We start from the raw sequence: 214,830 nt of genomic DNA on the forward strand, positions 1-214,830 counted from the left end.
GTTTTGCAAGCCTTATTTCCGCATACTGGCCCAAGATTCTCTCCATGACCATGTGGCCGGTTTATTCAAGCATAAATTCTCACAATTACCGGTTAATCTCATGAACTGCATAAGTCATGAAAAATGAATATTAATGAAGTATATGGAGCTCATGCCAAAATCTTTGAGGTTAGAGATATTTACTCCATCATACGAGAATTTCCGGCCTATTATAAATATCTCTTTTAGCATGTCTAGTCGAATCCTTTATTTTCTTTTCAAGGCAGCCTCTTTCCTTCACGGATAGAGGTTTTTTGGCGTGCTGCGGGTTAGATCGGATTTAAGAAGAGTGCTAGTTATAAACGAAAGAGAATAACCATAGATATGGGGAACAAGCATCCAATCGTCCAAGCTGAGGGCGCGGGCGTTCAACCTTGCGAAGAGGAGATGACGGGGTGGCGGAAGAGGCAAAAGAGATCGTGAAATTAAAGAACTTGATCGACGGCAAATGGGTGGAATCGGTCTCATCCCGATACGAGGAGGTGATCAATCCGGCTACCGGGGAAGTGATCGCTCTCGTACCGCTTTCCACCGAAGAGGATTTCCGGGCGGCTGCGGATGCAAGCGAGAAAGCGTTTCGGAGCTGGAGAAAAACGCCGGTACCGCGAAGGGCGCGCATCCTATTTCGTTACCAGCAGCTCCTTATCGAGCATTGGGAACCGTTAGCAAGACTGATAACGACAGAGAACGGCAAAAGCTACGAGGACGCGCATGGGGAAGTGATGCGCGGCATCGAGTGCGTGGAATTCGCCGCAAGCGCTCCGACTCTGATGATGGGGAGCCAGCTCCCGGATATCGCTACCGACATCGAATCGGGCATGTTCCGGTATCCGCTGGGGGTCGTCGGAGGCATAACGCCGTTTAATTTCCCGATGATGGTGCCATGCTGGATGTTTCCGCTGGCGATTGCCTGCGGCAATACGTTTGTGCTGAAGCCATCCGAACGAACGCCGCTGCTTGCCGCTAGACTAGCGGAGCTGTTCATGGAGGCCGGACTTCCGGCCGGCGTTCTCAGCCTTGTACACGGGGCGCATGATGTGGTGAATGCCATGCTGAGAGACGAGCGTATCAAAGCGGTTTCCTTCGTCGGCTCGCAGCCGGTAGCGGAATATGTGTACACGACCGCAGCCTCTCATGGCAAACGCGTCCAAGCGCTGGCCGGCGCCAAAAACCACTCGATCGTCATGCCGGATGCGGACCTCGACTACACGGTTCGGAACGTGATCTCCGCCGCGTTCGGCTCGGCAGGCGAACGCTGCATGGCTTGTTCCGTCGTCGTTGCCGTAGGAGACATCGCGGACGAGCTGGTGAGGCGCCTCGTTCAAGCGGCCGACGGGATAAGGATCGGCAGCGGCCTGGATCCCGGGGTTACCCTCGGTCCGGTCATCCGCGAGGGCAATAAGAGTCGCACGGTCCGTTACATTGAGACGGGGGAAGAGGAGCAGGCCAAGCTGGTGCGGGACGGGAGACAGGATGCGGCGTTTCAGGGCGAAGGTTACTTTATCGGTCCCACCATCTTCGATAACGTCAAACCCGGCATGAAGCTTTGGACGGACGAAATATTCGCTCCGGTTCTCTCGGTCGTCAGGGTCCAAAGCTTGGATGAGGCGATCGAGGTGACGAACTTATCCGAGTTCGCGAACGGAGCTTGCCTATACACCGACAGCGCCAAAGCGATCCGACGGTTCCGCGAAGAAATCGATGCGGGCATGCTCGGCATCAATCTGGGCGTACCGGCTCCCATGGCGTTTTTCCCGTTCTCTGGCTACAAAAAATCGTTTTACGGCGATTTGCACGCGAACGGCCGCGACGGGGTGGAGTTCTATACGAGGAAAAAAATGGTGACGGCCCGATACTAGCGCGAAGATAGGAGGCAGCATCCGATGCGACATTCGGACGATGAGATCAAGTCGCTGACCGAGAAGGACCGCAACAATGTATGGCATCCCATGACGCCGTACAAGCAGAACGCGCAGCCTATGATCGTGACGGAAGGAAAGGGCTCGTGGATTACCGATATCGACGGAAACCGGTATCTCGACGCGATGTCCGGCCTTTGGTGCGTCCAAGCCGGTTACGGCAGGGAAGAGCTGGCTGCCGCCGCTTACGAGCAATTAAAGACATTGCCCTATTATCCGCTGACGCAGAGCCATCTTCCGGCCATACGTCTGGCGGAGAAGCTGAACGAGTGGCTGGAAGAAGACTACGTCATTTTTTTCTCCAACAGCGGTTCCGAAGCGAACGAGGTTGCTTTCAAAATCGCGCGGCAATACCAGCGGCAGATCGGCGAGAACGGCCGCTATAAGTTTATTTCGCGGTATCGCGCCTACCACGGCAATTCCTTCGGGGCGCTGGCGGCATCGGGACAGGCGCAGCGGAAGTACATGTATGAGCCGCTCGCGGACGGTTTCCTGCATGTAGCGCCTCCGGACGGTTATCGACGCCCAGCGGGGCAATCGGTGGAAGACTTTAACCTGCAAAAGGCGCAAGCGATCGAAGACATGATCATTTGGGAAGGCAAGGAATCGATCGCCGCCGTCATTATGGAACCGGTTATTACCGGAGGCGGCGTGATCGTGCCGCATCAGGTCTACATGGACCGCGTGCAGGAAATTTGCCGTCAGCACGGGGTGCTGCTCATCGTCGACGAGGTGATATGCGGCTTCGGCCGGTCCGGCAGGAGGTTCGGCCACCACAATTACGGCATCAAGCCGGATATCGTAACGATGGCCAAAGGCATGACGAGCGGTTATCTCCCGCTTGCCGCAACCGCCGTCCGCCAAGACATCTATGATGCGTTCAAGCAATCGGGCGCTTACAGCCACTTGCGCCATATCAATACCTTTGGAGGAAATCCGGCAGCCTGCGCGCTTGCGCTGGCGAATCTGGAGATTCTCGAGAAGGAAAACCTGATCGAACGATCCCGGCTAATGGGGGAACGGTTGGCGGAAGCAATGAAAGAGCTTCTGGAGCATCCTCTTGTCGGGGATATTCGCTCCTTCGGTTTTTTGATGGGGATCGAATTGGTCGAAGACAAGGAGACGAAACGTCCCGCATCTCTCGAAGTCATCGGCAAGATCATGGCGGATTGCAAAGCGGCGGGTTTAATTATTGGGAAAAACGGCGAAACGGTAGCCGGCTTCAATAACGTGCTGACCCTATGTCCGCCACTGTCATCGACCGACGAAGACCTGGACTTTATCGTAAATCGAATCAAGAGCGTGCTGGAGAACAGTTAAATAGCGTGCAATAGCGTGATCAAAAGTGCACTTTTTGAACTACCATTAAAGGAGGAAGATGCAAATGGTTCAACAAAGCCGACTGGCCAGCATTTCCCCCGAAACGTTCCAAGCGAATTTCGCCGAAGCGGTAGCGGGATTGTCGCCGAAAGCGGCCATGGAAGAATCGAATCGATGTTTGTACTGTTATGATGCTCCTTGCATCAAGGCTTGTCCGACGGGCATTAACATTCCTTCTTTCATTAAGCGAATAGCGACAGGCAATATGAAAGGTTCGGCCAAAACGATCATGGAATCCAATCCGGTCGGCGCCAGCTGCGCGCGCGTATGCCCGACCGAAGAGCTGTGCGAAGGCGCATGCGTGCTGAACGATACCGGCTCGAAGCCCATCATGATCGGACTGCTTCAGCGGTACGCAACCGATTGGCTGATCCAAAGCGGACAGTCGCTGTTCGCTGCGGGGCCGGCTAACGGCTTCCGGGCGGCCGTCGTCGGCGGAGGTCCGGCAGGCCTGTCTGCCGCACGCGAACTGGCTAGAAGCGGATTCGCGGTTACGGTCTTCGAAGCGAAGCCGCTTGCCGGCGGACTGAACACCCATGGCATCGTATCCTTCCGCTTGCCGATGCCGGTTTCCCTGTGGGAGGTTGAACAGGTGAAGAAGCTCGGCGTGGACATTCGGACCGGCGTCAAGATCGGGGTCGACATAACGGCCGAACAAATCGTGAATGATTACGACGCGGTCGTATTGGCGGTGGGGATGGGACAAGTGCCTTCCCTTGGCATCGAGGGAGAATCGCTGGCCGGCGTTTACGATGCCATCGCCTTCATCGAAAACACGAAGAAGGATACGCTTCCGATTGCCCTCTCCGGCGCCAAGGTAGCCGTGATCGGAGCAGGCAACACGGCCATCGATGCCGCGACTTGCTCGGTGCGGCTCGGCGCAGAGAACGTCAAGATCGTCTACCGCCGCGCGAAGGAACAAATGACGGCTTATCCGTTCGAATACGAATTCGCGAAGCAGGACGGCGTCGAATTCGGTTGGATGACGATGCCGAAGCGAATCATTGGCGACGACGCGGGGAAAGTGACCCATCTGGAATGCGTTAAAATGCAGTTTTCTAGCGAAGTTGGCAAGGACGGTAGACCGGTGCCGCAGCCGATAGAGGGTTCCGAATTTCTGATGGAAGTCGATGCGGTCGTGCTGGCAATCGGCCAGAAGCGCCAAGTCGGACTGATCGAGGCCTTCGGGCTGAAGCACGACCGGGGCGTCGTCAAGATCGATCCGGCGACGCGAGTCACATCCCATCCGAAGATTTATGCGGCAGGGGATGTGGCGTTCGGATCGGGAGGAGGAGAGGCGATGGTCGTATCGGCCGCCCAGCAAGGCAAAGAGGCGGCCGCCGCCATCACCCGCCGGTTCGCCTCCAGATCCAATGAAGCTTCTTAATTGACGAATCGATAGGGAGGGGAGAGGAGTATGGCAGATCTTCGCATGAGCTTAGCCGGCATCGAGGCACCGAATCCGTTCTGGCTGGCGTCGGCGCCGCCGACGAATACGGGTTATCAAGTGCAGCGCGCTTTCGAAGCGGGATGGGGCGGAGCCGTTTGGAAGACGCTCGGAGATCCGATTATCAACACGTCCTCCCGTTTCGCCGCCGTTCACTTCGGCGGGAGGCGGGTGGCCGGCTTTAACAATATCGAGCTGATCACCGATCGGCCTTTGGAAGTAAATCTGAAGGAAATATACGAAACGAAAAAAAGATTCCCGAAGCATGCGCTCGTCGTATCGCTGATGGTAGAGCCGAAACGAGAGAAGTGGCATGAAATCGTGAAGCGAGTCGAAGCGATAGGGGTAGACGGGTTGGAGCTGAACTTCGGCTGTCCCCACGGCATGGCGGAGCGGGGGATGGGTTCGGCGTCCGGCCAGCAGCCCGATCTGGTGGAAATGCAGACGTATTGGGTGAAGGAGGTTGCCGCGACGCCTGTTATCGTCAAGTTGACGCCGAACATTACGGATATTACCGTGATGGCCCGCCATGCCGTTTTGGGCGGGGCGGACGCGATCAGTCTGATCAATACGATCAACAGTTTGGCGGGCGTCAACCTCGCCACCTGGCATACGATTCCCCACGTTGCAGGCAAAGGCGCGCACGGAGGGTACTGCGGTCCGGCCGTCAAGCCGATCGCGCTCAGCATGGTGGCGGAATGCGCCAAAGATCCGGCCGTCGGCGTTCCGATCTCCGGAATCGGAGGTGTCTCCAGCTGGCAGGACGCAGCCGAATTCATGCTGATGGGCGCGAGCGGGGTGCAAGTGTGTACGGCGGCGATGCATCATGGCTTCCGCATCGTCGAGGAGATGATCGACGGGCTTACCCACTATTTGGATGATAAAGGACTTTCTTCGGTTCAGGAGCTTGTTGGCAGAAGCGTGGAGAAGTATTCCAAATGGGGGGATCTCGATCTCAGCTATCGCGTTGTCGCGCGAATCAACGAAGACACGTGCATTAACTGCAATAAATGCCATATCGCATGCGAGGACACTTCGCATCAATGTATCGACATGCTTAATGCCGAGGATGGGACTCCCTTCTTGAAAGTGCGGGAGGAGGATTGCGTGGGCTGCAATCTGTGCTCCATCGTGTGCCCCGTCGAAGGCGCCATCGAGATGGTCGAGGTGGAAAGCGGGCTTTCGCCGATGACCTGGAACGAGCGGGAGGCGGCGCTGTCCAAGCTGAATGCAACTTCATTCGAAGCGGGGTGAGCGAACCATGAAGAAGCTAATCCGAAACGGTCAAATCGTGACCGCGGCCGATACGTACGTCGGCGATGTATTGATCGAGAACGGCGTCATCGCGATGATCGGCGCCAGCTTGCAGGCCGAGGATGCCGAAATCATCGACGCGACGGGATGTTATGTGTTTCCTGGAGGGGTTGATCCTCATACCCATCTGGATATGCCGTTCGGCGGCACGGTGACAAGAGACGACTTCGAGTCCGGCACGATCGCTGCCGCCTACGGAGGCACGACGACCATCATCGACTTCTGCTTAACCGCCAAGGGCAGGCCGCTGTCCGAGTCGGTGCAAACCTGGCATGCCAAAGCGGCTGGGAAATCGGCCATCGACTACGGCTTTCATTTGATGGTATCCGAAATCAACGATGACGTCTTGAGCGAGCTTCCGCAAATCATCGAGCAAGAAGGCATTACGTCGCTGAAGGTGTTCATGGCGTACAAAAACGTGCTTCAAGCCGATGACGCCACGCTCTTCAAGACGCTGCTCGCGGCCAAAACGCACGGAGCGCTCGTCATGGTTCACGCCGAGAATGGCGACGTGATCGAACATTTGACGGAGGTGGCATTGGCGGGGGGCCACACGGAGCCGATCTACCATGCCTTGACGAGGCCGGCGGCGGCGGAGGGAGAAGCGACGGGCAGGGCGGCTTATTTGACCGAGCTCGCGGATTCCCAGCTTTACGTCGTGCATGTGACTTGCGCGGAAGCGGCTTGGCGTATCGCTGAGGCTCGGAAGAAAGGGCTGAACGTGTTCGGCGAGACATGCCCGCAATATTTGGTGCTGGATCAATCGTATTTGGAGAAGCCGGATTTCGAAGGCGCCAAGTATGTGTGGTCTCCCCCGCTGAGGGAGAAGTGGAATCAAGACGTCTTGTGGGATCTGCTCCGAAACGGGCAGCTGCAGACGATCGGTTCGGATCAGTGCTCATTCGATTTTAAGGGCCAGAAGGAGCTTGGACTCTCGGATTTCACGAAAATACCGAACGGCGGCCCGATGATCGAAGACCGGTTCGCGATCCTTTATTCGGAGGGTGTCGGGAAGGGAAGAATATCCATCCATCAATTCGTGGATATCATCTCGACGGCAAGCGCCAAGCTGTTCGGATTATTCCCTAAGAAGGGGACGATCGCGATAGGCAGCGACGCGGATATCGTTATTTTTGACCCGAAATCGGAGCGCGTCATCTCGGCGGAAACCCATCACATGAAAGTGGATTACAACGCCTTCGAAGGAATGACCGTAACAGGAGAGCCGATATCCGTTATGATCCGGGGAGAGTTCGTCATTCGGGACAAACAGTTCGTAGGCAAACCCGGCTACGGACAATATTTGCGCCGCGCGCGGTTCGAACCGTTGAAACGGGGAGCGGTCAACAAGTCTTGAAGGAGGATGATCGATGTCGAGCTGGGCGGACTATTTGGATGAGAAACAGCGGATCGATGCTTTCGCTGATCAAGGCTACGCAATTATCGGCATAAGGGAGCATCTGGACGGAATGGATGTGTTATGGAGCTCCGAACAAGGAACGGAGCTGCTGATCGTCGTCAGCGCGGATGCCAGAAAATATGTGTCCAGCCTTATCATTGCCCGTCTTCTTGATTAAACGGATGATTATGAAGAAAGAAGGCTGCCCTTCCGGTAGAAGAATCTACCGTGGGGCAGCCTTTTCTCAATCCAGGATGGCCATAACCGTTTCGAGCAGCACGTTCGCTCCCTTGGCGCAGTCCTCGTAAGGAGTAAGCTCTTCTTCGCAGTGGCTTTTTCCGTTCACGCTGGGGACGAAGATCATGGCTGACGGAAGAAAGCTTGCCGTGAACTGGGCGTCGTGGCCCGCGCCGCTGACCATCCTTCGGTATGAATAGCCTAACGCGCGCGCCGATTGTTCAATGCGGGAGCATAGGTCCGGGTCGAACCATACGGTGTTGCGGCTCCATAATTTAGAGATGCGGATCGTGCAGCCGCCATCGCCGGCCCCGTTGTTTAAGCCCGCGATGATACGCTCGACTTCGCGGAGGATGTCTTCGTTCTTATGTCTGGCTTCGATCGTGAACACGACTTTATTCGGAATGACGGTATGGATGTTCGGATACACTTGGACTCGGCCCATCGTGTAGACGAGCTCGCCGTCGCCCAGCAGATCAAGCTGGCGGCGCAGCTCGCTAACGCGATCATTGGCCTCGAAGAAAGCGTCTTTCCGCATCGTCATGGGCGTCGTTCCGGCATGGTTGGATTCGCCAGTTATTTCGATTTCGTAGCAGACCATGCCGACCACGCATTCAACAACGCCGATGGATAAACCTTCTTGATCGAGACAAGGACCTTGTTCGATATGAAGCTCCAGATAAGCCGTAGCTTCGGCGATCCGGTTCGCGATAGAGCCCTCGTATCCGCTTGCCTTTAACGCGGCTTCAAACGAAACGCCTTCGGAATCCGTTTTGTTCAGCATCGAGGACTTCTCGAATTTCCCAGAAAGGACGCCCGAGGCCATCATCGAAGGCTCAAACCGGGCGCCTTCTTCATTGGTGAAGTTCACGATCGTAATGGGGAAGCACGGCTTCACTTCATGCTCGATCAACGTTCTTACGACTTCAAGGCCTGCGATCACGCCCAACACGCCGTCGAACCGCCCGCCCTTCTTCACGGAATCGAGATGCGATCCCATCACGATGGGAGGGGCGTCCTGCACGCCTGCCAGCGTTGCACAGACGTTACCCATGTCGTCCGATTCGACGGTCATCCCAATCTCTTCGCAGCAGGCGCGGAAGGTATCGCGGGCGAGAATGTCTTCTTTCGTCAGAGCTAGCCGGGTAACGCCGTTGTTATCCGTCCCGCCGATTTGCGCGAACGTATCGAGCGTCTCTCTCAGCCTGCCAGCGTTAACGAGTAACGGTTGTCGACGCATCCTCATCACCTTTTTCCCAACGATTGAAGCCAAAATGCACTTCTACTTTATCTTATTAGCTGCGTCACCAATTATTGCCCGACACCGGATTAATGAATATCGAAAGGCTTAAGAATAATGGTATAATCAATAGAGAAGGCAATGAGCGGAACAGATAATACCGTGAGATTAAGGGGGACTATTCAATGGCCAAAAAAATCGATAAGAACACCACAGATGCAATTAGGAAGTTACTTAAACAATATGATGTTAATGAAAGTGATTGTATTGTAATTGATTTGAAGAACAGCATGATCAGTGAATACGATGAAGTTGATATATCGGATCTTATGAACGTGAGAGGCACGATTTCGGATGACCGCGCGAAAGAATGGCTGAAGGAAAGCGAAGAGATGCGAAGAGAATGGTAAAGAAGGGGGTAATACTCGATACCAATATCGCTATCGGATTGTTAAATGATAACCGTACGATAGTTCAAACGATACTAAACCTTCAAAAAAGCGGTTACGATTTTTATTTTTCCGTCATCACAAAGTGCGAATTGCTTAGCGGAGTGAAAAACGATATAGAATGGAAAGCTGTTCAAAATATTGGAGTGAACCGTTTCATCGATGTAAATAATGATATTGCCACGATTGCCGGGAATTTGAGAATGGAACAGCGGAAAGAATCGAATCGGAATGTGAAAGCGCCGGATTCATTAATTGTTGCTACTGCCGTTCATAAAAAGTACGATATTTACACGCTTGATAAGGGTATGCGTTTTGCAGAACAATATGGCATTAACATCATTAATTCAATTGAGATTTGAACGAATAATTTAATATGCTCAAACAGCTTACCCGGTCATCCGAGTAAGCTGTTTGTTGTTTAAATGGCGCAGTGTTACCTCACCAATTATTGCCCGATACCCGATTCACGATAAAGTTCGGGCATCCGCTCTCGCCGTAGATCGCTTGAACGCCGGGGTTGTTGATCTTCACGTTCGTGAAGCTCGCTCCGCCGACAGCCGGTCCTTGGCCTTGCTCGGCGCGTACGACGAGCTTGATGCCGTAACGCGTCGGGTTGTTGATGTTGACGTTCTCGACCCGAACGTTCTGCATCGCGAGGTTCTCCGGAGACTTCGTTTGGAACATGAGGCCGTAGTAGACCGGATTGTTGATGTCCACGTTTTTCAGCAGGATGTTCTTGAATGTCCGGTCGCCGCCGAAGAACCAGACCGCGCCGAAGTTCTGGTACTCGTTAATTTTGTCGTCTGCGCCGACGCTGGTCCAGAAATCGCCGCCCGTCCGGTCGAGCGTAACGCCGTCGATGACGGTGTCTTGGTCGCCGAATCCGAGCGTGTTGTAGCCGAAGCTGAGGCTGCTGATCGTGAGGCCCGGATACGTCAGCGTGTCGGCGCCGTACAGATTCTGGTACAGGTTGCCCGAGCCGCCGTATACGGCGAATGCCGCCGCGCGTCTGACGTTGGTTGCCGTCAAGTTAGTGTACTGGTTGCCCACGTTGTAGGAACCGCCTGCATCTACCGCGCTGAACAAGGCGAAAGCGTCGTCGCCTGCTCCTCTGGAATAGTTGTTGTCGATGACGTTATAGGAAGAGCCGTTCGTCATGTTGATGCCGTCCGCGAACGTATTTTTGATCCGGTTGTCTTTGAACGTGTTGTAAGAAGAGTTGACTCCCCAATAGAGGCAGACGAAGTGCTCCGCCCAGACGTTCTGGACCGTTACATTTTGCATGCCGTTGCCGTCGATGAATTTGCCCGGCCCGTCGACGCGGTAAATATAGTTGCCCCAAGCCGACAAATCCTTGATCGTCGATCCGTTAGCCGCCGAGCTGATGTTAAAGCCGACGTCGGTATTGCTTTGGTTTTGCGGCGCGACCAGCTTGGTATGCCATGGTCCTGCGCCGATGATCTCGGTGGCGCGGCCATAGAGGAAGATCTTGCTATTGATGGCCCATTCGCCGGCAGGAATGAAAATGCCTTTTTTCGTGGCATCCTGCCTGAATTCGTTCAGCGCTTGTTCAATGGACTTCGTAGCGGAAACTTGCACGTATTTGCTCGGATCCGGGTTTGTTGCCGCGGGAGCGACATTCTCTGTTTCGATCATGTCGACATAGATCCATGGCACGTCGCCGGCATCTTTTTGGATCCGGATTTTTGTTCCGACAGGGTACACTTGGTCAAGCATGAGCTGGGAATCTTCATAGAGCCAGTAAGCCGTTAAACCGGCGCCGGGAGCATTGTCGTAGCCGAGTCGTCCAAGCGTGCTTGGCGTCGCGTACAAGTAGGAGAACTTGGACGTGACCGTGAAGTTGCCTTTATCTACTCCGTCCGCATAGACGCTGACCGTTCCGGTCGTATTCTCCGCAACAGCGTTGCGAAGAACGAATGCGTTGGCCGGGGAAGTGAGCGTAAACTCCACGTATTCACCAGTCGCGTCCAGATGAACGGCGGAACGTCCGGAAGCTTCTCCCGCATAGTCGCCGGGTTTGAAGTTAGGCGCCAGCTTGGTGCCGTTCGTCGCGTTTCCGGTGGATTCTGCTTCCATGACCGTGAACGGCATGTTCGCGCCGCGTCCGGCGTACAAGCTTACCGTGTTCGTATTGTTGGTTTGTTTGATGGCGACTTCGTTGCCGTCGGCCGCGACGGACGAAGTAACCGAATAGCTGCCGTTGACCGCCGTCCATGTTCCGACGTTCACGTTAACGGATTGGCCCACGGCGAGCGCGCCGCTGTACGATCCGGTGAGCGTTTGGATCGTGGCGCCTGCGGCATTCTTCAGCACGACCGTGATCGGATGGGCGCCGCCCGCGGATGCGATGTTGCCTTGGTTTTTGAGATTAACGGTGAACGTGACCGTGTTGCCGCCGCTCGGATTGCTTGGATTCCAAGTCGTCGTCGCGATCAGATCGGAGCTGGATACGGGAGCGACGGTAAGCGATGCCGGGTTCACGTAGCTGTTATTGGTCTCGTTCTGCTCGATGACCGCGTTGCCTTCGTCGATCTTGGCGCTTACGGCATATGTGCCGGCATTCTTGGCGCCGATATTGACCGTCGCGGTTATTGTTGCGCCGGCAGATAATGCGCCTACCGTCGCGAAGCCGACAAGCTCGCTTCCAAGATAATAGTTGACCGTAGTAGCGGGAGAGCTGGTGTTGCCGATATTTTGAACAGTGGCGTTCAGCGTGATCGCGCTTGTCTCGACCGGAGAAGCGGGCGTCCAGGACATGCCGCTAATCGTCAGATCAGGGTTCGGAGCAGGGCTGCCATATACCTCGAACTCGGCGACTTGGCCTGCCGGAGCGCCGGAATTGGCGGTGATGTTCAGCTGCACTTGCTTCGCCGTGGCCGTGACCGGAATCGTTACATTGTTGCCGGTGGCTGGGTTAAACGTATAGGACTGGGCAGCAACCAGATTGTTGAACGCGGACGACGTCTGGGTGTTGCCGAGTACTTGAATCGTTTGGGTACGCGTGCTCCACTCGGTGGCCGGGTTCAGCTTCACGACGATCGACGTGATGTTGTAGTTGGCGCCGAGATCGACGGTCAATTGGCTGGAACTGCTGCCGCCTTCCCAGTAGGTAGCCGTATTGCCGTCGTTGGCGTTCGTTGCTACATAAGTATGAATGATGGAAGATGCCGTGATGGGTTTGTTCAACGCGATATTGCCGCCAGGCGTAGGCGTTGGAGTAGCTGTCGGTGTAGGTGTAGGTGTAGGTGTAGGTGTTGCCGTAGGTGTCGGTGTAGGTGTTGCGGTAGGCGTTGGTGTAGGTGTGGCTGTAGGAGTTGGAGTAGGCGTAGAGTTGAATGTTACCGTGATTTGGTCGAGATTGACGTTACCGGTATCGCCCGCGTCGTACTTGTAGGCGATGGTGTTACTGCCGGCGTTCAGCGTCAGTGTTTCGGTTTTCGTGCCCCAAGTATCCCAGTTGGCAAGCGAGTTCAGCGTAGTCTGGCGGATCTTGGCGCCATTGACGTAGACGCTGAGCGTGCGGGCATCGCCCATGGCGTTCGCGTATTTCAAAGCCACGTCGTAGTTGCCGGCCGAAGCCGCGTTCACGGTGAAGGTCGTCGTGGCGCCCTGTGTCCAGTAGCCGTCAACGAAGCCCGACCCGGAGAAGCCAGCATGGTCCGTGTTCACTTTGGCTCCGGATGTCAACGAGGCGCTTTCCGCTTGATAAGTACCCGTCGGTGTTGGAGTCGGAGTAACCGTAGGTGTAGGGGTAGGCGTTACGGTCGAGCCGTAGATCTCGAATTCGGAAATTTGTCCGGCTTGCCAGCCTGTGTTGGCCGTTATGTTCAGCCGAACATAGCGGGTGCTGGCAGCGGCAAAATTGATCGTCACCGTGTTATTGCTCACCGCCGGATTAAACGTATAGGCGGCGGAGCCGACGATGTTGGTGAACGAAGAGCCGTTCGTGCTGCCTTGCACGGTTAATGTTTGCGTGCGTGTGCCCCAGCCCGAGGGCAGCTTCAGCACGATCTGATCAATGCTGACGCTGGAGCCGAGATCAACCTGAATCCATTGCGGGAATGCGTTGTTGGTGCTCTCCCAATAGGTGCCCTGATTGTTGTCGTTGACGTTGCCGGCCGTGTAGACGTCGGCATGTCCGCTGGCCGTAACGGTCTTGCCCAAGGCGAGGTTAGGTCCGCCGGCGGCAGAAGCTGCGGGAGGGTATAGCGTAATCGGAGACAGTGCGATGACGAAAGCGAGAAACCAGATGACGTAAGGATTCCTTCTAACCAAAGCGTTCATGGATAACATTAAACATCCTCCTAGTCTATTCATTGCGACCCAATTAATGCGCTTTCAAAAAACAATGAAGCTGCCGTTTGTTTTTGATGATCACCCCCTAAATAAGCGCGCCAACTTCTTGCAGCAACCAGCGAGTTGCGGCATTTCTCGTATGCCCTTAGCTTAATGGAATTGTCCAATGGCATGAAGATGTATTCCTACGACGAATATGTGCAATCTTATGGTTCGTCACATTAACAATGCATATAGTAAAAAGTCCGGCCCTCCTCTCGTGCGAGAGGGGGGCCGGACTATCATCTAGACATGCTAATTAAGAATCGTATTATCGTGCAAAAGCAACTCTTCTTCCGTCGTCAGGTCGTTCTCGAGCGCACCCTCGCGAAGCTTCAGGTACAGCTCCGCTTTCGTGGCGTTGATATAAGGCAACACGAACAGGACGCCGACGAATAAAGCCAGAAAACCGAGCAGGATCCAACCGATGAAGCTGAGGTCGAGCACGAATATGCGGAATTTGTGGCCGCGCGTCATCTGGCTGCTTAGTCTGACCGCCCGCTTGTATCCGATGTTGGGGTTATCCGCGAGAATGTACGGCACCTGGCTGTACGCGTAGAATTTCACGATCCCCGGGATGATAAGCAGCAGATACCATAAGAAGTTCAGCAAACCTCGCCAGAACATCGTTTTGACGATATCCACGTATCGGCCCTTGCCGAAAGCGTAACCTAGATTGTTCAAATTCGCGTCTTGCTCTGCCGCTTGCTTGAAGTAGCGCATCGAACCGACCTCGAGCGGGGATAAGAGGAAGAACCGGAATGCCAGGCCGAATGCCAGCATGATCAAAAGGATAGCCCAAACGATCAACATATAGGGCTCCCAGAGGAAGCTCCAATCGATATCTACCGTTTCATATTCATAGTAGTCGGAATCCCATTCCGTTTCGAGCTCCGTATTGAGTTCGGAATCGAGCTCCGTACCGAGTTCTGAAGTCAGCTCGGAATCGATCTCCGTATCGAGCTCGGCCTCGTAGTTTAAATCATTTTCGTAATCATATTCGTTGCTGTAATCATAATCGTTACCGAAACCGTAATCGTCTGAATTCACGATCATATCAATGCTGAGCGAACCTGCATCATAGACGATGCTCGAGCCGCCGCTAGCACTGCTGCCAACGAAAATCAAGATGATGCTGACCAGGAAAGCCTTCCAATACGTTGTCCGCAGCACATCCTTGGCTCTACGTTTCAAATCTTTGCGTTTCCACATCCGAATCCCTCTTCCCATAAATACTCCGTTTCTCATCTTACAACGGATTTCATTCCGGTTGAAGTGATATTATTTGGAAAATATGAGCGATGGGATGCATATGTCGGCACTGCGCCCTATTTAATGCGGTAACGCCTGTCATTTCTGAGCTTAAAACAATGCTTCCAACCCAAGAAACTTTTTCTTGTATTTTACAGTCAATTAGAATGTGGGATACGGAGGAGGTTCGAATATGAGAAAAAACAAGTCCAAAAGTCAATTGAATCGTTCAGGCTGGCTCATTTCGCTTGTGCTGGTTGTGGTCATTCTTGTCGGAGCCGGTATTTGGTTAGGATTCCAGATCGAACTTACGAGCTCTGATGAAAGCATGCAGGGAGCTGTGAAGCCGAGCCCTACGAGCACGATTGAAGAATCGGTGAAACAGAAGCTGGCAGAAACGGCGGACGGACGATTAAAGCTTTATGCGGAGGAAGGGTCAGATAGCAATGGCGGTAATTCGTTCGTGTTTATCGAAGGGGAGAACGGTAAAATTCAAACGTTTGATTGGAAGTTAAACGGGGAGGCCAATCATGTGAATGCGTCAATGCATCTGTCCGACCTCAATCAAGATGATGTTGACGAGCTGGTTGTCATACGGAAAAACCTGAATTCGAGCGGCTCTACAGGACAAGAAGAGTTGCATGTGATCAACACCAAGGATTTAACCGAATACAAGCTTCCATCAGCAGCGGAATACATGAAACAGAACATAAAATCGCAAATTACTCCTCTCGACGGCTATGTGTGGATTAAGCTGACCGTTAACGAGCAACTATACGAGAAAATAATGGATGCCAAGCTAATGGCGAATTGGGGCCAAAACGTTGCTGCGAACGACTCGGTCACGTATACCGTTCAAGCGCAGCCGGATCGCACCTATGTAACCGCGGAGGTTATGGTCGGCGCCGGCGAGAAGCAAATCAAGCTCGGCACAGTGGAAGCAAACTACGGTCTATCCGCGCAAGGTGTCGTTCTGCAGGCGATCCATTTCAACGTCGAGCCTGAAGTGGAAGGCGAAATTCCGCTTCACGCGATCCAAGCGGGAGGCGATTATGTCTCGTTACGGGACTGGGATAACGAAAAAGATATTGCTGAGCTGCTCGGCAAGCCAATTGGCGAGACACACGAGCAGCTTGGACCGGATGCAGGTACCTTTAACGGCATGCACGTGAAGACGTTAACCTATGATGGGCTTGAACTAACCCTATATTCCCCTAAGGGGGATCGATATTATGTGGTCAACATGCGAGTTACAAATGATCGGTACGCGACTTCGTTGGGGATTCGCGTAGGAGATGTGGCGGAACGCGTAGAAGAGGTTTACCCTTACGTCGAGATTGCGTTGGACGGACGAACACCGCCACGCAACTTTACCTATGCGGTAGGCGAAGGGGACTACATCACTCTTTTTATCGATCTCAAAGACGGCATCGTGAACGAACTTTATTTTGAGTATTTGATTGATTAGTTGGTTCCAAACAAGCCCGGCTCGTTGCTCTACGAACTTCAGCGGCGTTATTTGCACCAATTGAGCTTCTACGAAGGAGAAAATGCTCATTTGGATGCGAATAACGCTGCTTGGGAGACTGTCGATGAATGGTGGGCAGCAACAAGCAGCTGCGTTGTTAGAGCTTCACAGTCGTTATTCCACAAAAATAAGGCAAGACGAAAGTCTGGTGGACACTCTCACCAATTTTCGCGTGATAACAAGGGTAAACGAATATAACGATCTAAAAAAACCGTTACCATTACGGTTGTTCTTAGCTGCTAACGGAAGCAGCTGCCGTTATTCGGCTGATTTTGTTCGATTTGAATAGCTAACGGAAGTACGGTACCTTATTAATGTTTTTCAGCCTGAAAAACGCCAATTTCAGTGGAATAGGTACTCATATTTCCGTTAGATTTCCACTAAAGCTCATAATCGCAGAATAAGAGCGCGGAGTTCCGTTAGATCAAATCGAATGGTTACGGCGATTTCGGAGCGATCTACGGTCTCATTCGATTCGTTAGCCTGCGAGGCCGATCAGCGGGGCTCCGAACGACCGATCAGCGCTGCCGTCCCCGCGATAATCCGCTCCAGGCCGAATTGATAAGCGTGTTCCGGGCTGTAGGCGCTCTGGTGCAGCTCGCCCGCGGCGTTGCCGACCCGGGAGGAGACCGGGAACCTGCTCCAATCCGCCATATTCTCCATCGCGGTCGAATATTCCAGCCACCATTCGTTATCGTCGATGCCCGATGTCTTCTGCGTGCGGTTCATGCTTGTCTGCAGCCTCGCGCAGCTTTCCACGTGCATGAGCAGGAGCGAGAGGGTGGAGTCCATCTCGATATCGGACAGGCCGATGCCGTCGAGGGCGCTCAGTTCCATTTCGTACTTCAGAACGATGTGGGGACCGAAAACGGGCCTTCTTCCGGACAACTCCGTAATCCAAGGGTGTTTGCCGAAGAGGGTCCAATTGGTTTTGGCAATGAAACGCATCGCTTCCCGCCAGTCTCCGCCGCATTCGGCGCGTATATCGTCGCAAGCGTAAAGGTTGGCTTGGGATTTGTCCAACATGAGTTCCAGCAGTTCGGACTTGCCGGGAACATACGTATAGAGGGACATCGCGCCTACTTCGAGCCGCTCCGCGACCTTGCGCATCGATAACTGCTCGATGCCGTTCTCGTCGGCCATGTCCATGCCTGCCGCCACGATCTTCTGAACGGTCAAGCCGCTGCGGCCGGGCACCGTTTGCGATCCCCACAATAAGCTCAAGCTTCGCGCGTAATCGTTTCCTGATTTGCTAGGACTCATCTGCAAGACTCCAATCCGAATGTTAGATATTATCATTATACACGCGATGCATTGACAGATAAAACAGCGTAATGATACACTGTACCGTACAGTGTACGATAACTTTCAAGGAGGATGGAGCCGGTGGAAAAGAAGCAACGACCCTATGCGATTCAGGCGTACGATGTAAAAAAACATTTTGGGAAAACGGAAAAGAATGACGGACCGGGACTGAACGGATTGACGCTGGAGGTTCCAACGGGGTCGATCTTCGGCCTTCTGGGGCCGAACGGAGCCGGGAAGACGACGGCGGTGAAAATATTGACGACTCTCCTCAAGCTTGACGAAGGATCGGCATTCGTAGCCGGCTATGATGTGAGCAAGGAAGGGCATTGCGTCCGGTCGCGTATCGGGCTCGCCGGGCAATACGCGGCGGTCGACGAGCAGCTTACGGGTCGGCAGAACCTCGAGATGTTCGGCCGGTTGAACCGGCTTACCCTGAAGCAGGCCAGACGCCGCTGCGAACAATTGCTGGAGCAATTCGACTTGGTCCAAGCGGGTGGCAAGCCCGTGGGGAAATATTCGGGCGGCATGCGGAGAAGGCTTGATCTGGCGGCTAGCTTGATCGTCTCCCCGGAGGTGCTATTCGTCGACGAGCCAACCACCGGTCTGGATCCGCTGGCCCGGCAGGAGGTATGGCAGGCGATCCGATCGCTCAAGAAGGCGGGGACGACCGTCCTGTTGACCACGCAATATTTGGAGGAGGCTGACCTGCTCGCGGACCGCATCTCGATTCTGAAGGAAGGCCGGGTGATCCGGGAAGGAACGCCGGAGACCCTCAAATCCGAGTTCGGCGGAGACCGGCTGGAGATCACGCTGCTGAGCAGCGAGGATGTAGCGGTTGCGGCCGGCGTTGTCAGAGAGCTAGCGGGTTCTTCCATGATCGTGGATGAGCAAGAGAATCGCATTAGCGTGCCGGTAAGCGACCGGACCGGATCATTGATCAAGGTGGCGAGCGCGTTCGCCGGATCGGGTCTGGAACCGAAGGATATCGTGCTGCGCAGGCCGACGCTTGACGAGGTGTTCATCCACTTCACCGGAGAGACGGACAGGAAACAAAAAGAGGGGGTATCGCCATGATTACGATCGAGCGAAATATCGCGGAAGTTCGGCCATCGGGCGCGGCGCGCTTAAGGTATGCGGTAACCGATGTCTGGGTGCTGTCAAAGCGGGAGCTTTTGCACTGGATGGGCAATCCATGGGGAGTTTTAATCGGCTGGCTGTTCCCGGTCATGATTCTTCTGATGTTTGGGTACTTATTCGGCGGGGCGATGACGGTTCCGGGAGGCGGATCGTATTTTGATTTTCTGATGCCGGGCATGTTCGCGATGGCGATGTTCTTCGGCGTGGAGAGCACCGTCATGGCGGTCACGACCGACGCGTCGAAAGGGGTAACGGACCGCTTCCGTTCGATGCCGATCCATGCTTCGGCAGTCGTATGGGGGCGCTGCATGGTCGATATGTTGAATTCGTTCATCGGGCTTTTGATTCTAATCGTGGCGGGGCTGCTGCTCGGTTGGAGCTGGCATGACGGCTTCAATAATGCCTTGCTGGCTGTAGGGTTGCTTCTGTTGCTGCGATTCGCAGTGCTGTGGGTAGGAATCTTCATCGGACTTCATGCGAGCAACCCGCATAGCGTATCGATGGTACAGCTTCTTATATGGCCGGTAGGCTTCCTGTCCAACGTGTTCGTCGATACGTCGACGATGCCGGCGTGGCTTGGAGCGATCGCGGAGTTTAATCCGATATCCGCCACCTCGATGGCGGCGAGAGAGCTATTCGCGAACCCGGGCGTGCATGGCGATTCGTTGGTGACGGAACATGCCGTTCTGCTGGCGCTCGGATGGCCGTTGCTGTTGATCGCGATTTTCATGCCGCTCGCCGTTCGAAGCTATCGGAATTTGAATCGATAACGAAGCAAATAGCCGTGCGGTTATTCTTTCGGTCCTGCCAGCTTCAACAGTTCGTCGACAACCGCGTCCGGCCGATAGGCGTGAATATAGTGGGAGCTGTCCTTCACGACGACTTGTTTGCCGGATACGGACCAGGCTGGCAGCGCGGCTTGACTCTCATTCCATAATTGATCATCGTCTAGCTTGCCGAAACTATCAGCCGTCAGTACGGTGATGGGGATGTCCAACGGTTTCTTGCCTTGCAGGACGGCTTCGGCGTTCTCCCGGCTTTGGCGCAATTCATCCGTCATATTCCGATTGCCGGACTTTAGCAAAGAGGATACGCGGTTTAGCTCTTTCAAAGGTTCCGGCAGCAGCTTCTGTTCGTTGCTTTGGTCGTTCACCCATTCCTCGAAGCCGTCGAACTGATACAAGGCCCGGAGAACGCCCGTTGTCCGGAGTCCCGCATACGTCCATGGAATCAAGGTAAGCTCCGTACTGGAACGATAGTACTCGGGACTGCCGCCGTCTATGAGCAAAATGCCCTTCACTTCTTCGGGAAACCTCTGCGCGTATCGGATCACCTCGAGCGAACCGAGCGAATGGCCGGCGAACACGTAAGGAGGCTTCTGTCCGGAAGCCCGAAGCAGCTCATGAATTTCGTCGGTTATCGAATCGATGTCGCGTTTTCGGTCCGTCGTATCGCTGTAGCCGTAGCCGAATCGGTCGTAGACCGCAATCTTCGCATGCGGCTTCAGCCCTTCGTACAAAGGATAAAAATCGGCGTAGGGATTCGCGGTCCCCCAACCGGAAGCGAACACGACGGTGACATCGCCCGCGCCTTCCGTATAGAGATGCATTTTGCCGCCTGCTACTTCGTAAAGTTTGCCTGAAGGCATATAGGTTTTTTTGTCCTGCGCCGAACCGTACCATTGATAGGCGGCTCCAATAAGCAATAAAGCGGCGAGTACGCCGAACGCGTACAAAGCTATTTTTCGTATCCGTCTCCACATGTTCATCAGTCCTCCTAAACTTTCCGCTGCCCATGAATCCAGCCGTCCTCCACTACTATACAGATAAATGTTGGAAGTTGTAACCAACTTAAGCACGGGAAGGTACTCGCCTTTGGTCCGGGAACGAAAAAACCGAGGCATCCCTATTGGATGCCCCGATCTTTAGCTCCCGCCGTAGAGAAGGCCGGACAACGAAGACTTACGCGCCTAACGTTTTTTGAGCTCCCGGTTTCGCGACAGCGCCTGGAGTGAGCTTTCCGGTCCAGATGCAATACCCCATGCCGACGTAAGTCAGTCCCCAGAACAACGCGAACAGCTTATTGTCCGCGACGGGCAAGAACATGCCCAGCAGCATGAGCACATGCAAAGCGACTATCCAGCGAGGGAATACTTTGGCACGATAGGTCATGATGGCAAATAATACGGTGCCTACCGTCAATCCGACCATGCTGCCCATGCCGGAGATCGCGACGACAAGGCTATCCGGCTCCGGCTGGGATGTATCCACGACAAATGACATGAACAGCAGCGCCGTCGTCACGACATTGCCGATAATAATGCCAAGCACGCTAATAAAACCAAGTACGCCTGTTTCCCTCGATTGCACCAAATAGAGCGCGATCGAGCCGACCGACATAAGGATACACGCGACGTAACCGAACACCAGCTCCGGAACGCTATCCGTCCCCCAGATGAAGGATGTTGGCGTCATGCCGATCCGGGCGATCCCCGCCAGCAAACAAATCATGCCCAACCATTGTAAAACCTTTGCCTCATTCATGTTTCGAAATCCCTCCGTTATTCAAGTGGCATTGCCTGCCTGATACCTATCGTACACGCAGCGGGTTTCCCGACGGCAGAGCAAGATTGACCCGAATCATCGGGAAACCTTGCATTCCCGAAATCGGGAAAATCGGGATCGAATACGGGAAATGTTCCCTGCCATATGTTCACGATTCCGAGGTCCCGGTATAATGAGAGCATGGATAAATTAAAAGGTTACCGGCTGCTCGTTTGGGCATTTTTTGCGGTTACGGCCGCCCTCTATTTCAATTGCATACCCGGGTATTACGAAGCGCTGCTCGCAGAATGCATCCCGCGCGGTTGCGGGGTGTCGGTTCCGGCCCTAACGCTCAATCAGGGCGGTTGGACGGTAACAGAGGTTGCGCTCGCCCTGATCGCGGTCGACTGCGCGTTTACGGGCGTCTTCTACGTCTCCGCGGCGATCCTGTTATGGAAGAGCCCGCATGAACCGATGGGGCTATTGGCCGCTACCGCTATGATCGCGTTCGGCACCTCGTTTCCTTCGCTCGTCATCGTGGGTTCGGGAAGCGCGTTCGAGCATTCTTGGTTTCTTGGCGTCTCGGCTGCGGGCTGGATATCGATTTCCTTGTTCTGCCTGCTGTTCCCGACCGGCACATTCGTCCCAGCATGGTCGCGTTATGCGATGGCCGTCATCGCGATCGTGGATCTCTTAAGCTTGTATTATGGAAGGAACGTCTGGCAGGCGATCGAGCTTCCGGTTTTTCTTCAATTCGTTTGGTATATGTCGACAACGTTTCTGCTCATATTCGCCCAGATCTATCGGTTCAGGAAGATATCTTCCCCGGAGCAGCGGCAGCAGACCAAATGGGTCGTCTACGGCGTGGGGATCAGCTTCCTTGGGTTCGCGTTCATCAGCGTGCTGTTCGATCCGGCTTTCTATAACGGCAAGGCCGGAAGCTTCATCTATCTGAACGCCGCCCTGCACCTCTGCCTTTCGGCGATTCCGGTCACGCTCACCCTTGCCGTGCTTCGTCGCAGACTTTGGGACATTAATCCGCTCGTGAGGCGGACGATTGTGTACGGCGCGCTAACCGCTAGCGTTGTTCTGCTGTATTCAGGGGCTGTCGTCTATTTGGGAAAACTGTTCGATTCGTGGAATCCATTCGTCGTCTCCTTGATCGCGACTGGCTTCGTGGCGGCGGCGTTCGCTCCGATCAAGGAATGGCTGCAGCGGCAAGTCAACCGGCTGCTCAAGGGACGCCACGACGATCCTTACGCCGTCCTGCTCGAGCTTGGCAACCAGCTTATGCAGCCGATTGCGCCGGATGCGATGCTGAACGCGATCGCTGGCCAAGTGAAGAACGGTCTTCGATTGCCGTTCGCGGGCATTGCCATCGGCATTGGAGGACAGGAGGCGATGATCGCCGAAGCGGGCGAGCGGCAAGAGGGGAACGAGCTTCGGGGGTTTCCGATTATTTACCAAGGAAAGACGCTCGGCACGCTGTACGTCGCCAGCCGATCCGAAGGAGAGCTATTGTCGGCGGAGGACAATAAGTTCTTGGAGGTTCTTCTCCGTCATGCCGGTCCGCATGTCAATAACGTGGATATGCTGCACGGAATGAGGCAGCTTGCGGAGGATTTGCAGGAGTCTCGCGAGACGCTTGTGCTTGCCCGCGAAGAGGAGCGAAGGCGAATCCGCAACAATCTCCACGACGACCTTGCGCCAAGGCTGGCCGCGCTAGCGCTTAACACGTCGACGGTCCGTAAGCAAATCGAGAGGGATCCCGCCGCGGCGGTCGCCATGCTGGAGGAGCAGCGCCAAGCGATTCGCGCGGCGATCGAAGACATTCGCACTCTGGTGCACGATTTGAGGCCGCCGGCGCTCGACCAGCTTGGACTGGTCGGCGCGATTCGGGCTCGCATGGACGAGATGGAGAAGCCGGTGCATCGCTCCCCCGAGGGAATGCCGGATAGCCCGGCTCTTCGATTCGTCATGGAAAGCCCGGCCATGCTGGAATCGCTTGGGGCAGCTGCCGAAGTGGCTGCCTACCGGATCGTAACCGAGTCCATGGTGAACGTCGTGAAACATGCGAAAGCAAAGGAATGCAAAGTGCGGCTGTCCTTGCCGGAGCCGGGCTGCTTGTTTATCGAGATCGTGGACGACGGCGTCGGCCTTTCCGAATCCGGACGGAAGATCGGATCGACCGGCGGGATCGGGTTGTTTTCCATGAAGGAGCGGGCGGCCGAGATCGGCGGGGAATGCGGGTTCGAGCTGCCGTCGACCGGCGGAACGAGAGTTTGGGCTAGATTGCCTATACAAGGATAGGGAAGGGGAGGAAGCCGATGAGAATCGTCATCGCCGAAGATCACCCGATGTTTCGAAGCGGAGTACGGGGATTGCTTGCCGCTACCGAGGATTTGGACGTCATAGGGGAAGCCTCGACGGGGGAAGAAGCCTTGGAGCTTGCCGGGGAGTTGTCGCCGGATCTGATCCTTATGGACATCCGCATGCCCGGCATGAACGGAATCGAAGCGACTGGGGTCATTAAAGAGCGGTTCCCGCATATCGAAGTGCTGATGCTCACCATGTACCGGGACGATCAGTCGGTGTTCGCGGCTATGCGAGCGGGAGCGAAAGGCTACGTGCTGAAGGACGCGGAAGAGGAAGAGCTGCTGCAGGCCATTCGAATGGTAGGAAGTGGACTCGCCGTCTTCAGCCCGGGCATCGCGGAGCGGATGATGCGGTATTTTGCTTCGCATGCCCCGCAGCGCGAGGATGGGGCGAACGAGCCCGATGAACCGGAAGGTGGAGGAAGCAGGCTTCCGGCCGTTCCGGCCTTTGAGGAATTGACCCGGCGGGAGAGCGAAATATTGGAACGCATCGCCATGGGGGATACGAACGGACAGATCGCCTCGCGCCTGCACATTAGCGCCAAAACCGTCGCCAACAACGTATCCACTATTCTCAATAAGTTGCAGGTCATCGATCGGCATGAAGCCAGGCGGCTGGTCCAGCAGTCCAAGGATCATAAATAGACTAAAACGTAATGACCACATTTCCTTTCTTGCGCCCCGTATCCACGTAGCGATGGGCATCCGGAACCTGCTCCAGCGAATATCGCCGGTCGATGACGGCTCTAAGCTTCCCGGTCTCGCAAAGCTCCTTGAGATACAGGAGGTTTTCTTTGGTCTGCATCAGGCCGGCTGTGGCGAATATCGCCTTCCGGCCGCCGAAGAGAGAGGTTGCGAGCATGTTAAGCACGATCGACAGGGACGGCACGGTGGATAGGAAGACGCCACGGGGAGCGAGAGAGCTTCTGCAAGCCGCGAACGACCGTTTGCCTACGGCGTCGAAGATGACGTCGTAGGTCAGGCCGTTCGATACGAAGTCCTCCTTGGTGTAATCGATGACCCGATCGGCTCCCTGCGACCGGACGAGTTCCGCGTTCGCGCCGCTGCAAACCCCGGTCACCTCCGCTCCCAGATGTTTCGCGAGCTGCACCGCGGCCAAGCCGACTGCGCCGGACGCTCCGTTGACGAGCACCTTCTGCCCGGGGCGCACCTTCGCCTTGTCGCGGAGGAACGTCAAGGCGGTCGGGGCTCCGTCGCAGATGGCCGCCGCTTCCTCGAAGGCGAGGGACGTCGGCATATGGACAAGCGGCTTGTTTTCCGGCAGACACTTGTATTCGGCGTGGGCGCCCGATGTCACGCTGATCCCGAATATGCGATCGCCGACGCGGAAGCCGCGTACGTCCTTGCCCACCGCGTCGATCAGCCCCGCCAGCTCGGTCCCCATTATCGCATGCCTGGGCTTCCGAAGTCCGTAGATCAGCTTTACTATGAACGGGTCGCCCTTGCGGAAGGCGCAGTCCGAGGGGCCGATGGAAGCCGCCATTACTTTGATCCGAACCTCGTTATCCTTCGGCTCCGGCTTCTCCACCTCTTGCAGACGGAGCACCTCGGGAGAGCCATACTTCGTGCAGACAATCGCTTTCATGCCCATTCCTCCTCGATCGTAATGGCTTGTTCCTTACGCCTACTGCTCATCCTCCATATAAAAAACTTCCTCCAGCGACGTTCCGAAGACGCGGGCGATGCGGAACGCAAGCTCGAGCGAAGGAGAGTAGTTGCCCTTCTCGATGGCAACGACCGTTTGCCGCGTAATGCCGACCCGATCGGCTAATTGCTGCTGCGTCATTTCGTCATGATTGAACCGTAATTTGCGTACGTGATTGCCGATCAGACTTTTGGCCATGTTATACTCCCTTGCGATAGTAATAGAGCTGCGACAAATATCCGGCGACCTCCGAGCAGAAGCCCGCGCCGACGAAGATCATGAACATCGCACTGGGCGACGCGTCAGCGGCGAGCGAACCGATGCCCAGAACGAAACCGATTACGAAGACGTAATGGGAATTTCGCGTGGACTTCAGGTCGATCAGCTTGTCGAGCTCGTCGGCGAAAGAAGGTTCGTCCTCGTTCGTCGTGATTTTGTTCAGAATTGAGAATAGAATATGCAGCACGATCTTGGTCGCGATGGTCACCGGAATCAAGACGAGAACGAACATCCCCCAGAAGCGGAAGGGCTCCTCTTGATCCAGAACGCCGAAAGGGGCGTTCTTGTACACGTACAGGCAGTATAAGCCAAAAATAAGAAAAGTGCCTATCAAAGCCATAATCGTTTTTTTCTCTTGAAATGACATGCCGTGCGCCTCCTCAAGGATAACCAAGTAAAATGGGTATAGTTGGATATACATAATGTAAAACATACAATACTATGTGTCAAGTTAACTTTACATAAATGGGCTAACATAAACGATCTCCGAAAAGCAAGAAGCAGGCTGGCCTCTTACATTTCTGGATAATCGCTCTAGCTCATCCGCTTCCCCGTGTGATACCCTTATGGGAGTATTTCGAACAGCCAGACTGAAAGACTGAAATCGCTTACCGGGGGGATGGAAGTGAAGACATGGAGAACGACCCTGCAGTCCCGCAAATACTTGATCCGGATTTATCTCGTGATCCTCTTCATGATATTTTTGATGACTGCCATATTGTCGACGACGGTCTATTACAACGTTCAGAAACGCATGTACGACAGCGTGTCGGCCAACAGCAGCAAGATCGTCAACCAGATGAAATACAATTTGGAGTATCTGGACGAAATGATGCGCAACTTGACCATATCCACGTACAACAATTACGATGTTCGTTCGCTGATGTACCTGAACGACAACGAGTCGTTCGACGATATGAACGTGATCAACAAGCTGAACGCGTCCGTCATTCCGAGCAACGCGTTTCTGCACTCCATCTATATCTATAACAACAACAATAACAAATATTATTCGACCTTCGGCAAATTCGATCATTCCGACACCGGGCTGGACAAGCTGCTGGAAGAGCGAAAGACGCTCCCGATTCTAAAGCCGATTCTTCGGGAGCTGGAGATTAGGGAAGGGGACGAGCCATCTTCGTTCATTCCCGTCATTAGTTACGTCATGTACGAATTGACGGACGAAGAGATGAAGATGGACGGCGCCGTCATCCTCAATTTCAAGCTCGACTGGCTGCTTCGCAACATCCAGACGCTGAACGGGGGAGACGATTCGTCGAACGACAAGCTGTGGATCATGGACGACCGCAAGCAATTCGTGAAGGTCGGCTCGCCGATCGGCGAGGAAGGGCTGCGGCTGCAGGACAAGCTGAAGGAAACCTATGCCGAGTCCGTCGAGGACGGGGCATCCGCAAGGACGGACATCGAAACCCAGACATTGACGATCGACGGCCAAAAAACGCTGGTATCCTACATCCCGATCCAGAATACGGGATGGGTGTTGTTTAAGACGGTGCCTTACCAAACCGCCTACGACGTCATCCATTCCTTGAGAGCCAGCATCCTCGTCATCGCGGTCATCATCCTTGCGTTTTCGCTTCTGTTGTCTGCGCAAATCTCGAGAGGATTGTACCGTCCGGTCCGCAATTTGCTGCATCAGGTTCAATCGAGAAACGGGCAATCGACAGGCAGGGCCGGGGATGAATTTTCGTTCCTACAGGCGGCGTACGCGGAGTCGGACGAGCAGCTCGTCAAGTACAGGCAGGAGCAGAATTCGAACAGCCAGATCATGAAGCATTATGCTCTGCGCAAGTGGCTCATGAACAGCGATCTGACGACGGAGGACGAATTGGCGCTCGTTGAAGGCTTCGATGCAAACGAACCGTTCGCGGTATGCGTGCTAAAGATCGACAATCAAAAATCGTTCGTAGAAGCGCATACGCCGAAGGAGCGGGATACGCTTCACTTCGCCGTAACCAATACGACGCTGGAGTGGATCGGGGAGTTGTTCAAGGCCGAGGCCGTCGAGATGAAGAGCGATCATCTCGTGATCATCGTCAACTTGACGCCGGGTCCCGTCCAAGAGAATATGGAGCGTCTGGCGGAACAGATCGGCAAGTCCCAACACTACCTGCGGAGCACCTACAAGCTGTCGTTATCGGCTTCCATCGGCAAGGCCGCGCCGGATTGGCGCGGATTGACGGGGGCATACGAGCAGGCGCTCGATCAGATGGCGTATCGGTTCGTGCACGGCAAGCAAGCGCTCATCACGCCGCTCATCGCTTACCGCAAGCAAGGAGGCGTCGAGCTGGACGAGGTGCTGGACTTGGCGAATCCGTTCGTCGAACGGTTGAAGCGCGGAGATGCTGCCGGCGCGGAAGCGAAGCTCGGTGAGCTTCTCAAGCAAGTACGCAAGCTGGAATACAGCGAGATGATGCTTGCTTTGATGCATCTCGTGAACCGCCTCAAGGACGCCATGTACGAAATTAATCAGAAACGAAGCAGGCCGGTCAACTTCAACGCCGCGCTGACGAGCGGGGAATGGTTCGAGCTCGAGACGCTGGAGGAATTCCAGGAACGGATCGTCAAGTTCCTGCGGGATATTCCCGAGGACGAGACGAACGCGGGCAATCCGCAGAACGCGATGACAACGGAGACCATCAAGCGGATTATCGAAACGAACTATATGGATTCGGAGCTCGGTGTCCCCATGATCGCCGAAATGTTGAAATTATCGTCGTACAAGGTCGGCAAGGTGTTCAAGGAAAACGCGCAGATGACGATTCCCGAGTACATCAACCATACGCGCATGGTCAAGGCGGTGGAGTGGATGGGCAATTCGAAGCTAAGCATCGGCGAGATCATGCTGAAGGTCGGCATCGAGAACGAGAGCCACTTCTACAAGGTGTTCAAGGCGAAATACGGAACGACGCCGCGCGACTACATGGCGAAGCGGATGCTGGAAGAATAGACGGAAAGGCCGTAAGGGAGAGCCCTTGCGGTCTTTTTTTGCGAAAAAATACAGTCCGCGAATCGGTTCACAGCGAAAAATAACAGTGCGAAGGGGCGCGCGAATCGAAAAATCACGGTCGATCGGCAGAGTTTCGAGGCAAATGAACAGTATCGGCCGCGCGGCGATCTCCTCTATAGTCAGGGTACGGATTCGTACAGACCAGAAATACGGGAGAGTGGCATTATGGGATGGCTATGGAGGGAAATGCGGCAATGGAACCGTCATAAGGCTTTGTTTTTCATTAGTTTGCCAGCGTTGATCTTCGTATTTGTTTTTTCGTATCTACCCATGTTCGGCACCGTACTCGCATTCAAAGATTTTAATTACGCCAAGGGGATTTGGGGAAGTGACTGGATCGGCTTCAAGAACTTCGAGTTTTTCTTCAGCTCGCAGGACGCGTTCCGGGTGACGCGCAACACGATTTTGCTTAACGCCGCTTTTATTGTAATCGGTCTTGCGGCTTCCATCGTCGTCGGTTTGTTGTTGGCGGAGCTGGGCAGGCGGGCGGTGAAGTTTTTTCAGACAATCTTGTTCTTTCCTTATTTCCTATCTTGGGTCGTCGTCGGATATCTCACTTATATCCTGCTCAATCCATCGCACGGTACGGTCAACAAGGTGTTGGAATGGATGAATCTCCAACCGGTCGACTGGTATGCGGACGCGAAGTATTGGCCGGCGATTCTAATCTTGACTTACCTATGGAAGAACGTTGGGTATACCGCGATTATCTTCTATACGGGGCTGATGTCCATCGATCAAACCTATTACGAAGCGGCTTCCATTGACGGCGCTTCTCGATTCCAACAGATGCTCCGCGTCTCGCTGCCGCTGCTTGTCCCGATGGTGCTGCTGCTGTTCATGCTGAACGTGGGCAAAATCTTCTATTCCGACTTCGGGCTGTTCTATTTCGTGCCTCGCGACGTAGGAACGCTGTACCCGGTGACGGACGTGATCGATACCTATGTGTACCGCTCCTTGCGCGTCGTCGGCGATCTGGGCATGGCTTCCGCAGCGGGCTTGTACCAATCGGTCGTCGGTCTTGCGCTGTTGCTTGTCACGAACGGCCTCGTCAAGAAATTCAACAAAGAAAGCGCGATGCTCTAGCGGCATCGCGGGGGAGGCAACAAAAGTGTCTGTTCAAACCAAAAGCCAGCGGGCGTTTCGCTGGGTCAACGTGACATTCTTCTCCGTCATCGCATTGCTGACGCTGATTCCGCTTGTGTATCTCGTCTCGGTCTCGCTCACATCGGACTCCGATATCGCGCATTACGGCTACCAGCTCATTCCGAAGCAAGTGTCGTTCGTCGCTTACGATTATTTATTGCAGGCGCCGAAGCAGCTCATCAACGCTTATCTGGTCACGATCGTCGTGACCGTCGCCGGAACGGCGCTCAGCTTGCTGCTGACCGCTTCCGTCGCTTACGTGATGACCCGAAGGGACTACCGCTACTATCGCATGACAACGTTTATCGTTTTCTTCACGCTGCTGTTCAACGGAGGATTGGTGCCGACCTATATGGTCATGACGAATGTGCTGCACCTTCAGGATACGCTCTTTGCTTTATTCCTGCCTTACGGCGTCAGCGCATGGTTCGCCATGCTGATGAAGGGGTTCATGCAGGACTTGCCGTTCGAGACGATCGAAGCCGGCAAGATCGACGGCGCGAGCGAGCTCGGCATCTTCCTGAAGATCGTGCTTCCGCTCTCCAAGCCGGCGCTCGCGACGATCGGGTTGTTCTACGCGCTGGCGTACTGGAACGACTGGTGGCTTGCGATGCTGTATATCAGCAAAGAAGAACTTGTCCCGCTCCAATTCATGCTGCAGCGAATCATGGTGAACCTGCAGTTCCTGACGAGCAATATGCAGGCCGGCCTTAACATCGACATGGACAAAATTCCGTCAGAGTCCGCCCGCATGGCCATCTCTATATTGGCCGTTGGTCCCATGATGTTCGCGTTTCCGTTCTTCCAGAAGTTTATCGTGCGCGGCTTGACGCTCGGCGCGGTAAAGGGATAATTCACCCAGCATTTTCATGAAATACGTGTTCAAAAAGTCCGGTTTTCAGCACACGAGCTTATGCTTCCGATGCTGCGTTTTTTTCAAAAACGCTGTAGAAGGTTGAATAAAGCTAGGAAATGAGGAGCGGAGCGTAGCTGGAGGCTACGTGAGCACCTGCAATGTTTCCGAAGGAAACATACTTCGTAAGCATTCGCTTAGTTCCGGCTGAATTCAAGATTCGATGTCGAATACACTCCTTGATATGCTTCGTGATCAAAAGCGGGCTTTTTGAACAACCTTTTTAAGGTTGTAGCCAATTAATTGGATTACAATAGATCAATACGAGACAAATGGGGAGGCAATGGTATGAGTAAATGGAGAAAGAAAGCGTTATCAACGCCGATGATGCTAGCGCTGGCAGCATCGATGGTTCTGGGTGGCTGCAGCTCGAACGGCGGGAATAACGGAGCGGGCGAACCGTCCGCATCGCCGGGCGACAGCTCGTCTGCGGCGCCGGAACAAACCGCGGCATCCGATCTGAAGCCGTACACGATCAAGTGGTATTTGCCGAACGGGGTGTTCCCAGACGCGGAAGCCGTCGAAGCGGAGATGAACAAAATCACACAGGCGAAGATCAATGCCACGCTGGACATTCAATGGGTGGACTGGGGCAACTACGACCAGAAGATGAAGACCGTGCTCGCTTCCGGCGAGAAGGTGGACCTGATGTTCACGTCCAACTGGACGAACGATTATATCTCCAACGTCAATAAGGGCGCGTATCTCGACATTACCGACCTGCTGCAGGAGCATGGACAGAACATTTTGAAGCAGGTTCCTGCGAATGCATGGGACGCCGCCAAAATCGACGGCAAGCTGTACGCCATTATCAATACCCAAGTGCTGGCGAGACAACCGGGCATGATCATCAACAAAACTTACTTGGATAAATACGGCTATAAAGCAGAGGACTTCGCTAAGCTGGAGGATCTGACGCCGTTCCTGGAGAAGGTGGCCGCCAGCGAGCCGGACAAGTACGCCTTCCGCGTGAAGGGCAACGACGATCAAATGACGTTTATCGGCACGGCGCTCGGACTGGAGTACTTCTCCGATACGAACCCCGGTGTTCTTCGCACGAACGATGATTCAACGACGATCGTGAACATGTACGAAACCGAAGAGTTCAAAGGTTTCCTGAAGCTGATGCATGAATGGTATCAGAAGGGCATCATCCGCAAGGATGCTTCAACGCTTACCGATACGACGGCGGACGAGAACGCCGGCAAATATATATCCCGCACGGGCGTCATGAACCCGGACAACCCGGCCGTTCAAGCGGGCGCGTTCGGCAGCGGCAAGGCGGAGAACGTGCAGCTCGTGCCGTTCGGTCCTCCTTACATGAGCACGGGCTCCATCATCGCGACGATGACGGCCATTCCGCGCACATCCGAGGATCCGGCCAGAGCGATGATGCTGTACGACCTGATGTATTCCGATTCGGAGCTGTACAACCTAATGAACTACGGTATCGAAGGCAAGCATTATACGAAGGTGGCGGGCGAAGACGACCTGATCCAGCTGACGGCGAACAGCGGCTACCAGGTGAACTCCGGCTGGGAGTTCGGCAACCTGTTCAACGCATACCGCACCGATGCGACTCAGCCGAAATGGATTCCGGTCGGACCGGACATGAACAATAACGCGGTGACGTCGAAAATTCTCGGCTTCAGCTTCGATCCTTCCAGCGTGAAGAGCGAGCTGGCGCAGACGGCTTCCGTCATCAGCGAATTCAAGGCCGGTCTCATAACGGGATCGCTGGATCCAGAGACGACGCTTCCGAAGCTGAACGACAAGCTGAAGAAGGCCGGACTCGACAAGCTGCTCGCGGAGATGCAGAAGCAGATCGACGAATGGAAGGCAGCAAACGGTAAGTAAACCATCGGGCTACGAGAGAAGGGGCTATCCCAAAAGTCAAAGATGACTTTTGAGACAGCCCCTCTTTTTTTCGCGTGCAGGGCCTCCGCAAGAAAAATTGGAGATGGAAAAGCTATATGGCCCCCCGGCTCGGCATACTCCCATCGAATGTCCGAATAAGTTATTTAATAGCGGAGGAGGTGCGGTGCCCTGATGATGTCCAGAGTCGTCAAATTGTTAGCTCTCATCGCGTTGATCGCGTTCCTGAATATCATCGTTTTGTCGCCGGGGCTGATCGGAGCCGAATTAAGCGGCGGCAGTGCTTTCGCGTCCGCTTCGGTCGTCACCTTCGTCGTCATGAGCTTGGTTACGCTGCTGTACGGCAGCCATGCGCTGATCTTCCGGCCCGGCCCCCCGAGACGACTGCCGGAGCCGCGAACGTACGAGTCGTACTGGCTCGCGCTTCTCCGGTACCGCGATTTGAAAATCTTTCCGTCAGAAGCCGCGGGAGCGCTCGATCAGCTGGAAAGGATGGAGAACAAAAAAAAGGCATTACACGGCTTATTGGCGCAACGTTTCGACAGGGCGGAGCTCACCTTCAAAAAATTCGTATCGGTCATCGCGGCCGTCGAAGAGCTGTTTTATCAGCATATCCGAGGGATTCTGGATCAGCTCGACGTTCAGCGGTCGGCGGGGATGAAGGCGGGAGTGATCGCACAAGCGGCGGGTTATCTGGGCGCGAACGAACAAATTTTGCTCAAGCTGGACCAACTGTTGTCGGAACTATCGCGCCTCGGTAGCGCGGAGTACCGCGATGCCATGAATATGCCGTGCATGAAGGACATCGACGCCTTAATCAGCCAGACCAAATACTACAAACCGTAAGGGGGGATGCGGATGGCCGGCAGGAGCGGGGGGAAAGCGGTTGTCGTGCTGGGAACGATTACGGTGTTCGTGTTCGCCGCCGTCTATTATGGCATTACGTTTACGTCGGACTGGGGGAAGCCGAACATTCAGGCATCCGCCGATAACGCGGACGAGAGATTGGATAAGCTCGTTCGGCGCATCGGCGCGTCCGTGGCGGATCCGATTAAGGGACAGATCGATCTCGATCCCGTCCAAGTGGGAGACGCCTTGCCGGACATATCGAAGATTCCGGTTACGGTCGAGCCGAACACGGATAACTACGTGGAAATATTCTCGTCGACGGAGAAAGGGGGGACGGGGGTCGACGGCTGGCTAAGCGAGGCTGCGGCAGAGTTCAACGGGGCGGGAATCGTTCTGGACGGTGAGCCGGTATCCGTCAAGCTCCGCAACATCGCCTCGGGAACGGCCGCCGATTACATAAGATCCGGCAAATACGTGCCGGACGCGTATACGCCTTCGAACGAACTGTGGGGGGAGATGGTTCGGGCGGACGGCATCCCGATCGAACTCGTCGAACGCCGGCTGGTCGGCAACGTGGCGGGCATCGTCACGGCGAGGGCCAAATATGATGAGCTCGTGCGGAAGTACGGTTCGGTGAACGCAAAGACGATTACGGACGCGATCGCGGAGAACGAGCTGACAATGGGTTATACCGATCCTTTCGCCAGCTCGACGGGACTTAATTTTCTGGTGACGGCGCTGGGGACTTACGGCGGTGATAACCCGCTCGGCGAGACGGCCGTTCAAGGGTTCGAACGTTTCCAAGCGAACGTCCCCTTCATCGCGTCGACCACGCTGCAAATGCGCGAGGCGGCGAAGACGGGCATGTTGGACGCCTTCGTCCTGGAATACCAAACGTACATGAACGCTCCCGATCTGAGAAGCGGCTACATGTTCACGCCGTTCGGCGTCCGGCATGACAGCCCGCTCTACGCCTTAGGCGACCTCCCGCAAGAGAAGCTGGATATACTTGCGGCGTTTGCCCAGTTCGTCACTCAGGATCATTATCAGCAAGCCGCGCTTGAGAAGGGATTCAACGGACTCGAAGACTATCGGCCGGAGCTGTCGTCCATCGAGGGCAGCCTTTTGTCGCCCGCGCAGAAGTTATGGAAGGAGAAAAAAAACGGGAGCAAGCCGATAGCGGCGGTATTCGTGGCCGACGTCTCGGGCAGCATGGACGGCGAGCCGCTGAACCGGCTGAAGGAATCGTTGTTGTCCGGCCAGAAGGTGCTCGGCAGGGAGAACAGCATCGGGCTCGTATCCTATTCCAGCGAAGTGACCGTAGAGCTCCCGATCGCCCAATACGACGCGAATCAGCAATCGTTGTTCGTCGGCGCGGTAAACGGTTTGCAGGCTGGAGGGGAGACCGCCACGTTCGACGGGATCGCGGTGGCGATGAAGCTGCTGCGCGAAGAGCTCGCCGCACATCCCGATGTGAAGCCGGTCATCTTCGTCCTTAGCGACGGGGAGACGAATGCAGGCCATTCGCTGAACGACATCCGCGACATGATCGAGACGTTCCGGATACCGATCTACACGATCGGCTATAACGCCAATATCGAAGCGTTGAAGAGCATCTCAAGTATTAACGAGGCGGCGAGCATTAACGCGGACACGGACGACGTCGTGTATAAGATCAGCAATCTGCTGAATGCCCAAATGTAAAAATGTAAAAACGGAATACCAGGCTCACACGCGCAAAGGAGGAGAAACGTATGTCGTTCACCATGGAAGTCGTCAATCCCGAGAAGATCAGGTCGGCTATCGACGAGCAGGTAAAGCCCGTTCCCGAGGAAATGCTGCAGCTTAAGGCGCTCGCGGGGGCCAATGTCGCCGCGATTCTCGAGCTGGATCTGGAGTCGCTGGAGAAACGCAAAGAGATTCTGACCTCCATCGACCAATTCGGCATGGGTTCGATGCGGTCGTCCGCGGAGAAGAACGGCCTTCTGCAAGTATCCGTCAGCCATCTGTCCAGAGCGGGGGACGAGGGAGGGCAAGTTGCCAAAGGGTTGACGGAGCTGCAGCTGCAGCTGAAGGACCTTGACCCGAGCGTCGTGGACTTCGCGAAGAGCGGCCTGCTAGGCAAATTTTTTAATCCGTTGCGGAATTATTTTGCCAAGTATCAGCGGGCGGATGCCGTTATTTCGGATATTATTGGGTCGCTCGACAAAGGCAAGGCGGTACTGCGGAACGACAATACGACGCTGGAATTCGAGCAGCAGGCGCTCAGGGAGCTGACCAAGAAGCTGCGGAAGGAAATCCAGCTCGGCATCTTGATGGACGAGGAGATCGAGTCGCAGATCGAAGCGGCCAAATTGAGGCTGGAGGCCGAGGATCGCATACGGTTCATAACGGAGGAAGTGCTGTTCCCGCTGCGCCAGCGCGTCATGGATCTGCAGCAGATGATGGTGGTAAACCAGCAGGGCATCATGGCGATCGAGGTCGTCACCCGCAACAACAAGGAGCTGATCCGGGGAGTCGACCGGGCAAGGAACGTGACGGTATCCGCGCTGAAGACGTCGGTGACGGTGGCGAGCGCTCTCTACAACCAGCGTATCGTGCTCAGCAAGATCGAGGTGTTGAATCAAACGACCGACAATCTCATTAGCGGCACTTCCCGCATGTTGAAGGAGCAGGGCGCGGCCATTCATAAGCAATCGCTCGAAACGAGCATTTCCGTCGACACGCTGAAGCAAGCATTCACGGACGTCATTGCAGCGCTTGATTCCATCAGCGTTTACAAGCAGGAAGCCCTTCCGCGCATGAGGGAAACGATTAACCAGTTCAGGGAGCTGGCAGACGTCGGCGAGCGCCAAATCCAGCGATTGGAGCGGGGGCAGAGACTCGCGCTATAACTAAAATCCCAATGAGCGGAAGGACCGGTGATGGCTCCGATTGGAGCGTTGCCGGTTCTTTCGCCGCGACGCCGTCAATCGAATCGAAATTCAATAATTGTGTGATTCGTCCGCGGTACAACCTCGCGAGCATCGGCATAGGATGTAGCGAGGAGGTGAAGCAAAATGTTTGGTACGCTTACTCATTGGATGGAAGTAGCGATGTGGGTCGTGATGGGTTCGATGGCGCTGGATTTCCTGATGGGGCTGTTCAAGGGCATGACGGGAGGCAAGCTCTCTCACGAGCTCGTGCTCGGATACCTGAAGGACATGGTGTATTTCGTGCTTCCGCTGTTCATGCTCGCGGGACTGGCCGCCATGGACACAACCGGATTCGTGGTGCTGGTCGGCTATTATTTAGGAGCACTGGCGGTAGTCGTCAAGTATCTCATGGACATGAAGTCCAAATTGTAAAATTGTAACCGCATACACCTAGTTTGTGGATCAAGCGACAGAGCGGCAGGGGCGAAGCCTCGGCGGCTCTGTTTTTTGTATGCATGCGCACAGGAAAAAGGCCGGCACCGCCTTGAAGCGGATGCCGGCCTTCGCATTACCTAGCGGAGGAAGGGAAGCGACTAATCCTTGGAAGCTTTGGGAAGCAGGGAGATCGCATAGAGCGCGGCCGCGCCTACGACGATATAAACGATTTTCGAGCCGACTTCTGTCGATCCTCCGAATAGCTCGCTTACGACGTCATACTCGAACAGCCCAACGGATAACCAGTTCAACCCGCCTAAAATAACAAGAACCAAGCTGATGAGGTTAAGCGCCTTCATAACGAATTCTACCTCCTTGGGACGGTCGCGTAGTACGAATGCCCGTTCAGGCAACGTTCCACACGCCGAATCTTGGTTGATCACTACAATCGTATGAACATTGGTTATGGAATATGCACAAATCACATTGATGCCTGTATGAATGAACATAGGACTTACGCGGTCATCGATTTGTAGTACAATAGAATTGATCGTTAATCGCATTAATTTGATCGTTAGAAACATAAACTTGATTAAATCAACATCCTTAGGAGTGCCTGCCGTGAGAATCGTATCGCTTTATTATTTCCTGCTCTATCTGATGGCCAGCGTATTGCTTCCATATACGAGCCTTCATTTCCACGAGAGGGGCTTCAGTCCTTCTTCCATCGGCTATCTCTTATCGTTATGGGCATTCATAAGCGTCGTAGCCCAGCCCGTCATGGGCATGTTGAACGACAGGCTGCAGCGGCCGCGGGCCGTCTTGCTCCTGACCGCCATCGCGACGCCGGCCGCGGGCTTATTATTTTATCTCGCGGACGCTTTCGCCGTTATTGTCGTCGTGTCCATCTTGTTCGCTTGGTTCCAATCCTCTCTGCCGCCTCTCAGCGATGCGGTTGCGGTGGAGATCGGCAGGAGGAAGGGCTTCTCCTTCGGCAGCGTGCGGCTGTGGGGGGCGCTTAGTTACGCGATCGGGGCGTTCGTTACCGGATTTTATTACGAGAAGAACGGATACGACGCGGTATTTGTGGTGTATGCCTTGACGGCGCTTCCGCTCATCGCTGCCATCTTCATCCTCCCGGTGACGAAAGCGGCTTCGATGCGCATCACCGTTTTTGAGCAGATGGGGGACGTCGTACGGAACAAACCTTTTTTGCTGTTCTGCCTCATTTCGTTCTTGACGATGCTGTCCGTCACGGCCAGCGCCACTTTCTTGCCAATTTACTTTGACGAGCAGGGTTTCGACAAAAGGTATCTGGGTACCGCCATCGCACTTGCCGCTCTTATCGAAGTGCCGATGTTCTGGATCGCGGCCAGGCTGGGTGCCAAGTTCGGCAAGTCGAAGCTGCTGGCGGCCGCGGCCGCGCTGTACGCACTGAAATATATCATTTTGTCTTTGACGAGCAACGTTTATGTGACGCTGTCGACGCAGCTGCTGGACGGGATTGCGTTCGCCTTCTTCGCGGGTCTGTCGGTCGAGATCGTGGACGGCCTCGCCAGCGACAAGACAAAGGCGACGCTCCAAACGATTTTTGCGGCGGTTACTTGGGGGATTGGAGGCATCGCGGGCAACTTGCTCGGGGGCGGGCTCGTGGAGCTTCGCGGTGTCTCGTTCATGTATTTGCTTCTATTTGTTCTATGCGGTGGATCGGCCGTCCTTTATCTGTGGACGAAGGCGGAGAAAAGCGGGAAGCAGTTGGCGGGGGAGGCAGATGGAATGTAATGAATGGATTAAGCTGTTTGTCACCTTGCCATTCCCTTCATTCCTTGTTAGACTTGCACTATCGTTGACCGGGCTTTGATAGGCAATACGAACCGTCAGCGTTTGGAGGTGCGGGTAATGCATTTTTGGGGAATCCATTTTTTGCGGTTAAGGTAATGCGAGCGGAAGCGTAACGAAACTCGTCCGTTTTTCGAATCATGCGGATGAAGTTTATTTGCTTTGCGCAGTCGCATTTACAGAGACGCGAGGAATGGTTTTTTGTTATGCCCAAAAAGAAGGAGAGAATGAAATGCAAACCAATTGGCAAAAGAAGTTCGCGATGTTGTTCAGCGGACAAATCTTCTCGATATTAACAACCTCGATGGTGCAGTTTTCGATTATATGGCATTTGACGGAGACGACGCAGTCCGCCGTCGTGCTGACGATCGCGAGCTTGGTCGGCTTCTTGCCGCAAGCCGTATTAGGTCCGTTCATCGGCGTCTGGCTGGACCGCTGGAACCGGAAGCTCACGATGATCATCGCCGACGGCTCGATCGCGCTGTTTAGCCTCGCGTTAGGCTTGTACTATTACTTCGGAGAACCCGGATTGGGATTCGTATATTTGATCTTGATGGTACGGTCGATCGCTTCGTCCTTCCATGCGCCGGCCTTCCAGGCGGCCATACCGCTGATCGCGCCTGCCGATCAGCTGACGCGGGTAGCGGGCTGGCAGCAGATGGTGTTCTCGTTCTCGAATGTCATCGGGCCGGCGCTCGGCATCGCGGTCTATTCCGCGACTTCCCTTGGGACGGTGCTGCTTCTGGACGTCGCGGGGGCGGTTATCGCTAACGTGATGCTGATGCTGGTTAAGATTCATCAGCCCAAGCCGGAAGCCGTACAGCGGAGCCGGTTTCTGGAGGAATTCAAGTTGGGCTGGCAGGCTTTCATCCAAGTGAAGCCGATCGTTATCGTCACGGTCGCCACAGCCGTATTTTCGATCGTATTTATGCCGCTCGGCACGTTGTTTCCTTTTATGACGTTATCTCATTTCGGCCGGGGTGGCTACAGCGCCAGCGTGGTGGAAGCGCTATTCGCGATCGGCATGATCGGCGGCGGCTTGGCGCTATCCGTCGCGGCTTCCAAGTGGAAGGATATGACGTATATTTGCCTGAGCATGACCGTCATGGGCGTAACCAGCTTGGCAAGCGGCTTCCTGGGCCAAGAAGCGTTCATTGCTTTCGTCGTGCTCTCGTTCCTTATGGGAGCGGCAGCGCCGTTCTTCAACGGGCCGTACATGGCCATGATCCAAAGAGCCTTCGATCCCGCGATGCTGGGACGGGTCATCTCGCTCGTGACCAGCATCATGCTGCTTTCCTCACCGGTCGGACTGCTCTTGGCCGGACCGATCGTCGACAAGTACGGCATTCAATCGTGGTTTATCGGATCGGGGGTTGTTACGATAGGAACAGGCTTGATCTTAATCGTATTATCCAAGCGGCTGCAGGTCGCGGAGGCCGTTTCAAGTGCCTCGTAAGCAGGTCACTTGCGACTTGAATAGGTAAGTCATAGACAAAAAACAGGGCTGTCTCCGAGGGGGTGATTTAACCTAGGAGATAGCCCTGCTTTCGTAGATCTGCCGAGAACCCGCAATCCGCGTGCTTAGAAATCCGCGCTGCCCATCTTGCCCGCCTGGAAGTCGGCGTAGGCTTGAATGACTTCTTCGCGCGTATTCATGACGAACGGTCCGTATTGGAACATCGGTTCGTCGATCGGTTCTCCTCCAAGTACAAGGACGAGCGTCTCGTCCGTCAAGCCTTCGATCCGGATATTCCCGTCAGCGTTGCCGAATAAGACAAACGAACCTTCGCCAACCTCCCGTTCGTCGTTGATTCTCGCGCTTCCGCGCAAAACGATCGCGGCTGCGTTGTAAGCGGCGGGGAGCTCGAACTCGGCGACGCCGCCTTTGTTGAAGTCGATATCGAACAGATGGATCGGCGTGAAGGTTTGCGCGGGACCGTGCACGCCTTGGTAGTCGCCTGCGATAATGCGCACTTCGCCGCCGCCATTCGGCAGCTGCGCGCGGCCCATATCCGCTTTCGGCAATTCCTGATATTTTGGCGCATGCATCTTGTGTTCGCGAGGAAGGTTAACCCATAGCTGGATAAAATGGAACGTGCCTCCGCGCTTCGCGAATTCGCGCTCATGATATTCCTTGTGCAGCAAGCCGGAGCCGGCCGTCATCCATTGCACGTCTCCGGGTCCGATAATGCCATGGTTGCCGTGGTTGTCATGATGTTCGACGTAACCTTCATAAGCGATCGAGACGGTCTCGAATCCTCTGTGCGGATGCGCGCCGACGCCTCTTGCCGATTCGCTCGGAGGGAAAACATGCGGCGCGTTATAGTCGAGCAGCAGGAAGGGGCTAATCCGCCCACCGAGATCCTTGCCCGACGGGAAGTAGTTGGAAACCCGGAAGCCGTCGCCGACCATGTGGAACGGCGCGCCTTTGTGGACGCCTTCAATCGTGCGGAAAGTCTTTGTCATATTGATGTGCTCCTTTATCGTAAAGTTTTATCTTTATATTGATTATCTTAAATTAAAGATAACATAAGAAACAGAAGCCGTCAACTTATCTTGCGCATCATCGCATGGTTTTATGCTCCGCAAGCTATGCCGGACGGAACGATTGTTTTAAACTAATAGAACGATCCAAAAAACGATTGCCATTATGGTTGATCTAGAATGCTAACGGAAACAGCTGACGCTATTCGGCTCATTTTGTACGAAATGAATATCTAACGGAAGTATGGCACCTTATTTATGATTTTCAGCTTGAAAAACGCCATTTTCAATAGAATAAGTGCTCTTAGTTCCTTTAGATATCCATATAAGCTCATAATCGCAATATAAGAGCGCTGAGTTCCGTTAGAGGTTACGGTCATTTCGGAGCAATCAACTAGTAAGACGAGTATGGATGTGCCGGTGAAACAAAAGGGGGAAAGGGTATGGAAAAAAACTTACAAGCCCGGGCTAGAATCGCCTACATTGGCGCAACGGCGCTTATTCTTGTCGCTGGTCTGGCCACGAGAGTAAAAGCGGAGAGCTTGCCGGATTTGGTGTCGGTTCATTTCGGCGATGCGCTTTGGGCCGCTATGATTTATTGCGGCTTCCGTGTCATCTGGACCTTCAAACGTGCGGAACGCGCGCTAATCGCAAGCCTCGTATTCTGCTTGGCGATCGAGCTGAGCCAGCTGTACCATGCGGAGTGGATCGATTCGATACGGGAAACGGCGTTCGGCGGTCTCGTTCTTGGCAGGGGATTCCTGAGCGCGGACTTCATCAGATACGGCTTAGGCATAGGGGGCATCTATTTGCTGGACAGGTTTTTCAGAGCGGGGACTTCGCTCGCATCATCCTAACGCTGCTGTTTGTCAATACATGCCTATGGGTGATGTTTCCCCCCGATCGCTATGACCGCAACCTTGAGTATGGCCTGCGCTGGGCAGGGGAATACATCGGCTCATCCATAATGATCCTAATGGCACTAACGCTGCTGCTTGCGACCCGGATGCGGTTACTCGAACGCCTCGTCGGCGGTCTCGATCGAATGTACGAGGTACATAAGCATGCGGGCGTAATCATTTTTTTCTTGCTGCTGCACTTAATCGTAATGCCTTTCGGGAAGGGGCAGTTCCTCGCAAGCAGAGATGCTCGCGAGGGACTGCCCCGTTTTTATGCCCGTCGCCGCTTCACTTCCTAATTAACTGCCAAGCCTGCGCAGCGTTGTTGTAATCTTCCCAGATTTGAACGTTCGCGCCGTTCGACGTGCTTCCTCCGGCAACGTCCAATGCTTTGCCGCTGTTCGGATTGATCAGCTTAAAGGCGCTGCCGTTCCAGATGATCGCCCAGCGCTGCGCGGGACTGCCGCCGTAGTCCTGCCAGATATGGACGTTCGTCCCGTTCGCCGTCCCGGTGCCCGCCACATCGAGCGCCTTGCCGCTTGCCGGATTCACAAGCTTGTAGGCTCCGTCGCCGAGGCTCGTGATGCGCCATTCCTGGGCGCTGTTGTTGTAATCGTCCCAGATCTGAACGTTCGTGCCGTTCGCGGTGCCGCCGCCCGCCACATCAAGCGCTTTGCCGCTGGCGGGGTTGATCAGCTTGTAGACGGAGCCCGTCAGCGCCGCAGGGACGGCCGGCGTCAGGTCGAAGAAGTCAAGCTCCGCATAGCCGGTTCCTTTGGTGAACCGGACCGTGTTCCAGCCCGCGTTCAGCCATGTCTTGATCGTGGACGTACCCCAGTTCTCCCAGCCCTTGTTGGTGACATGGAACGGAGAGGAGACGCCGTTCACCGTAATCGTCAGCGACGACCAGCCACCGCCGGACGTACCGTTCGCAGTGCGCGCGGACAGTATGTAGTCCCCGGCTTGCGCCGCGTATACCGTATAGTCGACGAACGAGCTGGCCGTATCGATGTGGCCCGCCTTGCTGCCGCCTGAGCCTGTCGCGCTTGAGGATGCGTAGGCGCCGCCGCCGAAGGTGCCTTCTTCGCCTTCGTACCGGACGCGCTGCGATTCGCCGGACGGGACGGCAATTGGCGTATTCGGCGCCGCCGGCGCTCCGAAGTTCGGCGTGTTGTCGCCGTTCCATGTAAAGCGCTGCGCGCGGATTTCCCGATTCCAGCCGGCGTTGTTGTATTTCGCGACGTGATAGACGATCCAATCCTCCGTTCCGTCAGGAGACTTCGTGAAGGCGTGATGCCCGGGACCGTACAGGCCGTTGCCGGTGCTGAAGATCGGCTGCGTCCGCTTGCTCCACGAGGATGCTTGCAGCAAATTGCTGCTCGTGCTGGCGGTAATCAGTCCAAGGCAATAGTCGTTCGTCCAGCTGCCGCTCGCGGAATAGACGAGGCTGATCACGCCGTTCCTGACGATGACCTGCGGACCTTCGTTGACGTTCGGCGAATGGTTCGTCTCCCAGCTGTGGACGGGTCTCGCGATCTCCGTGCGGTTCGAGTCGACCGTCCAAGGATTGCTCATGTGGGCGATGTAGAGGTTCTGCCTGACATTCGTGTCGCCTTCCCAGCCCGACCAGATCCAATAAAGCTGGCCGTTCACCTGCAGCACGGTGCCGTCGATCGCCCACTTGTTGGTCGGATCGGTAATCTGCCCTTTGTTCGTCCATGTGCCTTGCATCGGGTCCGCCGAAGTGTTCTCCAGCACGTACATCCGGTGGTTGGCGTTGTCGCCGTTATCCTTGGCGTAATAAATGTACCAGGCGCCGTTCATGTAATGGATTTCCGGCGCCCAGACGTTGCAGCAGCCCGTCTCGATCACGCGGGACGCGCCGGCGTCGATGCCCGTCAGGCTGGCGCTCTTCCAGATCGTCACGTTGCCGCCCGTCGTCTTGGTGAAGTAATAGTAGCCGTCGGTATGCCTGTACACCCACGGGTCCGCGCCGTCTTGCACGAGCACGTTGTAGAAGTTGCTTTGATGGGTTGCCGCCGCGGCCGAGCCGTAGGGGAGGGCCAGCATGAGCAGCAGCAGGAGGACGCAGCCCCTTAAGACGGCTTGCTTCCAAGTTTTCATGAATCAACTTCCTTTCATTCTGGAATTAGCGCTTGTTATCCCGATTCAAGTAAGCGCTTACGAATATTGAAACATGCGGATCGCGCGGGAGACAGGACAATTTTATGCCGGATATAGACGGATTTACATGCTTTCTCTTCCAACGCCTATAAATATGTCCATAACGTCCAAAGAAGGGCTCTCCTTGGGATCGTCCGCATTCCGCTATAATGGCTGATAAATCACGAATCATGGAGGCACGCACATGCGAATGTACACGAATCCTTTGCCCGTCTTATCGAACGATCTGCAGCAATTATCGGCTCCCGGGTTATCTCCCGGCTACAATCCCGATCCTTATGTCCTGAAATTTAACGGTGAATATTACGCCTACGCGACGTCGAAGGAAGGCGTGAGCATCATGCGCTCCAAAGAGATGACGGAGTGGACGCACCTTGGTTACGCCTATCGGGAGGAAGGGCGTTCCGATTATTGGGCGCCTGCCGTCTTTTTCGATAATGGATTGTTTTATCTCTACGTCTCGAACATGCCGCAAGGGGAAGAGGACCCGCATTTCCAATTCATGAGGGTCGCGGTCGCAGAACGCCCGGAAGGACCGTTCGAATATAAGTCGACGCTGTTCGATACGTTCTCGATCGACGCGCATGTCGTGAGGGACGCGGACGGCGGGCTTGTGCTGTTCTATTCGACGAACGAGACGTACGGCATCGACGCGCATCGCGCGGGCACGGTCATTCTGGCCGACCGCTTGCTGGACCCGTTCACGCTGGAGCGCAAGCCGAAGTTAATCGTACGGCCGACGCTGGACGAAGAGATTTTCGCGGAGAACCGGTTCGGCGACGGAAGGGACTGGCATACGATCGAAGGGGCTTTCCATCTGAAGAGGGGCGGCAAACATTACGTCATGTACAGCGGCAACGCGTTCACCAGCCCGTATTATTACATCGGCTACAGCGTGGCCGATCATGCGGAAGGCTGCTCGCTGACGGAACTGGAGTGGCACAAGCATCCGGACGAAGAGACGTACGAGCCGCTGCTAAGGCAGAACGGGAGCGTGGAGGGCGTCGGCCATAACAGCGTCGCGAAGGCGCCGAACAACGTGGACGATTGGGTGGTCTACCATGGGCGCGAAGTCCGAACGGACGGGCAGCCGGATGAAAGCGAGCGCAGGCAGATGCGGATCGATCCGCTGCTCTGGCAAGGGGAGCGTATGTGGGTGCCCGGACCGACGTACGACGCGATGCCGGCTCCAGCACTGCCGTCCTTCAGAGATTTATTCGACCGGCCGGATTCCCCGGACATCGGCCGGGGATGGACGACGGATGGCGGAGAATGGGCAATCGAGGGCAGCAGTCTGCTCCAGCATAGCCGCGTCGGCATCGGGCGGGCGTATCTCGATGCCGCATATCCGCATGCGGTATTGGAATTAAACGTAAAGTGGGAGCGCAGCCACATGGGCGGATTGTACGGCGCCGTGCTGCGCGCCGCGGATGATCGCAGCTTCGTGGAGGTGCTGTTCGACGTTGGCAAGCGGACGATCGGCGTGTACGAAACGGTGGGGGGCATCAAGCTGGAGGCGCAGGTTAAGCAAGTGCCCGGTATTTACGATTCGATGTTTATCATCAGCTGTTGGTCCATGCGGCAGGCCGTTCGCTTCGCGTCGAGCTGGACGGCATCGGGTTGTTGACGTATATATGCTCGTCGACGGCTGCCCGTTACGGCCTTGCAACGCATTACACGTCCGCTCGTTATGCGGGCATCGCGCTAACCGGCGCGCTTTCCTTCCGCGAAGCGGGCGCGGCGGCTTGCGCGGACGTCTTGAGCCCTGCGAGCGGCGACTGGCGCGCGGAGGGGGATTATCTGATCGGCGTGCCAGCAGCGGAAGGAAGCGCTTCGTTAACCGCCCGCAATCCGTTCCCGGGCGAAGACTCGGCCTGCCGTTTCGATATCGGAGGGAGGTTGGAGGAGGTTGCGTTCGCACTGCAGATGCCCGATGGCGGCTCGCGCAGCATCGTCGTTCCGGCCCTGACGCTTGCGAATGCCGGCACGCTGCATATTCGTCACGAAGGCGGCAAGCTGCTCGTCTTGGTGGATCGCGAGCTTGCCGTTTCGGAGGATGCGGCAGAGGCGTTGATCGCGTTGACGGTGTCTTCCAGCCGCCAAATCCGGCTGCAAACTTTGGAATGGACGGCGCTAGGGACCTAAAAATTTGTCCATAGCATCAAAAAATGCGGCATTTTTTTGGAAAGCCCCTCGGGATAAGATTGGTCCTAAGAAAGATCAAACGTCTTTCCAACCATCGACTAGGGGGAAATGAAGCGATGAAAAAAAGAGTGACGGCTTGGCTATCGGTACTGACGGTATTCGCCATGGTGGCGACGGGATGCAGCAACAACGGCGGCGAGACGAACGGAGGCTCGGAAGGCTCATCCGATTCGGGCGGCAAGAAAGGCGAGAAGACGGAATTCCTGTTCTGGACGCCGTTCTCCGGCGCGGACGGCCCGTTCATGAAGGAGATCGTCGACAAGTACAACGCGTCCCAAGACAGTTACAAAATCAACTTCGTCATTCAGCCGAACGGCGAATATTACAAGCAGCTCGACGTTGCGCTTAGCACGGGCAAAGATCGCCCTGACCTGATGATCATGCACCTGGATCAAATTCCGACTTATGTGAACAAAGGCCAGCTGCAGACGATGGATGAGCTGGCAAGCGCAGCGGGCATCGACAAAGGCGCTTACGTTGAAGCGGCAATCAATTACGCTACGATCGAAGATAAACTGTACGGCATTCCGCTCGACATTCATCCGCTCGTCATGTACTACAACAAGGATTTGCTGGAGGCGGCAGGCGTGATGAGCCCGCCGACGAACCGCGAAGAGTTCGACGCGGCGGTGGAGAAAGTGACGAACAAGGACAAAGGCATCTACGGTTACGTCGTTCCGACGTTGTGGCCGCAGCAATTCATCTTCCCGACCCTCGTCTGGCAGAACGGCGGCGAACTGTGGAACGGCAGTGAAGTCGCGTACAACTCTCCCGAGGCGGTCGAAATGATCCAATGGCTGCGCGGCATGGTCGACAAAGGCGTTTCTCCGGGCAACGTGCAGCAGGACGGAGAGAATACATTGTTCCTTCAAGGCAAAAACGCGATCCAATTCAACGGCCCTTGGATGAAATCGCAATTCGACGAAGCGGGCCTCAACTACGGCGTCGCTCCGGTGCCGCAGATCGGCAAAGCAAAACAAGCGGTATTCGCCGGATCCCATAACTTCGCCATTCCGAAGGACGTTACCGACGAGAAAGTGGTTGCCGGTATCGGCGACTTCCTGAAATACGTATCCTCTAACTCCCTGGAGTGGGCGGAATCCGGCCAAGCGCTGGCCGCGAAGCCGATGCTGGAGAGCGCGGAATTCAAGGCGCTGCCGCAAAGCGCAATCGCGGAGAGCTTCTCCTACGTACAATTCGCGCCGAACGTGCTGAACTGGCCGACGATCTCCGAGCCGATCTGGGGCGAGCTGAACAACGCGCTCCTCGGCAAGAAGGACGCTCAGAAAGCGATGGATGACGCAGCCGCGAAGTCGAAGCAAGCGGTCGGAAAGTAAGCGGCCCGCAAGTAAACGCAAGAGCGCTGGAAGGACGGGAATCGGCAGACTGGCTCCCGTCCTTTCTTTTTTCTTCATGATCAGTAAGCGACACGTCAGTTTCGTTGGAGGGATTCGAGAATGAGAACGACTTGGTTGTCCAGGTTCACCTCGGCATTGTTCGCTTTGCCGTATACCGTATGTTTCGCCATGTTCCTGCTGTTTCCGATCGGATACGGCGTCTATATCAGCTTCCATGACTTCGAATTGTTGTCCGAGGAGCATCCGTTTGTCGGGCTTAGCAACTATATCGATATTTTCACCGGGGGGACGTACGAGAACAGCGTCTTCTTCCGCGGGCTCTGGGCGACAGCCCAATTCGTCCTGTTCTCCGTGCCTCTGCTTATTCTAGTCGGGCTCGGTCTCGCGTTGCTCGTCAATCAATTGCCGGGCCGCATCCGCGGGTTGTTCCGGACGTTCTACTTCATGCCGTACGCGATCTCGGCATCCGTCATGGCGGTCATCTGGCTCATGATGTTCGACACGAACGCGGGTTTCATCAACAGCATGCTGATGAAGCTGAATCTGGATACGATTCCATGGCTGACGGACACGCCTTGGGCATGGGTCTCTCTAATCGCCACGACGCTTTGGTGGACAATCGGGTTCAACATGATCATCTTCATCAACGCGCTGAACGAAGTGCCCGAGGACTTCTACGAAGCGGCTTCGATCGACGGGGCGACGGCTTGGAACAAGTTCGTCCATATTACGCTGCCGTCCATCCGGCCGGTCATGCTGTTCATCATGATTACGTCTACGATCGCTTCCTTCAACGTATACGCGCAGCCGTTCCTGCTCACCCGTGGCGGCCCCGGCGATTCGACGAAGGTGCTGCTGATGAACGTGCTGGACCAAGCTTTTATCCGCAAAGAAGTGGGAAGCGCGTCCGCGATGGCCATTATCATGGCGCTGCTGATCATGCTCATTTCCATCGTGCAATACCGATTGACCTACGGCCGAAAGGAGAGTGGCGTATAACATGAACTCGACGCGCAAACTGCTGCTTATCCTGCTCGCATCCGTCATCGCCGCCATTTTCCTGCTGCCGCTGATCTGGATGATATCGACATCGTTCAAAAACGATTTTGAGGCGCTTGCCGGCCAGATGAATTTCATCCCCAAAAAACCGACGGTCGAAAACTACGTGGAAGGGCTCGCCGGCGAGCTTATGAACGTTCCGATCGTGCGCTGGATCACGAATTCCCTGTCGGTCGGGATCATTGGCACGGCGATCGTGCTGCTGATCGATTCCATGGCGGCCTACGCGCTCGCGCGGCTGTCCGATCTTCCGCTGCGCCGCACGTTGTTCGCGATGTTCGTCGCCTCCCTGATGATTCCGGGCGTGCTGACGTTCCTGCCGATGTATATGGAATTTAACCAGCTTCGGCTCATCAATACGTATTCGGCGCTTATTCTGCCCTATACGGCGGGGGCGTTCGGCGTCTTCCTGCTATATCAATTTTTTATTTCGTTCCCGAAGGAGATCGAGGAAGCGGCCCGCATCGACGGCGCGAACAAGTGGCAAATTTATTCCCGCATTCTGCTGCCGGCTTCGGTGTCCATCATGGTGACGCTCGGCATCTTCACGTTCATGGGCATCTACAACGACTTCGTATGGCCGCTCTACGCGACGACTTCGCCGGAGATGCGCACGATAACAGCCGGTATCGCGCTTATGGCGCAAGGCAGCTATACGCAGGCGTACGGCAAGCTGATGGCGATGACGACCATCGCGACGCTTCCCGTCATGATCGTCTTTATTCTGGGTCAACGCTCGTTCGTCAAGGCGATTACGCAAGCGGGCGTGAAGTAAGGAGAGCTGCGGCATGAATGGCAAGCATAAACGGATTCTTCTATGGAGCGGGGCGATCTGGTTGCTCGTCCTCGCGATTCTCGGCACATGGATGGTGAACGAAAACATGAACAAGCCAAACAGAGCGATCGCTCCTTACGCCGGACACGGCGGCACGTTCAAGAACACGCTGGCAAGCATCGACACTCCGGATCCCAGCATCGCGTACAAGGACGGCTTTTACTACATGACGTTCACGCATAACGGCACGGACGTCATGATCATGAAGTCGCGGACGCTGGACTTCAAGGACGCGGAGAAGAAAGTCGTCTGGTATCCGCCCGTGGACACGGCTTATTCGTCGGGACTGTGGGCGCCCGAAATTCAGCATATCCGGGGAAAATGGTATGTTTATTTCGCGGCGGACGACGGCGAGAACGAGAATCACCGGATGTACGCGCTCGAAGCCGATACGGAGGACCCCATGGGGAGTTACACGTTCAAGGGCCAAATTACGGACGAATCCAACCGTTGGGCGATCGACGGCCTCGTGCTGGAGCATGAAGAAAAACTTTATTTCGTCTGGTCGGGCTGGGAGGGCGACGTCAACATCGCGCAGAACACGTACATCGCGCCGATGAGCGACCCGCTTACGATCAGCGGGCCCCGCGTGCTACTAAGCGCGCCGGAGCTGGAGTGGGAGCGGGCCGGCGGGCCGCCGTATATTAATGAAGGCCAGTCCCTGCTGAAGAAGGACGGGCGCGTTTTCCTCGTCTATTCCGGAGCGGGAAGCTGGACGCCGCATTACAGTCTTGGCATGCTCGCCTTGAAGCCGGGAGGGGATCCGCTGAATCCTGCGGATTGGACGAAGTCCGAACAGCCGCTTATGGCGATGGACGACGAAGCCGGCGTATACGGCCCGGGCCATAATTCGTTCGCGGCTTCGCCGGACGGCTCCGAGGATTGGATCGTCTACCATGCGACCAGCGGCATCATGGATGGATGGAACAACCGAAAGGCGCGAGCGCAGCGGGTCGCGTGGGGAGAGGACGGTCTGCCGATGTTCGGCAAGCCGCTTTCGCTGGACACCGCGATTCCGGTGCCATCCGGCAGCGGTGTCTTCCTCGCGGAGCACGCGACGCCGGTCGAAGGCGGCCTCCGCTTCGAAGGAATGCCGCTTGGCGTCGGCGCTGCGAAGGAGGCGCCACTGTTGCTCCATTACCGGAACGACTCCGGGCAAGAGGCATCCGCGCGGATCGAGTCCGAAGGCGGCCAGCCGGCAGACGTCGCGCTTCCTCCGCTGGACGAAGGCGAGACGGGTTACGCGTATGCCGTGATCGGCTTCCCGGAAGGAAGCCGCAGCGTGACGATCGGCGGGCTTGACGGCGGAGCGACCGTGACGGCCATCGAAATTCCGCGTTACGAAGCGGAGTACGCGCAAGGGACGGGCGGCATGCTGGCCGAAGAAAATCCGTTCTCGTCCGGCTCCGGCGTCATGCGCTCGAGCGGGGAAGAAGGCGAGGCAATTTCGTTCGCTTCTGTCATCGTGCCCGAGAGCGCGGAATATACGATTCGTCTCGCCGTATCGAATCCGTCCGGCGAAGAGATGAAGCTTACGGTAAGGGCAGGCGGCAAGAAGACGACGGTCGCCGTGCCGTCGACGGAGCGAAGCGCGTTCCCGGTTTTGGAAATAAAAATGCCGTTGCGCGAGGGTGTCAATTCGATTACACTAGAGCCTACCGCGGCGGCAATCTCCGTCGATTACATGGATATCGTTCGATGATAACGGTTACAATTCATGTCAACCGCACTTAAATCATAAATAGTCGCACGCATGGAGATGGGGGTTTTCCGTAACATGATGGATCGGAATGCAACAGGGAGCTGGACGCGTCACTCGGCGCTCGTATTGACGGTATGTCTTGTCTTGGCCGCGTTAGCCGGCTGTTCGGGACGGGAGACGCCCGAGACGAAGCAAAGCCCGAAGCAGCAGGATGCGATCCGTCTGGATTACTGGACGCCCTTCAGCGGCGGCGACAATCAGTTCATGACCGAGATGGTGGAGCGGTTCAACGCCGAGCAGGACGAAATCGTGGTCGTGCAGACCAATTCCAGATTGGACGACTATTATTCTCGGCTCAGAACCGCGATCCTCGCGGGGAACGCGCCGGATATTGCCATTATCCATACGACAAGCATGCCGCAATTCGTGCAGAACGGCTACATCGAGGACGTGACCGAAGCGGCCCAGGAGATCGGGATCGACTGGAGCCAGTTCACGCCCAACATTCGCGAAGCGACCGTCTACAACGGCCGCTCGTACGCGGTTCCGCTCGATACGCATGCGCTCGTCATGTACTATAACAAAACGTATTTGCGGGAAGCCGGCGTTCTCGACGAAGCGACCGGCAAGCCGGTTATCGCTCCCGGAGCGGACGGCTTCAAGGCGTTTCTCGGGAAGATCAGGGACGCCGTCCCCGCCGGCATCGCGCCGCTGTCGATGCCGAGCACGCGCATCGATTCGGTCTGGCTCTGGTGGAGCCTTTACAACCAAATGAAAGGCGGAGGCGCGTTCTTCGATGGCAGCGGCACCAAAGCCACTTTCGATAACCCGGAAGCGCTCGAGGCACTGTCTTTCGTCAACGATCTCTATGCGACCGGTCTTATTCCGCCGGACATCAACGATTCGTTCAAGCTGTTCTACGACGGCAAGGCGGCGGTCCTGATGCTCGGCATGTGGGGCACCGGGGCGTTCGAGAATGCGCCGGATCTCGACTTCGGCGTCGTACCGATCCCCGTTCTCTACGATCATTCCGCGGCTTGGGGCGATTCGCATACGCTCGCGATCCCGACCAAACACGGCATGACGGAAGAGAAGCGCCGCGCCGCTTTGACCTTCTCTAAATGGATGGTCGAGCACGGCGAGTTATGGGCGCAGGCCGGGCATGTGCCAAGCATGACGAAGGTCGTGGAGAGCGAGGCGTTCAACAAGCTGGATTATCGCGGGGATTACGCCGCCGTAGCCAACTATGTCGCCTATTGGCCGCGGCATGCGAAACAATGGTCGCTGATCGAGGTGCTGATCAAGGAATTCGAGAGAATGATTTACAAGGAGCAGACGCCGGAGCAGGCGCTGAAGAACGCAGCCGAGAAGGTCGATGCGGAATGAGCGACGTAAGGAGCGAGGAACGGCCATGGTCCGGAAGCTGATGCAGAGATTCAAAAACCAAGAGCTGGCGCGCAAGCTGATCTGGATCAATTGCCTGCTGGTGCTCGTACCGCTCGCCGCCATGGGCGTTTATACTTTCTCGAGCTTCGAGCGCGCGATGGAGAAAAACGTCGGCAACTATCAGCTCCAAACCGTGAAGCAGATGACGTTGAATATCGATACGTACATGAACGAGCTGAACCGGCTCACGCTCACGCCGTATTCGTACAGGGACATCATGGACTTCATCGAATCCCGCCGCGAACCGGGAGAGCCGCTCGAGCTGAAGGAGATCGAAAGCTTGAACCAATTCGTCTCCTCCATCTTCATCAACGGGCGAATCGATATCATGGGTGTTTCGTTATACGGGGAGAACGGGGCTTCTTACGTCGTACTTCCGGAAAGCCAATACGTCACGACCTACAAGTTGGACGAAAGCGCGGAATGGCTGAAGCAGGCGAAGGAACGCTTCGGGCAGCCGACCTTCATCACGACTCACGAGGTACAAGCGACTAGCGGCATGGCGTACCAGGTGTTCTCCATCGCGCGCGAGCTGAAGAGCTTCGACTCCGGCCAGACGCTCGGGTATATCGTGCTCGACATCGATCCTTCCTCCGTTCGCAAAATATTGCTGGAAGCCGATCCCGGACGCAAAGAGTCGATGTACATCGTCGACGCGACGGGGAAGACGGTCATTACGAGGGACGGGACGCCGACGGTGCCCGACCAAGGGCCGCTTCAGGGAGAGGGCATGCTTCATGCGGAGGGCGGCAGCGACGCGGACAATCGGCTCGTCGCTTACGTCACCTCGGACGTGACGGGTTGGACAACGATAAGCGCCGTGCCGGTCAAGGAGCTTATGAAGGACAGCGTCATCGTCCGCAATTCGATTGCTCTCGCCGGTTTTGTCTGCATCGGCCTCGCCATCCTGATCTCCGTATTCCTCGCGTTCCGCATCACGATGCCGCTTCGCAAGCTGAGCCGGCTCATGCGGAAGGTGGAGCAGGGCGATCTGAATGTCGCCTTTCCCGTTACGTCGGCCGACGAGGTCGGGCGGCTGGGCAGCACGTTCAATACGATGGTATCGAAGCTGAGCGAGCTCGGCTATTTGTTGTACGAGACCGAGATCCGGGAGAAGGACGCGCAGATTGCGGCGCTTCAGAGCAAGATCAATCCGCATTTCCTGTACAATACGCTCGGGTCGATCAGCATGTACGCCGAGCTTGCAGGCAACCGGGAAATCGTGACGATGGCGAACAACCTGGGCAAGCTGCTGCGCTACAGCCTGAGCAGCCGGAAGGAAACGGTGACGCTGCGGGACGAGCTTGTCCACGTCAACGGATACATGAGCATTCAGAAGATCCGCTACGAAGAGCGGATTCAATTCGTGACGGATATGGAAGAGAAGGCGCTTGGCTGCAAGGTGATTCCGCTCATGATCCAGCCGATCGTCGAGAACGCGATCAACCACGGCATCGACAAAGGCGTCGGCGAGGGGCGAATCCGTATCGGAGCCTCCGAATCGGAAGGCGTGCTGACCGTCGTGGTTGAGGATGACGGCATCGGTCTGAATACGGTCGAGCTGGAGGAGCTTCGGGACCGGCTTCGACATTCCAAGGATCTCGGAGGCAAGACCGGCAATGGCCTTCTGAACGTGCATCGGCGCATCTGGCTTCATTTCGGCGAGCCATACGGCTTGACGCTGGAGAGCATGCCTTACCAAGGGCTGAAAGTAGTGTTGACGCTGCCTGCCATGAAGGAATGGGAGCTATAGAGGAGGGAGCCGTATGCCGAGAATTGTGGTAGTTGACGATGAAGCGATCTTCCGAAGAGGACTTCGGGCCATGATCGAGTCTTTGGATCCGGAGTGGGAGGTCGTCGGTGACGCGCGCGACGGTTACGAGGCGCTGGAGCTGCTTCAGCGGATGCAGCCGGATGTCGTTCTAACCGATATTCGGATGCCGAAAATGGACGGGCTGCAGCTGCAGACGATCGCGCGCGAACGATTCCCGGAGCTGCTCTGCGTCGTCATTAGCGGTTATGAGGATTTCTCGTACGTGCAGCAATCGATGCGCAGCGGAGCCAAAGACTATATTATGAAGCCGGTCGAACGCGAGGATCTCGCTCGCGTGCTTGGCCGGCTGAAGGAGGAGCTGCGGGCCAAACGCTCCGCCGATCCCGCCGAAGCGCCGAAGGATGACCGGCAGCTGCGCCAGCAAGCTTCGGATCATCTCGTGGCAGGCATTATGCGCGGCGGCGTCCAGCAGCAGGATTTGGATCTGCTCGGGCAGCTCGGCATCGAGCTGGACGATCCTTATTTCAATTGTCTCGTGATCAAGCTCGACAAGGAATCGGTGGAGCGCGAGCGATATCGGCAATCCGATCCGTCCTTGTTCCAGCTCTACATCCAGCAGTTCGTCCAGGAAATGCTCGATCACCGGATGCCGGGCTTCAGCTTCATCTTCTCCGAGACGGAGGTCGCGGCGCTGGTGAACCAGCCCGACATGAACATGACGCCCATGCTGGAGATGGCAGAATCGATCCGCAGGCAGATCAAGTCTTTGTCGAACCTGACGGTTACGATCGGCGTCGGACGTCCCGTCAAAGGGTTCGAATCGATGACGATCCCGTTCCGCGAAGCGGGAATCGCGCTGCTGTACCGGCTCGTCGTGGGCGGCGACAAGGTGATCGATTACCGGAATGCGGCGCAAAGCAATTTCTTCAAATCGGATATGAAGAAGTGGTCCTGGGAGGAATTGGAGAAGGCGATCAACGAGGGACGCAGGGACGAGGTTGAGCGGCTCGTGGAGATTTCCATCGCCGACCTGTGCGCCAAAGCCCAGACGCCGGAGCTGGTGCACCAGCAAATCTGCAAGCTGCTGATCCATTATTACGAGCTGTCCGAGGATCTCGGGATGACGAGAGAGTGGCTGGGCGACAAGGATATCCGGACGATGCTCGTTGAGATTTGTTCCATCTCGTCCAGCAACGAACTGATCGAGGTATGCCGCTCGCTGCTCGGCAGCCTGACTTCCGGCATCGCCGCCGGGAACAAGCCGGCCGAACGGGATCCGATCCAGATGGCGGAGCGGCATTTGGAGAAACATTACCATGAGCCGGTGACGCTGAAGGACATCGCGGACAAAGTGTTCCTGAACGCCGCGTATTTCAGCACGCTGTTCAAGCAGCGCACCGGGAAGACGTTCGTCGAGCGGCTGACGGAGATCCGCGTCGAGGAAGCGAAGCGGCGGCTCGCCTCCACCGACGAGAAGATCGTGGGCATCGCGGATACGACGGGCTTCACGAACATCCGTCACTTCAACCGCGTCTTCAAGAACGAAACCGGCGTCACGCCGAAGGAGTATCGCGAGGGCGTGAGGAGCCGCCGGTAGGAGTGCGAGGTGATGGCGGTGGCGTAGGTATGTGAGGAGCCGGCGGTAGCGTGGTCATGTGAGGAGCCGGCGGTAGCGTGGACGCGGCAGTGAAGATCGGCAAATCTAAGAGGGTCCCGGCGCAACCGCACCGGGGCCTTCTTCGATTATTACCTATTTCAGCGTAAATGCCCCGCAGTTGATAACGCTAACGAACGTCATCACAGGAGGCCGAGAAAATCGGCTTACTGGCGTGCGAGGCGGGTGCGTCGATGCAATAGGCCGAGAAATTCGGCTTACTGCACAACGGCATTTGACAAACAAACCGTCCAGACGGTACACTTAAGAAAAAGGAGATGAGTGGAATGAGGTCTAATTCCAAACGCGCCCTTCTCTTGGATGCCGCCTCGCGGATCGTAAAGGAAGAAGGCGTCGGTAAGCTGACGCTCGAAGCGGTTGCCAAGGAGGCAGGCGTGAGCAAAGGCGGGTTGCTGCACCATTTTGCGAGCAAGGATGATCTGATCAAAGGCATGGTGGAGGAAGACACGGACCGTTTCGTCGCCGACGTGGAGAGCCGGGCGGAGAAGGATCCCGCTGCACGGGGAAGATGGAGCAGGGCGTATGTATCGTCTACCTTTGACGACGTGGGCGAAACGGACGGTTTCAAGATCGCGTTGATCACCGCCTTGTTCGCGAAGCCAGATCTGTTAGGCAAGCTGCAAGACCAATACAAGATTTGGCAGAACCAAATTCAGGAAGACGGCATCGATCCCGTCAACGCCACGATTGCCCGGCTGGCCGCCGACGGGCTTTGGTTCGGGGAGCTGTTCGGCTTCGGGGAGCTCGATGCGGATTTGCGCGGCAAGGTTTACGCGCGGTTGTTGGAGCTGACGGATGCGAAGGAGGCGGACGCATGAATCCGTATCTTTTATTGGCGGCGGCGATCGTCAGCGAAGTGTTCGGCAGTTCGATGCTGAAGCTGTCGGACGGCTTCAAGCGTTGGCAGCCCGCCATCGGCGTCATCGTCGGGATGGGGCTCGCCTTCTACTGCTTGTCCCACGCGCTGACATCCATTCCGCTCGGAACGGCGTACGCGATCTGGTCGGGTGTAGGCACTGCCTTGACCGCGATAATCGGCGTGGTCGCGTACAAGGAACCATTTGATTGGAAAAAAGGGCTCGGTCTGCTCCTGATCATCGGGGGCGTCGTCATGATGCGGCTGACCGGGGGAGGTCACTAATGCGCCGAGGAGCGGAGGATCTAAGGATGAAAGGTTATCTATGGCTTGCGCTAGCTATCGTCTCCGAAATATTCGGCACTTCCATGCTGAAGCTGTCGGAAGGATTCAGCGAATCGCTTCCTTCCGTCGGCGTGATGGCCGGCTTCGGTCTGGCGTTCTATAGCCTGTCCCTCAGCATACGGACCGTCCCGTTAAGCCTGGCATACGCCATCTGGTCGGGCGTCGGCACGGCGCTGACCGCCCTCATCGGCGTATGGCTTTGGGGCGACGCGTGGAGCATCTATACGATCGGCGGCATTTTGCTTATTATCGGCGGTGTTGTTCTGCTTAACTCCCCGAAGAAGCAAGGAGAAACGGGAAAAACAGCGGAGGCGGGTTGACCTTCGCAGATGAACCTGGAATTACCGGGATAGGCACAAGAAGTCAGAGTCACCTTGGTTGAAATTGACAATTTATAAAATCCCAATCTATAATAATAAGAACGTTTATTCGGGGAAGCACCTCTTAAGAAGCCGTACACCTACGTGTCGCTTTGCGGGGGTGCTATTTTTATAGCGGCAGGAATAATAGGAGGAATGGATGTGGACAAGAAGAACAAAAACAAGCATACAGAACAAATCAAGGAGCAGCAAGTTACCTATGAAATGTATGCCGAGATGCCTGAAGATGGACAGCGTTATGAAATTATCGATGGCGTATTGGAGCTGATGACCCCGGGACCTTCTAGAACTCATCAAGAAGTAAACAGAGAGTTAGAGTTTGTTTTTATGCAAAGTTGCAGAAGCGAGTTTCTGATTTTCTTTGCGCCGTTTGATGTGATTCTAAGCGAAACGAATGTCGTGCAGCCCGATCTCCTTATGATCCATCGCAGTCGCAAACATATCGTCACTGAACGAGGCGTAGAAGGAGCGCCGGATTTGGTCGTCGAGATTCTTTCTCCGGGTTCGCGGAGGAGAGATCGAATTATCAAGTCGGGCGTATACGAGGAACACGGCGTTCCCGAGTACTGGGTCGTGGATGCGCAAGCCCGCACGTTGGAGCAGTATCGGCTTGCGGGTGATTCGCGTTATGCGTTGATCAATCTGTTCGAAGACGAGGATCGAGTAACCTCCGATAAGCTGTCTTGCGTTTCTTTTGTTCTTGGCGATATTTTCAAAGAAATTCATGGTTAACTTCAAAAGACAGCATACGTTCGTTGCAATTATTTTTTTGGTGGTTGTCGATTTTGTCGTTAGCCGTTCGTCATATAGATAGATGCGCAAGAAAGCAATCGGTTCGAAAGCGGGGTGGCGCATCGCAACTCGATACCTTTAGGAGGAACTGCCATGAGATTTATCATAAACACCGAGAATACTCCTGCCTCTAAGCTACCTTGCTCACGAAGTGAGGGTGTAGGTAGGGGATGAATCGGGAATTTTTGTTGGTGGATAAATAGGAACGTATGTGCTACTATTGGGGTAAGTTGACAATTAACCCTCTCGTAGCGAGGTGATGAATCAAACGATGCTTCAGCATAAAGCATTCAAATTTCGCATCAATCCGAATCATGAACAAACCGTACAGTTGCGCAAAACATTGGGTTGCTGTCGCTTTGTGTTTAACCATCTCCTGGCGAAATGGAATCACACCTATCAGGATACAGGCAAAGGTTTGTCTTACAACACCTGTGCATTGCAGCTTCCTGCTATGAAGCGTGAGTGGCCTTGGCTGAAAGAAGTGGACAGCATCGCCCTGCAGTCGGCTGTGCGAAACTTAGCTGACGGATTTCAACGTTTCTTCAATAAGCAAAATGACGCACCTCGCTTCAAGAGTCGCAAGCATCCCGTACAAAGCTACACGACTCGGTATACGAATGGAAACATTGCCGTGAAGGGAGATCGTTTGCAGCTTCCCAAGCTGGGATGGGTGCCCTTTGCCAAGTCCAGAGAGATCGAAGGCCGGATCCTATCGGCTACAGTACGGCTTGCCCCAAGCGGCAAATGGTTTGTATTGGTGGTGTGCGAGGTAGACATCCAGCCCCTCCCCTTAACCGACGGGATTCTTGGCATTGACGTGGGCATCAAGCAGCTTGCTGTGACTTCGGAAGGTATTGCCATGAATAATCCAAGATATACGTTGCGGTATGAACGGTTGCTCGCGAAGTGGCAACGCATCCTGGCGAGAAGAAAGCAAGGCGGAAGTAACTGGTCCAAGGCGAAGAGAAAAGTAGCCCAAATCCATGAGTGGATTCGAAACAGTCGATTAGATGTCATTCATAAGCAGACCCAAACGATCTGTATCGAGGACTTACGTATTGCCAACATGATGAAGAATCGACACCTCGCCAAGCACATTGCGGATGCTTCCTGGGGTGAAATGAGTCGACAACTGCATTACAAGGCCAATTGGTATGGCCGAGTGATTAAGGAGACACCGACGTTTGCCCCAACGAGCCAAACCTGTCACGTCTGCGGGAACAAACAAGCAGAGGTGAAAGATTTGAGCATTCGCGTATGGAAGTGTTCATCCTGTCAAACGGTACACGACCGAGATAGGAATGCAGCACAGAACATAAAAGCCATGGCGTTGTAACAATGAAAAAGAACTGTGGGAACCACAGGGATCGCTTGGTGTACGATGTTTTCGTTAGAAAATATCGCTATAACTTTGCTCCGTGAGAAGCAACGACCCAAGAATCCCCCACCTCTTAGGTGGCGGGAGTGTTCAAGTTAATCGTCAAAGCGACAAAAGATTCCGAAGCGAATGTCATGCTTTCGGAAGAACTGGTCGAAGCAATGCAGCGTTACAACGAGGAATTAATCAAGGCGGGGGATCGAGGTCAGGCAAGTGTTCGAGTACCATGAAATCATGGAGGATCCGGACGCGCTAGCGAAAGAAACGATTTTGCGAGAAGAGATGGGAAGGGCGAACCGGAAATGACGGAACACGCTGCCGGACGCGCAATCGACGCCATCTGGCGCATGGAATCGGCCAAGCTGATCGCCGTCATCGCGAGAATGGTGCAAGACGTCGGCCTCCGCGGATCGCGGCGCTCTATGAAGCGCTGCTGCGCATCATGCCGTCGCCGGTCGTGGAGTTGAACCGTGCCGTGGCGATATCCCGGGCGTTCGGCCCGGCCTTCGGCCTGCAGCTAATCGAAGGGCTCGAGCTGGAGCCTTCGCTCAAGACCTACCATTTGCTGCCGAGCGTGCGCGGCGATCTGCTCGCTCTGCTCGGACGAAACGAAGAAGCGCGCGAGCAGTTCGAGCTTGCGGCTTCGCTCACGCGCAACGAGAAGGAACGCGCGGTGCTGATGAAGCGGGCGGCGGAGTGCGGAGGTAACCCAATCGACGAGGTCTGAGCAAGTTTAGCAAATAGGTCAATCGTAGAAAAAGGAGAATGAACAATGAACCAAGAAGTGACGGATTTCATCGAATCGATCAAGGAACCGTGGCAGGCGGAGCTTAGCTCGCAGTTGCGCGACGTCGTGTACGACGCAATTTCGGACGTGCAGGAGCGCATCCAGTACAAGAAACCGCATTTTCTGAAAAACGGCAAATACGCCGCCGTCATCTCCACCTCGAAGGACGCAGTGAGCTTCACGATCTTTAACGCGACGGAGCTCGCATTGCCGGAAGGACTGTTCGACGGACCGCCGGAGCGGAAGACGATCAAGCTTCGCCAAGGACAGGCGGTCGACGCGACCCTCATTTTGCCGCTGGTCAAACAAGCGTCTTCCTCCTTATAATAGGGGGACTAACCCTTGCTTGGCGGAAATACGCACATAGGCTGCTTAACGACGGGGCGGCTCCAATGCACGGGGACTTTTGCTCCGTGCGCGGGAGCCGCTTTTTTGATCACATAAGAAATAATAAGTTTCCGAGTCTTTCGGAAGGGGAATTCTCGACGAAGGAGGCCAGCTTCATATGAAAGCGTTTTACTCGAACTTGCGCATCAAATACAAGCTTATCGCGCTCATCGCGCTTTTGATGCTGGTCATCGGGCTGGTCACGTACCTCGTCATGCGGTTTACGTTCAAGGCGTACGACGAGGAAATCTATAAGCAATCCGCGAGCGCTCTGAACAGCGCTTCGCTCGGGGTGGAAAAGGAGCTTCGCAACATGGAGAAGCTCAGCTTCACGATCGCGACCGACAGCTCCATTCAAAGTTATCTGAACGTCATCAAGCAGGGCGGCTCCGATTACGATAATTTCTTGACCGCGACGAACTTGAGGCAGCGGCTGCTATCTATCGGCGGTTTTGAAAAATACGTGCTGTCGTTTCATATCCTGGACGTGTACCGGAGGGAATATATACACGGCGCCAACGCTAGTATGCTCTCGAACGCGCGCATTCACCAGATCGTGACGGAGACCTCGCGGAACAACGGAGGGATCAGCTACATTTTCCCGGAGCACGGAGACATCGCGCTCATATCGGGAAGGGAAATCAGGCAGGTCCGTAACCTGGAGCTCGACCATCTGGGCGCGCTGGCGGTTCGGCTCGATCTGTCTCGGCTGTTCCGCGATCTCGTCGGGCCCATGAACCAGGGGGACGGGATGTTCGCCATCCTGGAGGAGAACGGGCAATCGCTGTATCCGCCGGATCCGACGATCGATGTCAGCGGCCTGAGCCTCCGGCCGGGAAGCGAAAGCGGTTACGCGGTGCGCGAGCTTGGCGGAGAGAAGTTTTTCGTCACGTATGTGCCTTCCAGCTACATGAACTGGACGTATCTGAACATCTTGCCTTACGACGCGATCTTCCGCAAGACGGAGACGGCCAAACAATCGGTGCTCGTTATTTACCTCATCGTTTTCCTGCTCATTCTGCTCGTCGCGCTCCTCTTCTCCCGTTCGATTACGGGACCGATCGAACGGCTCAGCAACCGGATGAAGCGGGTGCAGCTCGGCCATTTCGAAGACGCGCTGCTGCCCGAGGAGCAGGAGCCGGCAATGGACGAGGCAGGGCTGCTTCACCGCAATTTCCGGATCATGGTGGAGCGCATCAACGAGCTGATCAACGAAAACTACGTCAAGCAGCTTGCCATCAAGGATACCGAATTCAAGGCGCTGCAGGCGCAGATCAATCCCCACTTCCTGTATAACACGCTGGAGTCGATCAATTGGTCGGCGAAGGCGGTGGGACATAAACAAATTTCCGTCATGGTCGAATCGCTAGGCTACTTGCTGCGAAGCTCCATTACCGGGAAGGAGCCGCTCGTGCGGCTGGAGGAAGAGTTGGCGACGATCCGCCATTACATTACGATCCAGCAAATCCGGTTCGAGGAGAGGCTGGACTTCCGAACGGACATCCCGGCGAAGCTGCTTGGCTGCCTCGTGCCCAAGCTGTCGCTTCAGCCGATCGTGGAGAACGCGATCCATTACGCGCTGGAGCAAATGATCGAAACCTGCGTCATCTCGGTTTCCGCCGAGGAACGGGACGGACGCATGTTGCTCGCGGTCGCGGACAACGGCCCGGGCATGGAGCATGACGTGCTTAATCGACTGGCTTCGGGCGAGCTTGTTCCCAAAGGAACAGGTATCGGGCTGCGCAACATCGAAGAGCGGATCAAGCTGCTGTTCGGCGAATCCTATGGCGTAGCCGTCGATGACAACGAAGGCGGAGGGATGCGGGTCACGCTTATTCTGCCGATCGAAATGAGGGATCCCCATGTATAAAGTACTCATCGTGGACGACGAAAGAATTATTTTGGAAGGCATCGCGGGTTTGATGGAGTGGGAGAAATACGGGACGAAGCTTGTGGGAACGGCGCGCAACGGGCTTGAAGCGCTCGAGTTCATCCAGGCGAACCGGCCGGACATCGTCATCAGCGATATTCGGATGCCGGGCATGGACGGGTTGAAGCTCGCGGAACGGACGCGAGAGCAGTATCCATCGATCGCGTTCATTATGTTGTCCGGATTCGGCGAATTCGATTACGCCCGCCAGGCGATGCAGTTCGGCGTCAAACATTATTTGCTCAAGCCGTGCAACGAGAACACGATCGGAGAGGCGCTCAGCGAAGTGGTCGGCCAGCTCGACGAGCATCTGCGCAAGGAGAAATTTCTGGCCAATCTGCAGATGGAGCTGCAGCAAGTGCTGCCGAGCGCTAAGGAACAATTCCTCAAGGAGCTCGTCACGAACAAAATGTACGGCCGCGGAGACTGGGACCGCTACAAGGAGCTGTTCGGCATCGAGGTCGAGCATGCCGAAGCGCGCCTGTTGCTGCTCCAGTTGGAGGGCCAATTCGAATTCGAGCATCTATTCGCGCTCAAGAACATTGCCGAGGAGCTGATCGGCTGCGATCAGCTCGTGCTGAGCACGACGATCGGCAATCAGGCGCTGCTGCTCGTAAGAAATACACATCCGGAAGAGAAGCTGCTGGCCATTCTGCGCGAGGCGCGCAACACCTTTAAAGGGTATTACCGTCTCGATACGACTATTGCGGTCAGCGATCCCGGACCGCTGACCGATGCTCGGCGCATGTATTTGGATACACTGAAGTGTATGAGCTTCCGCTTCTATCTCGGGGAGGGCAGCATTATCACAGTGGGGGATACCCGCGACGACGGCGGCGTTGAAGCCGGCCATGGAGGAGCGGGAGATCGTAGTGCGGAGCCCGCGCCCGGAGCGGAAGGGCGCTTCCTCTACGACGACGCGCGCCTCTGTCTATACGCGAAGTCCGGCCACCTGGAAGCCGTCATGCAAGAGCTGGGCGAGGTGTTCAAGGCGCTGGAGGAGCAGCGCCACGACGACGTCTCCGCGAAGTCTTACATTATTCCGATCTATGTCGCCCTCATCCGCCAAGCGGACCCGAGTTCAATGAACGATTACTTGAAGGAGCTCGGCAAGCTGGAGAGCATCGCGACGATGCAAGGGCTGAAGTCGTTCGTGGAGGAGAAGGCAAGGCTCATCTGCCAAACGAATTACGAGAACCAGAAGCGGCGGCATTCCACCATCATCGCGCAAATCCACGACATCGTCGGCGCCCATATCGCTAATCCGGATCTGTCGCTGCAGTGGGTCGCGAGCGAAATTTTGTACATGAACGCCGATTATCTCGGCAAGCTGTTCCGCAAGGAAACGGGCGAGAAGTTCTCCAATCACGTCATGAAGGTCCGGATGGACCGGGCAGTGGAGCTGATCGGAGGAGGCGGCGACGTGAAGGTGTTCGAGCTGGCGGAGCAGCTCGGCTTCGGCGACAATCCGCAATATTTTAGCCAGGTATTCAAGAAATATACGGGCGTATCGCCCACGGAATATAAGAGGTTGCCTTGACGGGACCTCTGTTTTTTATACAAAGAGCCCTGCTAATTACATTCCTCCAATCCATTCGAGCTTATAAAATAGGAAATGTAAACACTTACAATAATGATGACGCGAAGCACGGAAGGGGAGTTAGGCATGAGAAAATGGTTAACGGCAATTCTGGCATTCACGGTTGTATTCTCGCTTGCGGCCTGCGCCGGAGGCAACAACGGCGGCAGCAACGGGAATTCGGCGGATCCGACGAGCACGGCTTCAAGCGGCGGAGATTCGGGAGGCGACAAGCCGAAGAACGTCACGCTCCGCATGGCCTGGTGGGGCGGGCAGCCGCGCCACGATTACTCGCTTGAAGTTATCAAGATGTACGAAGAGCAGAACCCTCATGTGAAGATCGAACCGGAATACGCGAACTTCGACGATTATTGGAAGAAGCTCGCGCCGCAAGCGGCCGCGAACGAGCTTCCGGATATTTTGCAAATGGATATTTCCTACCTTGCGCAATACGGCTCCAAAAACCAGCTCGCGGATCTGACCCCGTTCCTGAACGCGGGCATCGATACGGCGAACGTCTCGGAGAACGCGATCTCCGGCGGCCAGATCGGCGACAAGCTGTACGGCTTCAACATCGGCGTCAACGCGCTTAACTTCCAATACGATCCGGAGCTGCTGAAGAAGCTTGGCATCGACAAGCCGGACGAGAACTGGACGTGGAGCGACTACTACGCGCTGGCGGGCAAAGCGAAGGAAGCAGGTCTGTATTTCGATAACGGATTCCGTCCGGAAGTGTTCTTCGGTTATTACCTCCGCACGAAGGGACAGCATCTGTACAACGCGGAAGGCAACGCCCTCGGCTACGAGGACGATCAGCTGTTCGTCGACTTCTTCAAGCCGCTAGCGCAGCTGGTTAAGGACGGCGATACGCCGCCGCCGGATGTGAAGGCGCAGATCAAAGGCGTCGAAGACGACATGCTCGTGAAGGGGCAGCAAGTCGGCATTTTCCAATGGACGAACCAGTTCGTCGGCATTCAGCAGGTGGCGAACCGTCCGCTCGAAATGTCCCACTTGCCGGGACCGGATAGGGAGAAAGGGCTTTATCTCAAACCAAGCATGTACTTCTCGATCTCCGAGAACTCCAAGCAGAAGGAAGAAGCGGCGAAGTTCATCGACTTCTGGGTCAACAACGTTGAAGCGAACAAGCTGATCAAAGGCGATCGCGGCGTTCCGGTTAGCTCGGCGGTCATCGAAGGCATCAAGTCGGAGCTAGCACCGGCGCAGGTTCAAGTATTCGACTATGTCTCGTGGGCGCAAGAGAACAGCTCGCCGATGGATCCACCGGATCCGGTCGGAACCGCGGAAATTATCCAGCTGTTCGCGACGCTGAGCGAACAGATGGACTTCCAGCAGCTGACGCCGGAGGATGCGGCCAAACAGTTCCGTGAAGAGGCGAATGCGATTCTAGGCAAAAACAAGTAGACTTCAGTGACGGGCAAGACTCCGCGGCGGACGGCAATCGGGCCGGACGCCGCGGGCACTAAATGCGAGTTCAAAAAGTTCGCTTTTCAGTACCATAGCCTATGCTTCCGATGCTGCGTTTTTTTCAAAAACGCTGTAGAAGATTGGATGTAGCTAGAAACTGAGTAGCGGAGCGTAGCAGAGCTACGTGAGCAACCGCAATGTTTCCGCAGGAAACATACTTCGAAAGCATACGCTTAGGTTCGGCTGCATTCAATATTCGACGTCGAGTAAGCTTCTAGGAATACTTCGTAATGGGAAGCGGACTTTTTTAACAATCTCATTAAGGCAGCGGGAGTTGGATTGTATGAGAACGGCATGGAAAAATCAGTTGACCGGTTACGCATTCATTAGCCCGTTCGTTATCGGGTTCCTAGCGTTCACGCTCATCCCGATCATCGCGTCGCTTTATCTGTCGATGACGGATTACGATTTGTTCTCCACGCCCGGCTGGGTCGGGCTCGACAATTATGCGGAGATGTTTACGAAGGATAAGAAGTATTGGCAGTCGCTCAAGGTCACGTTCCTCTACGTTTTCATCGGCGTTCCGCTGCGGCTGGCATTCGCGCTGATGGTGGCGATGTTTCTTAACACGGCTTCGAAGGCAATCGGGTTATACCGTACAATATATTACTTGCCCTCCATCATCGGAGGAAGCGTTGCGGTTTCCATCATGTGGCGCAATATCTATGGCGATCAAGGCGTCATCAACCTGCTATTGAATTCGCTCGGTCTCGACAGCGTGCGCTGGTTCGCGGATCCGCTCGCGGCGCTGTGGATGCTTATCACGTTGTCGGTGTGGCAATTCGGCTCGTCCATGCTTATTTTCCTGGCGGGGCTGAAGAACATTCCTCGCACCCTGTACGAAGCGGCAAGCGTTGACGGGGCGAACGGCATTCATCGTTTTTTCAAAATCACCGTGCCCATGCTGACGCCCATCATTCTGTTCAACGCGGTCATGCAGACGATCGGGGCGTTCATGACGTTCGTGCCGGCGTATATTATATCAAAAGGGACGGGCGGACCGCTCGACGGCACGCTGTTGTACTCGCTGTATTTGTTCCGTCAAGGTTTCCAATTCTTCGATATGGGTTACGCGTCCGCCATGGCTTGGGTCATGCTCATTATCGTCGCGGTCTTAACATCCGTATTGTTCCTGTCTTCTAAATTCTGGGTACATTACGAGTCGAAGGAGGGGTAAGCGATGCGCGACAATTCAGCCGGTTGGGCGGACAAATCCGTTCATCCTAACCACATTCATTCCTCCGGGCAATCGCCAAAGCGGATTCGCTCCGGCTCGCCGGCCAAAGCGGCCAAATGGACGATCTATCATCTGTTAGCGGCAGGCGGCGCCATCGTCATGGTCTATCCCGTCATCTGGCTGCTCATGAGCTCCTTCAAGCCCAGCGAAAAAATATTCGTCACGTCGGACAGCCTCATTCCCGATCCTTGGATCTGGTCGAACTATTTGCATGGCTGGGAAGGCATCGGCGGTTATTCGTTCGGCACGTTCATCTGGAATTCCCTCGTCCTCGTCGTGCTGGCCACGATCGGCGCGGTGCTGTCGTCCGCGTTCGTGGCATTCGGGTTCGCCCGGCTAAAATTTTGGGGGAGCGCATTCTGGTTCACGATCATGATGATCACGCTAATGCTGCCTCATGACGTCGTGCTCGTGCCGCAATATATTTTGTTCTCCAAGCTAGGCTGGCTGAATTCGATCAAACCGATCGTCATTCCCGCGTACTTCGGCATGCCGTTCTTCATCTTCCTGATGGTGCAGTTTATCCACACGATTCCGAGGGAGATGGACGAGGCAGCGACGATCGACGGCTGCGGCAAGTTCAAGCTGTTCTACCGCATTATCATTCCGCTGATCGCTCCCGCGCTTGCCACGTCGGCTATCTTCTCCTTCTACTGGAGATGGGAGGATCTCATCGGACCGGTGCTGTACCTGAACAAACCTTCAATGTATCCCGTATCGATGGCGCTTAAGATGTTCCTCGACGCGGAATCGTTATCCAACTGGGGCGCGATGTTCGCGATGTCGATCGTCAGCCTGCTGCCCGTCGTCGCTGTTTTCTTCCTGTTCCAGAAGCATATCGTGGAAGGTATCAGCACGAGCGGGCTGAAGTAGGAGAGGACGCGGGTGGAAATGAGAGAGGAGTTGGCAATTATGCCTCCGCTGCAATTCGACGAACAACATATTCGTGATGTTATCGACAGAATCGTGGAGCGTACGTTCCGCATGGATTTTAACTGGGATTGGCCCGGCGGGGTGGCGTTCTACGGCGTCGCCTGCGCCTATGAAGCGACGGGCGAGGAGAAGTATATCGCGCTTCTGAAGGAATGGGTGGACGAGAAGCTGGAGGACGGGCTGCCGAAGCTGTCCGTGAACGGCGTCTCCATCGGCCACTGTCTGATTACGTTATATAAGGCGACTGGAGACGAACGGTACATGGACGTCGCCGTCAAGATGGCCGAATATTTGAAGCACGAAGCCGTCCGGTTCGCCGAAGGCATTTTCCAGCATACCGTCAATTCGGAAACGTACAACTTCCCGGAGCAGGCTTGGGTCGACACGATGATGATGGCGGGATTGTTCCTGGCTCGCATGGGAGCAGCGCTCGGACGCGACGATTACATGATGGACGGCATCAACCAATACCATGGCCACGAGAAATATCTCCAGGATCCGGTGACCAATCTGTATTACCACGGCTGGGACCATATCGCGCAGAACCATATGTCGGCGGTGTACTGGGCGCGCGGCAATTCGTGGGCGGCGCTGACGATGGCGAAGGCGCTCGGGCATGTCGATGTAGCTTTGCCGGCGTTCATGATCATCGAAGGTTCGCTGCGCGATCAGCTGAGCGCGCTTGTCCGGCTCCAATCGCCGGAGGGACTGTGGCATACGGTGCTCAACGATCCGACATCCTACCTGGAGACGTCGGGTTCGGCCGGCATCGCGGTGGGGCTGCTGTCGCGGGGCAACCTCTATAACAAATATGTGCAAAAGGCGATCGACGGTTTGCTGTCGCAGGTAGCCGAAGACGGTACCGTGCGGGGCGTATCCGCCGGCACCGCCGTCATGCACGACGCGCAGGGCTATAAGGACACGTCGTACAAGCGGATTCAAGGCTGGGGTCAGGGGCTCGCGCTCGTCTTCTTCAGCGATCTGCTGCAGACGAAGGCGAGAGTGTTCGACTAGTGGCCACTCCGAAATGACCGTAACTATTCCATTCGATGATCTAACGGAAATCAGCGCTCTTAATATGCGATTATGAGCCAATATGGATATGTAACGGAACAGAGAGCTCTTATTCTATTGAAAATGGCGTTTTTCAGACTGAGAAACAGAAATAAGGCCCCCTAAATCCGTTAGATAGTTAAATCGGACAAAATGAGCCGAATAGCGTCAACTGCTTCCGTTAGCATTCTAGATCAACCGTAATGGCAACCGTTTTTAGGATCGTTCGACTAGCAGTGATGTAATTCAACATATAAAAAAGCATCTTCCAGCGGCCTACAGCCGTCGGAAGATGCTTTTTTGGTTTGTACGGCTTGATCGCGTCATACGAAACCACTACACCCGGAACCGGCTGACCACTTCGTTCAGGTCGGCAGCGAGCGTGCGAAGTTGCTCAGCGGCTCCGGCGACTTCCTCGACCGACGCGAGCTGCTCCTCGGAAGCGGCGGCGACTTGCTGGGAGTGGCCGGCGGACGTATGCGCGATGCGGGCCAGCTCCTCTAGCGATGCGGCGATTTGCTGGCTGCTGGCGGACATTTGCTCCGAAGCGGCGGATACCTCTTGGACCTGCGAGCTGACTTGGCCGACCGCCTCCAGGATCGAGCGGAACGATTCGCCGGAGATGCTTGCCAGGCTTGTGCTTTCGCGCGCTTCCGCCGCGGAGTTCTCTAGTGACGTGGACAGCGAGCCTGAACGGTTGCTGATCGCCTGCAGAATGCCCGCTATTTCCTCGGACGACTCCTTCGAACGTTCGGCCAGCTTGCGAATTTCGTTGGCCACGACGGCGAAACCTTTGCCATGCTCTCCGGCGCGCGCCGCTTCGATGGAAGCGTTCAGCGCGAGCAGGTTCGTCTGGCCCGCAATTTCTCCGATGTGGGTCAGAATGTCGCCGATCCGGTTGCTGTAGCCGTTCAGCTCTCGCATCGATTCGGCCGCGAGCACGATATGCTGCTCCAACCGTTCGATCTGCTGGGCGGTGCGGTCGATGACGATGCCGCCTTCCGCCGCGAGCTGGGCCGTATCGACAGCCAGCTCCGACACGACGCCTGTCGATTCGGCGATGCGCTGAATGCCGACGGCCATCTCGGTTATGGCCGTCTGGCATTCCTGCGAGCTGACGAGCTGCGTCTCCGTACCGATGGCGACGTTCTGGATCGACTCGGTAATTTCGTTCGTGGCGAGGGCGGTCTGGCCGGCCGTCTCCTTCAGGCTGCGCGACGATTCGCCGACCTCGCGCGAGGATTGCTTCATGCTGACCGTCAATTCGCGCAGACTTCCGATCATCTCGTTAAAGGAGCGGGCCGCTTGGCCTATTTCGTTGTTGTTCGTGACGGGTACGGATACGGTCAGGTCGCCGCAAGCGGCTTGTTTGGCGGTGTCCCGCAGCAAACGCAGCGGCTTGACGGCCATCCGCACGAGCGGGACCATGAGGCCAATCGCCAGCAGCGCGGCCAACAGGCCAATAACAACCGCCTGGAGGAGCAGCCTGTTCATGCGCGCCTCGACTTTATCGTAATCGTAGTCCAGTCCGAACACGGCGATCGGCTCGCCCTTCGCGTTCAGGATCGGAGCCATGTAAGTGATCCAAGTGCCGTATTCGTCTGTATACGATTCGGTCAGATGGGAGTTGCCCGTTATGGTACGCTCATATCCCGCAAAAAAACGTTCGTTCGCGGCGAATTCATCCCCGATCGCACTTCCGGCCTCGCTCAAGGAATCGCTGACCTGGAGGTTCGTCAAATGCGGTGCACCCTCCTGCACGGAGGAGATCGCGGACATATAATAAGCGTTCGTCATCGTATCGTCGTCGGTCATGCCGTTCAGCAGCCGCTTCAGAATCGCGGCTTCATTCTCTTGCGCTTCCTGTCCCGCATTGATGGCTCCTGCCAGCGGCTCGATCAGGTTCGCGTTAGCCTGCGCCTGAGCTCTGAGCTTGTCTCCAAGCTGCTCGAATTCATGGTAAGCCGCGTTTTTCTGCGCGACGTACATAAGCGCCGCCATGATCGCGATGATCATGAGGAAGAGGATGGTTAGGACGATGGAGCTAGTTGCGAGCAAGCTTTTTTGCTTCAGCCATTTGAACAATTCAGGACACCCCACTCTATGATAGTGCTTTTATCATAGAGGCTAATTGTTAGCGAAATACGCAGGAAATCGTTTGGTTTTTATTAAGAACGACACGAATCGACAGATGAGACGATTACTGCAGTAAATCGAAACCTGGCAAAAAAAATATTTTAAACTGCACCAAACAATCCGCCAGTCTCGTTTGTGTTAATAGAGAAGGGGGGCAATTCAGCATGGAGGATCCCTTGCAGCGTACGGGCAAGGACATCGCTCAAATCTACCGACGGCATGCCCACACCGTCTACAAAGTCAGCTTCATGCTGCTGAAGAACGTGGTCGACGCCGAAGAAGCGACGCAGACCGCCTTCCTGAAGCTGATGCAGTCGGACATGACCTTCCGGGACAACGAGCACGAGAAGGCTTGGCTCATCGTGACCGCCCGCAATCACTGCCGTAATATGCTGAAGCACTGGTGGAGGCGCATGCGGACGACGCTGGAGGAGGCCGATCAGAGGCTGCTGGCGGAGGAAATCAGGCATGACGAGACGCTCGGCGAGGTGCTGGCCCTGCCTGCGAAATACCGTTTGCCGATTTATTTGTTTTATTACGAAGGGTACAGCACGAAGGAAATCGCGGATCTGCTCTCCGTCAAGGAAGCGACGATCCGCACGCAGCTACATACAGGCCGGAAGCTCCTGAAGCTGCAGATAGGTGGTGAAGGCGATGACTGAGCAGGAGCTAATCGACCGCCTAGCCAAAATAGGCCCTACGAAAACCCAGACGGATCGGATGCTGAATCGGATTCTGAATCCGGGTAAGGCGAAGCCGAAGGCGTTCTGGAGACGCGGTTATCGGATCGCGTTGCCCGCGCTGGCTTGCTTGCTCTTCGCAATCGTCGCGATTCCGGCCTTCCTGCAGGACAAGGAGGAAGCGGCGATTCCGCTGCTGAAGCCCGTCGTGGCGCCGCTTGCAGCCGAGTTTGGCCTTCCGCGCGGCACACCGCGAGCCTTTGATGCGGGGGGAGTTTCTAAGTTTCTGAATTATAACGGCAGCCGCTACACGTTTCTGAACGACGGCGCGCCGTTCGATCTGTCAGCCCTCAAGATCGAAGAAGGCGAACCTCTTGGGATGCTGGATTACGACATCTCGGCGGATTTGCAAGCGGGAGGAGTGAACGGATACGCGAAGCGGGACTTTGGGGCGACCTACTTAATGGGGGGCTCGTTATACGAGCTGCCCGGCTACGAGCCGGGGTTCAGGCTTGCGGTCGCGCATGAAGGAAGCACCTATATCGCGCAGCTCGCAGGCAAGACGGACGGCAGCATGATCCCGGCAGGCGATTACGTGAAGCAGGCGAAGCTCGGCCGTCTGGCGGAGCGGGTGGAACTGCTCGATCAACCCGGTAAACAGCTTCTCCATGTTTGGCTCGCGAAGAAGGATTTACGCGATTGGATCGACCGTATCACCGCATGCGAGCCCGTTAGCGAGCTGACGAACGAGCTGCACGATCAGCTGGCGTTGGCGCAGTCCTCGGGCAAGACGAATGTGCTGCGCTGGGCGCTGAAGGACGGCACGTCGATCGATATGAATATTTTCCCCGACATGAAGATAGTAACGATCGGGGACGGCGCCTACGCGCTTCCCGATTCTTGGATGGAGACAAATTCGCATCTATTCCGCTAAATAGTATTGAAAGGATGAATGACGATGAAAACGACGATGAAAAAAGCTTTCGTAACGCTAACCGCTGTATCTTGCCTGGCTTGCGGAGCTTCCCTGGCTGCCGCGCAGCCGCTGGAGATTGTGCCGATCAGCGCACCGATTACCGGTGAAATCATCCCGATTAGCGCGCCGATCAACGGGGAGGTCGTGCCGATCAGCGCGCCTAACTATGTGATCGCACATCAGAACAAGCTGGCGCCGGTTCGCGTCTACGGCCAAGCCGCTTCGATCGAAGAGAACCGGATCACGCTTGAAAACAACAATGAAAACGCAGAGTTCCCGTCGATCGTCTTAAATATTGGCGAGAATACGCGCATTCTTGATGCGGTGGACGGACTCCCTATCGCGCTGGAGGATATTCGCGAGAACGAGACGCTATACGCTTACGTAGGTCCGGCGATGACGATGAGCTTGCCTCCGATCTCGAACGCCGAGCTGATCATCGCGGGTATCCCGGCGGACTTCGCCGTACCGTCGTATGCCGAGGTGGAGAGCGTGAAGAAAGGCGCGGACGGCAGCGTCGTCCTGAAGACGAACCAAGATTCCGAGGTTACCGTGACGAAAGAAACGACGCTGCTTCCGTTCCTGACGAAAAACATCATCACCGTCGACATGCTCAGACCGGGCAGCAAGGTGCTCGTATGGGAGCAAGCGCCAGCGGCGGACGGAGAGCAAGCGTCGCCAGCAGCTCGGAAGGTCGTCGCTTTCCCTTACGAATACGCGGGTTACGTTGAAGCGGATTTGGATGGAATCGCCGTGAACGGAGAAGCTTTGGTACTGTCCGAGGCCGAGGCGACATATGCGAAGGACGGCCAGCTCATGCTGCCGCTGCGGAAGCTGGCGGAAGCGCTGGGCTACGAGATCAAGTGGGACGCGAAGACGAGCGGCATCGAAGTGCTGAGCGGAGACAGCGTGCTATACAGCTTTACCGCGCGCGGCTCCGAAGTGACGACGGCAGACGGCGAGACGCGCGATCTGCTCGCAGCCTCCGTGGTGAAAGGCGGCGTCACCTTCCTCGCGGCGGACGACCTGATCGAGTTGAATGGCGTGAAGATCGTGAAATAGGTCTTTTTCGAAGATGCTAGATGAGATCGGAATTTCCTCGGAAGGGGATATTCCGATCTCTTTTTTTCGAAGGATAAGCCGGATTTAAGAGTTATTTTTGAAATGGATTTTTGGAAGGGATTCAAAAATATTATCTAAACCTTAATGATCCTTCTGTTACACTGTTAGGGAGAAGCTTAAAGAATCGACGAACAGGAGAATGCGAATGGTACCGACGATTAAGGAAATAGCCAGATTGGCAGGCGTGTCCAAATCCACGGTTTCGCGGGTTGTCACGGGCAACGGATATGCGAGCCCGGAAGCAAAGGAAAAGATTTTGAACACGATCCGCGAGCTCCAATATAAGCCGAATGCGGTTGCCCGCGCGATGGTATCGAAGCGCACGAAAAACATAGGCGTCATTATCTATCGCGATCACCAGCCGATCGCTTCCCATCCGCTGTACGGCAAAATTCTCGATGCAATTCTGGAGTCGGCCGGAGCGCTAGGCTATTCCGTCTTTGTGACGACAGATAAGGAGATGTCGCTGCGGTCCGCAGACTTCATGCTGGAGAAACGGGTCGACGGATTGATTCTGATCAGCCGCCTGCGTAATAATGTCATCGAATATATTAAGAGCTTCGGCGTTCCTTATTTGATGGTCAACGGCACGACCGAGGACGAAGAGGTCATCCATATTGTCAATCAGGATGAGAAGGGCGGAAGACTTGCGGCGGAGTACCTGGAGAGGAACCATGAACGGATCGCCATGATGGAAGGTCCCCAGGAGCATCGAAGCCATTTTCTGAGATCCAGCGGCTTCAGGACGATGCTGGAGCAGCTCGGCAAACCGCTGGACGCGTCTTCCGTTTACTCCTCCGAGGCCTCCACCTTCGAATCCGGATACCGGACGCTGGAATTGAATTGGGCTCATTTTGTGCGGGAGGGATTTACGGCCTTGTTTTGTACCAACGACATGATGGCGCTCGGCGCGATGAAGGTTTTGGCGGAACGCGGAATCCAGATACCGGGGCAGGTGGCTGTGATGGGGTACGACAACGTAGATCTGGCGTCGATGTATCAGCCCTCAATGACAACGATTGCCGTCGATACCGCAAAAATGGGGCACGATGCCGTCATTATACTCGACAAGCTGATGAAGGAGGAGGCGTACGACGCGCGAACGATCGAACAGGAGCCGCAGCTGATCATCCGGCAGTCCACCTGAAGGGAAGAGAAACCTTTTACAAGAACTATAACTAGGTTTGACAATGAGCGAACAAAGCACCCTTATTCTTAAAAGCGAAGGGTAGCTCGAACATGTAACCCGGTGCAACGTGGAACTCCCTGTTCCATGTGTGGGAACGTTCCCTCACTAATGTGAGAACGTTCCCACAATTTATCACATGAAAGGAGTTTGACATGCGCTGGTACTTCCAGGCCTTAGGCCCGCGTAAAATCATCGAATTCGTGCTGCTGGTTTTGTTCGTCGTTTTTTTTATGGGTCCGCTGCTTAATTTGCTCATTCTGGCATTCAGCGACCAATGGAGGTTCCCGGCGGCTCTGCCGCAAACCTGGTCGATCAAATGGTGGTGGTTCGTATTTCAGCAGGACGACATTGCGAAATCGATCGGCTTATCCTTCCTGATTGCGACCATCGTAACCGTGTTATCGATCATCATCTGCGTACCAGCGGCCTACGCGTTCGCAAGACTTAGCTTTCCGCTCAGCCGTTTTTTTCTTTTTTCCTTCTTGCTGACGCACGCGTTCCCGAAGATGGGCCTGTACGTAGCAATCGCCGTCCTGTTTTACAAAATCGGGCTGATGAACACGCTCGCGGGGGTTGTCCTTATCCATATCGTCAACGTGCTGATGTACATGACCTGGATTCCGTCGGCCGCATTTCGCAGCATTCATCAGGCACAGGAGGAATCGGCCCGCGACGTCGGCGCCAGTCCGATGCGCGTATTCCGCTCCATCACGTTGCCAATGGCCAGTCCGGCTATTCTAGTAGCCTCGATTTTTACGTTTCTGAATTCGCTCGACGAGGCGCAGGGGACGTTTTTGGTTGGCATACCGAATTTTAAGACGATGCCGATCATTATGTATTCCATCATTACCGATTTTCCGAGTAACGCCGGGGCGGTGTTCTCGATTCTGCTGACCACGCCGACGGTTATCCTGCTGCTGGCTGCACAGCGATTCGTTAGCGCCGACGTGCTCTCCAGCGGATTCAAGCTCAAGTAACGGAGGAGTGAAGGCATGACCACGACACAGTTATCGGTTCGATCGCTAACCAAGCGATATAAGACGGGAGAGGGAGTATCGGATATCTCTCTGGATATTCAGAAAGGCGAGCTGGTTACGCTGCTGGGTCCTTCGGGTTGCGGCAAAACGACCGTGCTGCGGAGCATCGGCGGATTTCTGCAGCCGGATTCGGGGGACATTCAGATCGAAGGCAGATGCGTACACCAGTTGCCGCCGGAGAAGCGCCCGACCTCCATGGTTTTTCAAGGCTACAATCTGTGGCCGCACATGACGGTATTCGATAATTTGGCCTTCGGCCTGAAAATCCGCAAGACGCCGGCCAAAGAGATTCGTCGGGCAGTCGAAGAGGCTTTGGCGCTGGTCCGGCTCCCCGGATCGGAGCAGAAGTTTCCTAGTCAGCTGTCCGGCGGACAACAGCAGCGGGTAGCGCTCGCCAGGTCTCTGCTGCTCAAGCCGGCCGTGCTGCTGCTGGACGAGCCCTTCTCGGCGCTTGATGCCAAGCTTCGCCATGAAATGCGGGAGGAGCTGCGCGAGATTCAAGCCAAGATCGGCTTGACCATGGTATTCGTCACCCACGATCAGGAGGAGGCATTGTCCTTATCCGATCGAATCGTTGTCATGAATCAAGGCCGGATCGAGCAGATCGCCGCGCCTCAGGACATTTACGACCGTCCGGCCAGTCTATATGTCGCGCAATTTATTGGCAAAATGAATTTCTTAAAGGGGGTGGTGGAGCAGGACGGAATCAAGGTCGGACAACGGCGAATCCCGCACGATGTTTCCGACAGCCGGAACGGCAGCGAGGTCACCGTAGCGGTACGGCCCGAGGACGTCCGCTTTACGGAAGGACAGGATGACAGCCTTGCAGGCAACGTGAAACAAATTATGGTGCTGGGTCATTACGCCGAAGTATCTGTGGAGCTGCCCGGCCTGGGAACGATCCGGTCGTTTCAGCCGCGTCAATCGGTAGCTGGACTGGATGCCGGCCAGCCGCTCAACGTCGATTTTTCCCGAACGCTCGTCTTTTCCGAATCCGGAGCCATCCAACCATTAAAAGGAGGAAATCATTTATGATATCCAGAAAAAAACTAACAGCCTCGATTGTTGTACCTGTACTTGCTGTATCCATGCTGGCCGGCTGCGGCAACAACGGTTCGGCCGACACCGGCGGCGCTGAAGCGGTCGATGGAAACGCAGGCGGAAGCGGCGTTACAACCGAATTTTCGTTTTATTTCTCCGGCTCGCAGAACGTCAAGGAGCTGTGGGATACGCTCATACCGATGTTCGAAAAGCAGAATCCGAACGTGAAGGTCAAGGAGGTTTACCTGCCATCCGGTACGGCGGCGCAGCCGACGCTGGATCGCCTCATCGCCGCCAAGCAAGCCGGCAAAGGCTCGGGCGACATCGATCTCTATGAAGGCGGTCTTGGCGACGTTTCGAAGGGACAGAAGGAAGAATTGTGGGATACGCTCTCGAACGAGTCGATCCCGAACTTGGAACATGTGGACGTGAAGACGCTGGAAAACGTCGGAAACCAGGCGATCCCTTACCGCGCTTCCGCAGTTGTGCTGGCGTATAACGGCGATGTCGTCAAGGATGCACCGAGCACGCTGGACGAGCTTTATGACTGGATTCGTAACCATCCCGGCAAGTTCGCCTACAACGATCCTTCGACGGGCGGAGCGGGAGATTCGTTTGTCCAATCGGCCGTTTACAACTTTTTGCCGGAAGGTTCCACGAGCAATTCCGACCCTTCTATTATGTCCCAATGGGACGAAGGTTTCCAGTTGCTGAAGGAGCTTGGACCGAATGTGTATGGGAAAGGCATTTATCCGAAAAAAAATCAGGGAACGCTGGATCTGCTCGCCAGAGGCGAAGTGGATATGATCCCGGCCTGGTCCGATATGGGTCTTGAACAAATCGACAAGGGCCTGCTGCCGAAATCGACCGTGCTCAAGCAGCTTAATCCTGGCTTTAACGGCGGACCTACTTATCTCATGGTGCCTGCTTTGTCCGAGAAGAAGGAAGCCGTTGCTGAATTCCTCGACTTCATTCTTACGCCGGAAGCCCAATCGGTCATCGTACGCAAAATGCACGGCTTCCCGGGAATCAAGATGTCGGATATGCCGCAGGAGATCCAGGATGAGTTCAAAGGCGTAGCCGAAGGCTATCGCACTTTCAACCTTGGAGATCTGTCCAAGGAATTGCAAAAACGCTGGCAAAGCGATGTAGCGGCACAATGAACGGGAAAATAAAAACAGGGATGCTGGGACTACTTCTCGTCATCCCTTCTTTTCTTATTCTGCTTCTGGTCGTCATCGTTCCGATCGTGCTGTCCGCCGTCGAAAGCTTCCGTAACGATGCCGGTGGTTATGATTTTTCGCGGTATATTTATTTGTTCACCGACAAAGGAATGGTCAACAATATTTGGTTCACGATGAAGATCACCGTCATTTCCGTGCTGTTCGTGATTGCCGTCAGCTATGCGCTTGCCGTCTATATGCGCTTTAGTACCGGATGGTTTGTTCGGGCGATCAAGCGGACGTACATGATCCCGATGTTCATACCGGGCGTTATCGCGACTTACGGGCTAATTAATATGTACGGAAACCACGGCTGGCTCGCCAGCTTCTTAAGCCTGCTCTTCGGCGCGGATATGCCGCGCGTGATCTTCGACGAGAAGGGAATTCTGCTCGCCAATCTGTGGTTCAATATCCCGTTCACGACCATGCTTCTTTCCTCGGCACTCGCGAGCATTAACGACTCCACGATCGAAAGCGCGCGAGACATCGGAGCCGGGCGGCTGGCCGTCTTCTTCCGGATTATCTTGCCGCTTTCCTACAAGACGCTGCTCGTCGCGCTGACCTTCGTATTCATGGGCGTTATCGGGTCGTTCACCGCGCCGTTTCTCGTCGGGCCGAATGCGCCGCAGATGCTGGGCGTAGCGATGGAGCAAGTCTTCGGCGTGTATCAGGAGGCGGAGCAAGCTTCGGCGATCGCGGTGTTCCTGTTCCTGCTCTGCTCCGTGATGGGTTATTTCTACATCCGTTCCATGGTGAAGGAGGATTCGCCCTCCAATTGACAAGGTTAAGGGGGTAAGACCATGTATTTAAACATCTCGGGTCAAGTGACGCCTGTCTGCTCCCGAAGCCATATTTCTTACCGGTTCGCCGTTCTTCGGCCAACTGCCCGTCTCGTTGTCCGGTTTCGCTACTCGCCGAAGGAGCTGGATTCGCGGGACAGAAGCCGGAATCTAATTGATGAAAGCCTGGAGCGTTATACGCTTCCCGGTCAGCTGGAAGCTGCCAAAGGCAATTGGGAAGCCTATCTGCCGCTCAAAAATCTGCTGACGCTGTCCGTCGACGACCCGCAGGGGCATCGGGGATCGGCCCACCGCCACGATCCTCAGCAGCTTCTGCATTTAGCCAAGGCCGAAGCTTCTCCCGGTCTGGAGCCGGGTCCGATCAAGCCCGGCATGTGGGCAATAACCGTCAGTCTGCACGCCGTTGTGACCGAGACCTGCGATTACGAGCTGCAGGTTTGGGGGGAGGAGGCGGACGAATGCGCTGGATAGCCTGCGAGCTTCACACCCATACCCTGCACAGCGACGGCCGGCAGACGCTGCGCGAGCTGGCCGCCGGCGCGGCGGGACTCGGCTTCGCATGCATCGCATTGACCGATCACAACACGATGAGCGGTCTGCGGGAACGCGCGGAGATCGAGCGAGAGACGGGAATCGCCATTATTCCCGGCATGGAATGGACGACCTTTTACGGGCATATGGTGACGATCGGCATGTCGGATTATGCGGACTGGCGGGCTTATGGTCCGGAAGGGCTCGAGGAGGGTCTTGCGCGCATTCACGATCAGGGTGGGCTGGCCGGCATGGCGCATCCGTTCCGGGTAGGCAGTCCGATCTGCACCGGATGCTTCTGGGAATACGAGATACGCGACTGGACGAAGGTCGATTATATCGAAGTTTGGTCGGGAACGTTCCCGCAGATCAAGACGGCCAATGCGCGCGCCTTCGAACTATGGACCGACCGGCTGAATGCCGGCCTGCGCATCTCCGCCGTTTCCGGCCGCGACTGGCATGAACAGACGGTTACGGAGGAACCTGTTTCCGTGACGTACCTCGGGATCGACGCGGCCGCGCCGGGAACGATTGCCGATAAGGCGGTCAAAGCACTAGCGCAAGGAAGGGCGTCCGTCACGACCGGACCGCTGCTGGAGTGGACGGTGGAGGCTGGCGGCGAAGTCCGCACGACGGGAGATACGCTGCAAATCGGCAGGGGACAGGGGCTTCGGGTGACCGCCCGAGTGAAGATCGATTTCGACGTGCGGCCCGGTCTGTGGGAATTGCCGGAAGCACCGCTCGCGGTGAAGCTCGTGGGCGGAGCCGGCGAGTTGGCCGTCACGCAGGCGGATGCCTGCTCCGGCGAGTACGAGCTGATATTCAACGCGGCCGGGCTGCGGTGGGCGAGAGCCGAGCTGTGGGGAATCGTCCGCGGCGCGCATGTGCGCATCGCATTTACCAATGCCATCTATTTTGCCGGGGAACGGGCAGCGAATTTGAGCAAGGGGTGAACGGTTATGGCATTTCCTCTGATTACGGCACATACCGGCTGCATGGGCGAACCGGACAATACGGCCGGATCCGCTCGAGCGGGAATCGCGCTCGGAGCCGACATTGTCGAGGATGACATTCGCGTTACGCGGGACGGCGTTCCCGTACTGTTCCATGACGAGATTGTAACGTTGAAGGACGGCACGCAGCTTGGCATTTCATCTTCCTCCTATGAAGAACTCCGCCGAGTGGATATGATTCCGGCGCATGCCAGTAGCAGCGAGACGATCCGGCTCGGAACGCTCGACGAACTGCTTGCGATCGTTCGCGACGCGGGCCGCCGCGTGAATCTGGATATCAAAGTAAACGAAGCCATCGCGCCGGCTGCGGCAGCGGTGCGGAAATATGGTCTGGAGGACCAGGCGTTCCTGAGCGGCTGCGGCGCGGACCGGGTGCTTCTGGCGGAAGCCGAGGCGCCCTGGCTGCCGAGGCTGCTCAATGCCGACGCGGAATGGTTCCTTACCCTGACTTATTCGGAAGCGATGAAGCGGACAATCGAAGCCGCCAAGGCCGCCTCCTGCTTCGGAATCAACATCCATCACCGACTGGTTCGGAAGGAGCTGGTCGCTTCGGCGGGCGACTGCGGGCTGCCGATCTACGCGTGGACGGTCGACGAGCCTGACCAGATGGCGGCTTTGGCCGCGATGGGCGTCCGCTCCGTCACGACACGCCGCGTTGATCTGGCGATGGAGCTAAAGAGAGGCCAGCGCCGTTGAAGGGAAAGCGGCGAAGCAAGGAGTAGTACGCAAAGGACCGATACACCATCCGGTTATTGCGCTTCAATAGCTGATCGCGGGCGAGAAACGACCCGCGGTCTTTTTTTTGTCCATGTCTTTAGTGGTTGAATACAGAGAAACATTTTCGTATGATTTTGAGAATAGGCAAGATGCCGATCATCTATAATCGGAACACGCGCAGGAGGAGGTTAGAAGGATGAAATTTAGGACAGTAATTGAGCTTGGGGGCAAAACAGCTACCGGATTTGAGGTGCCCGCAGAAGCGGTTGAAGCGCTTGAGCAGGGCAAGAAGCCGGCTGTGAACGTAACGATCGGCGGACATACATATCGGAGCACGGTTGCCGTTTACGGAGGCAAATACATGCTGCCGCTAAGCGCAGAGAACAGGGGAGCCGCGGGCGTCTCGGCAGGAGATGAAGTGGAGGTCGAAATTGCGCTCGATATGGAACCGCGCGAGCTCGTTGTGCCTGACGATTTCGCCGAAGCGTTGGGCAGCGCGCAGTCGGCCAAGGTTTTCTTCGACGGATTGTCTTACAGCAACAGGCGCAGGATCGTGCTGCAGATCGAAGGGGCGAAGACGGAAGAGACCCGCAAACGCCGCATCGACAAGTCGATCCTATCGCTGATCGAAGGGAAGATATGATGGCCGCGATCGAGGAGCGTACGTTGAAATGGATCGAAAGAGCGGTGCATCCCGAAGCGAAAGCGCATTCGGTCGAACGGTTGAAAGGCGGGGTATCCACGCCCATCCATCGAGTGATGCTGGACGTGCAGGGGAAGAGCTGCCAGTACGTGCTCCGGCAGTTTACGGACAAGGAGTGGCTGCAGAACGAACCTGATCTGGCGAGGCACGAAGCGGAAAGTTTGCGCAGGGCTTCGGGAACGCCCAGCGTTCTGGCGCCGGAAGTCGTCGCTTACGATGAAACAGGAAACGAATGCGGACTGCCGACCTTGCTGATGACGCATTTGGAAGGGCAGGTTGTGCTGGAGCCTGAAAATGTGACGCTATGGACGGATCGCATGGCCGGCAAGCTTGCGCAGCTGCACGCGGGAGCGAGTGTAGGGAGGGAGGGTTTCCCTTGGAAATACGGCGCGTACAGCAATCCTGCCAGGTTCGATGCGACAGCCTGGACAGCCATTCCGGATCAGTGGAAAAGGGCCATCGACATTTTAATGGGACCTAAACCTTCTTTTGTGCCGAGATTCATCCACCGGGACTACCATCCGACGAACATGCTATGGGTGGACGGCGAGATCAGCGGCATCGTCGATTGGGTGAACGGCTGCATCGGACCGGCTGGCATCGATGTCGGCCATTGCCGAGTCAATCTGTGTCAGCTTCACAGCGTGGACGTTGCCGATGCCTTTCTGGCGGCCTATCAGCGGTACTCGGGCGATTCGTTCGATTACGACCCTTACTGGGACTTGGCCACGCTCGTCGATTACGCCTACTGGACTCCCGAGGTGTATCAAGGGTGGATCGACCTCGGCTTCACTAGCCTCACGAACGAACTGGTGGCAAAGCGCTTGGACGCTTATTTGGAGAGCGTGCTGGCGAGGTGTTAATCGTGCAGCACGGATTTTAAATTAAATAGAATAGATTTAGATACAGCCTTTCATTCGTTGAAAAGGCTGTTTTTTTTAATATTAAAGCGACAAGGGGAGGGATTGCTCTTAAAGATGGGTGTTGGAATTATTAGCAGAGTTCATGACATTGCACACATTAGGATTTCTCGTCATGTTTATTGTGGGTTTGTTAGTGATTGGGGCAGGTTATAAATATGAAAAAATAATATTCCAATTTATTTAAAATTGAAATGAGCATGGATATTACTTGGTAACGAGAGGGATGAAGTATGGACAAGAGTTATTTCGAACTTGTGAACTACAACCCAGATAAACATTGGCATATTGAATATTTTAATGGGGATCAGACCATAGAAGCAATTGCTTTTCAAAGGAAACATATCGATATTTGGGATGTGTTTTTTAACGATTGGGTCGACGAAGGCGAATGCCACAGCATCATTCATGAATCGGATGGTTATATTGACCCGGTGTTTGGCGCATATCTATTTGGCGAGGAAGAGAATCAAGTCATAAAAAGGTTCCATGATTGGGTAAGCAAGGTGCTGCTGCCTCATCGGCACAAATGACTCGCGAATCGAAGAACGAAAAGTTATGGATCAAACTATTTTATGTGTTATTAGCTTGGGAGTCTGTTTCATTATTGGCTCTGGGCGCTCTTGTTACTTTGGCAGGAATCCTAGTAATAATGCATGTGTGGTAACTAAAGGAGAAGCGTTATCGAGTGTTTTCGGTTTGCTCCTCATATCGGGGCACAAACAAGCTGTAGGTACGTTTCGCGCACCTACAGCCCCCGGATCGGGGCACGAACGAGCTGCAGGTACGTTTCGCGTACCTACAGCCTCCGGATCAGGGCACGAACGAGCTGTAGGTACGTTTCGCGTATCTACAGCCCTCAGATCGAGGTAAGAACGAGCTGCAGGTACGTTTCGCGTACCTACAGCTTCCGAAACGAAGCCAGCCAGCAGCCATGAACAAAAAGACGACCCGCGCTCCGCGATAAAGGAGCGCAAGGTCGTCTTTTTACATCAAACGTTTCAGTTATTGCTGCCCCGCAGGCATAATCCGATAAGCGGAGCGTCCATCGGCATCCGATGCCGCGCCGTCCTCGGCAGTCAACGCCCAGCCGAACGAGAGCACGGAAGCGAGCGAAGCCGCTTCCGCCTCCGTTAGCGAAGCGACGACCGCTTCCGCGCCGGGCTCAAGGATGAGCTCGGCATCCTGCCGAAGCGCGACGAAGATCCAGCTATGGATGCCGCGGATCGTGTTGTATTTGATCTGGTAGCCGTTCGCCACGGCTTCCTTGAACGTATCCGGCTGCTCGGCTGCAACCGCCCGAATGCCCACGTAGTCGAACTGAAACTTACTGTCGTCCTTCGGCAGGTTGCCGCTGCCCACACGCTCGATCAGCTGCTCGTTCGTCCAGCCCAGCGACTTTAGCGACTCGAGCTGCAGCGCATCCCACTGGGAAAGCTTCGTTTTCGTCATGTCGATCACTCCTTATGATTAGCATCGAATTAGGCCTTAGACGAAAGAGACGCTCCCGGACCATCAGGCGTTGGCCGACCGGTCGGGAGCAGTCTCTTTCGTATCCTTATTTGCTTGCTTTGTATGCGTTCAGGAACTCTTTTGCTTTCGCCGCATCGGCTTTCAGCTCAAGTCCCGTCTTCACGATCGGGCTAAGCGTGGAAGTTGCTTTGAACTTGTTGCCGCCGTAGTATGCGAGAAACTCGTCTTGGTTGATGGAGAACAGCACGGCTTTGCGCAGATCCGCGCTTTCCGCGATCGGACGGTTCTTCGTGTTGAACAGCAGGTAGGAAACTGCGTTGCTCGGCAGCGTCTGCAGCGAAAGCTTGCTGTCGCCCTTCACGATATCGAATTTCGTCTCGGATACGCCGTAGTACAGGTGAATCTCGCCGCTGCGAAGCGCGGACAACGTGCTGTCGGCGTCTTTGATGAAGCGGACTTTGATGTTGTTGATTCTAGGCTCATGCTCCGTGCCTTTCATGTAGGCCGGGTTATTGTAGAAGATCGCTTCGTAATCGTTTTTGGACGACAGGATGTAAGGGCCGCTCGTGTACAGCGTATTGTTGTACGCGCTGCCTTCCGTTACGGTATTTTGGTCGCCGTAAGGGATGTCCTTGTTCGGGTCGAACTTCGCGACGTCGTACGTGTTGATGGCTTCGACTTGTTTCTTGGATACGATGCCCGCGGATTGATGCGCCAGGTAGTTCAACACTTGCGGGAACGGCTCCGTTGTCGTTACTTTCAAGACCTGGTACTTGCCTTCGGCGTTGTTGGCTTGGTTCTTGTCGGAGACAAGCGCCGTAATTTTGGAATCCAGGCCTTCTTCCAGAGCGTTCTTCACCGTGAAGTCATTGCCGGATACTTTAATGCCTTCAAGCGAAACGATATCCGTTACGACTTCGGCCGATTTGATATGCTCGTGCAGCGTGTACGTGCGGTGGTCAGGCACCGAGTTTTTGTCCTTAGCGCGGTTCAGCGAGAAGATCGCGTCGTCCAAACCTACACGCTCGCCTGTGTCGACGGCCAGCTTGTCCTTGATCGCCGCGAAGTTGATGTCGTCGCGCAGGATGAAGTAGTAATCGGAGTTGCCTTCCGCGATGGCATGGTTCAACGACAGCGAGCCGGTCGACGTAATTTGGTCGTCGTCCGTCAGGTTTACCAGACGCACGTATTGGTTCGTATTGATAATGTTGATGGAGCCGTCGTTGCCTTTGATCGGATCAAGCGACGTCAGCGTCGGCATTGTGGATTGAAGCACCAGCGCGTCTTTGCCGCGTTTCGATTGGTCCTTGAAGTCCAGCTCTTCCCATGGCAGGGAACGGGACTTGGACAGGCGTACGGAATCCTTGTTCAGCACTTCTTGGTTCAGCGCTTGGGCCTTCAGCGAGCTGTAAAGCGGAGCGATATACGCGTTGTCGAACACGAGCTTCTGCTCGAACTCTTTGTATGTTGCCGCGAATTCTTCCGGCGTTTGCGCGGCCGCTTGGTCGATCAGCGCGTCGATCTCGGGATTGGACATAATGCTGTAGTCGCCGCCCGTCTTGAACAGCGAACGAACCGCGTAGTCCGGGTTGCCCGTTACCGTCGTCCAGCCGGACAACGCAACGTCGAAGTTGCCTGCGTCTTGCTGCGCTTTGAAGCTGCTATAATCGGCTTGTACGTTCAGCTTCACGTTAAAACCGTTCTTGTTCAGCTGGTCGCGGATGATGTTGAGATCCGCTTCGTTGGCGCTCATGCCGAGCACCTCGATGTCTACCGGATTGCTGTCGACGACTTCAGTTCCTTCGGTCGGCGCCGGCGATTCGGATACGTCGTTCTTGGTCGTGAGCTTGCAGCCGCTAAGTACAATGGATAAGCTGAGCAGAAGCAACGCGCCGAATTTGACTTTGTTCTTCATGGTGTTCCCCTCCAGAGAAAATATATATTTTTTAACTCACATTCATTCATCGTCCATTCATGGTTTCGAAACGTAGAAGTCGATGGAATATGAACGAGGTTACGGTGTGGTGAAACAAGCTTTGCTAGTCCAGCTTCGGATCAAGCGCGTCGCGCAGCCCGTCGCCAAGGAAGTTGAACGACAGAACGAGCCCGATGATCGCAAGGCCGGGGTAGATCGCGGTATAGGAATGCGTTTCGAGATACGCACTTCCCAGCTTTAGTATATTGCCCCATTCCGGAATATGCGGTTCAACGCCCAGTCCCAAGAAGCTCAAGCTGCTGGTCGAGATAACGGCCGTACCAATGGTCAGCGTCGACTTGACGATCATCGGCGCTAGAGAGTTCGGCACGATGTGTTTGATTAGGATGGTCAAGTCGCCGGAGCCGAATGCCCGCGCCGCTTGCACGTACTCAAGCGTGGATACGAGCATGACGTTCGCCCTCATGGTACGAGCGTAGGTCGGGATCGCGCCGACGCTGAGTGCCAGAATCAGGTTGGCGGTGCTTGCGCCGAATGCAGCGATAATCGCGATCGCGAGCAGGATGCCGGGAATCGCGTACAAAATATCGAGCGCCCGCATAATGACGTTGTCGGTCTGGCGGCCGTAATAACCGGAGATTGCGCCAAGCGCTCCTCCGATCAACACGGGGATGAGCGTGGACAGCAAGCCGACAACGAGGGAGATTCGCGCGCCGAACACGATCCGGGAGAACAAGTCCCGGCCGAAGTTATCCGTGCCGAGCGGGTATTCAAGGCTCGGCGGCTGGAAGATCGCGCCGTAATTATTGTCAATCGCCATGCCGTAGTCGAAGGTCAAGTAACTCGTAACGGACAAGGCGAGCAAAAACAGGATAAAAAGCAACCCGAGCATCGACGTAGAGCTTCTGGACAAACGGTCGACGATGTCGCTCACCTTGGAGCCGGATGTATAACCTTTATCCCGCAGCTTCGCGATGAGCAGCAGCCCAAGGAATAAGGCGAACAGATTGCCGGTTGCCGCGGTCGCGATGAGGAGGACCGCAAGCAACCACATCCAGCGCGGCAGCACCGTTCCGTTCGCGAATCTGGCGATCAGAAGCAAGGCGATCAGCTGCACCGCGGCCGCCAAGAGCAGAAGGAACATGCCGGGCAGGAACCCGTTCGAGACATAGGGCTTGAACAGGTTAAGCGACGAAACCGCGAATACGAGCAAGGTTGTCAATAACGTATAGACGGCTAGCGTATAAGCCGCGTTTTTCTTTCGCTTGACGAGCTGGAACGCCGAGGCCGCCACAAAGACGTTGGCCGTGAGCAAGCTTAGCATGAGCACGTATCCCAAGCTTCTCGCCGCCGTGCCGATCTCGCCCTTGCTGATCAAGTTGCTTCGAATCCATAACCAGGCGGCGAGCTGAAGCACTGCGAACGCGAAGTACGCGATGCTGAAGATCAGCACGGCAGGCCGAAACGCTCCTTCTGCGGGGATGTAGCTATTCACAAGAAAGACGAGCGCCAGCGCAAGGGTGATGATGCCCGCGAAGCTGGCTTGTCCGTATTCGGGGGCCGACTTCAGCCGGAAGTTGATCTCTTGTTTGGTGATGCCTATATTCGTCACGAGTAGCACCTGCTTTATGATGTTAAACTCTCATTAATATTGTTTCATCTTGGAACGAATGCGCGGATCGAAGAACGCGTACATCAAATCGACGATGACGTTGACGATCGAGATGGTAATGGCCGTATACACGACGCCGCCCATGATGGCCGGGATGTCGGGGATGAACTGTTTGTCTACGATATAACTGCCGATGCCGCTAATGTTGAACACTTTCTCGGTGACGGCCGCTCCACCGAGCATGCCGCCGAATTGAAGGCCGATGACCGTAATGATCGGAATCAACGCGTTGCCTACAGCGTGCTTCCAAAGAACGTTCCTGCGGGCAAGACCTTTCGCCCTGGCCGTTATGATATAGTCCTCGTGGATGACCTCGAGCGTCGAGGATCGTGTCATGCGCGCGACCGCCGCCGTAAGACCGGTACCGAGAACGACGATCGGCATAATCGCGGATAGCCAGTTGTTCGGATTGTAGGTGGCCGGAAGCCATGACCATTTGATCGAGAAATTAAGAATAAAGATAAGGCCTTGCCAGAAGTTCGGAATCGACAGTCCCAAGAGCGCGATGAACATGAAGGTATAGTCGAAAAACGAGTTCGGCCGCGTCGCCGAAATAATGCCGATCGGCAATGCGATCAGTACAGCGATCAAGGTGGAGACGACGGTCAGCGTCAGGGTGACCGGGAATTTGTTCGCGATGGATGTCGTCACGTCTTCGTTGCCGGCAAACGATCGCCCGAGATCGAAGGTGAAGATGTCCCTAAGCGTATTCCATAGCTGGACCAGATAAGGTTGATCCAATCCGTACAGATGATTGAACGCCGCGATTTGCTCGTTCGTGGCCGTCTCGCCAAGAATGTTGGCGGCAGGGCTCATGGGCGAGATGTACAAAATCGTGAAGACAAGGAACGCGACGCCAAGAATAACGAACAGCGCCATGAACAACCGTTCCGCGATGTACTTGGCGTAGGGATTGGCGTAAACCGCCATAAGCGCGTACATCGGCAAACCGATAAGCCAAGAAGCGGCGAAAAACAGCGAATGGCCCAGCAGCTCGTGAAACGTTTCGACGAACGTAAAGTTTTGACTGGCTTTTCCGTTCGCGGATCCCTCATGAAGACGTTCCCGAACCAGCGCTTCGAATTTGGCCGCGGCCATTCGTTCAGCCTCGCGATCCGATTGCTCGGCAGAGACTGTCTGTCCGAAAAATCGGTGTTTGCGTCCGAGCTGATCCTTCGCCTCGGCCAGTAGACGGTCTTTGGCTCCGGAGGCTAGCAGACTCGACCGCAAAACTTCCGCCTGTTTGCGAGAGCCGTTCCTGGTCTTGCGATATTGGTAAACCCCGTACACGATCAGCGTGATTGGCGCTCCTAAGAGCAGCAACAGCAGTCGGTAAGCGGGGTTTAAATACATTTTGTGATAGATGGCGGCAATACGATCAATGAGGCCGTATCCCGTTGCTACTGCATCGCCAGTCACTCTGTCCCGCTCCTTTATAGGTAGTTCAATAAGCACGCTTTTGAGCACGAAGTATTCCTATGTAGCATATTCGGCGTCGAATCTTGAACTCAGCCGGAACTTCCGGTGCTCACGTAGCTCTGCTACGCTCCGCTCCTCAGTTTCTAGCTTCATCCAATCTTCTCGGTGCTGAAAAGCGGTCTTATTGAACCTGATTGTATTTTATATTGCATAATTCCGATCGATATAGTAGATTTTATTTGACAGGTAGTAAAATGTCAATCTACTTCTGAGGGAATGAAATATTATGGCTTAAAATAATGTTTTCTTATAGAATGTATTATAACTATTTATAAGTGATCAGAAAAGAGTTAAGATATTAAAAACTTTATCGTAGTGATTCGATGATGTGATAAATAACGCGAGCCAACCGCTTCAACAATATTCTGCTATCAAATTACCAATATTATGAGTCGAAGGTGACCATCATGGATACATTGCTGCAAGTAAATGGATTGTCGGTTTCGTTTTTCGTAAGGGACAAGGAAGTGGAGGCCGTACGCAACGTAAGCTTCGAGCTGAGGAAAGGCGAGACGCTCGGCATCGTCGGGGAATCCGGCAGCGGCAAGAGCGTGACGGCCCGTACGATCATGCGGCTGTTGCCGTCGCCGCCTTCCATGGTGAAGGGCGGGCAAGTGCTGTTTCAAGGCCAGAACTTGGCGGATAAGAGCGATGCGGAGATGGAAGCGATCCGGGGGAAGGAAATCGGCATGATCTTCCAGGACCCGATGTCGTCGCTGAACCCGACGATGCGGATCGGCAAACAAATCGAAGAGAGTCTGATCAAGCATCGCAAAATGAGCAAATCCGAAGCGCGCGCGGAAGCGATCGCGATGCTGAAGATGGTCGGGATCCCGAACGCCGAGACGCGATACGCCCAATATCCGCACGAATTCTCCGGTGGGATGCGCCAGCGCGTCATGATCGCCATTGCGCTTGCTTGCCGGCCGTCGCTGCTGATCGCGGACGAACCGACGACCGCGCTTGACGTAACGATCCAGGCGCAAATTTTGAATCAGATGAAGGTGCTTCAGAAGGAGCTCGGCACCTCTATTATATTGATTACGCATGATCTGGGCGTCGTGGCCGGCATGTGCGACCGCGTCGTCGTCATGAAGGACGGGGAGATCGTGGAGACGGGAACGACGGAGGAGCTGTTCGCGAATCCGAAACATCCCTACACGGTCAAACTGCTGAATGCGTTGCCGCGGCTGGACGAGAAGAAGAAGCCGAAGCTCGCGCCGCTGGTCAAGCGGGAAGCCGAAGACGTGCCGCTCCTGCAGGTGAAGTCGCTTCGACAGCATTTTGATCTGGGCAAGGGGCAAATCTTGAAGGCGGTCAACAACATCAGCTTCGACATCCATGCAGGGGAGACGCTTGGCGTCGTCGGGGAATCGGGCAGCGGCAAGTCGACGACAGGACGCACGATTCTTCGCCTGAACGAAGCGACCGGCGGCGAGGTGCTCTATCGCGGCATTCCGCTGCAGCAGCTGAACCGCGGAGAGATGAAGCGGATGCGCCGCCACATGGGGATGATCTTCCAGGATCCCTATGCTTCGCTGAATCCAAGGCTGCGCGTCGGGGACATTATCGGCGAGGCGCTGGACGTGCACGGCATGTCCGCCGGCAATGCCGTCCGCCAGAAGCGAATCGAGGAGCTGCTCGACATGGTCGGGCTGAACCCGTCCCACGCGATGCGTTATCCGCACGAGTTCTCGGGCGGGCAGCGGCAGCGGATCGGGATCGCGCGCACGCTTGCCGTCGAGCCGGAATTCATCGTCTGCGACGAACCGCTGTCCGCGCTGGACGTATCGATCCAGGCGCAGATCGTGAAGCTGCTGGAGGAGCTGCAGCAGCGGCTTGGGCTGACGTACCTGTTCATCGCACACGACTTGTCCATGGTGAAACACATCAGCGACCGCGTCGCCGTCATGTACAAAGGCAAGATCGTTGAGCTGGCCGAAAGCGAGGAGCTGTACGCGAATCCAATCCACGATTATACGAAGACGCTGCTCGCGGCCATCCCGGTTCCCGATCCGAAGATCGAATCCCGCAAGAAGCTGGTCGTTAACGCCGAAGCGTCGAAGGCCGATCCGTACGCCCTCGATCAGTCGAGATTCGTCGAGGTGTCGCAGGGGCATTGGGTGGCTGTTGCGGGGGCTTAGTCGTCTTAAGTTTAGCGAGCAATAAACGAAAGAGCTGTCCTTCCGGTCTACTTGACCGATGGACAGCTCTTTATGTTTTCATCGACTCGAAAATCGATCAGCCGCTAACCTTCGTCGATACCGACAAAGCATCCACTTGCTTGATTGTTACGCCGGTAGAGGCTTCGAAGTCGTACATCGCTTTGGCCGATTCGGAGAAACGGTCCAGCTCGTTGTAGGCCGGGATGCCGTGGTAAGACATGTCCAGTCCTTCTTCTTCCTCTTCGGCCGAAGCGCGCAAACCTACGGTTGCTTTCGCGATGTAGGCAATCGCGATGCCGCCGGCGAAGCCCCAGATGCCGATCGTTAGGACGCCGAGCAGCTGCGTACCGAGCAGCGCCGCGCCGCCGCCGTTCAAGAGACCGGCCTGCGTGTCGAACAAGCCGACCGCAATTGTGCCGAACGCGCCGTTAAAGCCGTGTACCGCGACCGCGCCGACCGGGTCGTCGACCTTCAGACGGTCGATGAACAAGGTGGCGCCGATAACGATCAAGCCGGCAGCAAGGCCGATGACGATCGATTGCCATTGATTGACGTACGCGCAGCCCGCCGTAATGGCGACTAGGCCGGACAAGGCGCCGTTCATGACCATGCTCGGGTCGGTCTTGCCCCACTTGAACATCGTGAAGAGCAGAGCGGACGTTCCGCCGGCTGCCGCGGCCAGCATCGTGTTCAGCGCGATGCTGGACAACATCGCGTCGCCCGCGCTCAGCGTGCTGCCCGCGTTGAAGCCGAACCAGCCGAACCAAAGCACGAATACGCCAGCCGATGCGAGCGGAATATTGGAAGGCGCGAATACATTAACGCTGCCGTCCGTGTACCGTCCCCTGCGCGGGCCGAGAATCCAAGCGATGGCTAGCGCCGCCGAGCCGCCGAGCAGATGGATGACGGCCGAGCCGGCGAAGTCTTTCATGCCGAGCTGTGCCAGCCAGCCGTCCGCGTTCCAGACCCAGTGACCCGAGACGGGGTAGAGGAACAAGGTGAGAAACGCCGCGATTAAAACATATGCCTTAAAGTTCATCCGTTCCGCGACCGCGCCGGATACGATAGAGATGCAAGCGATAGCGAAGCCGAGCTGGAACAGCACATAAGCCGCGGGCGGCAAGTCGATGCTGAGCGCGATTTGCTCCGGCGAGCCGAACAGGGACGTGCCGATGAAGCCGCCCGCATCATCGCCGAACATGAAGCCGAAGCCGATCGCCCAGAAGGCGAGCGCACCGACCGTCAAGTCGACGAAAATTTTCATCGTGACGTTGACCGCGTTTTTGGTACGGACCAAGCCGGCCTCCAGCAAGCTGAAGCCGCCTTCCATGAAGATGACCATGGCCGCCGCGAGGACGACCCAAATCGTGTTCAAATGTATCGGTTCCATTCGTTACACCTCTTCCTTCAACGGCTTGACCGGACGAAGTTCATCAATCGTTTCGTCGGCGAGGCCGGTCTTGATGTTATACGCTTGCTCGATGGACGAGATGAAAATTTTGCCGTCTCCGGCTTCTCCGGTTTGCGCGGCCGAGATGACGGCTTGTATCGTGCGCTCGACCATGAAGTCGGAAATGACGATTTCCATCTTCACCTTCGGATGGAGGCTGACTTGATAATTTCGCCCCCTGTAAATCCCGCTTTGATCCTTCTGCATGCCGCGCCCGACCACTTGATTAACGGTGAAAGCCGTCACGCCGATGCTGTGAAGCGCCTTGATCGTATCGTGCAGCTTCTGCGGACGAATAATAGCTTCTATCTTTTTCATCCGGCTGTCCCTCCTAAGAAGTTGTATATTTTATACAGTTCATTGTACGTTTTCTACAATACTATGTAATAATATCTCACGTGCTCGCAAATTCGTCAATATCCGACTCTGAAAATGCTTCTAAAGTTATAAAACTCTCATTTTCGTCGTTTTGGCGTTATGTAAGCTATCATTGATTGCGTCTTTTAGATCGAGATGACTTATTCCTTGAAAGTGTCGTTTTGTGCTAAACTGATATGGTAAATTCAGGGTTAAGATCAAAATAGCAAGGAGTGCACGATGGGAACATTGTTTAAGGCAGAGAGGTTGTATGTCGTCGCGGCCGCCGCCATCACGGTGTGGCTGCTGTTCGTCGGTCCGTTTATCGGCGTGGCCGATAACGGCGATTTTCTAAGAATCATGGGGACGGCGGGACTGGATTATTATGCGGAGGAATCGTACGAAGACCGGTTCTTCGGTTACGCCCATGCGCTGTTCGCGTACGATGAGTTTTTCCGGGGATTTTATCCCTCGACGCAAATCATTTTGGTCATGATCGCCAGATTGATCGGCAGCGTCTTTAACGGAGAGGCGTTCGATGTCCGGATTCTCGGCGGGATCTACGCGGCTCTGCTGCTTGCGGCGGGTTACCTGATTATCCGCGCGAACAAGACGAACGATCGCATTGTCGCCGCGGTGCTCGCGCTGGTTATGCTGTTCGTGTTTTCGGATGTCGCGTATATGGCTTATTTCAATTCGTTATTCGGAGAGCCGGTATCCTTCGTCTTCATGCTGCTGGCGGTCGGAGCCGGCTTGAAGCTGGCGAGGTCGGACAAGCCGTCGGCGTCGATGATCGTCTTGTTTTATGCGGCGGTGTTTTTCCTGACATGCTCGAAAACGCAGAACGCTCCGATCGGCATCGGGTTCGCTTTGATCGGGCTTCGGTTTATCGGGCTTGGCAGGGAGGCGCGTTTGCGTAAGCTGATCATCGGGCTGTCCGCTTTCGTGATGCTTGCGTCGGTGACGATGTACGTTGCGGCGCCGAAGGATTTTAAGCAGATCAATATATATCAGACCGTATTCTTCGGCGTCTTGAACAACTCTCCGGACGTGGAAGGCGATCTGGAGGAGCTGGGACTGCCGCAGCGGCTGTCGGTGCTGGCCGGGACGAACTACTTCCAGTCGGGGACGGCGATTCCGCAGAACGATCCGTCGCTCAAGGCGGACTTCTACGACCGGATCTCGCATTTCGATATTTTGTGGTTCTATATGAAGCATCCGGGTCGGCTCGTTCAGAAGATGGAGTACGCGGCGGAGAACGGCATGAGCATACGCCCTTATTATCTCGGCAATTACGAGAAGGCGGAGGAGAAGCCGCGCGGAGCGTTGTCCTTCCAATACAGCGGATGGAGCGAGTTCAAACGGGCTTTTATCCCGAATCAGCTGTGGTTTATCGCATTGTTCTTCGCTGCGTATATCGCAGTCGTCTGCCTGGAATGGCTGCGCGGGAGCTCGCGCCGAACGCGAATCTCGGCGGAGCTGTTCTTATTGCTGGGGCTGACGGGCATCTTCAGCTTCCTCATCCCGATCCTCGGCGACGGTCAGGCGGACATGGGCAAACATCTTTTCCTGTTTAACGTCTGCTTCGATATGATGGCCGTCTCAATGGTCGTATGGGCCGTGTACCGGATCAGGAAACAAATTAAATATTAGGTTAGATAAGCGTACGAAAGAGGGGTAGACATTTTTCGTGCGCTTTTTTTATTTTTCGGAGATTCGTCCACCTTGTTCAGAATGGGGCTCTAACTCCATCCGAGCGGGATCGTGATATATTGATAACGGTTAGCCGATAACATTTTTGAAAGCGGTTACTTAAGAACTGCCTCTATAGGAAAAGGACGTGATGCTTAACACTCGGCTCTTCCTTATGGCATTAATCCGTTTACTGAATCGAAAGAGGAAATCATCCAATTAGGAGGTCGTATCGTGTTACAAGTTCTTAAGAGTGCCGGCAAAAGCAAGCTGTTTATGTGGCTGATGGTTTTTGCGCTCATGATATCGCAATTGGCAATCTCTCCGCTGCCGGCGATAGCCGCAGGTGGGCCTGATTTGATCGTAACAAACATTTCTTGGACGCCCGCAAGTCCCGCTGCCGGCAATGAAGTGACGTTCAGCGCGACGATCAAAAATCAGGGCGCGGATCCGAGCCCGGCCGGCGCGATCCACGGCGTTCTATTCACTGTTAACGGCACATCTGTGAGCTGGAGCGACAATCATACGTCCTCCATAGCGGCAGGCGCCTCCGTCACCGTAACCGCTACCGGAGGTCCGAACTCGAAGGCGACATGGACTGCCGCAGCCGGTACGCATACCGTAAGGGCCTATGTAGACGACGTGAATCGGATTGCCGAGGCGAATGAAAACAACAATACATGGGATCAGAGCATAACGGTAGGAAGCAGCAGCGGAACGCCGGATCTTTTCGTCACGGATGTGGTTTGGTCCCCCGCTTCTCCGCAGACGGGCAACGAAGTCACGTTCAGCGCCGTCGTCCGAAATCAGGGAACGGCAGCAACGCCTGTTGGAACGATCCACGGCGTTCTATTCACCGTGAACGGCACGTCGGTGAACTGGAGCGACAATTATACGTCCTCCATTCCGGCTGGCGCGTCGGTCACGCTGACCGCTACCGGAGGCCCGAACGCCAAAACGACGTGGACGGCCGCAGCCGGCACGCACACCGTCAGGGCATTCGTGGACGACATTAACCGAATCGCGGAATCGAATGACGGCAATAACACTTTGGACGAAAACATAACCGTAAACGTCCCCGCAAAACCTGATCTGGTCGTAACGGATGTTTCGTGGTCGCCGGCGGCGCCCGCGGCAGGCAATGCCGTAACGTTCAGCGCGGTGGTGAAAAATCAAGGTACGGCAGCTACCGCGGCGGGAACGGCAAGCAACGTCGCTTTTTATGTGAATGGCACCCAAGTGAGCTCGGTCGTTAATTACACGACCTCCATTGCCGCGGGCGCTTCCGTCACGCTGACCCAAAACTCGGGCTCGTGGACTGCCGTCAACGGGGTTCATACGGTCAATGCGGTTGTTGACGAAACGTCGCTGATCAGTGAATTGGATGAAACAAACAATTCGTACGGCGAGAGTCTGACTGTCGGAGCCGTTCAGAGCTACGGCGCCACCGTGCCTTATGACAGCTATGAAGCGGAAGCTTTGACCATCGTTGGCGGTTCCGTGACCGGTCCGAGCACGACCTGGACGACGGCGGAGTCGGAAGCGTCGGGCAGGAAGGCCGTAAGGCTGGCGCAAGGCCAATCGGTTGAGCTGACGCTGTTGAACCCTGCGCAAGGGATCGTCGTGCGATACTCGATGCCGGACAGCGCGACCGGATCGGATATTTACCAGAACATCAGCCTATATGTGGACGGTACCCACAACACCGATGTTTCGTTGACCAACAGATATTCGCATCAATACGGACAATACGGTCCCGACGGCGGCGAAATGCAATGGTCGAATACGCCAGGCATCAATCACCACAGATATTTTGATGAATCTCGCGTGCTTCTTGGCCAGCAGGCTGCGGCCGGCGCCAAGATCAAGCTCCAATGGGATGCGAATGATTACAATCCGAGCGGATCGACGTATGTGTTGATCGACTTGATCGAGACGGAGGCGGTGCCAGCGGCGATCGCCAAACCGGCGGATTATGTGTCCATCGCCAATTACGGAGCCGTCGCAGGTGATGGTGTGGACGATACTGCAGCCATGACCTCTGCCATCGCGGCCGTGAACGGAACGACGATTAAAGGCGTATGGATCCCGGAAGGCATCTTCCATTTTAATACGGGAACAAGAGGCACGACCAAAATCAGGCTCCCAAGCGGCGTTTCGCTCAAAGGCGCGGGCATGTGGCGTTCGACGCTTCAAGGGGCATTCGCCGGCATTTACCTGCAGGGCGGGAATGTCACGCTGTCGGATTTCACTATCAAGGCAGAAGAAACGTACCGATCCAACGCGACGGGAATTGCGGGCGTTGAAGGCAATGCTCTGAATTCCACCATCATGAACCTCTGGATCCAGCATGCGAAAGTGGGACTGTGGTTGAACGAGGGGACGGCCAACGCTTTGGTATCGAAGCTTCGGGTCAGAGATGTCTGGGCAGACGGGATCAACATCAACGGAGGGGCCAAAAATACGATCGTGGAGCAAAGCAGCTTCCGCAATACCGGCGACGACGGGATGGCCATGTGGTCCAAATCGTTGAACGGCGGCGCGGGAACGGTTGAAGACAGCACGTTCAGATATAACACGGTTCAGATTCCGAACCTTGCCAACGGGATTGGGATTTACGGGGGCAAAAACAATACGGTAAGCCATAATCTCGTCCTGGACGTCGTCGATAACGGCTCGGGCATCCAGTTCGGCACCAACCACGCTCCTACCGCGTTCACGGGTACGCTGACAATCGCGAACAACAAGCTCGTGAACTGCGGATCGTACCATCATGATTACGGCTACCAGATCGGCGCGATCTGGGGGTATTGGGTCAATAATAACGGGTTGGCTTCGGGGTTGACGGTCAATGTCAACGGCAATATCGTCGATAGCAGCACCTATTCGGGCATGTTTATCGAAGAACCTAGCTCCAGCGCCATCGTCAATTATACCTCGAATACGATCAACAATTCGGGAACGTACGGCGTGCATATTCGAGGTTCTGCGAACGGTTCGGCCGCATTCAACAACAATACGGTCAACGTCGCGCCGTCCGGCAAGTTCAAAAACGATTCGCCAAGCTTTACCGTGACCGGATCGGGGAACAATTGGTAGACCGCGTTGCGCGCGGATTCGGAGAGCGAAAGATTGCCGAAGAGGCACCGATTGTCGTATACTGAAATTAACTGATGCACAAGGAGGTGCAGGTAGGATGAATTCGGAGTTTGTGAACGCCCAAGTGAGCCGGCTGCCCATCGCGATGGCTGGCATCGTTCATGGTTATGCGCATGACGGGAGAAGTCTGTCCATGGATGACCATACGATATCACAACTCGCGAAGAGGCTCCTACCTTAACCTGAACGGATCAAACCGGATCGGACGTAGGGAATTTTCCCTGCGTCCTTTTTCTATTCTTCTTAGGTCGGGCGGAGCCTCCAATTAGGAGGAACCCTTATGTTAACAATCAATTGTCAGAACGTCAAAAAATACAACGCCGCCCAGCTCGTCCTGGAAAACGTAACCTTCGAGCTGCATCACGGCGAGAAAGCGGGACTCGTCGGCCGCAACGGATGCGGCAAAACCACGCTGCTTCGCATGATCGCCAAGCTGGACAGCCCGGACGAAGGCATGCTGGCCATTAGCAAAAGCGCGCGCATCGGCTATCTCCGGCAAATGCCGGACCTCGCCCCCGGCACGACGGTCCGGGATATGCTGGTGATCGGCTTCAAGGAATTGTTGGATTGCCGGGCTCGGATGACCGATCTGGAGTCGGAGATGTCGTCGCCGGAGCTCGGCGCTGAACGATTGGAGACCTTGCTCGCGGAGTACGCGAAGCTGCAGGAACGCTTCGAGCGGGACGGGGGATACGAGCTCGAAGCTCGGATCGATGGAGTCGCCGACGGCTTGGGGATCCCCCGGGAATGGTATTCAAGAGCCTACGATTCGTTGTCCGGAGGGGAGAAGACGAAGGTCGGTCTCGCCTCCGAGCTGCTGCGGGAGCCCGAGCTTCTGCTGCTCGACGAACCAACCAATCATCTCGACATGGGCGCGGTGGAGTGGCTGGAGGAATTTCTGCTGAAATATGGAGGGGCGTGCCTGATCGTGTCCCACGACCGGTACTTTCTCGATCGGGTCGTCACGAAGATCGTGGAGCTCGAGGATGGGGAGTCGACCGTCTTCCATTCCGGCTACAGCGGCTACGCGAAGGAGAAAGAAGAGCTGATTCTCCGGCAGTTCGCCGATTACCAAGAACAACAGAAGCGGATTAAGAAGATGCGGGAGACGATCAAGCAGCTGATGGAATGGGGCCGAATCGGCGATAACGGGAAGTTCTTCCGCAGGGCGGCCAGCATGCAGAAGGCGCTCGATCGGATGGAGAAGCTGAAGCGTCCCCCGGTTAACCGCAAAGAGGCGGAGTTCGGGCTCCAGCCATCCGAACGCTCCGGGAAACAAGTTGTTGTCATCGATAGCGTGGAGAAAAGTTTTGGGTCGAAGAAGATACTGGGGGGCATTTCCGGAGAATTGCAATATGGCGAAAAAATCATGTTGATCGGGGACAACGGATCCGGCAAGTCGACCTTGCTCAAGCTCATGTTAGGGGAGTTGACCGCGGATGGCGGAGATGTCCGGCTCGGCTCCAGAGTCGACGTTGGTTATCTTCCTCAGCAGCAGCTGCCCGAGGATCCGGAACAGTCCGTGCTGGACTATTACCGAAGCGAAGCCCGCATGGAAGAGGGAGAAGCGCGAAACAAGCTGGCGGCTTATCTGTTCTACGGCGCGGAAGTATTCAAGCCCGTAAGGCTGCTCTCCGGCGGGGAATGGACGCGTCTAAGGCTGGCGCTGCTCGTGTACAAGAAGCCGAATCTGCTTATTCTGGACGAACCGACGAATCATATGGACATCGCGTCGCGGGAGGCGCTCGAGGAAGCGCTGGAGGATTACCCGGGAACGATTCTGATCGTGACGCACGACAGATATCTCATCAACCGGCTGGCGCAGAAAATATGGGAGCTGGACCGGGGGCGTCTCGCGGTTTATCTGGGAGGATTCGACGCTTACAAGGCGGAGAGCGGACGAAAGAAGGCCGAGGCGCTCGGCGGCGAGGCGGAGGAGCGGCGCCGGACGCGTTCCGAGCCTGGCCCCGTGCCGGCGATCGTCGCGCGAAGCGGGAAAGGCGATAGGGCCGGCGAGAAGCTCGAAGCCGAAATCGGGGAGGCGGAACGGCGGCTGGCAGAGCTTGATGCGGCGCTCGGTGAGCAGGCGCAAGACGCGCATGCATTGTTACGGCTGGAGAGCAGCTGGGCGGAGAGAGAGGCTCTCCGGGAGCGGTTGGACGCGTTGATCGAGCGTTGGATGGCTGTGCAGGAGGAGTAGCGGACGGCATGCCGATCGCAAAGAAGACAGAGGACGTACGCTCCTCTGTCTTTTTCTATGGAACTTTTACAGGATATGTTCAGCTGTGATTCGTTCAACGAACGCCATTGGCAGGAATCTCTGCGTGAATGAGCACCCGCTGCTGCTCGGCGCGAATATCGGCGCGTACCGGCTCTCTCGGCTTCCGCTTGAAATAAGCGAGAACGCCGGAGGTGACGGCAATGGATAACGCGGAGAGCAGGCTCCCGGTCAGCGGCAGCGCGAACAAACTCGTAAGGACGACAAGGAAGTCGAAGATAAAGTTGGTTTTGCCCGGATTGAAGCCATGTCGCTTGTGCAAGTAGAGGGCGAATATGGTCGCTCCGCCGAGCGATGCGCCGTTTCTGAACAAGTAGGCGATGCCTGCTCCGATGAACGCCCCGCCGACGATCGAGCCGATGACCGGCTGAATCGCGAATTCGGGCAGCAGACCGTCGACGGCGCTCAGAGCGGACAACATGAGAATGGCGGCCACGGTACGCAGCGTGAACATCTTGCCCATGTAAAAATACGAGAAACCAAAAAACGGTATGTTGAGCAGCGTGAACAGATAATGGAATGGGACAGGAACGAAATGCGATAAGCTAAGAGAGAGGCCGGCCGTTCCGCCGGTTACGACGGAGGCGTGTTTTAAGATCATGACCCCGCCGGCCGTCACTAGACAGCCGGTTGCAATATGAAGCCATTTTACGAGAAATGCCTTCATGTTGAATCCTTCGTTCGTCTTCATAAGGCATGCACCGCCTGATCGATTTTGTTACTATTAGATTACAGGAGCACGCATCCCCGTTATATGATAAACTGAACGTAATTTATGTAAGTTTATATAACATCGAATCGAATGGCATGTACAAAGCTGCAAAATGAAAGGAGGCGTGTTTGTTGGATGCATTGGACCGCATGCTGCTCAAGCTGCTGCAGGAAGACGGCCGGATGACGGTCAGCGAACTGTCGAAGCGGCTTGCGCTCAGCCGTCCCAGCGTTACCGAGCGCATGCTCCGTCTGCAGGAGAAAGGAATCATAACGGGATTCGGCGCTCAGGTATCGCCCGCGGCGATCGGGAGAAATATACAATTGATCATCCAGATCAGCGAGCTGAAGGTGTTCCCGACCGACTTCGAGAAGCGGATCATGAACGATAGCGATATCTTGGAATGCCATCGCGTAACGGGGACGGTCAGCTACATGCTGAAGGCCGCGGTAACGGGGATGGACGAACTGAGCCAGCTGGTGGAGAGGCTGATGCCGTTCGGCAACGTGAATACGTCGGTTATTTTATCGACGCCGATCTTGAATCGGACAATCCTGCCGAAGGAGCAGTGACAAGGCGAACAGCGAACGGGAGAATGGAGGATTCCTTTTGGGAACATCGTTAATGGAAGCTTATCAGCAGGCTAAGTATCCGCTGCTAGGACATGGCAAACGGGATGTGCAGGTGTTGAAGGAAGCGCTGGAGCACGCGGACGGCGATATGGCAAGCGATATGTACGGTACGGGTGCGGTCATCGAAGCGTATCAGGTCAAGATGGCGGAGCTGCTAGGCAAGGAGGCGTCGGTGTTTTTCCCGAGCGGGACGATGGCGCAGCAGATCGCGCTGCGGATATGGGCCGATCGAGCGGGCAGCAAGCAAGTGGCGTATCATCCGCTCTGCCATTTGGAGATTCACGAGAAGGACGGGCTTAAGGTGCTGCACGGTCTTGAGCCCGTGCTGCTTGCGGATCAGTCGCGGCCCGTGCGTCTGCGGGATATCGCCGAGCTGAAGGAAGACGTGGCTTGCGTGCTGCTCGAGCTGCCGCAGCGGGAGATCGGCGGGCAGCTTCCGCCTTACGAGGAGCTCGAGTCGATCTCGCGACTGTGCAAGGAGCGGGGGATCAAGCTTCATCTGGACGGGGCGAGACTGTTCGAGGTGCTTCCCTATTACGGGAAGACGGCCGTGGAAGTATGCGCCTTATTCGACAGCGTGTATATCTCGGTCTATAAGGGCATCGGCGGCATTGCCGGCGCGATTCTGGCGGGCGACTTGGATTTCATGGAGGAAGCGAAGCCTTGGAAGAGGCGCCATGGCGGCGACTTGATTAGCTTGTATCCGTACATACTGGCTGCCGACTATTATATGGAGCGCCGCCTGCCAAAGATGGAGAGGTATTACCGGGAGGCCGTCGAGCTTGCGGAAATGTTTAACGGCTGCGAGGGCGTGCGCACCTTGCCTGAGATGCCCGTCTCGAACATGTTCCATGTTTTCTTCGAGGCGTCCAAGGAGAAGGCGGAAGCCGTGCTTGCCGAAGTCGCGATCGAGACGGGCGTCGGCCTTGCCCGCGTGCTGCAGGATGGCGGCGAAGCCGGCTGCAAATACGAGGTCAGCCTCGGAGACCTTTATGCCGACATTCCGCGTGTCACGCTCGCGGAAGCGTTCCGGCTGCTCGAACGGAAGCTGAGGGAATGACGGGCGGGCTAACGAAGCTTCGCTCGCGCCTGCTGCTTTTCTTGCTATTCAGGCGCGAGAAGGAAGGGCTTCAGGAGGCATAACTTTCAGCCGCTGCGATTCGTTTGCGATAGACGGAGCTCGACAGCCAGACGCTGATCTCGAATAACAGGATGAGCGGAATCAAGAGGAGGAAATCCGAGACAAAATCCGGCGGCGTCATGAGGTTGGAGACGACGACCAGGATCAAATACGCGTAGCGGCGCGAGCGTTTCAGGCGCTGCGGCGTGAGCAGTCCGATCCGCGTAAGGAACATGACCACGATCGGCAGCTCGAAGGCCGCGGCGACCGGCAGCACGATATTCATCATGAACGAAAAGTATTCGGCGACGCCATAGGTTTCGGTCAAGTGGAGATTCTCGGAAATCTTGTTGACGAAGGAGAAACTCATCGGCAGCACGACGAAGTAGCCAAAGCTGATGCCGGCGACGAAACAGATGACGCTGTATGGAATGTAACGGAGGGTGGCAGCCCTCTCGTGCGGATACAGCCCTTTTTTCACGAAGCTCCAGATGAGCGCCAGCGCGACGGGCAATGTCAAAGCCAGGGCGAGAACCATCGCGATCACCATGTAGACGCGCACGCCGTCGAAAGGGGAGAAGGCGTTCCATTCCATCCGCGAAGCCGGCGGGGCGCTCTTGATCGCATCGAGAATAAGGGGCGCGACCCCGATCCCGATGCCCGTGCATACGGCGAAGACGATCGCGATGACGATGATTTGTTTCCGAAGCTCTACCAGATGCTCCAGGAAAGACATGATAACCGGTTTGACCATGGCGATGCCTCCTCTCTAGGTATCGATTGAATGCGCGTGGTCGGCCATAATCGTTTTGCGAAGCTCGAACGTATGGAAGCCGTCTCTCAGCTTCCGGTGAATTTCCTTTAACCGCTCCACGTCCTCGAACGAAAACTTCCTTGCGCCGCCCGAGGTGCGATCGGGGAAAACCAACTGACGATCCTCGTAATAACGGATTTGCCTCTCCGTCAACCCCGTCAATTCCCTGACCATGCCAATGCCCATAACTTTCCGACTCATAACAACTCCGCCTCCTAGACCGATAGTTAGACTTCTGGTCAATGAATCTGATGACAATTACGAGTTAGATAATGTGACATATTTGTTCGTTTGGGAGAGATTTTAGCAACGCGAAGGGTAAAAGACAATGGTCAATGTGAACTAATCATTTAACTTTTGGAACAAAATGGATTATATCTTTAGGGACTTTAGCCTATATTTGGGGATTTTATCGAAACTTACCTAGCTTAAAAAATAATTTATGTCAGTCTTTCTTACATAAAAATAGAATCTGTCATTCGCCCCGTGCTATCTTGTCGTTGTGTGGTAAACCATGCACATCGATGCTGAAGAATGGGAGTGGAGCGGAATGGAATCGAGCAAATCGCCAAACGAGATATCGAGGCGGCAGTTTCTAACGACGGTAGGGAAGATCGGCGGGGGCGCCGCCGTATTCAGCGTCATGGGCACGCTCGGGTTATTGTCCCCCGAATCGCTGAAGGCGGCGGATTACGTGCCGCCGGACAAAAACGAATTGGCCATGAGCAATCGCGGCGGCAAAAAAATCGTCATTCTCGGCGCGGGTATCGCGGGCATGACGGCCGCATACGAGCTTGGAATGGCCGGATTCGATTGCACTATACTGGAAGCCAGGGCGCGCTCGGGCGGACGGATCTGGTCGGTGCGCCGCGGCACGACGGTGGCCGAGATCGGCGGGCAGAAGCAGGTCGCGAGATTTTCCGACGGACTGTACTTTAACGCGGGACCGATGCGGATTCCGCAATTCCACGTCACGATGGAATACATTCGTAAGTTCGGTATTCCAATCGAACCGTTCAATAATGTCAACGACCATGCCTATTACTATAACGAAAACGTCGGGGAGCTCTCCGGCAAAAAGATCCGCAAGCGCGAGGCGAAGGCGGATGTGCGCGGTTACGTGAGCGAGATGATGGCGAAGGCCGTGAACCGGAACGCGCTCGACATGCCGCTGACGGCCGAGGAGAAGGAGAAGCTGGTCGCCTACCTTCGCACGGAAGGCGGACTCGACGCAGATCTCTTCTACAAGGGCACGTCGAGGGGAGGTTACAAGGACGAGCCGGGCGCCCGGCTGGATGCGGGCGTCATCCGCGATCCGTTCAGCATGAAGGCTATCATCAATTCCGGCTTCGGCAACTTTCTGAGCAGCGAATACGGTTACGACCAGCAGATGATGATGTTCCATCCTGTCGGCGGCATCGACGCCATTCCGAAGGCATTCGAGAGCCGGCTCAAAGGCAAGATTCGCTTCCATTCCGAAGTATCGGAAATCAAGCAGAGCGAGAAAGGCGTAACGGTCACGTACAAAAATTTGGCGACGGGCGAGTTCCAGAAGGTGGAAGGGGATTATTGCATCTGTACCATCCCGCTGCCGGTCCTGAAGAAAATCAAAGCGGATTTCTCGCCGGACATGAAGAAGGCGATCGAAAGCATCGGCTATGCTTCCGCCGGCAAGATCGGCCTGCAGTTCAAACGCCGCTTCTGGGAAGAGGACGAACAAATCTACGGTGGCAACACGCTCACGAACATGGATATCTCCTCCATCTATTATCCACCGACCGGCTATATGCAGAAGAAGGGGCTGCTTCTCGGCTACTACGCTTTCGGCGGCAACGCGGACAAGATCGGCGCGATGACATTCCAGGAGCGCGAGGCGCATGCGCTGAAGCAGGGCGCGAAGATCCATTCGCAATACCACAAAGAATTCGAAGCCTCCTTCTCCGTCGACTGGAAGAAGATTAAGTACAACGAAGGCGGATGGGTGTCCTACTCCGGCGATCAGCGGCAAACCGTCTATCCGACACTCTGCAAACCCGACCGCAGAGTGTATCTGGCCGGCGAGCATATCAGCTATATAACGGCGTGGATGGCGGGCGGCATCGAATCGGCAAGGGCCGTCGTGACCGACATCGCTCAGAGAGTCATGAAGGAGTAGGGCAGGACATTCGCGAGCGAACGTTAAGGGAATCATTCTCATTTTATTATTGGAGGTATCCATCGATATGGCGATCAACCGCAACGTGAAAGTATTGATCGGGACGGCGGTCCTGTCCTGTTTCATCGGCGCGTCCGTATATGCGAGCGTCACGCCGAACAAGTTCCCGCTTACTCCGGTTCACGAACCGGAATTTTACGGCAGCCCAAGCTCCTCCATCTCAAGCGCGGTGGCGCTCCCCGAGAGTTCGGCGACGTTCTCGACGAGCGGCACGGTGCCGCCGCTGCTGAACAAGGATGGCAAAACCGTCTACGAGCGGTACGGCAATACCGAGAAGCAGGCCGAAGGCATCCTGAAAAATATCGAAAAACAGCTGAAGGAGCAAGGGCTGTCGCTGAAGGACGTCATTTACCTGCGCGTCTATGTGACGCCGGATGCGGCGATGGGAGGCAAGTTCGATTACACGGGCTGGTTCAACGCCTACGCAAAATTTTTTAATACGAAAGAAAACCCGGTGAAGACCGCTCGTTCGACGGTCGGCGTCGCCGGTCTCGTGAACCCCGATTGGCTCATCGAGATCGAGGCGGTCGCGGCTTATCCGACGCCGCATGATCAGGATTAATCGACGGGCGAAGGCCCGATCCAGAATAGACTAGGAAGGGGAAGATGTTCGCATGCTGCAAAATATCGGATTCCCGGGATTGTTAATGATTTTGGTCGTCGTGCTTATCATTTTCGGACCGTCGAAGCTGCCGGAGCTCGGCCGCGCGGTCGGCCGGACGCTGCACGAGTTCAAGACGTCGGCGAAGGAGCTGGTGTCCGACACGAAGGAAGACGTGATCGAGACGCCGAAGGAAGCGGCTAGCAAGGGATAAGAATAGATGCGGGAAGCGGGGCGCCGGCCTCGCTTCTTTTTTGTTTTCCGATCGGTCTCCTGAAACTGGGGATTTCTTTTTGAGAGACGAATTGTGTATAGTAGTGTGCAGTAAAGGTGTGGGGTGAGCGCATGGGGAAATTTGCGGAGCTAAACACGCTGCGCAATCAAATTTTGCTTGGATTCATGCTGGTCATGGTGGTCGTTCTGGCTTCGGTCGGACTGTTTGCGTATAATCAAGTGTCCGTTCTGCTTCGCAACAACGCCGAAAAACATATTCAGCAGACCGCCGCCCAGGCAACGGGCAAGCTGGACGTGCTGCTGCGCCAGGTGGACAGCTTCACGGCCCAGGTGGCGACCAACGCGGCGGTTCAGAGCATGCTGGAGCGAATAGCTTCCGGCGAAACGATCAGCTTCCAGGACAGGCAGATCATTCAACGGGAAGTGCGCAAAAGCGAAGCCTATACGACGGGGGTCCGCTCGATCGAGCTGTATACATCCGATTACAGAAGGCTTGTTCCGCTGACGGATGAAAGTCTCAGGGATCGGGTGTCGGACGAATGGATCCATCGCGTCGACGAAGGCAAGGGACAGCTGGTGTGGTTGGGCATGGACGAGCGATATCCCGGCATTGTCATCGCCATGCGCCGCGTACGGTTGATGGACAGGTCCTTCTCCCAAGCCGGTTACGTCATGGTACAGGTGGACAAACATTATTTCGAGCTGACCGAATCGCGGACCGGCGACGATGCAAGTACCGGCATCGAAGAATATTTGGCCCTCGTAGACGAGAAGGGCGGAACGATCACGTCCGACTTCGGCATGGAAGTAAACGCAAGCCAGCTTGACGATAGCGGGTCGACGGTCGTCATGGACGGGGACGAATTTATCAAGGTTCAGCGGCGATCCGAAGCTACCGGCTGGAGCATTATCATGCTGACTCCCGTCCGTTACGCGACGGAGGGAATTTCCGTTCTGAGGACCGCCATCATCGTGTCGGTTATGGTCGGCGGAATATTGTTCCTGATCTTATCCTTTATTCTATCGACGATGATTACCCGTCCGATTCTGAACCTCATACGGGCGATGAGAAGCGCAAGGCTCGGCACGCTGAAGCCGATTCCCGTTACGTCCAAGACGCTGGAAATCAACGAACTCAACCATACGTATAACCAAATGGTCGCCTCGCTCAACGATTTGATCGAGGTCGTCTACCAGAAGGAAATCATCCAGAGCCGGACGGAGCTGAAAGCGCTGCAAGCCCAGATTAATCCGCATTTCCTGTTCAATACGCTCGAGGCGTTCTATTGGGCGCTGGAGGAGAAGGGCGAGGAAGAGCTGGCCCGCGTCGTAGTCGCCATGTCGGGACTGTTCCGCTACGTCATCAGCCGAGCCGACGAAGAGGAATGGGTGACGATCGGAGACGAGTTGGATCACGCGGAGCGGTATTTGACGATCATGGATATGCGCATGCTGGACAGATTAAGCTGGACGATCGAAGCGGATGAAACATGCCGCAAGGTGCCCATTCCCAAGCTGCTGATCCAGCCGCTCGTCGAGAACGCGATTCTGCACGGCGTGGAGCAGCGTATCGGGCCGGGCACGGTGACGCTGCGCGTGATGCCGGCAACCGGCAATCCGGGCTATACGCGAATCGAAGTCGCGGACGACGGTCCGGGCATGAACGAGGGACAGCTTAAGGAAATCTACGATGCATTCTCCGAAGGATACACCGCATCGGTCAAAGGGAACGGCATCGGTCTCGCGAACGTGCAGAAGAGGCTTTTGCTCTATTTCGAAGAAGAAACGGGCGGGCTGACGATCAAGAGTGAACAATCCAAAGGAACCGTGATGGCATTCGAAATACCTAGCGATGATGGGAGGAGCTGAGAAGATGAACACGATACTTGTCGTGGACGACGAACCGAGAACGAGGGAAGGCGTCAAGAAAGTGCTGGAAGGCTGGTCGGCGGGCCGAAGCCGGATCGTTACCGCGGCTAATGGAATCGAGGCGCTGGCATGGCTCGAGGGAAATGAAGCCGCATTGATGATCACGGACATCCGCATGCCCGAGCTCGGCGGGCTCGATCTTGTCGAGAGGGTCTCCCAGCTGCCGCATCCGCCCCAGGTCATCGTCATTTCCGGACATCCGGAATTCGATTACGCGCGCAGGGCGATGCAATACGGCGTCATTGAATATTTGCTGAAGCCGATCGACAAAATAAAGCTGGTTCAAGCGGTGGAGTCTGCCTTGAAACGCAAGGACGAGCGGCTGCGCGTCGAGCGCATGGAGAAATTGGTGGATCCGAAGCTGCTGGAAACCGTGCAGAACGACAACGCGTACAGCCTGCAAGTCCAGGAGGCCATACGGTTCATGGAAGTCCGTCTGGATCAGCAACTGTCGCTGCGCGACATCGCGGATCATCTGCACATGAACGCGAGTTATTTCAGCGTGCTGTTCAAGGAGCAAACGGGGCTCACGTTCACGGAATATTTGACGCGGAGAAGAATGCAGCGCGCGAAGGAGCTGCTCTCCGGCACGAGAGCAACCATCGCGGAAATCGCGGAGAAGGTCGGCTACCAGACCGACAAATATTTTTTGAAAGTGTTCCGAAACGTAGAGGGCGTTAGTCCCGGTCAATATCGCAAAAACGTCGTTTATCGGGAAGAAACGATCCAATGAAAGTAGACTTTTTCCCAACCCCCATGACCTTACGGCTCTGCCGGGGCGTTGCTACAATGAAGGTGTAGCGGGAATCATCCCAATGACATCTTCGAAAAAAGGGGTTGTAAACGTGTTCAAAAAGAAATGGTCTATGCTCTTGCTTACTACGTGTTTGGCTTTGGCGGCCGCGGGCTGCGGGAACAACGGCGAGAAATCCTCAAACGGGGAAACAAATGAAAGCGGAACCAAGAAAGTGACGGTCAACTTTATGCACCTATGGCCGGAAGGCGTATCCGCCGGTCAGAACAAAATCGTGAACCAAATCATCAAAGATTACGAAACCGAAAATCCGAACGTGACGATCAAACAAGAAGTGCTCGACAACGAACAATACAAAAATAAATTGAAAGTGCTTTCCGCATCCAATCAGCTGCCCGATGTCGGCGTAACCTGGGCGGCGGGATTCATGAAACCGTACGTGGAAGGCAATCTATTCACCCCGATCGACGATCTGCTCAGCGGGGAGCTGAACGGCAAATTCGTATCGGGTACGACGGAAGCTTATGCCATTGACGGCAAAACGTATGCGCTTCCTTTGGAATTTAATATCGCGCCGGTTTACTACAACAAGGCCATCTTCGAGCAATACGGCCTTCAAGCTCCGCAAACCTACGATGAATTCAAGAATGTTGTGAAAACGCTGTCTGAAAACGGTGTCGCCCCGATTGCGCTAGGGAACAAGGACCGTTGGACGGGCTCGCTTTGGTACATGTACCTGGCTGACCGCTTCGCGGGCCAACAATCGTTGTCCGCCGCAATCGGAGGCTCCGTTTCCTTCGCGGACGAAGGTCTCATGAAAGCGGCGCAAGAGGTGCAAACGCTGGTTGACGGCAACGCGTTCGTCAAAGGTTTCAACGGCTTGTCGAACGAAGAAGCGAAGTCCGAGTTCCTGAACGGCAACGCTGCGATGTTCCTGATGGGCACGTGGGAGCTGCCGAACTTCACGACGAACGAGGAAATTCCGAAGGAGTTCCGCGACAGCGTAGGGTTCTTCAAATTCCCGACGGCCGAAGGCGGCAAAGGCGACATCAACAGCTGGGTTGGCGGACCGGGCGTAGGCTTGTTCGTCTCGGAGAACTCGAAGGTGAAGGACGAAGCGAAGAAGTTCGTGGAATATTTTGTGGCGAAGTGGGGCGAGCAATCGGTAACGGGCGCGGGCGTGATCCCGGCTACGAAGGTCGATACGTCTTCCCTGGAGCTTCCGCAGCTTTACATCGATTTGTTCAACGAAATGAACCAAGCAAGCAGCATTACGTTGTTCGCTGACGTGCAAATGAACGCAAACGCGGCGGAAATCCATCTCAACCAAATCCAAGCGCTGTTCGGCAAAGCTTCGACGCCTGAGAAATTCGCTCAGGAGCATGACGCAGCCGTAGCCGAAGGCAAGTAACGCTCCCAAGACAGCAGAGAGAGAAAAAAGAGATTTTACATTGAGATAAAGTTCAAAAAGTCCGATTATCAGCACCGAGAAGGTTGGATGAAGCCGAGAACTGAGGAGCGGAGCGTAGCAGAGCTACGTGAGCACCTTCAATGTTTCCGGAGGAAACATACTTCGAAAGCATAGGCTTGTTCCGGCTGAATTCAAGATTCGACGTCGAGATACATCTTGGTATACTTCGTGATCATAATTGGACTTTTTGAACTACCTCTTGGGAGGAAAGGAGACGGAAGAGATGGACAAAGTCATGTCGAACAAAAAAATAATCGCCTTGTACGTCCTGCCCGCCTTGCTGCTCATCTTGGCCGTCGTTTATATCCCGATCGTGCTGACCGGGTATTACGGCCTGAACGAATGGAACGGCATCGGGGACTTGACGTTTATCGGACTCGACAACTACGCGGCTTTGGTTAAGGATGGGCTGTTCTGGGACAGCGCCTGGCACTCGTTGCTGTTGGCCGTATTTTCGGGACTTAGCTTGATTCTGTATTTGGCAGTTGCCATGGTGCTCGCTTCCAAGATCAAAGGGGCGAACGCATTTCGCAAAATATATCTCATTCCCATGCTGCTCTCCTCGGTGGCGATCGCGCAGCTTTGGCTGAAGATCTATCATCCGACGAACGGCATCCTGAACAGCTTGTTGGAATCCATGGGCATCGACAATCCTCCCGCATGGCTCGCCGAGCCTTCCTTGGTGTTATTCGCCCTGTTCATCCCGATACTGTGGCAATATGCGGGCTTCTATATTCTCATCTATTACGCGGCTTTGAAGAACATCCCGGCTTCCCTGGAGGAAGCGGCGAAGATCGACGGCGCGAACGCCTTGCAGATCGCGTGGAAGATCAAACTTCCTCTCGCAATGGAAGTCATTAAGGTGACGGTCGTCCTTGCAGTCGTCGGTTCGTTAAAATACTTTGATCTCATCTATGTGATGACGAACGGCGGGCCGAACGGATCAAGCGAAGTCATGGCATCGTATATGTACAGCGAAGCGTTCAAATCGTACGATTTCGGTTACGGCAGCGCGATCGGCTTTTTCCTGTTGATCATTTGTCTCGTCGCGACCTGGCTGATTCGCAAATTCACCGCGTCGAAGGACACGATTCAATATTCGTAAGCAGGAGGGAACCATCATGATGACCGAAACCGCAGCGCGGCTGCAGGAAGGGAAACGAGGCTCCGGCGCGGTCGCCAAGCTGGGTTACGCCGTGCTTTATTTGGTGCTGGCCGCTGTGGCCGCCTTGCAATTGTTTCCGCTTGTTTGGCTTTTGTTCTTTTCGCTCAAAAACAATCAAGAAGTGTTTGATCTTCCGCCGCTGTCGCTGCCGATGAATCCCCGCTGGGAAAACTACGGCAAAGTGTGGAGCGCGGGCAATATCGACGTCTATTTCTTGAATAGCGTATGGATTACCATCGTTGCCACGGCCCTCACGGTCGTGATCGCCAGTCTGGTTACGTTCGCGGTGACGCGGATGAAGTGGAAGGGAAGCTCCTTCGTGCTCGGCCTGTTCATGGTCGCGATGATGATTCCCGTGCATTCCACGCTCATACCGCTGTTCAGCCTTTTCAACAAAGCGGGATTGATCGACCATCCGTTATCGCTAATTCTGACTTACGTGGCGTTCAACATGCCGATTACGATCATGATATTATTGGGCTTTTACTACGCGCTGCCAAAAGAAGTCGAGGAAGCGGCGGTCATCGACGGCTGCTCCGTGAACCGGATGTTCTTCCGCATCGTGTTCCCGATGACGAGCTCCGTCCTCGCGACGACGGCCATCATCAACATGATCTATAATTGGAACGAATTTATTTTCGTGAATACTTTCATTAGTACGGATAGCTTCAAGACGCTGACCGTCGGCGTGCAAAATTTCATCGGCCAGTACACGACGGATTGGGGCGCGATCGGCGCGACCCTGATGATCAGCATCCTGCCGATCCTTCTGACGTTCCTGTTCCTGAGCGACCGCATCGTGGAAGGCATCGCGGCCGGCTCCGTGAAGGGATAAATCGATCGTTGCGTCACGGTGCGCCGCGCCGAAACACAAACAGACGCCTCCATCCCATGTTGTCACATTGGGATGGGGGCGTCTGGCTTTTGATGGCGTCGAGGGGGCGGATTGAATCTCTCCGACCAATGCCGATATAATAGGAGATGGAGTTTATTTTACTACTAAACTAAAAAGAAGAAGGCAGGACGTTTCATGCGTTTCGCTGCATGGGGCGCTGAGCCGAACACGGGGGATGATGACGGAAGATGCTGCGATTGTTCCGGTTACTGCGGCCTTATCGGGCCGCGATTGCGCTAGTCATGACGCTTATTCTGCTTCAATCGTTGTCGGAGCTGTATTTGCCGACCTTGATGGCGGATATCGTCAACAATGGCGTAATCGAAGGGGATAAACCCTACATCTGGCGGATGGGCGGCTACATGCTGCTGTTCACCGTGCTGGGCACGGTCGTCTCGATTCTCGCGAGCCTATACGCTTCGCGGATTTCTTCCGGCTTCGGGCGGAACGTCAGGAGCAAGGTGTTCGAGCATGCGGAGAACTTTTCCTTGCAGGAGTTCGATCGAATCGGTACCGCGTCCCTGATCACGCGGACGACGAACGATATTAATCAGGTGCAGCAAGTGCTTATGATGATGCTACGGTTGATGGTCATGGCCCCGATGATGTGCATCGGCGGCATTATCATGGCGCTCTACAAGGACGCGGAGCTTACGCTGGTTCTGCTCGTGGCGCTGCCCGTTCTGGCGGGGGCGATCTGGCTCATTACTTCGAAAGGCATGCCGTATTTCAAAGCGATCCAGAAGAAGCTCGACCGGCTGAATTTGGTGCTTCGCGAAGGGCTGACGGGCATCCGCGTCATTCGTTCCTTCAACCGGACGGAGCATGAGCGGGACAGGTTCACGGACGCGAACCGCGACCTGATGGAGACGTCGGTGAAGGTGAATCAGATCATGGCGGTCATGATGCCGGTCATGATGCTGATCATGAACCTGTCGACCATCGCGATCGTCTGGTTCGGCGGGCTTCGCATCGATGACGGGGCGATGGGCGTCGGCGATTTGATGGCGTTCATTCAATACGCGATGCAGATCATGTTCTCGCTCCTTATGTTCTCAATGATGTTCGTTATGGTCCCGCGCGCATCCGCGTCGGCGGTTCGCATTAACGAGGTGCTGGATATGGAGCCGTCGGTGACGGACCGGTCGGCCGCATCGGCGAAGGACAAGTCTTCTGCCGCAGGAATCGTGGAGTTCGACGACGTCAGCTTCAGCTACCCGGGAGCCGAGATGCCGGCGCTGTCGGGCATTTCGTTCCGCGCGGGTCCCGGCGAGATCACGGCGATCATTGGCGGCACGGGCTCGGGCAAGACGACGCTGATCAACTTGATTCCGCGTTTCTTCGATGCCGCCGGCGGCTCCGTCCGGATCGACGGCAAGGATGTCGGTTACTGGACGCAGGAGAGCTTGCGCGAGACGATCGCGCTCGTGCCGCAGAAGGCGGTTTTGTTCTCGGGCACGGTGGCCGAAAATATTCGGTACGGCAAGGAAGACGCGACGGACGAAGAGGTTCGCAGAGCGGCCGAGACCGCGCAGGCGCTCGACTTCGTGACGGCGATGCCGGACGGCTTCGACTCCGTGCTGGCGCAGGGCGGGACGAACGTATCCGGCGGCCAGAAGCAGCGGTTGTCGATTGCGAGAGCGCTGGTGCGCAGGCCGAAAGTTTATTTGTTCGACGACAGCTTCTCCGCGCTGGATTACAAGACGGATGCGAAGCTGCGCGGCGCGCTGAGGGCCGAAACCTCGGATGCAGCCGTGCTGATCGTCGCCCAGCGGGTTAGCACCGTTATGGACGCCGACCGCATCATCGTGCTGGACGAAGGGCGGATCGCGGGGATCGGCACGCATAAGGAATTAATGGAGACTTGCGGCGTTTACCGCGAGATCGTATCCTCGCAGCTATCGGAGGAGGAGAGCGCATGAGCAAGGAGACAAGAGACGGGTCGAAAGCTGGTGGCCCTCACGGCGGAGGAGCGGGTCCGGGCGCGCGCCCGATGGGCTTCGGCCCCGGACCGGGCATGATGGGCATACCCGGACAGAAAGCGCGAGATTTCAAAGGCTCGCTTAGACGGCTGTCCGGTTACCTAAAGCCTTTCCGGCTAACTTTGCTGGCTGTGCTTACAGCGGCGATACTCAGTACGCTGTTCTCGATTCTGAGCCCCAAGATACTGGGCAGAGCGACGGATAAGTTGTTCGACGGCATCGTCGTACCGGGAGCGGAGATCGATTTCGAGGGTATTTTTCAAATTCTCGGATTGCTTGCCGGACTCTATGTCATTAGTGCATTGTTCGGTTTCGTGCAGCAGTATCTCATGGCGGGAGTAGCCCAGAAGGTCGTATTCCGGCTGCGGAACGAAGTGAACGACAAACTCGGAAGGCTGCCGCTGAAGTTTTACGATTCGCGTTCAAACGGAGATATTCTGAGCCGCGTCGTCAACGATGTGGACAACATAAGCAACACGCTGCAGCAGAGTTTGACACAGCTCATTACTTCCATCGTGACGCTGGTCGGCGTCATCGTAATGATGCTGACGATCAGCCCGCTGCTTACGTTGATCCTTGTCTTGACGCTGCCGCTCAGCTTTGTCGTCATCGGGATGATCGCGAAGCGCTCTCAGGTGCATTTCAAGAACCAGCAAGCGCAGCTTGGTGCGCTAAATGGACATGTCGAGGAGATGTATACGGGCCATACGATCGTCAAAGCATTCGGGCACGAGCGCAAGTCGATCCGGCAATTCGACGAAATGAACGACAAGCTGTACGACTCCAGCTGGCGGGCGCAATTCATTTCCGGCATTATCATGCCGCTCATGAATTTGATCGGCAATATCGGGTATGTGTGCATTTGCGTCGTGGGCGGCGTGCTCGTAACGCAGAACACGATCAGTGTGGGCGACATTCAGGCATTCATCCAATACGCCCGCCAATTCACGATGCCGATCACGCAGACTGCTAATATTGCGAACATCATCCAGTCGACGCTCGCTTCGGCGGAACGGGTATTCGAGCTTCTAGACGAGGAAGAGGAAACGCCGGAAGCCGCGAAGCAGCCTGTACTCGGCAAGCCGCTAGGCGCGGTGGAATTCCGCGGCGTAAGGTTTGGTTACGACCCGGAGAAGCCGCTCATTCAAGACATGAATATCCGCGTAAAAAGCGGCCAGACCGTTGCCATCGTAGGTCCGACGGGTGCGGGCAAGACAACGCTCGTCAATTTATTGATGCGGTTCTACGAAGTAGGCGATGGAGCGATTACGGTGGACGGGCGGGATATCCGCGAGCTTGGGCGCGGACAGCTTCGCAGCTTGTTCGGCATGGTGCTTCAGGATACATGGCTGTTCAACGGCACGATCCGGGATAACATCGCCTACGGCCGACTAGGCGCCACGGAGAAGGAGGTCGTCAATGCGGCGATCGCCGCGCATGCCGACCACTTCATCCGGACATTGCCGGAAGGCTACGACACGGTGCTGAACGAAGAGGCGTCCAACATTTCGCAAGGCCAAAAGCAGCTGCTGACGATTGCCAGAGCGATTCTTGCGGATCCGTCGATTCTGATCCTCGACGAAGCGACGAGCAGCGTCGATACGCGCACGGAAATTCAAATTCAACAGGCGATGAACCATCTGATGTCAGGCAGAACCAGCTTCGTTATCGCTCATCGTCTATCGACCATCCGGGATGCGGACCTTATTCTCGTCATGAAGGAAGGTTCGGTCATTGAACAGGGCACGCATGAGGAGCTGCTCGCGCGAGGCGGATTCTACGCCGATTTGTACAATAGTCAATTCTCGGCAGGAGCTGCCGCAACCGCGGGATAAGGGTCCGGCTTCGTGTCTTGCGATCTTCCGCTTATAGAGGCAGCTTCGCGGGCCTGGAATGTTCATGTGCCGTTCATATCGCTATGCTACATTACCCCTAATGTGATTACATTGGGGGTTTTGTCATGATGAGACGAATGATGATTGCGGCGGGGGCAGCTGCATTGTTGCTGACGTTATCGGCATGCGGGGCGGGATCCGCCGATTCGGGCGGGACGCAGGAACAAGCGGGGGCGCAGGCTGGCGCTTGGGATACGGGCGGAGCGACCGAAGGCGGCCAAGGCGGCATGGGCGGAATGGGCGGAGGCATGGGTATGACCGACGAGAACGGGAACATTTTCAGCCTGATGGGCAAAGTGTCTGCCGTCAACGGTTCGACGATTACAGTGTATAAGTCGTCGCTGGATCCCGCGTCGATGGGCGAGCGCGGCGGCATGCGCGGCAATCGAGCGCCTGGCGACGAGAGCCAGCCGCCGAGAAGCGATGATTCGGGCGCTGCGAATGCTGCGGGAGACGGGCAAGCGGCCGGCGAAGAGGGCGGCGGGGCAGGAAGCGAGGGACAAGCGCCGGCGGGCGGTGGAGAGCCGCCAAACGGAGAGGGTCGCCCAGGCGGAGGCATGGGGATGGCGGAGATGTTCACGGACGAGCTCGTTGATATAGCGATCACGGACGGCACGCTCATCCAGAGCATGTCCTTCGGAGAGAGCGGTCCCGTGATGACCGATGTGCCTGTTTCCGAGTTCAAAGAAGGCGATATCCTGACCATTTGGCTAAAGGAAGGCACGCAGGAAGCGACGCAGATTCGCATTGGCGGGATGGGCGGCGGAATGGGCGGCGGAATGGGCGGAATGAGAGCACCGGAAGCGCCTGCATCGGGCCAACCATAACGGAGCGACAAGGGACATAAGAAGCGACGCGGAGCGAAACGTTCCTCGTCGCTTTTTTGGCGTCCAAAGAAGTGTTGGTACGCGAAACGGATCTTCTAGCCGGTGCTAGTCAGGTCACGGGAGGGTAAAAGCACACGTGTAGCCAGGATACTTGCGTATGGCGAAATCTGTTCTTAGAAGCGTATCGACGAAAGTGCCTATCTGAGGACACGAAACGAACCTACAACCCGCGCATGCGCCGGATCGGGAGCTGTAGGTCCGCGAAACGAACCTACAGCCCGCGGATGCGCCGGATCGGGAGCTGTAGGTCCGCGAAACGAACCTACAGCCCGCGCATGCGCCGGATCGGGAGCTGTAGGTCTGCGAAACGAACCTACAGCCCGCGGATGCACCGGATCGGGAGCTGCAGGTCCGCGAAACGAACCTACAGCCCGCGGATGCACCGGATCGGGAGCTGCAGGTCCGCGAAACGAACCTACAGCCCGCGGATGCACCGGATCGGGAGCTGTAGGTACGTGAGGCGTAGCTACGCCTCCAGATGTGACCTAACATAACGTCGGCGGTTGCATCCATGCCTCCCATCGACGGCCGAACTAGATAACATGACCAATAGGGGATGCGATTTTTAGCGATTCCATCCATTGTTGTTGCTTAGGCGAGATGATAACATGTCAGTTAAATTGACATGGATGATCGAGCAGCGAAGACGAGCGGGACAATAGAGGAGGCGGCGGTATGAAAGATGCGGATGGCGCGGCGGAGATCGTGACCTTTGACCATGTCAGCAAAATATACAACACGGGAACGATCGCATTAACAAATGTGAATTTCTCGGTCAAGGAAGGGGAGTTCGTCAGCTTCCTGGGGCCGTCGGGCTGCGGCAAGTCGACGGCGCTTCGGATGGTGGCCGGACTGGAGGAAGCGACCTCGGGCAGCGTCCTTGTGGCAGGCAAGGCGCCCAAACAGCTGATTCGCGAATCCGGCGATATCGCGTTTGTCTTCCAGGATGCGAATTTGCTGCCATGGCGGACCGTGATGGACAACGTCGTGCTGCCGCTCGAGCTTAGGGGAGGCAGTAGGAAGGCGCATGAGGAAGCTGCCGAGCGGGTACTGGAGATGGTCGGGCTGAAGGATTATCACAAGGCTTATCCGAGGCAACTGTCCGGCGGTATGAAAATGCGGGTATCGATCGCAAGGGCGCTGGCTGCGAAGCCGAAGCTGCTGCTGATGGACGAACCGTTCGCCGCCTTGGACGAAATAACGCGGCAATCCCTGCAGCTGGAGCTGCTGGACATTTGGGAACGGGAGAAGATGACGGTGTTGTTCGTGACGCACAACGTGTTCGAAGCGGTGCTGCTCTCATCCAAGATCGCCGTCATGTCGGCCCGTCCGGGGAGGCTGTCCGCGCTTATCGACGTAGAGCTGCCGTATCCGCGTCAGCTGAGCATGCGGACGGAGCGGGCGTTCGGGGAATATGTGAACCTCGCGTCAATGCATTTGGAACAAGGAACAGGGAGGAAGGAGCTGGGCTAATGTCCTTGTCTACAGTGGAAACGGCGGCTGCCGGAACGCAGGAGGCCGAAGCCGTCATGAGGCCGAAGAAGCGGAGCGGCGGAACCTTCATGCGTTACTATTTGGGCCCGATCATCGCGTTTGTCGTCGTTATGGCGCTATGGCAATGGATCCCGTTATGGCTTGGCATGAAGCCGTTCATTTTCCCGAAACCGACGGATGTGATCAAAGCGTCAATCGAAGACTGGCGCATTCTGTGGGAGGCGGTTCGGATAACGGTATTGGAATCCGTCATCGGATTTCTGCTCAGCGCGGTTATCGGCATCGGGGTGTCGATCCTGCTGGCCAGCTCCATCGTGCTCGAACGAAGCATCTATCCGTACGCGATTATTCTGCAGACGATTCCGGTCGTAGCCGTTGCGCCGCTCGTCGTGATCTGGTTCGGAGCGGGGTACAACTCGATCGTCGTTATCGCCTTCCTGATCGGCTTCTTCCCGGTCATCTCCAATACATTGATGGGGCTCAACTCCGTCGACAAAAACATGGACGAGCTGTTCACGCTCTATAATTCTTCCAAGTGGCAGAAAATGATGAAGCTTCGCATCCCTGCCGCGATGCCATATATCATGACCGGCCTTAAAATCTCGTGCACCCTATCCATCGTCGGCGTCATCGTTGGCGAATACGTCGCGGGGATCGGCGGCGGCAAAGGCGGTCTCGGCTATGCCATTACGATCGCGGCGGTCCAAATGAAGACGCCGTTCTTATTCGCCTGCGGCATTGCGGCGGCCTTGCTCGGAATCGGTTTTTACCTCATCGTGAGCCTGATCTCGAATCGGATTCTCGGTTCCTGGCACGAGTCCGCGATGAAATGAGAAGAACATAAAAAAATAGAAAAGTGGAGGAGAAACAAAATGAAAAAAAGTTTCGGGGGAATGATAGTCGCTTTAGTGCTGGTCATGGTTATGGCTTCGGCTTGCAGCAATTCGGGCAACGGCAACAAACCGGCGGAATCGCCTTCCGGGGAATCCGCATCGCCTTCCGCCTCGTCCGAAGCGACGGCTGAGCCGACGGCTCCAGCGGAGGCGAAGAAGGTGAAGCTCGTGCTGAACTGGTTCCCGAAGGCGCAGCACGGGGGCGTGTACGCGGCCAAGGAGCAAGGCATTTTCGCGAAGAACGGCCTGGACGTCGCGATCGAGCCTGGCGGGCCGCAAGTATCCGCCGTGCAGATCGTCGCTTCGGGCAACGCGGACTTCGGTCTCGCTCACGCCGACCAGATCGTCATCGCCAAAAACCAAGGCATCGACTTGGTCGTCGTGGCGGCGGCACTGCAAGGCAGTCCGCAGGCGTTCATGTTCCAAGAAAGCGAGAAAATTAGCGGCTTTGAGGACTTGAACGGCAGGACGGTGTTCATTCAGCCGGGCATTACGTACTGGGATTATTTGAAAAGCACCTATGATCTGAGCGGTGCCAAGGAAATGACCTATACGGGCCAGCATGTCAACTTCCTGGCGGATCCGACCTCCGTGACGCAATCGTTCGTGACGTCCGAGCCGTTCTTCATGGAGAAGGAAGGCGTGAAGGTGAAGACGCTGCTCGTATCAGAATCGGGGTACAATCCGTATAACGTCGTTCTATTCGTGACGAAAGCGTATTTGGAGGATCATAAGGAGGATGTTGCGAATTTTGTGAAAGCTTTCTCCGAAGGCTGGATGTCCTACAAGGATACATCGGCGGAGATCAATCCAGTCATCCACGCCGCCAACCCGAATATCGCGCTTGACGCGATCGAGTTCGAGGATAAAGCCCAGAAGGAGTTCGTGTACGGCGGCGACGCGGCCGAGCATGGCTTCGGTTATATGACGGAAGAACGCTGGACGACGCTGATCGACCAATTGAACGGACTTGGCCTGCTGAAGAAGAAGTTCGACGCCAAGGAGATTTTCACAACCGAGTTCCTGCCTGCGCCGTAATCGGATAAAGCGAATAACGAAGCCGTACCGAAACGAAGCCGTTCCCCTCGGAGGGAGCGGCTTCGTTTCGTTCTTTGAGGACATTCGATCAGTCGGGATAGAAAAAAGTGGAAAAGGTTACACTAACGGATGCCAAAAAAAGGGTGGAAGATGGCGGCAGTGAGAGGGGGTGGGGCACATTAAAAGCTCGGGCCAAATTAATTTCGTGCAGTTATTTATGATGTTTTCGCTTATGAACGGCCTGGCTAGCCATGTTATCGTAAATCCGATGGTGCTCGACGCGTCGGGACGCGATTCGTGGCTGACGGCGCTCGTAAGCGGAGGGCTGTTCCTGATCTGGATCGCGCTTCTCGGCTGGCTGATGCGCCGCTCCGGACAGGAGCCATGGATGGATTGGCTGTCCGCTCGGATCAGCCGTCCTTTTGCCTTTCTGCTCGTGCTTCCGGTTGCCATTCAGCTTTATTTGATCGGCGGGATGACCGTGGTGCACACCGCGACCTGGCATATTACCAATTATTTGCCGTTTACGCCTAAGCTGTTGATAGCCGGGAGCTTGGTCTTGTTCTGCATGGCGATCTGCCTGTGGGGGCTTGGCGTCATTGCCGTCGTCTCCGGGGTGCTGCTGCCGATCGTGGTCGCGCTCGGCATCTTCGTCAGCGCGTTCAACTCGCCGATGAAGGATTATTCGCTGCTCCAGCCGGTGCTTGAGCACGGCTTCAGCCCCGTCGTGGACGGCATGGTGTATACGGGGGCCGGGTCCGTGGAGCTGTTAGCCGTTATCCTACTCCAACATCGGCTGAAGAAGAAAGTGAAGATCTGGCAGCTGTTGCTGTATGGGCTATTCTCCACGCTGATCTCGATGGGACCGCTGATGGCGGCGGTTACGGAGTTCGGTCCCGCCGAAGCGGCGCACCAGATGACTTCGCCCTATGAGCAGTGGAGACTGGTCCAGATCGGCCGGTATATCGAACATTTGGACTTTCTCTCCATCTTCCAATGGTTGTCGGGGGCTTGTATCCGCATTAGCCTTTCCGTTTATTTGCTCGTGGATCTCTTCCGGTTCCGCAAGAAGAAAGTAAGGAATTGGGCGGTCATCGCCGTCATGACGACCTACGGTCTGGCTTCGATGATCCCGATTAACGAATACGACGTGTATCGTTGGATGTCCCTCTATTATATGCCGATCTCGCTGGCCGTGCTGCTGCCTCTCTCGTTCGTGTGGATGTTCGTGGCGCTATTCTCGAGAGGGCGGAAACGGAAGGAGGAATCGATGTGAAGGATTCGGATGGGAAATCCCAAGAACGGGAGAATTGGACGGAGAAGAAGCTGAGAGAATTATTCGACGGAAGCGCCGATGTCTTGATCCAGCCGTGCCGGTTCGGAGGGAACGCGGAGGCGCAGGTCATTCTGGCGTACGCGGAGGGGCTTAGCCATACCGCCGATATCGGCAAATTCGTATTGCCGGAGCTGAACCGTCTGTACGGGGAAAGAGGCGTGATCGCGGAGCCGCTGGATAGGCTGTCGGGCGTCATGCCGATTATACCGATGGGGGAACAATTGCCGGATCAGCTGTCGGAGGCGGTGTTCCAAGGCGATCTGCTCGTCTTGTTCACGGAGACCGGCGATGTGGGCTGCGTGAGCATCTCGGCCAAGCCGACAAGGCAGCCGTTCGAGTCGAATACGGAAATTTCGGTCAAAGGTCCGCGGGACGGGTTCGTGGAGGAAATTACGGTCAATATCGCGCTCATCCGCAAACGTCTGCGCAGCCCGTCGTTGCAAGTGGAGCATCTTATGCTGGGACGAAGATCCAAGACGCGGATCGGTCTGCTCTATTTCCGGGATATTCTGAACCCCTCCATTCTGAAAGAAATGAAGGAGCGGCTCGGCCGCATCGACGTGGATGCGATCGTCAGCATCAGCCAGCTCGAGGAATATTTGTCGGATTCGAAGCTGAAGCTTCTGCCGATAATGGACTTTACGGGCCGTCCCGATTACGTGGTGAGCAGCCTGCTATCGGGCCGAATCGTCATTATCGTCGACGGGCTGCCGATGGTGCTGATCGCGCCGGCCGGCCTTTCGCTTATCCTCAAATCGCCGGAAGACGCACATTTTAATTATACGTACGTCTCTTTCGCGCGGATTATTAGGGGGATCAGTCTGTTTCTATCCATCTTCCTGCCTGCGATCTGGGTTGCGCTCATGTCCTTCCATCCGGATCAGATCCCGTACCGCATGATGGCGACCATCTCGGTGACCCGGCTCGGCATGCCGCTGTCTTCGCATATGGAGATGTTCCTGCTGCTCATGCTGCTGGAAATATTCCGCGAAGCAGGCATTCGTCTCCCCAGCGCCATCGGTCAGACGCTTACGTCCATTGGCGGCCTTATTATCGGCGACGCCGCAATCCGGGCAGGTCTCGTCTCTCCTTCCGTCGTGGTGGTGGGCGCAATTACGGCCGTGTCCGGCGTGACGCTCGTCAACCAGACGCTCAGCACGCAGGTGAGCGTGCTCCGTTTTTTTTTCTTCCTGCTTTCGGCGATGCTCGGCATGTTCGGCGTCATCCTTGGCATGGTGCTGCTGCTCGGTTACATGGCGAGCCTTAAGCCCTTCGGCGTACCGTACTTGGCGCCCTTGTCGCCGCTTGGCGTCAAGCAACTCCTCATTTCCTTCCTTCGCGTGCCGTGGGCGATGATGAAGAAACGTCCGGTCGTGCTTGATACGGTCGATAGCGATAACCAGAAGGAGAATGACCAATGAGCCCGCGCCGAAGATGGTTCATGGCCGTCGCCATCGGAGCGCTGCTGATCTTCTCGAGCGGCTGCACCGCCATGCCGGACATTCAGAGCAACGCGTATGCCGCGGCGATCGGCATCGACTACAAGGATGGAAAGTGGATCGCGTACGCGCAGATCATCAACTTCACGACGATCGCCCATTCCGACCAGGTCGAGGTGGGCAAGGATACCCCGGTCTGGATCGGGGAAGGGGAAGGAGATACCGTCTCTTCGGCATTAATCGATGTCGGGGAGGCTTCTCAGCTGAGGATGTTCTGGGGACATGTGAAGGTTCTGGTCATGACGGAGGCAGCGCTGAAGAAAAACGTGCAGGACGTCTACAGCGCGATTAACCGCTATCGTGAGGTCCGGTATACCGTATATGTATACGGTACGGATAGGGACATGAGGGAAGTGCTGATGCAGAAATCGATCCTGAATATGTCGCCGCTGTATACCAAAATGTACACGGGGACGCAGGCGAGCTCCGATCGTTCCTTCCTGCTGCCGGTCACCGCGAATCGCCTCATCGCGAACCTGAACGAACCCGGCGAACCGGCCTCGATCCCGTCAATCGGCGTCGATATCGGGGATTGGACGGAGGATGACAAGCAGAAGCCGATGTTCATTCTGACGGGCGCGTATTACTTCCACGATAACAAACTCGCAGGTTGGCTGTCGGCAGACGAGCTGCGGGGAGCGCGCTGGGCGGAGTCCGCTCTCGAGCGGACCCCGCTCGTGGTGCGGAAGGATGATAAGCCGCTCGGGCTCATCATGTTCTCGCATCCCGAACTGTCCATCCGCTCCATCGCCGATGCGGGTGGCGCGAAGTTCCGAATCGGGGTTGAGGCCGAGGGCTACGTCATGGAAATGATGGATCATGCCACGATGGAGGAACTCAAACGGATTGCGAGACAAAGCATTGGCGAAGAAGTCGAAGCGACGTTCCTGAAAGGCGTCAAACACGGCTGCGATCCGTTCGGATTGTCGGAAGAGCTGTACCGGTCGAATCCAAAGTCATTCCGCAAGCTGGCGGCCGAACGCCAATTTTTTTTGACCCTCGAATCGCTGGCCGGGGTGGACGTGAAGGTTAGGTTGATCAATACGGGGAAGTACCAGGGAACGCCTCCTTGACAAATAAGAGAGCCAAGCAGGATTGAAAGCCGGAAGGGGAGAAGTTATTGGCGTAAGGTTTGCGAAAGGGGAACGAACAAAGTGGGTTACATAGAAGAAACGACAAAACATCTTTATCACTATTTGCCTGAGTTGACGCGTAAGGACGACTTTTTCGATTTCTGGCGAATGACGCTGGAGCAGGCACGGGCGGTTCCGCTTCGGCCGGAGCGGACAGCAGTCGATTATCCGATCCGCTCGGTGCGCGTCTACGATATCGCGTACAACGGGATGGACGAGACGAGGATTAGCGGCTGGTTGATCCTGCCGTCCTTCCAAGGCAAGGCTAAGGTGCCATGCTTGATCCATTACCATGGCTTCACTGGCAGCCGGGGCAATCCTTCTAACTTCATGCACTGGGTCATGATGGGGATGGCGGTTCTAGCCGTCGATTGCAGGGACCAAGGCGGCAAGACGGGGAATAGCGCCCATTATACGCACGGCTTCATGGGCAACGTCGCGAGCAAAGGCGTTCACGACAAACATGAGTATTATTACCGCTATGCGTACATGGATTGTTTGAAGGCGATCGATTTCGCTTGCGCGCAGGACGATATCGACGCCGAGCGTATCGTCATCGAGGGCGGCAGCCAAGGCGGCGCGCTTGGCATGGCGGTGGCCGCGCTCGACGATCGGGCGAAGCTTGCGATGGTCGACGTGCCGAGCAACAGCAACATCGTTGCCCGCATCGAAGGCAATCACGGTGCTTTCGGCGCCGTAACCGAATATTTGAGGCGCCATCCCGAGCAGACGGATCTGGTCATGGACAACCTGAGCTATTTCGATACAATGAATATGGCTGAACGCATCGAATGTCCCGTGCTCGCTTCGGTCGCGCTGAAGGACGAGACTTGCCCGCCGCTCATGTATTTCGCCTCGTACAACCGGATCCGCGGTGAGAAGGAGATCGTCGTTTATCCGTTCAACGGCCACGAAGGCGGCGGTTCCAAACAAACGGAAGTAAAGCTGTCCTATATGCAAGGGCGGTTCCCTGATTGGTTCGACGGCCGCTGAACTTGCGGCAGGCGGGACGTCGAATCGTTCGCCAAGGAATCGTTGCGCGAAATATGCAAATTCATGAGTCGGATGAGGAGAGATGGACATGTTGGCGAGCGTGGAGAAAACAAACGACGGATTCAGGGCCGTATACGAAAGAACCTATAATCATGCCCCTCAAGAAGTTTGGGCGTACTTAACCGATAACGACAAGCTTTCCAAGTGGTTCTCCGAGCTTCGCGTCGCGGAGCTGAGAAAGGGTGGATTGCTGACATTCGATATGGGCGACGGCACCTTCGAAGAGATGAACATTCTCGATTACGAGGAAGGTTCGGTGCTGGAATATACTTGGGGCGAGGATATCGTGCGGTTCGAGTTGTCGCCGTCCGGAGAAGGCACGCGCCTGCTGCTCATCGAGAAAATTAGCGCCTTAACGCCGCATACGCCGAAAGATTTGGCCGGCTGGCATGTCTGTCTGGACGTAGTGGCCGCTTTACTGGACGGCAGAGAGATGCCGGATCACAAAACCATGTGGGAGAAGGAATTCGTCGAGTATTCGGAGCTGACGGACAAGCTGCTTCAGATATGAAAAAACGATAGACAAGGGTGGAATAATGATGTCGGAAATGACGGTAGAATGTTCCGTTTGGGTGGAGGCGGATCGCGAGCGCGCATGGAAGGCGGTCACGGACGCGAAAGAGCTGTCGCAATGGTATTCCCCTGGCTCGCCGTGGGATATTCCGAAGCTCGAGGTTGGAGAGCCGATTTTCTTCCATCATACGCCGAATGAATATCATAGCGGCTCTGAAGTTGTAACGCTTCGCGCGATCATCACGGAAGTCGAGGAACGTTCGGCTTTCTCCGTCAGGTGGGAGTTCGACGGCGTCGAATCGGATATGGTCACTTCCTTCTTATTAGAAGAAGAGAACGGCGGAACACGCGTCACGATGAAGGAGACGGGGTACGAGGACGAAGCGGCCGCCAAGCAGACGGAAGAAGGGTACACGATGTCGTTGGCGAACCTGTACGCTTTTCTGAGCGGCAACGAGTTGCCATATTAGCTCGGGTAACCTATCAACTTAGAACATACGGAACGGATGAGTGCAAGGAATGGATATTACTTGGCAAATGGTACTGATCGTAGCCGCGGGCGGATTCCTCGCGGCTTTCGTCGATGCCGTCGTCGGAGGCGGCGGCTTGATTGCCGTGCCGGCGCTGCTCGCGGCAGGGCTGCCGCCGCATTTGGCGCTCGGCACGAATAAGCTGGCCGGCACGATGTCGTCGCTGACGAGCACGTTGGCTTTCCTGCGCTCGGGGCATATCGACCTGCGATTAACCGGCAAGCTTGTGCCGCTTACGGCCGTCGGCGCGGTGTCGGGCACCGTCCTGCTGCAGCTCGTGCCATCGGACTGGCTGCGCCCGCTCGTGGTGGTCATGCTGATCGGCGTGACCGTCTATACGCTTTTCCGCCGCGACTGGGGCAAGATTGGAACCTTTCGCGCGCTCACCAGACGCAGCGGAATCGCCATGGCGGCTGCTGCCTTGCTGCTTGGCGGCTACGACGGTTTCTTCGGACCCGGTACGGGTTCGTTCCTGATCTTCGCTTTTCTTCTGCTCGGCATGGACTTCGTCAAAGCGGCCGGCAACGCGAAGCTGCTCAACTTCACCAGCAATTTGTTCAGCCTGGCAGCTTTTGTTGTGCTCGGATCGGTGGCCTACGGCATAGGCTTGATTATGGGAGCCGCGATGGTGCTCGGGTCGCTCGCCGGTTCGCGCGTCGCCATCAAGCAGGGAGCGCGTTACGTGCGCCCGCTGTTCATCGGGGTCAGCGCGTTGTTGATCGCGCGGCAGATTTGGCTTCTGGCTGCAGGCTGATCGGCTTGCGGATCGGCTGCGGGTCAGACTTCGGATCAACCGGCATTCCTCTGTAAAATGCTAGGAAATCTTTCGTTGCAACTCCAAGGCAATCCCAGTATTCTTGAGGAGAAAGGTTGTCATTTCAGGGGGGCGTGAGAAAAATGGCACGAAGCAGAGTGGTCAATTCGCCGTGGATGTATGCGTTCGGCATGCTGGCGATGATGATTCCGAGTCAGGCGTTCAGCGCGTTTTACACGTATTACTATGTAGAGAAGCTAGGGCTCGCGGTAGGTCTTGCGACGATCGCGCGAACGGTGTTCATGATCTGGGACGCCGTGAACCAACCGATGGCAGGGTACTTCTCAGATCGGACGAATACCAGGCACGGGCGGAGGAAGCCTTGGCTGTACGCGTCGATTCCGTTATTTATCCTTACCTTCTTTATGGTGTTCTCCGCGCCGAGAGAGTTGTCCGAGACCGGCCTGTTCGTCTGGTTCCTGGTCGCGCTCGTCTTGTTCGAGGCGGTAGCCTCGATCATATGGGTCAACTACGGGGCGCTGTTCCCAGAGCTGTACCGGGAGAATGGGCTTCGGAAGAAAGCGTCCGCGATCCAGCAAGGTTACCAGATCGTGGCCATCCTGATCGCATCCGTAGCGGGACCGATCCTGTACGACGGCTTCGGCTTCGGGCCGATGGCGCTCGTATTCGGAGCGGCTTTCGCGCTGCTGATGGTGTTATTCCTCCGCTTTACGCGAGAGGATGAGGAGGCCCGCAAGACACCGCGCATGGGCATCAAGGAGTCGTTCTCCGCCACGCTCGCGAACAAGCCTTTTTGGATATTCAATATTTCCAACTCGTTTGCCCAGACGGTGAACGGACTGCTGAGCTCGATGATCCCGTTTTATGCTAAGTACGTGTTGAAGGTGCCGGAGGGACAAGTGGCGCTGCTTCTGGCCTCCATCTTCGTATCCGTCATCCCGCTAGTCGGCGTCTGGTACTGGATTATCAAACGGATGGACGGCGTCAAAGCATGGCGCTTGTCCCTGCTCACGTATGCGCTATCGGTCATTCCGCTTTGGTTCGGCAGCAATCTGGCGACAGGCATCGCCGCGGGGGTCTTGGTCGGCTTCGGCCTGGCCGGCTTCCTCGTCACGCCGCCCGTCGTGAACAGCCATATTATCGATCTCGACTACGAGCAGACGGGCCGTAGAAGGGAAGGGGTGTATACCGCGGTCAGCGGTTTCATAACGCGCTCGAGCGGACTGATCTCGGCGCTGGCCTTTCTCATCGTGGGCGTCATCTTCGGCTACGAGAGCGGGGAAAAGCCGGGCGACAATCCGGAGCTGACGTTCCGCGTGCTTATTAGCGTCGTGCCGCTGCTGCTCCTCGCCGTTTCGTTCGCGCTCTCCTATTTCGTGAAGCTTCGGCCGCTGGCCGAAGATGGCGAAGGGTCCGCAAGCGAGAGCAAACCCTCGGTGTAGTCGCGGCCGAAGAAGCTTCCAATTCCGCACTTGCAACCGCTCCGAACCGTATGATAGGGTAACGTAATAAGATGACCCGACGGATAGGAGCTATGATCATGTACGAGATTACGATGGATTTGACAAGCGATTGGATCAAGACTGTGAAGGAAGTGCTGCGCGGGGCGGGGTACGAAATGCAGGACGGTCTGGCGGCCGAGGAAGTAGCGGAGCATTACTTCCGTCTCTCGCTCCCTGACGACAAGGCGGCAGAGCTCGCAGCGGAGACGCTGAGGCGTCTGAAGGAGATGGAAGGCATCATTATCGACCACATCGACTCCACGATCGTCCCGGATATTCGCCAGCGCACGAAATATCAGGGGAACGTTTTCCACTTCAGCTGGGTCTATAATCAAGGCGAACATATCATCGAGCTGAATTCGGAATACCGGATCCCGCTCTAAGTCTTTTGAGAACGCTTGAACGAAAGAAAACCGAGTGAAACCGTATCCGACATACGGCTTCATTCGGTTTTTTTGCGTAATCGAAACATTATATCACAAGTAAAATGCAATTAATACACTTAAATATGTTAATATTTTATGTTGAATTTGTTGTTTTTAGTTGGTTTTTATCCTACAATTAAATCAAAAATCGTGAGGGGGAGAAGAATGGCGATCGCTCTTGGGCTAGTGCTTGCTTCCGGAATGGCGCATTCGATCTGGAACCTTTTTACCAAAACAAGCCGCAATAAAACCGTATTCCTTTGGCTCATCCATCTCGGAGGTTGCGCCGTGTTTCTGCCTTTCCTGATTCACGATATCTCCAGCGGCATCCCGATCGAAGGTTACGGGCTTATGGCGGTCACGATTTTGTTCCAGATGGGCTATATGTATTTGCTGCCGATTGCGTACGAGCGTGCGGATATGTCTCAGGCGTATCCCGTCATGCGCGGCGTTGCGGCGTTATGCGTTCCTCTGCTCGGCATCTGGATTTACGACGAGTACTTGACGTTTGCCGGATGGCTGGGCGTTGCGGCTATCGTGGCGGGATTGTTTGCGATTGGAGGGCTGCGGCTAGCCGGCGCGGGTCGGCGTTTAGCCGCGTTATGGCCAATTCTGCTGGTCGGGGTCATGATTACGGGATACACGCTGAACGATAAGATGTTATTGGAATACATTTCGCCATTGTCGCTGATCTTCGTATCCAATCTTGGCTCCGTCATCGTCTTATTCCGCAGCTCGATCCGGTCGAAGGCGATCCGCGCGGAATGGTCGGCGAATTGGCATAGCATTCTGATCGGCACCATCCTGTCTCCGGGCTCGTATTTGCTGTTCCTGTTTGCCATGAAGCTCGGGCCAGTCTCCCAGCTGGCGCCGATTCGGGAGATCAGCACCGTCTTCGGAACTCTGCTCGGGATATGGCTGTTGAAGGAAGCTCATGGACGAAGCAGGGTGCTGTTCGCGGCCGTCATTACGACCGGGATCGTGACGATCGGAATATGGGGAACATGAAAACGATGGCGCGACCGGAATCCTCCCCTTATAATGAAGGCTGAAGCTTGTACGAATCGGGAGGCGATTATTCCTATGTCTTTGGTTGGAGAGGAACGGAAGAGCATTATTCTGGATCTGTTGTATGCGGAAGGACAAGTAAAAACGATCGATCTGGTCAAGCGGCTGAACGTATCCTCCGAGACGATTCGAAGGTACATGGAAGAGCTGGAAGCCGAAAACCGATTGAAGCGGGTATACGGCGGCGCGGTCAAGATTAACATTGCCGGCGAAGAGCCTTCATACCTGAAGCGGGAAGTGCTGTACGCCGACGAGAAGAGACGGATCGGCCAGGCCGCGGCGCAGCTCGTCGATGACAACGACGTGATCTTCCTCGACGACGGCACGACGCCGATGCAAATGATTCATTTTTTGCCGAACAAAAAAAACCTGACTATACTCACGGTCTCGATCCCGACGCTTCACTTGCTCATGGAGTACAAAAACAAGGGCTTGTATTCCGGCGAAGTTTATTTTATCGGAGGCAAGGTCAATTCAGTGCACGCCAGGGTATCGGGCTCCATCGCGGAGAAGATGGCCTCCATGTTCCATGCGGACAAGGCGTTTGTTTCCATTGACGGCATGGTGCTTGGCAAAGGCATTACGTCGTTCGACGCGGAGCGCGGGCAATTGGTTCATCTTTTGATGCAGAACGCAAGGCAGTCGGTCGTCATGACCGACAGCTCGAAGATCGGCAGCACCCAGCTGTACCGGATAGCGGATTGGCGGGACATCGATATCGTCGTCTGCGACAAGGAAATGCCGAAGGAATGGCGCGAGACGCTCGATGAGCGGGAAGTGAGCTGGATCGTGGCGCAAGCCTGAGACCGAGGAAAAGCAAAAACGATAGATCATGGATCGGGGCTGAGAGGCTCCGGTCTTTTTTTGACATTATAGAATTAATAAATTTTCGGAGTGGGGCTTGTCTTCCGCCTCGTTTTTGTTTTAGGTGTGGTAAGGGGATGGAGCCTAACATACTAAAGCGAATCTTCTTTGATGAGCGTGGGCATTGGGATCGGATTGTAGACAAATTAAGTTGCTGGTCTGCGAAGGATGCCACGATCTGAGGCTTGTTTCGTATCGCTGAAAGGGGAGATTTTTTACGACCCGCTCGTGTGGAGAGACGGAAGAATGGTCGAGGTTGCTGGAACAGGATGTGTTTCAGGTGAACCACCGTCATGTTGTATTTACGATTGACGAAGGGCTGCGAGAGGTGTTTTTGCTTCACCGTGCTAAGCTGCTTAAACCATTTATGGATGAAGCCGTTCGAGTGATAAAAGAGTATTTTGAAAAGAAACATAAGGTAAAACCAGGCATTATAGTAGGTTTACATACGCTTGGATCTCGAATAAATTTTAATCAAGACGTATATATGCTGGTGACGATGGGCGGAATGAAGAGAAATGGCGAGTGGAAGACCTATGAGTACATTCCATTTGAAATGTTGATAAAACAGTGGCAAACGGTCGTGCTGAAGCTCATTCGCGGGAAGTTGGACGGATAGGAGAAAAAGCAAGCGCAGCCTCGTTTGCAAGAAGCCTATTCGAAGAACGGAGAAGGCTTTTATGTGTATGCGCCGAAACAGAAAGGGAAAGTAAAGCAGTAGCTCGGTTACATTGGACGATATATCCGAAGATCGATAATTGCAGTGAGTCGAATTGAGGAGTATGACAAAGAAGCCGATCAATCAGGTGTGATTCCTGATCGATCGGCTTCTCCGAGGTTCATAATGTAGTGCACTTTCCTTCTTAATAGTTATTCGTTGGTATAAAACGCAAAAGGTAATACAGAAGAAGAAAAGTTGCAATTCCAGCGATAAAACCAGCGAATAGGGCGGATCCTTTCCCTTTTTTGTAGAAAAAAACCGCTGTTATTGAAGAAGCGAGAGGAGTGACTAAAGCTAAAATAATTGTTGGTAAATTCATAATACTCTAAGTATACCAGTAATACGGGTTAGTTGGAACTGCTGTCCAAGCTTTACCTTGAACCGACCAGCCGATGGTAATTCCCCATGGTTGAATTCCAATGCTATTAATATTTGTATCATCCCAACTATGATCAAACTGGGCTCTGACTTCACGTGACTTTCCTGCAGCAGCAGCAGTTGTTTTGAAATAAGTTGTCAAAACACCATCATCCCAATTGTAATCATATCCACTTTGATTCCCCCAACCTGCGCCTCTATATCTGATTGTGTCCTGACCAGTAAAGGCTACACCTTGAGCAGTAGATGCTGCCGGGGTAGTTAGTGTTTCAGTAATGGAGTCATTCGAATTCCAAAGAGTTAATTTATGACCACCATAGTTTTGCAAACCAGTGCTGGTATCGAAGTATATTCCAAACTGGTCCATACCGCCAACATCATCAGATGGGTACATAAGATCGCAGCACCACCAAGATTTATCATCACGCCATTCTCTCACACCGCTGCTGTTATTTTTCCATGCGAATCCGGAAGAAACGCGATAAACACTCGTCATCGTGTCGTAATAAACATTCGGAGTAATTACGACGACATCCTGGTTAACAGAGGACATAGGCATTATTCCAGTTTCGCCAGTTTCACCGACATTAATAAATCCGTTATCCTCTAGGTATTCTCCAACAGCATCTAGTGATTTGGTTTGAGCATAAATCTCTAATGCTTCAGCATCAATTAAATCCAATCGTTCCTGAACTTCCTCTGGATCCGTTATTGTCGGAGTGGTTGACTGGATCGTGAAGCGAACGTTACTACCGGAATCGCCATTTTCAAGTATCGGTGATTTTGTGGCATTGCCGGCTGCATACGCTCCTGAGGTGAGACTAGTAGCAATCATCATTGCTGCTAACAGAGTATAAGTAAATCTCTTCTTCATTGTGTATCCTCCTAAAAAATTCATATTTTAATGCCATAAACAACATACCACATTAAGTATTTTTTGGGAATAAATTATTTTATTAGTAATTTTAGGAACGAAAGATTATCAGGTCAGGGGCATCTTATTGACTCTATTATTTGATCTTCCTCCCTCACTAGTTCTTTTACCCCATATTAAATAGACACCTAGAAATTCAAGATGGTTGTATTTTTTTTGAAATATTTTTTATAAAGAAGACAACACAAAAAATCACGTGAGATGGCCAATCCTCTCCGGAGCCGTTAGGCTTTTTGTTATGCCGGCTTCGCGTTTTACGATTTCTTTATCTCATCCTAATACTCCCATGATGGAAGTAGAGGACAATAGTCATCGAGTGGCAAATCTACTATTTCGAATATGGAGGAGATTATGTTGAATAAGAAAGCGCTCCGCACCGTCCTCGCAGGCTGCATGGCAATGTCGGTAGTGTCCACGGCAGCGGTTAACGCCGAGGATGCGGCGACGACATCGGAAACGACCGCGCCATCCAAAAATGTAATTGTATTAATCGGTGACGGAATGGGACCTGCCCAAGTGTCCGCCGCTCGCAATTATTTGATGTATCAAAAAGGCATCGACCATCTGACGCTCGACAGCATTTATGTTGGACAAGCGACGACATACGCGGATCGCGGCGAAGACGGCGGAACGGTCGTATCCGGCGTCGTCACGGACTCTGCTTCCGCCGGAACGGCTTTCGGCACGGGCAATAAAACGTACAACGCGGCAATCAGCATTTCTAACGAGGACGTAGCCAAACCGTTCGCCTCCGTCATCGAAGCGGCCGAGCTGGCAGGCAAATCGACCGGTCTCGTAACGACGGCTCGTATCACGCACGCGACGCCTGCGGTATATGCCTCCCACGTGAGAAGCCGCGACAACGAGAACGCTATCGCTTCCCAGTACCTGGAGAGCGGCGTTGACGTTCTGCTTGGCGGCGGAAGCGCGAACTTCATCAGCAAGGAAGAGAAGGGCAAACGTTCGGACGAAACGATCATCGACAACTTCGAAGCCAAAGGCTACGACTATATTAGCAACCGCACCGGTCTGGCGGCTCTGCCTGCGGACAGCGACAAGGTGCTTGGCTTGTTCGGCGGCTCGCATGTTGCCTACGTTCCGGACCGTTCGGAAGAAACGCCTTCCCTGGCCGAGATGACGGACAAGGCGCTTGATATTCTGTCCCAAGGAGAGAACGGCTTCGCGATCATGATCGAAGGCGGCCGGATCGACCATTCTTCCCATGCGAACGACTTCCCGACGATGATTCAAGAGATGCTTGATTTCGACGCGGCGGTGAAGGTTGCGCTCGACTTCGCGAAGAAGGACGGCAACACGTCCGTCGTCGTTACAGCCGACCATGAGACAGGCGGCCTGTCGCTATCCCGCGACAATGTTTACGAGCTGAATCTGGATCTTTGGGATCAGCAGAAACATTCCTCCGAATCGATTGCAAGCAAGCTGAAGGAAGCGAAGACGATCGAGGAAGTGAAACAAATCGTGGCGGCTAACACTTGGATTACGGACCTGTCCGACGAAGAAGCCGAGCAGATCATGGCCGGCGACGGTTCCTCCTATGCCCAAGAAGGCGCCTATAACGCCGTGATTAGCAAAAGATTGCTTGTAGGCTGGAGCGGCCACGGCCACTCCGCGGTTGACGTTGGCGTATGGGCTTACGGTCCAATCACCAGCCTGGTGAAAGGCCAAATCGACAATACCCGCATCGCGACGGCGTCCGCCGAAGTGATCGGCGTTGACCTTGAGGCGGCAAGCAAAGGCCTTCAAGCGAAGTACCTGTATCCGAAATTCAAAGTGACGCGCGACAATCAAGTGATGTTCCCGGCGAAGGCGCTGGCCGAAGCGCTTGGCGGCGAAGTGAAATGGGATGCGGCGACTCGCACGGCTTCTATCGCCCTCGGCGGCAAGACGCTGAGTGTGAACCTGGATGAGCGTACGGTCCTGATCGACGGAGCGGCATCCGGACTTGCGAGCGATGTAGACAACGGCAAGCTGTACCTACCGCTGGAAGCATTCAATCAGCTGACCGGCAGCAGCATGACGTGGGACACGTTGTCCGAGCGCATCGTCAAATAATGAACGACTAATGAGCAAGTCAATAGACGGGGGAGCGCTTGCTCTCCTGTCTATTTGCTTGAGGCGGCTAGGAGGAGGCTGAACAATGACGGATATGATACGGATTCAAGGTTTAAAAAAATCGTTCGGGGCGAAGCAACAGCAGCGTCTGCCGATCGTCCACATCGAGCAATGGGCCGTGAAGAAAGGGGAGCGGATCGCCCTGCTCGGGCAAAGCGGAAGCGGCAAGAGCACGCTGCTGCATCTGATCGGCGGCGTGCTGGCGCCCGACCAAGGCAGGCTTGTCGCAGCGGACCAACTCGTGAGCGCTATGTCGGAGCGGGCGCGGGACGCTTACCGGGCGGAGTACGTGGGGTATGTATTTCAGGACTTTTATTTGATCCCGTCGCTAACGATCCGGCAGAATGTCGAGCTTGTGCTGCCTCGCGCCGCAAGCCGGAAGGAACGGAACCGGCTGCTCGAAGAATGGTTCGAGCGCGTCGGTCTTGCGGATCGCATGAACCATCTGCCGAGCAAATTATCTCGGGGCCAGCAGCAGCGCGCGGCGATCGTGCGGGCTTTGGCGTGCCGCCCTCCGATCGTGTTGGCGGATGAGCCCACGGGCAGCCTCGACGTCGAAACGGCCGATTCGGTCATGCGGCTTCTGCTCGACATCTGCAAGGAGAACGGCTCCACGCTGCTTGCCGTGACGCATGACTTGCAGCTCGCGAAGTTATTCCCTATGACGGTGCAGATGAACGAAATCAACGAATGTCTGCGCTACTCGGGTCGAAGCGGCGATTCCTATCGAGAGGGCATGAAGGAGGCTGCGGAAGGATGAACGGCTGGACGTATATTTGGACGAATTTGAAGCACCGTTCGTTTCTGGCCGCCCTAACGATTATTGCAGTTGCGGTTACGGTGGCGCTTTTCGCCTTGATGCTGATGAGCAGGGATGGCGTTGAGGAAGGGGCGCAGAAAGGGTACGGCCCGTTCGAGCTCGTCATCGGCGCGGACGGCAGCGAGTCGCAGCTCGTGCTGAACACGTTCTACCGGGTCGGCGCTCCGACGGGGAACATCCCTTACGGGCTGCTGGAAGAAGCCGAAGAGAGCGAGCATACGGATGCGGCGTTCGGCATGACGACTGGAGACAGCCATGAGGGTTATCCCATCGTCGGCATCGATCCCGCCTACTTCCTGACCCGTTATGCGGATCGTCAGCTGGCGGAAGGCAAGCTGTACGCGGGTCTTGACGAAGTGACGGTTGGCTACGCCGTCGCGAACGCGCTGAATTTGCGGATCGGCGACACGTTCAGCGGAGCGCATGGACTTGTGGAACACGTCGAGCTTGAGCATGAGGAGGAGCAAGCAGTCGAAGAGCATGAGGGTGAAGCACATTCGGAAGGTGCGGGCGAAGAAGCCGCGCATGAAGGCGAAGAACATGCGGACGAGGCGCAAGAGGGAGAATCGCATGACGCGCACGCGAGCTTCAAATACACCGTCGTAGGCATTCTACCGAAGCTGAACACGGCGGATGATCGCGCCATCTTCACGACGATGGATTACGCATGGGCCGTTCATGAGATGGACGAAGCGCACAAGGAGATTACGGCGATCATCGTGAAGCCGAGCACCTTGCTTGGCGTGCAATCGCTCAAGACGCAGTTCGACGCGCATAATAACGTGCAGGCTGTCTATACGGGAAAGGCGGTCGCGGATGTGCTGAACGTCGTCGACACCGGCTCGCAGCTGCTGCTCATCGTCATGTTCGTCTGCGTGCTGCTTGCCGCGGTGACGCTGCTGCTTGCCCTGACGGCGTCGATCCAAGAGCGGAAGCGAGATGTCGGATTGCTGCGGTTAATCGGCAAGTCGAGATCGTATATCTTGCTCAGGCTGATCGGCGAAGGGCTGGCGTTAACCGCGATCGGGTTGTTGATCGGCCTGATAGCCGGACATGGAGCGGGAGCTTTGATGAGCGAATCGTTGTTCGAGCAAACCGGCATCCAACTGCAGGCGCTTCGTATCGCGAGCGAAGAGTGGCTGCTGATCGCGGCGACGATCGCGATCGGAACCGCCGCCTCGATTGGGCCCGCGCTTGGCGTTTACCGCACCGATGCGCTGACGTTATTCAGAGAGTAGGAGGGGTATAGTTGAGGATTAGAATACGGACAATTACGGTCATATCGGCCGCGGCGATCATCTCAGCACTCGTAAGCGGCTGCGGGGCGAAGCAGTCCGGCGGCGAATCGGGTTCGTTCGGCGATGCCGCCTCGGAAGCGCAGGCAGGTGCCAACGCCGTGGCGGCGATCGGTCAACCGCCGGCCGATTCCGACGCGCCGCCAGCAGGCGAAACGACCGGCATATCGGATGGCGACATCGAAGCGGAAGCGCCGGAGGCATCGAATACGAACGAGGCTTTGCCGTCAAGTACGGCTACGGCTTCCGAGAATATAACGACCGGGAATACGGCAGAGGGGCTGTCCGGCGGGAAACCGTCCGTTAAACCCGTGACCGCTCCCGAGTCAACGGATAAACCCCAAACGGGTTCGACCGTTACGAAACCGCCAGGGAAACCGACGGCTAAACCGACCGCGAAGCCGACAGCGAAGCCGACAGCGAAGCCATCGGCAACCGAGCAGCCGTCCGCCGATGAAGGGACGAACAAAATCCCGTCGATCACTTGGAACGGATTTTTCGACAACGAAGAGCAGACGACGCCGTCCGAGCGGTTCTGGGACTTGTCCGACGACCGCGCGACCGTCCAGATCAAAGGGTTTATGGGCGAGGTGCTTTCCTTCGACAAGAACTGGTTCCTGCTCATTCCGGAGCCGGGAGCGGAATGCCCGTTCGATAACGGGGACGAAACGTATTGGAACAAAATCATGATCGTGTTCGTCAAGGACGGGTCCAAGCTGCGTTATACATCCAAGCCGCTTCAAATTACGGGCAGGCTCGACGTTGGCATCAAAGTAGACGAATCCGGCTATAAGACGATGTTCCGTCTGTACGACGCCAAGTTTGAAGAAATCAAAGCTTAACTTGCCAAAAAAATGGAGCCGGCCCGTAGAGATCCGCTCCCAACGCAAATCCCCCGCTGAACCGATAAGGGTAGACGGGGGATTTTTTTTCGTTATTGATTCTGCTCGTCTTGTTTCTCCGCTTCGAAACCCTCGATGCTGTTCTTGCGGCGTTCGTTTTTCGCCAGAATCGTTTCCTTTTCTACGGCGGAGATCTCTTCGGCATGCTCTGCGAGATACGCCTCCGCTTCCTGCAGATTTTGTTGCGTATCCTCGATATGTTGTTGAAGATGCTCGGCGTTGTCGGCGCGATTATCCGGTTTGGCCATCGTAATCCCTCCCATCTAATTGAAAATCCTTCATTAGAATGGTCCATGATGGTATTCCTTATGCATGCCTCAATAGAGGTTTTCTCACCACATCAGAACATTTAAGTTCTTTAAGCGATAAAGCGTAAAGGAGATCTTTCTGATTGGCGATAAAAGCTTCCGCTTAAACGCGGTCGCACATCCTCGGATTACTTCGATAGTAGTTTTTCTCACTGCTTCTCTTCCCAGTTCAATTGCGCCTCGAAACGAAGCTGTCCGATCTCGGCGGCGCTTAAAGCAGGCAGCGTTGCGTCGGTGTTCACAAGTACGAGCCGCGAACCGTCGTTCCAGCCGACTTTGGCGCCGAAGGTTTCGAGCACGAGCCTTGTGGGAATATAGGTTCTGCCTTTCACGATCGTCGCCGGAGCGCCGAGCGGCTGCAGTTTGCCGTTCACGAGCGCCGTTCCGGAACCGATCGTCAATTCCACCTTGCTGCCGCTTTTGCTGGCGGCTACTTTGCGCGCGACCGGATCCCAGTGGATGTACGCGCCCAGCTTCTCCAGCAGCTCGCGGAACGGGAGCAGGGTGCTGCCGTTGCGAATCAACGGTTCGCCTGCCAGCTCGAGCAGCTCGTTGTTCCAGACGACGGCTGCCTTATAGCCGACCGAGCCTTGCGGCACCGCGCGTTCGACGAGCCAGTCGCTGGCAGGAGGGACTTCGGCCTTTAGAGGTTGATCCAGGAAATCCATCCATTCGCCGGTATGCGCGTCGATGTAGGGGTGAGCGCCCGAATAAAACAAAGGGACGCCGGGTTTTATTTTGAGCTGGTAAAAAGGAACGGCTTGATTAGGCTGATCCATCAAAAATTGAAGTTCAAGCTCATAAAGCGAGAGGAGCTTCTTTTTGGCAAGCTCCGCGGCGTATCCCGGCTTGATTTTATCGGTAAACGGAGGATTCTCGTTGTTGCGCGCTTTCGGCATCTCGCCTCCGGCATCCATTGTGTAAGCGGCATGCATGGCATACCTCAGCTTTGGTTCGCTGCTCCCGTCCGACCATTGCAGGAAAGGTTCGAGCTCCCGGTAGAAGATGGCCGCGGCGTTTCCGGCTGGCAGCATATCCCGAGGAATGTTGAATTCGGTTTTGCTCCAAAGGACATGGTGTGCGACGACTTCTCCCGTCACGCGGTCCACCCAAATCTGGAAGCGGTTCAGATCGTAGCGGATTCCCGAGTAGGAACGGTCGAAACGGATTTTGTGATACGCTTTGCTTTCCCATCTGGTCGAATACTCGGACTCGGGGTAGCGGTTCAGCATCCAATCGGCGTCCAGCGGCCATCCCTGATCGTTAGCGTATTGTTCGGCGATCGCGACCGCTTCTTCGAACGTCGTTTTTTCCTTGCCGATGTCGAAAGGAGGGTCATTTGGATCGCCGCTTATGGAATCCCAACTCTTATGTTCGTTGAATTGCACAAGCTGCCCCGTCGCCGCATCGAGCGAGATGCTGCCCATCGTGCCGGAATCGTCTATGGCGTAAATGATTCTCCATTTATCGCCTAGCATTCCGGCGGATTCTATCCTAGCGAGATCCGGCAGCAGCTTCAAGACTTTCGCTTGTTTGATCGCCGCTTCCTTGTCCGCCAGCTTCACGTCAGCCGCGGCGGCTGCTATTTCCCCGGAAGTAGAAGGGACTGTCATTGTCCCCAAACCGATAGCCGCCGCAAGCAACAGCTTCGATAACGTCCTAAACATCGCGCTTCACGCTCCTAATCATGAACAATGTGTCGACCGATCATCTTCTCTTCCCAGTCCAGCTGGGCCTCGAACCGAATTTGCCCGATTTCCGCGGCAGTCAGCTCGGGCAACGCCGGATCGGTATGGACCATGACGAGGCGGGAGCCTTGATGCCAGCCGACTTTGGCGCCGAGCGATTCAAGCACGAGCCTCGCGGGAATGTAGGTGCGTCCATTTTCAATTCTCGCGGGAACGCGAAGCTTTTTCAGTTCGCCGTTCACGAGCGCCGTGTCGGAGCCGATCGTCAGCTCCAGCGTGCTGCCTCCTTTGCTGACGGTTACGCTGCGCGAGACTGGATCCCAGCGGATATTCGCGCCTAACTTCGCTATAAGGTCTCGCAACGGGAATAATATCGTGCCTTGCTCGTAAATAGGAATATCCTTCAGCTCCAGCAGCTTGTTATTCCAGACGACCGTGGCTTGGTAATCGACGGCGCTCTCCGGCACCGCGGCATCGATCAGCCAATCGCTGGCGGGAGGCAGTTCGACGCGAACCGGGTCATCCCCGAAGTCGATCCATTCGCCCGTACGGGCTTGAATAAAGGGATGCTCGCCGGAATGGAACAGCGGGACGCCCGGCTTGATCCGCAATTGGTAATAGGGGGAGGCTTTGCCGGGAGCATCGTTTAGGTAATGGAGTTCCAGATCGTATAACGAGAGTAACCTTTTTTTTGCCAGCTCCATGGGATAAGCGGGTTTGATTTTATCGGTAAACGGCGGGTTCTCTTGGTTGCGTTCCTTAGGGAGCTCCCCTCCGGCGTCCAACGTATAGACGGGGAGCATGGCATATAGAAGGTTGCTGTCGTTTGCATTCTCGAACCAATACGACCATTGGAGGAACGGATCGATTTCCCGATAAAAGATGGCCGCAGCTTCGACGGCAGGAAGCATATCCTTCGGAACATCAAAATCCGTTTCGTTCCACTCGACATAATGGGCCTTCACTTCTCCCGTTTCGCGATCCACCCAAATATCGAAGCTGTTCGGCGTATACCTGATGCCGGCAAACGAGCGGTCAAATCGGATTTTATGGTAAACGGTGGTTTCGAACCTAAGATTAACGACTTGGGGATAAAGGTCCAGCATCCACTCGGCGTCCTGCATCCAGCCTTGACTCTCCGAATACTGCTCCGCGATGGCGGCCGCTTCTTCGTACGTAATCTTTTCTTCGCCGAGGAACACAAGAGGAGCCCCGTCAAGTATGTAGGTGCTGCCGAAATTTTCTTGAAATGCCGTAGGCTGCCCTGTGTTCGCATCCAGCGAAACCGTTCCGTACCGCCACGCTTCTTTTTCCTTGTATTTAATAGTCCAAGAGTCTCCAACCCGCTTGGCGGTTACAGCGGTCGCCGTTTCCGGCATCAGCTGCAGCGACTTTGCCTGTTTGATGGCGGCGCTGCCAACCTCAAGCTTGACGGAGGGCGAGACTTCCACGGTTGGCTCGGTAAACACTTGTTGCGGAACAAGTTCAAGATGAGCAACGCCCGTCGGCGCGTCGGCTCGAACTTGCGAGGCCGAACCGACGCTCGTTTCGAAGTCCATAGCGGCGTTTGCCGAGCCAATAGGCACTGCCATCGCAGCCGAGATGAAGAGCGCTGCCAAACGTTTGTTGCTTTTTTCGCCCATCGCATATCCACCATCCGTCTAAATTAATAAAATATTTCCAATACCATAGACGGAGTTGGCGGCGAAAGGTTGCGGTGTGCACCGGACAAACTGTACGATAATTGTAATCAATCGAATAAGCATACGAGCGATGGAAGGGACGAGCCGAAATGGATAAAATGATGTTTGTAGAAATCGGGATGGGGATTGACCTGCATGGGCAAAACGTGACAAAAGCGGCGGTGCGCGCGGTGCAAAACGCGATCCACCACAATTCGATGCCGGGAATCCGGTCCGTGCTTCCGGGCGGGGATCTTGCGAATATGAGAGTCAACGTGAGGCTTGCCGTGCCGGTAGACAAGGAGTCGCTTGACTTGGACGTTGTTCGGGAAGAGCTTCCGTATGGGCAAGTCACTTTCGAGGTTGTTGACGGAGGCATGCTGACAAGCAGCGGCATCGTGCTGGCGGACAAGGATGACGTGAACGACTTGGCGTATGTCGTGATTGCATCCGTGGAGGTAGGGTACTGACGAAAAGCGCGAAGGCGGGAAGCTTACAAAGTTGTCATCTCTTTTGTAAGAGCAATCGATGGTTGGTTGTTCGGCTAGGCCTTATCATTAGGACATAGCCGCAGACAAAGGAGATGACAAGCATGAGTAAACGTAATGTCAGAACGGTTGCCGTATTACTTGGCTGTGTGGTTAGCATTGTCTTTACCGGCCGGAAAAATGCGGCGTTCACTGAAGAACAAGGCAACTTAAACAAAAAGGCCTAGTAGAACGATCCTAAAAACCGTTACATTTGCGGTTGATCTAGAATGTTAATATGCTAACGGAAGCGGATGACGCTATTCGGCTCATTTTGCTTGATTTCAATTTCTAACGGATGTATAAGGCCTTATTTCTGGTTTTCAGTCTGAAAAACGCCATTTTTTAATAGAATAAGAGCTCTATTTTCCGTTAGATATCCATATAGGCTCATAATCGCATATTAAGAGCGCTGACTTCCGTTAGATCATCCAGTGGTTACGAAATTCCGGAGAAATCTACTTGACGATAGATAGCGCGTAGCAAAAGGATGTTTGGTCTCGGAAACGGACCAAACATCTTTTTTTGGTGCATGCTTACCCGGAGACAACCTTCTTAACCCCCTCAGCGCGCGTATTTCGTTCTTCATTTTTGCCGAAGAAGAGCCAAGCGAAAGGTACATGGCGCTGCGCGAACGCGACGATGACCCATGTGCCGAACAGCGCGAGCAGGAATCCGCCCGCGTACCACAGGTGGAGAACGTACGGCTCGGCGCCGGTTGGCCGAAACTCCCGATAAACCGCAAGAAGCAGCGGGTGTAGCAGATAGATGCCGAAAGTATAGGTGCCGAGCAGTTTGAGAACCCGAACCGTGCGGGAATGCGCAAACCGTTTCTCCGCATGGAACGCAGCTTGCGTGAACGCGATCGCCGAGAGAAATGCGAAGACGCTCCATAATAATTGGAACAGTTGCTGAGGAGAGGAAACGCCGTGCGCGCGCAGCTGGAACCAGATCCAGGAATGGAGCAATCCCGTTGCCGACCATCCTACCCATAATGCGATCGTGAAAAAACGGTACGTTGAAGTCCGATTTTGCGAAGCGACCCATCCTCTAATAAGCTCATATTTGCTGCCTGCATATGCGCCAAGCATGTAGAAGCTGAAGTAGGAAAACGCCCAACTGCCGATATACGGAATGTCTGCAAGCTGATCGGCCCCGTAGAACCCCCATTGTATGGCTAGACCAACCGGGATCGCCCAAGCGGCAAGCCGCGGGTAAGCGCGGAACAGCCAGAGCACCAGCGGGAACAACAGATAGAATTGAATGCTGATGAAGACGAAATAGAGATGGGAATATGCCGTGCCCGTCGCGAGTTTGCCGAGATAATCCAGCGCAAAGTTAGTTGGACGCTCCGCTTCCGTTCTCGTAACCGCGACGGCAATATAGTAGATTGTCGAAAATACAGTATATGGTATAATGATGTGGATTAGCCGCTTCCTGTAAAAGGAAACGAATGTCTCTCTAGCAAACGGGCGATCCTGATAGCGCAGGAATAAGACGAAGCTGCTCAAAAAGATAAAAACGGGCGTGCCGAATTTCATGAAGATATTCGCGAAGTTGTAGAGGAAGTAGCCGGTATCCGTAGTGCCTTTCATCTCCATGGTGGCGAAGGATGTAGCATGGACCGCGAGGACGCCGAAGATCGCGACGGCCCGGACGAGATCAAGCTCCGTAATGCGCGCTCGCCGTATCGTGCCGATAGGAAGTTGATTCATGAATACCTCCAGCCAATCAATTTTGTAAAAATTCCTATATATCCCAAATCCAATTGTGGTCTACAAATATGGCCGTGTCAAGTGAACGAGAATTGCACTTATGAGCCAGCAATCGATCGCTAGAGTCGACGAAGCCCGATGAATCCAGGAGGAAACCTAACCAATGATGCGAAAGAAGAGAACGGCACTGATTATTTTTTTATTGTTAATCGTATTGGCGGCCGCGGCCGTCGCGGGATGGATGTTCTACAAGGAAAAAAATAAAACCGTCAACGTCCATGAACCGCGGCCGCTGACGAAGGTCGAATCCGTCGCGGAGCCGAAGGACCGCTACGACGTCATCGTGGCGGGCACCGATCCCGAGGGCGTCGCCGCGTCGATCTCAGCCGCGCGAAACGGGCTGAGCGTGCTGCTCGTCGACGGGCGGGAGCGCGAAATCCTCGGCGGACTGATGACGCTGGGCTGGCTCAACTCGCTTGACTTGAACTATTCGCCGGAGCAGCCGAAGCTGTCCGGCAAGCTGAATTTTTTGAACAAGGGTATTTTTCAAGAATGGTACGACCGGATCGAAGGCACGTCCTTCGACGTGAACACGGCGGCCAACGCCTTCTACGAGATGGTGAAGGACGAGCCGAATATCGACCTGATGATGAAGGTCCGGAGCATGGAACCGGTCGTCGGTACGTGGAAACCCGCCGCGGCCATCGAGGGGATACGAATCGTGGACGCTGGGGGAACCGCGCATGAAGTGAAAGCGGGGGCCGTCATCGACGCGACGCAGGACGCCGACATCGCCGCACTCGCCGGCGCGCCGTACACGATCGGCAGGCAAGATATCGGACGGCCGCAGGATCAGATGGCCGTCACGCTCGTGTTCAAGATGAGCGGCGTCACCCAGAAGGTGTGGGATTCGTTCGCGAACATCGGCGACGGAACGGGCATCGACAGCATGAGCGCTTGGGGCTTCTTGAAGGCGCGCGAATACGTGTCCTCCAATCCGGAACGGGTCGGCATCCGAGCGCTGAACGTTGGCAGGCAGAACGACGATACGATTTTGATCAACGCTATGCACATCTTCGGCATCGACCCGCTGAATCCGGCTTCCGTGCAGGAAGCGCTTGAGATCGGCACGAAGGAAGCGCCGCTTATCGTGGACTACCTGCGCAAGACGTACAAGGAGTTGAAGGACGTAGAGTTCGCAGGCGTCGCGCCCGAGCTTTACGTCAGGGAGACGCGCCATATCGAAGGGGAATACCGCCTCACGACCGTGGACGTGGTGGACAACCGGGATTTCTGGGACGCCATCGCTTACGGCTCCTATAAGGTCGATATTCAGCGTTTGAACGCGCAGGACCGCGGCGCGATCGTCGTGGCGCCGGAGCAGTACGGCGTGCCCTTCCGCACGCTCGTTCCGCTCGGCGTAGACAACCTGCTAGTCGTCGGTCGCGCCGCAAGCTTCGATACGATCCCTCACGGCAGCGCGCGCGTCATCCCGCTCGGCATGGCGACCGGCGAAGCGGCCGGCGCGGCGGTGAAGCTGGCGGCGGAGCGGAGCCTCTCGTTCCGCGAGCTGTCGCAGTCGAAGGAAGGGATCGTCGAGCTCCGCGAGCGCCTGACGAAGCAGGGCATGGAGCTGACCCGCGCGAAGTTCGAAACGCCGGCATACGCGAAGCATAAATATTATAAAGGGCTGCTGGCCGCCGTCAGCATGTCGCTCACGTTCGGCGGCGACCACAACGACGCCTGGAACCTCGACGGTATCGCCACGGCCGGACAATTCGCCAACAACATGCAGATGGTGAAGACGGTCCATGCCGATTTCTTCGGCGGCAATCCGTACGAGGCGATCGCCGATCTGGATGAGCCGGCCAAGCTGCCGCTTACGCTGGAGCAGCTCGCGTATACGGTTTGCTTAAGCGCCGGCTTATCCGTAGAGCCGCAAGGCGCGTTAACCGAGCTCAAGAATCGCGGCTGGCTCGCCGAATCGACGCTGGCCGAGATCGAAGACACCGAGGAACTGAAGGTCGGCGAAGTGTTCTCGCTGGTGCGGGATGTGGTCGAGTTCGCGGTTGGCGTTGTTTACGAGTGACTGACGAAGAAAGTGACTGACGAAGAACAGGGATGCGTAACTGGCGAAACGTAGAGCACTACGAGGGAGCGCATCTTTCATACGAGCCGTTCGCCTGGGCAGAGCATTGGGTCGATTGCGACCGAGTGCTCTTTTTTGTCAAAAACATGAAGGAGCGATGGCGATGGGAGAAAGAAGAAACGTGGCGGTGTTGGTGTACGAGGGAGTGGATTCGCTAGACGTGACAGGGCCCTTCGACGTATTCGCGGTGGCGAGCGATTGGGGGCGGGATTTCCATGTGTACACGGTGGGGATGGAGAAGAGCGCGGTGAGGACGGTGAGCGGCCTTACCCTGATGCCGACCTATGGCGCTCGCGACGGCGACTGTCCCGATCCGGATATTCTTGTCATTCCCGGCGGATGGGGCGCCCGCAAGGAGATGTATAACGCGGAGCTGACGGAATGGATCGGAGCGGAATGCGCGCGGGCGGAGCTTACGTTATCCGTCTGCACGGGCGCGCTGCTGCTGGCCAAAGCGGGCGTGCTCGAAGGTTTGAGGGCGACGACGAACCGCAGGGCGATGGAGCTGCTCCGGGAAGCGGCTCCCGCCAGCGCGACGATCGTCGAGGATGTCCGTTACGTCGACAACGGACGAATCGTTCTATCCGCCGGCGTCACGGCGGGGATCGATGCGGCGCTCTACATCGTTTCCAAGCTGCACGGAGAAGAAAGGGCGACGGACACCGCCTCCAAGTTGGAGTACGAATGGCATCGCGAGCCTAACGCATGCGCGGGCGACGTCCGCAAGCCGCTCCATATTCGCAGAGCGAGGGCGGATGATGTGGATCGGCTTCGCGGATTGCTGTGCGAGGCTGCCCGGTGGATTCGCGCCGAGCACGGCTTCTGGCAATGGCGGGAGGAGATGTTTACCGCCGAGAGGGTATCCGCCTATGTGGCCAGCCACGAGATGTTCGTCGCCTTCCGGGGCGGGGAGCTGGTTGGCTGCTTCTCCGTCCACTGGGCATATGAAGAAATATGGGGAGAACAATTCCATGACGACGCGGGTTACGTGCATCGGCTGGCGGTGGCGCGTTCGTGCAAGGGCGAGGGGATCGGCAGCGAGCTGCTGGCCTTTGCCGAGCAATACATCCGGGAGAAGGGGAAGCGTTGGATGCGCCTCGACTGCATGGCGGACAATCCCGGCCTTAACCGGTATTATGAACGGTCGGGTTTCATCCTTAAAGGCAGGTTTGACGGGGAAGGCTGGAGCGCGAATTTGTATGAGAAGGAATTAAGGCGAGAAGGCGCTACGCCCTGATTCCTTTGAATACATTGGCAGCTTCATACCCAGTAAAAAGGGAGAGAAAATCGCTGTTCGGCTACAGCCAGCCCAACATGGAACCAGATTTCCTGCAGATCTGCAGGAATTCCCAGTCAAACGAGCCGGAAATCAATTAAATCCTACACTCCGTACATCAATTTTGCCAATAATGAGCGACTGTGGCGGGAAAACGGCTGAAATTGATGTACGGAGTGCAGGAATGTCTAATACACGATTGGCTCGCTTCAAAAATGATGCACAAACTGCATCAATTAAGTCGGCAAGAATCAGCCAACCGGCACCGCGGCATCGATTTTTTCCAGCAGGAAGGTCTTAAACGCGTGGAGTTCGTTCTGGTTATAGCGGGCAGGCGCTGCGTTCGAAGCGTATTCGTTTATCGCGTTCTCGGCGAAGGGGCGAAGCGGCTCAGGGAGCGCGCCGGCTGCCCATTGGCATGCATCCGTCTTGGAAAGGATCGACCCCGTTTCCTTGTAAGCCCAAATGCGAAGCAGCGACAGGACGCCTTCATTCTCCAGGTCGCCGCTTAGCTTGGCGCTGTAGTCCGCATCGGCCCTGATGGAATGCCAGAAATCCGATTCCGGCACGTCGGGCAATATTGCGCTTGGTTCGGGGCCGTACAAGGTGACACCGAACTGCTTCGTAAGCCTGACGTGGCAAGCGAGGTCGCTGTCCGTCGCGTCTCCTTCGAACCGCCAGAACAAGTCATCCTCCCGGGCTTCCATCGCTTCGAACCGCTTCCGCCAATGTTCGCTGAAATGGAATTGATACGGCGTTGGATAGCTCCACTTCTCCATATCCGACTTCAATACGATGCTTGCTTCCACGTGCACCGGCTGGCGGTGCAGGCTGAGGAAAGCGATCATCAGCTTAAAACGTTCCTTGGCGGAGAGCGCCCGGTCGACGACGATCAACAGGTCGAGGTCGCTTCGCTCAGGCAGGAAGCTGCCGAGCGAGATGCTGCCGTGCACATACACGCCTATGAGCGATTTCCCCAGGTAATCGTGCAAATAGTTCCGGATCAGGTCTGCTTGCCGCCTCACGTCCGGCGGGCAGTCCTTCCAGTCATAACTTTTCATGATGTTCCTCCTTCAATGTTCACGTTGCATCTTACTTCGCAAACATTGTCTTTATTCCGATCCATCGTTCGTGAACCGCTATAAAGAAATGTAAATCCTTGGAGCGATGGCCGCAAGGTGAGAGGAAATCTATAGTCAAACTTTACCGTTCGGCCCCCAACGATTCAGCTATACTTAAAAACATGAGAACCAAGAAGCTGGATGTCGGGGAAAGAGGAAGATACGGAAATGGAACAAACGATAGACGAGATATTGCAACGACTCGCCCATCTAAACCTCATTGCGGCGGGGCGGCCGGAGGCGAAGGCGGTTAAAGGGACAACCGAAGGACGGGTTTATATTTTATCCGAAAACGGTACGCCTTCGTACGTGCTCAAGCTGGAGGACGCGATTTACACGCGGGAAACGGCTGATTTTCTAAACCGGTATTCAGAGTCGCCGCTGCTGCCGACGCTCCTTCACGCGGATCCGGAGCACCGTTATTTGTTGTATGCCTACCAACGGGGAACGACACATATCAACAGGGGAAGCAAGCTGGACTGGATGAATAGGCTCGCGGCCGGGCTGCTTAATCATTACACCCCCGAGCAGGAGTTCCGGGACTTCGGAAGGCCGGATTCGCCTTGCCGGACATGGCGCGAATTTAATCGGAGAAGCCTCGAGTTCGCCAAAGAGACAATCGGGGACGTTCTTCCCGCGAAGGATCATAAGATTGCCGAAAGGACATGGGAGGAAAAACTGCGGGACTGGGGCGCGGACGACAAGTATTGGCTGCACGGCGATACGGGCGTTCATAATTTCGTCTTCCATGAGGAGAAGATGGCCGGCGTCATCGACCCGTCGCCGATCGCCGGGCCGATACTTTATGATTTCACGTACGCGTTCTGCTCGTCTCCCGACGACTTGAACGTCGAAACGCTGCTGCGCGCCTATGAAGGATTAAGCGTCCAAAGGGCCGAGCCTTCGGAGGTCATGCTCGAGACGGCATTCCAGCTTTACTGCAGGATCGCGATTTGCCTCATGCACCATCCGCAGGATTTGCCCGCTTATTTGGCGGCTTGGCCTTCATGGGCGACCATGATGGAGGAACTGCTGGATTAACGCTGCGGTTCCTCAAGCTCAAGCGTGACGGGGCAGTGGTCGCTTCCGAGAATATGGGCATCGATGCCGGCATCCTTCACCGAAGGAACGAGCCGCTCCGATACGAGGAAGTAGTCGATGCGCCAACCCACGTTGCGCTCGCGGACCTTCGGCATAAAGGACCACCAGGTGAACGCATCCGACCGTTCGGGATAGAGGCGCCGGAACGTATCGGCGAAGCCTGAATCGAGCAATTTTGTCATACATTCGCGCTCCTCCGCCGTAAAGCCGGAGTTGCCGTGGTTGGACTTCGCGTTTTTGAGATCGATCTCTTGATGGGCGACGTTGAGGTCTCCGCATACGACGACGGGCTTTAGCTTGTCCAGCTCGTTCAGGTAGCACATGAATCGGGCTTCCCACTCCAGACGATAGTCCAGGCGGGAGAGGTCGCGCTTGGCGTTCGGCGTATAGACGGTCACCATGTAGAAATGCTCGAATTCCAGCGTAATGACGCGGCCTTCGGGCTCCTCGTCGGTTTCAAGCCCGTACCGGACGGAGAGCGGCTTGATCCGTGAGAAAATTGCCGTGCCGGAATATCCTTTTTTCTGCGCGTAATTCCAGAATTGATGGTAATCTTCTCCCAGCGGGAGCTCGATCTGGCCTTCCTGCAGTTTCGTCTCTTGAAGGCAGAAGATATCCGCGTCCTTCTCGCGGAAGTAGTCCAGGAACCCTTTGCCCACGCAGGCGCGCAGACCGTTCACGTTCCATGAAACCAATTTGATCGTCATGTCGATTCGTCTCCTTGAGTTGATATATGTGTGTGTTCAAAAAGTCCGGTTTTCAGCACATGAGCTTATGCTTCCGATGCTGCGTTTTTTTCAAAAACGCTGTAGAAGGTTGGATGAAGCTAGGAACTGAGGAGCGGAGCGTAGTGGCAGCTACGTGAGCACCGGAAGGTCCGGCTGAATTCAAGATTCGATGCCGAATAAGCTTCCTGAAAACCTTCGTGATCAAAATTGGACTTTTTGAACTTCCTCTATAGTCATTCAAAAATAACAAACCTAGTAAAGATATACAACCGCTTCGGACGAAATTGTGATAGAATTAGAGAACATACGTTTGTAAATTGGAAGCTGGTTGGAAGGAGAAGTTATGAAAAAAGCATCAAAATCGGGTGGATGGAACACCTATTACGACATGCTGAGCAAATATTTGTTCCCGCATAAAGGCGCATTGATCGCGCTGACGCTCCTGCTGTTCGGCCTGATCGGGCTGCAGCTCGCGAATCCGCAGGTCATCCGCTTCTTCATCGACACGGCCGGCTCCGACGAACCGCTGGAGACGCTTATGTACGCCGCGCTGTTATTCATCGGGTTCTCGATCGCGCAGCAGATTATCGCCGTCGTGTCGACCTACGCCAGCGAGAACTTGGCATGGCGAACGACGAATAAGCTTCGCGGCGATCTGGCGGAGCATTGCCTCAAGCTTGACATGACGTTCCATAAGTCCAACACCTCGGGCTCCCTGATCGAGCGGGTGGACGGGGACGTGAACGCGCTGGCGAATTTTTTCTCCAGCTTCATCATCCATTTGGGCGGCAACTTGCTGCTCATGGCAGGCATCATCATTCTTCTCTTCCACGAAAATGTTTGGATCGGCGCGGGCATGCTGCTTTTCGTCGCGTTCGCGATCGTGATCGTGCAGCATATTCGCAAATATGCCGCCCCGGTCTGGCGAGATTGGCGGCAAGTGAACGCGGAATATTACGGCTTCGTGGGCGAGCATCTGGAAGGAACGGAGGACACAAGGGCGAACGGCGCTTCCGGCTATGTCATGGGCCGCTTCTACGGACTGCTCCGCCGCATGCTTCCGCTTCGAAGGAAGGCGTTCCTCGGCTTCGCGTCGATGTGGATCACGACGGTCATCGTCTTCGCCCTCGGCAACGCGATGGCGTTCGCGATCAGCGCCTTTCTGTGGAAGTCGGGCGCGATCACAATCGGCACAGTTTATTTGATCTTCTTCTACACGGAGCTGCTTGCCAAGCCGATCGAGAAGATCCGGACGCAAATCGAGGATCTGCAGAAGGCGGATGCCAGCTTGCACCGTATTCGCGAGCTGCTCTCCATGAAGCCTAGCGTGCAAGACGGACCGGGGGCGAAGCTTGCGGAAGGGCCGCTGGCCGTTTCCTTCCGGGGCATGACGTTCGGCTACGACGATTCGCCAACGATCAAGCGATTGAACTTGGAGCTGAAGCCGGGCGAGGTCCTCGGCCTTCTCGGACGAACGGGCAGCGGGAAGACGACGATCGCGAGGCTGCTGCTTCGGTTCTACGATCCGCAGCAGGGCGAGATCGCGTTGAACGGAATCGACATTCGTTCGCTCAAGCTTGCCGAGCTCAGGAACGCGGTCGCGCTCGTGACGCAAAACATCGAAATTCTGCAAGGGACCGTCCGGGACAACTTAACGTTTTATGACGAAGCTATTACGGACGGAGCCATCCATGACGTGCTGGAAGAGCTGGGATTGGGAGACTGGCTCCGTTCGCTGAAGGACGGTCTCGATACGCCGCTTGATTCGGGCGGCGGAAGCCTGTCGGCGGGAGAAGCGCAGCTGCTGGCTTTCGCGCGCGTCTTCTTGCAGAACCCAGGACTCGTTATCCTTGACGAAGCTTCCTCCCGGTTAGATCCGCTTACCGAGCAGCGCCTCGAGAAAGCGGTCGACCGGCTGCTGCGGGAGCGCACATGCATCATCATCGCCCACCGGCTGTCCACGATTCAACGGGCGGACCGGATCGCGATCATGGAACATGGCGTACTGGCGGAGAGCGGCGAGCGGGAGAAGCTGGCCGGCGACCCGTCTTCCCGGTTCAGCCGCATGCTGGCGGTCGGTCTAGAGGAGGTGTCGGTATGAGTACGTTCCGCTTTATGATGCGATTGATCGGATATCGGAAAAGCTGGTACATCGCCAACGCGGTAATGTGGACGATTATTTATTTGATGCCGGTATTCCCCGGCCTCATTACCAAAGCGTTTTTCGACTCCTTAACGTTGGACCGGCCAGCCGAGCTCGGCATCGGCCTGCTTGTGCTGCTGCTCATCGCGGCGGCCATAGCCAGAAGCGTATTTATTTGGTTCGGCTTCATTACGGACGTGAACTTCCGCTTCCGGGTGGGCATGCTTCTGCGGCGCAACCTGCTGGAGCATGTGCTGAAGGAGCCGGGGGCCAAAGCGATTCCTTGCTCGCCGGGGGAAGGCATCAGCTATTTCCGGGACGATGTTGACCAGTCGGAGGAGGCGGTAAGCTGGTCGGTCGACGCGTTCGGCATGACCTGCTTCGCGGCGGTATCCTGCTATATTCTGATCGGGATCGACGCGGGGATGACTTTGCTCGTGTTCCTGCCTCTCGTGCTGGTCGTTACCGTGGCCCAGCTAGCGACGACTCGGCTTCAGAAGTACCGGGAAGCAAGCAGGAAAGCGACATCGAAGGTAACGGGAGCCATCAGCGAAATGTTCGGCAACGTGCAAGCCATTCAAGTGGCAGGCGCGGAGAAAAGGGTCGTCGACCGCTTCAGGGCGCTCGGGGAAAATCGCCGCCGCTCTATGCTGAAGGATAAGCTCATGACGGAAGTGCTCGATTCCATCTTCTCCAACACGGTTAATCTCGGCACGGGACTTATCCTGCTGCTCGCTGGGCAGAAGATGAGGGGCGGGGAATTCACCGTCGGGGACTTCGCTTTATTTGTCTATTATTTGACGTTCGTAACCCAGTTTATTTCGAACTTCGGGAAGTTCTTGACCTTCTTCAAGCAGATGGGCGTCGCGCTCACGCGGCTGACGTTTATGCTTCAAGGTGCTCCGGCTGCCGTTCTGGCGGCCCATCTTCCGCTTGGCTTGAGAGGCGAAGAAGCCGCGATAGCCAGATCCGCCGCGAAGGCTGGCGCAGATTCCGGCGCTGCCGTGCTTTCGGGAGCATCGTCGAAGAACCGCGCGCCATCCGGCAACGGGAAGAATGCCGTCGCGGCGCAGCCGGATCGATTGGAGCTGCTGGAGGCGGTCGGACTGACTTACCGGTACCCGGAGACGGGTCGCGGCATAACGGATATCCAGTTAAGGCTTCCGAGAGGTTCCTTTACGGTCGTGACGGGGCCGATCGGCTCCGGCAAGACGACGCTCGCGCGCGTCCTGCTCGGGCTGCTGCCGAAGGACGGAGGCATCGTCCGCTGGAACGGCCGTTTGGTGAAGGAGGAGCTTGACGATTTCTTCATTCCGCCGAGGAGCGCTTACACCGCGCAAGTGCCGAGGTTATACAGCGACACGCTGCGCGAGAACATCCTGCTCGGACAGCCGGACGATGAAGTTAAATTAGAACGGGCTCTTCATACGGCGGTCATGGAAGAGGATCTCGTCCAGTTCCCCGAGGGACTCGGCACGGTCATCGGGCCTCGCGGCGTGAAGCTTTCCGGCGGCCAGGCGCAGCGGACCGCTGCAGCCCGCATGCTGGTCAGGGAGGCGGAGCTGTTCGTCTTCGACGACTTGTCCAGCGCGCTGGACGTGGAGACGGAGGAAAAGTTATGGTCGCGGTTATTCAGCGAACGCGGAGACGCGACCTGCCTCGTCGTCTCCCATCGCAAGGCCGCGCTTGCCAAGGCCGACCATATCATCGTCTTGAAAGACGGCATGATCGAAGCGGAAGGGACGTCGGAATCGCTGCTGGCTAGCAGCGACTCGTTCCGCAAGCTCTGGTACGGCGATCATGGCGACGGCGTCGGCTAAGTAGGCGAATAAGTAAAAAATGGGCGGGGCGATTCGTTCATTCTGGATGAAAGCAAGGCGGCGCATCGTGATGAACGATAGCGCCGCCTTTTTTTTGTTCTTCTGCTCATTTCAAAGTAATGGCATTGTTTAGAGCTTCAAACTTACGACCAGCACAATGGCAAGAATCGCGGTCAAAGCTACGGCCATGGTCGTCAAGTAACCGGTCAACGCGACAGTTCCGCCAGGCTGCGCGGTCAGCCGTTTCTTCAGCTTGCCGCCCATCACGCCCGCGACGATCAAGAACAGCAGAATGACCGTACCGCCGCCTTTCTCCATTAGGTCCAGCCAGAACGGTTTGTCTGAACTGAGTCCCATACGCACGATCATGATGACGCCGCTCGCCAGCACGACGACCGAAGCGGGGTGCGCGAGCCGACTGAACGTGCTGACGATCCGAACGGACAAGGCGTTCGCTTCAGGTTTGCCGAGCTGCCCTTTCAACATCGCGAGCATCATAATGACCGCTAGAATGGCACCGGCCCAAACCATCAAACCGGCCAAATGCGAAAATAACAACAAACCGTATTCCATTTGAATAACCTCCCATACTTGATCTAACGCGCGGTCGTTCGACCGGTTCCGTTATGCATTCCTCTATTCGCGCCGGCTTTCATCCATCGTCCCATTAGCACCAATATAGCAGGCAGAAGCATGCCTCGGATGATAAAGGTGTCCAGCAAGATGCCGATCGACATGATGAAACCGAACATGAACAGCTCCTGCATCGGCTGGGTCATGAGTACGCAGAACGTAGCCGCCAGAATGACGCCAGCCGATGAAATCACGCTCCCGGTCCGGGCAAGTCCTTCTTGGACGGCATTCTTCCAGGGAAGGCGCTTCGATTCTTCAGTGATCCTCGATACAAGCATGATGTTGTAGTCCACGCCAAGCGCAATCAGGAACACGAACGAGTAGAGCGGCAACCGGTAGCTGAACGCCTCGTAACCGAATCCATAGCGGAGGATGCCCCAGCCGATCCCGAGCGCCGCGGCATAGGACAGCAGCATCGTCGCCATCATCGCAATCCCGATCAGAATGGACCTTGCTTGGAAGAGAAGCATGATGGTGATGAGCAGAGTGACAAGCGCGAACACGACGATCGTATCCCGTTCGTTCATGTCTCTCACGTCCAGCTGCTGGGCTGTCTGCCCCGCAAAATGCAGGCGATACGCGTTCGGGTCAAATCCCGCTTCCCGAAGCATGTCGCGACTGCCGTCGCGCAGCGTCTTCACCGTTCGCAAAGCTTCTTTCTCGAATGGGTGATCCGTAAGCGTAAGTTCGAATCGAAAAGCTCTTCCCGAGCTCGAGAGCGACTCGCCTTGACTCGTCCCGCCGCCGATCCCTTCAAGGGAGCCTTGTTCGGTCCCTGCATCGGAGATACCGCTCACTTGACTCAGCTCTTTCCGAAGAGATGCCAGCATGCTTTGCCATTCATCGGTTATCTCCATCTTGGTCTCGCTCTCCAGCACAACCGTTACCGGAGCCAAAAGCCCTTCGGAGAAACTTTCTTCCAGCCTCTCGAATCCTGCCCTGGAAGACATGTCTTCCGGGAATGATTTTAAGAGATTAAAAGAGAAACCGATGCCTAGCGCATTGGCGGAAGCCGCGACCATCGCAACGGAGATGACGGCCGCGACTGCGGCTGGTCTCGTCGCGACAAGTCGCGCAACAGAATCCCAGAGGCCCCTCTTCTGTCGCTTGTCAGGCAGCTTCGGATGGGGAACGCGGATCGCCGCGCGGCCGGCGAGCGTGAACACGGCTGGGATAAGCGTGAGGCCTCCGAGCAGAATGACGATCATGGCAACGGTGAAGACAGGCGCGAACGAATGGTAAGGCTCGAAAGCGGCCGCGAACAACGCGATGACCGCAAGCAGCACCGTGCCCCCGCTGAAGAGGATCGGTTCCCCGACCTGCGACATCGCGGCGCGCATGGCTTCGTGTTTGGAGACCGTCCGGCCCAGCTCTTCGCGGAAGCGGGAGACGACGAAAAGGCAATAATCCGTCAGCACAGCGAATAACAAGATCATCATGATCGACAGGGCTTGTTTGTCGACGGCGATCCATCCCGCCTGCGCCGCGAGCCCAAGCAGCCGATCGACGACCGCGTACACGATTCCCGCGACGAGCAGCGGAAGCAAAGCAAGCAATGGCGAACGATAAATCGCGATAAGAATGACGAGAATCAGTCCGACCGTTGCGAGCAGAAGCACGAGATCGGCGTCAGAGAACAGCTTGACCGTATCGCCGGCAATCCCTGCGGGACCTGTTACGTCAAGCTTTAATCCATGAAGGCCTGTTTCTTCGGCATGCGCTCGGATTTCATCCAGCGTATCCAGGATCTCGCGGGAAGAGGCATCTTCGCGCATGGCCGCATTAAGCAGCATCGTGCTGCCGTCTTCGGATAAGAATCGTTCACGGACATCCACCGGTAAGCGGTGGAACGGCAACGAACTTGCCACGTGTTCGGGTTTCGAATCCGAAGATAACCATTCGCTTAGGGCAATGATCGATTCCAGCTGTTCCGGAGTGATCGGTCCCGAAGGATGATGGAAGACGAGCAGGGCGGCTGCCCCGTCTTCTGAAGGGAAATGGGTTTCGATCTGCTCTCTGGCTTCGGCTGACGGCGTACGTCCAAATGCACTGCCTTCGCTGCTGCCCACGGCATGTTCCTTTGCGCCGGGGGCAATGACCATGAGCACAATCAGAACCGATAGCCAAACGCCGACAACGGCAATACTGCCTCGGCGCGAGCTTACGGATTTTGTTAAGGCTTGGAGTGGGGATATCATGCGATCGCGACCTCCTGTTCTGGGATACAGGCTTCATCCTAGAACAGGAATATGAACAATCGATGAACGGAGTGTTACAAATAGGGGAGCGTTACGGAGAAGGACGTTCCGCTGCCGGGGACGCTGGTTACGTCGATGCGGCCTTCATGCAGTTCTATGATTCGGCGTGCGATGGACAACCCAAGCCCGCTTCCGGCGACGGCGCGATTCCGAGCTTTGTCGGCCTTGTAGAACCGATCGAAAAGGTAAGGGAGGTCGGAGGCGGGAATGCCGATCCCCGTATCCGTTACCGTGACGACGATGCCTTCTCTTCCGTCGGCGATATCGAGAACGATCCGGTCGCCCGGCCTGCAGAACTTGATGCTGTTCGAGATCAGATTCATCCAAACCTGGTACATAAGTCCTTCGTCCCCGCTGACCGTAACCTCGGGGAGATCCAGCTCTATGTCCAGCGATTTCTGCGACCATTGCCATTCCGTCACGATCAAGACTTGCCGCAGCTGCTCGTCCAAACGGAATTTATCCCTTTTTGGCAGCCCCGTTTCCCTATCCAGCGCCGCCAGCGTCAGCAGACCTTTGCTTAGCGAGGAGAGGCGCTTGCTCTCTTCGTGGATGATCGATAAATATTCGCGCTCTTCTTCCGGCGACGTTTCTCCGTTCAGGATCGCTTGCGTGAACCCTTGTATGGAAGTAACCGGCGTTTGGAATTCATGCGATACGTTGGCGACGAATTGTTGGCGCATCTCGTCGAGCCGCTCGAGCGACTGGGCCATCCTCGAGAAATGGCGGGCGAGATCCCCGATTTCATCGTTACGGCTCATGTTCAGCTCCATGCGGTAATTCCCGCCGGCGATGCGCTCGGTAGCGGCCTCCAGCGCTTTGAGCGGCTTCACGATGGTCCGGGTCAAAATAACGATTAAAGCCAGACTAATGAGGAACGCGTATCCCAACAGCAAAGCGAGGAGCACGCGGACATCACCGATCTGTTGCTCCAAATTGGGTTTTATGAAGAAAGCGTAGGTTTCCCCGTTCGCATCGAGCGGAAGACCTGCCGTATTACGAAGGCTGTTCTCGAAGAAAGCCATGATTTTTAATAAGCGGGATTGTTCCGGCAGGCCAAAGTAAGCTTCTCCGTCGATGACGTTACGCACAATGGAAGGGTCTAAGCGGGAATCCTTGAACGGATCTCCGAAAGAAACGCCGTTCTTCTCGTCTTTTGCCAAATAAACCTGAAAGCCCATTTTGGAAATACGGGTCAAATACTCGTCCAAAACCATTCCGGGCGACGCTTCGTACACCGCTTTTACTTGCTCCGCGATTGGAAGCACCTTTGTTTCGTTATGATGCTGAAGCCGTTTCGCGTAATAATAATTCGCTCCGAGCAGGGCGGCCGCAACGCTGAACACCGTAATGCCGATGAAGATCGCAACGATTCGCACGTACAAGGTTTTCATTTGCCCAGCGCCTCCAGCTTGTAGCCGATGCCGCGCACCGTCGCAATGACGAAGTCGTCGCCGGTTTCGCCGAATCGCTCCCGCAGCCTCTTGATATGGACGTCAATCGTGCGGCTGTCGCCTTCGTATGCCTCGCCCCATACCTGCCGAAGCAGTTGCTCGCGCGTGAAGATTTGGCCCGGGTGGCTCGCCAGCTGAGCAAGCAGCTCAAATTCCTTGAGCGGGAGCTGGACTTGCTGGCCGTTCACCGTTACTTCGTAACCTCTGCGGTCGATGACCGTTCCGTTCAGCGTTATCAGATCGGAGGAGACGACCCTGTATCTTCGCAGCAGCGCCTTGACCCGGAACAGAAGCTCGGCCGGTTCGAAAGGCTTCACTATATAATCGTCGGTTCCGGACAGGAAACCCCGAGCTTTGTCCTTTTGCTCGCCCTTCGCGGTCAGCAATATGACGGGGATGTCGTAATAATTGCGGATTTCCTCGCATACCGCAAGTCCGTCCTTGACTGGCATCATCACGTCCACGATGGCTAGATGAATGCCGCCGTTCCTCAGGATCGCGGTAGCATCTTCGCCGTTCTCGGCTTCGTGGACGGCATAACCTTCTTTTTTCAAATAAAATCGGAGCAGTTCCCGGATATGGGAATCGTCGTCCACGGTCAAAATTTGCAGTTTCATGGGTTGCCGCCTTTCTCGAATCCATTTGTTGTCTGGAGTTCCCTATTTATTTCTTTTCCCAATTGCGTTAATATGAAATTAACATTTATGATGCGTGCGACCGTCGCGAAGACGGTTTTTCTTTTTGAATTTAAGAAAGTATGGGCATGGTATTAATCAAGGAGAGTGAGCAAAACGTGAATGCAATAACGAATGTCTATCGTCAGTCGCCGTTCTGGGCAACCTTTATTCTTATTATGTTGAAAATGGTCTTATTCCGTCAATTTAACTTCGGCACGATCCAAATAGATCGCCTCTTGGCGGACGCGGCAGCCGTACTCGTCATCCTGTGCGTGATCGAGCTTATTACGACCCGCCGATGGAAGCCTCCGGTATTCGGAGTTTTGAACGGGCTGTTGTCTCTAATCTTGTTCGCTTGCACCGTCTATTTCTCGTTCTTCGGCAGCGTGCCGACTTATTCGGCGCTGCACGGTCTTGATCAAGTCGGGCAGGTGAAAGACAGCGTCGAGTCTGCGATCAGCATAAAGTTTTTCGTTTTCTTCCTGGATCTGATCGTATTGCTCGTCGTTTCGCTTGTTACGATTAGAAGCAGCAACCGCAAGAATGGAAACAATGCCGCAGGGAAACCGCTATATGTAGGCATCGCGCTCATCGTCGCAATCGGCGCGTCGTTCCTTTATATCCGCCAGGATATGGACATTTCCAACGAGCTTGTGCAGGCGGAGCGGCTTGGCGTCCTGAACTATCAGGTGGCAACCGCCATTAACGAACGCAAAGAAAACGAAGCGATCAAAAACGGCGATCCGGATAAAACCGCCGAAGAGCTCGCCGCGCTCGTGAACGGCCAATATAACGAAGAAGCGACCGAAGCGGGAACGCCGAAGCTCTTCGGTGCGGCCAAAGGGAAAAACGTAATTGTTATCCAGTTGGAGTCGTTCCAAGACATCATGGTTGGACTCAAGGTTGACGGACAAGAAGTGACGCCCGTGCTGAACGACCTGATCGCGAACCAAAACAGCTTTTACTTCACGAATGTCTTCCAGCAGATCGGACAAGGCAATACGTCCGATGCGGAATGGAATGTAAATACGGGAATTTACCCGACCGGCACCGAAGCGATGTCCAAAGGCTATGGAGACCGCGCGGTTCCGGCGCTTCCAAGACTGCTTTCGGAAGAGGGCTACGTAACCAACACGTTCCACGTCAACGATGTGACATTCTGGGATCGCAACAAGATGTATCCGGCGCTCGGCTTTGACAAATACTATGACCGTCCTTACTTCAACGACGATAAATTCAACGCGCTTGGCGCATCCGACGAAGAGATGTACCGCGTCGGCTTTCAAGAACTTTTGAAACACCACAAAGAGGGCAAACCGTTCTACGCGCAGTTCGTCACGACATCCAGCCATCACCCGTTCTGGGTACCGGAGAAGTTCAAGCATATTGAAATTCCGGCATCGCTCGAGAAGAAGCAGCTGGGTTATTACATCGAAGCGACGAACTACACCGACTACGCGCTTGGCCTCCTGATCGAAGATTTGAAGAAAAACGATATGTGGGACGACACGATGCTCGTCGTCTACGGCGACCATTTCGGCCTGCAGACGAAAGAGAATCCGATTGAATTCGTCGAAGAGGAGCTCGGCATCAAATACGACGACCGGATCGGACGCTTCAATGTGCCTTTCCTGGTTCACGTGCCTGGCGTCAAAGGCGAATCGTCGAAGCAAGTCGGGGGCCAGGTCGACGTAATGCCGACCGTCGCCAACCTGCTCGGGCTCGATCTGAAGGGAAAAGGCGTTTCCGTATTCGGCAAGGACTTAATGAACACGACGAAGAACGTCATCGGCATGCGTTATTACCTCCCGACAGGTTCGTTCTTCAACGACGATATCATGTTCATTCCGGGTAAAGGCTTCGACGACGGCACCGCATACGATATCGAAACGATGGAGCCGGTCGCCGACTTCAGCAAGTATCGGGCGGACTATGACTACATCTTGAACTTGATGAAGCTGTCAGACGAATACGTGAAGCTGCTTCCGAAGCGATAGTGACACGGAATCGTTAGCCAACAATATGAAATCTTGTTGTCAAGCGCTTGTCCCTTGCGGATAGGCGCTTTTTTGTATACTTATTCTGCGAATCTAAACGCGGGAGCCTCTCAATCAATTTGTTCCATTGCGCAATGATGCTATTTCTGTTACAGTACATGGAATGTAAATGAATTAACGAACGTTCGTTAAGGAGGGTTACGATGAGTACGGCGATCAAGGATGCAGCGCTGAGAATGTTCACGGCTTATGGTTACGAAGGCACATCTCTGGCGCAAATCACCGACGAAATCGGTCTGAAGAAACAGTCGATCTACGCCCATTTCAAAGGGAAGGACGACTTATACCTTCAAGTGGTGCGTGAGGCGTTCCGGACGGAGCTCTTGCGGATGGAAGAGACGATTGCCTCGACCGAGTCCGTCTCGCTTCACGATAGCTTGTATCGGATTCTACGCTCGTACGTCGACAGCTACCAAGACGGAAGCAGCCTGAAGTTCTATTTGCGCACCGCCTTCTTCCCGCCGCCGCATTTGTTCGACGAAATCGACGGATATGCTTGCGAGCATATCGATAAGGTGTCGGAAATGACGAGGGGCCGGTTCCGTCAGGCGGCGGATCAGGCAGAACTGGACGAGGGCATGATCGATGTGGCGAACGAAGCGTTCGCCGCGCTGCTCGACGCAATCTGCGTGGAACTTGTGTACGGGAACGTCGAGCGGACGGAGAAGCGGCTCAAGGCGGCATGGACGGTGTATTGGAACGGCATCATGTCGCGTATCGGCTAATTCGCGGCCGAATCTACTTGCAAATTCAGTCATACGGAGGTACTACCATGTTTCACGCGAATAACTGGAGAGAGCGAACTTCCTTGTTCCTCAAAATATTATGGCCGATCATGGTCGCCCAGGTCGGTTTGTACTTGATGACATTGACCGATACGATCCTGGCGGGACAGGTCGGCACCGACGATCTCGCGGGCGTAGCGATCGGTTCCAGCTTGTGGGTGCCGATCATTACGGGGATTAACGGCATTCTGATGGCGATCTCTCCTATTGTGGCGCAGCTCGTCGGCAAAGGCAAAAGAGACGAAATCGCCAAATCGGTTACGCAGTCGCTGTACTTGTCGGTCGTGCTGGCTCTAGTCGTCGCCGGGACGGTTGCGGTCGCATTGGGGCCGATCTTGTCCGGCATGAACGTCTCGGACAATGTGGAGCATATCGCTTATCATTACGTCATAGGTCTTCTAATCGGCATTGTACCGTTGTTTGCATCGAATGCGCTGCGTTATTTCTTCGATGCCCAGGGCTATACGCGCATTTCCATGATCATTATTTTGATTGCGATACCGTTCAACGCCCTGTTTAATTACATCCTTATTTTCGGTAAATTCGGTCTGCCTGCTCTCGGCGGCATCGGTTCGGGATACGCGACGGCGATTACGTATTGGATCGTGTTTGCGATGAGCGTGTGGATGACCTTCAAGGTACAGGCGATCCGCGGCTTCCGGCTGTTCGTGCAGTGGGCCAAACCTTCTTTGAAAGCATGGAAAGAATTGATGGCGATCGGCGTGCCGATCGGAATGGCGATTTTTTTCGAGGTTAGCATTTTTTCGGTCGTCACCTTAATGATGGGCATGCAGTATTCAACCGAGACGATTGCCGCCCACCAGAGCGCGATCAGCTTTACGTCGCTCGTCTTTATGATTCCGCTTAGCATCTCGATGGCGCTGACCATCGTGGTCGGCTACTCCGTGGGAGGAAGGCGGTTCCACGCGGCTCGGCGGTATACGTTCATGGGCGTTTGGGGTTCCGTCGGCTTTCTGGCGATATGTTCGGTCTTCATGTACGTGTTCAGGGAACCCATCGCCTATATGTATACGAATGAACCGGAGGTCGCGAATCTGGCAATCCAGTTTCTTCTGGTATCGATCTTCTACCAGTTGTCGGATGCGATCCAGTCTTCGTTGCAAGGGGTGCTGCGAGGGTATAAGGACGTGCAGGTCCCGTTCATCATTACGTTCGTATCGTATTGGATCATCGGCATTCCGTCGGGGTACGTTTTGTCTACTTATACAGAGCTAGGACCGTTCGGCTACTGGATCGGAATCATTATCGGATTGACCGGATCGGCAATCGGGTTCTGGATTCGCCTGTCGACTATTCTAAGAAGCTCGACAGTCGCCAAAACAGCAGCGGTTAGCTCATGAAGAAGGAAATTGATCCGTCCCGCGCGAATGTTGAATGTGGTATGAAGCTCGGATGTACGACTGGGGAGAGCAGAGATGCCGGCAATGACGGTAGAAGAGGCGGATGCGCGAATGGACGTAACAGTGGACGTACAGGAAATCATAGATGAACATCGTCGTTACTTCGACGGCGGGGCAACGAGGGAAGCGGAATTCCGACTGCTTCAGCTTCGAAGGCTGAGGGACGGGATCATCAAACACGAGGCGGCTTTGTTCGATGCGTTGTACCGCGATTTGCGCAAAAGCGAGACCGAGTCGTACGCGACGGAAATCGGGCTCGTACTGGGCAGCATCACCTATATGCTGAAGCATCTACGCAAATGGATGAAGCCCCGTAAGGCGAAGACGCCTATGCCGCTTCTCGGAAGCAAAAGTTATACGGTTCCCGAGCCTTACGGGACGGTCTTGATCGTGGGTCCGTTTAATTATCCCGTCCAGCTGGTGTTGGAGCCACTGATCGGCGCCATCGCAGCTGGCAATTGCGCGGTCGTCAAACCTTCGGAGAGCACGCCGCATGTGTCGGCCGCCATCCGGGAGCTTATCCGCGATACGTTCGACCCGGCTTATGTAAGAGTAATCGAAGGGGACAAGGACGTGACGTCGGCGCTGATCCATGCGCCGTTCGATTATATATTTTTCACTGGGAGCACGAACGTGGGACGGATCGTCATGGAAGCCGCCGCGAGAAATCTGGTTCCCGTTACGCTCGAGCTCGGGGGCAAGAGTCCAGCGATCATCGACCATACGGCCAATCTGGAGCTGGCGGCGAAGCGGATCGTATGGGGCAAGCTGCTGAACGCGGGCCAGACCTGCATCGCGCCGGACTACCTGCTCGTTCACGATTCGGTGAAGGAGCGGTTGGTGCCGCTCTTGAAGGAGACCGTTCGACAGTTCTACGGCGAAGATCCCGCAGCGAGCGAAGATTATGGAAGAATCGTGAACGATCGGCAATTCGATCGGCTAACGGCGATTATGGAGGAGGACCGCGATCGCATCCTGTGGGGAGGCGGGCGCGACCGGAACGACTTGTATATCGCCCCGACGCTGATCGACGCGGGCAAATCATTGCATGACGGGGAAGGCAGTGCGGCAATGAGGGATGAGTTGTTCGGTCCGCTCCTTCCGGTGCTGACATTCAATGATTTGGAAGAAGCCATTCGCTTGGTTCGCGGCCGCAGCAAGCCGCTGGCGCTGTACTTGTTCACCGAGGATGCGGCGACGGAGCGTGAAGTCATGGGAAGGTTGTCGTTCGGTGGCGGCTGCGTGAACGACACGTTATCGCATATTATCAACCACCATCTGCCGTTCGGCGGCGTAGGGGCATCCGGCATCGGCGGCTACCACGGCGAACACAGCTTCGAGCTGTTCTCCCACCGGAAGAGCATCCTGAAGCGAACGACGCGCTTCGAGCCAGGTTTCTTGTTCCCCCCTTACAAGGGCAAGCTGAAGTGGGCGCGAAAAATATTAAAGTAACTTTTATTGAGGCGATACGGAACCAGTTCCGTATCGTCTTTTTTTGTGACGGCGTACCTGCAGCGCAGCTTACCTTCATGATCATAGCTTCAGCAGGCTTCAAAAACTGCTGAAATGTTGCAACGCTATCCTATAACCTTCTCTTGTTACCGCTTACAATGAAATGGAGATCGTTGGTACAAGGGGGAATAGGGATGTATGGCATACACGTACGAACATGGTTTATCGCTCTGCTGATCGCGGCATTGTTATTGCCGGCGGGCGGAGGCGGTCTCTGGAACGCGGTTCAGCAAGCGGCCGCGGCTTCGGCGGCTGTAACGACAGCGAGTGTCGAAAGCGATACAGGCGGCATTCGGCTCAGCCCGATCGCGGAGCTTGCTGATCGCCCTGACTTTATTCGCGGAGCGGATGTGTCGATGCTCCAGCAAATCGAAGCTAGCGGAGGCGCCTATTACGATGCGGATGGCGAGGAGAAGGATTTGCTCGCCATTTTGAAGGATAACGGCGTGAACTGGATTCGGCTGCGCACCTGGGTCGATCCGACGGACGCGCAAGGGCAGCCGCTCGGCGGCGGCAACAACGACACGGAGACGACGGTCAGCCTGGCGAAGCGCGCGAAGGCGCTCGGACTGAAGGTGCTGCTGGATTTCCACTACAGCGACTTCTGGACCGATCCCGGCGAGCAGGAGAAGCCGAAAGCATGGCATGACCTCAGCGGCGAACCGCTTGCGGAGGCGCTGTACGACTATACCAAAGAAGTGCTGACGGCCATGAGCGATGAGAACGCGTTGCCCGACATGGTTCAGGTCGGCAACGAAACGAACGGCGGCATGGTGTGGCCGGACGGCAAGACATGGCAGCAGACGGCCGGCGAAGAGATCGGCGGTTACGACGGTTGGGTACAGCTGATCGATGCGGGGACGGAGGCAATCCGGGAGTACGCTCCGAATGCCAAGATCGTGTTGCATCTCGCGAATGGCGGAAATAACGGCCTGTACCGCAACGTGTTTAATCAGTTGACGAATCGAGGCGTCGACTTCGACATCATCGGGTTGTCTTATTATTCCTATTGGCACGGGACGCTCGAGCAGCTGCGCGCCAACATGGACGACATTAGCAAGCAATACGGCAAGGACGTCATGGTCGTCGAAACCGCGTATGCGCGTACGTTCGATAACGGGGATAGCCACGGCAATATTTTCGGCTCGAACGAAGAAAACGTCGGAGGTTACAAGGCGACGCTGCAAGGCCAAGCATCATCGTTCCGCGATGTGATGGAGGCCGTGGCGAAGGTGCCGGACGATCGCGGCTTGGGCGCGTTCTACTGGGAGCCGGCTTGGATTCCGGTGGACGGAGCCGGGTGGAAGACGGGAGAAGGAAACGCATGGGATAACCAAGCGATGTTCGATGCAGAAGGGCTTGCGCTTCCGTCCCTGCAGGTGTTCGATCCCGACTCCGAGCTTTACAGCGAAACGGAGTTGCCGGCCGAGGTCGTCCTGGTCCGCCCTGCCGCGCTGCATGTGACGGTCGGGCAGTCTCCGACTCTTCCTGCGACCGTGAAGGTGGAATACAGCAACGACCGTATCGAGAGCAAACAGGTGACTTGGAATGCGGTGCCTGCCGATAAGCTGCAGTATCCGGGGACGTTCACGGTGGAAGGCAGCATTCCCGGCATAACTCTGAAGGCGACGGCAACGGTAACGGTGCAAGGCGCGGCCAACTACGCGGCGAATCCCGGCTTCGAGACAGGCAGCTTGTCCGGCTGGACCGTTAGCGGAGATACGGCCGCTGTCGGCGCTGAACATTCGGCCGCTCCGGCAGGCAACGCCTATAACGGCGATTATTCGCTGCATTATTGGCTCGACGAGCCGTTTGTTTTCACGGCGAAGCAGACGGTAACCAATCTTCCGGCAGGCACCTATACATTAAGCGCACGCACGCATGGAGGAGGCGGAGAGAAGAGGCTCCAGCTGTATGCGTTATGCGGCGGCGAACGCGTGACGGCCGATATCGTAAACACGGGCTGGCATGCATGGAAGCAGCCGACGATTCAAAACCTTGCGGTAGCCGAAGGCGGTTCCTGCGAGATCGGCGTCGAAGTCGACGGCAACACTGGCAGCTGGGGCAATATAGACGAAATTATGTTCTACCGCGATGCTTCCGCAATTACGCTGCAAGCGCAGTCTGCCGTCGCGCAAGGGGCAGCCTTCGAGACGGAGCTCGGCGTAGCCGGACTGGCGAGCAAAGCATACTCGCAAGACTTAACGATTCGTTATGACCATACAAGATTCCAGTTCGTAGAAGCCAAGAAAGGAAGCTACGAATCGGCACTCATCCGCGCGCAAGAAACAGAGCCGGGCACGATCCGCATCCTGAGCTCGCATCCACAGGGATTAAGCGCGCCGGGCACGACGATCCGCTTGCGCTTCGCCGCTAGGAGCGATGCGCCCGTCGGCGAGGGCATTATCGCCGTCGACGATGCGAAGCTTGGCGTCATGCCGGGCGGAGCGGTCCTATCGCCGGCCTTGCTGGATGCCGTCCAGGTCAACGTCACGACGCCTTCTCCGGTCGTGCCGCCGGACTCCGGCGATCAAGGGGGTGCCGGAGAACCGCCGATCGTGCTGCATGAGGACGGCTCGGTGAGCACCAGACTGACGACGACAGTAGCACCGCAAGGCTTCAAGGAGGCATCTGCCGAGCTGTCGGAAGAGTGGCTGAGTAAGCTGCTGAAGCAAGCGGAGGCAGGCGATTCGAGCTTGGCGCGATTATCCATCGAGCTGCCTGAAGCAGCGGGAGCCGAAGGTTATTCGTTGACGCTTCCGGCCGAAGCGCTCCAAGGCGAAGCCTTTATACAGGCGATCGAGCTCGTGACACCTCTGGGGACGATTAGGCTTCCGGCCGGCATGCTGCAGAACGCAGCGGAAGCGGCGCCTAAAGTGACCATTCACATCAAGACAACAAAACCGGGCGAGCTTGGTTTGGGCGATTCCGGACTGCAGGCGATCGGCGATCGGCCGGTGCTCGATCTATACGTAACCTCGGGAGGAGAACGCCTCGCATGGAGCGATGCGGATCAACCGGTTACCGTGACGATTCCGTACAAAGAGAACCTTTCCTCGGCATCGGCTCCCGGAACTATCGTCGTCTGGTATGTCGATGAAGAAGGCAACATTACAGCGGTTCCGAACGGAAGGTACGATGCAATAGCCGGAACGGTCACTTTCGTCACGACCCACTTCAGCCATTATGCCGTCGCGAAATTCGCTAAGACATTCCAAGATATCCTCGGGATGCCATGGGCGACTCAAGCAATCGAGACGTTGGCCGCCAGAGGCGTTATCGAAGGGCGAGGCGACGATGTATTCGATCCGAACGCTCAGGTGACGAGGGCGGAATTCACGGTCATGCTGACCCGCGCGTTAGGCTTCTCCGCCGAAGGCGGGACGGCATTTAGCGACGTAGCAGCCGACTCCTACTATGCCGCATCCGTCAAAGCAGCCGCGAAGCGGGGCATCATTCTTGGCGACGGGCAAGGCAAGTTCAAACCAAACGATTCGATTACGCGCGAAGAATTGGCCGTCATGACCGTTAGGGCGCTTTCCGCATCCGGCATACAGCTGCCGCAGGGCAGCATGGAGGCATTCGCCGATGCCGATGACGTATCGGTTTATGCGGCGGAAGCGTTAGGCAAGGCGGTGCATGCAGGGATCGTAATGGGGAAAAGCGGGCGTCTGATGCCGGCTGCTGAAGCTACAAGGGCGGAAGCAGCCGCGATCATCACAAGAATGCTCTCCCTCCAGGATCAAGAGGAGGCTGAAAAGTGATGGAATGGCAATCTGCAACCCTAACGAAACTCGCTAAAAAATCTGTTAGAGCGGCCGCGGCCCTCATCAGTGTCATGCTGCTTCTGTCGGCGGCGCATGCAGGCGCTGCGGAGGTGCCTACGAATGTGATCGCAAACGGCGGCTTCGAGAACGATCTTACCGGCTGGACGCGCAGCGACACGGCGGCGCAGACGGCATGGAGCAACACCTCGAATCCGAAAACGGGCACGTTCGCGTTTAATTGGTGGCATAACGCGGGCTTCAGCGTAACGGTATCGCAGACCGTAACCGGCCTGCCGGAAGGCAAATATTCGTTGAGCGGCTACTCGCAAGGCGGAGGCGGAGAATCCGTATCCCGCCTATTCGCGGAGACGGACGGCGCGAAACAAACGGCGGACTTCCGCAATATCGGTTATCTGCAGTGGATCGAAACGACGATCCCTGCCATCAACGTGACCTCCGGCACCGTTACGGTAGGCTTCGAGATTACCGGCTCGGCCGGTAACTGGGGATCCATCGACGATTTTACGCTGATCCGGGTAGGGGATATCGACGCGGAGCCTGCTGCGATCGTCTCGATTCTGCCCGTAACCGCCGAAACGTTAATCCACGATGAGCCGCAGCTGCCAACTGTCGTAACCGCCGTGTATAGCGACGGGAATCGTGCTCAGCTCCCGGTCGAATGGGATGCCGCCGATCCTGGGCAATATGACGCGATCGGCAGCTTCGTCATCGAAGGAACGGTGGAAGGAGATACGGAGCTGCGCGCGCAGGCGACGATTGGGGTCCAGTACCGGAATTTTGATGTCAATCAAGATTCGTTCATCGATGCGGGAGACCTTGCCGTCATCTCTTACTACATGGGCGTCTCGCCTCACAGCCTTGACGAGGCGGCGGGCGCAGCCGACCTCAACAACGACGGAAGCCTTACGGTCGACGATTTAACGCTTTTGACGGATGAGCTGCTAGCGCAGGAATAACCGCATAAGAGCTGCATCGAGTACATGAAATGCTGCCGCGATGCTTCGCACCGCCCTTCCGAGGGGCGGTGCTTCGGCATTTTTTGCGCGAAAGTCCAGGCGTTTGTCCAATCCGCGCAACTCCATTACAATGACAGAAAGACAATGGGCCATGTCAGCAGGCCGACAAGCGCAGGGGGCGAAAGCGGATGCCGAAGTTTAATTTGTTCAAAAAAATGATGGCCCTCATTCTCGTCATGTTAATTCCCATTATGGGATTGTACGTCTATTCGAACCAGACGAGCACGGAGGTGCTGAGGGAAGAGCTGCATCAATCGAGCCGGGACCAGCTGCGTTTCTTCCAGCATCAAGTCGACACGACGATTCAATCGATCAGCTTATGGCCGAATCTGCTGCTTCACGATCCCGATATTTCGGAACTGAAGGATATTTTCGAGAAAAAAAGCCCGTATCTCGATCTGGACACAATGATGCTGATCAAACGGATTCAGCAGAAGCTGAGCATTCAGCAGAACTCGCTGAACTGGATCAGCAAGCTGATGATTTATTCGCCTACGTTGGAGCGCGTCATTACGGCCAGCGGCGTGTACGATTACAATCACGCCGATTTGAAGAAGAGGCTGCAGCAAGGCTGGCAGGTCCGCACGGTGAAAGGGGCGGACGGCGAGGCGACGCATTATTTTTCGCTGATTACGGTATCGCCGTTCTCGTCCTTCCACAAGCCGGAGGCCGCCAACCTCATAATCGAGGTGGAGTTCGACAGCGGCAACATAAGGCGGATGCTCGATACGTTCCGGGGCGACGGGGAGCGCAATCCTTTTTATTACAAGGAAGAAACGGGCATCATCTTTAATAGCGTTTCGGATGAATCGTTCGCGGAAGCGTTGACGGAGAAGCTGCGTTTCGACGCGGAATCGGATGATACGAGCACGCCCGACTACCAGATCATCGACCTCGATGGGGAATCCTTCTTGGTGAACGCGGAGCGATCCAGCACGACGGGGTGGATGCTGGTCGATTATTTGCCGCTGTCGGACGTGCTTATGCCGATCAAAAAATCGAATCTGCTGTTCTATACCTCCGCGGCCGCGCTGTTGATCATGAGTTTGCTCGTCGTATATTTGATCTACGCGCAGGTACAGGTGCCGATCAAGCAGCTGGTCACGAGCTTCCGGAAGCTGAAGAACGAGGATTATTCCGTCCGTCTGAAGCCGAAGGGGGATACCGAGTTCAGCTTCCTATTCACTCGATTCAACGCGATGGCGGCGCAGATTCAAGATTTGTTCGGACGCGTCTATCTCGAGAAAATCCATGTGAAGGAAGCGAGGCTGAAGCAGCTGCAATCGCAGATTAACCCGCATTTCTTCTACAATTGTTTCTCGTTTATTTCCAGCATGGCGAAGCTGCAGAATTACCCGGCTATTATTGCCATGACGCAGAATCTATCCGATTATTACAGATACACGACCCGGCAGGAGCGGGAGTTCGTGGCGCTGTCGGAGGAGCTCGAGCTGGTCGGCAATTATTTGGATATCCAGCAAATGAGGATGAAACGGCTTAGCTACGAGGTCTATCTGCCGCCATGGCTAAGGCAGCAGCGGATCCCTCCGCTCGTCATCCAGCCGCTGGTGGAAAATGCGGTGCTCCACGGCATCGAACCGCATCTGGATGCCGGCAGAATCGTCATACGGGCGGAAGAGCGGGACGGAGGATTCGCGATTACCGTCGACGACGACGGGCAAGGAATCGTCGACGCGGACATGCTAGAGCTGCAGATGAAGCTGGCGCGGCCGATGGACGAAGAGATGGGCTGCGGACTTTGGAACGTGCACCAACGTCTTCATATCCGGTACGGACCCCATGCCGGACTGGCGTTCTCGCGATCGCCGCTCGGCGGTCTGCGCGTCACGCTGACCTGGAGCGCCCATTCCGAAGGGGACTTCGATAAGAATGCTTTAACAGATATAGGGAATGGACAGGAGGAATAGGCATGATCGAAGTTTTGTTGGTGGATGACGAGTCGTATGTTACGGAGAGCCTGGCCATGACGATTCCGTGGCAGGAGCTTGGCGTCATGAATGTCTATCAAGCCGCTTCTCCGAGCGAGGCGCTGGCTGTTATGGAGGAACAAGCGATCGACATCTTGGTGACGGATATCCGGATGCCGGAGATGAGCGGACTGCAGCTGATCGAGCAAGTGCGGGAGCACTGGCCGAACATTCGCTGCATGCTGCTGACGGGACATTCCGACTTCGAATACGCGAAAAAAGCGATTCAGCTTCAGGCCGTCGATTATTTGCTCAAGCCGGTGAACGATAACGCTTTTATCCAGAGCATGACCTCGATTATCGAGGCGCTGAAGGAAGAGTGGGAGAAAGCGGACAAATACCATCAGCTTGTCTATACAATGAAGTCGGACCATAACGTTCTGCGGCAAAATTTGCTCGGCGAGCTGCTGCTTGGCAAACAGCTGTCGGATGTTTCCATCAAGGAGAAGCTCGTCCAATACGAGGTGAAGGTGCAGCTTGAGGATTCCGCCATGTTAATGGCAGTTCAGCTTGGCCGCTATTTTACGGGAATGGACGATAGCTCCGTCGCGCTCATGGAATATGCCATCGGCAATATTGCCGAGGAAATTTTCGCGCAGCCTTATCGCGTCTGGCATGGCAAAGCGCCGCATGAAGGCCTCGCGATCGTCGTGACCGCGCCGTCCGGCGTGGATTCCTCGGTATTCCGCAAGGAACGGATTCGCGAGCTGGCTCAGCAGTTCCAGCAGCAGGTCGGCGCCTACTTGAAGGGCGACATCGCACTCGTTCTCTCGGGATGGTTCACCTTCCCGAAGGAGCTGGCGAGCGCCTATCGAAGCGTTCTGTCAGCTGCGTATCGGACCCGTCAAGGCGACGCTTCGCTGCTGTTCCTGGAGGAGCTTCAGGAGCGGGCGCAGACGGGCGTGAAAGCCATCGAAGAGCTGTATAAGCCGCCCACGCTGATCCATCTGCTGGAGTCCGGCCAATGGGGAGCGACGCGGGAAAAGCTTGGAGCGTTATTCGGAAGCCTGGACGGGACGGTCGTCTCCAAGGAGCAGCTGTACGAGGTATTCCTGTCGATTACGAACGCCTTCCTCTACGTCGCTCACAAACAAGGGACGGATATCTATAAGCTCGATCCTGCCGGCATGGATGTTCTGCTCGACCGCAGTCTGATCAGCTCCTCCGAGAAGCTGCAGGCTTGGTCGGACGGGATATTGGAGAAGCTGGAGGCGGAGCTGAGAGAGAACGACAGCTATAATAAAAAACATGTCATCAAGCAGGTGCAAGAAATCGTCATGAGCGATCTCGGCGCGGAAACGTCGGTCAAGACGATCGCCGACAAAGTATTCCTGCATCCCGTGTACCTGTCGAAAATCTATAAGAGCGAAACGGGAGAGAGTCTCGGCGATTACATTATCCGGATGAGGATGGAGCGGGCGGTCTATTTGCTCAAGTCATCCAACAAAAAGATTTACGAAATCACGACCGAGCTGGGTTATCAGAACCCGCAATACTTCAGCAAGATTTTCCGGAAGTATTACGGCATGACGCCCAACGAATACCGCGACCAATAAACCGATTTTGATCACGAAATTTTATCAGGTAGCACCGCGACCAATAGAGGAGGTTCAAGAGACTCGACACTGATTAAGAGCTTTTGTCATTCTAAAGGAACTCAGTGCTCTTATCATGCGATTATGAGCTCATACGGATATCTAACGGAAATAAGAGCCCTTATTCTGTTGAAAATGGCGTTTTTCAGGCTGAGAAACTTAAATAGGAGCGCATACTTCCGTTAGATATTCAAATCGAACAAAATGAGCCGAATAGCGGCAGCTGCTTCCGTTAGCATTCAAGAACAACCACAATGGCAATGCTATAGTGCTGAAAGCCGAGCCTCTTGAACGCCTGCTCAACAACACCTTGTCAAAGGTGCAGAAATGTTCGATAAGTGTCATAGGCTTACCCCCGGGGGCGTCCCTATAATGAAGATGTAAACCAAATCATCCGTAAGGGGGAAACACCATGAAAGCCTTTTCAAGCAAAGGAACGCTGATTGCGATGAGCTTCATCCTGACCGCGACGCTGATGTCGGCATGCGGTAAGGATAATAACAGCAACGCGGGAGAAAATACGGGCAACGCGGGCAACGGGGGCACAGCGACAGAAACGCCGGCCGAGAACGCGTACAAAGACAAATACGATCCGCCTGTGACGATTACGACAGTATGGGGCATCGATCCTGAGCTGAAATTCAAGAACGGCGAGTCGATCGAAAACAACGTCGCGACCGCTTGGGCGAAAGACACGCTCGGCATCGACATCAAATCGCTTTGGTCCGTCACGGACTCGAACAACGCATTCGCGACAAAGATGCGCCTGGCGCTGACGTCCGGCGAACAAATCCCGGATGTCGTGACGATCGGCGACGCGCAGCTTGCGCAAGACCTGATCGACTCCGGCCTGTTCCGCGAAGCCGGATCCCTGTTCGATCAATACGCGAGCGAGACTTGGAAAAACGCGATGGCGATCGACGAGAACGTTTGGAACCCATATACGCGCGGCGGCGAGCGGATGGGCATTCCGGTTCTCGACTATGCCTACAACCACGATTACCTGCTTTGGATCCGCCAAGACTGGCTGGATAAGCTCGGTCTGCAAGCTCCGAAAACGATGGAAGAACTTGAAGCTGTCATGGACAAATTCAAAAACGCGAATCCGGACGGCCTGAAGCCGGATCAAGTAACGCCGCTGAGCATCGGCTTCAAAAACAAGATGAGCACGTGGATGGGCGACCCATCCTGGATCTTCGGCGCTTATGGCACCCTTCCCGAGCAATGGAATGTCGGCGCCGACGGCAAGCTGGAGTACGGCTCCGTGAACCCTGGCATGAAGCAAGGCCTGGAGACGCTCAAGGGCTGGCTGGAGAAAGGTTACATTCCGCAAGAAACGGCGCTATGGGACGAGAACAAAACGGCTGAGCCTGCAGTTGCCGGCACGGCGGGCATTATCCCCGGCCCTTACTGGATGAGCGGCTGGCCGCTGTCCGACACGGCGAAGAACGTAGAAGGCGCCGTATGGAAGCCTTACGCGATCCCGACGGGACCGGACGGCAAGGCAATGCGCCACGGTACGCATTTTACGAACGGCGTAACGTTGATCAGCAAAGACATGAAAAACCCTGAAGCTTTGTTCACGTACCAAAACTACATGTTCGAGAACTACGCGGATCCGAAGCCGGGAAGCGTGTTCGACAACGGCCTATTCAAAAATTACGACTACGACATCGCAGAAGACGGAAAGCTGCTGCGCTGGGAAGAAATCCCTGGCGGCTACGTCAACTCCATTCGTTATCTGCTCGTTCGCGACGGCGCTCGTATTCCCGATGCGCAGATGAAGGCGCTCATGAACCTTGCCGACGGCAAAGAAGCGACGACTCGCCTCGAGAAAGAAGTGCAGACCGCATACGGACTCGAGACGGCTGGAGCGGCCAAAGTATTGCTGTCGCAAGAGGGCATATCGTTTAAGAACATGTTCACGGGTCCTCCTACGGAGACAATGTCTTCGAAAAACGATTACCTGAAGAAGCTCGAACTGCAAACGTTCAACGAAATCATCTACGGCAAGAAACCGCTCGAAGCGTTCGACCAATTCGTCTCCGACTGGAAAGCGGGCGGCGGCGACAAAATGTCCGAAGAAGTCAACGCATGGTATGATTCGGTGAAATAAATTATGGAAGTAAGGCGGTCCCGCAGGGGATCGCCTTATTTCTTCTTATGCCGAAAAAAAACGAATGAGGCCGAGAGCCGCGAAAGCAAACTGAATCGAGCCGGAGCCGATTACCGTAATCTCGCTTCGCGCGACGCCGAGTTTAGGCGCGACGAGTACGGAGACGAGGGATACGGCCTTCATCACGGCGGCTAGATTTAGCTTCAATATAGCACAGCTTCACCGTAGAGGGACGAATAAATATTAATAAGTTCTTCAGAAATTCGATGACCGGTTGTTCAGAATTTCCCATTATAATGAATGAAAGAAAGACGGGCTGTCGGAGGGGGTGAAGGACATGGAGCAGCGCGTGGTGCTCGTGGTCGACGACGATAAGGAAATACGCGACGCGATCGAGATTTATTTGAAGCATGAAGGCTTGTCCGTCTTGCAAGCCAAGGACGGCCTCGAAGCGCTGGAGAAGCTGGAGTCCGGCCCGGTGCATCTGGTCGTCCTGGATGTCATGATGCCTAAGCTTGACGGCATAACGGCAACGTTCAAAATCAGGGAGCAGCGCAATCTGCCAATTCTAATGTTAAGCGCCAAGAGCGAGAACAGCGATAAAATTCTCGGACTGCACGTGGGCGCGGACGATTACATGACGAAGCCGTTCGATCCGATGGAACTTGTCGCCCGGGTGAAATCGCTGCTCAGAAGATATGTCAGCTTCGGCTCCTATGAAGGCGGGAAGAGGACCGTTCGCATACGGGACCTGTCGCTGGATCAGGACGCCAAGGAGGTAGCGGTGAGCGGCGAAACCGTGAAGCTGACGCCGATCGAGTACAAAATCGTGGAGCTGCTGACGACGAACGCGGGGCGAGTGTTCTCGATTCAGGACATTTACGAGCGCGTATGGAAGGAACCGGGCTACAACGCCGAGAACACGGTGGCCGTTCATATTCGCAAAATCCGGGAAAAAATCGAAATCGATCCGAAAAACCCAAGATATTTGAAAGTGGTGTGGGGCATTGGATACAAAATGGAAAAATAAGACGGTCATTGTTGTTTATTCGCTCTTGATGGTTATCGGTCTGAGCGGTCCGGTAACGCTGATCAATCAAGGGGATCGTTACCAGCATCGCGATTATTACGAGTCCGCGGAGTTCCGCTATCAGCTCGATCAGTTCGCTTCTTTCTTGAATTTGTTCGAGCTCAACGCCTTCTCCCGGGAGAAGGCCAAATCCTCGATAAAGGTGAACGAGAACGAAATCGCGAATTACCGCTATCAATCAGGCTCTCTTACGGACCAGATGAACGCGATCCGCGAAGAATACGAACCGCTTATTCAGGAGGCGATTGCCGGTGGCAGCGGCGAGACAGCCGATTCTTACAGAGCCATAAGGGACCGCAAGATCGACGATCTCGCGAAGCTCTGGCAAGATGACGAACGAATCGCCGAACGAATCCGCGAACAGAAAGCGGATTGGATAGACGTCTATTTCAGTCAGAGGGAGGTCTATCGCTCCGATTTCGTCAGCCTTCGCAATCAGTTCGACTATTATTTCTATAACGCGGACACGGGCGATATCCATACGGACATCAACCTGCGGGATGAACAAGCCGCTCGCGACGTGTTGAATAGCGGCAATTACGCTTTCGCCACGAACTATACGATAGCCGGCTCCGGCTCGCCGTTCGTCTACATCGAAGGGTACGAGCTGCTGGCCGATGCCTATGTTCCTTATCAGGGATGGCTCGCGGTGACGAAGAGCAGTCAACTGCAGGCGGCAGCGGAGCGGTACATGCTGGAGCAACGGGTTCTGTACGCTTACGCCCTGGCAGGAGGCATCCTGTTCGCCGCCTGCGTGATTCGCTTCAAACGATGGATGCCCCTGGTCGCCAATTCAAGCGGGTGGGCGACTTATGCTCGCAAGCTTCCGATCGACGCCAAGCTGCTGTTCCTTCTTGGTACGGCAGGGCTGACCGTCAGCATGCTGGATCTCTTGGCGGGCACTTACTCGGCGTTATTCGATTGGCCCTTGGCTTACATAGGCAAGGTAGTCGTTTCGGTTATCATCGCGGCATTCGGCTTGGCGGCAACATTAGCGCAGGGCAAGCTGCTCGTTCGCGAATGGCGGAGCTGGAACGACGTCAGGGAAGAGTGGTCCCGTTCCATGTCGAGCCGCGCCGCGGCGCGCATGAGAGCCTGCTGCCTGCGAACGCTCGGTCAACTGCAAGCTTCGTTTCTGTACAAAAGCGCGGGGTCGCGGCTACTCCTATCCGTCATCGCTTTTACCGGATTCGGATTTACGGGAGGATGGGCGGTATTCGCGTCCGACTACTACGGCGACGCCTTTTATTTGGTGTTCGCGCTAATTGCGGCGCTTATGGCCGTTGCGGTGTTCCTCCTACTGACCCGTCAGCTCGGTTACTTGAATCGGATCACCCGAACGGCCGAAGAGCTGGCTGCCGGCCGTACGCCGGATGCCGTTCCCCGGTCGGGAAGCGGCGTGCTCGCCGAGCTTGCGGGCCATTTCAACGCGTTGAGGCAAGGCGTTCGGACGCTTCAGAACGAGCAAACGAGAAGCGAGAGGCTGAAGACGGAGCTGATTACGAATGTCAGCCACGATCTGCGGACGCCGCTTACTTCGATCATTACGTATGCGGGGCTTCTGAAGTCGGAGGAGGCTACCCTGGAGGAGCGGGTCGCCTACGTCGAGATTATCGATCAGAAGTCGAAGCGGCTGAAGACGATGATTGACGATTTGTTCGAAGTGTCGACGATGACGAGCGGCAACGCCAAGCTGCAGCTGGAACGAACGGATCTCGTCCAGCTGATGCAGCAGGCGCTCGCCGAGCACAAAGAAGCCATGGACGGCTCGGACATCCAATTCCGGATCTCGCTGCCGGAGGGACCGGTCTTTGCCGTCGCTGACGGACAGAAGCTATGGCGCGTATTCGACAACCTCATCGGGAACATGCTCAAATATTCGCTGGCTCAATCCCGCGCCTACATCGTGTTCTCGCTGTCCGAGCGCTGCGAGGCGGTGATGGTGTTCAAGAACGTCTCGAAGTACGAAATCAATGAGCATGCCGATGAACTGTTCGAGCGCTTCAAACGTGGGGATACATCGCGCCATACGGAAGGCTCGGGCCTGGGACTCGCGATTGCCAAGTCGATCGTCGATCTGCACGAAGGACGTCTGACGCTAGAGACCGACGGCGATTTGTTCAAGGCGACCGTCATCTTGCAGACGGATCATCTTCAGAAGCGCATGAATGCGAGCTAAGAAAAAGAAAGTCGTACAAAAAGAAGACTTCCAGATCCTAATTGGAGGGATGTCTTCATGCTTCCTTGTTGCGCATGTTCGCGGCCTCCTTGTTGTCGGAATAGATGGCTTGGACAGCCGGTTGTTGGAACGGTAACCATATTCCCATTAATACCTCCATCTTACCGGATGGGGGTTTATTTATTTGATCGAAATGCACGCGATTTCTGGAGAATTAGTATGAGTTTTTCCGGTTGTTAGGTGCGATACTGCCGAAATCGGAGAAATTAGATGCGGAAAGAAGAGTCGAGTTGCGCCACTCTATTAAGATCGATATGGAACCAAGATCAGCTAGTCGGCAGCGGAAGCCGGTTCGCGCATTTAGCAAACTGGTTGCAAACGTGCCATGAATATTGGTTTTGTGCGCTGTCGGCGCGCACGCGGCCCCCTGTATAATTTTCGTATAGCAAAATTCAAGGGTTCAAGGGGGCAAGGGGAATGAGAGGGTTCGCACGAAGCTGGCAGTTTCATCTAATGGTATTGCCGTCTCTTCTTTTTCTGATCGTATTCAATTATTTGCCGATGGGCGGCATTGTCATGTCATTCCAGGATTTCAAGCCGTGGCTCGGCTTCTCGGGGTCCGAGTGGATCGGACTCGATAATTTCCGGATGCTGTTCGAGAGGGAAGACAGCGTGCAGGTCATCTGGAACACGTTTATCATCGCGGCGCTGAAGATCGTCTTTAACTTGGTCGCGCCGTTTGTTTTCGCAATCTTGCTGAACGAGATCCGCAAAGCGTTCCTCAGCCGGACGATCCAGACGCTGGTCTATCTGCCTCACTTCCTGTCGTGGGTCATTCTGGGCGGCATCTTGGTCAACATCTTGTCGACGGACGGCGGGCTGGTCAACCGAATGCTGGTATCGGTATTCGGCGTCGATCCGGTCTTCTTCCTCGGCGAAGGGAACTGGTTCCGCTTCACGGTAATCGTATCCGAGGTATGGAAGGAATTCGGCTACGGCACGATCGTGTTCCTGGCGGCGCTCGCGAACATCAATCCTTCGTTGTACGAAGCCGCGGAGGTGGACGGCGCGACCCGCTGGAAGCAAACGCTACACATTACGATCCCGGCGCTTATCCCGATGGCCATCGTCGTCGGCACGCTGTCGCTAGGCAATATCCTGAACGCGGGCTTCGACCAAATTTTCAACCTGTACAACCCGCTTGTGTACGAGAAAGGCGACATTATCGATACCTTCGTCTACCGCACGGCCATTATGGAAGGGAAGTTCGGCTTCGCGACTGCGGTGGGACTGTTCAAGTCCGTCGTCAGCATGGTGCTGATCGTCATTTCCTACAGGCTTGCCTATAAGCTCGCCAACTACCGGATTTTCTAGGGAACAGTGAAAATTAGGATTCAGGAAAGTGACTGGAGGGCAAGGGAATGGCTTCAGGGCGAGTTTTTTGACTGCCTTGTCACCGAGACTATGTAATGAAAACAAGGCAGTCAAAACGTGTAGAGCTTCGAAGCCATCCCTTGCCCGCAAGGAACGCTGAATCATGCGCTTCAGCCATTAATGAACGGAGGAACTTTCATGTATCACAAAACGGTGCCTTATCGCATCTTCAATATCGCCAACAGCGTCTTCCTGCTCGTGCTCGGCTTGCTCTGCGTGCTGCCGCTGTTCCACGTGCTGGCCGTCTCGTTCAGCGCGAAGTCGGCGGCGGACGCCAATCTGGTTAATTTGTGGCCAGTCGACTTCACGACGGTCGCCTACGAGAAAACGATCAACAATCCCGTGTTCCTGAGTTCGCTCTGGATCGCGGTGAAACGGACGGCGATCGGCACGGTCGCGACGCTGCTGCTCGCTTGCCTTGCGGCGTACCCGCTGTCCAAGGAAAACTCGGCGTTCAAAGGCCGCAACATTTACGCGTGGATTTTCGTCTTCACGATGATTTTTAACGGCGGACTCGTTCCGTTCTATATGGTCATTCAGAACCTCGGACTCATGAACAACTTCTGGGTGCTCATCCTGCCCGGCGCGGTGAACGTCTGGCTGACGATCCTGCTGCTGAACTTCTTCCGCGGCGTGCCGAAGGAGCTCGAAGAGGCGGCTCTCATCGACGGGGCGGGACACTTCCGCACGCTTTGGAGCGTGTACTTGCCGGTATCGCTGCCGGCGCTCGCCACGCTTGGACTATTCAGCATGGTGTTCCACTGGAACTCGTGGTTCGACGGCTTGCTTTATTTGAACAACAAAGAAGATTACCCGCTGGCTACGTTCCTTCAGACGGTCATCGTGACGAGAGACATGAGCTCGATGAGCTTTAACCCGAAAGAGCTGGAACTGCTGTCGCAGAAGACGGTGAACGCGGCGCAAATTTTCCTGGGCGCGCTGCCGGTGCTGATCGTATATCCGTTCCTGCAGAAGTTTTTCGTGAAGGGACTTGTAATGGGATCCGTGAAAGAGTAGCGCTTAACGATCGCAACCTTAGAGATTTGGAGGGTTTATCATTGCACAAAACTAGAGCGTTCGAATACGGCATGGACGTTTCGTTCATCGACGAGGTCGAGAGCGAAGGCGGACGATATTTCGAAAATGGCAACGAGGCGGATGTCCTCGCCATTATGAAGCGGAGCGGCGCGAATGCCGCCCGCTTGCGCATTTGGAACGAGCCGGCCGGTAGTTACTGCAATCTGGAGCGGACGCTTGAGCTCGGAAGGCGAATCAAGGAGCAAGGAATGTCGTTCCTGCTCGACTTCCATTATTCCGACCGCTGGGCGGATCCCGCCAACCAATGGAAGCCGAAGGCGTGGGAGTCGTTAAGCTTCGAAGATCTGGCCGACGCGGTAAGGAGCTACACCTACAGCGTATTGAACGCCTTGCGCGCGTACGGCGCGGCCCCGGACATGGTGCAGATCGGCAACGAAGTCACGCCGGGGATGCTGTGGAACGATGGCAAGGTTGACGGGGAATACGATACTGACGGACAGTGGGAGAAATTTGCGGCATTGCTCAAGGCCGGCATCGACGGCGCGAAGGCGGCGCTCCCCGATGTCGCGATCATGATCCATATCGACCGCGGCGGAGACAACGCGGCGAGCGTAAAATTTTATGACCGGTTGGCGATGCATGGGGTGGCATACGATGTGATCGGCTTGTCCTATTACAGCTGGTGGCATGGGACGCTATCGGACTTGGAGAGCAACTTGGCCGATTTGGCCGTGCGGTACGGCAAACCGATCAACGTCGTGGAGACCGCCTATCCGTGGACGCTGGGCAAGCCGGAGGGCATGCCGGTCATCGTGGAGAAGGAAGAGCAGCTTCATGGAGGATTTCCGGCTAGCCCGGAAGGACAAGCCGCTTACCTTCGCGAATTGATACGTATCGTGAAGTCCGTGCCGAATGGTCTCGGAGCGGGATTTTATTGGTGGGAGCCCGCCTGGATTCCGTCCAAGATGGAATGGTCGGTCGGACATCCGAACAATTGGTCGAACCTGACTTTATTCGATTTTCAAGGAAACAAGATGCCTGGACTGGACATACTGGGGGAGGAATCATCTTCATGAGCAAAAAATACCCGCCGATCAGCGGCAAGCTGCCCGTGTTCATGCACGGCGCCGATTACAATCCGGATCAATGGCTGGATTCGCCGGAAGTGCTGGAGGAAGATATACGGCTGATGAAGCTGGCGCATTGCAACGTGATGGCTGTCGGCATCTTCGCATGGTCGGCAATCGAGCCTGAGGAAGGAAGGTTCGAATTCGGATGGCTGGACGCGGTGCTGGACCGCTTCGCGGCGAACGGCATTTATGCCTGGCTGGCAACGCCGAGCGGCGCGCGCCCGGCATGGATGTCGGAAACCTATCCCGAGGTGCTGCGCGTCGGCGGGAATCGCGTTCGCAATCTTCATGGCGCTCGCCATAACCACTGCTTCACGTCGCCGGTCTACCGCGAGAAGGTCGCGATCATGAACCGCAAGCTGGCGGAACGTTACGCGAACCATCCGGCCATCATCGGTTGGCATATTTCGAACGAATACGGCGGAGAGTGCCACTGCGACTATTGCCAGGACGCCTTCCGCGGCTGGCTTCAGCGCAAATACGGCAGCATGGAAGCTTTGAATAAGGCATGGTGGGCAACGTTCTGGAGCCACACTTATACGAGCTGGTCGCAGGTGGAATCGCCGTCGCCGCAAGGAGAGAACGGCGTCCACGGCATGAATCTGGATTGGAAGCGGTTCGTGACCGACCAGACCGTCGATTTCTGCAAGGCGGAGATCGCGCCGCTAAGAGAGTACAATAAGGAGCTTCCCGTAACGGCGAATATGATGGATCTGTTCGAGGGGCTCGATTACTGGAAGTTTGCCGATGTGCTCGACGTCATCTCTTGGGATGCGTATCCGACTTGGCATGAGCACGGGGACGATGGGAAGCTGGCGGCATGGTTCTCCATGAACCACGACATCTTCCGTTCGCTGAAAGGCGGGCAGCCGTTTATGCTGATGGAGAGCACGCCGAGCCTGACGAATTGGCAAGGCGTCAGCAAGCTGAAGCGGCCTGGCATGCATAAGTTGTCTTCGCTGCAAGCGGTCGCGCACGGCTCGGATACGGTGCAGTACTTTCAGTGGCGCAAGAGCCGCGGCTCCAGTGAGAAGTTCCACGGCGCGGTCGTGGATCATGTCGGGCACGAGCATACGCGCGTCTTCCGCGACGTCGCCGAGTTGGGCGAGACGCTTGGCAAGCTCAGCGACGTCATCGGGACAAGCGTGCCAGCCGAAGCTGCAGTCATCTTCGATTGGGAGAACCGCTGGGCGGTGAAGGACGCGCAGGGGCCTCGCAACATGGGCATCCATTACGAGGAGACCGTGCTGCAGCATTACCGCGCCCTATGGGAGCAAGGCGTGCCGGTCGACGTGGTGTCGATGGACGCGGATTTCTCGAAGTACAAGCTTGTCGTCGCTCCGATGCTTTACATGGTGCGCCCGGGCGTGGGCGAACGCATCGAGGCGTTCGTCTCGAACGGCGGCACGTTCGTAGGCACATATTGGTCCGGCGTCGTCGACGAAAACGATCTCTGTTACCTCGGCGGATTCCCGGGGCCGCTGCGCAAGACGCTCGGCATCTGGGCGGAGGAAGCGGAAGGGCTGTACAACCACGACCGCAACGGCATCTCGCTTGTTGAAGGTAACGCACTGGGCATGAGCGGAACGTTCGAGTCGCATGAGCTGTGCGAACTCGTTCATCTGGAAGGCGCGGAGGCGCTCGGCGCCTACACGGACGACTTCTACGCGGGACGTCCGGCGCTGACCGTGAACAAGCTGGGCGACGGCCGCGCGTATTACTTGGCGACACGGGCGCGCGAACCGTTCTACGACGCGTTCTATGGCGCGATCGTTGCGGAAGCGGGCGTGGCGCGGGTGGTGGAAGCCGAGCTCCCGGCCGGCGTGACGGCACAGCTCCGCACCGACGGCGAGCGCGACTACGTTTTCCTGCTTAACTTCAGCGGTCGCGAGCAAGCCGTTACGCTTGACGGGCGTGACTATTCGGATGCGGTGACGGGAGAGAAAGTTGACGACACCATAACAATCGCAACCAATGGGGTTAAGGTGTTGAGGAGGACGCGAGGGGAATAAGGAGCGTCCCATTCCATCTCGTCTCGAGCTGATAGTACAGCTTGCTGCATAATGAAGAGGTTTTCGTATTGTACTTTCACGCTTTTCCTCATACGTCTTCTCGTGTGAAGGAAAGTAAAGTATAATCGAACTTGTCATCAATATATGGTTTCAGCGTGAAGTACACGCCGTTTATCTCTCACCGGGATAAGCGGCGTTTTTTTTATTCCAAAGCAATATACACCCGCCTACCGGGTTTCACTTGGGCAGTTGCTGAATAGAATGTAACATACGAGACGACGGAGGAGGTCTGAACATGCCGAATCAGTCTTCACAGGATGCGATAACGCTTGCGGATCGGTACGGCGCCCGCAATTATAAGCCGCTGCCGATCGTTATTGCCGAGGCGCAAGGGATATGGGTGACCGATCCCGAGGGAAACCGGTACATGGATATGCTGAGCGCTTACTCCGCTTTGAATCAAGGGCATCGGCATCCTCGAATTATCGGGGCGCTGAAGGAGCAGGCGGATAAGGTGACGCTAACCTCCCGAGCGTTCCACAACGAGGTATCGGGCGGCTTCTACGAGAAGCTTGCCGGGTATACCGGCAAAGGAGCCGTGCTTGCGATGAACACGGGAGCGGAGGCGGTGGAGACCGCGCTCAAGGCGGCGCGGAGATGGGCGTACCGGAACAGGGACATACCGGAGAATGCCGCCGAGATCATCGTATGCGAAGGGAATTTTCACGGGCGAACGATTGCCGTTACGTCCTTTTCGACGACGGAAGAATACAGGAAGGATTTCGGACCGTTCATGCCCGGATTCGTGACTGTGCCATACGGGGATCTAGACGCATTGGAAAAAGCTATGAGCCCTTGCACCGCGGCATTCCTAGTAGAGCCGATACAGGGCGAAGCCGGGATCGTCATCCCACCGGACGGCTATTTGGCGGCTGCGGCCGAATTATGCGCCGAGCGCGGCATCCTGCTGGTGGCAGACGAGATTCAGACCGGCTTCGGTCGGACGGGCAGAAGCTTCGCGATGGACTGGGAGGGCGTGAAGCCCGATATTTACGTGCTCGGCAAAGCGCTCGGCGGCGGGGTGATGCCCGTATCCGCGATTGCCGCGGATAAAGGAATCATGGACGTATTCGAGCCCGGCTCCCACGGGTCGACGTTCGGCGGCAACCCGCTTGCCTGCGCGGTGGCGTCGGCGGCCATAGACGTGGTCATCGACGAGAAGCTGGCTGAACGCTCCGAAGCGCTAGGGACTTATTTTATCAAGCGGCTGCAGGAAATCGCGTCTCCGATATTACGCGAGATTCGCGGCAGAGGGCTGTTCATCGGCATGGAACTGCTTGTTCCAGCGAGACCGTATTGCGAAGCGCTCATGAAGGAAGGGCTGTTGTGCAAAGAAACGCATGAGCGGACGATTCGTTTCGCTCCGCCTCTTATCATCGGGAAGCACGATATTGACTGGGCCGTACCGCGCATCGCGCAAGTTATCCAATCCGTCACTCCGTAACGAGACAGCGCAGAAACGAAGGAGAGGATGAGCAGCATGAACATTTCGCGGGAGAAGGTATCGGTCGTCCGGGTTCCATTCGGTCTCGGCGGCGCCGTCTTGGGAGCGGAGCGCGGACCGGATAGCATCATGGCCGCGGGGCTGCTCGATGAGCTGAAGCGGTTCGCGCCGCATGGCGTAAGCAGCGATGAAATCCGTCTGCCGCCGTCTCCGGCGATCGAAAGTGTCGAAGACCGCGCTGCTCCGGCTGCGGATGGCGGCATGATCAAATTCGAACGGCAGGTGCGCGAGATGTGCGAACGGACGGCGGATCGCGCCTTCCGCGCCGCCTTGTACGGCAATTTCCCGCTCGTGCTTGGAGGTGACCATAGCGTCGCCATCGGCACGCTCGCCGGGATGTCCCGCGCCTATGATAAGCTCGGCGTGATCTGGATCGATGCGCACGGCGACTTGAATACGGAGCAGACATCGCCCTCGGGCAACGCGCACGGCATGGTGCTCGCGGTAGCTTCGGGCTTAGCCGCGTTTAAGCAGACGGATATCGGACAGACGAGACAGCTCATCCGCAAACGGAATATCGTGCTTGTCGGTTCGAGGGACCTCGACGAAGGCGAGAAAACGTTCATCCGCCGGCATGGCATACATTGTTTCACGATGGCCGATATCGACAAGCTTGGCATGGAGGAGGTCATGAACAGCGCCCTGATGCTGGCCGGTCGAGAATCCGACGGTATCCATGTAAGCTTCGACATGGATGCGCTCGATCCGCTGGAAGCGCCGGGCGTCGGCACGCCGGTGCCCGGCGGACTCACGTTCCGGGAGGCGCGCCTCGCGATGGAGCAGTTGTCGATGAGCCGGGCGATCGCTTCGATGGATATCGTGGAGGTGAATCCTGCTAAGGATTCGCAAGGCCGGACGCCTCGGCTAGCCGTTGAGCTCGCGGCGGCTTTTATGGGCAAGCGGCTCATTTAGCAGATCGGCTCATGATCGCGGGCCCGGATGGATAGAGTTTCACAACATGTGTGAAACTAATGATGCTTCGGCGGCAGATAGCAGGCGGTCCTTAACGAACACATTATGAAACCCCTCATGCGCATGAGGGCAGGAGGGTATGTAACGATCGTTTAAGAGATTGCTGACCAGAGAAGCTTATGCGCTTGCGCATAGGCTTCTTCAGTTTGTTTGATAACATCATTAAAATGACCCTTAAAATCATATTTGTATCATTTACAATCAAACGGCTATAAATTTCACGGATTTTTATCCATTATCATTGCAAAGTATCATTTTTTGTTGATCAGGCAAATAGTAACGGGCGCTTCATGTCCTTTACAATAACACTAACAGAAAGAGTTCAGAAAGTCTGGTTTTCAGCACCGAGAAGGTTGAATGAAGATAGGAACTGAGGAGCGGAGCGTAGTGGTAGCTACGTGAGCACCGGAAGATCCGGCTGAATTCAAGATTCGATGTCGAATAGGCTTCTTGGCATACATCGTGATCAAAGGCGGACTTTCTGAACAACCGCTAACAACCAAAGCAGCAAGGAGGATGCACATGTCGCAAGCAACAACGGAGCAGCAATACGCGGGGGAACGGCAGCTAGAGCCGCAGCGCAAGAAAAACCTTATCCAGCGTCTCCTGAAGCAATGGGATATTCAGCTCATGGTCTGGCCGGGCATTCTGCTCATCTTCGTGTTCGCCTACATCCCGATGTACGGCGTGCTGACGGGATTTATGGATTACAACATCTTCACGGGAGGCCGAATTTGGGATAACCCTTGGGTCGGATGGAAGCACTTCCAAATGTTCTTCGACGCTCCCGAATTTTATAATGTCATGCGCAACACGATCGCGATCAGCTTTCTGAAGTTCATTATCGGGTTCCCGGCGCCGATTATTCTGGCGCTCATGCTGAACGAAGTACGTCACATGTTCTTCAAGCGAATCGTGCAGACGATTACGTATTTGCCGCATTTCCTGTCTTGGGTAATCGTGGCCGGACTGTTCATGTCCATGCTGGCGACGGAGAACGGCAGCGTCAACATGCTGCTGGAGAAGATCGGCGCCATCGACGAACCGGTCAACTTCCTCTCGATGTCGGAATACTTCTGGTCGATCCTGATCTCGGCGAACGTCTGGAAGGAAATCGGCTTCGGCTCCATCGTTTATCTGGCGGCCATCTCCGGCGTCGATCCGCATCTCTACGAAGCGGCGGACATCGACGGAGCGAGCAAATTCAAACAAATTTATCTGATTACGATTCCGACGATCATGCCCGTCATTGTCATCTTCATGATTCTGTCGATCGGCAACTTGCTGAGTGCGGGCTTCGAGGACATTCTCTTGCTCGCCACCAATCCGGTGCTTAGGCCGGTATCCGATGTAATCGATACGTACGTGTATCGGGTAGGCTTATCGAATTACCGTTATTCGTACGCCACCGCGGTCGGCTTGTTCAAAGCCGTCGTCAGCATCGGCATGCTGGCAATCGCGAACTACTTGGCTCGCAAATCCGGAAACAGCTTATGGTAGCACCGGCAAAATGGTCTTACGAGGAGGCGAACCGCCATGGCGCGTATAGCAATTAGCGATCGGCTCATGCTGATCTTCATTTATGCATTCTTGATTCTCTTATCGTTCAGCGCGTTTTACCCGTTCTGGAATGCGCTCGTCGTATCGTTCAACCTGGGGATCGACACCTCGAAGGGCGGCGTGACGTTCTGGCCGCGGGTATGGACGCTGGAAAACTACGATATCGTCTTTAACGACAAACGATTGATCAACGGCTTCTTCGTCTCCGTCGCCCGTACGGTCGTAGGCACGATCACCGCGATTCTGATGACCGCGCTGCTCGCGTACGGCATGTCGAAGAAAGAGCTGATCGGCAAAAATTATTACATGCTGTTCTTCGTATTCACGATGTATTTCGGCGGCGGGTTGATCCCGGCGTTCCTGCTTATCCGTTCCCTCGGCCTGATGAACACCTTCTGGGTTTTCATTATACCGGCGCTCATCAGCGTGTGGAACATGATCATATTCAGAACCTTCTTCAAAAGCTTGCCCGTCGGGCTCGAAGAGTCCGCCCAGATCGACGGCTGCACGAACTGGGGCATCTTCTTCCGGATCGTGCTTCCGCTCTCGGGTCCGGTCATCGCAACGCTGGCGTTGTTCACGGCCGTCGCGCACTGGAACGACTGGTTTATGCCGAGCATCTATATCACGAACGAACATTTGGTTCCGATTCAGACGATGCTGCGCCAAATTCTGAACGCCAACATCGTCACGGAGATGTCGAACAACATCGATACCGCCTCCGCGGCACGCATCGAAGGTTTGCGTACCATCACGACCAAGTCGCTGACCATGGCGACGATGATGGTCGCGACGCTGCCGATCATTCTGGTCTATCCGTTCGTTCAGAAGTACTTCGTGAAAGGCGTGCTCATCGGCTCGCTGAAAGAGTAACACCAAAATTGGTTTGAGGCTTAACCGCTTTGGACATATAATCGATATGATGAGAGGGGTAGTACAAGCATGAAGAAAGTAAAGAAATCTGCACTGCTTATCGTAACTGCTATTCTCGTGCTCGCCACGGTGCTGGCTGGCTGCAGCGGCAACAACGCCGGCAAGAACGAGCCATCGCCTTCGGCATCAAGCGAAGCGACGAAAGCTCCCGAGAACGGCGAATCCGGCGAGAAACCCGCCGATGTATGGGAATTCGGCTCCGAGGCGCTTGAGTTCAGCATGTACGGCCATTATAACTGGTATGACGTTCCGGCTTGGGACAGCACGGTAGCGGGCAAGTGGCTGATGGAGAACAAGAAGCTGAACATCGTTCCGGTATCGGCCGGCGGCAACCCCGAGCAGAAGCTGAGCACGATGATCGCGAGCAACGATCTGCCCGACGTCATGTGGATGGACCGCGGCGCGGACGTAGAGAGACTTCGCCAAGCGGGCATGCTTGTCGCCTTCGACGAATACCTCGACAAATACCCGAACCTGAAGACGTGGATGGGCGACGACCTCAACCTGCTGCGCTCCGAAGATGGCAAGCTGTATCAGTTCCCGAACTGGTATACGGGCCGCCCGAACGGAAACTCCGGTTACGTCATTAACAAAAAAATCTACGAAGAGCTAGGTTCGCCTAAGCTGGAAACAACGGATGACCTGTATGCATACCTGACTTCCGTCAAAGCGAAATACGGCGACACGGTCGTTCCTTACGAGCCGCATCTGGCGAAAGACATGCAGGGTCTTGGCGTATTGTACACGGCATTCGGCGAGAACGCGATGTACTCGTACCTGAACGAAGGGCTGCGCGCCGTGCCGCAAGGCGACACGCTCACTTCCCTGTTTACGGATCCGGTCTTCCGCGAAGCGCAAAAATACATTTCCAAGCTGTACAGGGAAAAGCTGATCTCCCAAGACGCGTTCACCCAAACGGTGGACCAAATCGACGAGAAAGTGATGCAAGGACGCGTAGCGGTATTCGCGGCATCCAGCCCGACGGTTATCGCCATGAACGCGCATAACGAAATGGTCAAACAAGATCCGAATTCCGGTTACTTCATGATCTGGCCGATCCATAAGGAAGGTCTGGACAAAAACAAAATTTTCCCTGGCACTTATACAGCGCTTGGCTGGAATGTTAACGTCATCACGAAAGCAGCCAAAGACCCTGAGAAAATCTTCGCGTTCCTCGACTGGTACACGGGTCCAGAAGGACAATCGCTGTTGTTCTTCGGTCCGGAAGGCAAGAACTGGAAAGGCTTCGACGCGGACGGACATCCTGTATTCACGGATCAATACGACGCGAACGAAGTGCTTGAGCTGCAGAAGGCGCATGACCCGATCATGTGGAACGGCAACACGGGCTACATCGACCCTGCGAAGATGAAATACGAAAGCAAGCTGCCGAAGGATCAACAAAACTGGGCGGCGCGCTACCAAAGCGAGATCACATGGCCTACGCAAGCGAACGCAACGGAGTTCATTAACCTGAACCCTGCGCCGGACAGCGAGCTGGGCATTATCAAACAACGCGTCGACGATATCTTCACGCAAGCGTACGCGGAATCCGTCATGGCGAAGAGCGACGAGGACGTCGATCGCATTCTGGATAAAGCCGAGAAGGACGCGCAAGACGCGGGTTATACGAAACTTCTTGAGTTCCGCACAGAGGGCTGGAAGAAAAACAAAGAGATTATCGCAGGCCAATAATCAACATATTGTGCTTCCATAAGGAAAGGGTATACTGAAAAAGTATACCCTTTTCCCTATGGGATGAGCGGTCTATCGCGTTTTCTATAAGATTTCTCTATCTTACCGTATATACGTCGACAGATCAGGAGTTGAATGACATGTACAAAGTGCTGCTCGTCGATGACGAAATTCTTGACTTAAAGGGGATGCAGACGTTCATTCCATGGACGGAGCTCGGAATGAATGTCGTTCATTCCGTCTCCAGCGGTTTCGCCGCGGCCGAAATTATCGAGTCCGAGCCGATCGATATTCTCGTCACGGATGTCCGCATGCCTAATATGTCGGGGCTTGAACTGGCCCGCAAAGCGTTGGATAAACAAGCGAGGATCAAGATCATTTTCGTGAGCGGGTACCAGGATTTTAACTACGTGAAGCAAGCGATGTCGCTTAACGCCTGCAGCTATGTGGTGAAGCCAATGGACGACAACGAGCTGATCGAGTCGCTTCAGAAGCTGCGCATCGAGCTCGATGACGAGCGCAGGCTGCTTGAGACCGAGCAGTTGTACCAACGAATGGTGCCGATCATGAAAAATGAATATTTGCTGCGGCTGCTGGAGGGTACTTCGGACGATGAGATGCTGCAGGTGCTTCTGGAGCGTTATGAGCTGAACCGCTTGGCATGGCCGGTTAAGGTGGTTGCCGTCGAACGCGACGATTGGATGTTGAAACGCGGCTCGGATGATGCGATCGACGATTCGGAGCTGTCCGGCTTATTCCTGCACGCGATGATCGATGTATGCAGCCGTCTGCGCATCGAACATATGTGCAAGCTTGGCGGCAATCGGGTAGGCATGCTCCTGGAACAGGGCATGGAGATCGACCGCCTTCGGGAAGCGTTGACGAACGAACCGCTTGAAGCTCCTTTTACGGTAACCATAGGCGTCGGAGGGTTCGCAGGCTCGCCCGCCGAACTTAAGGATTCTTATCGGCAAGCGAGGCTGGCGCTCGATTACAAGGTGTTTTATGGCAAAGGGCGAATCATCCGACACGAGGATATTCAGCAGGCTCAGATGAAGGACGTGCAAAGCCTGGATATTCAGCTCGACGCTTTGTTCGAAGCGATGACCGATTACGATCTGGTCAAGGTGCACGACGAACTCGGCCTTCTGTACGGGCTGGCGAACAATCTGCGTTCCAAATATACGATCCAGAATTTCACGGTGTTCCTGATCATGAAGCTGGATGCCCATCTGCAGAAGATCAACGAGGATTTGTTCCAGATGCTGAACTTGGACTTCAATAGCTTGGACGTCCTGCTGCGTCACGAAACGATGGACGAGATCCATTCCTGGCTCCGTTACCGCGTTTACGAGTTGTCCGAACTGCTGCAGAACAAGAAACAGAAAAAAAACTGGAAGCTCGCGCAAGATATCATTGCCGACGTGAAGCAGCGTCTGCACGAGAATATTACGCTGAAGGATGTCGCGGAGAAATATTCGTTTTCGCCGAATTACTTGGGCCAGATTTTCAAAGAAGAGATGAATACGAACTTCAGCGATTACGTGGCGACGCTTCGCATGGAGAAGGCGGGGGATTTGCTTGCGAACACGAATCTCAAGGTGTATGAAATCGCCGGCCTGATCGGGTACAGGTACCTTCCATACTTCAGCCGGCAGTTCAAGGATTACCACGGCATGACGCCGCTCGAATTCCGGAGACGGCCATGAAGGTGTTCCGTCGCTACAGATATATGCCTTTCGGCTACAAGCTGATGCTCTCTTATTGTTTATTTATCGTGATTCCGGTTATCGTCATCGGTTACTTCGCCAATTCGATTTATATCAAGTCGATTCGCGAGCAGATCGAGAGCAGCGTGAACGGGACGCTTATCCAGATTAGCGACAACGTATCCTACAAAATCGAAGATATTATCCGCGTGTCGGATTTCCTCTATTATGATAATACGCTGGCGAGGCATCTGCGCAACTACGAGAAAGGCTGGGTCGCCTACGAGGCGACGGTCAACCTGCTGCTGCCGAAGTTCGAGGCATACAAGCAGGCGTCCAGCTTGAAGATGTGGCAATCCATCTATATTAAGAATGAAGAGTTTCCCGAAATTTATTTCAATTACAAGGGAAACGATCCGCTAAGAAGCGAGACCAGCCGCTACGACGTTTACCATTTGAAGCGCATCTTGGACAAGGACTGGTACAGCGATTATCCCGATGAAGTATTCGGAATGACGATGCAGTGGAAGCAGGTGGAGGACGATGCCAAGTTCAACCGCATCTCGCATCTGCGCAGGCTGGTCGACGTTCAGGTCGTCGGCACGAACAGGGAAATCGGCTTCCTGAGGCAGAGTCTTCACTTGTCGGAGCTGTTCCAGACGGTCGACTTTAATAAAATCGGCAACGATGCGGCGATCTACGTCAAGGACGACGCGGGCCGCGTCATGTTAACCTCGGGCGAGGCGGAATTCCGGTACGGAGATGTCTGGGATGAAGAGGCCTTCGGGGAAAACCTGGTTATCGCGAAAGTCATTCCGAAGCTGAACTGGAGCATCGCCGCCGTTATCCCTAACGAAACGTTCGAGAAGAAGATCAATGAGGTGCGGCTGCTGACGTTCGCCATCTGCCTTGTTTTTACAATCGTGTATTTCATATCCGGCGCGCTCCTGTCCAATTACTTCTCCAGGAAGGTCGGCAAGATCGTATCGGTGCTCGATTCGTTCCAAGAAGGCAACTTTCATAAACGGATCAATTTCAAGGGCAACGACGAGTTCAGCCAAATTTCTTTGGCGCTTAATGAGATGGGGCAAAATATCGGCGAGCTGATCCACAAAGTGTACGTGGCCGACCTAGATAAGAAGGAAGCGGAGCTGGACATGCTGCAGGCGCAGATCAACCCGCATTTCCTATACAACACGTTGTCTTCGATCAACCGGTTGGCCAAGTTCGGCGAGCTGGACAAGTTGCAGCGAATGGTGATGGATCTAGCCAAATTTTACAGGCTGTCGCTGAACGAAGGTCGCATTCTGCTGCCGATCAGCGACGAGCTGGAGCAAGCGAACGCATACATCAACATTCAGAAGATCAAGTACGAGGAGCGGATGGGCGTCAGCTTCGACATCGATCCCGCGATCTTGAAGTACGGTACGATCAAGCTGATCATCCAGCCGTTCATCGAGAACGTGCTGGAGCATGCATGGTGCGCGGACCGAATCCATATCCGGATCGTCGGCGAGCTGGAAGACGATAACACGGTGCTGTTCAAAATCATCGACGACGGCGTCGGCATCAGCCAAGAGCTGCTGCAGCAGATGGACGATCCCGAGGAGAGCACGAGCGTTGGCTACGGCATCCGCAACGTCAATCAGCGCATCAAGCTGTATTACGGACAGGCCTACGGCGTCCGAATCTTCAGCCGCCTAGGCATCGGAACGACGGTGTGTATCCGCATCCCGGCGGAAGAGGCGCGGGAGGGGCGGTAGAGGAAGAGGGCAACAGGCGAGGGAAGAAAGCAGAAACGATAGGTATATTCTGTACGAAATTCCATACACAATCACACGATTCCAGGTGCAATGCTTGTATTCTGTACGAATTTTCGTACATAATCGGTGCCAATGCGGATTTGATGGATGATTGTGTATGATTTTTCGTATTGGAACAGCCATACGAACGACCAGCCTTGGGTCTCGAGCAATCATCGATCAGAAAAAGGTACTTCCACTCTAGCAATCCGAGATGGAAGTACCTTTTTGCGGGTTATTGGATATGCGCCAGATTATTCGTCCGCTTACTTCACGGCCCCGGCCGTAATCCCGCCCGTGATCTGGCGCTGGAAGAAGCTGTACAGGATGATGATCGGCACCATCGAGAACATGAGGCCGGCGAACAGGGGACCCCATTCGGTCCGGTACTGCATTTCGGCCTGCATGACCGCGATGCCGACAGGCAGCGTATAGATCTTCGTCATCGGATCGTTCATGATGACCGTGCCGAGGATGTATTCGTTCCAGATGTTCAGCACGTTGATGATCGCGACGGTGATAAGACCCGGCTTCGAGAGCGGCAGCATGATGCGGAAGAAGGTGCCGGCTTCGGAGCTTCCGTCAATGGCGGCCGCTTCTTCCATTTCCTTCGGCAGCGACTTGTAGAAGGCGACCAGTACGAAGATGCCGAATGGCAGCGCGCCTGCCGCGTAGACCAGAATGAGGCCGAGCAGATTGTTGGTCAATCCGACGCTGTCGAGCAGGAAGAACAGCGGGATCAAACCAAGAATAAGCGGAATCATCATCGCCGACACGTAGACGAAGTAGAGCAGGTTGCTGCCGCGGAACGGAAACCGCGCGATGATATAGGCCGTCATGGCAGAGAGCAGGACGGCGAGCGCCGTGCTGGCGCATGTAACGACGGTAGAGTTCATAAAGTAAGCACCGAACTTGTATTCCGTCCACACGTACGAGAAGTTGGACCACCTAAGCGGAATTTCGGGCAATGCCCACGGCTTGTTGCCGTAAAACTGCGGGTTGTCCTTCAGGGACGACAGCAGCGTCCAGAGAAGGGGGTAGACGACGGCCACCGTCCATACGAGCAGCAGGAGGCGGACAATCCAGGTCGAGAATGCTTCTTGGCGTGTTAGTTTCATCGGTTGCCGGTTCCTCCTTACATTTGGATCGTATCCCGCTTCATTAAGCGGTTCAGTATGAGCGACGTCACGAGCGTAAGCACGAGAATGAGAACGCCGATCGCGGAAGCGTAGCCCATATGGTATTGCTTGAAGCCGATTTGGTATAGATAGGAGCCCATGACTTGCGTGGAGTTATCCGGGCCGCCTTCGGTCATAAGCCAGACGATGATGAACGAGCCGTTAAGTGTCGTAATGACGATATGGATGATGGAAACCTTCATCTGCTCCCAGATGAGCGGGATTGTAATATGCTTGAACTGATGCCATCTGGAGGCGCCGTCGATATTGGAAGCCTCGTAGAGCGACTCAGGGATGTTCATGATCGCGGCCATGAGCAAAATCATATAAAATCCGATGCCGGCCCATACGGCCGGAGCAAGAATCGACCACATGGCGGTGCTCTCGGAGCCTAGCCATACCGTTTTGACCGGTTCGCTTGCGAACAGGGACAGGAATGCATTCAGGAAGCCGATATCCGATGGGTTGTAGATATATCTCCACAATACGCCGATGACGACGACGGAAATAAGGTTCGGGAAGAACAGGATGATCCGGAATAAGCCGGTTCTCTTAATGTTCATGCGAGTCAGCGCGACGGCGAGTATCGTTGCCATCAGCATGATCAGCGCGACCTTCCAGAATACGAGGAAAAAGTCGTTGAAGATCGCCGTGCCGATAATGTCGTCCTTAAACAATCTGACGTAATTATCGAATCCGATGAACGCCATGTCGCCCGAATAACCCGACCACTTGAAGAAGCTGATGTACAGCCCGCGCACGAGCGGATAAGCGGTCAAAGCGGCGAACAGCAGGAACGTCGGCACGATAAAGCTCAGGATGAACAAGGCACGCTTCAGCCGGTAGGAAGTTGGTGCTGCAGTCATTCAAGTCTCACGCCCCTTGTAAAAAATCTAAAAAGTAGAGCAGCGGCGGGAAGGGGGCTCCGGTAGAGGAGCTTTCCCGCCGCTGTTCGCGATAAGTTACGGTCTTGCAGCCGCTGCCGCTTCTTCCATGCGGTCGCCCCACTCGGCAGGCGTGATTTTGCCAGCGAGGAGCGCGATGATGCCGTCTTGCAGCGCTTTCTCGACATCCGCGTTCACGATCAGAGCCGGAGCGACGACCAGGTTGTCGCTGTTGAAGTAGTTCATGGCGGACTTCACGACTGGACCTGCGGAGGAGCTCTCCAGATCCGCCTTCACGTTCATGATCGCGCCCGTCATCTCAGCCCAATCTACCGCGAATTGCTCCGTGAAAATAAATTGCAGGAACGCTTTCGCCGCTTCCGGGTTTTTCGCTTTTTCGGCGATCGCAACGGATGCAGTGTAAGGGATAGCGACGTATTTCTGGCCCTTGTCTTGCATGACGGACGGCACGAAGTCGAACTCGAAGCCTTCCGGAATGTCTTTGCTCATCTCGTTCTCCAGCCACAGGCCGTTCGGGATGAAAGCGGCTTTGTGCTGCAGGAACGCCATTTGGGAATCCGTATGGTTCAGGGCAACGGATCCAGGATCGATCAGGCCCGCGTCGCGCATTTGCACGACTTTGTCCAATGCTTTCATGACCGGCTCGCTTTTGAAGACGCCTTCTTCGAGCGCCGCCATTCTGGAGATGATGGAGCCGTCGCCGCCGTTCGCGGCTACGATTGCGGAGTTGACCAGTCCGCCGTTGATGTAGTAAGGGTAAACGCCGGTGTGAATGTAAGGAGATACGCCGGACGCTTTGATCTTCTCGCTGACAGCCATGAAGCTTTCGAAGTCGGTCGGCGTCTCCCAACCGTTCTCGGTGAACCAAGCTTTGTCGTAGAACGTGCCCCACGAGCCGAAGACGAGCGGCATCGTGTAGTTTTTGCCGCTGTAATCCGTCGGCTGGCCGATCGCGATGTCGAGCACGTTTTTGCCGTCGGCGTTTTTGGCGCCCTTCAGAAATTCGGTAAGGTCGAGCAACTGGCCGTCTTGCACCATTTGAGATTCGTTGGAGCCTGCGCCGTCGATATAGACGAAGTCCGGAGGCGTACCGCCGATCCAACGGGGTCTCATTTGTTCGTTAATTTGGGAGCCTGCCGTTTGCGTAATCTTCAGGTCCGGGTTTGCTTCTTGGAATTTGGAGATGACGTGCTTCCACCACGTATCGCCGTAACCGCCGACGAAGTATTGGATTTCGAATTCGCCCGTCAGGCCTTTCGCCGCGTCGTCGTCGCCGTTGTTCGTGGCTTCGCCGGCGTTTGTCGTAGCCGGTTTGTCGTTGCCGTTATTCGTTGTGTTCGCGCCGGAGCATGCGGCCAGCAGGCTTGTTAGGAGCATAAGCGTGAGAATCGCAAACATCGATTTGTTTCTCATTGTGTTCATGGATCGGATCTCCCCTTGACTTTAAGTTTGTGGTCATACGAAGGTATTTCCTTTAAGCGCGCTAGCGTACATCCGAACTGTCGGCGATCCTCCTTTCATGACAAAAAAAGGGCATTAGTAACGAAGCATATCTTGCCTGCTTCGATAACTAATGCCCTTTCGGTAACACATTATCGGGTGAAGTCATTTAGTTTTGCGTTTTCATCATAGTTGAAAGCGGTTTATCTGTCAATCTTTAATATTTATTTTGTTAAATCGGCATAATTAGAAACCCAATTACTAACAAGTTGTCTAAAGCTGCTCGCGTTGATTGAATCGCTCAATATGCAGGGTAAGGAAGCCGGTTTCGTCCTCCGGCACCGGTTTCTTGAGATGCTCCTCCAGTATGGCGGACAACGCCAGAGATCGCTCGTACGACTCCGGATATTCGGACTGGATGCGGTGCAGCAACGGATTTTTGATATGCGACTCCTTCTTGATCCGGTCAATCAACCCCTTCAGATGCGAAATGAAGCGGAGGGAGGAGAAGGAATCGTTGAACTGAAGGCCGATGGATCGGGCTTCGTCCATGATCTTGGCTACGAGACGGACGACGGCAAGCGTCTCCGTGCCGCGTTCGCGGTTGCGCGCGCCGTGGAAGTGCATCGCAAGGAAAGCAATCTCGTCCTCGGGGAGCTGCGCGTCCAGCTTTTCGTTCAGATAGTTGACCGCCGCCGAGGCGACGTCGTATTCCTCTTTGTACATCAGCTTGATCTCGTAGGAGAACGGGTTGGTAATGAGTACGCCTCTGCGGCAGCGCTCGATGGCGAAGTTGATATGATCCACGAGCGCGGCATGGATCGTCTCGGAAAATTCGCCCTCCAGCCGCTGCTGCGCCATCGCGATGACTTCTTCGGTAATCCCGACGATCCGGGTATCGACGTTGTTCAAGATTTGCTCGTAATGTTCGATCGTTTCCATGGTATGCAGTAAAAACTCCTGTGTAATTTCAGATTCGATGACGCTCATGCCGGGCTGTTTCTTGAAGCCGATGCCTTTGCCGAACGCGATGGAGTTTTTGCCGGAGGATAATTTGGTCATCACGACATTGTTGGACAGCACGTGTATGATCTTACGTTCAATTGCGGCCATCTTCATGCTCCTCTCCTATTACTTCGCGTTCTGCGTCAGCAGCTTCTGAATTTCTTCCTTGATCAGCTCGGAGTCCGTGCCGAATACAACGTGGACGTTGTCTCTGCCGACCCGAAGAATGCCCGCCGCGCCCAAATCCTTGAGCGCTTGCGTCTGCACGAGCTCCGGTTGCTTCAGTCTCAGCCGCAGTCGCGTAATGCAGGCGTCCACATCCGAAATATTGCCTTCGCCGCCGATGAACCCGATGACGCTTCCGGCTTTCTTCGCTAGCGTCTCGGCGCTTGCGCTCCGAATCGCGGAGACGGGGGCCGGCTCCGGCGCGGCGGCCTGGACGGGTTGCGGCGGCATCATGCCGCTATCTCCCGAAGGCACGAATCCCTGGGAAGAAGCGATGGCCGAGACGGCAGCCAAACCAAGCTCCGGCCCCTCGAGTGCGGCATCGGCCGCGAAACCGCTTTCGGATCGCGGCGCATCCGACGTTCTGCCCGGCGTAGCGAGATTGAACAAGCGGATGACCGCGTAAAACGTAAAATAATAGACGGCGAAACAAGCGAGCCCGATCGGGAAAATGAGCCATGGCTTCGTCCCGTCGTTCCAGTTGATCGCGAGGTCGATGAAACCGGCGGAGAAGCCGAAGCCCATTTTAACCTCAAGCATGTACATCAGCATCATGGACAAGCCGGTCAGCACCGCATGGATGACGAACAGGGCGGGGGCGACCAGCATAAAAGCGAACTCGATCGGCTCCGTGATGCCTGTCAGGAACGAAGTGAGCGCGGCGCTGAGCATAATGGACAGGATGACCTTGCGGTGCTCGGGCTTCGCGGCCATGGCCATGGCAAGCGCCGCGCCGGGAAGTCCGAACATCATGATCGGGAAGAAGCCCGTCATGTAAGCGCCTGCAGTCGGATCCCCGGCGAAGAAGCGAGTCAGGTCGCCCTGCACCAGCTTGCCGCCGGGAGGGGAGAACTCGCCGATTTGGAACCAGGCGATATGATTGACGATGTGATGCAAGCCGGTCGGAATAAGAAGGCGATTGATCGTGCCATAGAGAAGCGTGCCGATGCCGCCCGTCGATTCCAGCCAAAGACTGAACACTTGGATTTTCTCTTGAATCGGCATCCAGATGAAGCCGAGCAAACCGCCGAGCACGGTCATGGACAGGGCGGTTATGATTGGGACGAACCGGCTGCCGGCGAAGAAACCGAGCGCCTGAGGCAGCTTAATATTTTTGAACCGGTTATACAGGTAGGACGTCACAACCCCGGTAATCAAGCCGCCGAGCACGCCCATCTGCATGTTCGTCTCCGCCAAATCGTTGGTCTGCGCGACTTCGAACGTCCGCATGACTTCCTGGAATACCGTGTAGCCGACGGCCGCGGACAAGGCGGATACGCCTTTGCCGTCGGTCAGCCCGATCGCGATGCCGATGGCGAACAGGAGCGGCAGATGGTCGAAGATGGCGCCGCCTCCCGCTTCGAATATGACGGCGATTTTCTGAAGAAGCGGATTTTCGAAGTCGATCTTGCCGAATCGGAACAGAAGAGCCGCTGCCGGCATGACGGCAATGGGAATCATGAGCGAACGGCCAATGCGCTGAATGTAGCTCATACTGTCAACCACCCTAGATTGAATGAGAAAAAAAGGGCATAGCTCAAGAACAACATCCGTTCTTGAACTAATGCCCTCTCGGTAACACGTTCATTTTGTCGATTTTGTGTAAATAAATTATACCTTCACTGGCTGATTCTTGTCAAAGTAACTTTACTAGTTAATTATGCCTGTTGCCCGGTCGCGGCGGCCTTCGCGGCGATCTCGGATTTGTCCTGGCCGAACCGAATGAATAACCAGACGCCTGACAGAATGAACGCACCCGCGATAAGCTGATAACCGCTCAGCGCTTCCTTCAGAAGCAACCAAGCGAGCAGGGACGAAATGACAGGTTCGCCGAGGACGGCCATCGATACGGCGGTAGCGTTCATATATTTGAGCAGCCAGTTGAACAAATAATGGCCGAACAACGTCGGGACGATCGCAAGGAGCAGGAACAGTCCCCATTCTTTGGAAGAATAGCCGGTGAACGGGTTGCCGACGCCTATGTTATAGAAGGCGAGCGCGGTTGCCGCGAATAGGAAGACCCAGAAGTTGTAGGCGAACGCGCCGACGCTGTCGCGGAGGCCTTTGCCGATCAGCATGTGGACGGCTACCGCAACGGTGCCAAAGAAAGACAGGACGTCGCCGGCGAGCGCATCGCCGGACAAGCTAAAGTCGCCGGCGCCGATGACGACGGAGCCGATGATCGCGATGCCCATTCCGGCGAGCATGGCGGCGTTCGCTTTGGTCTTGTAGATCCAGTAAGAGCCGAGCATGACGATCACGGGCTCGAGAGTCAGGATGACCGTTGAGCTTGCAACGGTCGTTAGACGCAGCGACGCCATCCATAATAGGAAATGCAGACCTAACATGGCGCCCGATGCGCCGAGCATCAGCCACTGCCGCCGGGTAAGCGAGAACAGCTCGCGGCGATATTTCCATGCGAACGGAAGCAGCAGCAAATTCGTTAAGTACAGGCGGTACATGGCGATGACGGCGACGTCGGCATCGGACCATTTGACGAAGATGGAAGAAAAGGAGATGGCGATAATGCCGACCAGATAAAGAAGTTCATAAGCGGAAAAACCTTTCGTGCTGCGGTTCATGGTAGATGGCTCGCTTTCGGGCGTGATATGGATTCCATAGCCCAATATAGCGTATGAACGGGCAGGTTCGCTAGAGCAATCTTTTGCTAAAAATAGGCGTTGACGTTGAATGCGCTGTCATTTTAACTTTTGATTAAAGGTTTAATCACTAGAAACCCGCAAACGGGACGCATGGATGTACGCGTCGCGTTTGCGGGTTTTCGCCGTTGGCAGTAATTCCATTTTGTAGCGGATTGAATTGAGTTATAATGTGAGGAGGAGGGGCGGGGCATGAAAAACGAAGCAAGCATCGTGGACGTGGCGCGGGCGGCGGGCGTATCGATCGCGACCGTATCGAACGTGATTAACGGCAAAGGGCGAGTATCGGCGACGACCAAGCAGAAGATCGAAAGAATCATCGGAGAGCTCGGCTATACGCCCAATTTGACTGCGCGCAACCTGAAGACGAACCGCAGCGACTTGATCGGGCTGGTTGTTCCGACGATGCAGCCCGGCAGGCTGCAGGACAATCCGTTCTATTGGGATCTGCTCGCGGGCGTCGAGGAAGGGGCGAGAGACCGCCGCTTTCATATTATTCTCGCGGGAATCGACGAGCGGACGGAGACGTTTTCTTTCGTCAAGGAGCGCAGGCTGGATGGGCTTATCGTCGTCGGAACGAACGAAGGCTCGCAGGCGGTGGGGCGTATTCTCGAGCTTGGCCTCCCTACCGTTTTTATAGACAGCTACTTGTCCGATCCGAATTTGATGCAAGTCTATTTGGAAGACCGTAACGGAAGTTACCTGGCGACCAACTATTTAATTAAGCAGGGGCATGGCCGGATTGCGTTGTTGATCGGCGATATTCCGCTGGAGAATATATCTTATTATGGGGTTCTTCACGAACGATGGCTTGGTTACAAAGACGCGCTTGCGGAAGCGGGCATACCGTACGACCCGCGGACGATGATCAAGCTGCCGACCTCGCTGGAAGGCGGATACCGCGCAGCGGACCAATTAATCGACATGGACGACGTGACCGCGATTTTCTCCTTCTCCGACGTCAGTGCGATGGGTCTGCTGAAGCGGCTGCGCGAACGGGGCAAGGAAGTGCCGAGGGACTATTCGGTCATCGGCTTCGATAACCTGTTCATGTCGGAATATACGTCGCCATCCTTGACGACCATCGCGCAAGATATTCTCACGAAAGGCAGGGAAGCCGTTCATCTGCTGCTGGACCAAATCGACGGCAGTCCCATCACGAATCGCCGGATAGCGATGCCTGTCGATTTGATCGTCAGGCAGACGACCGGACCTTGCAGAACGAAGAGTTAATAGGGCGTGCAGAAGAAGCCGCATCCGTCCGGACTATAGTCCGGACGGATGCGGCTTCGCTTCATTTTAAGACCTATATTGGTTGCCGGAGCGGATCGGCCGCGCCCAGTGCGGAAATTCGAAAGCGGGAGAACGGATACGTGAAAGAACGGGGAGCCGAACTGTTTTATCATAATAATCAAGCACCACGTTGTTACGCAAACGCAAAAAAGTGATCTATTCGAGACGGAGGTAGGAATCCATGAGCATTGCAGCAGGCATTAATATTTTTTCGGTACACAAGGAGCTGGGCGAAGATTATTTCGGCACGTTGGAAAAGGTGGCCGCGGCGGGGTATACCAACATCGAGCTGGTCGGCTTCAATATGAAGACGTTCACGCGATTCATCGACGAAATACCGGCGGAATCGGTAAGGGACAAGATCCGCGAGCTCGGCCTGAAGGCGGTTGCCGTCCATGAAGGCACGATGCCGGGACAGGAGCTGGACGCCAACGATTGGGATAACGTCATGTCTTATTATGACGTTGTCGGAAGCGAGCGGATCGTACTGCCGTCCGTGTGGATCAAGGATCGCGAGAGCGCGCTCAGAGCGGCCGAACAGATGAACGCAATCGGCAAGAAGATGAAGGAAGGCGGCTTCCAGTTCTATCTCCATAATCACGCGCACGAGTTTAAGCGGGTCGGCGACGAGACGTTGTTTGACTTGCTGCTTGCGAACACGGATCCATCCTACTTGAAGTTCGAGGTGGATATGGCATGGGTCATGCGCGCCGGCATCGACCCGGTGGCGGTTCTGGAGATGCTCGGAGAGCGCTGCGATATGGTCCATCAGAAAGACATAAGCAAGGAAGCCGCCGGCCGGCTGGATATTATGGAGGCGATGCGCCTGGATGGGGCCGAGAACCTCGAACCGATGGAAGCGTACGGGAAATACGTCAAGCCCGGCGATTTCGTCGAACTCGGAATGGGCCTGTTCGACTTTGCAGCCGTGTACGAGCGCATCCGCTCCATGGGACATATCCGTTACGCGCTTGTCGAGGACGAAGGCGAGTCGGAGGATAAGATCGGCAGCATAACCAGGGATCTGAGCGTGCTTGGGCAATACGTGTAACGAAATCAGGGGAGGAATGACGAAATGGAAAACGGCAAACTGAGGATCGGCATTATCGGCTGCGGAGGCATTGCGAATCAGAAGCATATGCCGTCGCTCGCGAAGCTGCCGCACTTATGCGAAATGGTAGCCTTCTGCGATACGGTGGAGGAGAGAGCCGTGAAAGCGGCTAAAGACTTTGGCACGGCGGAAGCGTACGTATATGCGGATTACAAGGAATTGCTGAAGGACGAGTCCATCGACGTGGTGCATGTGCTGACCCCGAACTTGCAGCATTCCTTCATTACGGTCGACGCTCTTGAAGCGGGCAAGCACGTCATGTGCGAGAAGCCGATGGCCATAAATTCTGCCGAAGGGCAGAAGATGGTCGAAGCCGCGAAGCGGACGGGCAAAAAACTTACGATCGGCTACCAGAACCGGTTCAGGAACGATTCGCAGATCCTGTACCAAGCTTGCCGCAACGGGGAGCTTGGAGACATCTACTTCTCCAAGGCGCATGCCGTCCGCCGGAGGGGAGTGCCGACATGGGGCGTCTTTCTGGATAAGGAGCAGCAAGGCGGCGGGCCTCTCATCGACCTCGGCACCCACGCACTCGATTTGGCGCTGTGGTTCATGGACAACTACAAGCCGAAGTCGGTTACCGGCTCTGTGTTCTACAAGATGGCGGACAAGTTCGAAGGCAATATGATGGGCCCGTGGGATCCGCAAGGCTATCAAGTTGAGGATTCCGCTTTCGGCCTCATCAAGATGGAGAACGGAGCGACCATCTATCTGGAAGCGTCTTGGGCGCTGAATACGACCGATGCCAGGGAAGCGATGACGACGCTGTGCGGAACGGAAGGCGGCGCGGAGATGAGAGGCAGCTCCGTCCTTGGGAAGAGCGACGTCATCTTCAACAGCGTCAAGCATAATCAGCTGGTGGAGACGAAGCCGTCCTTCAGCGGCGGCATCGCCTATTTCGGGCCGGGCGCCGAGGAAGACGGCGTGAAGGAAGCAAGACAATGGCTGGAGAGCGTCATCCACGACACGGAGCCTCTCGTGAAGCCGGAGCAAGCACTGGTCGTCACTCAGTTGCTGGAGGCGATCTATACTTCGGCGCAGACGGGCGAAACCGTGCAATTTTAGCGGAAAATATTTACATGAGATAGCCGGGGACAACTCCTCGGCTATTCGTGGTATAATTCTCTCTACTTATTCGCAGGCTGTAAAGGGGAGAGACGGAACTTGAAACTCGCTCATCGTTCGCTCTTTAATTCTCTTCGATTCAAGCTGGTTACCGGGCTGTTGCTCATTATGCTGCCGATGGTGTCGTTCTTGATCTACAACAACTTCTATTCCATGGAGGTCGTGCGCAACCAGGTGTCGCAGTCGAACGGCAATATGCTGGAGCTCTACATGGGAATGATCGACAAGACGCTGGAGGATATCGACGACTATTTACTGAAATTCGCGGCGGAGGAATCCGGCTTGTATATCCTCGACCGTCCGGCCGAGACGGATAGGGATTTGTACAATTTGCATCAATTATGGCTGTTTACGGAGCTGAAGGAAAACGCGATCTATTATAACGCGCTCGATTATTTTTTTATCTATTCAACCTTGAACGAAGAGTTGTTGTTTGCGCCGAAGATAGTCGGCTCGGCCTTCCCGAATAATGACTCCATTAAGGAAGAGCTTACGAACATGATGGAACACGAGCGGACAATGGAGAGCTATCCGTACAAGCAATGGACGGTTTTTAGGGCGGAAGAGCAGAACTACCTGATCCGCATCATTCGAACGGGCAACTTGTATGTCGGGGCTGGAGTGAATACGGACGATGTCATGGGACCGCTTGATCTGCTCGATCTAGGCACGGAAGGCAGATCGCTTCTGGTCGATGACGGCTATGCGCCTTTGCAGGACGAAGCTTTTTTCGAAGAGAACGAGATCGACCTCGCTTACGCATCCAACGAGTACAGGCTTGCCGGAGCCGACGATCAGTACCTGGTTATCGGAGAGAAGTCAGGCAAAGGAGGGTTCGGGCTCGTCGCGGTCGTTCCCGACCAGACCATCTTGGAGAAGCTGCCTTATTTGCAACGGATCATCCTTCTAATTGCAACCGGTTCCATTCTCATCTTGCTGATCGCGCTTTATTTCCTGCGCACGGTCGTCCTGCTGCCAGTCAACCGGATCATAATGGCGATGCGCAAAATCAAGGAAGGTTATCTAGAGGCGAGAATACCGAACAAGCCGGCGTCCAACGAATTCGAAATGATGAACGAGACGTTCAACAGCATGGTCAGCGATATCCAGCAGTTGAAAATCGACGTCTACGAGGAGCAGCTGACTAACCAGAAGGCGGAGCTCAAGCAATTGCAGATGCAAATTAACCCGCATTTTTTCCTGAACAGTCTGAATGTCGTATATTACTTAGCCCAAGAGAAAAAATATGGGTTGATTCAGGAGCTCTCCATCTCCCTGATCCGTTATTTCCGCTTTATGTTCCGAAGCCAGACGGATTTTGTGCTGCTGGGGGACGAGCTCGGCCATACCGAAAACTATTTGACCATTCAGAAGTTCCGCTTCCCCGGCAGCTTGACCTATTCGATCGCCGCTGAGGATGAGCTGCGCGGGTGTTTCATCCCTACGCTGATCATCCAGAGCTTCGCCGAAAATACGATTAAACACGCCGTGAATACGGACGAGCCGACTCATCTCGTGATTACGGCAAGCAAAGCGGAATGGGGGGCGGAAGAGGCGCTATGGATCCGCATCCGCGATACGGGACCCGGCTTCTCCAGCGAAGTGCTGCCTAAGCTGCAGCAGGGGACGAACCTGATGAACGAACAAGGCGAGCATATCGGAATTTGGAACGCGAGGCGCCGATTGCGCCTGCTGTACGAGGATAAGGTGAGCATCTCGTTTTCGAACGATGACGGCGCCGTTGTCGACATGATACTGCCTGTATGCAGAGAAATGAGGTAGAGCGCATGTACCGGTTACTGATCGTGGACGATGAAAAGTTTATAGCAAACGGCATCAAATCGAGCGTGGAATGGCAGAAGCTTGGCATTGTGCACGTGTCGATCGCGAACAACCTCCGGCAAGCGAAGGAGGAATTCGTGAGCCGGCCGTTCGACATGATGATATGCGATATCGAGATGCCGCAAGGCAGCGGTCTGGAGCTTTACGAGTGGGTCCGGGAACAGTATCCGCAGACAGAGTGCGTCTTCCTCACCTGCCACGCCGACTTTCAATACGCGAAGAAAGCGCTGCAGCTCGGCAGCTTCGAATATTTGCTGAAGCCGGTGCCTCATGATGAGTTGAAGCTGGTCATGACGAAGCTGATCGAGAAGATCAGGATCGAGAGAGAATCGGCCACGATGGCGTCCGAACGGTTCTGGCAGGATGTGCTGAATCAGGCGATCCCGTCCAATCCGGATAAAATGATGGAGGTCATCGAGAAGCGGAAGCTTCCATATGACCGCGCGACGGGGTTTCTGCCGATTCTCGTCAGCATCGGACACTGGGAGAAGTCATTGAATGCACGCGATGCGCAAATTATGAAGTATGCGCTGCGGAACGCTCTTGAGGAGGTCGTCATTCAGCGCGATGCCAGCGCGCAAATCGTGCAACTGGAGCCGGACACTCTGATGGTTCTATTCTCTCGGAAGCGGATTCCCGAGGAAAGCTGCGATTTTTATTACAAGGAGATCAAAGCGCGGTGCGAGGCTTTCATCGAAGTGTGCAACCGATATTTGTATTGTCATCTCTCTTGCGTGATCGGCAGGAGCGTTCGAGCGCATGAAGTGAAGGATATGGCTGAGGGCATAGCGGCGTTCAAGAGGAACCAGGTTAATCTCATTGACCGGGTAACCTATATGGACGAGCGGAAAAAGCAGGATTCGAAGGTGCCGCTGCCGCCGGTTCATGTCTGGTCGGAGCTGATCAAGCAGGGCAACAGGCAGAAGCTGATGGACGAATCGCAGCAGTTTCTGGATGCGTGGAAGCGGATCGAATACCTGGATGCGAAAGGACTGCAGCTGTTTTATCAGAGCTTTCTGCAGATGGTGCTGCATTCGCTTCAGCAGCAGGGACTGCGTGCGGCGGAAATTTTCTCGGATCACTTGTCGCCGGAGCGTATAGGGGCCGCGACGCGAAGCGTGAAGGAGCTTCAGGATTGGGTGAGAGATGTACTGAACCATGCGTTTGTCCATATTCAAGGACTGGAATCGAACGAGTCGACGGTGGAGAGAATTAAGCGCTACATCGCCCTGCACATCGACCAGGAGCTGTCCAGGCAGTACATTGCGGATTATATTGGGCTAAGCCCGGATTATATCGTGAAGGTATTCAAGAAAGAAACGGGGCTCTCCATTTCGGACTACATTCTGAATGAAAGAATCCATCTGGCGAAGGAGCTGCTGGCAATGACGGACACGACGATCAGCAACGTCGCCCTTGCGGTCGGCTTCTCGAACTTTTCCTATTTCTCCACGCTGTTCAAAAAAGAAACGTTCATGTCGCCGCAGGATTACCGCAAAGGGTGCTGTTGCCCGGCCAAATAGAATATACCGCGAGAGGCGCTGCGTCGCTTCGCGCGGTCTTTTTTTTACATGGGCAACATGTCGGAATCTCGAAAACGGGATGTCGGAATATTGGAAGCCGGCTTATTCGCGTTGCGTTAGTATTAGGTCATGAAACTAACATACGAAAGCAAAGGTGGTCGAGCCCCCGTGAAAGCCAGTTCTTTCGCATTGGAGATGAGAAAGGCGAGGAAGTACCGCGCACTTGTGCTGATGGCGCTTCCCGGCCTGCTGTACCTACTGATCAACAACTACTTGCCAATGTTCGGAATCGTGATCGCGTTCAAGGACATCAATTTCGCGAAAGGGATTTTAGGCAGCGATTGGATCGGGTTTAGAAACTTCGAATATTTATTTAAAACGACGGACGCTTACATTATTACAAGAAATACACTGCTCTATAATGTTACGTTCATTCTGCTCAATACCGGAATCGCGATCGCTCTTGCGATCATGCTCAATGAAATACGTATTCGGTTTTTATCGAGAATGTATCAGACGCTCATCCTGCTGCCGTTCCTGATCTCGATGGTTATTGTCGGGTATCTGGTGTTAGGTTTCCTGGATGTAGAGAACGGGTTTTTGAACAAAACCTTGCTTCCGATGCTCGGCATGGAGCCGATATCCTGGTACGGCGAAACGAAATATTGGCCTTGGATATTGACGATCGTAAGCGTATGGAAAGGCGTCGGCAATCTGTGCATTATTTATTTGGCGGCGATAATCGGCATCGACAACGAATATTATGAGGCCGCGACGATCGACGGAGCGAACCGGTGGCAGCAAATTATGAAGATTACGCTTCCGCTCGTCGCGCCAGTCATCACCATTATGACCTTGCTCGCTATCGGCAGAATCTTCTATTCGGACTTCGGTTTGTTCTACCAGGTGCCGCTGAACTCCGGCGCGCTCATGCCGGTCACGAATACGATTGACACGTACGTCTACCGCGCATTGATTAACCTGGGCGACATCGGCATGTCCTCGGCAGCCGGTCTGTATCAGGCGCTTGTCGGCTTTATTCTCGTCATCCTATCGAATGCAATCGTACGCAAATTCAACAAAGACAACGCACTATTTTAGAAAGGAAGGGTTACATGCAATCATCCGGCAAGATCTATCAATGGAGTATTAATATCGTCATGCTGCTCTTCACCCTATTCTGCGTTTTGCCGTTTTGGCTGTTGTTCTCGGGTTCGCTAACCGACGACATGGAGCTGGTTCGCAACGGCTACGCTTTCTTCCCTGATCGGCTCAGCTTGACCGCGTACGGGTATTTGTGGAACACCTCGACGGATATTGCCCGCGCTTACGGCATTACGATCTTGACGACCGTCGTCGGTACGACGTTCGGTCTGTCGCTGACAGCCATGCTCGCTTATCCGCTGTCGAGGACGGAGATGCCGTTCCGCAACGGACTTGCGTTCTTCGTCTTCTTTACGATGCTGTTCAACGGGGGACTCGTTCCGAACTACTTGCTTTACACGAATTATTTCGATTTGAAAAACACGCTGATGGCACTGATCATCCCCGGGCTGCTGATGAACGGATTTTTTATCATCCTGATGAGAACCTTCTTCGCCAGCTCCATTCCGAAGGCCATTATCGAATCGGCTTATATCGACGGGGCGAAGGAGTGGAAAATCTTCCTGCAAATCGTGCTGCCGCTGTCGACGCCGGTGCTCGCTACAGTCGGCTTGTTCTACACGATCCTGTATTGGAACGACTGGTTCAATGGCTTGATTTACCTCACCGACAGCCGATATTATAGTTTGCAGAACCTGCTCAACCGGATTTTGCTGGACGTGCAATTTTTGCAGAACTCTACACAGGCGGGAAGCCGGGCCGCCGAATTCGCCGCGAATATTCCGCTTGCGTCGATGAGGATGGCCATGGCCGCTATCGGGGTCGTTCCGCTGCTGCTCGCTTATCCGTTCTTCCAAAAATATTTTGTGAAGGGCTTGACGATCGGCGCGGTGAAAGGGTAGATCGCTACAACGGAAAATCGAAAAAGCGATGTCGGAAATGTGAAAGTGGACTTGTCCGAATTCCATTATTCTACTAAGTGAAGACGTTTTCATAAACGAACCTGGGAGGTCATGGCAATGAAACAGAGAAGGTACGCGGCAAAAACGGTTATTATGATTGTAATGGTGTTCGCGTTGCTCGTCAGCGCATGCAGCGGCGGGGGCAGCAACAGCGCGAATACGGGGAACGAGCCGGATGCGGGTAACGGAGATGGCGGCAGCGGGGACTTGAAGCCGGTCGAGCTCGTCATGGTATTCCCGGTTGGCGGGGAACCGAAGGATTTAAAGCTCGTCTCGGATGAAATCAACAAACTGACCAAAGAGAAAATCAACGCGACGGTCAAGCTGATCCCGATCGGATTCGGCGCATGGGCGCAGCAGAAGACGCTTATGATGTCGGGCAACGAGCAGGTGGACTTGATCGTAAGCGGCTTGAACACCTACAGCCAGGATGTCGCAAAAGGGCAGTTTCTGGAGCTGGACAGCTATCTCGAACAGCAAGGGCAAGGCATAAAAGAGGCGCTCGACTCGCTTGACCCGGCCTTCCTGAACGCGACGAGAATCGATGGCAAAATATACGCCGTTCCGAGCATCCGGGATTTGGCGGCCGACTACGGCATTACGATGCGCAGGGATTTGGTGGAGAAATACAACATCGACACAAGCGCGATTAAATCGCTCGACGATTTGGACGCCGTATTCAAGGTGATTAAGGACAACGAGCCGGAAATGATTCCGACGGTGAAATACGGCACTTCGATTCTTGATATTTACGTGCAAACCTTCTTCGACGTCTTAGGTGACGGCTTCGGCGTGCTGCCGGGCCACGATAACGGCCTGAAGGTCGTGAATATGTACGAGACGCCGGAATACGCGGCTTTGCTGAATACGGTCAGAAGATGGAATGAAGCGGGGTATGTGGCGAAGGATGCCGCTACGAGCACCGAAACGCAATACAATATGGTCAAATCCGGCAAGGCGTTCTCCTTCATCTCCCATATGAAGCCCGGCATCGAAACTCAGGAGTCGAGAACGACGGGCAAGGACATGGTGTCGGTGCATTTCAGACCGCCGGTTACGATGACGTCCAACATCATCTCGATCATGTGGAGCGTCGCCCGTAACTCCAAGGATCCAGATAGAGCGATGATGCTGCTTAATCTGATGTATACGGATAAAGACTTGATCAACCTGCTGGATTACGGCATCGAGGGCAAACATTATGAGAAGGTGTCCGACAATATTATCGATTATCCGCAAGGCGTCGACGCTACGAACTCCGGTTACAACCTGCAAATGGGCTGGATGTTCGGCAATCAGTCGCTGTCGTACATCTGGAACGGGGACGATCCGGAACTATGGAATCAGCTAGCTGATTTTAACCGAAGCGCGACCAAGTCGAAGGCGCTGGGCTTCACCTTCAACGCCGACGCCGTGAAGACGGAAATCGCGGCGGTTACGAACGTGCAGAACCAATACAAGGTTGCGCTCGAAACGGGAATGATCGATCCGGCCTCCAAGCTGCCTGAATTCATCAAGCAGCTGAAGTCGGCGGGGATTGACAAGATCGTCGCGGAGAAACAAAAGCAGCTGGACGCATGGGCGGCGGCGTCGAAATAAAATTGTGTTCGATCTGCGTATGTTAAAAAACAAAGCCCCGGAATCGGGGCTTTGTTTTTATCAATGTACGCCCAGCATGGGCGTCATCTCTAGGGTGAGAGTCCCGAACGGGGGCTGGCGAACGCCTACCGTTAGCCAAGAGCAAGGGTGTCTATCGCGAGGTAGAATCTGAAGGAAGCTGG

The 214,830-nt window shown here is 55.3% G+C and carries 175 protein-coding genes, 4 pseudogenes and 1 riboswitch; of the genes and pseudogenes, 138 read left to right on the top strand and 41 right to left on the bottom strand.

The genetic code is table 11. From position 1 onward, the window contains the following. The first annotated feature begins 434 nt into the window (after nucleotides 1-434). The 6 genes from RB620_RS07825 to RB620_RS07850 all read left to right on the top strand — a co-directional run bounded on the left by RB620_RS07825 (nucleotide 435) and on the right by RB620_RS07850 (nucleotide 7,676). Nucleotides 435-1,898, top strand: a complete 1,464-nt coding sequence (locus tag RB620_RS07825; RefSeq protein ID WP_308093255.1) for a CoA-acylating methylmalonate-semialdehyde dehydrogenase — start codon at nucleotides 435-437, stop codon at nucleotides 1,896-1,898. A gap of 24 nt (nucleotides 1,899-1,922) precedes the next feature. Continuing rightward, a complete protein-coding gene (locus RB620_RS07830) occupies nucleotides 1,923-3,278 on the top strand; it encodes an aspartate aminotransferase family protein (protein WP_308093256.1) in 1,356 nt (451 codons plus the stop codon). A 64-nt stretch (nucleotides 3,279-3,342) separates the two neighbouring features. Beyond that, entirely contained in the window at nucleotides 3,343-4,725 is a 1,383-nt protein-coding gene (locus RB620_RS07835) for an NAD(P)-dependent oxidoreductase (protein WP_308093258.1), read from the top strand. 30 nt (nucleotides 4,726-4,755) lie between these two features. After that, nucleotides 4,756-6,039 (top strand): NAD-dependent dihydropyrimidine dehydrogenase subunit PreA, encoded by a 1,284-nt coding sequence (gene preA / locus RB620_RS07840; protein WP_308093260.1) that lies wholly within the window; start codon nucleotides 4,756-4,758, stop codon nucleotides 6,037-6,039. Between the two features lie 7 nt (nucleotides 6,040-6,046). Next, on the top strand, nucleotides 6,047-7,456 hold the full coding sequence (gene hydA / locus RB620_RS07845; RefSeq protein ID WP_308093262.1) for a dihydropyrimidinase: 1,410 nt from the start codon (nucleotides 6,047-6,049) through the stop codon (nucleotides 7,454-7,456). Nucleotides 7,457-7,469: 13 nt separating this feature from the next. Then, a complete protein-coding gene (locus RB620_RS07850; RefSeq protein ID WP_308093264.1) occupies nucleotides 7,470-7,676 on the top strand; it encodes a hypothetical protein in 207 nt (68 codons plus the stop codon). Nucleotides 7,677-7,742: 66 nt separating this feature from the next. On the opposite strand, the gene RB620_RS07855 is transcribed toward RB620_RS07850, so the two are convergent. Continuing rightward, the gene (locus tag RB620_RS07855; protein ID WP_308093266.1) at nucleotides 7,743-8,975 is read right to left on the bottom strand and encodes a Zn-dependent hydrolase; all 1,233 of its coding nucleotides are present in this window, start codon (nucleotides 8,973-8,975) and stop codon (nucleotides 7,743-7,745) included. A 185-nt stretch (nucleotides 8,976-9,160) separates the two neighbouring features. On the opposite strand from RB620_RS07855, the gene RB620_RS07860 reads away from it, so the two are divergent. Together RB620_RS07860 and RB620_RS07865 are read left to right on the top strand one after the other, a co-directional pair. Beyond that, the gene (locus RB620_RS07860; protein ID WP_308093268.1) at nucleotides 9,161-9,385 is read left to right on the top strand and encodes a hypothetical protein; all 225 of its coding nucleotides are present in this window, start codon (nucleotides 9,161-9,163) and stop codon (nucleotides 9,383-9,385) included. Continuing rightward, nucleotides 9,379-9,786 carry a PIN domain-containing protein gene (locus RB620_RS07865; protein WP_308093269.1) on the top strand — a complete coding sequence of 136 codons (408 nt, stop codon included), beginning with the start codon at nucleotides 9,379-9,381 and terminating at the stop codon, nucleotides 9,784-9,786. Before RB620_RS07860 ends, RB620_RS07865 begins: the two co-directional genes overlap by 7 nt. 79 nt (nucleotides 9,787-9,865) lie before the next feature. Here the strand turns inward: RB620_RS07865 and RB620_RS07870 are convergent, their stop codons facing one another. Next, nucleotides 9,866-13,732: a galactose-binding domain-containing protein gene (locus RB620_RS07870; protein ID WP_374121383.1), complete on the bottom strand. Its 3,867-nt coding sequence runs from the start codon at nucleotides 13,730-13,732 to the stop codon at nucleotides 9,866-9,868. Nucleotides 13,733-14,038: 306 nt separating this feature from the next. Beyond that, nucleotides 14,039-14,995 carry a DUF975 family protein gene (locus tag RB620_RS07875; protein WP_308093273.1) on the bottom strand — a complete coding sequence of 319 codons (957 nt, stop codon included), beginning with the start codon at nucleotides 14,993-14,995 and terminating at the stop codon, nucleotides 14,039-14,041. 232 nt (nucleotides 14,996-15,227) lie between these two features. On the opposite strand from RB620_RS07875, the gene RB620_RS07880 reads away from it, so the two are divergent. Together RB620_RS07880 and RB620_RS07885 are read left to right on the top strand one after the other, a co-directional pair. Then, on the top strand, nucleotides 15,228-16,502 hold the full coding sequence (locus RB620_RS07880; protein WP_308093274.1) for a hypothetical protein: 1,275 nt from the start codon (nucleotides 15,228-15,230) through the stop codon (nucleotides 16,500-16,502). 124 nt (nucleotides 16,503-16,626) lie between these two features. Continuing rightward, a complete protein-coding gene (locus RB620_RS07885; RefSeq protein WP_308093276.1) occupies nucleotides 16,627-16,851 on the top strand; it encodes a hypothetical protein in 225 nt (74 codons plus the stop codon). 206 nt (nucleotides 16,852-17,057) lie between these two features. On the opposite strand, the gene RB620_RS07890 is transcribed toward RB620_RS07885, so the two are convergent. Then, the gene (locus RB620_RS07890) at nucleotides 17,058-17,825 is read right to left on the bottom strand and encodes a TetR/AcrR family transcriptional regulator (protein ID WP_308093277.1); all 768 of its coding nucleotides are present in this window, start codon (nucleotides 17,823-17,825) and stop codon (nucleotides 17,058-17,060) included. A 123-nt stretch (nucleotides 17,826-17,948) separates the two neighbouring features. On the opposite strand from RB620_RS07890, the gene RB620_RS07895 reads away from it, so the two are divergent. Both RB620_RS07895 and RB620_RS07900 read left to right on the top strand, forming a co-directional pair. Then, nucleotides 17,949-18,944 carry an ATP-binding cassette domain-containing protein gene (locus RB620_RS07895; RefSeq protein ID WP_308093278.1) on the top strand — a complete coding sequence of 332 codons (996 nt, stop codon included), beginning with the start codon at nucleotides 17,949-17,951 and terminating at the stop codon, nucleotides 18,942-18,944. Next, a complete protein-coding gene (locus RB620_RS07900) occupies nucleotides 18,941-19,777 on the top strand; it encodes an ABC transporter permease (RefSeq protein WP_308093279.1) in 837 nt (278 codons plus the stop codon). The genes RB620_RS07895 and RB620_RS07900 overlap by 4 nt, the downstream gene beginning before the upstream one ends. A 20-nt stretch (nucleotides 19,778-19,797) precedes the next feature. On the opposite strand, the gene RB620_RS07905 is transcribed toward RB620_RS07900, so the two are convergent. Then, nucleotides 19,798-20,769, bottom strand: coding sequence for an alpha/beta fold hydrolase (locus tag RB620_RS07905; protein ID WP_308093280.1), 972 nt, complete (start codon nucleotides 20,767-20,769; stop codon nucleotides 19,798-19,800). 199 nt (nucleotides 20,770-20,968) lie between these two features. Beyond that, a complete protein-coding gene (locus tag RB620_RS07910) occupies nucleotides 20,969-21,550 on the bottom strand; it encodes a hypothetical protein (protein ID WP_308093281.1) in 582 nt (193 codons plus the stop codon). Nucleotides 21,551-21,751: 201 nt separating this feature from the next. Here RB620_RS07910 and RB620_RS07915 point away from each other — a divergent pair, with 201 nt between their 5' ends. Together RB620_RS07915 and RB620_RS07920 are read left to right on the top strand one after the other, a co-directional pair. Then, nucleotides 21,752-23,860: a histidine kinase gene (locus RB620_RS07915; protein WP_308093282.1), complete on the top strand. Its 2,109-nt coding sequence runs from the start codon at nucleotides 21,752-21,754 to the stop codon at nucleotides 23,858-23,860. 17 nt (nucleotides 23,861-23,877) lie between these two features. Beyond that, nucleotides 23,878-24,570, top strand: coding sequence for a response regulator (locus RB620_RS07920; protein WP_308093284.1), 693 nt, complete (start codon nucleotides 23,878-23,880; stop codon nucleotides 24,568-24,570). A 1-nt stretch (nucleotide 24,571) separates the two neighbouring features. Here the strand turns inward: RB620_RS07920 and RB620_RS07925 are convergent, their stop codons facing one another. Genes RB620_RS07925 through RB620_RS07935 form a run of 3 tightly spaced genes read right to left on the bottom strand, consistent with a single transcriptional unit; the run spans nucleotide 24,572 to nucleotide 26,237 of the window. Continuing rightward, complete coding sequence (locus RB620_RS07925; RefSeq protein ID WP_308093286.1) at nucleotides 24,572-25,531, bottom strand: NAD(P)-dependent alcohol dehydrogenase; 960 nt, start codon at nucleotides 25,529-25,531, stop codon at nucleotides 24,572-24,574. A gap of 39 nt (nucleotides 25,532-25,570) precedes the next feature. Next, nucleotides 25,571-25,789 (bottom strand): helix-turn-helix transcriptional regulator, encoded by a 219-nt coding sequence (locus tag RB620_RS07930; RefSeq protein ID WP_308093288.1) that lies wholly within the window; start codon nucleotides 25,787-25,789, stop codon nucleotides 25,571-25,573. Between the two features lies 1 nt (nucleotide 25,790). Further along, nucleotides 25,791-26,237, bottom strand: coding sequence for a hypothetical protein (locus RB620_RS07935; protein WP_308093290.1), 447 nt, complete (start codon nucleotides 26,235-26,237; stop codon nucleotides 25,791-25,793). A 258-nt stretch (nucleotides 26,238-26,495) separates the two neighbouring features. Here RB620_RS07935 and RB620_RS07940 point away from each other — a divergent pair, with 258 nt between their 5' ends. From RB620_RS07940 to RB620_RS07975, 8 genes are all read left to right on the top strand, one after another. Then, nucleotides 26,496-28,841, top strand: coding sequence for a helix-turn-helix domain-containing protein (locus tag RB620_RS07940; protein ID WP_308093291.1), 2,346 nt, complete (start codon nucleotides 26,496-26,498; stop codon nucleotides 28,839-28,841). A 225-nt stretch (nucleotides 28,842-29,066) separates the two neighbouring features. Next, nucleotides 29,067-29,987 (top strand): ABC transporter permease, encoded by a 921-nt coding sequence (locus RB620_RS07945; RefSeq protein WP_308093293.1) that lies wholly within the window; start codon nucleotides 29,067-29,069, stop codon nucleotides 29,985-29,987. Between the two features lie 25 nt (nucleotides 29,988-30,012). Beyond that, nucleotides 30,013-30,900 carry a carbohydrate ABC transporter permease gene (locus RB620_RS07950; RefSeq protein WP_308093294.1) on the top strand — a complete coding sequence of 296 codons (888 nt, stop codon included), beginning with the start codon at nucleotides 30,013-30,015 and terminating at the stop codon, nucleotides 30,898-30,900. A 348-nt stretch (nucleotides 30,901-31,248) separates the two neighbouring features. Then, the gene (locus tag RB620_RS07955; RefSeq protein ID WP_308093296.1) at nucleotides 31,249-32,817 is read left to right on the top strand and encodes a DUF3502 domain-containing protein; all 1,569 of its coding nucleotides are present in this window, start codon (nucleotides 31,249-31,251) and stop codon (nucleotides 32,815-32,817) included. 192 nt (nucleotides 32,818-33,009) lie between these two features. Further along, nucleotides 33,010-33,681, top strand: coding sequence for a hypothetical protein (locus RB620_RS07960; RefSeq protein ID WP_308093298.1), 672 nt, complete (start codon nucleotides 33,010-33,012; stop codon nucleotides 33,679-33,681). Between the two features lie 12 nt (nucleotides 33,682-33,693). Next, entirely contained in the window at nucleotides 33,694-35,388 is a 1,695-nt protein-coding gene (locus RB620_RS07965; RefSeq protein WP_308093299.1) for a vWA domain-containing protein, read from the top strand. A gap of 50 nt (nucleotides 35,389-35,438) precedes the next feature. Continuing rightward, the gene (locus RB620_RS07970; protein ID WP_308093300.1) at nucleotides 35,439-36,578 is read left to right on the top strand and encodes a toxic anion resistance protein; all 1,140 of its coding nucleotides are present in this window, start codon (nucleotides 35,439-35,441) and stop codon (nucleotides 36,576-36,578) included. A 165-nt stretch (nucleotides 36,579-36,743) separates the two neighbouring features. Continuing rightward, nucleotides 36,744-37,031: a hypothetical protein gene (locus RB620_RS07975; RefSeq protein ID WP_308093302.1), complete on the top strand. Its 288-nt coding sequence runs from the start codon at nucleotides 36,744-36,746 to the stop codon at nucleotides 37,029-37,031. A 161-nt stretch (nucleotides 37,032-37,192) separates the two neighbouring features. On the opposite strand, the gene RB620_RS07980 is transcribed toward RB620_RS07975, so the two are convergent. Continuing rightward, nucleotides 37,193-37,393, bottom strand: coding sequence for a DUF378 domain-containing protein (locus RB620_RS07980; RefSeq protein WP_308093303.1), 201 nt, complete (start codon nucleotides 37,391-37,393; stop codon nucleotides 37,193-37,195). A 262-nt stretch (nucleotides 37,394-37,655) separates the two neighbouring features. On the opposite strand from RB620_RS07980, the gene RB620_RS07985 reads away from it, so the two are divergent. Then, entirely contained in the window at nucleotides 37,656-38,816 is a 1,161-nt protein-coding gene (locus RB620_RS07985) for an MFS transporter (protein WP_308093305.1), read from the top strand. A gap of 289 nt (nucleotides 38,817-39,105) precedes the next feature. Then, on the top strand, nucleotides 39,106-40,329 hold the full coding sequence (locus RB620_RS07990) for an MFS transporter (protein ID WP_308093306.1): 1,224 nt from the start codon (nucleotides 39,106-39,108) through the stop codon (nucleotides 40,327-40,329). Nucleotides 40,330-40,454: 125 nt separating this feature from the next. On the opposite strand, the gene RB620_RS07995 is transcribed toward RB620_RS07990, so the two are convergent. Beyond that, nucleotides 40,455-41,339 (bottom strand): pirin family protein, encoded by an 885-nt coding sequence (locus RB620_RS07995; protein WP_308093308.1) that lies wholly within the window; start codon nucleotides 41,337-41,339, stop codon nucleotides 40,455-40,457. 461 nt (nucleotides 41,340-41,800) lie between these two features. Here RB620_RS07995 and RB620_RS08000 point away from each other — a divergent pair, with 461 nt between their 5' ends. Both RB620_RS08000 and RB620_RS30305 read left to right on the top strand, forming a co-directional pair. Continuing rightward, nucleotides 41,801-42,214 (top strand): ribosomal maturation YjgA family protein, encoded by a 414-nt coding sequence (locus tag RB620_RS08000; RefSeq protein WP_308093310.1) that lies wholly within the window; start codon nucleotides 41,801-41,803, stop codon nucleotides 42,212-42,214. Between the two features lie 110 nt (nucleotides 42,215-42,324). Beyond that, on the top strand, nucleotides 42,325-42,555 hold the full coding sequence (locus RB620_RS30305; protein ID WP_374121378.1) for a ferric reductase-like transmembrane domain-containing protein: 231 nt from the start codon (nucleotides 42,325-42,327) through the stop codon (nucleotides 42,553-42,555). On the opposite strand, the gene RB620_RS30310 is transcribed toward RB620_RS30305, so the two are convergent. Together RB620_RS30310 and RB620_RS08005 are read right to left on the bottom strand one after the other, a co-directional pair. Next, the gene (locus tag RB620_RS30310; RefSeq protein WP_374121384.1) at nucleotides 42,545-42,997 is read right to left on the bottom strand and encodes an RICIN domain-containing protein; all 453 of its coding nucleotides are present in this window, start codon (nucleotides 42,995-42,997) and stop codon (nucleotides 42,545-42,547) included. The two genes, RB620_RS30305 and RB620_RS30310, sit on opposite strands and share 11 nt — an antisense overlap. Continuing rightward, nucleotides 42,986-44,326, bottom strand: a pseudogene (locus RB620_RS08005) (family 43 glycosylhydrolase); the annotation flags it as partial. The gene RB620_RS30310 and the pseudogene RB620_RS08005, both read right to left, overlap by 12 nt. A gap of 298 nt (nucleotides 44,327-44,624) precedes the next feature. Here RB620_RS08005 and RB620_RS08010 point away from each other — a divergent pair. The 24 genes and pseudogenes from RB620_RS08010 to RB620_RS08125 all read left to right on the top strand — a co-directional run bounded on the left by RB620_RS08010 (nucleotide 44,625) and on the right by RB620_RS08125 (nucleotide 69,600). Continuing rightward, entirely contained in the window at nucleotides 44,625-46,067 is a 1,443-nt protein-coding gene (locus RB620_RS08010; RefSeq protein ID WP_308093313.1) for a glycoside hydrolase family 43 protein, read from the top strand. Continuing rightward, nucleotides 46,061-46,585, top strand: a complete 525-nt coding sequence (locus RB620_RS08015; protein WP_308093314.1) for a hypothetical protein — start codon at nucleotides 46,061-46,063, stop codon at nucleotides 46,583-46,585. The genes RB620_RS08010 and RB620_RS08015 overlap by 7 nt, the downstream gene beginning before the upstream one ends. Nucleotides 46,586-46,701: 116 nt before the next feature. Next, nucleotides 46,702-47,982: an ABC transporter substrate-binding protein gene (locus RB620_RS08020; protein ID WP_308093316.1), complete on the top strand. Its 1,281-nt coding sequence runs from the start codon at nucleotides 46,702-46,704 to the stop codon at nucleotides 47,980-47,982. 120 nt (nucleotides 47,983-48,102) lie between these two features. Beyond that, the gene (locus tag RB620_RS08025) at nucleotides 48,103-49,002 is read left to right on the top strand and encodes a carbohydrate ABC transporter permease (protein ID WP_308093317.1); all 900 of its coding nucleotides are present in this window, start codon (nucleotides 48,103-48,105) and stop codon (nucleotides 49,000-49,002) included. Nucleotide 49,003: 1 nt separating this feature from the next. Beyond that, entirely contained in the window at nucleotides 49,004-49,837 is an 834-nt protein-coding gene (locus tag RB620_RS08030; protein WP_308093319.1) for a carbohydrate ABC transporter permease, read from the top strand. Nucleotides 49,838-49,850: 13 nt separating this feature from the next. Beyond that, the gene (locus RB620_RS08035) at nucleotides 49,851-51,599 is read left to right on the top strand and encodes a family 43 glycosylhydrolase (RefSeq protein WP_308093320.1); all 1,749 of its coding nucleotides are present in this window, start codon (nucleotides 49,851-49,853) and stop codon (nucleotides 51,597-51,599) included. Nucleotides 51,600-51,674: 75 nt separating this feature from the next. Beyond that, nucleotides 51,675-52,985 (top strand): ABC transporter substrate-binding protein, encoded by a 1,311-nt coding sequence (locus tag RB620_RS08040; RefSeq protein ID WP_308093322.1) that lies wholly within the window; start codon nucleotides 51,675-51,677, stop codon nucleotides 52,983-52,985. A gap of 25 nt (nucleotides 52,986-53,010) precedes the next feature. After that, nucleotides 53,011-54,798: a cache domain-containing sensor histidine kinase gene (locus RB620_RS08045; protein ID WP_308093323.1), complete on the top strand. Its 1,788-nt coding sequence runs from the start codon at nucleotides 53,011-53,013 to the stop codon at nucleotides 54,796-54,798. A gap of 13 nt (nucleotides 54,799-54,811) precedes the next feature. Continuing rightward, nucleotides 54,812-56,416, top strand: coding sequence for a response regulator (locus tag RB620_RS08050; protein ID WP_308093325.1), 1,605 nt, complete (start codon nucleotides 54,812-54,814; stop codon nucleotides 56,414-56,416). A 344-nt stretch (nucleotides 56,417-56,760) separates the two neighbouring features. Beyond that, nucleotides 56,761-57,312, top strand: a complete 552-nt coding sequence (locus RB620_RS08055; RefSeq protein ID WP_308093326.1) for a TetR/AcrR family transcriptional regulator — start codon at nucleotides 56,761-56,763, stop codon at nucleotides 57,310-57,312. Continuing rightward, nucleotides 57,309-57,635, top strand: a complete 327-nt coding sequence (locus tag RB620_RS08060) for a DMT family transporter (protein WP_308093328.1) — start codon at nucleotides 57,309-57,311, stop codon at nucleotides 57,633-57,635. Before RB620_RS08055 ends, RB620_RS08060 begins: the two co-directional genes overlap by 4 nt. A gap of 26 nt (nucleotides 57,636-57,661) precedes the next feature. Continuing rightward, entirely contained in the window at nucleotides 57,662-58,015 is a 354-nt protein-coding gene (locus RB620_RS08065; RefSeq protein WP_308093330.1) for a DMT family transporter, read from the top strand. 201 nt (nucleotides 58,016-58,216) lie between these two features. Next, entirely contained in the window at nucleotides 58,217-58,807 is a 591-nt protein-coding gene (locus RB620_RS08070; RefSeq protein WP_308093331.1) for a Uma2 family endonuclease, read from the top strand. 331 nt (nucleotides 58,808-59,138) lie between these two features. Next, nucleotides 59,139-60,206: an IS200/IS605 family element RNA-guided endonuclease TnpB gene (gene tnpB / locus RB620_RS08075; RefSeq protein ID WP_308093333.1), complete on the top strand. Its 1,068-nt coding sequence runs from the start codon at nucleotides 59,139-59,141 to the stop codon at nucleotides 60,204-60,206. A 128-nt stretch (nucleotides 60,207-60,334) separates the two neighbouring features. After that, nucleotides 60,335-60,445: pseudogene (locus tag RB620_RS08080) on the top strand (YciI family protein); the annotation flags it as partial. A gap of 105 nt (nucleotides 60,446-60,550) precedes the next feature. Continuing rightward, complete coding sequence (locus RB620_RS08085; protein WP_308093334.1) at nucleotides 60,551-60,715, top strand: hypothetical protein; 165 nt, start codon at nucleotides 60,551-60,553, stop codon at nucleotides 60,713-60,715. Beyond that, a pseudogene (locus RB620_RS08090) lies at nucleotides 60,655-60,975 on the top strand (RNA polymerase subunit sigma-24); the annotation flags it as partial. The gene RB620_RS08085 and the pseudogene RB620_RS08090, both read left to right, overlap by 61 nt. A 45-nt stretch (nucleotides 60,976-61,020) precedes the next feature. Next, complete coding sequence (locus RB620_RS08095) at nucleotides 61,021-61,362, top strand: DUF1801 domain-containing protein (protein WP_308093336.1); 342 nt, start codon at nucleotides 61,021-61,023, stop codon at nucleotides 61,360-61,362. Between the two features lie 178 nt (nucleotides 61,363-61,540). Beyond that, on the top strand, nucleotides 61,541-63,292 hold the full coding sequence (locus RB620_RS08100) for a cache domain-containing sensor histidine kinase (protein WP_308093338.1): 1,752 nt from the start codon (nucleotides 61,541-61,543) through the stop codon (nucleotides 63,290-63,292). Beyond that, entirely contained in the window at nucleotides 63,285-64,892 is a 1,608-nt protein-coding gene (locus RB620_RS08105; protein ID WP_308093340.1) for a response regulator transcription factor, read from the top strand. Before RB620_RS08100 ends, RB620_RS08105 begins: the two co-directional genes overlap by 8 nt. Nucleotides 64,893-65,018: 126 nt before the next feature. Continuing rightward, on the top strand, nucleotides 65,019-66,353 hold the full coding sequence (locus RB620_RS08110; RefSeq protein WP_308093342.1) for an ABC transporter substrate-binding protein: 1,335 nt from the start codon (nucleotides 65,019-65,021) through the stop codon (nucleotides 66,351-66,353). Between the two features lie 346 nt (nucleotides 66,354-66,699). Then, nucleotides 66,700-67,593, top strand: a complete 894-nt coding sequence (locus RB620_RS08115) for a carbohydrate ABC transporter permease (protein ID WP_308093343.1) — start codon at nucleotides 66,700-66,702, stop codon at nucleotides 67,591-67,593. A 3-nt stretch (nucleotides 67,594-67,596) separates the two neighbouring features. Further along, entirely contained in the window at nucleotides 67,597-68,526 is a 930-nt protein-coding gene (locus RB620_RS08120; protein ID WP_308093345.1) for a carbohydrate ABC transporter permease, read from the top strand. Nucleotides 68,527-68,565: 39 nt separating this feature from the next. Then, nucleotides 68,566-69,600, top strand: a complete 1,035-nt coding sequence (locus tag RB620_RS08125) for a glycoside hydrolase family 88/105 protein (protein WP_308093523.1) — start codon at nucleotides 68,566-68,568, stop codon at nucleotides 69,598-69,600. A 375-nt stretch (nucleotides 69,601-69,975) separates the two neighbouring features. Here the strand turns inward: RB620_RS08125 and RB620_RS08130 are convergent, their stop codons facing one another. After that, nucleotides 69,976-71,724 (bottom strand): methyl-accepting chemotaxis protein, encoded by a 1,749-nt coding sequence (locus RB620_RS08130; RefSeq protein ID WP_308093347.1) that lies wholly within the window; start codon nucleotides 71,722-71,724, stop codon nucleotides 69,976-69,978. 215 nt (nucleotides 71,725-71,939) lie between these two features. Here RB620_RS08130 and RB620_RS08135 point away from each other — a divergent pair, with 215 nt between their 5' ends. The 14 genes from RB620_RS08135 to RB620_RS08200 all read left to right on the top strand — a co-directional run bounded on the left by RB620_RS08135 (nucleotide 71,940) and on the right by RB620_RS08200 (nucleotide 84,260). Then, nucleotides 71,940-72,437 (top strand): RNA polymerase sigma factor, encoded by a 498-nt coding sequence (locus RB620_RS08135; RefSeq protein WP_308093349.1) that lies wholly within the window; start codon nucleotides 71,940-71,942, stop codon nucleotides 72,435-72,437. After that, nucleotides 72,430-73,389 carry a hypothetical protein gene (locus tag RB620_RS08140; protein ID WP_308093351.1) on the top strand — a complete coding sequence of 320 codons (960 nt, stop codon included), beginning with the start codon at nucleotides 72,430-72,432 and terminating at the stop codon, nucleotides 73,387-73,389. Before RB620_RS08135 ends, RB620_RS08140 begins: the two co-directional genes overlap by 8 nt. A 24-nt stretch (nucleotides 73,390-73,413) precedes the next feature. After that, complete coding sequence (locus RB620_RS08145) at nucleotides 73,414-74,493, top strand: copper amine oxidase N-terminal domain-containing protein (RefSeq protein WP_308093353.1); 1,080 nt, start codon at nucleotides 73,414-73,416, stop codon at nucleotides 74,491-74,493. Between the two features lie 205 nt (nucleotides 74,494-74,698). Next, nucleotides 74,699-75,700 (top strand): LacI family DNA-binding transcriptional regulator, encoded by a 1,002-nt coding sequence (locus tag RB620_RS08150; RefSeq protein ID WP_308093355.1) that lies wholly within the window; start codon nucleotides 74,699-74,701, stop codon nucleotides 75,698-75,700. A gap of 194 nt (nucleotides 75,701-75,894) precedes the next feature. Beyond that, complete coding sequence (locus tag RB620_RS08155; RefSeq protein ID WP_308093356.1) at nucleotides 75,895-76,719, top strand: ABC transporter permease; 825 nt, start codon at nucleotides 75,895-75,897, stop codon at nucleotides 76,717-76,719. A gap of 15 nt (nucleotides 76,720-76,734) precedes the next feature. Beyond that, nucleotides 76,735-77,814, top strand: coding sequence for an ABC transporter ATP-binding protein (locus RB620_RS08160; RefSeq protein ID WP_308093358.1), 1,080 nt, complete (start codon nucleotides 76,735-76,737; stop codon nucleotides 77,812-77,814). Then, entirely contained in the window at nucleotides 77,811-78,983 is a 1,173-nt protein-coding gene (locus RB620_RS08165) for an extracellular solute-binding protein (protein ID WP_308093359.1), read from the top strand. Before RB620_RS08160 ends, RB620_RS08165 begins: the two co-directional genes overlap by 4 nt. Then, nucleotides 78,980-79,822, top strand: coding sequence for an ABC transporter permease (locus tag RB620_RS08170; RefSeq protein ID WP_308093360.1), 843 nt, complete (start codon nucleotides 78,980-78,982; stop codon nucleotides 79,820-79,822). The genes RB620_RS08165 and RB620_RS08170 overlap by 4 nt, the downstream gene beginning before the upstream one ends. A 21-nt stretch (nucleotides 79,823-79,843) precedes the next feature. After that, a complete protein-coding gene (locus RB620_RS08175) occupies nucleotides 79,844-80,314 on the top strand; it encodes a hypothetical protein (RefSeq protein WP_308093362.1) in 471 nt (156 codons plus the stop codon). Next, nucleotides 80,302-81,327, top strand: a complete 1,026-nt coding sequence (locus tag RB620_RS08180; RefSeq protein WP_308093364.1) for a CehA/McbA family metallohydrolase — start codon at nucleotides 80,302-80,304, stop codon at nucleotides 81,325-81,327. Before RB620_RS08175 ends, RB620_RS08180 begins: the two co-directional genes overlap by 13 nt. 6 nt (nucleotides 81,328-81,333) lie before the next feature. Next, nucleotides 81,334-82,083 (top strand): glycerophosphodiester phosphodiesterase, encoded by a 750-nt coding sequence (locus tag RB620_RS08185; RefSeq protein ID WP_308093365.1) that lies wholly within the window; start codon nucleotides 81,334-81,336, stop codon nucleotides 82,081-82,083. A gap of 217 nt (nucleotides 82,084-82,300) precedes the next feature. Further along, nucleotides 82,301-82,747 carry a YdeI/OmpD-associated family protein gene (locus RB620_RS08190; protein ID WP_308093367.1) on the top strand — a complete coding sequence of 149 codons (447 nt, stop codon included), beginning with the start codon at nucleotides 82,301-82,303 and terminating at the stop codon, nucleotides 82,745-82,747. Next, a complete protein-coding gene (locus tag RB620_RS08195; protein WP_308093369.1) occupies nucleotides 82,744-83,670 on the top strand; it encodes a phosphotransferase family protein in 927 nt (308 codons plus the stop codon). The genes RB620_RS08190 and RB620_RS08195 overlap by 4 nt, the downstream gene beginning before the upstream one ends. A gap of 290 nt (nucleotides 83,671-83,960) precedes the next feature. Further along, nucleotides 83,961-84,260 carry a DUF3986 family protein gene (locus RB620_RS08200; protein WP_308093371.1) on the top strand — a complete coding sequence of 100 codons (300 nt, stop codon included), beginning with the start codon at nucleotides 83,961-83,963 and terminating at the stop codon, nucleotides 84,258-84,260. A 472-nt stretch (nucleotides 84,261-84,732) separates the two neighbouring features. Here the strand turns inward: RB620_RS08200 and RB620_RS08205 are convergent, their stop codons facing one another. The 4 genes from RB620_RS08205 to RB620_RS08220 form a co-directional block, all read right to left on the bottom strand. After that, on the bottom strand, nucleotides 84,733-85,179 hold the full coding sequence (locus RB620_RS08205) for a hypothetical protein (protein WP_308093373.1): 447 nt from the start codon (nucleotides 85,177-85,179) through the stop codon (nucleotides 84,733-84,735). A gap of 106 nt (nucleotides 85,180-85,285) precedes the next feature. Beyond that, nucleotides 85,286-87,115 (bottom strand): ABC transporter substrate-binding protein, encoded by a 1,830-nt coding sequence (locus tag RB620_RS08210; protein ID WP_308093375.1) that lies wholly within the window; start codon nucleotides 87,113-87,115, stop codon nucleotides 85,286-85,288. A 124-nt stretch (nucleotides 87,116-87,239) separates the two neighbouring features. Then, nucleotides 87,240-88,748 carry an ABC transporter permease gene (locus RB620_RS08215; RefSeq protein WP_308093376.1) on the bottom strand — a complete coding sequence of 503 codons (1,509 nt, stop codon included), beginning with the start codon at nucleotides 88,746-88,748 and terminating at the stop codon, nucleotides 87,240-87,242. Between the two features lie 33 nt (nucleotides 88,749-88,781). After that, nucleotides 88,782-90,227: an ABC transporter permease gene (locus tag RB620_RS08220; RefSeq protein ID WP_374121379.1), complete on the bottom strand. Its 1,446-nt coding sequence runs from the start codon at nucleotides 90,225-90,227 to the stop codon at nucleotides 88,782-88,784. Nucleotides 90,228-90,694: 467 nt separating this feature from the next. Between RB620_RS08220 and RB620_RS08225 the strand changes: the two genes are divergently transcribed. Further along, nucleotides 90,695-92,431, top strand: coding sequence for an ABC transporter ATP-binding protein (locus RB620_RS08225; RefSeq protein ID WP_308093378.1), 1,737 nt, complete (start codon nucleotides 90,695-90,697; stop codon nucleotides 92,429-92,431). Between the two features lie 97 nt (nucleotides 92,432-92,528). On the opposite strand, the gene RB620_RS08230 is transcribed toward RB620_RS08225, so the two are convergent. After that, nucleotides 92,529-93,842, bottom strand: a complete 1,314-nt coding sequence (locus RB620_RS08230; RefSeq protein WP_308093379.1) for an ammonium transporter — start codon at nucleotides 93,840-93,842, stop codon at nucleotides 92,529-92,531. 3 nt (nucleotides 93,843-93,845) lie between these two features. Beyond that, on the bottom strand, nucleotides 93,846-94,220 hold the full coding sequence (locus RB620_RS08235; RefSeq protein WP_308093381.1) for a P-II family nitrogen regulator: 375 nt from the start codon (nucleotides 94,218-94,220) through the stop codon (nucleotides 93,846-93,848). A 279-nt stretch (nucleotides 94,221-94,499) separates the two neighbouring features. Here RB620_RS08235 and wsfD point away from each other — a divergent pair, with 279 nt between their 5' ends. The 4 genes from wsfD (at nucleotide 94,500) to abc-f (ending at nucleotide 101,310) form a co-directional block, all read left to right on the top strand. Continuing rightward, nucleotides 94,500-95,912, top strand: coding sequence for a glycan biosynthesis hexose transferase WsfD (wsfD, locus tag RB620_RS08240; protein ID WP_308093383.1), 1,413 nt, complete (start codon nucleotides 94,500-94,502; stop codon nucleotides 95,910-95,912). A gap of 273 nt (nucleotides 95,913-96,185) precedes the next feature. Beyond that, nucleotides 96,186-99,050, top strand: a complete 2,865-nt coding sequence (locus RB620_RS08245) for a CARDB domain-containing protein (protein WP_308093385.1) — start codon at nucleotides 96,186-96,188, stop codon at nucleotides 99,048-99,050. 97 nt (nucleotides 99,051-99,147) lie between these two features. Further along, nucleotides 99,148-99,291, top strand: a complete 144-nt coding sequence (locus RB620_RS08250; RefSeq protein ID WP_308093386.1) for a hypothetical protein — start codon at nucleotides 99,148-99,150, stop codon at nucleotides 99,289-99,291. A 99-nt stretch (nucleotides 99,292-99,390) separates the two neighbouring features. Next, nucleotides 99,391-101,310 carry a ribosomal protection-like ABC-F family protein gene (gene abc-f / locus RB620_RS08255; RefSeq protein WP_308093388.1) on the top strand — a complete coding sequence of 640 codons (1,920 nt, stop codon included), beginning with the start codon at nucleotides 99,391-99,393 and terminating at the stop codon, nucleotides 101,308-101,310. A 94-nt stretch (nucleotides 101,311-101,404) separates the two neighbouring features. Here abc-f and RB620_RS08260 read toward each other — a convergent pair whose 3' ends face one another. Next, entirely contained in the window at nucleotides 101,405-102,079 is a 675-nt protein-coding gene (locus RB620_RS08260) for a YitT family protein (protein ID WP_308093391.1), read from the bottom strand. A gap of 152 nt (nucleotides 102,080-102,231) precedes the next feature. Here RB620_RS08260 and RB620_RS08265 point away from each other — a divergent pair, with 152 nt between their 5' ends. Together RB620_RS08265 and RB620_RS08270 are read left to right on the top strand one after the other, a co-directional pair. Beyond that, the gene (locus RB620_RS08265) at nucleotides 102,232-102,672 is read left to right on the top strand and encodes an Lrp/AsnC family transcriptional regulator (RefSeq protein WP_308093392.1); all 441 of its coding nucleotides are present in this window, start codon (nucleotides 102,232-102,234) and stop codon (nucleotides 102,670-102,672) included. Between the two features lie 52 nt (nucleotides 102,673-102,724). Beyond that, on the top strand, nucleotides 102,725-103,792 hold the full coding sequence (locus tag RB620_RS08270; RefSeq protein WP_308093526.1) for a threonine aldolase family protein: 1,068 nt from the start codon (nucleotides 102,725-102,727) through the stop codon (nucleotides 103,790-103,792). A gap of 70 nt (nucleotides 103,793-103,862) precedes the next feature. Here RB620_RS08270 and tatC read toward each other — a convergent pair whose 3' ends face one another. Together tatC and RB620_RS08280 are read right to left on the bottom strand one after the other, a co-directional pair. Further along, nucleotides 103,863-104,606 carry a twin-arginine translocase subunit TatC gene (gene tatC, locus RB620_RS08275; protein WP_308093393.1) on the bottom strand — a complete coding sequence of 248 codons (744 nt, stop codon included), beginning with the start codon at nucleotides 104,604-104,606 and terminating at the stop codon, nucleotides 103,863-103,865. A 15-nt stretch (nucleotides 104,607-104,621) separates the two neighbouring features. Continuing rightward, nucleotides 104,622-104,867, bottom strand: a complete 246-nt coding sequence (locus tag RB620_RS08280; RefSeq protein WP_308093394.1) for a MerR family transcriptional regulator — start codon at nucleotides 104,865-104,867, stop codon at nucleotides 104,622-104,624. A gap of 349 nt (nucleotides 104,868-105,216) precedes the next feature. On the opposite strand from RB620_RS08280, the gene RB620_RS08285 reads away from it, so the two are divergent. The 26 genes and pseudogenes from RB620_RS08285 to RB620_RS30515 form a co-directional block, all read left to right on the top strand. Beyond that, nucleotides 105,217-106,821, top strand: a complete 1,605-nt coding sequence (locus tag RB620_RS08285) for a flavin monoamine oxidase family protein (RefSeq protein ID WP_308093395.1) — start codon at nucleotides 105,217-105,219, stop codon at nucleotides 106,819-106,821. Nucleotides 106,822-106,888: 67 nt separating this feature from the next. Continuing rightward, nucleotides 106,889-107,443, top strand: a complete 555-nt coding sequence (locus RB620_RS08290; RefSeq protein ID WP_308093396.1) for a RidA family protein — start codon at nucleotides 106,889-106,891, stop codon at nucleotides 107,441-107,443. 52 nt (nucleotides 107,444-107,495) lie between these two features. Continuing rightward, a complete protein-coding gene (locus RB620_RS08295; protein WP_308093397.1) occupies nucleotides 107,496-107,696 on the top strand; it encodes a twin-arginine translocase TatA/TatE family subunit in 201 nt (66 codons plus the stop codon). A gap of 131 nt (nucleotides 107,697-107,827) precedes the next feature. Then, entirely contained in the window at nucleotides 107,828-109,585 is a 1,758-nt protein-coding gene (locus tag RB620_RS08300; protein ID WP_308093399.1) for a sensor histidine kinase, read from the top strand. Between the two features lie 4 nt (nucleotides 109,586-109,589). Continuing rightward, on the top strand, nucleotides 109,590-110,378 hold the full coding sequence (locus RB620_RS08305) for a response regulator transcription factor (RefSeq protein WP_308093400.1): 789 nt from the start codon (nucleotides 109,590-109,592) through the stop codon (nucleotides 110,376-110,378). 112 nt (nucleotides 110,379-110,490) lie between these two features. Next, entirely contained in the window at nucleotides 110,491-111,810 is a 1,320-nt protein-coding gene (locus tag RB620_RS08310) for an extracellular solute-binding protein (RefSeq protein ID WP_308093402.1), read from the top strand. A 283-nt stretch (nucleotides 111,811-112,093) separates the two neighbouring features. Then, nucleotides 112,094-112,975, top strand: a complete 882-nt coding sequence (locus RB620_RS08315) for a carbohydrate ABC transporter permease (protein ID WP_308093403.1) — start codon at nucleotides 112,094-112,096, stop codon at nucleotides 112,973-112,975. 16 nt (nucleotides 112,976-112,991) lie between these two features. After that, nucleotides 112,992-113,870, top strand: a complete 879-nt coding sequence (locus tag RB620_RS08320) for a carbohydrate ABC transporter permease (protein WP_308093405.1) — start codon at nucleotides 112,992-112,994, stop codon at nucleotides 113,868-113,870. 248 nt (nucleotides 113,871-114,118) lie between these two features. Beyond that, a complete protein-coding gene (locus RB620_RS08325; protein WP_308093406.1) occupies nucleotides 114,119-115,852 on the top strand; it encodes an ABC transporter ATP-binding protein in 1,734 nt (577 codons plus the stop codon). Continuing rightward, nucleotides 115,849-117,747: an ABC transporter ATP-binding protein gene (locus tag RB620_RS08330; RefSeq protein WP_308093408.1), complete on the top strand. Its 1,899-nt coding sequence runs from the start codon at nucleotides 115,849-115,851 to the stop codon at nucleotides 117,745-117,747. Before RB620_RS08325 ends, RB620_RS08330 begins: the two co-directional genes overlap by 4 nt. A 125-nt stretch (nucleotides 117,748-117,872) precedes the next feature. After that, complete coding sequence (locus tag RB620_RS08335) at nucleotides 117,873-118,634, top strand: hypothetical protein (RefSeq protein ID WP_308093409.1); 762 nt, start codon at nucleotides 117,873-117,875, stop codon at nucleotides 118,632-118,634. A gap of 735 nt (nucleotides 118,635-119,369) precedes the next feature. Next, a complete protein-coding gene (locus tag RB620_RS08340) occupies nucleotides 119,370-120,167 on the top strand; it encodes an ABC transporter ATP-binding protein (protein ID WP_308093411.1) in 798 nt (265 codons plus the stop codon). Beyond that, nucleotides 120,167-121,021 (top strand): ABC transporter permease, encoded by an 855-nt coding sequence (locus RB620_RS08345; protein ID WP_374121380.1) that lies wholly within the window; start codon nucleotides 120,167-120,169, stop codon nucleotides 121,019-121,021. The genes RB620_RS08340 and RB620_RS08345 overlap by 1 nt, the downstream gene beginning before the upstream one ends. 39 nt (nucleotides 121,022-121,060) lie before the next feature. Then, nucleotides 121,061-122,119, top strand: a complete 1,059-nt coding sequence (locus RB620_RS08350) for an ABC transporter substrate-binding protein (protein WP_308093412.1) — start codon at nucleotides 121,061-121,063, stop codon at nucleotides 122,117-122,119. Nucleotides 122,120-122,288: 169 nt separating this feature from the next. After that, a complete protein-coding gene (locus RB620_RS08355) occupies nucleotides 122,289-123,395 on the top strand; it encodes a GerAB/ArcD/ProY family transporter (protein ID WP_308093414.1) in 1,107 nt (368 codons plus the stop codon). Then, nucleotides 123,392-124,876, top strand: a complete 1,485-nt coding sequence (locus tag RB620_RS08360) for a spore germination protein (RefSeq protein ID WP_308093415.1) — start codon at nucleotides 123,392-123,394, stop codon at nucleotides 124,874-124,876. The genes RB620_RS08355 and RB620_RS08360 overlap by 4 nt, the downstream gene beginning before the upstream one ends. Further along, nucleotides 124,873-126,027 carry a Ger(x)C family spore germination protein gene (locus RB620_RS08365; protein ID WP_308093417.1) on the top strand — a complete coding sequence of 385 codons (1,155 nt, stop codon included), beginning with the start codon at nucleotides 124,873-124,875 and terminating at the stop codon, nucleotides 126,025-126,027. Before RB620_RS08360 ends, RB620_RS08365 begins: the two co-directional genes overlap by 4 nt. An 81-nt stretch (nucleotides 126,028-126,108) precedes the next feature. Then, the gene (locus RB620_RS08370) at nucleotides 126,109-127,080 is read left to right on the top strand and encodes an acetylxylan esterase (RefSeq protein WP_308093418.1); all 972 of its coding nucleotides are present in this window, start codon (nucleotides 126,109-126,111) and stop codon (nucleotides 127,078-127,080) included. Between the two features lie 88 nt (nucleotides 127,081-127,168). Then, on the top strand, nucleotides 127,169-127,651 hold the full coding sequence (locus RB620_RS08375) for an SRPBCC family protein (RefSeq protein WP_308093423.1): 483 nt from the start codon (nucleotides 127,169-127,171) through the stop codon (nucleotides 127,649-127,651). Between the two features lie 28 nt (nucleotides 127,652-127,679). After that, complete coding sequence (locus tag RB620_RS08380) at nucleotides 127,680-128,123, top strand: SRPBCC domain-containing protein (protein ID WP_308093424.1); 444 nt, start codon at nucleotides 127,680-127,682, stop codon at nucleotides 128,121-128,123. 49 nt (nucleotides 128,124-128,172) lie between these two features. Then, nucleotides 128,173-128,937: a TSUP family transporter gene (locus RB620_RS08385; protein ID WP_308093426.1), complete on the top strand. Its 765-nt coding sequence runs from the start codon at nucleotides 128,173-128,175 to the stop codon at nucleotides 128,935-128,937. Between the two features lie 143 nt (nucleotides 128,938-129,080). Further along, nucleotides 129,081-130,400, top strand: coding sequence for an MFS transporter (locus RB620_RS08390; RefSeq protein WP_308093427.1), 1,320 nt, complete (start codon nucleotides 129,081-129,083; stop codon nucleotides 130,398-130,400). Nucleotides 130,401-130,498: 98 nt separating this feature from the next. Beyond that, complete coding sequence (locus RB620_RS08395; RefSeq protein ID WP_308093429.1) at nucleotides 130,499-130,843, top strand: hypothetical protein; 345 nt, start codon at nucleotides 130,499-130,501, stop codon at nucleotides 130,841-130,843. Nucleotides 130,844-131,050: 207 nt separating this feature from the next. Then, nucleotides 131,051-131,893: an EamA family transporter gene (locus RB620_RS08400; RefSeq protein ID WP_308093430.1), complete on the top strand. Its 843-nt coding sequence runs from the start codon at nucleotides 131,051-131,053 to the stop codon at nucleotides 131,891-131,893. 75 nt (nucleotides 131,894-131,968) lie between these two features. Further along, the gene (locus RB620_RS08405; protein ID WP_308093431.1) at nucleotides 131,969-132,757 is read left to right on the top strand and encodes a DeoR/GlpR family DNA-binding transcription regulator; all 789 of its coding nucleotides are present in this window, start codon (nucleotides 131,969-131,971) and stop codon (nucleotides 132,755-132,757) included. 137 nt (nucleotides 132,758-132,894) lie between these two features. Next, nucleotides 132,895-133,604 (top strand): annotated as a pseudogene (locus RB620_RS30515) (IS91 family transposase); the annotation flags it as partial. Between the two features lie 259 nt (nucleotides 133,605-133,863). On the opposite strand, the gene RB620_RS08415 reads toward RB620_RS30515, so the two are convergent. Next, nucleotides 133,864-134,790, bottom strand: a complete 927-nt coding sequence (locus RB620_RS08415; protein WP_308093434.1) for a hypothetical protein — start codon at nucleotides 134,788-134,790, stop codon at nucleotides 133,864-133,866. A 411-nt stretch (nucleotides 134,791-135,201) separates the two neighbouring features. Between RB620_RS08415 and RB620_RS08420 the strand changes: the two genes are divergently transcribed. From RB620_RS08420 to RB620_RS08435, 4 genes are all read left to right on the top strand, one after another. Beyond that, nucleotides 135,202-136,923, top strand: a complete 1,722-nt coding sequence (locus RB620_RS08420) for an alkaline phosphatase (protein ID WP_374121381.1) — start codon at nucleotides 135,202-135,204, stop codon at nucleotides 136,921-136,923. A gap of 85 nt (nucleotides 136,924-137,008) precedes the next feature. Beyond that, a complete protein-coding gene (locus tag RB620_RS08425) occupies nucleotides 137,009-137,743 on the top strand; it encodes an ABC transporter ATP-binding protein (protein ID WP_308093436.1) in 735 nt (244 codons plus the stop codon). Next, nucleotides 137,740-139,041 carry an FtsX-like permease family protein gene (locus RB620_RS08430; protein WP_308093437.1) on the top strand — a complete coding sequence of 434 codons (1,302 nt, stop codon included), beginning with the start codon at nucleotides 137,740-137,742 and terminating at the stop codon, nucleotides 139,039-139,041. Before RB620_RS08425 ends, RB620_RS08430 begins: the two co-directional genes overlap by 4 nt. A gap of 11 nt (nucleotides 139,042-139,052) precedes the next feature. Further along, complete coding sequence (locus RB620_RS08435; protein WP_308093439.1) at nucleotides 139,053-139,940, top strand: hypothetical protein; 888 nt, start codon at nucleotides 139,053-139,055, stop codon at nucleotides 139,938-139,940. Between the two features lie 92 nt (nucleotides 139,941-140,032). On the opposite strand, the gene tlp is transcribed toward RB620_RS08435, so the two are convergent. From tlp to RB620_RS08450, 3 genes are all read right to left on the bottom strand, one after another. Next, complete coding sequence (tlp, locus tag RB620_RS08440; RefSeq protein WP_308093441.1) at nucleotides 140,033-140,248, bottom strand: small acid-soluble spore protein Tlp; 216 nt, start codon at nucleotides 140,246-140,248, stop codon at nucleotides 140,033-140,035. A gap of 209 nt (nucleotides 140,249-140,457) precedes the next feature. Then, on the bottom strand, nucleotides 140,458-141,975 hold the full coding sequence (locus RB620_RS08445; protein ID WP_308093442.1) for a copper amine oxidase N-terminal domain-containing protein: 1,518 nt from the start codon (nucleotides 141,973-141,975) through the stop codon (nucleotides 140,458-140,460). 14 nt (nucleotides 141,976-141,989) lie between these two features. After that, nucleotides 141,990-143,639: a copper amine oxidase N-terminal domain-containing protein gene (locus RB620_RS08450; protein ID WP_308093444.1), complete on the bottom strand. Its 1,650-nt coding sequence runs from the start codon at nucleotides 143,637-143,639 to the stop codon at nucleotides 141,990-141,992. A 149-nt stretch (nucleotides 143,640-143,788) separates the two neighbouring features. Between RB620_RS08450 and RB620_RS08455 the strand changes: the two genes are divergently transcribed. Next, entirely contained in the window at nucleotides 143,789-144,148 is a 360-nt protein-coding gene (locus RB620_RS08455; RefSeq protein ID WP_308093446.1) for a Lin0512 family protein, read from the top strand. Between the two features lie 122 nt (nucleotides 144,149-144,270). Next, complete coding sequence (locus RB620_RS08460; protein WP_308093447.1) at nucleotides 144,271-144,393, top strand: hypothetical protein; 123 nt, start codon at nucleotides 144,271-144,273, stop codon at nucleotides 144,391-144,393. A gap of 348 nt (nucleotides 144,394-144,741) precedes the next feature. Here the strand turns inward: RB620_RS08460 and RB620_RS08465 are convergent, their stop codons facing one another. Further along, complete coding sequence (locus tag RB620_RS08465; protein ID WP_308093449.1) at nucleotides 144,742-145,920, bottom strand: acyltransferase; 1,179 nt, start codon at nucleotides 145,918-145,920, stop codon at nucleotides 144,742-144,744. A 163-nt stretch (nucleotides 145,921-146,083) separates the two neighbouring features. Here RB620_RS08465 and RB620_RS08470 point away from each other — a divergent pair, with 163 nt between their 5' ends. After that, complete coding sequence (locus RB620_RS08470; RefSeq protein WP_308093451.1) at nucleotides 146,084-148,009, top strand: FAD-dependent oxidoreductase; 1,926 nt, start codon at nucleotides 146,084-146,086, stop codon at nucleotides 148,007-148,009. Between the two features lie 26 nt (nucleotides 148,010-148,035). After that, nucleotides 148,036-148,116, top strand: a riboswitch (ZMP/ZTP riboswitch). 56 nt (nucleotides 148,117-148,172) lie between these two features. Next, nucleotides 148,173-149,306 carry a GNAT family N-acetyltransferase gene (locus RB620_RS08475; RefSeq protein ID WP_308093453.1) on the top strand — a complete coding sequence of 378 codons (1,134 nt, stop codon included), beginning with the start codon at nucleotides 148,173-148,175 and terminating at the stop codon, nucleotides 149,304-149,306. Nucleotides 149,307-149,596: 290 nt separating this feature from the next. Here RB620_RS08475 and RB620_RS08480 read toward each other — a convergent pair whose 3' ends face one another. Continuing rightward, nucleotides 149,597-150,406, bottom strand: coding sequence for an aminoglycoside adenylyltransferase domain-containing protein (locus tag RB620_RS08480; RefSeq protein WP_308093455.1), 810 nt, complete (start codon nucleotides 150,404-150,406; stop codon nucleotides 149,597-149,599). Between the two features lie 228 nt (nucleotides 150,407-150,634). On the opposite strand from RB620_RS08480, the gene RB620_RS08485 reads away from it, so the two are divergent. Continuing rightward, entirely contained in the window at nucleotides 150,635-151,507 is an 873-nt protein-coding gene (locus tag RB620_RS08485) for a phosphotransferase (protein ID WP_308093457.1), read from the top strand. Here RB620_RS08485 and RB620_RS08490 read toward each other — a convergent pair. Beyond that, nucleotides 151,504-152,268, bottom strand: coding sequence for an exodeoxyribonuclease III (locus RB620_RS08490; protein ID WP_308093530.1), 765 nt, complete (start codon nucleotides 152,266-152,268; stop codon nucleotides 151,504-151,506). The two genes, RB620_RS08485 and RB620_RS08490, sit on opposite strands and share 4 nt — an antisense overlap. Nucleotides 152,269-152,638: 370 nt before the next feature. Between RB620_RS08490 and RB620_RS08495 the strand changes: the two genes are divergently transcribed. Together RB620_RS08495 and RB620_RS08500 are read left to right on the top strand one after the other, a co-directional pair. After that, nucleotides 152,639-154,396 carry an ABC transporter ATP-binding protein gene (locus RB620_RS08495; RefSeq protein WP_308093459.1) on the top strand — a complete coding sequence of 586 codons (1,758 nt, stop codon included), beginning with the start codon at nucleotides 152,639-152,641 and terminating at the stop codon, nucleotides 154,394-154,396. After that, nucleotides 154,393-156,258: an ABC transporter transmembrane domain-containing protein gene (locus tag RB620_RS08500; RefSeq protein WP_308093461.1), complete on the top strand. Its 1,866-nt coding sequence runs from the start codon at nucleotides 154,393-154,395 to the stop codon at nucleotides 156,256-156,258. The genes RB620_RS08495 and RB620_RS08500 overlap by 4 nt, the downstream gene beginning before the upstream one ends. A 129-nt stretch (nucleotides 156,259-156,387) precedes the next feature. Here the strand turns inward: RB620_RS08500 and RB620_RS08505 are convergent, their stop codons facing one another. The 4 genes from RB620_RS08505 to RB620_RS08520 all read right to left on the bottom strand — a co-directional run bounded on the left by RB620_RS08505 (nucleotide 156,388) and on the right by RB620_RS08520 (nucleotide 161,220). Continuing rightward, nucleotides 156,388-156,831 (bottom strand): hypothetical protein, encoded by a 444-nt coding sequence (locus RB620_RS08505; protein ID WP_308093463.1) that lies wholly within the window; start codon nucleotides 156,829-156,831, stop codon nucleotides 156,388-156,390. Nucleotides 156,832-156,854: 23 nt separating this feature from the next. Continuing rightward, the gene (locus RB620_RS08510; RefSeq protein WP_308093464.1) at nucleotides 156,855-159,089 is read right to left on the bottom strand and encodes an MMPL family transporter; all 2,235 of its coding nucleotides are present in this window, start codon (nucleotides 159,087-159,089) and stop codon (nucleotides 156,855-156,857) included. 74 nt (nucleotides 159,090-159,163) lie between these two features. After that, a complete protein-coding gene (locus RB620_RS08515) occupies nucleotides 159,164-160,543 on the bottom strand; it encodes a sensor histidine kinase (protein WP_308093466.1) in 1,380 nt (459 codons plus the stop codon). Next, entirely contained in the window at nucleotides 160,540-161,220 is a 681-nt protein-coding gene (locus tag RB620_RS08520; RefSeq protein WP_308093468.1) for a response regulator transcription factor, read from the bottom strand. Before RB620_RS08520 ends, RB620_RS08515 begins: the two co-directional genes overlap by 4 nt. Nucleotides 161,221-161,396: 176 nt before the next feature. Here RB620_RS08520 and RB620_RS08525 point away from each other — a divergent pair, with 176 nt between their 5' ends. The 9 genes from RB620_RS08525 (at nucleotide 161,397) to RB620_RS08565 (ending at nucleotide 177,558) form a co-directional block, all read left to right on the top strand. After that, entirely contained in the window at nucleotides 161,397-163,277 is a 1,881-nt protein-coding gene (locus RB620_RS08525; RefSeq protein ID WP_308093469.1) for an LTA synthase family protein, read from the top strand. Between the two features lie 203 nt (nucleotides 163,278-163,480). After that, nucleotides 163,481-164,062, top strand: a complete 582-nt coding sequence (locus RB620_RS08530; RefSeq protein WP_308093471.1) for a TetR/AcrR family transcriptional regulator — start codon at nucleotides 163,481-163,483, stop codon at nucleotides 164,060-164,062. A gap of 47 nt (nucleotides 164,063-164,109) precedes the next feature. Then, nucleotides 164,110-165,483, top strand: a complete 1,374-nt coding sequence (locus tag RB620_RS08535) for an MATE family efflux transporter (protein ID WP_308093473.1) — start codon at nucleotides 164,110-164,112, stop codon at nucleotides 165,481-165,483. A 75-nt stretch (nucleotides 165,484-165,558) separates the two neighbouring features. Continuing rightward, entirely contained in the window at nucleotides 165,559-166,995 is a 1,437-nt protein-coding gene (locus tag RB620_RS08540) for an aldehyde dehydrogenase (protein WP_374121382.1), read from the top strand. A gap of 194 nt (nucleotides 166,996-167,189) precedes the next feature. Next, nucleotides 167,190-170,819 (top strand): glycosyl hydrolase 53 family protein, encoded by a 3,630-nt coding sequence (locus tag RB620_RS08545; RefSeq protein WP_308093474.1) that lies wholly within the window; start codon nucleotides 167,190-167,192, stop codon nucleotides 170,817-170,819. Beyond that, nucleotides 170,819-171,799 (top strand): Ig-like domain-containing protein, encoded by a 981-nt coding sequence (locus RB620_RS08550; protein ID WP_308093475.1) that lies wholly within the window; start codon nucleotides 170,819-170,821, stop codon nucleotides 171,797-171,799. Before RB620_RS08545 ends, RB620_RS08550 begins: the two co-directional genes overlap by 1 nt. Nucleotides 171,800-171,987: 188 nt before the next feature. After that, on the top strand, nucleotides 171,988-173,787 hold the full coding sequence (locus RB620_RS08555) for a sensor histidine kinase (RefSeq protein ID WP_308093476.1): 1,800 nt from the start codon (nucleotides 171,988-171,990) through the stop codon (nucleotides 173,785-173,787). A gap of 2 nt (nucleotides 173,788-173,789) precedes the next feature. Then, entirely contained in the window at nucleotides 173,790-175,403 is a 1,614-nt protein-coding gene (locus tag RB620_RS08560) for a response regulator transcription factor (protein WP_308093477.1), read from the top strand. Between the two features lie 451 nt (nucleotides 175,404-175,854). Further along, a complete protein-coding gene (locus RB620_RS08565; RefSeq protein WP_308093478.1) occupies nucleotides 175,855-177,558 on the top strand; it encodes a type 2 periplasmic-binding domain-containing protein in 1,704 nt (567 codons plus the stop codon). Nucleotides 177,559-177,603: 45 nt separating this feature from the next. On the opposite strand, the gene RB620_RS08570 is transcribed toward RB620_RS08565, so the two are convergent. Then, nucleotides 177,604-177,765: a hypothetical protein gene (locus RB620_RS08570; protein ID WP_308093480.1), complete on the bottom strand. Its 162-nt coding sequence runs from the start codon at nucleotides 177,763-177,765 to the stop codon at nucleotides 177,604-177,606. Between the two features lie 130 nt (nucleotides 177,766-177,895). On the opposite strand from RB620_RS08570, the gene RB620_RS08575 reads away from it, so the two are divergent. The 13 genes from RB620_RS08575 to RB620_RS08635 all read left to right on the top strand — a co-directional run bounded on the left by RB620_RS08575 (nucleotide 177,896) and on the right by RB620_RS08635 (nucleotide 196,637). After that, entirely contained in the window at nucleotides 177,896-178,588 is a 693-nt protein-coding gene (locus RB620_RS08575; protein WP_308093481.1) for a response regulator transcription factor, read from the top strand. After that, the gene (locus tag RB620_RS08580) at nucleotides 178,566-180,827 is read left to right on the top strand and encodes a sensor histidine kinase (RefSeq protein WP_308093483.1); all 2,262 of its coding nucleotides are present in this window, start codon (nucleotides 178,566-178,568) and stop codon (nucleotides 180,825-180,827) included. The genes RB620_RS08575 and RB620_RS08580 overlap by 23 nt, the downstream gene beginning before the upstream one ends. Nucleotides 180,828-181,304: 477 nt before the next feature. Beyond that, nucleotides 181,305-182,201 carry an ABC transporter permease gene (locus RB620_RS08585; RefSeq protein ID WP_308093484.1) on the top strand — a complete coding sequence of 299 codons (897 nt, stop codon included), beginning with the start codon at nucleotides 181,305-181,307 and terminating at the stop codon, nucleotides 182,199-182,201. Between the two features lie 198 nt (nucleotides 182,202-182,399). Further along, nucleotides 182,400-183,278 carry a carbohydrate ABC transporter permease gene (locus RB620_RS08590; RefSeq protein ID WP_308093485.1) on the top strand — a complete coding sequence of 293 codons (879 nt, stop codon included), beginning with the start codon at nucleotides 182,400-182,402 and terminating at the stop codon, nucleotides 183,276-183,278. A 41-nt stretch (nucleotides 183,279-183,319) separates the two neighbouring features. Continuing rightward, the gene (locus RB620_RS08595; protein ID WP_308093486.1) at nucleotides 183,320-184,375 is read left to right on the top strand and encodes a glycoside hydrolase family 53 protein; all 1,056 of its coding nucleotides are present in this window, start codon (nucleotides 183,320-183,322) and stop codon (nucleotides 184,373-184,375) included. Next, a complete protein-coding gene (locus RB620_RS08600) occupies nucleotides 184,372-186,441 on the top strand; it encodes a beta-galactosidase (protein WP_308093487.1) in 2,070 nt (689 codons plus the stop codon). Before RB620_RS08595 ends, RB620_RS08600 begins: the two co-directional genes overlap by 4 nt. A gap of 295 nt (nucleotides 186,442-186,736) precedes the next feature. Then, nucleotides 186,737-187,945 carry an ornithine--oxo-acid transaminase gene (locus tag RB620_RS08605; protein ID WP_308093489.1) on the top strand — a complete coding sequence of 403 codons (1,209 nt, stop codon included), beginning with the start codon at nucleotides 186,737-186,739 and terminating at the stop codon, nucleotides 187,943-187,945. Nucleotides 187,946-187,981: 36 nt separating this feature from the next. Then, entirely contained in the window at nucleotides 187,982-188,917 is a 936-nt protein-coding gene (rocF, locus tag RB620_RS08610; RefSeq protein WP_308093491.1) for an arginase, read from the top strand. Between the two features lie 582 nt (nucleotides 188,918-189,499). Then, the gene (locus RB620_RS08615) at nucleotides 189,500-190,477 is read left to right on the top strand and encodes an ABC transporter permease (RefSeq protein ID WP_308093493.1); all 978 of its coding nucleotides are present in this window, start codon (nucleotides 189,500-189,502) and stop codon (nucleotides 190,475-190,477) included. Nucleotides 190,478-190,513: 36 nt separating this feature from the next. After that, entirely contained in the window at nucleotides 190,514-191,410 is an 897-nt protein-coding gene (locus RB620_RS08620; RefSeq protein WP_308093494.1) for a carbohydrate ABC transporter permease, read from the top strand. Nucleotides 191,411-191,479: 69 nt separating this feature from the next. Further along, entirely contained in the window at nucleotides 191,480-193,165 is a 1,686-nt protein-coding gene (locus tag RB620_RS08625) for an extracellular solute-binding protein (protein WP_308093496.1), read from the top strand. A gap of 140 nt (nucleotides 193,166-193,305) precedes the next feature. After that, the gene (locus RB620_RS08630; protein WP_308093498.1) at nucleotides 193,306-194,874 is read left to right on the top strand and encodes a response regulator; all 1,569 of its coding nucleotides are present in this window, start codon (nucleotides 193,306-193,308) and stop codon (nucleotides 194,872-194,874) included. Further along, a complete protein-coding gene (locus RB620_RS08635; protein ID WP_308093500.1) occupies nucleotides 194,871-196,637 on the top strand; it encodes a sensor histidine kinase in 1,767 nt (588 codons plus the stop codon). Before RB620_RS08630 ends, RB620_RS08635 begins: the two co-directional genes overlap by 4 nt. A gap of 305 nt (nucleotides 196,638-196,942) precedes the next feature. Here the strand turns inward: RB620_RS08635 and RB620_RS08640 are convergent, their stop codons facing one another. The 6 genes from RB620_RS08640 to RB620_RS08665 form a co-directional block, all read right to left on the bottom strand. After that, nucleotides 196,943-197,794 (bottom strand): carbohydrate ABC transporter permease, encoded by an 852-nt coding sequence (locus tag RB620_RS08640; protein WP_308093501.1) that lies wholly within the window; start codon nucleotides 197,792-197,794, stop codon nucleotides 196,943-196,945. Nucleotides 197,795-197,811: 17 nt separating this feature from the next. Beyond that, the gene (locus tag RB620_RS08645) at nucleotides 197,812-198,720 is read right to left on the bottom strand and encodes a carbohydrate ABC transporter permease (RefSeq protein WP_308093503.1); all 909 of its coding nucleotides are present in this window, start codon (nucleotides 198,718-198,720) and stop codon (nucleotides 197,812-197,814) included. A 96-nt stretch (nucleotides 198,721-198,816) separates the two neighbouring features. Further along, nucleotides 198,817-200,181, bottom strand: a complete 1,365-nt coding sequence (locus tag RB620_RS08650) for an extracellular solute-binding protein (protein ID WP_308093505.1) — start codon at nucleotides 200,179-200,181, stop codon at nucleotides 198,817-198,819. A gap of 291 nt (nucleotides 200,182-200,472) precedes the next feature. Further along, nucleotides 200,473-201,318 carry a PRD domain-containing protein gene (locus RB620_RS08655; RefSeq protein ID WP_308093506.1) on the bottom strand — a complete coding sequence of 282 codons (846 nt, stop codon included), beginning with the start codon at nucleotides 201,316-201,318 and terminating at the stop codon, nucleotides 200,473-200,475. A gap of 12 nt (nucleotides 201,319-201,330) precedes the next feature. Next, entirely contained in the window at nucleotides 201,331-202,923 is a 1,593-nt protein-coding gene (locus tag RB620_RS08660; protein WP_308093508.1) for a PTS transporter subunit EIIC, read from the bottom strand. A gap of 164 nt (nucleotides 202,924-203,087) precedes the next feature. Further along, nucleotides 203,088-204,011 carry a DMT family transporter gene (locus RB620_RS08665; protein ID WP_308093510.1) on the bottom strand — a complete coding sequence of 308 codons (924 nt, stop codon included), beginning with the start codon at nucleotides 204,009-204,011 and terminating at the stop codon, nucleotides 203,088-203,090. Nucleotides 204,012-204,281: 270 nt separating this feature from the next. On the opposite strand from RB620_RS08665, the gene RB620_RS08670 reads away from it, so the two are divergent. The 8 genes from RB620_RS08670 (at nucleotide 204,282) to RB620_RS08705 (ending at nucleotide 214,648) form a co-directional block, all read left to right on the top strand. Beyond that, the gene (locus RB620_RS08670; RefSeq protein WP_308093511.1) at nucleotides 204,282-205,322 is read left to right on the top strand and encodes a LacI family DNA-binding transcriptional regulator; all 1,041 of its coding nucleotides are present in this window, start codon (nucleotides 204,282-204,284) and stop codon (nucleotides 205,320-205,322) included. Nucleotides 205,323-205,563: 241 nt separating this feature from the next. Next, nucleotides 205,564-206,433, top strand: coding sequence for a sugar phosphate isomerase/epimerase family protein (locus tag RB620_RS08675; RefSeq protein ID WP_308093513.1), 870 nt, complete (start codon nucleotides 205,564-205,566; stop codon nucleotides 206,431-206,433). A 24-nt stretch (nucleotides 206,434-206,457) separates the two neighbouring features. Continuing rightward, on the top strand, nucleotides 206,458-207,558 hold the full coding sequence (locus RB620_RS08680) for a Gfo/Idh/MocA family protein (RefSeq protein ID WP_308093515.1): 1,101 nt from the start codon (nucleotides 206,458-206,460) through the stop codon (nucleotides 207,556-207,558). A gap of 99 nt (nucleotides 207,559-207,657) precedes the next feature. Continuing rightward, nucleotides 207,658-209,400 (top strand): sensor histidine kinase, encoded by a 1,743-nt coding sequence (locus tag RB620_RS08685; protein ID WP_308093516.1) that lies wholly within the window; start codon nucleotides 207,658-207,660, stop codon nucleotides 209,398-209,400. A gap of 5 nt (nucleotides 209,401-209,405) precedes the next feature. Next, nucleotides 209,406-210,983, top strand: a complete 1,578-nt coding sequence (locus tag RB620_RS08690; RefSeq protein ID WP_308093518.1) for a response regulator transcription factor — start codon at nucleotides 209,406-209,408, stop codon at nucleotides 210,981-210,983. A 195-nt stretch (nucleotides 210,984-211,178) separates the two neighbouring features. After that, the gene (locus RB620_RS08695; protein WP_308093533.1) at nucleotides 211,179-212,084 is read left to right on the top strand and encodes an ABC transporter permease; all 906 of its coding nucleotides are present in this window, start codon (nucleotides 211,179-211,181) and stop codon (nucleotides 212,082-212,084) included. A 14-nt stretch (nucleotides 212,085-212,098) separates the two neighbouring features. Then, nucleotides 212,099-212,989 (top strand): carbohydrate ABC transporter permease, encoded by an 891-nt coding sequence (locus RB620_RS08700; RefSeq protein WP_308093520.1) that lies wholly within the window; start codon nucleotides 212,099-212,101, stop codon nucleotides 212,987-212,989. Nucleotides 212,990-213,106: 117 nt separating this feature from the next. Next, on the top strand, nucleotides 213,107-214,648 hold the full coding sequence (locus RB620_RS08705; protein WP_308093521.1) for an ABC transporter substrate-binding protein: 1,542 nt from the start codon (nucleotides 213,107-213,109) through the stop codon (nucleotides 214,646-214,648). The last annotated feature ends 182 nt before the right edge of the window (nucleotides 214,649-214,830 follow it).

The organism is Paenibacillus sp. LHD-117, assembly GCF_030929555.1.
Taxonomy (GTDB): Bacteria; Bacillota; Bacilli; order Paenibacillales; family Paenibacillaceae; genus Pristimantibacillus.

Bases quoted from the DNA above. Each gene is read 5' to 3' on its own strand.
- RB620_RS08230 (WP_308093379.1), bottom strand. From the start codon at position 93,842: ATGGAACCGATACATTTGAACACGATTTGGGTCGTCCTCGCGGCGGCC.
- RB620_RS08320 (WP_308093405.1), top strand. From the start codon at position 112,992: ATGATGACCGAAACCGCAGCGCGGCTGCAGGAAGGGAAACGAGGCTCC.
- RB620_RS08605 (WP_308093489.1), top strand. From the start codon at position 186,737: ATGCCGAATCAGTCTTCACAGGATGCGATAACGCTTGCGGATCGGTAC.
- RB620_RS08550 (WP_308093475.1), top strand. From the start codon at position 170,819: ATGGAATGGCAATCTGCAACCCTAACGAAACTCGCTAAAAAATCTGTT.
- RB620_RS08180 (WP_308093364.1), top strand. From the start codon at position 80,302: ATGCGCTGGATAGCCTGCGAGCTTCACACCCATACCCTGCACAGCGAC.
- RB620_RS08010 (WP_308093313.1), top strand. From the start codon at position 44,625: ATGCGAATGTACACGAATCCTTTGCCCGTCTTATCGAACGATCTGCAG.
- RB620_RS08515 (WP_308093466.1), bottom strand. From the start codon at position 160,543: ATGAAAACCTTGTACGTGCGAATCGTTGCGATCTTCATCGGCATTACG.
- RB620_RS08225 (WP_308093378.1), top strand. From the start codon at position 90,695: ATGGATACATTGCTGCAAGTAAATGGATTGTCGGTTTCGTTTTTCGTA.
- preA (WP_308093260.1), top strand. From the start codon at position 4,756: ATGGCAGATCTTCGCATGAGCTTAGCCGGCATCGAGGCACCGAATCCG.
- RB620_RS08425 (WP_308093436.1), top strand. From the start codon at position 137,009: ATGACGGATATGATACGGATTCAAGGTTTAAAAAAATCGTTCGGGGCG.
- RB620_RS08645 (WP_308093503.1), bottom strand. From the start codon at position 198,720: ATGACTGCAGCACCAACTTCCTACCGGCTGAAGCGTGCCTTGTTCATC.
- RB620_RS08020 (WP_308093316.1), top strand. From the start codon at position 46,702: ATGAAAAAAAGAGTGACGGCTTGGCTATCGGTACTGACGGTATTCGCC.
- RB620_RS08505 (WP_308093463.1), bottom strand. From the start codon at position 156,831: ATGGAATACGGTTTGTTGTTATTTTCGCATTTGGCCGGTTTGATGGTT.
- RB620_RS08545 (WP_308093474.1), top strand. From the start codon at position 167,190: ATGTATGGCATACACGTACGAACATGGTTTATCGCTCTGCTGATCGCG.
- RB620_RS07900 (WP_308093279.1), top strand. From the start codon at position 18,941: ATGATTACGATCGAGCGAAATATCGCGGAAGTTCGGCCATCGGGCGCG.
- RB620_RS08345 (WP_374121380.1), top strand. From the start codon at position 120,167: ATGTCCTTGTCTACAGTGGAAACGGCGGCTGCCGGAACGCAGGAGGCC.
- RB620_RS08575 (WP_308093481.1), top strand. From the start codon at position 177,896: ATGGAGCAGCGCGTGGTGCTCGTGGTCGACGACGATAAGGAAATACGC.
- RB620_RS08000 (WP_308093310.1), top strand. From the start codon at position 41,801: ATGGAAAAAAACTTACAAGCCCGGGCTAGAATCGCCTACATTGGCGCA.
- RB620_RS07865 (WP_308093269.1), top strand. From the start codon at position 9,379: ATGGTAAAGAAGGGGGTAATACTCGATACCAATATCGCTATCGGATTG.
- RB620_RS08315 (WP_308093403.1), top strand. From the start codon at position 112,094: ATGGACAAAGTCATGTCGAACAAAAAAATAATCGCCTTGTACGTCCTG.
- RB620_RS07965 (WP_308093299.1), top strand. From the start codon at position 33,694: ATGGCCGGCAGGAGCGGGGGGAAAGCGGTTGTCGTGCTGGGAACGATT.
- RB620_RS08125 (WP_308093523.1), top strand. From the start codon at position 68,566: ATGCCTCCGCTGCAATTCGACGAACAACATATTCGTGATGTTATCGAC.
- tatC (WP_308093393.1), bottom strand. From the start codon at position 104,606: ATGGTCAAACCGGTTATCATGTCTTTCCTGGAGCATCTGGTAGAGCTT.
- RB620_RS08700 (WP_308093520.1), top strand. From the start codon at position 212,099: ATGCAATCATCCGGCAAGATCTATCAATGGAGTATTAATATCGTCATG.
- RB620_RS08670 (WP_308093511.1), top strand. From the start codon at position 204,282: ATGAAAAACGAAGCAAGCATCGTGGACGTGGCGCGGGCGGCGGGCGTA.
- RB620_RS08485 (WP_308093457.1), top strand. From the start codon at position 150,635: ATGGAACAAACGATAGACGAGATATTGCAACGACTCGCCCATCTAAAC.
- RB620_RS08325 (WP_308093406.1), top strand. From the start codon at position 114,119: ATGCTGCGATTGTTCCGGTTACTGCGGCCTTATCGGGCCGCGATTGCG.
- RB620_RS08205 (WP_308093373.1), bottom strand. From the start codon at position 85,179: ATGACGAAAACGAAGCTTTCCCAGTGGGATGCGCTGCAGCTCGAGTCG.
- RB620_RS08560 (WP_308093477.1), top strand. From the start codon at position 173,790: ATGATCGAAGTTTTGTTGGTGGATGACGAGTCGTATGTTACGGAGAGC.
- RB620_RS08555 (WP_308093476.1), top strand. From the start codon at position 171,988: ATGCCGAAGTTTAATTTGTTCAAAAAAATGATGGCCCTCATTCTCGTC.
- RB620_RS07955 (WP_308093296.1), top strand. From the start codon at position 31,249: ATGAGTAAATGGAGAAAGAAAGCGTTATCAACGCCGATGATGCTAGCG.
- RB620_RS08165 (WP_308093359.1), top strand. From the start codon at position 77,811: ATGATATCCAGAAAAAAACTAACAGCCTCGATTGTTGTACCTGTACTT.
- RB620_RS07835 (WP_308093258.1), top strand. From the start codon at position 3,343: ATGGTTCAACAAAGCCGACTGGCCAGCATTTCCCCCGAAACGTTCCAA.
- RB620_RS07995 (WP_308093308.1), bottom strand. From the start codon at position 41,339: ATGACAAAGACTTTCCGCACGATTGAAGGCGTCCACAAAGGCGCGCCG.
- RB620_RS08185 (WP_308093365.1), top strand. From the start codon at position 81,334: ATGGCATTTCCTCTGATTACGGCACATACCGGCTGCATGGGCGAACCG.
- RB620_RS08280 (WP_308093394.1), bottom strand. From the start codon at position 104,867: ATGAGTCGGAAAGTTATGGGCATTGGCATGGTCAGGGAATTGACGGGG.
- RB620_RS08675 (WP_308093513.1), top strand. From the start codon at position 205,564: ATGAGCATTGCAGCAGGCATTAATATTTTTTCGGTACACAAGGAGCTG.
- hydA (WP_308093262.1), top strand. From the start codon at position 6,047: ATGAAGAAGCTAATCCGAAACGGTCAAATCGTGACCGCGGCCGATACG.
- RB620_RS08450 (WP_308093444.1), bottom strand. From the start codon at position 143,639: ATGGGCGAAAAAAGCAACAAACGTTTGGCAGCGCTCTTCATCTCGGCT.
- RB620_RS08500 (WP_308093461.1), top strand. From the start codon at position 154,393: ATGAGTACGTTCCGCTTTATGATGCGATTGATCGGATATCGGAAAAGC.
- RB620_RS08025 (WP_308093317.1), top strand. From the start codon at position 48,103: ATGAGAACGACTTGGTTGTCCAGGTTCACCTCGGCATTGTTCGCTTTG.
- RB620_RS07880 (WP_308093274.1), top strand. From the start codon at position 15,228: ATGAGAAAAAACAAGTCCAAAAGTCAATTGAATCGTTCAGGCTGGCTC.
- RB620_RS08065 (WP_308093330.1), top strand. From the start codon at position 57,662: ATGAAAGGTTATCTATGGCTTGCGCTAGCTATCGTCTCCGAAATATTC.
- RB620_RS08335 (WP_308093409.1), top strand. From the start codon at position 117,873: ATGATGAGACGAATGATGATTGCGGCGGGGGCAGCTGCATTGTTGCTG.
- RB620_RS07870 (WP_374121383.1), bottom strand. From the start codon at position 13,732: ATGAACGCTTTGGTTAGAAGGAATCCTTACGTCATCTGGTTTCTCGCT.
- abc-f (WP_308093388.1), top strand. From the start codon at position 99,391: ATGTTAACAATCAATTGTCAGAACGTCAAAAAATACAACGCCGCCCAG.
- RB620_RS07855 (WP_308093266.1), bottom strand. From the start codon at position 8,975: ATGCGTCGACAACCGTTACTCGTTAACGCTGGCAGGCTGAGAGAGACG.
- RB620_RS08150 (WP_308093355.1), top strand. From the start codon at position 74,699: ATGGTACCGACGATTAAGGAAATAGCCAGATTGGCAGGCGTGTCCAAA.
- RB620_RS07980 (WP_308093303.1), bottom strand. From the start codon at position 37,393: ATGAAGGCGCTTAACCTCATCAGCTTGGTTCTTGTTATTTTAGGCGGG.
- RB620_RS08380 (WP_308093424.1), top strand. From the start codon at position 127,680: ATGTCGGAAATGACGGTAGAATGTTCCGTTTGGGTGGAGGCGGATCGC.
- RB620_RS08400 (WP_308093430.1), top strand. From the start codon at position 131,051: ATGGCGATCGCTCTTGGGCTAGTGCTTGCTTCCGGAATGGCGCATTCG.
- RB620_RS08420 (WP_374121381.1), top strand. From the start codon at position 135,202: ATGTTGAATAAGAAAGCGCTCCGCACCGTCCTCGCAGGCTGCATGGCA.
- RB620_RS07905 (WP_308093280.1), bottom strand. From the start codon at position 20,769: ATGTGGAGACGGATACGAAAAATAGCTTTGTACGCGTTCGGCGTACTC.
- RB620_RS07885 (WP_308093276.1), top strand. From the start codon at position 16,627: ATGAATGGTGGGCAGCAACAAGCAGCTGCGTTGTTAGAGCTTCACAGT.
- RB620_RS08155 (WP_308093356.1), top strand. From the start codon at position 75,895: ATGCGCTGGTACTTCCAGGCCTTAGGCCCGCGTAAAATCATCGAATTC.
- RB620_RS08585 (WP_308093484.1), top strand. From the start codon at position 181,305: ATGAGAGGGTTCGCACGAAGCTGGCAGTTTCATCTAATGGTATTGCCG.
- RB620_RS08405 (WP_308093431.1), top strand. From the start codon at position 131,969: ATGTCTTTGGTTGGAGAGGAACGGAAGAGCATTATTCTGGATCTGTTG.
- RB620_RS08035 (WP_308093320.1), top strand. From the start codon at position 49,851: ATGAATGGCAAGCATAAACGGATTCTTCTATGGAGCGGGGCGATCTGG.
- RB620_RS30305 (WP_374121378.1), top strand. From the start codon at position 42,325: ATGATCCTAATGGCACTAACGCTGCTGCTTGCGACCCGGATGCGGTTA.
- RB620_RS07915 (WP_308093282.1), top strand. From the start codon at position 21,752: ATGGATAAATTAAAAGGTTACCGGCTGCTCGTTTGGGCATTTTTTGCG.
- RB620_RS08640 (WP_308093501.1), bottom strand. From the start codon at position 197,794: ATGAAACTAACACGCCAAGAAGCATTCTCGACCTGGATTGTCCGCCTC.
- RB620_RS08285 (WP_308093395.1), top strand. From the start codon at position 105,217: ATGGAATCGAGCAAATCGCCAAACGAGATATCGAGGCGGCAGTTTCTA.
- RB620_RS08530 (WP_308093471.1), top strand. From the start codon at position 163,481: ATGAGTACGGCGATCAAGGATGCAGCGCTGAGAATGTTCACGGCTTAT.
- RB620_RS08455 (WP_308093446.1), top strand. From the start codon at position 143,789: ATGGATAAAATGATGTTTGTAGAAATCGGGATGGGGATTGACCTGCAT.
- RB620_RS08120 (WP_308093345.1), top strand. From the start codon at position 67,597: ATGCGCGACAATTCAGCCGGTTGGGCGGACAAATCCGTTCATCCTAAC.
- RB620_RS08465 (WP_308093449.1), bottom strand. From the start codon at position 145,920: ATGAATCAACTTCCTATCGGCACGATACGGCGAGCGCGCATTACGGAG.
- wsfD (WP_308093383.1), top strand. From the start codon at position 94,500: ATGGGAACATTGTTTAAGGCAGAGAGGTTGTATGTCGTCGCGGCCGCC.
- tlp (WP_308093441.1), bottom strand. From the start codon at position 140,248: ATGGCCAAACCGGATAATCGCGCCGACAACGCCGAGCATCTTCAACAA.
- RB620_RS08590 (WP_308093485.1), top strand. From the start codon at position 182,400: ATGTATCACAAAACGGTGCCTTATCGCATCTTCAATATCGCCAACAGC.
- RB620_RS08620 (WP_308093494.1), top strand. From the start codon at position 190,514: ATGGCGCGTATAGCAATTAGCGATCGGCTCATGCTGATCTTCATTTAT.
- RB620_RS08630 (WP_308093498.1), top strand. From the start codon at position 193,306: ATGTACAAAGTGCTGCTCGTCGATGACGAAATTCTTGACTTAAAGGGG.
- RB620_RS08210 (WP_308093375.1), bottom strand. From the start codon at position 87,115: ATGAAGAACAAAGTCAAATTCGGCGCGTTGCTTCTGCTCAGCTTATCC.
- RB620_RS08470 (WP_308093451.1), top strand. From the start codon at position 146,084: ATGATGCGAAAGAAGAGAACGGCACTGATTATTTTTTTATTGTTAATC.
- RB620_RS07990 (WP_308093306.1), top strand. From the start codon at position 39,106: ATGCAAACCAATTGGCAAAAGAAGTTCGCGATGTTGTTCAGCGGACAA.
- rocF (WP_308093491.1), top strand. From the start codon at position 187,982: ATGAACATTTCGCGGGAGAAGGTATCGGTCGTCCGGGTTCCATTCGGT.
- RB620_RS08290 (WP_308093396.1), top strand. From the start codon at position 106,889: ATGGCGATCAACCGCAACGTGAAAGTATTGATCGGGACGGCGGTCCTG.
- RB620_RS08190 (WP_308093367.1), top strand. From the start codon at position 82,301: ATGAAATTTAGGACAGTAATTGAGCTTGGGGGCAAAACAGCTACCGGA.
- RB620_RS08115 (WP_308093343.1), top strand. From the start codon at position 66,700: ATGAGAACGGCATGGAAAAATCAGTTGACCGGTTACGCATTCATTAGC.
- RB620_RS07910 (WP_308093281.1), bottom strand. From the start codon at position 21,550: ATGAATGAGGCAAAGGTTTTACAATGGTTGGGCATGATTTGTTTGCTG.
- RB620_RS07925 (WP_308093286.1), bottom strand. From the start codon at position 25,531: ATGAAAGCGATTGTCTGCACGAAGTATGGCTCTCCCGAGGTGCTCCGT.
- RB620_RS08235 (WP_308093381.1), bottom strand. From the start codon at position 94,220: ATGAAAAAGATAGAAGCTATTATTCGTCCGCAGAAGCTGCACGATACG.
- RB620_RS08365 (WP_308093417.1), top strand. From the start codon at position 124,873: ATGAGCCCGCGCCGAAGATGGTTCATGGCCGTCGCCATCGGAGCGCTG.
- RB620_RS07890 (WP_308093277.1), bottom strand. From the start codon at position 17,825: ATGAGTCCTAGCAAATCAGGAAACGATTACGCGCGAAGCTTGAGCTTA.
- RB620_RS08680 (WP_308093515.1), top strand. From the start codon at position 206,458: ATGGAAAACGGCAAACTGAGGATCGGCATTATCGGCTGCGGAGGCATT.
- RB620_RS08510 (WP_308093464.1), bottom strand. From the start codon at position 159,089: ATGATATCCCCACTCCAAGCCTTAACAAAATCCGTAAGCTCGCGCCGA.
- RB620_RS08415 (WP_308093434.1), bottom strand. From the start codon at position 134,790: ATGAAGAAGAGATTTACTTATACTCTGTTAGCAGCAATGATGATTGCT.
- RB620_RS08330 (WP_308093408.1), top strand. From the start codon at position 115,849: ATGAGCAAGGAGACAAGAGACGGGTCGAAAGCTGGTGGCCCTCACGGC.
- RB620_RS08565 (WP_308093478.1), top strand. From the start codon at position 175,855: ATGAAAGCCTTTTCAAGCAAAGGAACGCTGATTGCGATGAGCTTCATC.
- RB620_RS07930 (WP_308093288.1), bottom strand. From the start codon at position 25,789: ATGGCCAAAAGTCTGATCGGCAATCACGTACGCAAATTACGGTTCAAT.
- RB620_RS08085 (WP_308093334.1), top strand. From the start codon at position 60,551: ATGACGGAACACGCTGCCGGACGCGCAATCGACGCCATCTGGCGCATG.
- RB620_RS08375 (WP_308093423.1), top strand. From the start codon at position 127,169: ATGTTGGCGAGCGTGGAGAAAACAAACGACGGATTCAGGGCCGTATAC.
- RB620_RS08300 (WP_308093399.1), top strand. From the start codon at position 107,828: ATGGGGAAATTTGCGGAGCTAAACACGCTGCGCAATCAAATTTTGCTT.
- RB620_RS07970 (WP_308093300.1), top strand. From the start codon at position 35,439: ATGTCGTTCACCATGGAAGTCGTCAATCCCGAGAAGATCAGGTCGGCT.
- RB620_RS08170 (WP_308093360.1), top strand. From the start codon at position 78,980: ATGAACGGGAAAATAAAAACAGGGATGCTGGGACTACTTCTCGTCATC.
- RB620_RS08060 (WP_308093328.1), top strand. From the start codon at position 57,309: ATGAATCCGTATCTTTTATTGGCGGCGGCGATCGTCAGCGAAGTGTTC.
- RB620_RS07830 (WP_308093256.1), top strand. From the start codon at position 1,923: ATGCGACATTCGGACGATGAGATCAAGTCGCTGACCGAGAAGGACCGC.
- RB620_RS08095 (WP_308093336.1), top strand. From the start codon at position 61,021: ATGAACCAAGAAGTGACGGATTTCATCGAATCGATCAAGGAACCGTGG.
- RB620_RS08475 (WP_308093453.1), top strand. From the start codon at position 148,173: ATGGGAGAAAGAAGAAACGTGGCGGTGTTGGTGTACGAGGGAGTGGAT.
- RB620_RS08270 (WP_308093526.1), top strand. From the start codon at position 102,725: ATGGAAGCTTATCAGCAGGCTAAGTATCCGCTGCTAGGACATGGCAAA.
- RB620_RS08390 (WP_308093427.1), top strand. From the start codon at position 129,081: ATGGCACGAAGCAGAGTGGTCAATTCGCCGTGGATGTATGCGTTCGGC.
- RB620_RS08145 (WP_308093353.1), top strand. From the start codon at position 73,414: ATGAAAACGACGATGAAAAAAGCTTTCGTAACGCTAACCGCTGTATCT.
- RB620_RS08050 (WP_308093325.1), top strand. From the start codon at position 54,812: ATGCCGAGAATTGTGGTAGTTGACGATGAAGCGATCTTCCGAAGAGGA.
- RB620_RS08305 (WP_308093400.1), top strand. From the start codon at position 109,590: ATGAACACGATACTTGTCGTGGACGACGAACCGAGAACGAGGGAAGGC.
- RB620_RS08635 (WP_308093500.1), top strand. From the start codon at position 194,871: ATGAAGGTGTTCCGTCGCTACAGATATATGCCTTTCGGCTACAAGCTG.
- tnpB (WP_308093333.1), top strand. From the start codon at position 59,139: ATGCTTCAGCATAAAGCATTCAAATTTCGCATCAATCCGAATCATGAA.
- RB620_RS08705 (WP_308093521.1), top strand. From the start codon at position 213,107: ATGAAACAGAGAAGGTACGCGGCAAAAACGGTTATTATGATTGTAATG.
- RB620_RS08385 (WP_308093426.1), top strand. From the start codon at position 128,173: ATGGATATTACTTGGCAAATGGTACTGATCGTAGCCGCGGGCGGATTC.
- RB620_RS08135 (WP_308093349.1), top strand. From the start codon at position 71,940: ATGGAGGATCCCTTGCAGCGTACGGGCAAGGACATCGCTCAAATCTAC.
- RB620_RS08690 (WP_308093518.1), top strand. From the start codon at position 209,406: ATGTACCGGTTACTGATCGTGGACGATGAAAAGTTTATAGCAAACGGC.
- RB620_RS08160 (WP_308093358.1), top strand. From the start codon at position 76,735: ATGACCACGACACAGTTATCGGTTCGATCGCTAACCAAGCGATATAAG.
- RB620_RS08665 (WP_308093510.1), bottom strand. From the start codon at position 204,011: ATGAACCGCAGCACGAAAGGTTTTTCCGCTTATGAACTTCTTTATCTG.
- RB620_RS08395 (WP_308093429.1), top strand. From the start codon at position 130,499: ATGTACGAGATTACGATGGATTTGACAAGCGATTGGATCAAGACTGTG.
- RB620_RS08195 (WP_308093369.1), top strand. From the start codon at position 82,744: ATGATGGCCGCGATCGAGGAGCGTACGTTGAAATGGATCGAAAGAGCG.
- RB620_RS08655 (WP_308093506.1), bottom strand. From the start codon at position 201,318: ATGAAGATGGCCGCAATTGAACGTAAGATCATACACGTGCTGTCCAAC.
- RB620_RS07860 (WP_308093268.1), top strand. From the start codon at position 9,161: ATGGCCAAAAAAATCGATAAGAACACCACAGATGCAATTAGGAAGTTA.
- RB620_RS08600 (WP_308093487.1), top strand. From the start codon at position 184,372: ATGAGCAAAAAATACCCGCCGATCAGCGGCAAGCTGCCCGTGTTCATG.
- RB620_RS07945 (WP_308093293.1), top strand. From the start codon at position 29,067: ATGGGATGGCTATGGAGGGAAATGCGGCAATGGAACCGTCATAAGGCT.
- RB620_RS08480 (WP_308093455.1), bottom strand. From the start codon at position 150,406: ATGAAAAGTTATGACTGGAAGGACTGCCCGCCGGACGTGAGGCGGCAA.
- RB620_RS08495 (WP_308093459.1), top strand. From the start codon at position 152,639: ATGAAAAAAGCATCAAAATCGGGTGGATGGAACACCTATTACGACATG.
- RB620_RS08105 (WP_308093340.1), top strand. From the start codon at position 63,285: ATGTATAAAGTACTCATCGTGGACGACGAAAGAATTATTTTGGAAGGC.
- RB620_RS08445 (WP_308093442.1), bottom strand. From the start codon at position 141,975: ATGTTTAGGACGTTATCGAAGCTGTTGCTTGCGGCGGCTATCGGTTTG.
- RB620_RS07975 (WP_308093302.1), top strand. From the start codon at position 36,744: ATGTTTGGTACGCTTACTCATTGGATGGAAGTAGCGATGTGGGTCGTG.
- RB620_RS07875 (WP_308093273.1), bottom strand. From the start codon at position 14,995: ATGTGGAAACGCAAAGATTTGAAACGTAGAGCCAAGGATGTGCTGCGG.
- RB620_RS08175 (WP_308093362.1), top strand. From the start codon at position 79,844: ATGTATTTAAACATCTCGGGTCAAGTGACGCCTGTCTGCTCCCGAAGC.
- RB620_RS08460 (WP_308093447.1), top strand. From the start codon at position 144,271: ATGAGTAAACGTAATGTCAGAACGGTTGCCGTATTACTTGGCTGTGTG.
- RB620_RS08535 (WP_308093473.1), top strand. From the start codon at position 164,110: ATGTTTCACGCGAATAACTGGAGAGAGCGAACTTCCTTGTTCCTCAAA.
- RB620_RS08520 (WP_308093468.1), bottom strand. From the start codon at position 161,220: ATGAAACTGCAAATTTTGACCGTGGACGACGATTCCCATATCCGGGAA.
- RB620_RS08200 (WP_308093371.1), top strand. From the start codon at position 83,961: ATGGACAAGAGTTATTTCGAACTTGTGAACTACAACCCAGATAAACAT.
- RB620_RS08540 (WP_374121382.1), top strand. From the start codon at position 165,559: ATGCCGGCAATGACGGTAGAAGAGGCGGATGCGCGAATGGACGTAACA.
- RB620_RS07920 (WP_308093284.1), top strand. From the start codon at position 23,878: ATGAGAATCGTCATCGCCGAAGATCACCCGATGTTTCGAAGCGGAGTA.
- RB620_RS08140 (WP_308093351.1), top strand. From the start codon at position 72,430: ATGACTGAGCAGGAGCTAATCGACCGCCTAGCCAAAATAGGCCCTACG.
- RB620_RS08340 (WP_308093411.1), top strand. From the start codon at position 119,370: ATGAAAGATGCGGATGGCGCGGCGGAGATCGTGACCTTTGACCATGTC.
- RB620_RS08110 (WP_308093342.1), top strand. From the start codon at position 65,019: ATGAGAAAATGGTTAACGGCAATTCTGGCATTCACGGTTGTATTCTCG.
- RB620_RS08660 (WP_308093508.1), bottom strand. From the start codon at position 202,923: ATGAGCTACATTCAGCGCATTGGCCGTTCGCTCATGATTCCCATTGCC.
- RB620_RS07850 (WP_308093264.1), top strand. From the start codon at position 7,470: ATGTCGAGCTGGGCGGACTATTTGGATGAGAAACAGCGGATCGATGCT.
- RB620_RS08055 (WP_308093326.1), top strand. From the start codon at position 56,761: ATGAGGTCTAATTCCAAACGCGCCCTTCTCTTGGATGCCGCCTCGCGG.
- RB620_RS08430 (WP_308093437.1), top strand. From the start codon at position 137,740: ATGAACGGCTGGACGTATATTTGGACGAATTTGAAGCACCGTTCGTTT.
- RB620_RS08295 (WP_308093397.1), top strand. From the start codon at position 107,496: ATGCTGCAAAATATCGGATTCCCGGGATTGTTAATGATTTTGGTCGTC.
- RB620_RS08260 (WP_308093391.1), bottom strand. From the start codon at position 102,079: ATGAAGACGAACGAAGGATTCAACATGAAGGCATTTCTCGTAAAATGG.
- RB620_RS07935 (WP_308093290.1), bottom strand. From the start codon at position 26,237: ATGTCATTTCAAGAGAAAAAAACGATTATGGCTTTGATAGGCACTTTT.
- RB620_RS08650 (WP_308093505.1), bottom strand. From the start codon at position 200,181: ATGAACACAATGAGAAACAAATCGATGTTTGCGATTCTCACGCTTATG.
- RB620_RS08625 (WP_308093496.1), top strand. From the start codon at position 191,480: ATGAAGAAAGTAAAGAAATCTGCACTGCTTATCGTAACTGCTATTCTC.
- RB620_RS08045 (WP_308093323.1), top strand. From the start codon at position 53,011: ATGGTCCGGAAGCTGATGCAGAGATTCAAAAACCAAGAGCTGGCGCGC.
- RB620_RS08695 (WP_308093533.1), top strand. From the start codon at position 211,179: ATGAGAAAGGCGAGGAAGTACCGCGCACTTGTGCTGATGGCGCTTCCC.
- RB620_RS08615 (WP_308093493.1), top strand. From the start codon at position 189,500: ATGTCGCAAGCAACAACGGAGCAGCAATACGCGGGGGAACGGCAGCTA.
- RB620_RS08350 (WP_308093412.1), top strand. From the start codon at position 121,061: ATGAAAAAAAGTTTCGGGGGAATGATAGTCGCTTTAGTGCTGGTCATG.
- RB620_RS08030 (WP_308093319.1), top strand. From the start codon at position 49,004: ATGAACTCGACGCGCAAACTGCTGCTTATCCTGCTCGCATCCGTCATC.
- RB620_RS08100 (WP_308093338.1), top strand. From the start codon at position 61,541: ATGAAAGCGTTTTACTCGAACTTGCGCATCAAATACAAGCTTATCGCG.
- RB620_RS08250 (WP_308093386.1), top strand. From the start codon at position 99,148: ATGAATTCGGAGTTTGTGAACGCCCAAGTGAGCCGGCTGCCCATCGCG.
- RB620_RS08040 (WP_308093322.1), top strand. From the start codon at position 51,675: ATGATGGATCGGAATGCAACAGGGAGCTGGACGCGTCACTCGGCGCTC.
- RB620_RS07960 (WP_308093298.1), top strand. From the start codon at position 33,010: ATGATGTCCAGAGTCGTCAAATTGTTAGCTCTCATCGCGTTGATCGCG.